The sequence below is a fragment of the Streptomyces sp. NPDC046977 genome (genome assembly GCF_040644455.1).
Lineage (GTDB): Bacteria > Actinomycetota > Actinomycetes > Streptomycetales > Streptomycetaceae > Actinacidiphila.
This window is the reverse complement of sequence record NZ_JBEYWO010000003.1, coordinates 57,672-283,756: the sequence shown is the minus strand read 5'-3', so window position 1 is coordinate 283,756 and position 226,085 is coordinate 57,672. Positions and strand designations below refer to the sequence as shown.

Here is a 226,085-nt window from a genome sequence, read left to right as displayed (position 1 = left end):
GCCGTTCCTGGCGGCGCCGATGGACTCGGTGGTCTCCCCGGAGACCGCGATCCGCATCGGCAACCTCGGCGGCCTCGGCGTCCTCAACCTCGAGGGCCTGTGGACCCGCTACGAGGACCCGGAGCCGCTGCTCGCCGAGATCGCCGAGCTGGACGACGCCTCCGTGACCCGGCGCATGCAGGAGCTCTACGCGGCGCCGATCAAGGAGGAGCTGATCGGGCAGCGCATCAAGGAGGTGCGCGACGCCGGCGTGGTCACCGCCGCCGCGCTCTCCCCGCAGCGCACCGCGCAGTTCTCCAAGGCCGTCGTCGACGCCGGTGTCGACATCTTCGTGATCCGCGGCACGACGGTCTCCGCCGAGCACGTCTCCGGCTCGCACGAGCCGCTCAACCTCAAGCAGTTCATCTACGAGCTCGACGTCCCGGTGATCGTCGGCGGCTGCGCCACCTACACCGCCGCGCTCCACCTGATGCGCACCGGCGCCGCGGGCGTCCTGGTCGGGTTCGGCGGCGGCGCCGCCCACACCACGCGCAGCGTGCTCGGCATCCAGGTGCCGATGGCCACCGCCGTGGCGGACGTCGCGGCGGCCCGCCGTGACTACATGGACGAGTCCGGCGGCCGCTACGTGCACGTCATCGCCGACGGCGGCTTCGGCTCCAGCGGCGACCTGCCGAAGGCGATCGCCTGCGGCGCCGACTCGGTGATGATGGGCTCCCCGCTCGCGCGCGCCACGGACGCCCCCGGCCGCGGCTTCCACTGGGGCATGGAGGCCACCCACGAGGAGCTGCCGCGCGGCAAGCGGATGAACCTCGGCACCGCCGGCACGACCGAGCAGATCCTGCTCGGCCCCTCGCACGCGCCGGACGGCTCGATGAACTTCTTCGGCGCGCTGCGCCGGGCGATGGCCACCACGGGCTACTCGGAGCTCAAGGAGTTCCAGCGGGTCGAGGTCACGGTCTCGCCGACGCACCACCGCTGACGCCCGTTCACCCCCCAGGGGCCCGCACCGCCGCCGGCGGGGCGGGCCCCTGGCGCGTGCCGGGACGTGTCGGCGGGTTGCGGTTGCACTAAAAACCCGTCAATTGTGATCAGGACGGGAGATCTTTTGGTGAATCGCGTGAGTTCGGGTGGTTAAGTGCCATGAGTGAACTGAGGATTTTCGATTACAATCCCATATCCGCGGTTCTCCTGTGCTAATTGCCGCCTACTGTGATCGATGCGATCGGAGACTTGGGCGGGGGTGTGAGGGCGCAGTGCCGGGCCTCGTGCCGCGGCGTCTGCGTTGACCACCAGCTGGGGGGAGCCTGCCGTGTCGACCTTATCCATCGTCATACCCGCCCTCAACGAAGCCGAGAACCTGCCGCACGTCTTCGCGACGATCCCGCTCGAGGAGCTCACCTCGGAGGGCTGGGGCGTCGAGGTCGTCGTCGCGGACAACGGTTCCACGGACGGCACGGGGGAGCTCGCGCGGACGTACGGGGCGCGGGTGGTCCACCAGCCGCTGCGGGGCTACGGCAACGCCTACAAGGCGGGGATCGCGGCGGCGAGCGGCGACGTGATCGCCACGGGCGACGCCGACTGCACCTACCCCTTCGACGACCTCCCCAGGCTGCTGCACATCGTCGACGAGCACCAGGTCGAGTTCCTCAACACCAACCGGCTCGGCCGTGAGAACCGTGCGGCGATGAAGCCCTCCCACGCGGTCGCCAACCGCGCCCTGAGTCTGGTCAGCCGGGTGCTCTTCAAGAACGACATCCAGGACTCCCAGAGCGGCATGTGGGTGTTCCGCCGCTACATCTGGGAGACCCTGAAGGTCACTTCCCACGGCATGGGCTTCTCCCAGGAGATCAAGAACGCCGCTGTGCGGGAGGGTTTCCGCTGCATGGAGGTGCCGATCGAGTACCGGCCCCGCGGCGGTGAGGTGAAGCTCAACGCGCTGTCCGACGGGGTGTCCAACCTGGCACAGCTGTTCCGCCACCGGCTCCGGGACAACGCGCTGCGCACCGAGACCCGGGCCCAGTGGTACGAGCGCTCCACGCGACCCGAACCGGCTCCCTTGATGCCCGCGCAGCGGCAGCCGGTCACCCCGGACTGTGCGCCGCAGTACACGGATTGGGGGCCGATGGAGGCCGGGCGGTCCCCTGTCTGAGGGGGCGTGGGGGGATCGAACACCCTGTCAGGGATTGGCCTACGCTGGGCGGCATGGTGAAGGAAACCAGTAGACGGCAGCGCTTTCTCGTCGCGCTCGTGGCGTTCGTGGTGTCAGGGGTCGCGACCATCGTCGCCGCTTCCCTGCCGTCGGCATCCTCACCGTCCGCCCCGCACGCCGCCGGCGGCCGGACCCCGACGCCGTCCGCGTCGCACACGAGCAGTGTGCGCGACGTGCGCATGGGCGTCTCGTACGGCGACACCCTGACCTGGAAGTCGGACGCCGACCTGGCGCGGGGCCTGAACGACGCGGTCGCGATCGGCGCCAAGTGGGTCCGGATGGACCTGTCGTGGAACAACATCCAGCCGGACTCGCCCTACGGGTACGAGTGGCAGCGTTTCGACCGGGTCGCCAAGGCCGCGAGGGCCCGTGGGCTGAACGTGCTCCCGGTGATCGCCTACACCCCGAAGTGGGCGCGGGTGTCCGGGTGCACCTCCAGCCAGAACTGCGCGCCCGCCGATCCCGACATCTTCGCCGCGTTCGCCAAGATGGTGGCCGAGCGGTACGCCCCCATGGGCATCCACACGTGGGAGGTGTGGAACGAGGAGAACATCGGCTTCTGGAAGCCGGCGGCCGATCCGAAGGCCTACACCGAACTGCTGCGGGTGACGAGCCAGGCCCTGCGGGCCGCCGACCCGAAGGCGTACGTGGTGATGGGCGGTCTCGCGGTGTCCGGGACCACGGACCGCAACATGTCGCCGACCGACTTCCTGGACGCCGTCTCCAAGCTGGGCGGCAACAAGTACGTCGACGCCGTCGGCTACCACCCCTTCAACTACCCGACGCTGCCCAGCGCCACGCCCGGCACCGGAACGCCCTTCGAGCGCATCAGCAGCGCCCGGGACAACCTGGTGGCCGTCCTGGGCAAGTACGGAACCCCCGGCACCCCGATCTGGCTGACCGAGACGGGGGCGCCGACCAGTGGCCCCGGTGCCGTCTCGGACGGCAGGACCGTCCCCGCGAACACCACGCACGTGACCGAGGCCCGCCAGGCGGAGATCGCCGCCGACACGATCCCGACGGTGGTCGCGAACTCGCACGTGGCCGCGATGTTCTGGTACACGGACCAGGACCTGGCGCCCGCGGAGCAGAAGAAGGAGCGGGCGCTGTACTACGGGATGCGCCGCTTCGACGGGACGAAGAAACCGTCCTTCGACGCGCTCAGGCAGGCGATCACCGGCTACGAGCACGAGAAGGGGTGAGGCCCCGCCGCGGGAGATCCCCCGCGGCGGGCCTCACAGCGCCCGGAACAGCGTGATGTAGCGCTCCATCAGGCCGTCCCAGGCGAAGCGCCGTTCGGCCTCCTGCCGGCCCCGTGCGCCCAGCCGGTCGGCGAGCGCGCCGTCGGTCAGTACGGTGCGGCAGGCGGCGGCCAGTGCGGCGTGGTCCCCCGGCGGGACCAGGAGCCCGGTCCCGCCGTCCGTCACGACGTGCGGGATGCCGCCCACGGCGGAACCGACCACCGGGGTGCCGCAGGCCATCGCCTCGACGAGCACCATGCCGAAGGACTCGGCCTCGGTGCGCGACGGCAGCACCGCGAGGGCGGCCGTCCGCACCGCTTCGACCAGGGCGTCCCCGGTGAGCTCCCCGGCCGCCTCGACGCGGTCGGCGACGCCGAGTTCCGCCGCGAGCCGCAGATGGTCCCCTACGGCGTCACCGCCGCCCACCAGGCGCAGCCGTACGCCGGGCACGTCGGCCGCCAGCTCGGCGAAGGCCGTCACCAGGACGTCGACGCCCTTCCAGGCCGACGAACGGTCCATGCGCCCGACGTAGACGACGGTGCGGGGACGCTGCGAGGCCGGGCGGCCGGGGGTGAACCGCCCGATGTCGACGCCGGGGCTGATCCCGACCGCGTGCGGGTGCCCGGCGGCCAGCGAGACCGGGGAGACCGCCACGAGCGTCCGGGCCCGCCGGAACACCCGTGGCAGCACGCGCCGTTCGTACATGCCGATGAGCCGGTCCGCCGCGCCGCTGCCGGGCTCGCCCTTGTGCATCGAGCCCGCGTGGTAGGTCAGGACGGCGGGCCGCTTCCCTGAGAGGGCGACCGCCAGGTCGGGCAGGCCGGGGACGGGCGCGTGGGCGTTGACCACCTCGGCGCCGGTCCGCCGCAGCCAGCGGCGCAGTTGCAGCGGCCACAGGGGGCTGAGCGGTGTGTTGGACAGCCGCAGCCAGGCGCCGAGCCGGACGACCTGCACCCCCTCCTCGGTGTCCACCGTGGTGCGCAGTCCCGACAGCCGGGTCGTGATGACGACCGGCCGCAGCCCGGGGGCCTCGGCGACGGCGCGGGCGATCCGGGCCGTGTAGTTCTCCACGCCGCCCACCTTGGGCGGGTAGTAGGGGGCGACGACGGCCACGGTGCGCTCGCCGCCGGGTGCGGGCTTCATCGGCGGCCCGACAGGACGGCCCGGTAGTGCTCCTCGTGGGCGTCGATGATCGCGTCGGCGCCGTAGCGCTCCGCGGACTTCACCGCGCCCTTGCCGAGCCGCTCCAGGGTGGCCCGGTCGCCGAGCAGGTCCGTCAGCGCGGCCGCGAACTGGTCGACGTCACCCGGGTCGGCCAGCCGGCCGTTGTCCTCGGAGACCAGCTCGGGCAGTCCGCCGGTCCGGGAGGCCACCACCGGGCGTCCGGTCTGGAACGCCTCCAGGACGACGCGTCCGAAGATCTCGGGCCAGAGGGAGGGCACCACGACGACCGCGGCCGACTTCAGGCACCGGGCGACCTCGGTCGTGTCGAGCCGGCCGCGGAAGACCACCCGGCCCTCGGCCACGAGGTCGGCGGCCATCGCCTCCAGGCGGGCGCGGTCGGCGCCGTCGCCGACGACGGTCAGCCGTGCTCCCGGGTGCTTCACGGAGGCCTTCCGGAAGGCCTCGATGAGCACGTCCACGCCCTTGACCCGCTCCAGACGGCCGGTGAAGAGCACGCTGTCGGCGTCGGTGATCGGTGACGGGCCGAAGCCGCTCTCCGCGCTGTTGGGCACGACGAAGACCGGGACCTTGCCCGCGTCTTCTCGGACGGTGTCGGCCATGTACTGGCTGAGGGCCAGCATCCGGTCGATGCCCCGGAGCCACAGCAGATATGCGGGACGCTGCATGAACCGCAGGTAGAGGTAGCGCAGGGTGTCGGTCGTACTGAGCCTGCCGCCGTTGGTCGCGGTGGCCAGGTTCCAGCGCAGCAGTTTCAGCGTCCAGTCCTCGGGGCCCCGCGCGGTGAGGAGCCGCGGGTGGCCGCGCGTGGCCGCCAGAACGGCGGGGCTGAACTCGCCGATGGTGTGCAGGTGCACCACGTCCGGCCGGAACTCCGCGAGGATCCGCTTCATCTGCCGGTAGGCGCGGTGGTGCCAGAAGTAGCCGAGCAGTCGGGTCGCGGCGCCGCCGTCGATCGCGGGGACGACGTGGTCGGCGAACAGTGCGCGGCCCTCCGCCAGCCGGTCGGTGGCGACGACCTCGACGGTGTGGCCCCGCTCGCGCAGTCCCTCGGTGATCAGCCGGACGCTCTTCTCGGCCCCTCCTGCCTCGAAGCCGATGTTCACCACCTGAAGGATCTTCATCTGTTCGTCTCCATGGCTCGGGACGGGCTCGGGTCCGGCCCTGGTTCCGGCTCCTGTGCCGCGGCGGGACTCCGGCGCCGGTGTGTGAGCAAGGCCCCCAGAGCGACGAGTCCGGACGCGAGGTTGCCCGCTCCCCAGGCCCAGCCGATCCAGACCAGGCCGCGCGGCGCCCACAGGAAGGCGAGCGAGATCGACACGGTCGCGTGGACGGAGTTGTTGATGATCAACTGGCCGATCTGGCGCGTCAGTTTGAGAGCGAAGTTCGACCAGCTGGACAGGGCGACCGCCAGCGCACCGAGCGCGAAGGCGATGAGCAGCGGTCGTGCCTCGGCGGCGTAGCTGCCGCCGAAGAGTCTCAGGATCAGCCCGCCGGCTGCTGCCACGACCGCTGCGGCGGGAACCATGAGCCCGGCGGTGACCAGGGCGGTCTTCCGCAGGAGGGGGCCGATCCGGGACGGGTCGTTGGAGCCCTCCGCGAACAGGGCCTCTCCGATGGAGAAGGACACCGAATTGAGCAGACTGGCGATCTGGAAGGCGACGTAGTAGTAGCCGGCGGCCGCCGCGCCCAGCTGGTGCAGCACGATGAGCGGGATCGCCAGCTGCGGCACCAGGTTGAGCAGGCTGGTGACATAGTTCGCGACGGAGAAGCGCAGTTGCTCGCGCAGCCGCGTGCCCCGGGTGCGGAAGTCGAATCGGAAGCCGAGCCGGCGGTGCATCAGGAACAGCGAGACCAGTGCGGTCACCGCGAACCCGCCGCCGGTGGAGCCGAGAATGCCGACCGAGCCGTAGCCGACCAGGGCCACCGGCAGGGCCAGTTTGACCAGTCCCTGGAGCAGGCCGTAGACCAGCGCGTTCTGATGGGCGAGGCGGGCGCTGACGAAGACCGAGAAGGTCAGCTGGCTCACCGCGGCGCAGATGCAGAACACCACGAAGGCCGTGGCCGCCGGCAGGTGGTCGCGGACGAAGACCAGTTTCGGCGCGTACAGCGGCAGGCAGAGCAGGTAGGCCGCGGCGATCATGAAGGAGACCGCCCCGACGAGGGAGATCGACTGGGTGAGCTGCCCGTTGCGGGCGGGGGCCGGCGCCGGGAAGCGGATCAGGGTGCTGTTGAGCCCGAACAGGCTCAGGTAGGAGATCAGCGAGGTCGCCGAGATGAGCGAGGTGGCCAGTCCGACCTGCTCCGGACTGTAGAAACGCGCCACCACCACCCAGAAGACGAAGCCCAGTCCGGCCGTGGTCGCCGTGGAGGCCATCAGGAAGAAGGAACTGCGGTACACATGGTCCCGCTCCCGCTCCTGGGCCCGGGCGTGCCCGCCCTTGTCCTCAGACACCGGCGTCCGGTCCCGCAGCGTCCCGGTAGTACTGGGCCAGCGTGTTCACGTGCTCCTCCCAGGAGAAGGCCGTCTCCGCGAGCTCGCGGGAGTACCGGCCCATGGCCGCGCGCCGCGGCTCGTCCCCGGCGAGGGCGGACAGCGCGGTGCGGATGGTGGCCGCGTTCCGTTCCAGCAGGGTGACGCGGGAGCGGTCGAGGCGGTAGGGCGCGTAGCCCGGGTCGTCGGTGGTGACGACGGGCAGGCCGGAGGCCATGGCCTCCTGGACCGTGAGGGGGAAGCCCTCGGCGGTCGACGGGAGGGCGAAGACGTCGCAGGCCCGGTACGCCTCGGCCAGTTCCCGCGGCGGCAGGCCCCCCAGGTGGTGCACGCCGGGCCGGCCGGCCAGTGCGGCGGCGTCGCCGTCCCCTGCGAACACCAGGTCGTAGCCGGCCGCCGGGTCGTAGCCCGACAGCAGCAGGTCGTAGCCCTTCTTCGGCACCAAGCGCCCGGCGAAGAGCACCAGCGGCCGGTCCCGGGGCAGGCCGAGTCGCTTGCGGGCCAGCGACCGTTCCTCCCCGGAGACGGCGGGCCGGAAGAGGCCGGTGTCCACGCCGTTCGCGAGATGACGTGCGCGGTCGGCGCGGGCTCCGTAGCGGCGGACGAAGTCCGCGACGGAGGCGTTGAGGGTGATGACGGTACGCGCCCGCCGCAGCAGTCCGCGCCCGGCGACGGCGTACACCACCCGCTGCACCCCGCGCACCAGGGCCGACGGGTGCTGCACCAGGGCGACGTGCTGGGTGACGAGGTGCGGGGTGCGGGTGAGCAGCGCGGCGAGACCGGCCGCCCACGAGGTCGGGTACAGGCAGTCGTGCACATGGATCACATCGGCGCGGCGGCCCCAGCGCAGCGCGGCGGAGAGCAGCCGGGGCGACGGCACGGGGAAGGGCACACCGGCCCGCTCCGCGCCGTTCCACGCCGCGACGCGCACCACGCGTACGCCGTCCTGCCGGGTGGTCGTGCCGCGCTCGCCGGTGGTGAGGACGGTGACGTCGAAGCCCTGGGCGGCGAGGTGCACGGCCTCCATACGGACGACGTTCTCGATGCCGCCGACGTGCGGCGGGTAGTAGTGGCCGACCAGGAGGACCTTCATCGGTAGATCCTCGCCCCCTCGCTGCTGTAGATCTCGTTCTTCGCGTTGTCGAGGAGACCGGTGGGATAGCGGAAGGTGATGAGGTCGCCGCGGTAGGAGAACGTCACCCGTCCCGTGCGCACGGTCGAGGTGCCGAGCAGGAGGTAGGAATCGGTGCGTACTTTGGTCGGGAAGATGTCGCCCACGACAGGGCCGGTGAGCGTGGTCTGCTGCCGGCTGAAGGTGAAGCGGTCGGTCTGCACCAGGGACGGCCTGCCCTCGGCGGCGAAGCGCTGGGCCAGCCAGTAGGCGGCGATCCGCTCCTCGGTGCTCGGATCGTAGATGTCGTAGTACTGCCCGGCGTTGCTGAGCTGGAGCTGTGCCGGGTAGCCGCCCAGAAGTTTGGGAACCACGCCGGTGAGGTCCAGGAACAGCGCCGTCATCAGCGCGTACACGATCACCACCCGGCGCCGTCCGGCCCAGCGCAGCAGGGACAGCAGGCCCGCCGCGATGAAGGGCGCGAAGAAGAACAGTCCCTGCTGGAAGGCGCGGAGCGCGCCGTAGTCGACCGAGAGCTGGGGGACGACCGTCAGCATCCCGAGCAGCGCGACGGCGCCGACGGTCAGGGTGGTCTGATCGCGCAGTGGGCGGAAGGCTCCCCGCCGCGCGATGACGAGCACGACGAACCCGATGATCAACAGGACTTGCAGAAGGCCCGCGGTGAACCTGCGCAGCAGCGAGTTGACCGTGACCGTGTCCAGGCCGGCCGCCCTGAGCGACCGGCCCGCCGCGGTGAGGGCCATGTTCGGCTCGGGGGTGACGGGCGTCGGGTAGGCGTCCACCGTCCGGAGCGGCAGATACGTTCCCCTTTCCCGGTCGGCGGCCGTCTCCCGCACGGTCTCGGCGCGGTACGCGCTCAGCCGCTCCTGGGGCGTCAGCGACGGCCCGCCGCCGAAGAGGCTGTACGAGACGTCCGAGGAGCCGCCGCCCGCATGCCCCGGGTCGCGGATCTCCTGCACGACTCCGCTCAGCGTGGTGCGCAGTTGCCCGCTGGTGTGCGTCACCGGGCCCGCCCACACCAGTGCCATGGCCGCGGCCGCCACCACGATCCACCAGGTCAGGAAGGAGGAGGCGGCCGCCGCCGGTCGGTGCTTGTCCCGCCGCCGGCCCCAGGCCCTGCAGCGCTCCACCGCGCGCCAGATCAGGTCGGTGCCGACCGCGACACCGGTGATGGCGATCAGCACGTAGATCGTCGCGTAGTGCGAGAGCGTGATGCCGGCCAGCAGCACCACGAACACGATCCGCCGTACGCGCAGCGGCCGCCCGGCGTCGGTCAGCACCACCATGCCGCAGCCGAGCAGGACGAAGGCGACCTCCTGGCGGCCCAGGAAGGTCATGTCGGAGAGGAAGGTGGGGAAGAGCATGAAGAAGACGGCCGAGACCATCGCCACCAGGTGCGGCGCGACATTGCGCACCGCGCGGTGGACCAGCACCGGAGTGAGGGCGAACAGCAGCGGCAGCACGATCTTGAAGACCCAGATGTCGGGGATCGCGGTGAGCCGGAACACGCTCACGGGCAGCAGGGTGACGCTCAGACAGGCGTTGTAGGCGTCGGGATAGGTGGAGATGTCCCAGAGCGATCCGCCGAGCGTCAGCCGGAAGAACTCGTACTCGCGCTGGATGTCGTGGCCCGTGATGGACCAGCCGCGCAGCGAGTTCAGCAGGAGCAGCGCGGCCGCGCCGAGGAACAGACCGGTGTCCAGGACGGCGACCGGGTAGCGCGACCGGCCGCTCATCAGCAGCACCAGCAGAACCGCGATGGTGATCAGCGCGGCCGTGCTCACCCCGCCGCCGTAGCCGTTGTTCAGCCGGATCGGCCCGGCCACCGACAGCACGAGCGCGACCCCGCAGAGCGCCGCCACGGGGATCGCACCCGGCGGCAACCCGTCGCGGAGCCACGATCCGCGCTCCTCCGCCCGCTTCTCCTCCGGCACGAACGCGCCGACCACGATGAGGGTGAGCGCTGTGGCACCAGCCAGTGACACCCGGGTCAGTGGACGTTCGACCCCGGCCAGGGGCAGCACCGTGTTCACGCCGAGGGCGATCACGAGATCCGTGATGACCGCCATGCCGACGGCGAGCAGGAGAGCACCGTCCCTGGTGGACACCACGCGGGAGGCGGTGCCGCGCCACAGCGCGACCGGTGCTCCGAACAGCAGCCACAGGCCGGCCGCCGTCAGCAGGACGCCCGGCACGCCGGGCAGCATCTCCACGACACAGGCCAGCGCGATGCCGAGCAGCACCGCGAGGCGACCACGCAGGAGGTCGCGGGCGCGCAGACCCGTCGTCGGCCGCTGTCCCTGCGCGGATCCATCGCCGCCGCCGCCGCCGACGACGACGTCGTCCCCGGCCTCGTCCTCGGCCCCGGCCGCATCCGCGTCCGCGTCTGCTTCCGTCCCCGCTCCGACAGCCCATGACGGAGTCCGGCGGCCCGGGCGGCGGGTGGTCCCCGCGTCGTGGGACGTCATACGGCGTCCTCCGGGTAGACCTGCGCGTAGACCTGCTCGACCTGGGCCGCCACGGTTTCCCAGGAGTAGTCGGGCGCCGTCGCGGCGCTCTGCCGGGCGAGGCGCAGCCGCAGACCCGGGTCTGCGGCGACCGAGTCGACGGCCGCGGCCAGGGCCGCCGGGTCGGGAGCGGCCAGCAGGCCCACCCCGTCGAGCAGTTCGGCGGTGCCGGGAACGTCGGTGGCGATCACCGGCAGGGCGGCGGCCATCGCCTCCAGGACGACCAGCGGCATGCCCTCGCGGTCCGAGGGAAGCACAAAGGCGTCGGCGTCCGCGTAGGCCCGCACCAGGTCCTCGCCGAGCAGCCCGCCGGAGAACTCGACATTGCTCAGCCCCAGCTCGGCGGCGTACGCCTCCAGCTTCTCCCGCAGTTCGCCGTCGCCGACGATCCGCAGCTGCACCGGCTCCCGGAGCAGGGCGGCCGCCTCCAGCAGCCGGGCGACGTTCTTCTGCGCGCTGAGGCGGCCGACGTACAGCAGCCGCAGGGGGCGCCGCACCGTCTGGCGCACCGGCATGAAGTAGTTCGCCCCCACGCCGTTGGGCACCACGAACACCCGGTCCGCCCGTACGCCGTAGGTGTCGCGCACGAAGGCGCCCTGCTCCTCGGTCAGCACGATCACCCCGGCCGCGGCGCGCATCGACCGCCCGAACACGTGCTTCTTGTACGCGGGCAGCAGCCGCCCGAAGCGTCCGGAGGGGTCCACGTCGAAGTGGAAGTGGAGGATGAAGCGCTGTCCCCGCAGGCGGGCGGTGAGGGCGACGAGTTCGGGCATGAAGGCGTGTGCGCAGTGCAGGTGCAGCACGGCGTCGCGCGGCGCGCGCACGGCGAGCGAGATCGGCAGGCCCGGCGAGAGCGCGGTGTGCGCGATCTCGATCGCGCGGTGCCGCCGGATGGTCACCCGTCCCGCGCCGTAACGGCGCGGTCGGCCGTCGGCACCGAGCGCGGTGGTGATGACCCGCACGTCGTGACGCTGCCCCAGCTGGTGGGCAAGGTGCTCCACCACACGTTCGAGCCCCCCCAGATGCGGCGGGTAGTACGGGGTGATCTGCACAATCGTGCGTCGCATCAGGCTTCAGTCCCGTACGTCGGGGTGGGTTGGACTCGGATCGCTCTTCGAGGCCTTCGGCGCCAGGAAGCTGTAGTGCAAGGACTGCGGGTGGCCGACGAGGGCGACCCGCAACAGCGCGGTGCCGGACGTCTTCGTGAACCGGGTGACGACGGGCACCGGCCGGCCGTCCTTGGGCTCGACCCCCACCGTTTTGGTGGCCACGGCCTTGCCGTCGGCCGACTCCAGGGTCATCCTCAGCCGCAACGGCGCGTTTCCCGTCCCGTGGGCGTTCACGGCGATCGGAACGATGAGGACGCCTCCGTCGAAGCGCGGCATGTCCGTGAAGTAGAGCTCGGTGAAAGGCGCCGACTGCCGGGTGAAGGACTGCAGCAGCACCGTGCGCACGGACGGCACCGACCAGAGTCCCGCGACGAGCGCGCCGGCGGTCACGACGGCGACGGCCGCACCCGCGAGCCGCCGTACCGGTGGGAGCGGGGGACGGCGTGTGCCGTCCGGGCCCCGGTCCTCACCCGCCGGGCGGGGTGCGGGGTGCTCCGGATCCGGATCGGGATCGGGTTCCGGAGCGTGGCCGGCGGAGGAACCGGGTTCGGTGGGACGGGAGTTCATGGGGTTTCACGCCTTGCGGCCTCGCGGATCACGGCGGACGCCGTGACGTCGGGTGGGCGGGGAGCCCCGCCGCGCGCAGGGACGACTGCGGACAGACCTCTCATGTGTCATGCCCCCCGGGGTGCTCGCACGGGGCGGCGGCCCTCGTGAGTTTCTCCGCAGTGCGTCCGTACGCAAGGGGCCTGCCACGTGCGGCCTGCGGCCGCAGTGGGAACTCCCGCGACCGGAGCGCGTTCACCGGTCGGACGACGACGTGCGGAACCAACGTGACTGTAGTCCTATATTTTTTAGCACTGTTGATGGTGTGACCGATTTGTAATGACGAACGGCCGAGAGTGATCGTCAGCCGACCAGCCACGAAGCGATCGGCTTGGCGTCCCCGCCCGCCCCGCCGTCCTTGAGGTCGGCCACCTGGGCCGGTGTCAGCGCCTGGTCCCAGATCAGGATGTGACCGAGGACGCCCGCCCAGTAGTCCCCCCAGGCGCCGTGCGTCCGCGCCCGGCCGAGCTGCAGCGGGCCCCTGCCGGCCCAGATGCCGGGGACCTTCCTCGATCCGGCCGGCTTCCCGTTCACATAGAGCGCGACCGTCTTCGTCCTGGCGTCGTAGGTGCCCGTGAGCAGTGCCCACTCGTTGACCGTGTTGACGTTCGCGGCGGCCTCGACCTGGAACGTCGTACTGTCCGCCCCGCCGTCGGCGGTTTGCACCCTGAAGACCCACTTGCGGGCGGCGCCCGAGGCGTCCCGGCCCAGGACGAGCGAGGAGGAGATGCCGTCGCCCTGGCTGATCGCGGAACGGGAGACGTTCGGCGCCTCGTTGTAGACCCAGGCCGAGATGCTGAAGCTCTTTGTGACGTCGATCAGCTGCGCGGACGACTGCGCGAACGAGTTGCTGTTGCTCCGGAGCCTGATCACATAGCCGTTGGCGACTTTGTTCACGCCCGCGTCCGGCCCCAGGATGAGATTGTTCTGTCCGGACTTGTCGGCGAGGGCGTGGTCGTCCCCGGGGACCGTGGGTGAATCGGCCCCGGCGGAGGGGGACACGGGGGCCGAGACCGTAGGACTCGGGGAGGGGGACGGGGCGGCCGCGTCGGACGTCCCGTTCGCGTAGTGGAGAACCACGGCGCCCGCGCCGACCCCGAGCACGCAGGCCACCAGGACGATCGCGGCCGTTCTGAGTCGGTGGCGACGGCGCTGCCCGGCCTCGTGGGCGTCGGCCAGTGCCTGCCAGTCAGGCTGCTGATAGCCGGTGGGCTGCCCGAATCCGGGCTGCTGCCCGTACGGTATGTGCTGCTGGGGGTACCCGTAACCGCTCGGCGCCGCGGGTGGCTGCGGAGCAGACGGGCTGTTCCAGGCGTTCTGGCCAGGGGCGTTCGCCCCGTCCGGGTGTTCCGTTCCGTCAGTCACACCACGGATGCTAGAGCAGCGCCGCGGGATCCCCTACGGCTCCTCCCGTACGAACCCGTTTCGTCTGCGTTGCGCCGCGCTCACAGGCGCGCGGCCGCGCCGACCGGGGTGGCGCCGCGGGTGTCCAGCATGAGCTGGGCCTTGGCGGAGAGGCCCTGCATGTCGTAGGTGCGGTGGTGCTGGAGGAGCACGGTCAGGTCGGCGTGCGCCGCGGCCTCCCACAGCGAGTCGGCGCGGGGCACCGGGCGGTCCAGCACACGCCACTCGGGGGCGTAGGGGTCGTGGTAGCTGAGCTGCGCGCCGAGTTCGATGAGCCGGGCGCCGATCTCCCGTGCCGGGGCGCCCTCCTGGTCCGGCAGGTCGGGCTTGTACGTCACGCCGAGGAGCAGGACGCGGGCGCCGCGCAGCGACTTGCCGTGCTCGTTGAGGAGCGCGGCGGCACGCTGCACCACATAGCGCGGCATGCGCGCGTTGACCTCCTGCGCGTACTCCACCAGCCGCAGCGGGTGACCGCGCATACGGCCCTGGTACGGCGGGTGGTTGGGGTCCAGCGGCATCGTGTGGCCGCCCACCCCGGGGCCCGGCCGGAAGGCCTGGAAGCCGAAGGGGCGGGTCTCGGCGCAGCGGATCACGTCCCAGACGTCGACGCCGATGTCGTGGCAGAAGACGGCCATCTCATTGGCCAGCGCGATGTTGACGTGCCGGTAGTTGGTCTCCATCAACTGCACGGTTTCCGCCTCGCGCAGGCCTCTGGCCCGCACGATCCGCTCGGCGAAGCGGGCGTAGAACGCGGCGGCGGCCTCCGTGCACGCGGGGGTGAGGCCGCCGATCACCCTGGGGCCGGCGAAGCCGCGGACGGGGGAGTAGGCGAGATGGAAGCCGTGGCCCGCGCGCAGGCCCGAGCCCTTCTCCAGCAGCGGCCGCAGGAACTCCTCCGTCGTGCCCGGGTAGACCGGCGACTGCAGCACCACGGTGGTGTGCGGGCGCAACTGCGCGGCCAGCGTGCGGCCGGCCTCCTCCAGCGCGGCCAGGTCGAGCTCCCGGTCCTCGCCGACGGTGACCGGCGCGCAGATCACCGCGGTCCTGACGCGGCCCAGCGCGGCAGGGTCGGCGGTCGCGCGGAAGCCGGCGGCCAGCATCCTGCGGACGTCGGCGGCGGCGAGATCTCCGGACGGTCCGCGCAGGCCCGCGTTCACCGCGTCCACGGCCCCCTCGTCCGGGTCGTACCCGATCACCCCGATCCCGGCGGCGCAGGCCGCCTGCGCGAAGGGCAGGCCGGCATGGCCGAGTCCGATGACTGCGAGGTCTGCGGGCATGGGGGCCTCTTCCTGCGTGCGGTACCCAAACAGCTCGAAATCAGGCTAACCAGACAGGTAGCTGATATGACCGCACGCCACGCGGCGTCGCGCTGCGCTTCGCTGTGCCTGGGTTTTTCCCCGCCCTCCCGCCCGAGTGCCCGGCGCGGTAAGTGCGGGCCCTGCGCTGCGTGCGTTGTGGGGGTCGGCGCCGCTCCGGAGTCCGTCCTCGGGGCTCGCGGTTTCCCCCCCCGCAATTTGTGTGCTGCGGTCGCCGCTCGTCCCCTGCGGGCGGACCCCGGCGCACCCCCTCCCGGGGCTGTTGGGGCGACTTACGGCCGGTGGGGTGTCTGTTGGCGGTGACGGCGAAGCATGTCGTTGGCGCTGCGCCAACGCGTGCCCGAGCACGGTGCCGTCTCTGACCACCCACCGGGGATCAGGCGCGGGACGAGACGGAGGGGGCGGGGTCGGAGGGGTGGCGTTCTGGACACTGGAGCATATTTGGGTGCACAACCCGGAGTGATCAAGTCGGGTCCCTGAGGCACCTAAATGTGCTGTCCAGAATGGCAGCCCCGGAGGCCCCGAACCCGGCCCCCCAACAACTGGCGTCGGGGCGCCCAGACCTTGCCGGGCACACGGGCGGGAGGGCGGGGAAAGGGCCGGGCCCCACAGGTAGCAGGGGCGGGCGGGGCGGGTAACGATCGTGGTGACGGGGAATGCGCTGTGGCGCGACCGCGCATCATCACGGGAGGCTCGGATGCTGACGGCGACATTGGGACCGGCGGAGCGCGCCTCCGCGCTCGCCCGAATGGCGGAGCAGGAACTGGACGTGCTCGTGGTCGGCGGCGGTGTCGTCGGCTCGGGGACGGCGCTGGACGCCGTGACCCGCGGACTGTCGACCGGGCTGGTGGAGGCGCGGGACTGGGCGGCGGGGACGTCGAGCCGGTCGAGCAAGCTGATCCACGGCGGCCTGCGCTATCTGGAGATGCTGGACTTCGCCCTGGTCCGGGAGGCCCTGAAGGAGCGCGGGCTGCTCATCCAGCGGCTGGCCCCGCACCTGGTCAAGCCGGTGCCGTTCCTGTATCCGCTGCAGCACCGCGGCTGGGAGCGCTTCTACGCGGGGGCGGGCGTGACGCTGTACGACACGATGGCGCTGTCGTCGGGCCACAGCCGCGGCCTGCCGCACCACCGGCACCTGTCGCGCAAGGGCGCGCTGCGCGTGGCTCCGTGCCTGCGCAAGGACGCGCTGGTGGGGGCGCTGCAGTACTACGACGCGCAGATGGACGACGCCCGCTACACGATGACGCTGGTCAGGACGGCCGCCGCGTACGGCGCGCTCGCCGCGAACCGGGCCCGGGTGATCGGTTTCCTGCGCGAGGGCGAGCGCGTGGTCGGCGCCCGGGTCGAGGACGTCGAGGGCGGCGGTGTGTACGAGGTGCGGGCCCGGCAGATCGTGAACGCCACTGGGGTGTGGACGGACGACACGCAGGCGCTGATAGGCGAGCGCGGACAGTTCCACGTCCGCGCGTCCAAGGGGATCCACCTGGTCGTGCCGAAGGACCGCATCCACTCCTCGACCGGGCTGATCCTGCGCACCGAGAAGAGCGTGCTGTTCGTGATCCCGTGGGGCCGGCACTGGATCGTCGGCACGACCGACACCGACTGGTCCCTGGACAAGGCGCACCCGGCCGCGTCCAGTGCCGACATCGACTATCTGCTGGAGCACGTGAACTCCGTCCTCGCGGTGCCGCTCACCCGTGACGACGTCGAGGGCGTGTACGCGGGGCTGCGGCCGCTGCTGGCCGGGGAGTCGGAGGCGACCAGCAAGCTGTCGCGCGAGCACACGGTGGCGCATCCCGTGCCGGGGCTCGTGGTCGTGGCGGGCGGCAAGTACACGACGTACCGGGTGATGGCCAAGGACGCGGTGGACGCCGCCGTGCACGGGCTGGACCGCCGGGTGGCGGAGTGCTGCACGGAGGACGTCCCGCTGGCCGGCGCCGAGGGCTACCACGCGCTGTGGAACGCCAGGGCGCGCATGGCGGAGAGCACCGGCGTGCACGTGGCGCGCATCGAGCATCTGCTCAACCGCTACGGCTCCCTCACCGAGGAGGTGCTGGCGCTGATCAAGGACGACCCGTCCCTCGGCAGCCCCCTTGCCAATGCCGAGGATTATTTGCGGGCCGAGATCGTCTACGCCGCCCGGTACGAGGGCGCCCGCCACTTGGACGACGTGCTCACCCGCCGTACCCGCATCTCCATCGAGACCTTCGACCGGGGCACCCTCAGCGCCCGCGAGGCGGCCGAGCTCGTGGCGCCCGTGCTGGGCTGGGACAAGGAGCAGGTGGAGAAGGAGGTCGAGCACTACCAGAAGCGGGTGGAGGCGGAGCGGGAGTCGCAGCGGCAGCCGGACGACCAGACGGCCGACGCGGCCCGTCTGGGCGCCCCGGACATCGTGCCGCTGTAGCGCGCGGGAGCGCAGGTGGGCGGGCGTTCCGTGTGGCCTGGACCACGGCGCCCGCAGGTGCCGTGACGGGGCCGGATATCGTTCCTTCTGGCAGATCGCAGGAAGGGGCGCGCGATGTCCGACCTCGGACGCCTGGTGGCAGGGCGGTACCGACTCGTCGAGCGGATAGGCCGCGGCGGCATGGGCACTGTGTGGCGGGCCGAGGACGAACTGCTCGGACGCCCGGTGGCCGTGAAGAAGCTGCATCCGCCGCAGCCCCATCTGCAGGACGACGAACTGGAGACGCTCTTCGAGCGCACCCGGCGCGAGGCGCGCAGCGCCGCCCGGATCAGCCACCCCAATGTCGTGGTGGTCCACGACGTGGTGGAGGACGAGGGCCTGCCGTCGATCGTGATGGAGTACGTGCCGGCCACGACGCTGGGCGACCGGCTGAAGGAGCGCGGGCCGGTCGCGCCCGAGGAGGCCGCCCGCATCGGCCGCGGCATGATCGCCGCCCTGCGTGCCGCGCACGCCGCGGGCGTGCTGCACCGGGACGTGAAGCCGGGCAATGTGCTGCTGTCCGACACCGGCCGGGTGGTGCTGACGGACTTCGGCATTGCCCAGGCGTCGGGGACCTCGACGCTGACGCGCACCGGCGAGCTGATCGGGTCGATCGACTTCCTGGCGCCGGAGCGGCTGACGGGTGGTACGCCCGGTCCCGAGGCGGACCTGTGGGCGCTGGGGGCGACGTTGTTCCAGGCGGTGGAGGGGCGCTCGCCGTTCCGCCGGGACACCGCCATCGAGACCGCGTACGCCATCGCCACCGACGAGGTGCCCGTCGCGGGCCGTGCGGGCCCGCTGGGTCCGGTCATCGCCGGGCTGATGGTCAGGGAGCCGGAGCGACGGCTGCCGGCGCAGGAGGCCGAGCGGATGCTGCGCGGCCTCGCCGCCGAGACCGCGACGGCGAGTGTGCGGCGGGACGAGCTGTCCCACCAGCAGCCGCTGACCGGGCCGACCGCGGTCGTCCGCCCCCCGGCCGGACCGGTGACGGCCCCCGTCACCGCGATGTCGCCGGCCCCGGCGCCCGCCCCGGTTCCGCCGCCCGTCCGCCGGCGGCGCGCCCCGCTGTGGATCACCGCCGTCGTCCTGGTCGCGGCCCTCGCCGGGGGCGGGGCGTACGCCGCCCAGCACTTCGGCGGCGTGGACGACACCGGCGCGGGACCGACGGGACCGACGGGACCGTCCGCGACGGCGTCGAGCAGCACACCGTCCGCCCCCGCCTCGCCGCCCGCCTCGCCGCCGCCCTCGTACAGCCCGCCCCCCGTCCCGGCCGGCTACCACCTGGTCGACGAACCGGACCGGGGCTTCTCCGTGCCCATTCCCGACGGGTGGACACGCCAGGTCAGCGACGACGGCCAGCAGATCATCTACGTCGACCCCACCGGGCTGGTCGGCCTGCGCATCGGCACGCTGGACTTCGCCGGGCCGAGCCCGCTCCAGCACTTCAAGGACGAAGAGGCGCAGACGATCCCCAAGCTGGACGGCTACGAGCAGCTGCGGATGCAGAGCACCCAGTGGCGCGGACGGCCCGCCGCCGTATGGGAGTTCACCTTCGAGGGCAAAGCACGCACGTTCCGCGCCGTCGACCTGGGGTTCGGCGATCCCGGACAGCGGGAGTTCGCCGTCTACCTCTCCGCTCCGGCCGCCCAATGGGCCTCTGACCGGCGGGTGTTCGAGAACGTCGTGGCCGGACTCGTGCTGCACGACTAGCACAGGGCCGGGCCGGGGTGGGACCACGGGGCATTGTCAGGGATGATGGAGCTCTCCATCCCGCGGTCGCCGTAACCAGGCGATGAGGGAGCTTCATCTTCAGCGACTGCAGAGGGAATTCATGGGTCAGGCGCACGACACCGACACCGACCACCGCCTCCTCGCCGGCCGCTACCGGCTGGGTGCCGTGCTCGGCAAGGGCGGCATGGGCACGGTGTGGCGGGCCGTCGACGAGACCCTGGGCCGTACCGTCGCCGTCAAGGAGCTGCGCTTCCCGGGCAATGTCGACGAGGACGAGAAGCGCCGCCTGGTCACCCGCACGCTGCGGGAGGCCAAGGCGACCGCCCGGATCCGCAACACCGGTGCGATCACCGTCTTCGACGTCGTCGAGGAGGACGAGCGCCCCTGGATCGTGATGGAGCTGGTCGAGGGCCGCTCGCTGTCCGACGCGATCCGCGAGGACGGCCCGCTGACGCCCAAGCGCGCCGCCGAGGTGGGCCTGACCGTCCTGGACGTGCTGCGCGCCGCGCACAAGGAGGGCATCCTCCACCGCGACGTGAAGCCGTCCAACGTGCTGCTCGCCAAGGACGGCCGGGTGGTGCTCAGCGACTTCGGCATCGCCCAGATCGACGGCGACCCCTCGGTCACCTCCACCGGCATGCTCGTCGGCGCCCCCTCCTACATCTCGCCCGAGCGGGCCCGCGGCCAGAAGCCCGGACCGCCCGCCGACCTGTGGTCGCTGGGCGCGCTGCTGTACGCGTGCGTGGAGGGCCGGCCGCCGTACGACAGGGGATCGGCCATCGCCACCCTCACCGCGGTGATGACCGAGCAGCTCAAGACCCCCGCCAACGCGGGCCCGCTGGCCGGCGCGATCCAGGGGCTGCTCGCCAAGGATCCCGGGGAGCGCCTCGACGACGCGGCCGTGCGGCCGATGCTGACCGAGGTGGCCAGCGCCCCGGCCGTGCCCGTCGGCCCGGCGCCCGACGCCACCCGGGCGATGGCACTGCCCACCGATCCGCAGCCGACCCCCACCGACGCGCCGCCCGCGACCCGCGAGGCCGCCGCCGACCAGGCCGCGCTGCGTGCCAAGAAGACCAAGCCCGCCCCGGCGCCGGCGCCCGCACAGGCCACCGCGGCCGCACCGGCGCCGTTCGCCCTGCCGCCCTTCCTGCGGGACGAGCGGCACCGCAGGACCCTGCTGATCGTGGCGGGCGTGGTCGTGCTGGCCGTGCTCGGCACGATCATCGGCGTCCTCGCGAGCGGCGGCGACGACGGCACGGGCTCGGGGGCGTCCCCGGCCCCTTCGACCTCGTCGAGCACCAAGTCCGGTGACAACGGCGGCGTCCAGGACGACAAGGGCGGCAAGGACGACGACACGTCCGGTGACGGCCAGGGCAAGAACGAGGACGACGGCAAGAGCGACAACTCCGGCAAGGGCTCCGGCTCCACACCCTCGTCCGGTGACACCTCCGGCTCCGGCAAGGGGTCCGGCGGCGGCTCGGGCGACTCCAGCGGTTCGGTGCCTTCCGGCTGGCAGACCTACGTCTCCGAGGCGGGGAACTTCTCGATCGCGCTGCCCGCCGGCTGGGCGGCGAACAGCAAGGGCAACGGGTACGGCAGCGGCCTGATATTCAACGCGAGCCACAGTCCGCGCGTCCAGATTGACTGGACGAAGACGCCCGGCAAGGACGCGGCGAAGGCGTGGAGGGACCAGGAGCCGAGCACCCGCAGTGCGTACCCCGGCTACCAGCGGATCTCCATCGCCCCGGTGTCCTGGCGCGGTTACCGCACCGTCGCGGACTGGACGTTCACCTTCACCTCGCACGGCACCAAGATGCGGGCGGTCAACCGCGGTTTCGTCGTTGACGACACGCACGGCTACGCCATCCTCTTCACCGCCCCGGACGCCGAGTGGAACAGCCCGGAGACCAAGGCGACGCTGGCGTCTCTCTACAACACCTTCAAACCGGCCAAGTGACGCCGCCCGAGCACGTATCGTGAATCATTGCGGACTGTCCGCATCCAGATCGGACCGGATCTGACGCTTTGGGGAGGCGTGGTGGACGACTACGCGGGACGGGTACTGGCCGACCGCTACCGCCTGCCGCGGCCACCCGCCGACGAGTTCGAGCTGGTGGAGACCCGGGCCTTCGACACCTACAGCGGCCAGGAGGTGCTGATACGCCAGGTCCTGCTGCCGGAGGTCGTCGGCGCCGAGCCGGAGCCGTACCGCGGTGACGGCGGGGACACCGCGCGCCGGGCGCTGGAGGCCGCCCGTGCGGCGGCATCCATACCCGACCACCCGCGGCTGGTGCAGGTCTTCGACATCTTCGTCGAGGACGGCAGCGTCTGGATAGTGAGCGAGCTGGTGTCGGCCCGGCCGCTGGCCGCGCTCCTGGCCGACAAGAGGCTGAGCCCGTACCGGGCCGCCGAGGTCGGCAACGACGTCCTGACCGCGCTGCGCGTGCTGCACGCCCACGGCTGGACCCACCGCAATGTCACCGCGGGCACCGTGCTGGTCTGCGACGACGGCCGTGCGATGCTGTCCGGCCTCGCGGTCGGCGCCGCCCAGGAGGCGCTGTGCGGCTACAACACGCTGCCGGTGCCCGCGCTCACGGGCGGCGGCGAGGAGGACGCGGGCGGCGGCAGCTGGGAGGGCCCGCACTCGGTGCTGGAGCTGGAGCGTGCCCGGCAGGCCCGGCTCACCGTGGTCGGCCCGGTCACCGAACGCTGGGCGCCGGAGCAGGCCACCGAGGTCCACGAGAACTGGCAGCTGGCCCCGCCGGTCGGCCCGGCCGCCGACCTGTGGGCGCTGGGTTCGCTGCTGTTCCGCAGTGTGCAGGGCCACCCGCCGTTCCCCGAGGAGTCGACGACCGAGCTGGTGGCGCTCGTGGTCGCCGAGCCCCCCGCGTTCGCGGAGGAGTGCGGCCCGCTGCGGCCCGTCGTGGAGTCCCTGCTGCGGCAGGACCCCGAGGAACGGCCGGACGTGGAGGAACTGCGCGGCTGGCTGCGCTCCCTCGTGCGCTCCGCCCCCGAGCCGGACCTCGGGCTGCGCACCGTTCCGGTGCCCGCCGACGACGCGCACAAGCTGCCCGTCGTACGGCGCCGGGGCGAGCTCGTCCGGCGCCGCAAGGCCGCCGCCGATCCGGTGCCGGCGCCCCTCGCCCACGGCCGGCACAAGCGGTCCAAGGCGCGCACCAAGCCCCAACGGGGGCCGCGCACACTGGGGTTGGTGCTCGTCGCCCTGGTCATGGCGCTGCTGGCGGCCGCCGTGGTCTACGCCGTGGTCTTCCTGCCCCGCGGCGGCAGCACCGACGAGGGCGGCGCGGACGCCGCACGCACCCTGCCCGCGCAGGTGCCCGGAGGCGACGGCAAGCCGCAGGGCTCGCACGCCCCGTCCTCGCAGGCACCGCCCTCGCGGACGCCGGTGAGCCGCGCCCCGGCGAGCAGCGCCCCGCCCAGCCGGCCCGCGTCCCCCGACAACACGGTGACCACCGGTCTCGGCGGCGATTTCCAGCTGCGCACCGACCCCGCGGGCTTCCGCCTGGCCGTGCCCAACGGCTGGCAGCGCAGCGGCACGAACGGCGACGGCCAGGTCCGCTACTCCGGCGGGGACTACCGGTTGCTCGTCGTCCCCGGCCGCGACTCCGTCGCCGACAAGGGCAGCGACCCCATGGCGTACCAGAACAACGAGCCGGAACTGGCCGGCTTCCGCGCCTCCGGCTGGTCCTCCGCCTCCGGGCTGCGCCGCCTCGACATGGGCGGAGTCCCGGCCGCGGAGGGGGAGTTCAGCTGGAGCGACGCCTCGGGGCAGCAGTTGTTCGCGCGCAACCTGGTGATGATCCGGGACGGCAAGTACCACGTCGTGCTGGTCGTCGGCCCGGACAACCGCCGCTCGGACGTGAAGCGGTACTTCGAGAAGGCGGCGGAGACGTACAGCACCTGATGCGTCCCGCTCCGGTCCCGCCGCGCGGAACCGGAGCGGGACGGTCCGGCGTCGAACAGGCCGTGGGGGCAGGGGAATGATCGGAAGCGCGAGCGGCAGCGGCAGCGTGCTGGCCGGACGGTACCGGCTGGGCGACCTGATCGGCAGCGGTGGCATGGGCCGGGTGTGGGAGGCCCAGGACGTCGTGCTGCGGCGCACCGTCGCGGTCAAGGAGCTGACCCTCGGCGCCCATCTCGCCGAGGAGGACCGGGCGCTGCTGCAGACCCGCATGCAGCAGGAGGCCCGTGCGGCGGCCCGGATCAGCCATCCGGGGGTGGTCACCGTCCATGACGTCGTCGAGCAGGACGGGCGCCCGTGGATCGTCATGGAGCTGGTCGACGGCCGCTCCCTGGAGGAGGCGATCCGGGCGGACGGCCCGCTCGTCCCGCGCGAGGCCGCCCGGGTCGGCGCCGCCGTCCTGGGCGCGCTGCGCGCCGCGCACGCCGCGGGCGTCCTGCACCGCGACGTGAAACCGGCCAATGTGCTGCTCGCCCGCGACGGCCGCGTGTTGCTGTCGGACTTCGGCATCGCCGTCGTCGAGGGCGACGCGGCCATCACGCGCACCGGCGAACTCGTCGGCTCCGTCGACTACCTGGCCCCCGAACGGGCCCGTGGCGACCGCCCGGGGCCCGAGTCCGACCTGTGGTCGCTGGGTGCCACGCTCTACGCCGCGGTCGAGGGCCGCTCGCCCTTCCGCCGCACCTCGGCGATCGGCACGCTCCAGGCGGTGGTGTACGAGGAACCGCCCGCAGTGACGAGCGCCGGGCCGCTGGGGCCGGTGATCGCGGGCCTGCTGCGGAAGGAGCCGGCCGCGCGGACGCCCGCGGACCGGCTCGCCACCGCCCTGGCACTCGTCGCCGCGGGCGGGCCGCGCCAGGAACGCCCCCGGGGGCGGCGCGTCCGCGTCCGCGTCGCGCTCGCCGTGTCGGTCGCGGTCGCCCTGGTCGCGGGCGCCGCGGTCCTTGTGGATGTGCTGCGCGACCACGACCGCGCCGGCAACGGCGGTTCGGCGGCCGGTTCCACGGCCGGGGTGCCCGCCGGATACGAGCGGGTCCACGACCCGGCCGGGTTCAGTGTGGCCGTACCGCGGGGCTGGAAGCGGCAGTTGGACGGCGACCAGATCGACTACACGCCCGACAACGGCGCGCACCGGCTGCGCATCGGGATCGAGCGGCACCCGGCGGACCCCAACCCGTACATGCACCTGCTGGGGCTCGAACAGGACGTGCGCGCGCTGCCCCACTACAGCCGTGTGCGGCTGCACCAGAACACCTTCCGCGAGGGCGACGGCGCGCTGTGGGAGTTCACCTGGACCGCGGGGAACGAGAACCCCGGGCCGCGCCGCGCCGTCGACCAGGCGTACCGCGCCCCGGACGGTACCGAGTACGCGATCTACATGGGTGCCCCGGCGGCCGACTGGCCCGCCTCCCTCGCCCGTTTCCAGGTCGCGCTGCAGACCTGGCGGCCCGGCCCGGGGGCCTGAACCACGCGTCCCGGCACCCCTGCCGGGACCCCTGAGGCGTTCTTGCCAGCTTTTGCTGGCGGCATTGTGAAAATTAGCTACTGACGGGTATGCACGCGGTGCCGTCCCGCCGTACTCTCCCGCCATGACGGACTTCCCCCCAAGTGGTCCCGCCGGTCCGGCCGGCGACGGCAATCCGGTCGCCCCCTCCGGCAGCAGGACGGCCGCTGACGTGGTCACCCCCGACCTGGTCGCACGGCTCACGCGGGGCGTGGGCGGCAGCGGCCGAACCGCGAACCACACGCCGATGACCGGCGAGACGCTGGCGGAGCTTCCCGAGTCGACGCCGCAGGACGTGGCGGCGGCGTACGAGCGGGCCCGGGAGGCCCAGCGGGCGTGGGCGGCCACCCCGGTCCGCCGCCGCGCGGCGGTCCTGCTGCGGTTCCACGACCTCGTCCTGCGCCGGCAGGCCGAGGTGCTGGACCTCATCCAGCTGGAGACGGGCAAGACCCGGCTGCACGCGCACGAGGAGGTGCAGGCCGTCGCCGTCGCCGCCCGCCACTACGGGCTGAAGGCCCCCTCGTACCTGCGGCCCAAGCGGCACACGGGCGCGATCCCGGTGCTGACCAAGGTCACCGAACTGCGCCACCCGCGGGGCGTGGTCGGGCAGATCGCCCCCTGGAACTATCCGCTGGAGCTCTCGATCGGCGACGCGCTGCCCGCCTTCGTCGCGGGCAACGCCGTGGTCATGAAGCCCGACACGGAGACCGCGCTGACCGCCCTGTGGGCGCGCGAGCAGCTGATCGAGGCCGGGCTGCCGGCCGACGTGTGGCAGATCGTCATCGGCGAGGGCCCGGTCGTCGGCCCTGCCGTGGTCGAGCACGCCGACTACGTCTCGTTCACCGGCTCGACCCGCACCGGCCGCGACGTGGCGACGCGCGCCGCCGCGCGCCTGGTCGGCGTCTCCCTCGAACTGGGCGGCAAGAACGCCCTGCTGGTCCTGGAGGACGCCGACCTGGACAAGGCGGCCGAGGGCGCGGTCCGCGCCTGCTTCTCCTCCGCGGGGCAGCTGTGCATCTCCATCGAGCGCCTCTTCGTGCACGCGTCGGTCGCCGACGCCTTCCTGGAGCGCTTCACCGCCCGCACCAGGGCCCTGAGGCTCGGTACGGCCCTCGCCTACGGCGCCGGGATGGGCTCGCTGGCCGGCGAACGCCAGCTGGAGACCGTCACCCGGCACGTGGAGGAGGCCGTCGCCAAGGGCGCGACCGTCCTCACCGGAGGCCGGCCGCGGCCCGACGTCGGCCCGTTCTTCTTCGAGCCGACGGTCCTGGACGGGGTGGAGGCGCCGATGGCGGTCTGCACCGAGGAGACCTTCGGGCCGGTCGTCTCCGTCTACCGCTTCACCGACGAGGACGAGGCCGTCGCACGCGCCAACGCCACGCCCTACGGCCTCAACTCCAGCGTGTGGACCAAGGATGCCCGCCGCGGCGCCCGGGTCGCGGCCCGTCTGCGCAGCGGCACCGTCAACGTCAACGAGGGCTACTCGGCCGCCTACGGCAGCGTGCGCTCCCCGATGGGCGGCATGAAGGACTCCGGCCTCGGCCGCCGGCACGGCTCCGAGGGCATCCTGAAGTACACCGAGGCACAGACCGTGGCCACGCAGCGGCTGCTGCCGATGGCCCCGTCGATGGGCATGGACGACGAGAAGTACGCGGCGTTCATGAGCCGCAGCCTCCGCGCGATGAAGGCGCTGAGGCTCCGCTGATGGGGGAGGGGCCGATGACGCGGAGCGGGGACGACGGCCGGGACGACGGCCGGGACTACGACGTGATCGTGATCGGGTCCGGCTTCGGCGGGGCCGTCTCCGCGCTGCGCCTGACCGAGAAGGGCTACGCGGTCGGCGTCATGGAGGCGGGCCGCCGCTGGACCCGCGAGAGCCTGCCGAAGAACTCCTGGCACCTCAAGGACTACCTGTGGGCACCGTCCCTCGGGCTGTACGGGATCCAGCGGATCCACCTGCTCGACAACGTCATGATCCTGGCGGGCGCCGGGGTCGGCGGCGGCTCGCTCAACTACGCCAACACCCTGTACGTGCCGCCGAAGGCGTTCTTCGAGGACCGCCAGTGGGGCCACATCACCGACTGGCGCGAAGAGCTCGCGCCCTACTACGACCAGGCGCAGCGGATGCTGGGCGTGCGCCTCAACCCGACGATGACCCCCTCCGACGTCCACCTCAAGGCCGCCGCCGAGCGGATGGGCGTCGGCGACTCCTTCCACATGGCCCCGGTCGGCGTGTTCTTCGGCGACGGCAAGGACGCAGTCGGGGAGGGGGCCGGGAAGGGCGCCGACGGCGCCAGGACCGCGCCCGGCGGCGAGGTGCCGGACCCCTACTTCGGCGGCGAGGGCCCGTCCCGGCGGGCCTGCACCGAGTGCGGGGAGTGCATGACCGGCTGCCGGCACGGCGCCAAGAACACCCTCAACGAGAACTACCTGCACCTCGCCGAGAAGGCGGGCGCGGTGATCCACCCCATGACCACGGTCACCGCGCTGGCGGAGAACCCCGGGGGCGGCTACGACGTCTCCGTCGTCCCCACCGACCGCCGCAAGGCCGCCCCCCGCGTGCTGCGCGCGCGGTACGTGGTCGTCGCGGCCGGCACGTACGGCACGCAGACGCTGCTGCACCGCATGCGCGACGCGGGCCGGCTGCCCGGTGTCTCGGCCCGGCTCGGCGAGCTGACCCGCACCAACTCCGAGGCCCTGGTGGGCGCGCAGACCGACAGCCGCCGCTACCGGAAGCGGACCGGCCAGAAACGGGTCGACTTCACCCGGGGCGTGGCCATCACGTCCTCGATCCACCCGAACGACAGCACCCACATCGAGCCGGTCCGCTACGGCAAGGGCTCCAACTCGATGGGCGGCCTGTCCATCCTCCAGGTCCCGCACGGCACGAAACTGCCGCGCGGCCTGGCCTACCTCGCGCACTGCGCCCGCCACCCGGTGCTGCTGATGCGCTCGCTGTCCAACCGCCACTGGTCCGAGCGCACCATCATCGGCCTGGTCATGCAGTCCCTGGACAACTCGCTGACCACGTACCGCAAGCCCAAGGGACTGGGGAAGGGCCTGCTCACCGCCCGCCAGGGCCACGGCGCGCCCAACCCGGACTTCATCCCCGAGGGCGCCGAGGCGGCCCGGCTGCTGGCCGAGGAGATCAACGGCTTCGCGGGCAGCAACGTCGGCGAGTTGATGGGCACCCCGCTCACCGCGCACTTCCTGGGCGGCTGCGCGATCGGCGAGGACGCGGAGCACGGCGTCATCGACCCGTACCACCGGCTGTTCGGGCACCCGGGCATCCACGTGGTGGACGGCGCCGCGGTGTCGGCGAACCTCGGCGTCAACCCGTCGCTGACCATCACCGCGCAGGCGGAACGGGCGATGTCGCTGTGGCCCAACAAGGGTGATGCCGACCCGCGTCCGGCCCAGGGCGAGGTGTACCGCCGGGTCGCGCCGGTCGAGCCGAAGCAGCCGGTCGTCCCGCGGGAGGCGTTCGGCGCGCTGCGCCTGCCGCTGCTCCCGGTCCCGCCGGTCCCACCGGCACCGCGCACGTCCTGACGGCCCCGTCGTGCGGGGCGGGCGGACGGCGACTCACTCGATCGTGGGCCGGATGTCTGCCCAAGTGCCGCGAAATGAGTAGTGTGTTCCTCGCAGAGCGGCCGGCCCCCGGCGTCCCCGGAGCCGACCGCCACTTTTGAGTCGTGACCGGGCTGCTGTCCCCTGCCGTCCGGTCACATTCCACCGGAACGAGGTCCCACGGCGAGCCCGCGGTGCTTCCACTAGACGCGGGCGCGCCTCATCGTCCCGGTGCCACCCCGCCCAGCTGCGTCTGAGCGGTGTCCACGCGCGGTGTCCTGCTTGTCGACGTCTTGTTGTTCCTGCTGTCCCTGCTACCCCTGGCCCAAGGTGACCGCGCCTGGCTGGCACGGACACCGGATTCAACGAAGGCACCCGGAGGCGGTCACGTGCCGTACGGGTGATGCCCCCCGAACGGGTCACTCGGCCCGTCCCGGGGGCTGCTCACCCGCCCGCGTCAGACGCGGCCGCGGCACAGCTCCAGCAGGGTCATCGCCAGCGCGGTGCCGGGCCTGCCCAGCTCACCGCGGAAGCGGGCGAGGACCTCCATCTCACGGGCCAGGTGCACCCGGCGGCCGCCGGACTCGATCCTGGCCCGCTGGATCCCGGCCGAGACGGTCATCCGTTCCCGGATCAGTTCGACGATCCGTGTGTCGAGGTCGTCGATGCGCTGCCGCGCGCCGGCGATCACGGTCTCGGCGTCCGGAGTGCGGTCCTGCCCGGTGGGTGCTGCCGTGCCGCTCATGGGTCTCTCCTCGGTTGGTCGGGGCCCCTGGCCCGCCCGGGGAGGCATACGCCAGACGCCCCGGGCCGTGTGGCCCGGGGCGCCTGGTGACGTCTGGAATGCGTTTCCGCGATCAGACAGCACGACCATGGCAGCCGGACCAGCCGGTGCCATAGGTAAACGCGAAGTGCGTGCTGCTGAACATGGCGGACAGTGTGACTCCTCGGGGCGGGGAAGTAAAGCCGCGGGCCCCGGTAGAATCGGCAGGGACCCCACGTTCGACCCGCCGGAAGGCCCACCGTGGCATCAGCGACCCCAGCCGCCCCCGACACCGTTCTCGTCGTCGACTTCGGGGCGCAGTACGCCCAGCTCATCGCCCGCCGTGTGCGTGAGGCCCGGGTCTACAGCGAGATCGTGCCGAGCACCATGCCCGTCCAGGAGATGCTGGCCAAGCGGCCCGCCGCGATCATCCTGTCCGGCGGACCGTCCTCGGTCTACGCCGAGCACGCCCCGCGGCTGGACCGGGCCCTGTTCGAGGCCGGCGTCCCGGTCTTCGGCATGTGCTACGGCTTCCAGCTGATGGCGATCGCCCTCGGCGGCACCGTGGACAACACCGGTGCCCGGGAGTACGGGCGCACGCCTCTGCACGTCGGCAAGACCGGCTCGACGCTCTTCGAGGGCACCCCGGCCGAGCACTCGGTGTGGATGTCGCACGGCGACACCTGCACCGCCGCCCCCGAGGGCTTCGCGGTCACCGCGGCCACCGACCTGGTGCCCGTGGCCGCCTTCGAGAACGACGAGAAGAAGCTCTACGGCGTCCAGTACCACCCCGAGGTGCTGCACTCCGAGCACGGCCAGCTGGTGCTGGAGCACTTCCTCTACCGCGGCGCGGGCATCGCGCCGAACTGGACCACGCACAACGTGGTCGAGGAGCAGGTCGCCGCGATCCGCGCCCAGGTCGGCGACAAGCGCGCGATCTGCGGCCTGTCCGGCGGTGTGGACTCCGCGGTCGCCGCGGCCCTGGTCAACAAGGCCATCGGCGAGAAGCTGACCTGCGTCTACGTGGACCACGGCCTGATGCGCAAGGGCGAGTCCGAGCAGGTCGAGAAGGACTTCGTGGCGGCCACCGGCGTGCAGCTGAAGGTCGTCGACGCCGAGGAGCGCTTCCTCACCGCGCTCGCCGGGGTCTCCGACCCCGAGGAGAAGCGCAAGATCATCGGCCGGGAGTTCATCCGGGTCTTCGAGCAGGCCGCGAGCGAGATCGTCGCCGAGGCCGGCACGCACGGCGAGTCGGTGGAGTTCCTGGTCCAGGGCACGCTCTACCCGGACGTGGTGGAGTCCGGCGGCGGCACCGGCACCGCCAACATCAAGTCCCACCACAATGTGGGCGGCCTCCCCGAGGACCTGCAGTTCCAGCTCGTCGAGCCGCTGCGCAAGCTCTTCAAGGACGAGGTCCGCATGGTCGGCCAGGAGCTCGGCCTGCCCGAGGAGATCGTCCAGCGCCAGCCCTTCCCGGGCCCGGGCCTGGGCATCCGCATCGTCGGCGAGGTCACCAAGGAGCGCCTGGACCTGCTGCGCGACGCCGACGCCATCGCCCGCGAGGAGCTCACGGCGGCGGGCCTGGACCGGGACATCTGGCAGTGCCCGGTGGTGCTGCTCGCCGACGTCCGCTCCGTCGGCGTCCAGGGCGACGGCCGCACCTACGGTCACCCGATCGTGCTGCGCCCGGTCTCCAGCGAGGACGCCATGACCGCGGACTGGTCGCGGCTGCCCTACGAGGTGCTGGCCCGCATCTCCACCCGCATCACCAACGAGGTGGCGGACGTCAACCGCGTCGTGCTGGACGTCACCAGCAAGCCCCCGGGCACCATCGAGTGGGAGTGAGCCCCTGAGTGGGGCCGGCTTGGGGCGGTACGGGGGAAACCTCGTATCGCCCCTGTTCATCTCCGGTACCTCGGGGTAACTTCCGCGCCATGACCGACACCGCGCCCCAGCCCGTGCCCCCCGGCGAACTGCACTTCGCCCTGCCGCCGAGCTTCGAGGACCCGTCCGCGGAGCGGCGGCACCGCAAGGAGCGCCTGGCGGCGGCGCTGCGGGCGTTCGGCCGGATGGGGTTCGAGGAGGGTGTGTCGGGCCACATCACGGTCCGGGACCCGGAGTTGACCGACCACTACTGGGTCAATCCCTTCGGGGTGCCCTTCGCGCACGTCGGTGTCGGCGAGCTGATCCTGGTCAACCAGCAGGGCGCGGTGGTCGAGGGCCGCCACCACGTCAACCAGGCCGCGTTCACCCTCCACGCCCATGTGCACCTGGCCCGCCCCGACGCGGTGGCCGTCGTGCACAGCCACTCCACGTACGGCCGGGCGCTGGCGGCGCTCGGCCAGCGGCTGGAGCCGATCAGCCAGGAGGCGTGCGCCTTCTACGAGGACCACGCGCTGTACGACTCCTACACCGGGGTCGTCGTCGACGACGCGGAGGCGCGGCGCGTCGCCGTGGTCCTCGGCGGGCACAAGGCGGTGATCCTGCGCAATCACGGACTGCTGACGGTCGGCGAGACGGTGGACGCCGCGGCATGGTGGTTCATGACCATGGAGAAGGCCTGCGAGGTCCAGCTCAGCGCCAAGGCGGCGGGCACCCCCGTGCAGATCGGCCACGACGACGCGGTGGCCACCCGTGAGCAGCTGGGTCATGATCTGGTCGCGTGGATCAACTATCAGCCGACATATGAGCGCATAGTTCGCCAGGATTCCGAGCTTTTTGATTGAACCGTGGACGGTTGGCATACGTATCCGGCTATGGCGCTCCCGGAGAACCGATCCGGGAGGGGTATCGGACCGGGTGCGGACGCGAGAGGGCGGACGTCATGAATGTGACGGGTATATCGGGCATGAACGGAACACGGGACTCGGGGACGGACCCCTCACAGGGGCCCTGGCGGGACACCGCCCGGCGCTATGCGCTGCTGCCCCTGCGCATCTTCCTCGGCGTGACCTTCGTCTACGCCGGATTCGACAAACTGCTGTCGGACACCTTCTTCACCGACTCCGCACCGGGCTCCCTGGTCGGCACGCTCAACGGGGTGCGCGGCAGCGCCGCCGTCCCGGCGATGATCGACCTGGCGCTCAAGAGCCCGCACGGCTTCGGGTACGCCATCGCCTTCGGCGAGATCGCGGTGGGCGTCGGCACCCTGATCGGGCTGCTCAGCCGGATCGCCGCGCTGGGCGGCGCGCTCATCTCGCTGAGCCTGTGGCTCACCGTCAGCTGGGCCACCCAGCCGTACTACTACGGCAACGACCTGATCTACCTGATGGCCTGGCTGCCGCTGGTGCTCGCCGGGGCGCCGCAGTTGTCGGTGGACGCGGCCATCGCCCGCCGCAGGGGACGCGGGCGCCGGTACCTCGGCTGACCCGGGCGGACCGCGTGCACGGGGGCCGGTGAGGGGCACACGACCCCTCACCGGCCCCCGCGTCCCGCTACCGGCGGGCGTCGTGGTGGTGCGCCGGGGCGTCCACGGGCTCCGGGGGCGGCCCGCCGCGCCGCGCGCGGGCGGAGCGCGCGACGAACGCGCCGAGCGCCGCCAGCCCGAGGCTGGCGGAGGTCATGGGCACGGCCACCTGCGGCGGCAGCGAGAGCCTGCCGACGGCGTCCAGCAGGAACACCGCGGCCAGCGCCAGCAGCACCAGCGCGGTGAAGAGGGCCGAGAAACGGAAACCGTGCCGCTTCACCGGGTCACCTGCACCTGTCCGACGCCCATGTCGACCTCCAGTTCCAGCGTTCCGGCGGACTTCTTCCCGTCCACCGGCTGCAGTCTGACCGTCCTGTCCACCCCGGGCTGCACGTCCACGTCCTCCTGCGCGTCACCCGGCAATTGGACGTCGCCGAGACCCACGCTCACATGCAGGGCCAAGGTGACGTCCGCCGGGACCTTGACGACGAGCTGCCCCGCGCCCACATGGGCGCGGGTCGCGACCGTGTGCCCCCCGGGCTTCAGGCGCGACAGGTCCAACGTCGCCTTGCCCGCGCCCAGTTCGTAGGACTTCTGCACGGAGGCGACCGCGGCCGGCTGCCAGGTGCGGCGCTCCCACTCGTGACCGACGGACTTCGGCAGCACCGAGGCGCCGACCAGCAGGGCCGCCGCCAGCACCACCAGGAAGACCGTGCCGCCGCCGAGCCGCCCCCACCACGCGCTCACCGCGAAGCCCAAGCCGAAGACCGCGAGCGCCGCGGCGAACCCGATCTGCAGGGCGGTGCCGAGCGGCTGGGAGTTCCAGGTGCCCGCGACGCAGGCCGTGGCCGCCGCCACCGCCAGGAAGAACACCGGCACCCCCAGCCAGGCGCCCTCGCGGCGCACCGCCTGCCGGCGCCGCCGCCACTCGTGGCGGTCGCGCTCGTCGTCGGCCGGCCCGTCGTCCGGCCCCCACAGGTAGCCCCCACCGCCCGCGGCGGACGCCGCGTCCTCGACGGGAGCCTCCTTCCACCACGCCGACGTGGCCGGGGCGGGCGGCGGCTGGGTGGGCGGCGGAGCGGTGCCCGGCACCGGGGACGGGGCCGTCCGCTCCCGGTGCTGCGACCAGTACACGGCGCCGGCGAACGCCGCCACCAGCCCCAGCGAGAACGCGAGGTTGCCCCCGCTGCCGAGCAGCGACAGGAACAGCCCGCACCCCACCAGCGCCATCAGCACGGCGGTCAGCGCGGGGCCCTCCACCCGGCCGGACAGCAGCCGGTGCGCCTCGCTCTCGGCGGGCCCGTCGTTCTCCCCGGCCCCCTCGGCCGGGATCAGCAGCCAGCCCAGGCCGTACGCCACCAGCCCGAGACCGCCGGTGAGCGCGAGCACACCGAGCACGATCCGGAAGACCACCGGGTCGATGTCGAAGTACCGCCCCGCCCCCTCGCAGACGCCCGCGATCACCTTCCGCCGGCGGCTGCGGGTGAGCCTGCGCCGCTGCGGGGCCGCCTCGGGCGCGCCTTGCGTGTACTGCTCCGTCATGGCTCCATGGTGGCGTCCCGCCGGCCCCGCCGGTATCCGGAACGACCCTGACCGGGCATGGGGGCCAACCCTGATACCCACCGTCCGCGAAACGTGTGACGATCGGGGCATGTCACCCGCCGGCCCGCAGACACCCCCGTCCACCGGGGCGTCGTACTTCGCCCCGCCGGACCCGGCCGAGCCGCCGGTCCGCAAGCTCTACCGCAGCTCCGAGGGCCGCATGATCGGCGGCGTGGCCCGCGGTCTGGCCGGGCACCTCGGGCTGCCGGTGGCGTGGGTGCGGGTCGTCTTCGTCGTGCTGGCCACCATCCAGGGCCTCGGCATCCTGCTGTACGCGGTCTTCTGGTTCGTCGTGCCGCTCGGGGTCGGCGGGGTCGTGGAGGCCAAGGAGCCGCGGGACGCCCGCTCCTGGCTCGCCGGGCGCCGGCCCGACCGCGGCCAGATCGTCGCGCTGCTCGCGCTCGCCGCGGGCCTGGGCATCCTGCTGGACAATCTCGACCTCGGCGCCGCCAATGCCTACGTCTGGCCGCTGCTGCTGATCGGCCTCGGCGTCGCGCTGGTGTGGCGGCAGGCGGACAACGCGCGCCGCGCCCGCTGGGCCGAACTCAGCCGCGGCAAGCGACTGCTGCCCGTCGCGCGCGGCGCGGCCGGGGTGATCCTGGTGGGCGTCGGCGTGACCGGCTTCCTCGTCGTGCAGGGCTCGGTCAGCCACCTCGGCACCATCCTGCAGGCCGCGCTCGCCGTGCTCGTCGGCGTCGCGCTCATCGCCGGCCCCTACCTGGTGCGCATGACGCAGGACCTGTCCGCCGAGCGCCTCGCGCGCATCCGGGCCCAGGAGCGCGCCGAGGTCGCCGCGCACGTCCACGACTCCGTCCTGCACACCCTGACCCTGATCCAGCGGCACGCCGACGACCCGCGCGAGGTGGCCCGGCTGGCCCGCGCGCAGGAACGCGAACTGCGCGCCTGGCTCTACCGCCCCGAGGGCAACGGCCGCGAGGACGAGCCGGCCACCGTGGCCGAGGCGGTGCGCCGCGCGGCGGCGGAGGTCGAGGACGCGCACGGCGTCCAGGTCGAGGTGGTGTGCGTCGGCGACTGCCCGCTGGACGAGCGGCTGGTCGCGCAGATGCAGGCGGCCCGCGAGGCCATGGTCAACGCCGCCAAGTACGGTGGCGACGAGCCGGTGCAGGTGTACGCGGAGGTCGAGGGGGACAGGGTCTTCGTGTCCGTGCGCGACCGCGGCCCCGGTTTCGACCTGGACGACGTACCGTCGGACAGGATGGGCGTACGGGAGTCCATCATCGGCCGGATGCGGCGCAACGGCGGCGAGGCGCGGCTGCGCCCCGCGCCGGGCGGGGGGACGGAAGTGGAGCTGGAGATGGAGCGTCAGCAGGACTCGGGAGCAGGGAGGCCGTCATGAGCACCGACCGGCGTGTGAGGGTCGTCCTCGTCGACGACCACCGGATGTTCCGCACCGGGGTCCAGGCGGAGATCGGCGAGACCGAGCGGACCGGCGTGGACGTGGTCGGCGAGGCCGCCGACGTCGACCAGGCCGTCGCGGTCATCACCGCGACCCGGCCCGACGTCGTGCTGCTCGACGTCCACCTGCCGGGCGGCGGCGGGGTCGAGGTGCTCAAGCGCTGCGCGGGACTGAGCGCGGCCGCCGAACACCCGGTGCGGTTCCTGGCGTTGTCGGTCTCCGACGCCGCCGAGGACGTCATCGGGGTGATCCGCGGCGGCGCCCGCGGCTATGTCACCAAGACCATCACCGGCCCCGACCTGGTCAACTCGGTCTTCCGGGTCGCCGACGGCGACGCGGTCTTCTCCCCGCGGCTGGCCGGCTTCGTCCTGGACGCCTTCGCCTCCACCGACGCCCCGCCGGTCGACGAGGACCTGGACCGGCTCACCCAGCGCGAGCGCGAGGTCCTGCGGCTGATCGCCCGCGGCTACGCCTACAAGGAAGTGGCCAAGCAGCTCTACATCTCCGTCAAGACGGTCGAGTCGCACGTCTCGGCGGTGCTGCGCAAGCTCCAGCTCTCCAACCGCCACGAACTCACCCGCTGGGCCACCGCCCGTCGGCTGGTCTGAGGACCGGCCGGGCAGGGCGGCCTCACACGGGGCGGGCGGCCCCCGCGAAGGGCATCTGGTCGACGGGCGCGATCTTCACCACGTCGCCGGTGCGCGGGGCGTGGATCATCATGCCGTTGCCGATGTAGAGGCCGACGTGGCTGATCCCCGAGTAGAAGAACACCAGGTCCCCCGGCTCCAGTTCGGCGCGGGAGACGCGGCTGCCCGCGTTGATCTGGGTGTAGGTCGTGCGCGGCAGCTCCACCCCGGCGGCCCGCCAGGCGGCCTGCGTGAAGCCCGAGCAGTCGTACGAGGACGGGCCGGTGGCGCCCCAGACGTAGGGCAGGCCGAGGGAGTCGTACGCGAAGGACACGGCCCGCGCGGCCCGGGCGTTGGGGGCCGCCGCGGGCGCCAGGGCCGCGCGTGAGCCCGCGGAGACCGCGCGGCCGGCCCGGTCGCCGGAGCGGGCCGTGCCGTGGCCCCCGTCCGCCAGGACGGCGGCGCGCCGGCCCGCGGTCAGCCCGTCCAGCAGGCGCTGCGCGGAGGCCAGGCGCTCCTGCACGGTCCGCTTGTGGCGGGCGAGCTCGGCGCGGGACCGGCGCAGTTCGGTGAGTTCGGTGCCGGCCTCGGTGCGCAGCTGCTCGATCTCGCGCTTCTGGGCGCCGAGGGCGTGCAGCGCGGCGTTCTGACGGCTGCTCATGCGGTCCAGCACCCCGGCCCGTTCGAGGTACTGGTCCGGCGAGGAGGCGAGCGCGAGCTGCATCGCCGGGTCGACACCGCCGGAGCGGTACTGGGCGGTGGCGATCGACCCGAGGCCGTCGCGGGTGCGGTTGAGCCGCTCGGTCCTGCGGGCGAGTTCGTCCTGGAGGTCGTCGATCCGGTGCTGGACCGTGTCGGCCTTCTCCTTCGCCCCGTTGTACCGCTCGGTGGCCTGCTCGGCCTCCTCGTAGAGCCGGTCCACCCGGGCCTTGGCCTCGGAGGTGGTCAGCCGGGGGTCGGCGTGCCCGGTCTCACCGAACATCGTCACCGAAGCCGCTCCCGCGATGGCGAGGGTGGCGGCCGTGCGCGCGGTGGAGCCGGTGAGGGTGCGCTCCTTGGGCTTTCTGTGCGACGCCACGCGCCGTCACTCCTTCCGGGCTGCCGGGCCTGCTGCCCGCGGCCCGGCGGCGGACGGACGGGGAGCCGCGCCGCCGCCGGACCTTCGGCGGGGGTGGCCGATGCCGACGACGAGTCCCGCCGGCAGTGGGGATCGGCCACCTGGGGCAGGACGCTAAACCTGTGCGTCGCCGGGCGGCGGGGGAGTGTGCGGGACTGGTCCGATTCGGCCGCTACCTGTCGGCCGATGACCGCTGTTCGACGGGTGACCTGGTCGCTTGCGGTCCAGCCGTGACCGATGTGCCGGAAGGGACCCACCTCGGTGCCGGGTGCTGATACGGGCCTGGCTAGGGTCCTGAGCCATGGAAGCAACCATCGGCCTCGTCGTCGGCCTGCACATCATCGGCATCGCCGCCCTGCTCGGCGGCTTCCTCACCCAGATGAAGGCCATGGGCCGCGGCGAGGCGCGCTTCGTGCCGGGCATGCTGCACGGGGCACTCACCATGCTGGTGACCGGCGCCCTGCTGGTCGGCCTGAACCAGGCCGACGACCAGCCGGTGAACAACGTCAAGATCGGCCTGAAGCCGGCCGTACTGGTGGTCGTCCTCGGCCTGGTCTACGTCAGGCGCGACGACGAGAAGGTGTCGGCGGCGGCCTTCGGCACCGTGGGTGCGCTGACCACCGCCAACATCTTCATCGCGGTGCTCTGGACCTGAGCCCCTTTGCGGGGAGGCGGGGGGACTCAGGCCATCCGGGCGTAGCCGTAGATCGGCATCTCGGTGATGGGGGCGACCTTCACCACAGTGCCCGTGTGAGGCGCGTGGATCATTTCGCCGCCGCCGATGTAGAGGCCGACGTGGGTCACGTCCGAGTAGAAGAAGACCAGGTCGCCGGGTTGGAGCTGGTCCGCGGTGACGCGGGTGCCGAAGTCGACCTGGTCGTAGGTGGTGCGGGGGATGGAGACGCCCGCGGCGGCCCAGGCACCCTGGGTCAGGCCCGAGCAGTCGAAGGAGTTGGGGCCTGTGGCGCCGTACACGTACGGCTTGCCGAGCTGGGCGTGGGCGAAGGCGATCGCCTTCTCGGCCTTGGCGGCGTAGCTGCCCGAGGCCGTCGAGGACGAGGTGCCGCCCCCGGCGGACGAGGTGCCCGAGGCCGTCCCGGCCGCCTCCTGTGCCGCCTTCTCCTTCGCGGCGATGGCCTTGGCCGCGGCCGCGGCCTCCTCCTCCTTCTTCTTCTCCAGGGCGGCCAGCCGCGCCTTCTCCTGGGCGGTCAGGGTGTTGAGCAGCTGCTGCGCGGCGGCGAGCTTCTGCTTGACCGTCCTCTTCTCCGCGGCCAGCCGCGTCTGCGCCTCGGTGAGCTTCGCCAGACTCTGGACGGCCTCCGTGCGCTTCTGCGTGGTCGCCGCCTGCTGCGTGCGGAAGTCCTCCATCGCGTGTTCCTGGCGGTCGGACAGGCGGTTCATCAAGTGCGCCTGGTCCAGGAACTGCTGCGGGTCGGAGGTGAGCAGGAAGGTTGTCGTGCTGTCCAGGCCGCCGCCGCGGTACTGCGCCGAGGCGTACTCGCCGATCGTGCGGCGGGCGTCGTTGAGCGTCTGCGTCCTGCGGGCGACCTGGTCGAGCAGTTCGTCCGCGTGCGTGCGCTGCTTCTCGGTCTGCTCCTTGGCGCCGTTGTAGCGCTCGGTGGCCGCCTCGGCCTGGTGGTAGAGGGCGTCGACCTTGGCCTTGACCTCGGTGATGGACGGCTTGTCGGGGGAGGCGGGCGCCGCGCTGGCGCTTTCTCCGAAGAGGGTGACGGTCGCCAGTGCGGCGGTCGTCAGCCCCACGGCCGTGCGCGGGCCGGGGACGGTGAGCATGCGGGGGCGCGGCTTGCGGTGCGTCGCCAAGGCGGACGGCTCCTTCCGTGGACCGCCTACCGGGTTAGCTGTCGGGTTCGGGCTTCGGAAGGCCGCCCTACGGTCGTCCGGGCACGTGTGCGGTGTGCCCGTACGGACCGATTCACCCCAAAGTGGTGGGTCCCCGGCTCCGGCGGTTGCCGGACTCAGCGGAGGCGGCCGTGACGGCTCGGTCGCCGCCGTTCGGTGCGGACCGCCTGAGGGGGCACGGTAGTCAACTGGGGTGGCTCCTGGGAAGGCTGGTGTTCGAATTGTCCGCAATCATTTCGTGACCTTTACGCAGCCGGGCCGTTGTCCGGCTCCCCGGACGGGCCGGGAGGGGGTCCGGCGGCACCGCGGCGTGTGTCCCGCGGGCGACCGGCACCCGGAAGCGGCGCACCGCTGTCGGTCCCACCGCCTAGACTCGGGAGGCGATGAGCAGCCTCTTTGACGACAGCTTCCTGGCCGGCTTCGAACCGAGGGAGGAGCACCCGCCGCCGCCCCCCGAGGAGGAGGCCGAGGCGGTTCCGCACGACCTCTTCGAGGGACGGTTCGACGCGCCCGCCGACCGCGACGCGTACTACCGGGACGGCGCGCCGCGCCCCGCCGTCGACCCCGCCGCCCTGCTGGAAGGGCTCAACGAGCAGCAGCGCGCCGCCGTCGAGCACACCGGCTCCCCCCTGCTCATCGTCGCGGGCGCCGGCTCCGGCAAGACCCGGGTGCTCACCCACCGCATCGCCCACCTGCTGGGCGCCCGCCAGGTGCACCCCGGCCAGATCCTGGCGATCACCTTCACCAACAAGGCCGCCGGCGAGATGAAGGAGCGCGTCGAGCAACTCGTCGGCCCGCGCGCCAACGTGATGTGGGTCTCCACCTTCCACAGTGCCTGCGTCCGCATCCTGCGCCGGGAGTCCAAGAAGCTCGGCTTCACCTCCAGCTTCTCCATCTACGACGCGGCCGACTCCAAGCGCCTGATGGCCCTGGTCTGCCGCGACCTCGACCTGGACCCCAAGCAGTTCCCGCCGAAGTCCTTCAGCGCCAAGGTCTCCAACCTCAAGAACGAGCTCATCGACGAGGAGACCTTCGCCGGCCAGGCCGAGAACCCCTTCGAGAAGAAGCTCGCCGAGGCCTACGCGATCTACCAGTCGCGGCTGCGCGAGGCCAACGCCCTCGACTTCGACGACATCATCATGACCACGGTCAACCTGCTCCAGGCCTTCCCCGACGTCGCCGAGCACTACCGGCGCCGCTTCCGGCACGTCCTGGTCGACGAGTACCAGGACACCAACCACGCCCAGTACACGCTGGTGCGCGAACTGGTGGGAACGGCGAGCGGAGACGCGCAGGAGGGCGGCGAAGGGCCGGCGGAGCTGTGCGTGGTCGGTGACGCCGACCAGAGCATCTACGCCTTCCGCGGCGCCACCATCCGCAACATCCTCCAGTTCGAGGAGGACTACCCGCAGGCGCGCACGATCCTGCTGGAGCAGAACTACCGCTCCACCCAGAACATCCTGTCCGCCGCCAACGCCGTCATCGAGCGCAACGCCTCCCGCCGCCCGAAGAACCTGTGGACGGAGGCCGGCCAGGGCCCGGTCATCACCGGCTACGTCGCCGACCAGGAGCACGACGAGGCGCAGTTCATCGCCGACGAGATCGACCGGCTCACCGACGCCGGCGACGCCCGTCCCGGCGAGGTCGCGGTCTTCTACCGCACCAACGCGCAGTCCCGTGTCTTCGAAGAGGTCTTCATCCGCGTCGGCCTGCCGTACAAGGTCGTCGGCGGAGTCCGCTTCTACGAGCGCAAGGAGGTCCGGGACGTCCTGGCCTACCTGCGGGTGCTCGCCAACCCCGAGGACACCGTCCCGCTGCGCCGCATCCTCAACGTGCCCAAGCGCGGCATCGGCGAGCGCGCCGAGGCCATGATCGACGCCCTCGCCTCGCGCGAGCGGATCTCCTTCCCCGCGGCGCTGCGCCGCGTCGACGAGGCCTTCGGCATGGCCGCCCGCTCGGTCAACGCCGTCAAGCGCTTCAACGAGCTGCTGGAGGAACTGCGCACGATCGTGGAGTCCGGCGCCGGACCCGCCACCGTCCTGGAGGCGGTGCTGGAGCGCACGGGCTACCTGGCCGAGCTCCAGGCCTCCACCGACCCGCAGGACGAGACCCGCGTCGAGAACCTCCAGGAACTCGCGGCGGTGGCCCTGGAGTTCGAGCAGGAGCGCACCGAGGAGGAGCCCGGCACGCTCGCCGAGTTCCTGGAACGCGTCGCGCTGGTCGCCGACTCCGACCAGATCCCCGACGACGAGGAGGGCGGCGGTGTCATAACGCTGATGACCCTCCACACCGCCAAGGGCCTGGAGTTCCCGGTGGTCTTCCTGACCGGCATGGAGGACGGGGTCTTCCCGCACATGCGCGCGCTCGGCCAGACCAAGGAACTGGAGGAGGAGCGCCGCCTCGCCTACGTCGGCATCACCCGGGCGCGGCAGCGGCTGTACGTCACGCGGGCGAGCATGCGCAGCGCATGGGGCCAGCCGTCGTACAACCCGCCCTCCCGCTTCCTGGAGGAGATCCCCGAGCCGCTCATCGAGTGGCGGCGCACGGGATCCTCCCCGGCGCCGTCCGCCTCGGTGTCGGCGGCGGCCTCGGTGCTGTCGCGCTCCTCGTCCAGGAGCGGCCCCTCCGGCTTCGCCACCCGGCGCACCCAGGACCGGCCGGTCGTCGCTCTGGCGGTCGGGGACCGGGTCAACCACGACACGTTCGGGCTGGGCACGGTCGTCTCGGTCGACGGCAGCGGTGACAAGGCCAAGGCCACCATCGACTTCGGCGACGAGCGGCCGAAGGTGCTGCTGCTGCGCTACGCGCCGGTGGAGAAGCTCTGACGGGACGCGCGCCGCGTGCGGCCGGTGAGGGAGCCGCACGGGCCGCCGCGTCGCTGGTGGCTCAGCGCGGGTCGAGACCGTGCCTGAGCAGCCACGGCAGCGGGTCGATCGCCGAACCGCCCGCGGGACGTACTTCGAAGTGCAGGTGCGGGCCGGTGGAGTTGCCCGAATTGCCGGAGTAGGCGATGACCTCGCCGGCCTTGACGCTGCCCCAGCGGATCTTGGTGCTGCTCAGATGGCAGTACCAGGTCTCCGTGCCGTCCGGCGCCGTCACTATGGCCATGTTGCCGTAAGCGCTGTTCCACTGCGTGCGGACAGTGCCGTCGGTCGCGGCCATCACGGGGGTGCCGTAACTGACCGGGAAGTCGATGCCCGTGTGGACCGACATCCAGTTGACGCCCGCCTGACCGAAGTAGGCGCTCAGACCGTGCTCGCTCACCGGGAGCAGGAACTTCGGGCGCAGCGCCTCCTTGCGGGCCGCCTCCTCCGCCTTCTTCTTCCGCTCCGCCGCCTGGCGCTCCTTGATGTCCAGGCGCTCCTGGGTGCGGCTGGCACGGGAGGCGAAGTCGTCGACGTCCCGGTTCACCCCGGCAAGCTGCTGGTCGAGCTTGGTCGTGGGGGTCTTGGCGGCGTCGACCACGCCGTCCGCCTGCGTCGTGGTGGTGTCGCCCTCCTCGGTGTTGACGGTTACGGCGGCGGCGCAGGCCGCGACGCCCATGACGGCGACCGAGGGGACGGCGACGGTCAGCAGCGCCGAACGCCGGGCGGGGCGGCGGCGCCGGCTGCCGGCGCGCGGGCGGGGCAGGACGGCCGCGCCGTCCGGGTCCGCGTCGTCGGCGCCGTCCTCCGGCTCGTCGCCGAGCGGGTCCTCGCCGTGGAGGTCGTGGGCCGCTGCTTCGTGCTCGTACGCGTAGCCGCCCTCGGCGTCGGCCCAGTCCTCGGCGGCGGCGCCGTGCGCGGCGTCGTACTCCTCCGGCTCGCGGGCGTGCGGCACATGGGCATGGGGCTCGACGGGCTCGTGCGGGAGGGCCGGCTCCGGCTCGTGGTACTCGTACACCGGGGCGTGCTCGTACGCCGTGGCCGTGTAGTCGTACGTCCCGGCCGCGGGCTGCGTGTACCAGGTGCCCGTGGCCGCCGCGGCGGGGTCGCCGTACCCGGTGGTGGCGTCCTGGGGCTGCTGCCAGTAGGCGGCCGCGGTGGTGTCCCACGAACCGGTGGCGTGCGTGCCGGTGTCGTACGCGGGGTAGCCCTGGCACGAGCCGAACAGCGGGTCGTCATCCGCGTGGACAGCGCCTGCGGACTGGTACGAGGCGCCGGAATAGCCCTCGTGCCCGTAGGCGTTGTACTCGGGGGCGTACCCCGACGGGTGACGAGCGTTCACCGCTTCTCTTTCGCCTCGGCAGCAGGAGAATTAGCGGCGACTGTATCCCCCTGCGGCCGACGGCGACAATCTTCGGCAGGATTACGGCATCGTCCATGCCTTGTGTTCGATGGCCTTTCGATGCTTATGGGGGCAGGACCGTCACGCGGCGTCGACGGCGCCGGACGCCAGTTCCTCCCCGAGCAGCGCCTGCCGGATCCCTGCCGCGATGGCCGCGTGCACCGGCATGGTCAGATGACCGACGCCCGCGACGTGCACATTGCGGGCGATGAGATCGGGATGGTCCAGGCGGGCCGCCTCGACCGGGCTCATCATCTCGTCCCAGTCGCTCCAGAACGCCACGAAACGGGTACGGCAGCCCGCCGCCGGTTCGGCCAGTTCCTCTATCAGGTCGGAGTTGGGCCGCATCTGCCGGACGATGGGGTGCGGGTTGAGCAGCGGCGCGGCACGGGTGCCGGAGTGCGGCGTGCCGAGGGTGATCACGGTGCGGACCCGGCTGTCGCCGCCCAGGCGCTGCGCGTAGTAGCGCGCGATGAGTCCGCCGAGGCTGTGGCCCACGATGTCCACCTGGCTGTGGCCGGTCTGCTCGCAGATCTGCTCCACGTGACGGCCGAGCAGCGCGGCGGCGGTGCGGATGTCGCAGGTCAAGGGGGAGTAGTTCACCGCCTGCACATGCGGCCAGCCGTGCCGGCGCAGCGACCGGCGGAGCATGGCGAACACCGAACGGTTGTCCACGAAGCCGTGCAGCAGCAGCACCGGCGGGTGGCTGCGGCCGGCCGTGGGGATGCGCGTCGGTTCCTCCGGCTCGCCGGCCGGGAGCTCCGGCCCGCGTTCCTGGAAGATGCCGGTCGGGTACAGGAAAACGTGACCGGTCAGGATGGCGATCTCGATCGCCGCGGCTCGTACGTAGGCCGCCTGACGCACCAGGCGGTCTCCGACACCGAAAGACAGGACGCCCATGGCCTACCTCCCGTGCGGCACACGGAGACGGCTCTGTCCCCCGTGCGCCGAGAACGCGAAAGCCCGCGTCGCCTCACTGACCGAGGCGACCACGGGCCGAACGCGTTTCTAACGTGAACGTGTCCCAATGGGTAATTTCCCCCTCGAGGGCCTTCGCGAAACTGTCCGGTCGGGGGATGCTGGCGATAACGTTCGTTCACAGAAGTGCCCGCTGAGCGCAGCAATCGTGTTGGAGGCAGTGATGGGAGTGTCCGGTCCGATCCGGGTCGTGGTGGCCAAGCCGGGACTCGACGGCCACGACCGCGGGGCCAAGGTCATCGCCCGCGCGCTGCGCGACGCCGGTATGGAGGTCATCTACACCGGCCTGCACCAGACGCCCGAACAGATCGTCGACACCGCGATCCAGGAGGACGCCGACGCGATCGGGCTGTCGATCCTGTCCGGCGCCCACATGACGCTGTTCGCCAAGGTGCTGGAGCTGCTCAAGGAGCGCGACGCGAGCGACATCAAGGTCTTCGGCGGCGGCATCATCCCCGAGGACGACATGGCGCCGCTGCGCGAACTGGGCGTCGCCGCGATCTTCACCCCCGGTGCGACGACCTCCGAGGTCGTGGACTGGGTCAACGCCAACATCCGGCAGCCCGCCGAAGCCTGATCGCGGCCCGGGCCGCGGGAGCCGCCGGCTCCCGCGGCCGCTCCTCAGGCCAGCTCCTCGCTCATCGTCGCGCGCAGCCGCAGAGTGCCCACCAGGCGCTGGAAGGCCTCGGCCCAGTAGGCGCCCGCGCCCGGTGAGGTGTCGGCCGACTCGGCGGGCACCGCGGTGAGCGGGGTCGCGCGATCGGCCTCGGCCGGGTCCAGGCAGCGCTCCGCGAGGCCCATGACCCCGCTGAAGCTCCACGGGTAGCTGCCCGCGTCCCGGGCGATGTCCAGCGCGTCCACGACCGCCCGCCCCAGGGGCTCGGCCCAGGGAACGGCGCACACCGCGAGCATCTGGAACGCCTCCGACAGGCCGTGCGCGGCGATGAACCGCGCCACCCATGCGGCCCGCTCGCCGGCCGGGAGCACCGCCAGCAGCTTCGCCGGGTCGCCCACCGGGGCGACCGCCGTCGCCGTGGTCGGTATCGGCCCGAGCAGCGCCCGGGCCCAGTCCTCGTCGCGCTGGCGGACCGCCGCCCGGCACCAGGCCGCCTGCAGGTCGCCCTGCCAGTCGTCGGCGACCGGCAGCGCGATGATCTCCTGCGGTGTGCGGCCGCCGAACCGCTGCGGCCAGGTCGCGAGCGGCGCCGCGTCCACCACTTGGCCGAACCACCACGACCGCTCGCCCCGCCCGGCCGGGGGTATCGCCACCACCCCGTCGCGCTCCATTGCCGCGTCGCACTCGTACGGCGCCTCCACCACGATCCGGCTGTCCCCGGCGTCCCAGGACACGCAGGTCCGGGCCCTGGCCGCCATCCGACCGGCCAGTGCGGAGCCGGGCAGGGCGGAGAGCAGCTCGGAGGCGGTCGCCCGCACATTGCGGCTGCGGTCGGAGAGCGCCTGTTCCAGGAAGGGCTCGTCGGCCGGCGACAGGCCCTCGCGCAGCGAGTCCAGGAACATCAGGCGGTCCTCGGCCCGCTCACCGCCCCACCCGGCACGCAGCAGTTCCAGCGCGCCCCGGGGGTCGCGGGACCGCAGGCGCGTCAGCAGCGCGACCCGTTCGGCGAACAGGCCCTCCTCCCACAGTTGCCGCACCGCCGGGTCGTCCGCCCCGTTCCCGGCGTCCGGTGCGGCGCCGGAGGCGCCCGCCCGCAGCGCGAAACGCCAGTCCGCGTTCAGCTCCGCCAGCCACAGTCCGCGCGGGCCCGCGAGAGCGAGCGCGTCCGGTCTCAGGTCGGTGCGGGCGCGTGCGGCGTCGAGCAGCGCGGGCAGCATCTCCGGCGGGGCGGCGTAACCGCGTGCGGTGGCCTCGCCGAGCCACTGCGGCAGCAGCTCGGCGAGGTTGGGAGCGGCGCCCCGGCGACCGCCGCTCCCGCCCGACCGATCGGCCAGCAGCAGCGCGAGCCGGCGTCGCGCGGCGGCCGGCAGGGCGGGGCGCGGATCGTCCGGGGCCGCGGCCGGCCGCTTCCCCGCGGCGGCCGGCCGCAGCCCCGCACGACGCCGCAGGACGGCGACCGCGGCGGCGTCGAGCAGTTCGGTGGGCGTCCCGCCCTTGCGTTCGGTGCCCATCAGGGCGGTCCCGACCAGATCGGCCCAGGTCGCCGTCTCCATGCGTCCCCCTTCGGTGTCGTTCGCGTCCGTCCTCGGTGCTGTCGTCGGCCGCGGCCTACGCCACGAGGGCGACCGCTTCCGTCCCGGCCCCGCCCCAGACCGTGTACGGCCGGAAGCCGCGGTGTCCCAGCTCGCCGAAGACCGTCACGGGCCGGCCCCCCGAGACCGCCGCCAGGCGCCACAGCCCCCCGGCGCCGGTGCCGCCCCCCGCGGTCACCGGCACCGCGTCCGCCCCCGCCGCGTCGGCGAGCTGCCAGCCCGTGTCGCCCGGCACCGGCACGACCTGGTCGAGGACCGAGGGCCAGGCGTCCAGCCACGGGTCGTCCGCCAGGGCCTGCCCGTACGCCGCCAGTGCGGCGCCGACCGGCAGCCCGGGCGGCACGGGCGCCGGACCGGGCGCGGCGTGCCGGGTGCCGAGCACGGCCCGCAGCGGCCGCGCGCCCGGGTGGTACGCCAGCTCGGCGTCGACTCCGAGCCCGACCGGGAGGGCGAGCTCGGGCGCCCGGCCGCCCGCGCCGAAGGACAGCAGCAGCGCGGGCCGCCCGGTGTCCCGGCCGTGCAGCCATATGCGCCGGGTGGTCAGCCGGTCGTCGGCGGAGTCCTGCTGGGCCAGCACCAGCCAGTGGTCCCGCACTGTGGTCCCGGCGAGCAGTTCCGCCGAGTCCACCGTGAATCCCACCCGGCCGCGCACTGTCGCGGCCAAGGGCCCGGGAAGCCGGTCGTGCCCCAGCAGGCCCTGGGTCAGCAGATGCAGCAGGGCGGTCTCCTCCAGCAGCCGTGACGGCCAGTCGCCCCCCGCGACGGCCACCGCACCCAGTTCGCGCACCCGCGAGGCGAGCCCGGGCGCCTGGGCGTCGACCATGCGGGCCGCAGTCTCCTCCCACCGCTGGTAGCCCTCGCGGTCGGCGCCGGCCAGCCCTCCGAGCAGCAGGTCCGTCAGCCGCCGCTCCAGCTCGGCCGCCCCGGTGGCGACCCGGCGCGCCCGCTGTACGGCCCGCTTGCGCGCCGCCTCGGGGTCCCCGCCGCCGGCGGGGGCGGCCTTGCGTTCCTCACGCGCGCGCCGCGCGTCGAGCCATTCGGTGACCCAGTCGGGCCGGCCGCCCCCGTGTGCGGCCGGCCCGACCTCGCCCCCGGACCACAGCAGCAGCAGTCCGATGGCGTGCTTGCAGGGGAACTTGCGGCTGGGGCAGCTGCACTTCGCCGCGGGCCCGGCGGTGTCCACCACCGTCTGGTACGGCTTGCTGCCGCTGCCCGCGCACAGCCCCCACACCGCCGTGTCCGACGTCCCCGTGCCCGACCAGCGCGCGGCCGCCGCCAGACCCGTCCCGGCCTTCCGCGACGACGCGTCGGGCGCGAGGGCCAGGACCTGGTCGGCGGTCCACCGCTCGGGTCGCTGCTTGTCCATCCCGTCCATGCCCAAGACGGTAGGTGCGGGCACTGACAATCGCTTCTGACCTGGTGTCATGTGCGTGCGGACGCCGATTGTCAGTGGGCTCGTGCAGGGTGGGAACCGCGGACGGCGCAGGGGGCCTGACGGATCGTCCGCTCCACTCCGACGTGCCCAGAACCGTGCCCAGAACAGGGGGAGAAGCATGTCCGCGGACACCGCACTCCGGCCGCATGCCGAAGACGCGTTCGCCCATGAGCTCAAGGCTCTCGCGGCGGCCGACGACCGGCCGCGCCCGGCCCGCTGGAACCTGTCGCCGTGGGCGGTCGCGCTGTACCTGCTGGGCGGCGAGCTTCCCGACGGCACCGTCATCACACCCAAGTACGTGGGCCCGCGCCGCATCGTCGAGGTCGCGGTCAGCACCCTCGCCACGGACCGGGCCCTGCTGCTGCTCGGGGTGCCGGGCACGGCCAAGACCTGGGTCTCGGAGCATCTGGCGGCCGCCGTCAGCGGCGACTCCACCCTCCTCGTGCAGGGCACCGCCGGCACACCCGAGGAGGCCATCCGCTACGGGTGGAACTACGCGCAGTTGCTCACCCACGGCCCGACCCGGGAGGCGCTCGTGCCCGGCCCGGTCATGCGGGCGATGGCCGAGGGCCGCATCGCCCGCGTCGAGGAGCTGACCCGCATCCCCGCGGACGTGCAGGACAGCCTCATCACGATCCTGTCCGAGAAGACGCTGCCGATACCGGAGCTGGGCGCCGAGACCCAGGCGGTGCGCGGCTTCAACCTCATCGCCACCGCCAACGACCGCGACCGCGGGGTCAACGACCTGTCCAGCGCGCTGCGCAGGCGTTTCAACACCGTCGTTCTGCCGCTGCCGGCGACCGTGGAGGAGGAGGTCGACATCGTCAGCCGCCGGGTCGGGCAGCTGGGCCGGTCGCTGGAGCTGCCGTCCCTGCCCGCGGGCGCGGACGAGATCCGGCGGGTCGTCACCGTCTTCCGCGAGCTGCGCGGCGGGGTCACCGCCGACGGCCGGACGAAGGTCAAGTCCCCCTCGGGCACGCTCTCCACGGCCGAGGCCATCTCGGTGGTCACCAACGGGCTCGCGCTCGCGGCGCACTTCGGCGACGGCGTGCTGCGCGCCGGGGACGTGGCGGCGGGGATCCTCGGCGCGGTGGTCCGCGACCCGGCGGCCGACCGCGTGGTGTGGCGGGAGTACCTGGAGACGGTGGTCCGGGAGCGGGAGGGCTGGAAGGACTTCTACCGCGCCTGCCGCGAGGTGACGCCGTGACGGACGGGCCCGCGCTGCTCGGGGTGCGGCACCACGGGCCGGGGTCGGCCCGCGGGGTCCGCGCGGCGCTCGACCGGTACGCGCCGCAGATCGTGCTGATCGAGGGGCCGCCGGAGGCGGACGCTGTGGTGGGGCTGGCCGCGGAGCCGGGCATGCGGCCGCCGGTCGCCCTGCTGGCGCATGTCGTCGACGAGCCGTCGCGGGCCGGGTTCTGGCCGTTCGCCGACTTCTCCCCGGAGTGGGAAGCGATCCGCTGGGCGGCCGCGCAGGGGGTGCCGGTCCGCTTCATCGACCTGCCGGCAGCGCATTCGCTGCTGATGCGGGAGCCCGTTGAAGGGGGAGAAGAAGGGGACGGCGGGTCCGGGGGTGCCCGCGTGCGGATCGATCCGCTGGCCGTGCTCGCGCGGACCGCCGGTTACGACGACCCCGAGCGGTGGTGGGAGGACGCCGTGGAGCACCGGGGGAGCCACGACGGGGAAGCGGGCTGTGCCGGCGACGCGGATGATCCGCTCGCGGCGTTCGCAGCGGTCGCCGAGGCCATGGGGGCGCTGCGCGCGGAGTACGGGGACGGGGGGCATTCGCACGACGCCGTACGGGAGGCGCACATGCGGCTGCGGATCCGCGACGCCCGCCGCGAGCACGAGCGCGTGGCGGTGGTCTGCGGTGCCTGGCACGTGCCCGCGCTCGCGGCCACGGCCGGTGTGACCGCCGACCGGGCCCTGCTCAAGGGCCTGCCGAAGGCCAAGGTCGAGATCACCTGGGTGCCCTGGACCCACCGGCGGCTGTCCCGGGCCGGCGGGTACGGGGCCGGGATCGACTCGCCCGGCTGGTACCGCCATCTCTTCACCGCACCGGACCGGCCCGTCGCGCGATGGATGACCAAGGTCGCCGGACTGCTGCGGGAGGAGGACCTGCCGGTCTCCTCCGCGCATGTCATCGAGGCGGTGCGGCTCGCCGGCGCGCTCGCCGCGATGCGCGGCCGCCCGCTGGCGGGCCTCGGGGAGACCACCGACGCGATCCGGGCGGTGATGTGCGACGGGTCCGACGTGCCGATGGAACTCATCCGGGACCGCCTGGTGGTCGGGGACGAGCTGGGCCAGGTCCCCGAGGGCGCGCCGGCGGTGCCGCTCGCCCGCGACCTGGCGCGCGAGCAGCGCAGGCTGCGACTGAAGCCGGAGGCCCTGGAGAAGGAGGTGGAGCTCGACCTTCGCAAGGAGACCGACGCCGGCCGCAGCCGCCTGCTGCACCGGTTGCGGCTGCTCGGCATCGGATGGGGCGAGCCCGCCCGGTCCCGCGCCGGCACCGGCACCTTCCGTGAGACCTGGCGGCTGCGCTGGGAGCCCGAGCTGGCGGTGCGGGTCGCCGAGGCGGGGGTGTGGGGGACCACCGTGGCGTCGGCCGCCACCGCCAGGGCGGAGGACGAGGCGGTGCGGGCGACCGCGCTCTCCGAGGTCACCGGCCTCGCCGAGCGCTGCCTGCTGGCGGAGCTGCCGGACGCGCTGCCGGTCGTGATGCGGGTGCTCGCCGACCGCGCCGCGCTCGACGCCGATGTCGGCCATCTCGCGCAGGCGCTGCCCGCGCTGGTGCGGTCCGTCCGCTACGGCGACGTCCGGGGCACGGACGCGGCCGCGCTGCGCGAGGTCGCCGAAGGGCTGGCGGAGCGGATATGCGTCGGCCTCCCGCCCGCGTGCGCCGGGCTGGACGCCGAGGGGGCGGCCGAGATGCGGGGCCATGTCCAGGGTGTGCAGCAGGCGGTGGTCCTGCTGGCCGACGAGGGGCTGCGCACGCGCTGGGCGGGGGTCCTGCGGACCCTGGCGGTGCGCGACCGGGGGATGCCGGGGCTGCTGCGGGGCACCGCCGCCCGCCTGCTGCTGGACGACGGCCGGCTGGCGGCCGGGGAGGTGGCCCGCCTGATGGGTCTGGCGCTGTCGGCCGGGACACCGCCGCAGGAGGCGGCCGCCTGGACGGAGGGCTTCCTCGCCGGGGGCGGCATGCTGCTCGTCCACGACGCGCGGCTGCTCGCCCTGGTCGACGCGTGGCTGTCGGGGGTTCCGGCCGCCGCCTTCGACGACGTACTGCCGCTGCTGCGGCGCACGTTCGGCGAGTTCGACGCGGGGGTGCGGCGCACGGTGGGGGAGCTGGTGCGGCGCGGCCCCGCGGGCGGCTCGCCCGAGGCGGCGGCGGAGGGCGCGCCGGGCTTCGCCGCCGGGCTGGACGAGGCCCGGGCGGACGCGGTGCTGGCGACCGTCCGGCTGCTGCTGGGACACGACCGGACGACAGGGGGAGCGGCGACATGAACGGGGCTGTGAGCGGCGGTGCGAACGGCGACCTGGGCGCGGGCACCGGCATCGACGGCGAGGAGCGGCTGCGCCGCTGGCGGCTGGTGCTGGGCGGGGGCCCCGCCGACGGCACCGGCCGGGCGCTCACCGGCCGCGACGCCGCGATGGACCGGACGCTGGAGGCGCTGTACGGGTCCGGCCCGCGCGCCGAGGGCGGGACACCGGCGCGGGGCGGGCCGCGCTCGGCCGGGCTGGGCGGTTCCGCCCCGCAGGTCGCGCGGTGGCTGGGCGACATCCGCGGCTACTTCCCGAGCAGTGTCGTCCAGGTGATGCAGCGCGACGCCATCGACCGGCTCGGCCTGTCCGCGCTGCTGCTGGAACCGGAGATGCTGGAGGCGGTCGAGGCCGACGTGCACCTGGTCGGCACGCTGCTGTCACTCAGCAAGGCGATGCCCGAGACGACCAAGGAGACCGCCCGGGCCGTGGTCCGCAAGGTCGTGGAGGACCTGGAGAAGCGCCTGGCCTCCCGCACCCGCGCCACCCTCACCGGGGCGCTGGACCGCTCGGCGCGGGTCAACCGCCCGCGCCACCGCGACATCGACTGGGACCGCACCATCCGCGCCAATCTCCGGCACTACCTGCCCGAGCACGGCACGGTGGTGCCGGAGCGGCTGATCGGCCACGCCCGCGCCGCCCAGGCGGTGAAGAAGGACGTCGTCCTCTGCATCGACCAGTCCGGGTCGATGGCCGCCTCGGTCGTCCACGCCTCCGTCTTCGGCGCGGTCCTCGCCTCGATGCGCAGCATCGACACCAAGCTGGTCGTCTTCGACACCGCCGTGGTCGACCTCACCGAGCAGCTGGACGATCCCGTCGACGTCCTCTTCGGCGTCCAGCTGGGCGGGGGCACCGACATCAACCGGGCCCTGGCCTACTGCCAGTCGCTCATCACCCGTCCGGCGGACACGGTCGTGGTGCTCATCAGCGACCTCTACGAGGGCGGCATACGGGACGAGATGCTCAAGCGGGTCGCGGCGATGAAGGCCTCCGGCGTCCGGTTCGTCGCTCTGCTCGCGCTGTCCGACGAGGGCGCGCCCTCCTACGACCGGGAGCACGCCGCGGCGCTGGCGTCGCTCGGCGCCCCCGCGTTCGCCTGCACGCCCGACCTGTTCCCGGAGGTCATGGCGGCGGCGATCGAGAGGCGGCCGCTGCCCGTCCCGGAGGAGTAAAGGGGGTAAGGCCTTACCCTCGCCGCCCGGATCACCCGGAAGGATCAACCGCGCCGTCGTCACGGGCGCCGTCTGTGACTGTTCTCACCGCTCGTCCATGAGCTGGGATTTAGTCGCGCCGCCCGCGCGGCGCTAACCTGCGAGACGGACATGCCGCGTGCTCGGCCGACGTGTGCGCCCCCCGTACGACCGTACGCATGGATCGTTACGAAGACGTCAGCGACGACCGCCCCCGGCACGCTCACGCCAACAACGAACCCGCGATTACCAAGGACGGACGCGCGTGGACCTGTTCGAGTACCAGGCGAGGGACCTCTTCGCCAAGCACGGTGTACCGGTGCTGGCCGGTGAAGTCATCGACACGCCTGAGGCGGCGCGCGAGGTCGCGGAGCGGCTCGGTGGCAAGGCTGTCGTCAAGGCACAGGTGAAGACCGGTGGCCGTGGCAAGGCCGGCGGCGTGAAGGTGGCGTCGGACCCCGAGGACGCGGTGGCCAAGGCCGGCCAGATCCTCGGCATGGACATCAAGGGCCACACGGTCCACAAGGTGATGCTGGCGGAGCTGGCGCCGGAGATCGCCTCCGAGTACTACGTCTCCTTCCTGCTGGACCGTGCCAACCGCACCTTCCTGGCGATGGCCTCGGTCGAGGGCGGCATGGAGATCGAGGAGGTCGCGGCGACCAAGCCCGAGGCCCTCGCGAAGATCGCCGTGGACGCCAACGAGGGCGTCACCCCGGAGAAGGCCCGCGAGATCGTCGAGGCGGCCGCCTTCCCGGCCGACGTCGCCGACCAGGTGGTCGAGATCCTGCAGACCCTGTGGAAGACCTTCATCGCCGAGGACGCGCTCCTCGTCGAGGTCAACCCGCTCGCCAAGGTCGCCGACGGCCGCGTCATCGCGCTCGACGGCAAGGTCTCCCTGGACGAGAACGCCGACTTCCGCCAGCCGGAGCACGAGGCGCTGGTGGACCACGCCTCCGCCAACCCGCTGGAGGCCGCGGCCAAGGCCAAGGGCCTGAACTACGTCAAGCTCGAGGGCGAGGTCGGCATCATCGGCAACGGCGCGGGTCTCGTCATGAGCACCCTGGACGTCGTCGCCTACGCCGGTGAGGGCCACGGCAACGTCAAGCCCGCCAACTTCCTCGACATCGGCGGTGGCGCCTCCGCCGAGGTCATGGCCAACGGTCTTGAGATCATCCTCGGCGACCCGGACGTCAAGTCCGTCTTCGTCAACGTCTTCGGTGGCATCACCGCCTGCGACGCGGTGGCCAACGGCATCGTCCAGGCCCTGGAGCTGCTCAAGTCCAAGGGCGAGGAGGTCACCAAGCCGCTCGTCGTCCGTCTGGACGGCAACAACGCGGAGCTGGGCCGGCAGATCCTCACGGACGCCGCCCACCCGCTGGTCGAGCAGGTCGACACCATGGACGGCGCCGCCGAGCGCGCCGCCGAGCTGGCTGCGAAGTAAGGGACAGGTCACCACATCATGGCTATCTTCCTGACCAAGGAAAGCAAGGTCATCGTCCAGGGGATGACCGGTTCCGAGGGCACCAAGCACACCCGGCGCATGCTCGCCTCGGGCACCAACATCGTCGGTGGCGTGAACCCGCGCAAGGCCGGCACGAGCGTCGACTTCGACGGCACCGAGGTGCCGGTCTTCGGCTCTGTCGCCGAGGCCATGGAGAAGACCGGTGCCGACGTCACCGTCATCTTCGTCCCGCCGAAGTTCGCCAAGGACGCGGTCGTCGAGGCCATCGACGCCGAGATCCCGCTGGCGGTCGTGATCACCGAGGGCATCGCCGTCCACGACACCGCCTCCTTCTGGGCGTACGCGGGCAGCAAGGGCAACAAGACCCGGATCATCGGCCCGAACTGCCCCGGTCTGATCACCCCCGGTCAGTCCAACGCGGGCATCATCCCGGCCGACATCAGCACCGCCGGCCGCATCGGCCTGGTGTCGAAGTCCGGCACGCTGACGTACCAGATGATGTACGAGCTCAGCGACATCGGCTTCTCCTCGGCCGTGGGCATCGGCGGTGACCCGATCATCGGCACCACCCACATCGACGCGCTGAAGGCGTTCCAGGACGACCCCGACACCGACCTGATCGTCATGATCGGCGAGATCGGCGGCGACGCCGAGGAGCGTGCCGCGGCCTTCATCGCCGAGCACGTCACCAAGCCGGTCGTCGGCTACGTCGCGGGCTTCACTGCGCCCGAGGGCAAGACCATGGGCCACGCCGGTGCCATCGTCTCCGGCTCCTCCGGCACCGCCCAGGCGAAGAAGGAGGCCCTCGAGGCCGCCGGCGTCAAGGTGGGCAAGACCCCGTCGGAGACGGCCCGCCTCGCGCGCGCCATCCTCCAGGGCTGAGTTCGCCCAGGCGTACGCCGTGAGTCAGCGGGCCCGCTCCCTTCGGGGGGCGGGCCCGCTGCCGTGTGCCGGTGCGCCCGGGGGCGGCGTCAGGGGGAGAAGCGGATGTCGATCAGCGGTGTCGACACCGAGAAGTGGTCGCTGAGCGGGCCGAAGACCAGACCGCCCGCGGTCAGCAGCACCAGGAGGACGGTGGCCGCGACCGAGCCGAAGGTCTGGTGCCGCAGCCGTTCCTCGCTCATCTCGCGCACCTGCTCCGCGGGGAACTCCGGCACGCGCGGCTCGTTCAGGAGGCCGGCGAGCCCCGCGACGGCCTCCTCGCCGAGCGCGTCGCGGGCCCGGATGATGCGCGCGGCCGTGGTCGGGGTGCTGGCCATGCTCTCGGCGGCGGTGTGCCGCAGGCCGAGCCCGAGGCCCTCGTGGAGCAGCACGGCGTGCCGGGCGCCGCGCGGCAGCCGCTGGAGGTCCCCGCGGGCGCGGCGCCGGGTGCGGTGCCAGGGCACGAACTGCTGCCAGGGGGCGAGCGCGTGCTCGAACGCCTGGGAGCGGAGCCAGCCGACGGGATCGGGGTCGGCCGCGACCTCGGGCCAGCGCTGCCAGGCCCGGTGGAAGGCGCGGTGGACGGAGTGCCGGCCCAGTTCCTCGTTGCCGGTGAGGACCTCGACCTGCCGGATCAGGGCGGGGGCCGCGTGCGCGTAGAGGCTGTCGAAGGCGGCTTCCGCGGCCTCGGCGAGGCGCAGTTCGGCTTCCTCGGCGGCCGCCTCGGCCTCCTTGGCCGCGGCCTTGGTCTCCTTCGCCGCCGCTTTCGCCGCTGCCTTGACCTGCTTCGCGGCCGCCCCGGACGTCCCGGCGGCGCCGGCCGCCGCGTCACCGGGCTGCTCCGGAGGCGCGGCCCGGTCCTGCTCCTCGGGCCGCGCGGCGGCTGGGGGAGCCTCCGCGCGGGGCGCACGGGGCGGCCCCGCGGCGCCGGCGGCCGCTTCGGGAGGGCCGGCGGCGGGCGGAGCCGACGGGGCGGTCCGCGGGGTCGCCGCGGGCTGCGGGTGGGGCCGCCGCTTCTTGGCGGTCCGTGCCGTCTTCGTCAGGTGGGTGCGGGTCATGCGATCGACCACTCGGATCGTGTGAAGATACGCATACCGCCATGTTCTGCGACACGACGGACATTCGCATGCTGCGACGGTAAAAGGGGTCTTCTTGGCAGCATGGGGTGCCGTGACCGCCGCCCGCGCTGTGAGACTCGTCTTCCGCCGTGTCCGGGCCGCGCACGAGGCCCTGCTGACTGCGGAGTCCGTGCCCGCCTTCACCGGCGGCGTGCTGGCCGCCGGACTGGGGCTCGGCGGCTTCGCCGTGCTGGTGCTGTTCCTCTGGATCACCTCCCCGTTCCCCGACAGCGGGCTGTACGGGGCCCTGCACATCGCCGCCGACTGCTGGCTGCTGGCGCACGGCGCGGACCTGGTGCGGGTGGAGACGGTCTCCGGCGTCCCCGCGCCCGTCGGGGTCACGCCGCTGCTCCTGGCGGTCTTCCCCGTCTGGCTGCTGTACCGCGCCGGTGCCGACGCCGCCGCCCCCGCGTCGACCGACCGGGCGGCGGCGTCCGCCGTGGCGTGGCTGATCGGCGGATATGTCGCGGTGGCCGCGGGCGCGGCCATCTTCACCTCGTACGGGCCGGTGCGGAGCGACGCCCTCAGCGCCGGGCTCCACGTCCCCCTGGTCGCCGCCCTGGCGGCGGCGGCCGGCGCGTGGGCCGAACGGGGGAGGCCGCACATCCCCCTTCCGGCGGCGTTCCACCGGGTGACGGACCGGGTGCCGGCGGGGGAGATCGGGCCGGTGACGCGCTCGGCGGCGGCCGGGGTGGCGGTGCTGCTGGCCGGTGGCGCTGCCCTCACGGCGGTCGCGCTGGTCCTGCATCCCGGGGCCACCGGGGCGTCGTTCAGCCGGCTCAGCGAGGCGCTGTCCGGGCGGCTGGCCGTGCTCGCCCTGTCGGTCGCGCTGATCCCGAACGCGGCGGTGTGGGGCGCGGCCTACGCCCTCGGGCCGGGGTTCGCCCTGGGCACGGAGGCGGTCGTCCGGCCCGCCGGCGCGGTCGGCGATCCCGTGCTGCCCGACTTCCCGCTCCTTGCGGCGCTGCCGCACGCCGGGCCGGGCACGGTGCTGACCTGGCTCGCACTGCTGGTGCCGGCCGTGGCGGGGGTGGCCGCGGGCTGGTTCGCTGTCGATCGCGAAGCCTCCGCGGGCCTGGGCCGCACGGCGGCCCGCGCGGCGCTCGGCGGCACGGCCTGCGGCGTGGCCCTCGGCCTGCTCACGGAGCTCGCCGCGGGCCCCCTCGGCTCCGGCGCGCTCGCCGACTTCGGCCCGTCACGCTGGCTCGCCGCGGCCGCGGCCGCCGGCTGGACCGTCGTCATCGGCGTCCCCACCGCCCTCGTGGTGCGCTGGCTCCGCCGCTTCCGCGTGTCCCGTGCGGCCTACGAGGACACCTACGACGAGTGGGCCGACGACGCGGACGCCGCCGAGGGCGCCGAGGACTGGTTCGAGGACGCGGACGCCGAGGGCGCCGAGGACTGGGACGCGGAGGCAGACCTCGACGAGGACGACGACGCCGCCGACGACGACAAGGCCGGGCCCGATGTGGAACCCCGCGCGGGCGACGGCCGCAAGCAGTCCACGGCCACGGACCCCGTCTGACCGCCGCGAACGCCGGGTCGGCATGTCGCGGGTGCAGGAGTCGCGGGCCGCTGACGGTGACGAGAGCGGGTCCGATGCGGAATCCCGTGCCGGCGGCGGCCGGAAGGAGTCCGCGGCCACGGATCCCGTCTGACCCGGCTCGCGCGTACGCCGGGTCCGTGGCGTCGTGGACGGCGCGGGCCCGGCGGGCGGGATGGACTTCAGGCCTTGCGTAGCCAGACGGGCGGGGCCGGCAGGTCGCGGGTGCAGGGGGCGCGGGCCGCTGACGGTGACGAGAGCGGGTCCGATGCGGAATCCCGTGCCGGCGGCGGCCGGAAGGAGTCCGCGGCCACGGATCCCGTCTGACCCGGCTCGCGCGAACGCCGGGTCCGCGGCGTCGTGGACGGCGCGGGCCCGGCGGGCGGGGTGGACGTCAGGCCTTGCGCAGCCAGACCGGCGGGGCCGGCACGTCGCGGGCGCAGGAGTCGCGGGCCGACTGGGTGAGGGCGTCGCCGACGCAGGAGTAGTAGTCGCGGTAGGCGAACTCGCTGCTGAGCAGGCCGCCGACGAGGCCGACCGCGAGGGCGCCCATGACGATGCCGCCGATGGCCGCGGGGCGCTGGGGCTTGGCGTTGGGGTCGGCCGGCGGGGGCGGCGGCTGCGCGGGGCCGTCGGCCAGCAGGGCGGCGGCCTCGGCGCGGGCCTTGGCGCGTTCCTCGGGCTTCATGCGGAGCGCGTTGACGCCCCAGTAGAGGGCGAGTCCGCCGAGCAGCAGGGCGAGATACGTCCAGCCCAGCAGCAGGGCGAAGAACAGCCCCCACATGCCGGACAGCAGGGCGTAGCGGGCACGCCGCTGCGCCGGGTCGGTCGGGTCGAACCGCGGCCCGTTCGGGCGCCCGCCGCCGTAGCCGCCGTCCCCGCCGGGGCGGTCGCCGAGACCGCCGCCGCGCCCCGGCTGCCGGTCGCTCCACTGGCTGCCCCAGGGGGGTGGCGGGGGTGGCGTGGGCCGCTGGTCGGAGTCCTGCTCGTCCGAGGGCTGCTGCGGCCTGCGCGGCTGCCACGGCTGGTCGGGAGCGTTCTCCGGCGGCGGAGCGAACGGATTGTCCTGCTCATGGCCGCGGCCACTGCTCATGGTTGCCTGGGTCATCCCCTTGCCGTCGACTCCTCGAGTTGTCGGACGCGTCGCTACGCCGTTCTCTCCCCAGACGCTACCGTCCGGGCGCTCCCCCGTCCCGTGGGGGGCCGTCGGGTGTGCCGGTATCGTTGCTGACGGTCGACGGGCTCGTAGGGTTCCCCGTAATCGGGAGGATCTTCGAGTCGTACGATCCTCCAAAGCGCCGGACCCGAGAGTTGACCCGCAGTGGCCGCAGTCTTCCCGCCCCTTTCCCGCCCCGCCCGCCTCGTCGTGCTCGTCTCCGGTTCGGGCACGAACCTCCAGGCGCTGCTGGACGCGGGGGCCCACGTCGTCGCCGTGGGCGCGGACCGCTCCGGCATCGCGGGACTGGAGCGCGCGGAGCGCGCCGGGGTGCCGACGTTCGTGTGCCGGGTGAAGGACCACGGCGACCGGGAGGCCTGGGACGCCGCGCTGGCCGCGCAGGTCGCGGCGTACGAGCCCGACCTGGTCGTCTCGGCGGGCTTCATGAAGATCGTGGGCAAGGAGTTCCTGGCCCGGTTCGGCGGCCGCGTCGTCAACACCCATCCGGCGCTGCTGCCGAGTTTCCCGGGCGCGCACGGGGTGCGCGACGCCCTCGCGTACGGCGCGAAGGTCACCGGCTGCACCGTCCACTTCGTCGACGACGGCGTCGACACCGGCCCGATCATCGCCCAGGGCGTGGTCGAGGTGCGGGAGGACGACACGGAGGAAGCTCTCCACGAGCGCATCAAGGAAGTCGAGCGAAGGCTGCTCGTCGACGTCGTGGGGCGGTTGTCCCGCGACGGGTATCGCATTGAGGGACGAAAGGTTCTGTTGCCGTGAGTACCAAGCGGGAGATCCGGCGCGCGCTGGTCAGCGTCTACGACAAGACCGGTCTGGAGGAGCTGGCCCGCGGCCTGCACGAGGCGGGCGTCCAGCTCGTCTCCACCGGCTCGACGGCCGGGCGGATCGCCGCCGCCGGGGTGCCGGTGACGAAGGTGGAGGAGCTGACCGGCTTCCCCGAGTGCCTGGACGGCCGGGTGAAGACCCTGCACCCGAAGGTGCACGCGGGCATCCTCGCCGACCTGCGGCTGGAGGACCACCGCCGGCAGCTGGAGGAGCTGGGCGTCGAGCCCTTCGACCTGGTCGTGGTCAATCTCTACCCCTTCCGCGAGACCGTCGCGTCCGGCGCCTCGGACGACGAGTGCGTGGAGCAGATCGACATCGGCGGCCCGTCGATGGTGCGTGCCGCCGCCAAGAACCACCCGTCCGTGGCGGTCGTGACCAGCCCCGAGCGGTACGCGGACGTGCTGGCCGCCGTCCGTGGGGGCGGGTTCGACCTGCCCACCCGCAAGCGCCTTGCCGCCGAGGCCTTCCAGCACACCGCCGCCTACGATGTCGCGGTCGCGGGCTGGTTCGCGGAGTCCTACGCGCCGGCCGACGAGAGCCCCTTCCCGGACTTCTTCGGCGCCACCTACGAGCGCAAGAACGTGCTGCGCTACGGCGAGAACCCGCACCAGGCCGCGGCCCTCTACACCGACGGCGGCCCCGGACTCGCCAACGCCGAGCAGCTGCACGGCAAGGAGATGTCGTACAACAACTACGTGGACACCGAGGCCGCGCGCCGGGCGGCGTACGACCACGGCGAGCCCTGTGTCGCGATCATCAAGCACGCCAACCCGTGCGGCATCGCGGTCGGCGACGACGTCGCCGAGGCGCACCGCAAGGCGCACGCCTGCGACCCCCTGTCGGCGTTCGGCGGCGTCATCGCCGTCAACCGGCCGGTGACCGTGGCCATGGCCGAGCAGGTCGCCGAGATCTTCACCGAGGTCATCGTGGCGCCGGACTTCGAGGAGGGCGCGGTCGAGGTCCTCGCCCGCAAGAAGAACATCCGGGTGCTGCGCTGCCCCGAGGCGCCCGTCGCGGTGACGGAGTTCCGTCCGGTCGAGGGCGGCCTGCTGCTGCAGGAGAAGGACCGCCTCCAGGCCACCGGTGACGACCCGGCCACCTGGACGCTGGCGACCGGCGAGCCGCTGGCGGAGGAGGAGCTGGCCGACCTCGCCTTCGCGTGGCGGGCCTGCCGCGCGGTGAAGTCCAACGCCATCCTGCTGGCCAAGGACGGCGCGACGGTCGGGGTCGGCATGGGCCAGGTCAACCGTGTCGACTCCGCCCGGCTCGCCGTCCAGCGGGCCGGTGAGGAGCGCGCGGCCGGCTCCTACGCGGCGTCCGACGCCTTCTTCCCGTTCCCGGACGGCCTGGAGGTGCTGACCGGCGCGGGCGTCAAGGCCGTGGTGCAGCCGGGCGGTTCGGTGCGCGACGAGGCCGTCGTCGAGGCGGCGCGCCAGGCGGGCGTGACCATGTACCTCACCGGGACGCGGCACTTCTTCCACTGAGGCGGAACGCTCCCCCTGACGTACGAAGGCCCCCGCAGCTGCGGGGGCCTTCGGCGCTCGGGGGACTCAGGGGCTCAGTACTGCGGCCGCCTGAACCATGCCGCCGTGTCCGCCTTCGCGGCGGAGACGATCAGCACGATGCTCGGCACCAGCGGGACGACGGCCAGGAACGCGCCCGTGACCAGACTCGCCAGGCAGCCGAGCGCGCTCAGCGCGCCCAGGACGACGGACCCCGTGCGCACGCCGCTGCCGCCCCTCTTGTACTTCGCCGCCACGCCGATCGCCAGCAGGGCCAGCGCCAGGGCGAGCACCCCGCCGACCCACAGCAGGCCGCCGTACTTCGCGGCCAGCCCGGTGTCGTCCTCGATGTTCGCCAGCACGACCCCGACCAGCAGGACCAGCAGGCCGCAGAGGATCCACAGGCCGGCCAGCACATAGAGCATCGCCCGTGCCGTCCTCGCCGACGGCGGCATCGTCTGCGGAGCGCCCGGCAGCCCGGGGTGGCCGTACGGCGGCTGCGGCGGGCCCCACTGCTGGTACGGCTGCTGGGGGAAGCCGTAGGTGGGCCGGCCGCCCCACGGCTGCTGCTGCGGCGGCGTGGGCGGTCCGCTGTAGGGATTGCCGGGGCCGGGCGGATGGCTCACTGCTGATTCCTTCGCGCGGACGGGGCCTTGCTGGTGCTGGTGCTGGTGCTGGTGCTGGTGCTGCCGAAGGTCACCGAGGCGCCTGGGTCTTGACGACCACCGAGTTGAGGATCTTGTCGGCGAACGTCTGCTTCTTGTCGTCCCACAGCGGCCACAGGTAGCCGATGTAGCAGGCGGCGCCGTCGAGTCCGTGGCACAGGCGGCGCACGAAGGCCATGCCGAAGCCCAGCGGACGGCCGTCGGCCTCGCGCAGCACGCTGATACCGAGGGCCTTCTTGCCGGGCGTCTGGCCCGTCTTGCCCTCGCGGTAGCACAGGAAGAGGCTGCCGACGAAGGACAGCAGCACGCCGAGCCCGATCAGGGCGAGGGCGCCGCCCGGCATCTGCGGGGAGTCGCACGTGGCGGTGGCGCTGGCGTCGCAGGCGTTGACCGCGTCCACGACCACGGAGATGAACTGCCCGTAGCCGATGCCGACCAGGATCATCGGAACCAGTCCCACGATCAGGAAGTCGATCAGTGTGGCACCGACCCGCGCGCCCCAGCTCGCGAACGGCGGCATGCCCGGCACCGGCCCCGCCGGCCGGCCGTAGGCGTCGTAGCCGTACGGTCCCTGCGCCTGGTGCGGGACGCTGCCGTACGGGGACGGCGGCTGCTGGGGGTAGCCGTAACCGGGCTGGGCCGGGGGCTGCTGCTGCGGGTACCCGTAGGGCGGCTGAGGCTGCGGCTGCTGCGGCGGAACGGGCGGCTGGCCGTAAGGGTTTCCGGGACCGGGCGGGTAGCTCACGGTGACTTCTTTCGCGCTGATACGAGTGGGGACGGCCCACATCGTCCTGGGCGGTGTCATCCGCTGTCCAGCGTCCGGTGGGAGACCTGAGAAGATGGACGTATGACCGCCCAGATTCTCGATGGCAAGGCCACTGCTGCCGCGATCAAGTCAGAACTCTCCGTACGCGTCCAGGCGCTCAAGGCCCGCGGGGTCACGCCGGGGCTCGGCACCCTGCTGGTCGGTGACGACCCGGGCAGCCGCTGGTACGTCGCGGGCAAGCACCGCGACTGCGCCGAGGTCGGCATCGCGTCCATCCAGCGCGAACTGCCGGGGACGGCAACGCAGGAGGACATCGAGGCGGTCGTGCGCGAGCTCAACGAGGACCCGCAGTGCACGGGTTACATCGTGCAGCTCCCGCTGCCCAAGGGCATCGACACCAACCGCGTCCTCGGTCTGATGGACCCCGCCAAGGACGCGGACGGGCTGCACCCCACCAATCTGGGCCGTCTGGTCCTCAATGAGCGCGGCCCGCTGCCGTGCACGCCGAACGGCATCGTCGAACTGCTGCGCCGGCACGGCGTGGAGATCAACGGCGCGCACGTGGCCGTGGTCGGGCGCGGGGTCACCGTGGGCCGCTCCATCGGCCTACTGCTGACCCGCAAGTCCGAGAACGCGACGGTCACCCTCTGCCACACCGGTACCCGGGACCTGGCCGCTCAGTTGCGCCAGGCCGATGTCGTCGTCGCCGCCGCGGGTGTGCCGCACCTGGTCAAGCCGGAGGACGTGCGGCCGGGCGCCGCGGTGCTCGACGTCGGTGTGAGCCGGGACGAGAACGGCAAGATCGTCGGCGACGTCCACCCGGGCGTGGCCGAGGTCGCCGGCTGGATCTCGCCGAACCCGGGCGGTGTCGGCCCGATGACCCGCGCGATGCTGCTGGCGAACGTGGTCGAGGCCGCGGAGGGCCGCTTCTCATGACCGACGGCCCACGCCAGGGCAACACCGCCGGCACCGACACCGGCGCCGGCACCGACAGCGCCGGCGACGAGAGCACCCCGGTGGTCACTCCCGCCGCGAAGACCGCCGAACCGGCCCCGCAGCAGGACCAGGCCGGTCCCAGCCGCCGCTTCCAGGCCGTCACGGAGGGCACGGCCCGGCCCGAGGGCGGCGGCCGGGCCGCGGCGGGCGACGCGCCCGCGCCGGCCCGTCAGTGGCCGATTCTCGGGGTCGCCGGCGCGGTGGCCCTCGGGCTCGTGCTGATCGCCGCCGACACGGTGCGGCCCGGCATGGTGCTGATCGGCGCGGCGCTGCTCGCGGGCGCTCTGATGCGCTGGGCGCTGCCCTCGGTGGGCATGCTGGCGGTGCGCAGCCGCTTCACGGACGTGATCACCTACGGGGTGCTGGGTGCCGTGATCGTGCTGCTGGCGCTGATGGCGCAGCCGCATCCGGTGCTGGAGATCCCGTTCCTGGAGGACGTCGTCCGCTTCTCCGTGCGCTGAGCGCACGGGGCGTACCGGCCCGCGACAGCACTTGGCGTCCCGTCCTCCCCCCGTCGGAGGACGGGACACCGTCGCGTAGGGCGCCCCCCTCTGGCTCCCCGGCCACGACGCTACGGGCAGCCCGCCCGCGGGGGCGTCCCGTTCTGGGTGGAGGTTTTCGGCCGGTGTACAACTTTCGCGGTACGGCGACGGGCTGACGCGGGTGCCCGGCGGCCGGTCTACGCTTCGCGCGTGCGGAACAAGGTGCTGGCGGACGTGGCGCTGGCGGTGGCTTTCACGGCGGCCAGCATGCTGCTGGGACACGAGCAGCCACCGCCGGACTGGCAGCGGCTGGACGCCGCGGGTTACGCGCTCACCGCGCTGGTCAACCTGCCCGTCGCCGCCCGGCGCCGCTTCCCGGTGGGTGTCGCCGTCTTCGTGTGCGCGGCGTGGGTGGTCTTCGTGGCGGCGGGCTACTGGCCGGTTGTCAACAGCCTCGCCCCGCTGATGGCGCTGTACGGCGTGGCCACCGTGCGCCCGGTGCGCGTCGCGCTGGGCTGCGCGGCGCTGACCGGCGGGGTGTGGGTGTACGCGGGGCTGACGGCCGCGCAGAGTTCGATGGCCACGGTGGTCGCGCAGGCGGTGGTGTTCCCGCTGGTCATGTGCTGGTTCGGGCACTCCGCGCGGGTCTCGGCGCAGCGCGCGGACCGGCTGGGTGAGGTCACCGAGCGGCTGCGCTCCGAGCGGCAGGACGCCGCCAAGCTGGCGGTCGCGGAGGAACAGGCCCGTATCGCCCGGGAGTTGCACGACGTCGTCGCCCACCACATGTCGGTGATATCGGTGCAGGCGGGCATGGCCTCGTACGTCTTCGCCAGCGAGCCGGAGAGCGCGCGCAAGGCCCTGGACACCATCTCCGACACCACGCGCGAGGCGCTTCAAGAGATGCGCCGCATGCTCAAGGTGCTGCGCGCGGGACCGGGGGAGCCCGAGGGCGGTTCGCCCTCCTACGACCCGATGCCCTCGGTGACCCGCATGGGGGAGATGATCGAGCGGGTGCGTGCCGCCGGGCTCGCGGTGGAACTGCGCATCGAGGGCACGCCGCGCGCGGTCGCGCCCGGCGTGGGGCTGTGCGCCTACCGGGTGGTGCAGGAGGCGCTGACCAACGTCCTCAAACACGCCCCGCACGCGCGGGCGCGTGTGCTGGTGGCGTACGAGCCGCACCAGTTGCGGGTCGCCGTCACCGACGACGGCGCGGGTGCCGGGCCGCGCGAGGCGCCCGGTCGTTCCGATCCGGCCACAATCCCCCGGGGAGCCGGTCACGGCTTGATCGGCATGCGCGAGCGCGCCAGGCTCTACGGTGGGACGGTGGACATCGGCCCGCTCGACGATGGCTTCGAGGTGCGTCTCACGCTTCCCACATCGGCGCGCGGGGCCGCGCGGCGAGGGGACTCATTGGACGTATGACCACGGTGCTCGTCGTCGACGACCAGTTCCTGATCCGGGCCGGACTGGTCGGGCTGCTGCGCGCGGCCCCCGGTATCGAGGTGGTCGGGGAGGCCGGAGACGGCGAGGAGGCCGTGGAGCGGGCCGCCGAGACCGCGCCCGAGGTGATCCTGATGGACATCCGCATGCCCGGCATCAGCGGGGTCACCGCGACCGAGCGCATCCTGGCCGCGGCCGGCGAGCGGGCGCCGCGGGTCCTCATCCTCACCACCTTCGACCTCGACGAGTACGTGTACACCGCGCTGCGCGCCGGGGCCTCCGGCTTCCTGCTCAAGGACGCGGGCCCGGAACGGCTGATCGCCGCCGTCCACGCGGTCGCCGGGGGCGACACCCTCTTCGCGCCGAGTGTCACCCGGCGGCTGATCGAGGCGTACGCGCCGGTCCGTCCCGCCCAGGACCCCGGCCGGCCGCCCCCCGCCGAACTCGGGGCGCTGACCGCGCGCGAGGTGGAGGTGCTGCGGCTGATCGCCAAGGGGCTGTCCAACGCGGAGATCGCCGAGGGGCTGTTCATCAGCGAGGCGACCGTGAAGACCCATCTGAACCGCACCATGGCCAAGTTGGGGCTGGGCAGCCGGGCGCAGGCGGTCGTACTGGCATACGAGACGGGACTCGTGACCCCGCGAAGAGGATGACGATTCTCCGGATTTCGAGCGTCGAGCGTATGTGCGTCGCTACCGTGGGTTGACCGACGGAACCGGGGGGTGCGTGGTGGCGCGATGGGAACCATTGCCCGAGACACTTGACGCCGCCGCGCGCCGGCTGGCCGTGCACCTGCGCCGGATGAAGGACCGCAGCGGGCTGAGCGTGCCGGCGCTGGCCGCGCGTACGGCCCAGAGCACCGAGGCATGGGAGCAGTTCCTCAACGGTGTCCGGGTGCCGCCGCGCGACGCGGTCGAGGTGCTCGGCCAGTTGAGCGGCGCGGACTACCAACGGCTGGTCGCGCTGTGGGAGTTGGCCGACCGCGGGGTGACCGACACGATGACCGGCTTCCGGTACTCCGATCCGCTCGATCCGCTGGCCCCGGTCGAGGGCATGCCCCGGCACGCGGCCCGGCGCCGGCGCAGGGCGCTGCTGGTGGGGTTCGGCATGCTGGCCGGGGCGTTCGGGCTGCTGCTCGTCGCCGGGATCGCCACCGACGGGAGCATGCGGGCGCAGGCACCGCTGTCGGCGCATCCCCGGGGGGCCGCCGCGGGCGGCGGGGCGCCGTCCGCCGGCGCTCACGGGTCCCCGGCCGCCCGGCCGGGCAGGGCCACCTCGGCGCCGACGGGATCGCCGGCCCGGCCCGGCGCCCCGCGCACCGGTGCCGGCGCGGTCACCCCGGACGGCGGGACGCCCGCGGCACCGGTCGACGACGTGAGCGAGCACACCGAGGGCGGCCACGACCCCGCGGCGGGCGGCGCCGGAGGCGCGGGGGACACCGGCGGCTCCGGCGGTACGGGGTCCTCCGGCGGTACGGACTCCTCGGGCGGTACGGGTTCCTCCGGCGGGCACGGCACGACGGCACCGGGCAGCGGCGCCACGACGCAACCGCCCGCCACCACGGCCCCGCCCGCCCCGACCCCCACGCCCACCTCCGCGGCACCGAGCCCGACCCGGGGCCACGGGCTGTGCCTGGGGCTGATCGTCCTCGGCATCTGCATCGGGTGACGGCCCCCGTACGAAGTACGGCAGCGCTACAGCACAACAGCAGGACGAGCAGGGAGACCGCACCATGACCCGTTGGCGACCGCTGGCGGACGATCTCGACCCGCGCGTCAGGGAGTTCACCGAGCAGTTGCGACGGCAGGTCGACCGCGGCGGCCTGAGCGCGGCCGCGCTCGCCGACGCCACCGGGTACAGCAGAAGTTCCTGGGAGCGGTATCTGTCCGCCCGGCTTCTGCCGCCCCGGTACGCCGTCGTCGCGCTCGCCCAGGCGACGGGCGCCGACCCGCGGCACCTCGTCACCCTGTGGGAGGTCGCCGAACGGGCCTGGAGCCGCGCCGAGAACCGGCACGACGTCACGATGGAGGCCGGACGGGTCGCCGAAGCACGCGCCGCGCTCGGCGAGTTCGGGCCCGCGACGGGCACCGCCCCGGCCCCGCGCCGGTCCCGGCGCTCCCTGGTGCTGTTCGCCGTGGGCGCGGTGGCCGTGGTGCTGGCGGTCGTCGGCGCGACCGTGTTCACCGGTGGCGGCGGCACCGACCGCGCGGAGCAGCCACGGGCACCGCACCCCTCCCGCACGGCCCACGCCGCCGCGCTCCCCTCCGGGGTCAAGTGCACCGGCGCCGGCTGCACCGGTGAGGACCCCGAGGGCATGGGGTGCGGCGGGGCGCACGCGCGGACGACGGCCTCGGCCTGGATCGGCGGCGCCCTGGTCGAGACGCGGTACAGCGACGTCTGCGCGGCCGCCTGGGCGCGGATGTCCGCCGCCGCGCTCGGCGACACCCTCACCGTCGGCCCCGCGGGGGCCGGCGGTCAGGCCCAGCGCACCCGTATCGGCGGGACCGCCGCCGCGTACACCCCGATGCTCGCCGCCACTGCTCCCACCGCCGTCCTCTCCTGCGCCACGCTCGCCTCGGGTCTCCACGGGTGCGCGACGCCGCAGGGCGCCTCCCCGTCCCCGGGGCCGGGAGGGCGGTGACCGGGGCCACACCCGGTGTGGCAGCCGCCGGGACGGCGCGGGTATAGCCTGGCGTGGGTCTCTTGACGCCGAGAGATCCCCGTTCCGGGAGCAAGGGACGCTGCCGGGGCGGCATGGGATCCAGCAGCAGAAGGCCAGGAGAAGGCAATGACTCGCACTCCCGTCAACGTCACCGTAACCGGAGCGGCCGGACAGATCGGCTACGCGCTGCTGTTCCGTATCGCGTCGGGCCACCTGCTCGGCCCCGATGTCCCGGTGAAGCTGCGCCTGCTGGAGATCACCCCGGCGCTCAAGGCCGCCGAGGGCACCGCGATGGAGCTGGACGACTGCGCGTTCCCGCTGCTCCAGGGCATCGACATCAGCGACGACCCGAACGTCGCCTTCGCCGGCGCCAACGTCGCCCTGCTGGTCGGCGCCCGCCCGCGCACCGCCGGCATGGAGCGCGGCGACCTGCTGGAGGCCAATGGCGGCATCTTCGGCCCGCAGGGCAAGGCCATCAACGCCCACGCCGCGGACGACATCCGCGTCCTGGTCGTCGGCAACCCGGCCAACACCAACGCGCTCATCGCGCAGTCCTCCGCCCCGGACGTCCCGGCCGACCGCTTCACCGCGATGACCCGCCTGGACCACAACCGCGCGATGTCGCAGCTGTCGAAGAAGACCGGCGTGCCGGTGAGTGAGATCCGCCGCCTCACCATCTGGGGCAACCACTCCGCCACGCAGTACCCCGACGTCTTCCACGCCGAGGTCGCCGGCAAGAACGCCGCCGAGACCGTGGGCGACGAGAAGTGGCTGGCGGAGGAGTTCATCCCGACCGTCGCCAAGCGCGGTGCGGCCATCATCGAGGCGCGGGGCGCGTCCTCCGCCGCGTCGGCCGCCAACGCCGCGATCGACCACGTCTTCACCTGGACCAACGGCACCGCCGAGGGCGACTGGACCTCCGCGGGCGTCGTCTCCGACGGCTCCTACGGTGTGCCGGAGGGCCTGATCTCCTCCTTCCCGGTCACCGCGAAGGACGGCAGGTTCGAGATCGTCCAGGGCCTGGACATCAACGAGTTCTCCCGCGCCCGCATCGACGCCTCCGTCAAGGAGCTCGAGGAGGAGCGCGACGCGGTCCGCGGCCTCGGCCTGATCTGACGCGCGTCCGGCGGCCCGCCGCCGGCCCCTCACCGGGGGCCGGCCGGCGGGCCGCCGGCGTTCTCAGCCCCGGCGCCGGGTCCGCGCGTCGAGCAGTGCGCACAGCGCGTCCAGCGCGCCGGCGAAGGCGTGCTCGGGCGGAGTGCCGTAGCCGACGACGAGTTCCTCGGTGTCCTGGCCGCCGAACTCGTCCAGGCTCTGCAGTCCCAGGCCCTGGGCGGCCGCCTCGGCGACGACCTGCGCGGCCGGTGTGCCGGGCGGCAGCCGGAGCACCACGTGCAGTCCGGCGGCGATGCCGGAGACCCGGACGGCGGGGACGCGCTCGGCCAGCGTCGCGACGAGCCGGTCGCGGCGCCGCCGGTAGTGCAGCCGCATCCGCCGTACATGGCGGTCGTACGCGCCGGAGACGATCAGTTCGGCGAGCGTCAACTGGTCGAGGACGGGGGAGTGGTGGTCGGCCAGCCGCTTCTCGTCCAGGACCGGTTCGACGAGGGCGGGCGGCAGCGCCAGCCAGGCCAGCCGCAGACCGGGCGCGAGGCTCTTGCTGGCGGTTCCGGCGTAGACGACGTGCTCGGGGGCGAGGCCCTGGAGGGCGCCGACCGGCTGGCGGTCGTAGCGGAACTCCCCGTCGTAGTCGTCCTCGACGACCACCGCGCCGGTGGCGCGGGCCCAGGCCACCACCGCCGTGCGCCGCTCCGGGGAGAGCGGGCAGCCCGTCGGGAACTGGTGCGCCGGGGTGAGCAGCGCGGCGTCCACGTCGTTGCCGAGGACGCCGACCTGGGCGCCGTTGTCGTCCACCGGCAGCGGGACGGTGGTCAGCCGTGCCCTGCGCAGGATCTCCACGGTGTGCGCGTAGCCGGGCGTCTCGACGGCGACGCGGCGCGCCCCGCCGGCCCGCAGGGCGCGGCCGAGCAGTCCGACGGCCTGCACGAACCCCGAGCACACCGTGAGGAGTTCGGGCCGGGTGCGGACCCCGCGCACCCGCCCGAGATAGGCCGCGAGCGCCTCGCGCAGCTCGGGCCGGCCGCGCGGGTCGGTGTAGCCGAAGGCCTGGTGGGGCGCGGCCGCCAGCGCCCGGCGGGCCGCCGCGCTCCACACGGCGCGCGGGAACGACGAGAGGTCGGGGGAGCCGGGGCGCAGGTCGTAGGCGAACCGTTCCGGGTCGGGCAGGTAGCCGGACGTGCCGGTGAGCCGGTCGCCGGGGGCGCCCTGGCCCGTGCCGCGCGGGACGGCGGCCTGGCCGCGGCGTGCGGACGGGCGCCGCCCGTCCGCGACGTGGGTGCCGGAGCCCTGGCGGGCGGTCAGCCAGCCCTCGGCGACGAGCTGCCCGTACGCCTCGGCGACGGTGTTGCGGGCCAGGCCGAGGTCCTTGGCCAGCGCGCGGGAGGACGGCAGCCGGGTGCCCGGGGCGAGCCGGCCGACACGGACGGCCTCACGCAGCGCCCGCTCCAGCCCGGCCCGCGCGCCGGCGCCCCCGACGAGGTCGAGATGGAGATCGACTCCGGAAGTGGCCCAATCGTTCACCGTTCAAGTGGACCACGGGGCAGGGACACCGCGTCGATAGGTTGGATGGCATGACGACGATCACCGCTCCCGCGGGCAGCACCTCCGGCCACGGCCCGGACGAGCCCGTTCCCGCCCCCGCCCCCCGCATCGCGCTGGCCAAGGCCGCCCCCGACTTCTACAAGGCGATGATCGCCCTCGACACCGCGGCCGCCGACGGCCTGGACCCGGTGGTCGTCGAACTGGTCAAAGCACGAGCCTCCCAGGTCAACGGCTGCGCCTACTGCGTCGACCAGCACATCGCGGACGCCCGCAAGCTGGGCCTGAGCGAGCAGAAGCTGCACGGTCTCACCGTGTGGCGGGAGACCCCCTTCTTCACCGCGCGCGAGCGGGCCGCCCTGGCCCTCGCCGAGGCGGTGACCCGCCTCGGCGAGCACGGTGTCCCGGACGACGTCTACGACGAGGCCGCCCGGGTCTTCGACGAGGACGAGCTGCCCCGTCTGATCGCCATGTGCATCACCATCAACGCCTGGAACCGCATCGGCATCACCACGCGGATGTCCCCGGCGCCGCGTCCCGGGGGGATCTGACCCTCAGGGCCGGCTCTCAGGCGGACAGCACCTCCCGCAGCTGGTCCAGGCCCCAGTCCAGGTCCTCCTTGGAGATCACCAGCGGCGGGGCCAGCCGGATCGTGGCGCCGTGGGTGTCCTTGACCAGGACACCCCGGCCCAGCAGCCGCTCGGAGACCTCGCGGCCGCTGCCGTGGCCGGGTGCGATGTCGACCCCCGCCCACAGGCCGCGGCCGCGCACCGCCGTGACCGTGCCGCTGCCGGTCAGCAGGGACAGCTCGTGGTGCAGATGGTCGCCGAGTTCGGTGGCCCGCTGCTGGTACTCACCCGTGCGGAGCATCGCGAGGACCTCCAGGGCCACGGCGCACGCCAGCGGGTTGCCGCCGAAGGTCGAGCCGTGCTCTCCCGGGCGGTACACCCCGAGCACCTCCGCGGAGGACACGACCGCCGACACCGGGACGACGCCGCCGCCCAGGGCCTTGCCCAGCACGTACATGTCCGGGACGACGCCTTCGTGCTCGGAGGCGAACGTCCGGCCCGTACGGCCCAGGCCCGACTGGATCTCGTCGGCGATGAACAGCACCCCGTGCTCGGAGGTCAGCCGCCGTACCCCGGCCCAGTAGCCCGCCGGCGGCACCAGCACCCCCGCCTCGCCCTGGATGGGCTCCATCAGCACGGCCACCGTGTTCGCGTCGATCGCCGCCTCCAGCGCCGCGAGGTCGCCGTACGGCACGACCTCGAAGCCCGGGGTGTAGGGGCCGAAGTCGGCGCGGGCCTCGGGGTCGGTGGAGAAGCTGATGACGGTGGTCGTGCGGCCGTGGAAGTTGTCCGCGGCCACGATGATCTTCGCCTGGCCGTCCGGCACGCCCTTGACCCGGTAGCCCCACTTGCGGGCGGTCTTGACGGCGGTCTCCACGGCCTCCGCGCCGGTGTTCATCGGCAGCACCATCTCCATGCCGCACAGCTCCGCGAGTTCCGTGCAGAACCGGGCGAACCGGTCGTGGTGGAACGCCCGCGAGGTGAGCGTGACCCGGTCCAGCTGCGCCTTGGCCGCGTCGATCAGGCGGGCGTTGCGGTGGCCGAAGTTGAGCGCCGAGTAGCCGGCGAGCATGTCGAGGTACCGGCGGCCCTCGACGTCCGTCACCCAGGCGCCGTCCGCGGAGGCGACGACGACGGGGAGCGGGTGGTAGTTGTGCGCGCTGTGCGCTTCTGCGGCGGCGATGTGCTCGGCGGCGGTCGACACGTGAGTGCTCCGTTCGTGGTACGTCGGGAGATGGGGCGCTGGAGCCCGGTGGGGCTCTTTCCATTGTTCCTATCGTCGCTCGCCCGGGATGTGAAGAAACATTGCGGCGACGTCCCGACCTCGCGTTGCTAGGCTGGCCGTGGGCCGTGACTGGCGCGCTGGGATGGGACGGACCATCGGGGAGCGGTCCGTGAACTGTGTGCCGTGCGCCTGGGCCATCCGGTATGCCGTGCCGCGCAGGAGGTCCGCATGTCCAGTGGTCCCACCGAGTCCACCGCCTTCCGCAGTGCCCTTGACGTGATCAGGGGGGTCGAGCCGCGCGTCGCCGACGCGATCGGCCAGGAGATCGAGGACCAGAGGGCCTCGCTCAAGCTCATCGCCAGCGAGAACTACGCCTCCCCGGCGGTGCTGCTGGCCATGGGCAACTGGTTCAGCGACAAGTACGCCGAGGGCACCGTCGGGCGCCGCTTCTACGCCGGGTGCCGCAACGTCGACACCGTCGAGGCCGTCGCCGCCGAGCACGCGCGGGCGGTCTTCGGCGCCGAGCACGCCTATGTGCAGCCGCACTCCGGCATCGACGCCAACCTGGTCGCCTTCTGGGCCGTGCTGGCCGCGCGGGTGGAGGCGCCGGCGCTGGAGCGCGCCGGTGTGCGCCAGGTCAACGAGCTGTCCGAGGCGGACTGGGCGCGGCTGCGCCACGAGCTCGGCGACCAGCGCATGCTCGGCATGTCCCTGGACGCGGGCGGCCACCTCACCCACGGCTTCCGGCCCAACATCTCCGGGAAGATGTTCGACCAGCGCAGCTACGGCACCGACCCGGCGACGGGCCTGCTCGACTACGAGTCGCTGCGCGAGACGGCGCGCGAGTTCCGCCCGCTGATCATCGTCGCGGGCTACTCGGCCTACCCCCGGCTGGTGAACTTCCGCATCATGCGGGAGATCGCCGACGAGGTCGGCGCCACCTTGCTGGTCGACATGGCGCACTTCGCGGGTCTGGTCGCCGGCAAGGTCCTCACCGGGGACTTCGACCCCGTGCCGCACGCGCAGATCGTCACCACCACCACGCACAAGTCGCTGCGCGGCCCGCGCGGCGGCATGGTGCTGTGCGACTCCTCGCTGGCCGAACAGGTCGACCGCGGCTGCCCGATGGTGCTCGGCGGCCCGCTGCCGCACGTCATGGCGGCCAAGGCGGTGGCCCTGGCCGAGGCCCGCCACACCGACTTCCACGGTTATGCGCAGCGCATCGTCGACAACTCCAGGGCGCTGGCCGAGGGGTTGCTGCGGCGCGGCACGACCCTGGTCACCGGCGGCACGGACAACCATCTCGTGCTCATCGACGTCGAGTCCTCCTACGGCCTCACGGGGCGGCAGGCCGAGGCGGCCCTGCTGGAGTCCGGCATCGTGACCAACCGGAACTCCATCCCGCAGGACCCGAACGGGGCCTGGTACACCTCCGGCATCCGCATCGGCACCCCGGCCCTCACCACCCGCGGCCTCGGCACGGGCGAGATGGACGAGATCGCGGGCCTCATCGACCGCGTGCTGACCACGACCGAGGCCGGCGTCACCTCGGCCGGCAAGCCGTCCAAGGCGCAGCACGTGCTGGACGCGAAGGTCGCCGACGAGATCGCGCAGCGCGCCGCCGACCTGCTGGCCGGCTTCCCGCTCTACCCGGGCATCGACCTCGGCTAGAGCGGGCCGGGGCCTCACACGTCGAGCAGTTCCCGCGGGGGCCCCGGCTCGCGGGGCGTGCGGCGGGATATGAGGCGTGGGGCGAGCAGGGTGCCGGCGCAGCCGAGGGCGAGGCCGGCGCCCAGCCCGGGCAGGGACCACCACCAGTCGCCGCCGCCGCTGTCCACGGCGGCGGCTGCCGGGGGTGCGGAGGCGGCGGCCGTGGCGGGGTCGTCCCCCAGGCCGAGCGGGTAGTCGGGCGCGCTGACGCCGAGGCCCTTGTCCGGGCTCATGAGTCCCATCCGGTCCAGCAGTGCGCTGAGGGCCTTCGGCTGGGCGGCCCGGTGCCAGGCCCCCTGCTCCGGCAGACCCGCGTCCCCCACCTGGCGGCTGTGGACCCACGGGCCTCCGGCGGCGTCCGGGTAGACGAAGTCCACGCGCCACACGGAGACGTCGTGGATCAGCCAGGTGACGGTGACATGGCGCTGCCCGGCGGCCTCCACGTCCGACGTGGAGGGCGGATCGGCGGCCTCGGCCACCGGTCCGACGGACGCGTACAGCGTCGCGTAGTCCGGGGACGACGTGTAGATCGCCGCGGCCTTGCCGCTGCCCGGCGCGACCAGCATCACGCTGGTCGGCCCTCCGGCCGCGGCCGGCCACGCGCCGGTGAGCACGGCGGCGAGTGCCGTGGCCGTGACGCCCGCCCAGGTGACGAACCTTCTGATCCGCATGGGGTGGTCCCCCTCTCGCTCGGTCCTGCCCCTGATACACCGCCCGGACCGGCCGGGTTCCCGTCCCGTTCCCGGGCCTTCACCGCCTTGATGTCGACGCTCTTCACCGTCGGCGCGTCCGGTGTCCTCGCCGCCGTATTGCCGACAACTTCGGTCCTGCGGGCGCGTGGGAGGCCGGCACCCCAAGGGGGCGCCGGCCCTTCGGCGTTGCCAGGCCCGGCGGAAGGGGCACCGGCGGGTCAGTCGGGCGGGACGGGGGAGCCCCGGAGCCGGGCCGATTCCGCGATCGCCAGCGCACGTGCCTGGTCGGGCACGCCCTCCAGACGCAGCGTCACCTCGCCGCGCTGCCAGAGCAGGGTGGGCCCGGCCGCCCGGGGCGGCTCGCGACGCGTCCGTCCGTCGGGATCGACGAGCTGGACGTAGTGCGGTTCGGCGAACCACACGGCGAATGCGCCGTCGACCTCCACCCATTCGGCCGCGGAGCCGGTGGTCTTGAGGAAGACCACGTCGATCGAGGCCCGGAACTGGTCGAGCCGGATCGTGCGGCCCTCGCGCCGCCAGCTCATCGAGAGCACCCGCCCGCCGTCGGTGACCGCGACCCCGTCCGGCTCGCCGAGCGCCGCCGGGACGAACGCCCCGTCCAGCGGCGCGTGTCCGCGCACCGGCGGCGGGCTTCCCGCGCCCGGTGTCGCCGAGGGGTCGTGGCGCACGGCGACGCCGCCGAAGCCGAACCAGTCCGCGACGGCGGCCCGCACCGGCGGGGTGAGCACCAGCACCACCAGCAGCCCGCACACCACCGCCACCAGGGCCCGCCACCGCGCGGCGATCCTGAACCGGGCGCGCCGCACCCGTCCCTCACCGGGCACCGCCTCGGCGAGCAGCCGGGCCAGCACCTGCTCGGCCACGGAGTCCGGCGACGGCGCCGGGATGTCCAGCCGCCGCCCCGCCTCGCGCAGTTCCTCCGGGAGCCGGTCGGTCATCGCAGCCCCCCGTCCCCCGCGGCCAGCAGTGGTTCGCCGAGCCCGGTCCGCAGTTTCGCCAGGGCGCGGTGCAGCCGGGACTTGACGGTGCCGCGCGGCCAGCCCAGCACCGCCGCCGTCTCCTCCTCGTCCAGGTCGAGCAGATAGCGGCAGGTGACCACCAGCCGGTGCGGCTCGCTCAGCCCGCCGACCGCGGCCAGCAGCGCGGCGTGCCGTTCCCGGGTGACCGCCAGGGTCTCCGGGTCCTGGTCCGGCCCGGGCACGGCCTCCAGCACGGCGTTGCGCTCGACGGCCGAGCGCAGCCGGCGGGCGGCGCGTGCCGCGTTGCGCGCCTCGTTGGCGACGATGCGCAGCAGCCACGGCCGGAAGGCGGCGCCCTCCCGGAAGCCGCCGAGGGCGCGGTAGGCCTTGACGAACGAGTTCTGCACCACGTCCTCCGCGTCGGCACCGGCCCCGAGCAGCACCGCCGTGCGATGGGCGACGTCCGCGTGGACGCGCACCAGCTCCGCGTACGCCTCGCGGTCCCCGGCGCGTACGCGTGCGATCACCGCCGCCTCCCCCTCCGTGGCGGCCCCCTTTCGCTCCCCGGCCGCCCCCGCGCGACCCCGTCACCCCTTCTACACCGCTCCCTCCCGCCCGGTTCCCGTTGCGGGCGGACAATCCCCGGGGACCTGAGAGAATGAGAGGCATGGCTCTCGAACGTCCCCGTGTGCTCTCCGGCATCCAGCCCACCGCAGGCTCGTTCCACCTGGGCAACTACCTGGGCGCGGTCCGCCAGTGGGTCGCGCTCCAGGAAACGCACGACGCCTTCTACATGGTCGTCGACCTGCACGCGATCACCGTGCCGCAGGACCCGGCGGAGCTGCGCGCCAACACCCGGCTGGCCGCCGCCCAGCTGCTCGCCGCCGGGCTCGACCCGGAGCGCTGCACGCTCTTCGTCCAGAGCCACGTCCCCGAACACGCGCAGCTCGGCTGGGTGTTCAACTGCCTCACCGGCTTCGGCGAGGCGTCGCGCATGACGCAGTTCAAGGACAAGTCCGCCAAGCAGGGCGCCGACCGCTCGACCGTGGGCCTGTTCACGTACCCGATCCTCCAGGTCGCCGACATCCTGCTGTACCAGGCGAACGCCGTCCCCGTCGGCGAGGACCAGCGCCAGCACATCGAGCTCACCCGGGACCTCGCCGAGCGCTTCAACGGCCGCTTCGGCGACACCTTCACCATCCCGGCCCCGTACATCGTCAAGGAGACGGCGAAGATCTACGACCTGCAGGACCCGCAGGCGAAGATGAGCAAGTCGGCGGCGTCCCCGAAAGGCCTCATCAACCTCCTGGACGAACCGAAGTCCTCGGCGAAGAAGATCAGGAGCGCGGTCACCGACACCGACACCGTGATCCGGTTCGACGAGCAGGGGAAGCCGGGCATCAGCAACCTGCTGACCATCTACTCCACACTCACCGGGACCGCGATCCCCGAACTGGAGCAGCGCTTCGAGGGCAAGGGCTACGGCGCGCTGAAGACCGAGCTGGCGGACGTCTTCGTGGAGTGGGTCACCCCGTTCCGCGAGCGCACGCAGGAGTACCTCGGCGACCCGGAGAGCCTGGACTCCGTGCTGGCCAAGGGTGCCGAGAAGGCCCGCGCCGTGGCCGCCGAGACCCTGGCGAACGCGTACGAAAGGGTCGGTTTCCTGCCCGCCAAGCACTGAACGGGGCATCCCGGCGTCCCGCGGCGCGGGCCTTTGGTCCCGCGTGAATGTGACGGACGACGCTCGCGCCCCGGGGTGCGAGCGCGTCACACTTGCTGCGGAGGCGCTGTGCCGCACACCGTGCGTACGATGCCTCCGGCCCGCCCGGGACCCGGACGGGAGCGGGCGGGAAACCGACGGGGCGACGACCGGGGTACGACCGGGAAAGGGGTGAACTCGTGGGAAACCGCATGATCGGCGTGTCCATCGCGGTCCCGGAGCCTTACGGCAGCCTGCTGCAGCAGTGCCGCGCCGACTTCGGCGACCCGCTGGCCTACTGCATCCCCACCCACGTCACACTGCTCCCGCCGACCGAGGTGGACACCTCCGTCCTCCCCGCCTTCCGCACGTACCTGGACGAGGTCGCGGCCGCCTGCCACCCCTTCCCGATGCGCCTGGAGGGCACGGCCAGCTTCCGGCCGCTGACCCCGGTGGTCTTCGTCGAGCTCGCGCAGGGCGGCCTGGACTGCGCCGAGCTCCAGGAGCGGGTGCGTTCCGGCCCGGTCCGCCGCGAGCTGCAGTTCCCGTACCACCCGCACGTCACCATCGGCCACGGCATCCCGGACGAGGCGCTGGACCGCGCCCAACTGGAACTCGCCGACTTCACCGCCGCGTGGACGGCGAGCTGCTTCTCCCTGTACGAGCAGGACGACGAGGGCGTCTGGCGCCCCCTGCGCGACTACGCCTTCGGTGCCGCCACCGCCCACCCCCTGCTCCCGCAGCAGCCGGGCGCCTGCGAACCCCTCGGCACGGCTCCCGCGCGGGGTACGCAGCCCGCCTGAGGACCCCGTCCCGCCCCGTCCCGCCCCGCTGTGCGATGCCGCCGGCGGGCCACTTCTTCGCCCGTGGCCCCGGACGTGCCCGTCGCGCCGTGCCTAACCTGCCGCCATGGATCCCTCCCTCGCCGCGGACCGCGACCGCTTCCCCGACCTCCTGCGCTCCGTCACGGAGTTCGCCGCCCGTGAACTGGCCGCCGTCGACGACCGCCCGGTCGCCGGCCGCGGCCCGGCCCCCGCGCCGGAGCCGCTGCCGGACGCCGGGGCCGGGGCCGACGGCGCGCTGGAGCGCTTCGCACAGCGCTGGGCACCGGGGTTCTCGGGCAGCGCGGGGCCGCGCTACCTGGGCTTCGTCACCGGCGGCGCCACTCCCGCCGCCGTGGCGGGCGACTGGCTGACCGCCGCGTACGACCAGAACGGCTCGTCGGACATCGGCTCCTCGGCGGGCGCCCTGGAGCGCGAGACCCTGACCTGGCTGCGGGAGCTGTTCGGCCTGGGCGCCGCGCACAGCGGGGCGTTCGTCACCGGCGCGACGGTCTCCAACACCGTGGGCCTGGCCGTCGCCCGTGAATGGCTCGGCGAGCGGCGGGGCGTGTCGGTGTCCCGGGACGGTGTCGCGGCGCTGGGCCCCGTGACGGTGCTGTCCGGCGCCCCGCACTCCAGCATCGACAAGGCCCTGTCGGTCCTCGGGATGGGCCGCGCCTGCCTGACCCGGGTGCCGCTGCTGCCCGGCGGCCGGGAGGCGGTGGACGTCGCCCGGCTGGAGCAGGCGCTGGACGCCCTCGACGGCGCGCCCGCGATCGTCGTCGCGAACGCCGGGACTGTCGACACCGTCGACTTCGACGACCTGCGCGCCGTCGCGGCCCTGAAGGACCGTCACGACTTCTGGCTGCACGTCGACGCGGCCTTCGGCGGCTTCGCCGCGCTGTCGCCCCGCCACGCCCACCTCACGGCCGGCCTGGACGCCGCCGACTCCGTCTGCGTCGACCTCCACAAGTGGCTCAACGTCCCCTATGACGCCGCCGTGCAGTTCACCCGCCGTCAGGATCTGCAGGTGCGGGTCTTTCACAACGCCTCGCCCTACCTCGGCCTGCCGGCCCTGCCCGACCCCGACTTCCTGCACCTGACGCCCGAGAACTCCCGCCGCGTGCGTGCCCTGGCGACCTGGTTCTCGCTCACCGCCTACGGCCGGGACGGCCACCGCGACATCGTCGAGCGCAATGCCGCGCTCGCCCACCGCCTCGGGGACCGCATCGCCGGCACCGCGTACCTGCGGCTGCTGGCACCCGTCCGGCTCAACGTGGTCTGCTTCACCTTCGCGGGCGACACCCCGGCGGACGAACTGCGGGAGCGGGTCGCCGCCGCGGCCCGCGCCGTGGCCGCCTCCGGCGAGGCCTTCCTCACCCCGACGGTCCATGCCGGGGTGCCGGCTCTGCGCGCCGCGTTCAGCAACTGGCGGACGTCCGAGGCCGACACGGACCGCGTCTTCGAGGCGGTCGTCGCCGCCACGGCGCCCGCCACTTAGAGTGCGGGGGGTGACGGAGGGTAGGCGCGCGGTATGGAATGGCTGACGAAAATCCCGGTGATCGGCCCGTGGATCGCGCGGCTCATGCGCACCCACGCCTGGCGCACCTACGAACATCTGGAGAGCGTCCACTGGACGCGGCTGGCCGCAGCCATCACCTTCGTCAGTTTTGTCGCGCTCTTCCCGCTGCTCACCGTCGGCGCCGCCGTCGGCGCGGCCCTGCTGTCCCCGTCGCAGCTCAAGCAGCTCCAGGACAAGCTCGCCGAGCAGGTGCCGGGGATCGCCGACAAGCTCAACATCAACGGGCTGGTGGACAACGCCGGCACGGTCGGGGCCATCGCCGCGATCCTGCTGGTCCTCACCGGCGTCAGCTGGATCGCCGCGCTGCGGGACTGCCTGCGCGCCGTCTGGCACAAGGACGACGAGAACGGCAACCCCTTCCTGACCCGGCTCAAGGACCTCGGCGTCCTGATCGGCCTGGGCGCCGTGGCCCTGCTGTCCGTGGTCTGCTCCACCCTCGCGGGCACGGCCATCAACCGCCTCGGCGACGCCATCGGCCTGGACGAGAACGGCATCGGCCGGGTGCTGCTGTCCGTCGTGGGCTTCTGCGTCGCCGTCCTCATCGACGTCGGCATCTTCGCCTACCTGCTGACCCTCCTGCCGGGTGTCACCCCGAACCGGCGCGACGTCGTCGTGGCCAGCCTGATAGGAGCCATCGGCTTTGAGGTGCTGAAGCTGCTGATCAGCGGCTATCTGCAGAGCGTCGCCACCAAGAGCATGTACGGGGCCTTCGGTGTGCCCATCGCGCTCCTGTTGTGGATGAACTTCACGGCAAAGCTGCTGCTGTTCTGCGCGGCCTGGACGGCCACACCGCACAGCGCCGAGCTGCGGGCCGCGGCGGGGACCAAGGAGCCGAGTTGACCGAGATCGCCCTGCACGAAGCCGTCGCCTGCCTCGTGCCCTACACGCTGACGGGGATCGACCGGGACGCGCTCACCGGCGTCTTCGCGTTCGCGGCCCAGGAGTCCCTGGCGCCCGGCGCCGTCCTCCAGGCCCACTGCCCCTTCCGGATCACGCACGGGGGCGACCTCGTGCTCGGCTCCGAGGACATGCGGTGGCCGCGGGCCCGCGGCGCCGATCCCGCGGCCGCCCTCGCCGACTTCACCACGCTCTACGACGAGCGGGCGCGTGAGCTGTGCGGCCGGCTGGGCGACAGCCCGCTCGACGTGGTGCGCTCCACGCTCGGGGACAGCGGGCGCCTCACGGTGGAGATGGCGGACGCCTGGGTCCTGGAGATCCTGCCGGTCACCTCCGAACGCGCCGAGTCCTGGCGCGTCTTCTTCCGCGGCGGCGACCACGTGAGCTACCGCGGCACGCCCTGACGCGCCGGGCGGGAGCGGTCAGTTGCCGGGCAGGCCCGGCCAGGCGCCGCGGCGGGTCAGCGCCAGGGCGAGGGCGGCGATGTTCCAGGAGTCGTGCTCACCGCAGTGGTGACGGCCTTCGAGGGGGAGACCCGCGATCTGCAGGGCCTCCAGCATGCCGGGGCGCTTGGCCAGGCCGTGGGCTTGAGTGAAAAGCGTCTTGACGTTGATGTGCCGGCTGCCGAAGGGGTACGTGGTCCCGGTGGCCCGGCACTGCCGGTTGAACTGGTGCCGGTCGTAGTCGCCCCAGCTCGCCCACGCACGCGGCCCGGCGCGGTGCTCGGCCGCCAGGAGCTTGCAGGCGTCGGAGAAGTCGAGGCCCTCGTCCACCTCGGCCTGCGTGAGCCCGGTCAACTCGGTGCAGAAGTCGCTCACCTGCGACCGCGTGGGCCGTACGAGAATGCGGTGCCGGGCGACGCGCTCGCCGCGGTGGAGGTCCACGACGGTCAGCCCGATCTCGATGATCTCGCTCACCGCTCCCGGCGGCGGCTCGCCGTCCCAGCATGTCGCTTCGACATCCACGACGTTCAGCAGTCCCTCATCACTCTCCATGACGGGAAACAGTACGTCTGTTTCCGGCCACTGGTCACTACTCTTTGCGCAGGTATTTACCACTCTCAGTTCGAACCAGACCGTTTTGCCGATCCCGTACGGACGCGGCCGGACATCCCACGCGTCCGCCAGCGCCTCCACGAGCGCCAGACCGCGCCCCGACTCGTCCTGCGGTGACGCGGCACGGGCACGCGGGTACACGGTGCTCGCGTCGCACACCTCCACCCGCAGCCGGCCCCCGGCGAGCACCGCCCGCACCGCCACATGGCGGTCCGGCGGCACCCGCGCATGGCGCACGGCATTGGTCACCAGCTCGCTCAGCAGCAGCACGGCGGTCTCCGCGGTCTCCGCGGGCAGACCCCACGCCGCGGCCTGCTCGCGCAACCGCGCCCGCGCCAGGCGCACACTGGCCGCCCGCCGCGGAAAGCGCCACTCGGTGGGGGGAGTTGTCTCGTCCATGGCTCCAAAGGTGCAGGTCGCTGCGTAGCCTCGGAAGTGACCGAGCGTGTACGGAGGGTGGTTGTACCCCATGGCGAGTGAGACGTCCCCGCCCCCGATGGCGTGGCGCTACTGCGGCAACCAGGTCAAGCTCTGGCGCGAACAGGCGGGCGTCTCCCGCGAACAGCTCGCCGACGAGGCGGGCTACGGCTGCGAGACCGTGCGGTCCATGGAGCTCGGCCGCCGTCGCCCCACGATCCGGCTGCTCCAGGTCGCCGACCAGATGTGCGGCGCCGGCGGCAAACTCACGGCGGCGGAAGCCTTCTTGAAGCCGGAGCGGTTTCCCTCGTATTCGCAGGACTTCATGCGGTACGAGGCCGAGGCCATCGCCGTCTGCTCGTACCAGGCCGCGTATGTGCCGGGGTTGCTCCAGACCGAGGAGTACATGCGCGCCCTGCTGGCGTCACGCTGGCCTCCGCTCGGCGAGGAGACGATCGAGGAGCGTGTGGCCGCCCGCTTGGACCGGCAGTCCCTGATGGACGTGCAGACGCGGTCATTCAGCTTTGTCGTCGAGGAGGGCGCCCTGCGACGGGCGTGGGGCAGCATCGAAGGGCGGCTGCGCCAGTTGAGTCAGCTCGTGGCTGCCGGGAACCGGCGCAATGTGACGGTGCAGGTCATGTCCACCGAGGGGGGATTCCATCCCGGACTCCTCGGCCCGTTCGTGCTGTTGGAGACGGCGGAGCACGAGCATCTCGCCTACGAGGAAGGGCAGGCGTCCGGAGTGCTGTACGCCGACCCCGAAAAGGTCAGTCTGTTCACCCGGCGCCATGACATGATCGCGCGGCGGGCCCTGAGCCCTGAGCAATCGGCCCGTTTCATCGGGGAGCTGGCTAAGGAGCTTGAGCGGTGAGCGGCGAGCTGAACTGGTTCACGTCGAGTTACAGCAACGACGACGGCGGCGACTGCGTCGAGGTCGCGTTCGGGCCGGGGGCCGTCCTCGTGCGGGATTCCAAGGACAGGGCCGGGGCCCGGCTGGTGTTCGGGCCCGACGCGTGGCGCGCGTTCGTGGCCTTCGCGCTCGCGCACGACGCGGACGGCGGCGGTTCGTGACCGCCGCCGACGCGTCGGTTCAGCGGAGGAAGTGCGCGACCGTGAACCAGGTGACGGCCAGGACGACCGCGGTGACCAGGATGAATCCCGCCAGGTACGTTCCCACGACGACCGCCCCCGGTGCGGCGGCGGCCCAGCCGAAGCGTGCGGCGGGGATCCTGGTGCGGAAGGCGGCGCGGACGCAGTAGACGGCGACCGCGAGCCCCATGACGAGCCCGATGACGGACAGTGTGCCCATTGACCTGTTCCCTCCCTGTCTCCCCGTCCCTGTCACCAGGGTCATGTCCGGGCCGGGGGTCCGTACCACCTGCGCGGTGGGGGGCGGTCGGAGCGGGGTGGGCGCACGCGCCGCACGAGCGCCGTCGAGCGCCCCCGCGAAACGGGTCAGGACTGGTCGGCGCCGGCCTCAACGGTGGTGGTCCGCTTGGGCAGCGGCCACCGCTTGCGGACGAAGAACGCGACCGCGCCGACGGCCAGGGCCGATCCGCCGGTGACGGCGATGGCGGTCCACACGCCGCCGCCGGAGGACGGGGCGGCGGACGCGGACGTGGGTGCGGCCGGGTTGCCGGCCTGGGCGGTGCCGGTGCCGGTGGAGGCGGACGGCGGGGCCGCGGGGGAGGCGGTCGCGACCGACTTCGGGGGTACGAGGACGCCGACCGGGGTGACCTTGCCGTCCGCCTGGAAGCCCCAGTCGAGGAGCTTCGCGGCCTCCTTGTAGACCATGTTGTGGCCGTCGGCGGGGTGCATGACGGTGACGAGCAGCGTGCGTCCGTCGCGCTGGGCGACGCCGGTGTAGGTGTTGCCCGCGTTGCTGGTGTAGCCGTTCTTGACGCCGGCGATGCCCTGGTAGGACGGCAGGTCGTAGTCGCCGGTGAGCAGGCGGTCCGTGTTCTGGATCTCGAAGGTCTCGCGCTTCTTCGTCGCCTTCTTGCCGCCCTTGGCCTTGATCGTCCGCCACTCGCCGGGGAACGAGGACCGCACGGTCGAGCAGTAGGCGCGGAAGTCCTCGTTCTGCAGGCCGGAGCGCGCGAAGAGGGTGAGGTCGTAGGCGGAGGAGACCTGGCCCGGCATGTCGTACCCGTCGGGGGATATGACCTCGGTGTCGCCGGCCTGGAGGTCCTTGGCCTTGGCCTGCATCTCCAGCACGGTCGCGTCGACACCGCCGTTCATGGCGGACAGCACGTGGACCGCGTCGTTGCCGGAGCGGAGGAAGACGCCCAGCCACAGGTCCTTGACGGTGTAGGTCAGGTTCTCCTTGAGACCGACCAGGCTGCTGCCCGCGCCGACGCCGTCGAAGTCGGAGACCGCGACCTTGTGCGTCTGCGTCTTGTCGAACTTCGGCAGCAGGGTGTCCGCGAAGAGCATCTTGAGCGTGCTCGCGGGCGGCAGCTTCCAGTGCGCGTTGTGGGCGGCGAGCACCTGGCCGGACTCCGCGTCCGCGACGATCCAGGAGCGCGCGGTGAGCTTGTCGGGCAGCGCCGGGGCGCCGCCGAGCGGGCTGACCTGTGTGCCCGGCGCTCCCAGCTGGTCGCCGCCCACGGTCGACATTCCCGCGGGCGGGGTCGGGGTGGGGGTCGACGACGGGCCCTTCGCGTACGCGAGAGGGGCGGTCGTCAGGGCCGCGGCGCAGGACAGTGCGAAGGCGGAGACGGCCAGGGCAGGGCGGCGCACGGAACGGCGGGAGGAGTTGGGCACGGGGAGAAGCTACAGGGCGAGGGTGACGCTCCGGCAGCGGCGGGGGTGGATCCTGGCCGTGACCGTTCCCACGCCCGTGGAGCGCAACCATCCGCCCCGCCCGGCCGTCTTGTGCTGTGTCGCGGTGTGCCGCCCGGCGTGAGCGGCGGGGACGGCAAGCTATGCCCAAAAGGGGCATAGCGGGGCGAACTTCGATGTTCCGGATGCGTGTGACCGGTGCCTCCCGGGCCCGCGTGCCGGGGCCCGGGAGGAGGCCCGCATACTGGTCGTATGAAGCTCAGCCGCCCCGTGTCCTGGTTCCTGACCGCTTTCGGGGTGTGGAGCTGGATCGTCTGGACCACGTTCGTCAAGAACCTGTGGAAGGACGCGAGCGGGCTCGCCTTCGAGGGCGGCGACCACGGTGCGCCGACCACGTACTTCTGGGTCCATCTCACCCTCGCGATCACCTCGCTGGTGCTCGGCACCGCGATCGGCGTGCTCGGGGTCCGGGGACTGCGGGCGCTGCGCGCCGCGCGCTGACCCGGTCGCCGCCCGGCACCGGGCGGCGGCGCTAGGCCGGGCGCCGTGCGGAGGAGCCCGCCCCGGCCTTCGCCTCGGAGAACGGCACGGTCAGGCGGGTGACCGGACCGGACACGGCCATCGTGGCGGCCTGGCCCGCGGTCACCACGAGCAGGGCGGCCAGGGCGGCCGACTCCGCGAGCACCGTCCAGTGGGCCTGGAGCATCGACAGGTGCGCCAGGAGCAGCAGCACCATCCCGCGCCCCACGATGGCGATCGCCGAGATCAGCGCCTCCTCCCGCCGGTGGCCGGGCCCGGTCGCCAGGGCGCGCAGCAGCCACAGGGCTCCGGCCAGGCACAGGCCGGTGGTGACGGCGTACGCGAGCCCGGGGCGGGCGGCCGCGATCAGCACCGCCGTGCCGGCCACCCAGCAGCAGGCGCTGAAAAGGCAGGTCGCGCGGCGTCCGTGGCGCACCAGGAAGGTCCGCTTCCCGAACAGCGCGTCACCGCGCACATCGCGGAAGTCCTTGAGCAGGATCCGGCCGATGAACCCGATGTACAGGCCCGCCAGCAGCATCAGGTCGCCCGGCCGCACCGAGGGGCGCGCGGCCAGCACGCCGACCAGGTAGGGAACGGCGACGTAGCAGGCGGGCAGCACGAGCGCCGCGACCGCACCCCGGTCGGCCAGGCGCACCGGGCGCAGCGAGTACCCGGCGCTGACCGCGAGACCGGCCGCGATGACCGCGCCGGCCCAGGGATCGAGGGCGAGGCTCGCCCCCAGAGCCACGGCACCCGACGTGACCGCCACGACGACCATGTCCCGGCTCGCGGCGCTGCCCGTCACCAGCGGACGTCCGGCCGCGCCGGGGAGGTTGACCCGGTCGACGGCCACGTCGGCCAGGTCGTTGCAGGCCACCGAGAACAGCAGGAAACCGAGGATCGCGACCAGTGATCCGGCCAGCAGAGCGGGGTCCTGGCCGTGGCCGGTCCGGCCCAGGCCGACGGCGGTGTAGAGCGCCAGGAGCAGGGCCACGGGGGGCCTGCTCAGCAGGACCAGCAGACGCAGACGGGCCGTCATTTGTTGCTCCCCCAGTTGGACAGTGCGACGGAGGCGAGGACGAACAGGCCGAGTACCGCGAGCCCCGCGACGGTCAGGACGACCGCGAGCACGACGCCCGCGGTTACCCAGGGGGACCTTCGGGGCCGGCGGCGGGGCGGGTCGTGCGACGTGTCGGACGACGGCGTATCAGGCATGGGTCGGCCCCTCGTTGAGTTCTGCTCCCGACGCCACGATTATCGGGAGCGCGCGAACCCGGGCCATGAGTACGGATACTCAGGTTCCCGCATCGGGGCGACATGTGCGGCGGGTGCCACGATCGTGGGCGCCGCCCAGACCGGCGTTCGAGTTTGGCCGGAAAGCGCCCACCGGGAGCGGCAATTCCGTCGGTCGGTGCTTCGGCGGCCCCGAATCCGGAAATGCATGCCGCAACGGCAAGGGGGAGGTTCGCTCATGGGGAGGGTGACCTGATGAGGCGGAGCACGTTCCGGCTGCCCAGACATCCCACGTCGGTGGGCCTGGCCCGGCACCGGGTGCGCGACCACTTGGAGGGCTGGGAGCGGGAGAACGAGACGGTGGAGTCCGTGGTGCTCGTCGTCTCCGAGCTGGCCACCAACGCCGTGCGCCACAGCCCGCTGCTGGAGCGGGAGTTCGAGGTGGCGGTGACGATCGAGGCGGACGGCTCGTGCACGGTGGAGGTGTCCGACGGCGCCGCGCACGCGCGGCCGGTGCCCCGCGAGGCCGCGGACGGCGACGAGTCGGGACGGGGCCTGCGCCTGGTCGAGGCGCTGTCGCGGAACTGGGGCGTACGCGAACGCGGCCGGGACGGCAAGACGGTGTGGGCCGTCCTGGCCTCCGCGTAGCACCCGGCCCAACCGGCGGGCCGCACCGCGGCTAGCGCTCGAAGAGGAACTCCTTGAGCAGTTCGCGGACCTCGCGCACGATCGGCCGCAACAGGCGGTAACGGGACAGCTTGAGGATGCGCGCACCGAGCGGTGCGGTGCGGGCCACCAGGCGGCGGGTGCGCTCGCAGTCGGGGGAGTGGTCGAAGACCCAGTAGACGACGATGCCCATCTGGTACATCCACATCAGCTCGGGCAGCACCTCGGCGAGTTCCGCGTCGAGCTTGATGTCCGAGCCGGAGAGCACCCGTTCGTGGATGGAGATCGCCGCGTCGCGGGCCGGGTGCGACTCGGGCGAGAACGGGCTGAGCGGACTGGCCGGGTCGGCGGCGTTCTTGAAGAACTGCGCAGCGAACTGGTGGTAGGGGCGGGCGACATCGAGCCAGGCGTCCATGACCGTGAGCAGCCGCCCGGCCAAATCCGTGTCGCCGCCCCCGGCCAGCACGTCCTTGACCGCGGCCTCGTGGTCGGCGGCGAGCCGGTCGTAGAAGCCCTGGACGAGGTGTTCCTTGCCGGCGAAGTAGTAGTAGGCGTTGCCCACCGAGACCCCGGCCTCGTTGGCGATGGCGCGCATCGTCGTCTTGTCGTAGCCGCGTTCCTCGAAGAGCCGCAGGGCGGTTTCGAGGATCAGGGCCCGGGTCTGCTCGCTCTTGGCGGTGCGCGGGGTCCCGGTGGTCCTGCCGGGGGGTGCTTCGTCCACGGTCGAGAGCCTAACCGGGCGGTGCGCAGCCGCCCGCACAGGCGCCGGGTGCGGCAGGGGCGGGGGAGTCCGGGCCGGCGGCGGTGCCGGTGTACGTCCAGCCGCCGTGGGTGTCGTACGTCCAGCCGTCGGCGGTCCCGTAGACCCGGCCGCCCCAGCCGGGCCCGGCCGCGGCCGCCCCGCGGTTCCACTGGGACTCGCGGTAGCGGGCGGCCATGAGCACCGCGGCCCGGGCGAGGGGCGCCCCGGAGCGGGTGCTGAGCCGGTGGGCGGTGGGCCGGTACTCCGACAGCGCCCACAGGCAGACGAGCCAGGCGGCGTCACCGCGGTAGACCTGGCCGGAGTCGCCGATGACGGTGATCTCGCGCAGCGTCGAGGCGTGGTCCAGCCGCGGGAAGCGGCGCCGTGCCTCGTCGGAGGCGGCCGGGACGGTCTCCAGCGGCACCAGTTGGCGCTGCCGGGAGAGCCAGCCGCGGACGAAGGAGCACAGCCCGCAGTCGGGGTCGTACAGCACGGTCAGCCGGCGGACCGGCACCGGGGCCGCCGTGGCGGCCCCGGTCGCCGGGGTGCGGTCCATCACCGTCACACCCCGGGGACGGCCGGGGGCGTCCAGCCCTGCGGCGCGACCGGCGGGACCTGCTCGCGGTCCATCACCCCGCGGCGGCGGATCCTGTTGAGGACCCAGACGTTGCCCAGGTGCAGCACGCCCAGCACCAGCAGGACGACGCCGAGCTTGACCGAGAGCGCCTCGAAGAGGCCGCGGGCGTCGTCGACCGCGTCGGCGTTCTTCAGGTAGAGGGCGACGAAGCCCAGGTTGACGAGGTAGAAGCCGACCACCAGGAGGTGGTTGACGGCGTCGGCGAGCTTCTCGTTGCCGTGGAGGACGTCTTCGAGGAAGACCTTGCCCGCCCTGCTGAGCGTCCGGGCCACCCACACCGTCAGCGCGACGCTGACGAGCAGGTAGATGACATACGCGACGACCGTGAGGTCCATGGGTCCCACCCTTGTTTGAACGTGTTCAAAACCCGTTGCGGGACTGACTGTAGACCTGTTTTTGAACACGTTCAAGTCGCTTGTGGGCCGGGCTTCCCGGCGGTTCCGGGGGTCGCGGGGGAAGCGGAGGGAGCAGGTCCGGAAACGCCGACCTCGCGTACGCCCGGCACCGCCGCCGTCGCCGCGCAGGCGACCGCCACCAGCGCCGCGCACACCCACAGCGGCACCGCGCTCCCCCACGCGGCCGCGGCCGGCGGCGCGAGCGCGTAACCGGCCGGCATCGCGGCGAGCGACAGCAGCCAGTCGTACGAGGTGACCCGGGCCAGCGCCTGCGGCGGCACCTGCTGCTGGACGACGGTCTCCCAGACCGGGGTGAGGAAGCCGAGCGCCGCCAGCGCGATCCCGTAGGCCGCGATCAGCAGCGGCGCCGGGGCGGCCATGGCCAGCAGGGCCAGCGGCAGTGCGTACGTCGCCAGCCCCAGGTTGGCGACCATCACGGGCCGGCGGGGCCGCAGCCGGGCGGCCGGCAACGAGCCGAGCACCAGACCGATCGCGCCCGCCTCCAGCACCCAGAACCAGACGCCCTCGCCGCCGAGCCTGCTGATCACGACGGCCGGGCCGAGGGTGGTGAGCACGGCGGCGGCACCGTTCCACGTGGCGTGCGCCACCAGGCTCGTCCAGTACCAGTCGCGGGACCGCACCTCGCCCCAGCCCTCCTTGAGGTCCGTGAGCACCGAGGCCCGCGGCAGCGGGACGCGCTCGACCCGGACCGCGGTCAGCAGGGCCGCGCTCACCGCGAAGGAGGCCGCGTCCAGCATGAAGGCCAGTCCCGGCCCCGCGGCCCAGATCAGTGCTGCGGCCAGTCCGGGCCCGCACAGCCGGGTGGCGCTGTTGGCCACGCCCATCAGCGCGTTGGCCTTCCGGCGGGCCTCGCCCTCGCCGGACCCGGGCACAATGCCGGCCACCAGCGGCGCCTGCGTCGGCATGGCGAAGGCCGAGGCGGCGCCGCCGACCGCCTCCGCGACGGCGATGTGCGCCAGGACCGGGCCGTCGCCGAAGGCGCCGAGCAGTTCCGCCCCGACCAGGAACTGGGCCGCGCAGCGCACGAGATCGGTGGTGAGCGCCACCCGGCGGGCGTCGAACCGGTCGGCGACCACGCCGCCCAGGGGCAGGAGCAGCAGTCGGGGCACCATCGCGCAGCCCAGGACGAGCGCGAGGGCGGAGACGTCGCCGGTCACCCGGGTCACGGCGATGACCAGCGCGGCGGGCACGACCCCGTCCCCGAGGAGGGACAGGACGCGTCCGGTGAACAACAGGCGGAAGGCGCGGAGCCGGAGCGGGTGCGTGGGTGTCATGGGGCCGCAATGTATTTCGGCGCCGAAAGATTCGCCACCGAAATTTATGGTGCCGTAGGATTTCGGCCATGACAGCCGAGCCACCACCCATGACCGGGACGGAACGGGACTGGACCGACGGCCACGTCGAGCGCTGGCTGCCCGTCCTGCCGGACCTCGACCCCGACATCGAGGGCGCCGTCACCCGCATGAAGCTGGTCACCCGGCACCTGCGCAGGGTCCGCGAGCAGTCGCTCGCCGACTTCGACCTCCAGGGGCACGAGTTCCACACCCTGCACGCCCTCGCCGGCCGCGGCGGCCGCGCCGCACCCTCCGAACTCGCCGCCGACCTCGACCTCGCCCCCGCCTCCGTCACCGGGCGGGTCGACGGCCTCGAACGGCGCGGCTACGTCCGCCGCACCCACTCCACCACCGACCGCCGCCGCATCGACGTCGAGCTCACCGACGAGGGCCACGCCGCCTGGCTCGGCGCGATGGACGTCCTGGGACACGCGGAGTACCGGCTGCTCGGGGTCCTCGACGCGGGGGAGCGCAGGCTGCTGTCCGACCTGCTGCGCCGCGTCATGGCCGTGGCCGAGGCGGACGGGGACGCGGGGGACGGCGGGACGGGCGGCGGCGAGGCGGGCCGTACCGGGGCGAAGTGAGCGGGAGCGGCCGCCCCGTACATGTCGTACACGCCATCGCCATATCCTGACCCGGGAGTCTGTGCGGAATATGTCGCCGCCGACCCCTGACACTCGGCCGAACCGCCGAGTAGCTTTGCCTTCCACGCCACCTTCGCCGGCATATCGCTCGGGGGCAGCATGTACAACGAGGACCGCTACCGGACCCTGACCCGTCCGGTCATCGCGGCTTTCCCCGTCACCACCCGCAGGTACCTCGCCACGCCCTCGGGCGCGCTGCGCCGGCCCGGCAGGGTCTGGCTCCTGGGCACCGCGACCCTCGGTGTGTACTGGCTGATCTGGTACTACCGCGCCAATCGCGAACTGCGCGACTTCGACCCCGGCATCAAGGTCCGTCCGGCCCTCGCCGTCCTCGCGGTCTCCCTCGGCGCCCTGCTGCTGGTGCCCGCGGCGGTCTCCCTCTACAACACCGGCTGCCGCATCGCCCGCGCCCAGCGGCGCGCCGGTCTCGCCGGCTCGGTCTCCGGCTTCAAGGGCGTCCTGCTCGCGCCGGCGCTCGCGCTGACGCCGTTCTACTACCAGGAACAGCTCAACCGGGTGTGGGTCGCCCGCAACTAGCGCGCGGGCCCGCGCCGCGCCGGGCGCCCCTCAGGAGGAGCGCCGTCGCCGTCCGCCGGCCCGTTCCGTGCCGCGTGCGGCAGTGCGTGCGCCGGTCCGCGGGTCGGCCTGGGTGTCGCCGCCGCCGCCCGCGCGCCGCCGGCCGCCGCCCGCCGCGATCCTCGGCCGCGGCCGTCGGCGGATCGCCAGGACGAAGGCCGCGACCAGCGCCACCAGCCCAGCTCCCGCCCCCGGCCCGAGCCACCCGGAGCCCTTCGCCGCCGTGCTCGCGCTCACCTCGCCGTCGCCGCCGTGCGGCCGGGGGGACGACTTCAGCTCGCTGAGCGGCGGTACCAGCGCCCCGACGGGCGTCACGCGGCCCGTCGCGCCGAAGCCCCAGTCCAGCAGCGCGGCGGCCTCCTTGTAGACCTCGTCGTACCCCGACTCCGGGTGCATCACGGTCACGAGCAGCGTCCTGCCGTCGCGCTTCGCCGCACCGGTGAAGGTGTTGCCCGCGTTCGTCGTGTAGCCGTTCTTCACGCCGATCACGCCGGTGTAGCGCCCCAGCAGCCGGTTGGTGTTCTGGATCTCGAACGTGCTCCCGCGCTCCCCGGGGAAGTGCGCCACCTGCGTGCGGCAGTAGTCCCGGAAGTCCGGATCGCGCAGCCCGGCCCGCGCGAACAGCGTCAGGTCGTACGCCGACGACAACTGCCCCGGCGTGTCGTAGCCGTCCGGGCTCACCACGTGCGTGTCGTTCGCCTGCAACTCCAGCGCGCGCGCCCGCATCTCCCGCACGGTCTTGTCCACGCCGCCGTTCATCGAGCACAGCACGTGCACCGCGTCGTTCCCCGACCGCAGGAACACCCCGAGCCACAACTGCTCGACGGTGTACGTGATCCCCGCCTCGATCCCGACCAGGCTGCTGCCCTCTCCTATGTCCGCGAGATCCTCCGCCGTCACCTTGTGCCGCATGGCCCGGTCGAACTTCGGCAGCACCGTGTCCGCGAACAGCATCTTCAGCGTGCTCGCCGGCGGCATCCTGCGATGTGCGTTGTACGCGGCCAGGACCTCGCCGGAACCGGCGTCCGCCACGACCCACGACAACGAGTTCGTCTCCGGCAGATCCGGCGCCCCGCCGTCCACCTGGACCCCGGAGAGGGCCAGGCGGGCGCCGCCGACCGCGGATCTGGCGGCAGCCGAGGCGGGACGTGACGCCGCAAGGACGGAGGGGAGGGCGGCCGCTGCCAAGCCGAGCGCGCCGCGACGTGAGATGGGGGGGAAGTCGCGCACCCGCAGACCGTACAAGCGATGCCGCCCCGACGGGGAACAGGGGGCGGGTCCCGGCTGAAAGTGGCACTCGTTCGGACGGTGGCGGACCGGGGGACCGATGTCAGTCCCCCTCTCTACGCTCGCGGACATGGGGACTGGAACGGTCGTGGGGGAAACGGAACGGGCCGTTCCCGCGTACGGGCTGAGCGGCCCGGGGCGGGGCGTGTGGCGGCTGGGCGGAGCGAGCGCCGAGCTCGTGGTGCGCGGCGGGAAGGTCGCGGTGGCCTGGCGGGATGCCGCGGGCAGGGCCGCGCGGGGGATCCCGTCGTGCGTACGGCGGGAGCAGGCGGGGGAGCTGGGACGGCTGCGGGCGGCCGTACGCGACATCGAGCAGGCGCTGGCGGCCCAGGCCGCGCAGCTGGAGCGCGCGTTCCTGCGGCGCCGCCCCTGGGACCACGACGACTGGCGGGAGCGGTACCTCGACCATCCGCTCGTGGGAACCCTCGCCCGGCGCCTGCTGTGGACCGTGGACGGGATCGCGTGCGCCCACACGGACGGCGCCCTGCGCACGCTGACGGGGGCACCGGTCGGCGGGGGCGGCGCGGTGGAACTGTGGCATCCCCTCGGGCGGGACGACGCGGAGGTCGCCGCCTGGCGGGACCGGCTGGAGCGGCACGGCATCACGCAGCCCTTCCCGCAGGTCTACCGGGAGGTCCGCGGCGACCGCCCCCTCACCGGGCACCCGGTGCGCGAGGACCCCCTCCACGTCCGGGCCGCCGCCCTCGGCTGGCGGCCCGCTCACGGCGGCGCCCGCACCGCGCTCACGCGCGACCTGCCGCAGTGGGGCGTGCGCGCCGAACTGCCGACCGGCGTCGTCCGGTACGCGGGCGGCCGGGCCGTCACCCTCGGCGAGCCGCGGTTCCACCCGCTCGGGTCCGCGACCGTGCCGCCGCTGGTCGCCGGCGAAGTCCTGCGCGACATCGGCCTGTTCGTGGAAGCGGCCGGCATCGGCAACGCCGCCGCCCCGCCCGGCGGCCCCGACCGGGCCCTGTGGGCATTCTGCGCCTTCGGGGAGCTCGGCCCCGACGCCACGGCCCGCCGCGACGTACTGGCCCGCCTGCTGCCGCGTCTCGCCCTGGGCGGGCGCTGCCGCACGGAGGACCGCTTCCTGCACGTCCGCGGCGTCCGCCACACCTACCGGATCCACCTCGGTTCCGCCCAGGTACTGCTGCCCGGCGACCGCCACCTGCCCGTCGCCCCGGCCACCGCTCAGGGCACGCAACCGAGTTGGCTGCCCCACGAGGGCGACCGCATGCTGTCGGCCGTCCTCGGCAAGGCCGCGCTGCTCGCCCGCGACGACCGGATCACCGACCCCACGATCGTGAGGCAGCTGTGAGCACCGCGCGGACGTACCACCCCTCGCCCTGGGAGGACCAGGGCCGGATCGACTTCATCTCCCGCCTCGCCGCGGAGGGAGAGCCGGATGTGCTCGCGCGCCATCTGCTCCACCGGAGCGACGGCGAGGGCTACCGTACGGCGGCCGTCCTGCGGGCCATGCCCGAGGAGCGGCGCCGGGCCCTGGCCGGGGTCGTTGTGGAGCACATCGGTGCGCACGGCCACGGCGGAGACGCACGCAGGCCGGGCATGGTGCTGCTCGCCGTGATCTCGCGGGGCTTCCCGCGAACGGCGTGGTGCGAGGAGTGGAACACCCTCCTGGAGGGCTGGGCGCGGCGTTGGTACTTCTCCGGCACCAGCGATGAACTGCCCGCCCTCGCCGAGGCACTGCTCGACGCGGGGCGGCCGCTGTCCGGCGAGGTGGTCGGGCTGCTCCGCAGATCCGCGTACGACGGCTGCCTGGACTGGGCCGCCGTCCTCCTGGACCGGCTGCCCGAACCGCTCCTCAACCCGGGCGAACTCTGGTCCGACCGCGTGCTGGCCGAACTGCCGCACCTCGGCGGGCCCTGGCGGCGGTTGATCCCGTGGCTGCGCGACGCCAAGGCGGCGCCCAGCGCGCGCTGGGACCGGGCCGCCGCGGCGATCCTGGACGGCCTCGACCCCGAGACCGTACGCAGGACCGTCACCCCCTGGCTCGCCCTGGCGACCCAGGGCGGCAGCGCCGGGAACAGCGGCCACGACTCCTGGAACGTCACCGGCGTCCGCGGGCTGGCCTGGCTGCTGTCGTCCGCGGCGCTGCCCCCGCACCCGGAGACGGTCCGCACCCTGGGCGCCCTGGTCGAACGGTCACCGGTCAAGAACGTCGTCGCCGGCGCCGGCGTGCGCGCCCTGGCCCGGCTCGCGGACGGCGCCGGGCAGGCCGAACTGCGCAGGCTCGCCGGGTGTGTCGATCACGTAGTGACCAGAAGGCAGATTCGTGCGGCGCGCGCCACGTGAGTACGCCCATACTGTCGCTGGCGTGAGTCCTGAGCAGAGGGGGGTCGGTGCGGCGACTGTTCTCCGTGAGCTTTGTGCCCTGCGGGCTCTTCAGCGCGACTGTGTGGGTTCTCGTGCGGGCCGGAAGCTTCTTGGGACCGAGTCATTGGCACGATGCCGTTCCCCGCGATGCCGCCGCCCTGACCGAAGTGGCCGCCGGGATGATCGCTACCGCGATCGTGCTGGGCCTACTTCTCCACCCGTACCAGGTTCGGGCGGTGCGTGTCCTGGAGGGCTATTGGGACCGCTGGCCGGTGACTGCCGGCCTCGCGAGGATTCTTGTGGAGATCCAGCGTCGGAGGTGGGAGTCACGCAGGCGGGTGAGTGTTCGCCGGGTACCGAACCCAAATTCCGACGGATCAGAGCCTCTTGCGACCCAAGTCCTCGCTGAGAAGAGATATCTCCGTTCGGAGCGATCCAGGCTCAGTGCCATGCGACGCCTCAACGGGGTGCGGTCTGACGTATTGCTTCCCTCAGCACTTGGAAATGCCCTCCGTGGGGGAGAGCTGACGGCAGGTGAGCGTTACGGGCTCACCACACTCACGTCTTGGCCGCGGATCTACATGTCGGTTTCCGACAGGTTGATGAAATCGCTCGAAAGTACCCGCGATGCCCTGGACACGGCTGTCAACCTCTGTCACAGCATGCTGGCGATCGCCTTGTGCTGCTGCGGCGCGTTCTACGATGAGCGCACACTATGGTGGCTACCGGTGTTGGCGCTGGTCCTCGCGGCCGTCGCCTACAAGGGCGCGGTCATCGCGGCTCAGGCTTACTCGGGGCTCATGCACGTCGTTTACGACCTGCACCGGTTCGATCTGCTGGCCGCAATGCACCATCGCCTGCCGTCCAAGACCGAGGAGCGCCAGGTCCTCGCCGAACTGTCGGATTTCTTCATGGCCGGTTGGGGCCCAGAACCGCATCGGCTCGCGGAGCGGGTGGTGAATTGGCCCTACGACCACGATCGTTCACGTGCGAAGAACACTGATCGCACCGCAGGCCCCGAGGACATGTAGGGTCACGACCCCCGCCGGAGACCCGGTCTCGATTTCATGCCGCGGTCCCGAATCCGTAATGCGCGTCAGTACACTACCCGGCGCGTGGACTTTCACGGGCCATGTCCGGGGCACAGTGAGGCGTACCTGCCCGAAGACGACCGTTGCGTGCACCGTGACGATGCCGTCGATCCGCGACGCTGTCAGATCCACACGCAGGTCCCCTGCCAGGGCCCTCGCCGTGAGCAGAGGGTGGGCTGTTCGTTCGCCGATCTCGTCGGGGGCCACAACGTGCCCGGTGGTGAACGCGCAGACCCAGGCGTCCTGCTGTTCCCTGGAGTGTACGGATAGTGTGAGTATCGCGCCGGCCACGATGAGTGCGGCGGGCAGTACCGCGTTCAGGACGGTGTGCGCGGCGACGCCACGGGCCACCCCCAAGCCTGTCAGCGCCACGGCTGTGAGCAGACCCGGGCCTATAAGGGAACCGGTGCGGCTGACCGAACGGAACAGGTTCAGCGCGGCGATCAGCAAAAGGGCCCACGGCCACCACGTGGTCGCCCATTCGACGACGACCCGGGTTCGGTGGACCGCGTCTCCCGCGATGAAGCTCCCCACGGCGACCACTGCCAGCCCGCCCCACACACGAGAGCGGGCGTCGCGCCCATTGCCCTCGCCGTGCACCGCGACCGCCCCCTGATTCGTCGTGCCGCGGAGGCGGCGCGCGGCGCCATGTTAGCGGGGTCGTGGACGGGGGCCCTTCAGCGGGTGGGCGGCGGCGGTTCGTGTGGGTGGAACAGATCGATCAATCGCTTCATCATTGCCCATTGGTCCGTCTGGAGTGGGACGTGCGTTATCGCCACCTTGGGGAGCTTGATGAGCGGGCACGTGCCACCATGACCCAGGTACTGCTCCGGATGGTCTTCCCACCACTTGATCACGTCGCCGGTGTTCCCGTTCAGTGCTTTCAGCCAGCTGTTGAAGACCCCGGTCCCGTAGTCCCACCGGAAGGCGATTTGGCATTGCTCGCATTTGGCGATGTCCGGGAGGAGTCCGGGTAGTTCGGTTGCGTGCAGCAATGGTTCACCCCTTTGTGATGGATGTATCCGAGGCTTGTGGAGCGAGTGGCGGCGCGATGGGCTCCCTCTTGAGCCAGAGCAAATAGCCGCACTCGGCAGCGGTAGCGGCCAGCGTCAGCGCCGCGGCCGCCCAGCGGAGTTCTGCCTGCGGACTGGTGGGCGAGGGGACCAGAGTTGCGGCGACGGCGAGACCCAATGCGATGGTTCCGGCGTTGAACCATCTGACCGCTCCAGCTATCTTCAGTCGCCAGCGCTTGATATCCCAATCAAGCTGTTGGAGCAGTTTGTCTTTCATCTCTGCGAACTGATCGTCGCCGTACCAGTCGACGAGCGTCTGCCGCGTGTAGAAGTGCTTACGGGCGTTGAACGCCAATTGGATGCTTCCGATGAGCAGAACGGTGGCCGAGACCAGGAGGATCAGGGCGGTTCCGGGCCAGCCGAACTGCCCTTTGTCCGTGCTGATGACACCGATCAATGAAAGTGCCGCGGCGGCAAGAAGCGGGGCGGCGACAAAGTGCGCTGCCGCGGATGCCTGGTCGTAACCAGGCTGCGGAGGCCCCGGCCACTTCGCACCGTTCCAAGCGCCGGGCGGCTGCCAGGGCTCGATCTCTGCCGGCTCCGGTTCCGCAGCGCTGCTGTCCCCCTCTGTCATGGGTCCCCCCAGATGCCCAAGTTCCGAGGGTCCGAGCATGATGGATGCGGGCGTCCGAGGGTATACGGCACTTGAACTACGCAAAAAGGGCCCGCCTCGCGTACGCACGCGGGGCGGGCCCTTTTGAGGCCCAGGATGAACTGGGGGTCAGAAGCGGCGCGTGATGAGCGCGCGCTTCACCTCCTGGATGGCCTTGGTGACCTCGATGCCGCGCGGGCAGGCGTCCGTGCAGTTGAACGTCGTGCGGCAGCGCCAGACGCCGTCCTTGTCGTTCAGGACCTCGAGACGCTGCTCGCCCGCCTCGTCACGCGAGTCGAAGATGAAGCGGTGGGCGTTGACGATGGCCGCCGGACCGAAGTACTGACCGTCGTTCCAGAACACCGGGCAGGACGACGTGCACGCCGCGCACAGGATGCACTTGGTGGTGTCGTCGAAGCGCGCGCGGTCCTCGGGGGACTGCAGGCGCTCGCGGGTCGGCTCGTTGCCCTTGGTGATCAGGAAGGGCATCACGTCCCGGTAGGCCTGGAAGAACGGGTCCATGTCCACGATCAGGTCCTTCAGGACCGTCAGGCCCTTGATGGGCTCGACCGTGATGGGCTTGTCCGGGTTGATGTCCTTGATCAGGGTCTTGCAGGCCAGGCGGTTGCGGCCGTTGATCCGCATGGCGTCGGAGCCGCAGATGCCGTGGGCGCAGGAGCGGCGGAACGTCAGCGTGCCGTCCAGCTCCCACTTGATCTTGTGGAGGCCGTCGAGGACCCGCTCCTTGGGGTCGATCTCGAGCTGGAAGTCCTGCCACGTCGGCTCCGCGGAGACCTCCGGGTTGAACCGGCGGATCCGGAAGGTGACGGTGATGTAGGGCGAGGCCTGGGCCTCGGCCTCGACCTTGTCGAGGGTCGCGGTGCTCATCAGTACTTACGCTCCATGGGCTGGTAGCGGGTCTGCACGACCGGCTTGTAGTCGAGACGGATCGCATCGGTGCCGTTGGCACCCACTTCGCGGTACGCCATCGTGTGCCGCATGAAGTTGACGTCGTCGCGGTTCGGGTAGTCCTCGCGGTAGTGGCCGCCGCGGGACTCCTTGCGGGCCAGGGCGGAGACCGCCATGACCTCGGCGAGGTCGAGCAGGTTGCCGAGCTCGATCGCCTCCAGCAGGTCGGTGTTGAAGCGCCGGCCCTTGTCCTGGATCGAGACGTTCTTGTACCGCGCCCGCAGCTCGCCGATCTTCTCGACCGCGGTCTTGATGGTCTGCTCGGTGCGGAAGACCATGACGTTGGCGTCCATGGTCTCCTGCAGCTCCTTGCGGAGCGTGGCGACCCGCTCGTTGCCGGTGGAGGCGCGCAGCGTCTCGACCTGGGCCTCGACCAGCTCGGCCGGGTTCTCGGGGAGCTCGACGTAGTCGGCGGTCGCCGAGTAGTCCGCGGCGGCGATGCCGGCGCGGCGCCCGAAGACGTTGATGTCGAGCAGCGAGTTGGTGCCGAGGCGGTTGGCGCCGTGCACGGAGACGCAGGCGACCTCGCCGGCGGCGTACAGGCCCGGGACGACCGTGGTGTTGTCCGCGAGGACCTCGCCCTGGACGTTGGTCGGGATGCCGCCCATGGCGTAGTGCGCGGTCGGCTGGATCGGGATCGGGTCCGTGTAGGGCTCGATGCCGAGGTAGGTGCGCGCGAACTCCGTGATGTCCGGGAGCTTGGCGTCCAGCTGCTCCGGCGGCAGGTGGGTCAGGTCGAGGTAGACGTGGTCGCCCTCGGGACCGCAGCCGCGGCCCTCGCGGATCTCGGTGTAGATCGCGCGGGAGACGACGTCGCGGGAGGCGAGGTCCTTCATGACCGGCGCGTACTTCTCCATGAAGCGCTCGCCGTCCTTGTTGCGGAGGATGCCGCCCTCACCGCGGGCGCCCTCCGTCAGCAGGATGCCCATGCGCCAGATGCCTGTCGGGTGGAACTGGAAGAACTCCATGTCCTCCAGCGGCAGACCGCGGCGGTAGACGGCGGCCTGGCCGTCACCGGTGAGGGTGTGCGCGTTGGAGGTGACCTTGAAGAACTTGCCGGTGCCGCCGGAGGCGTACACGACGGACTTTGCCTGGAAGACGTGGATCTCGCCGGTGGCCAGCTCGTAGGCGACCACACCGGCGGACTTCTGGACGCCGTTCTCCTCGACGAGGAGCTGGTCGAGGACGTAGAACTCGTTGAAGAACTCCACGCCCTCCTTGACGCAGTTCTGGTACAGCGTCTGGAGGATCATGTGACCGGTGCGGTCGGCCGCGTAGCACGCGCGGCGGACCGGGGCCTCGCCGTGGTTGCGGGAGTGGCCGCCGAAGCGGCGCTGGTCGATCCGGCCCTCGGGGGTGCGGTTGAAGGGCAGGCCCATCTTCTCGAGGTCGAGGACCGCGTCGATGGCCTCCTTCGCCAGGATCTCGGCGGCGTCCTGGTCGACCAGGTAGTCACCGCCCTTGATCGTGTCGAAGGTGTGCCACTCCCAGTTGTCCTCCTCGACGTTCGCGAGGGCCGCGGCCATGCCGCCCTGGGCCGCGCCGGTGTGGGAGCGGGTGGGGTAGAGCTTCGTCAGCACGGCGGTGCGGCTGCGCTTCGTCGCCTCGATGGCGGCGCGCATCCCGGCGCCACCCGCGCCGACGATGACGGTGTCGTACTTGTGGATCTGCATGAGGGGTCGCTTCCCTGTCCAGCCCGGCTAGCGGATGTTCGGGTCGAAGGTGAAGATCACCAGCGTGCCGAGGATGATGGTGAACGCCGTCGCCGTGTACAGCAGCATCTTGAGCCAGAACCGGGTGTTGTCCCGCTCGGCGTAGTCGTTGATGACGGTGCGCAGGCCGTTGCCGCCGTGCAGCATCGCCAGCCACAGCATGATCAGGTCCCAGGTCTGCCAGAACGGGGACGCCCAGCGGCCCGCCACGAAGGCGAAGCCGACCTTGGTGACACCGCCGTCGAGGACGAGCTGGATCAGCAGGTGGCCGAGGACCAGGACCACGAGCACGATGCCGGACAGGCGCATGAACAGCCAGCCGTACAGCTCGAAGTTGGTCCGGGTGGCGCGCGGCGTGCGCTGGGATCGGGCGCGCGGCGCCTCGATGTACGGAGCCGGGTTCTCGGGGCTGTACGCGGCGCTGGAGGAGCTGAGCTCCACGTGGTCTGTTGCGGACATGAATGGACTCAGCTCCCGAACAGCACTCGAGCGGCGTGACCGAGGACGGGGTAGATGGCCCCGATCATCAGGACGACCCAGATTCCGACAACCGACCACAGCATCTGCTTCTGGTACTTCGGGCCCTTGGACCAGAAGTCGACGGCGATGACGCGCAGGCCGTTCAGAGCGTGGAAGAGGACAGCGGCGACCAGCCCGTACTCGAGAAGGCTGACGATGGGCTGCTTGTAGGTGTCGACGACCTTGTCGTAGTCCTCGGGGGAGACGCGCACCAGCGCGGTGTCGAGGACATGGACGAACAGGAAGAAGAAGATGAGGACACCGGTGACACGATGTGCCACCCATGACCACATGCCTTCCCGGCCGCGGTACAACGTTCCAGCCGGCACGGAAAAAACCCTCCGGGAGCGGTGAGGGGCCTGCCGGCTTCGTTTGGTCGGTCGGGCCCGGCCGGGTACGGTCCTCCGGCCCTGGCCATCGTAGCGACGGCCTGTCGGCTACGTCCTGCCGGGTCCGTCAGGTGTGATCGATCCCGCACGGGTGGGTGTATCCACCGGGAACCCCTTGTCCCACCGGATCGTCCCCGCGCGCGAGGCGGGCCAGCCGCGCGCGGGTCACCCGGCGCAGTTCCTCGGCGGCGACCACCCGTTCCTCGTCGGGGTCGTGGCCCAGTCGGCGGCGGAGCGAGGCGAGCAGCAGACCGAGGGTCTCGTCGGGGTCGACCCCGTCCAGGCTGACGACGAAGACATGGCCGAACCGGGCCTCGTACGCGGCCTGGGCGGCCCGCAGCGCGGTGTGCGCGGCGAGGCTGCCGCGCGTGGGGGCGATGTCCGGCGGGGCGCCCGCGGCCTCGCCCGCGAGGGCCTCGGCCAGGTCCGCGGGGGACAGGTCGTAGGCGGCCTCGTCGGCGGCGGCGAGCAGCGCGTCCACGTCCGGGTAGGGGCGGTGGGCGGCGACCCGGCGGGCCCAGCGCAGGCTGCCGCAGCAGTCGAGCAGGGCTGCCTCGGCGACCGCGGGCGGGGCGTCGTTGAAGCCGTCCAGTCCACCGCGCGGGCGGCCGGGCTGCGAGGCCGGGCGGGACGTCCGGGCCGTCCGGTCGGCGCCGCCGCGGGACTGCGGCGGGAGCAGCGGCGGTGTCGCCGGCGGGACGGACGGAGTGTCGCTGGTCAGCGGTGCTCTCCTGGAACTGCGGGGGGACTGCGGGGTGGGGGGACTACGCGGTACTGCGGATACTGCGAGTGATGCGGGCGGTGCGGGGACCGGGGGAACCGACGGTGACGCGTGGGGCGTCCGTGGGAATGGACGGCGCGTGAGCGCCACCGTATCGGCGTATGTTCGGCACTGTACGACGGATGCGCGAATTTCACCCGTACGGGAACGAAAGTGCCCGTCCGTCGAGGGTCCGCGCGGTGGGTGCGCCATCCGGACATCACGTCAGATCATGTGGCACATGCGGACGAAGCGTGCGGTGGTCCGGGCCGGCACGGCCGCGCTTGCCGTCGCGTCGCCCGCCGGTCCTGTGCTCGCCGCGGCCCCCGGCCTGTCGCCGTGGAGGGCTGGCGGACCGCGTACGGGCGGTGAGTCCGGCCCCGGTGGGATCGGCTTGCCCCTTTCACCCGAACGGAGTAGCAGTCACGTCCTTCAGTGGGGGTGACGGTGCGTGCCGGCACCGCCGGCGGGGGTTCCGCGCCACGCACAGGATTCCCGGGCTCCGTTCGGCCGGACGGGTGCCGGCCGAGGCCCCCTCGGCGACGGGTCGCCGTGCAACGGCGTCCGGCCGAGGCCCCGGCGTCATGCGGGCGGCGGCGAGTACGGGGCGCCTACCGCGCGCGGCCGGGAACGCCCCTTTGCCGGCGCTGTCACCGAGGGCACGACGACCGCGCTGCGGTGCTTGCGACGAGGGCCGGGGTGGTGCCTGAAGCCGCGCGCGGCCCGCGGGCGCGTGCCGTTGCGGATCCGGGGCGGAAAGGGCGGGACCCGGGCGGCCCGGAGGGGGCTGGCGGGAATTCGCGGCTCCGGCGGCACGGGTGAGGGGGGCCGGGCGGTCGCCGCCCAGGTGAAGCGGCCGAAGTCCGCCTCCCCCCACAGGAGCGTCTCCGGCCGCTTCTGTCTTGTTCAGCGTCCTGCGGGCCGAAAGTGTCACACCGCCTGCCGGGGACGCCGTCGGTCCACGGCGGACCGAAGGCGGCGAGGCTGTTTTCGTCAGCTTTTGTGACCCATGAGTAGCCGCCCCCCAGGGCCTGTCGGAACGCGCCGCATGGGGCAGTATGGTGCGCGATTCCAAGGGGGAGGCTCGAACGTGGATTTGGCGACCGCGGTACGCGCGGCGCAAGAAGGGGACGAGGACGGCTTCCGGTTCGTGTACCGAGCGGTGCAACCGCAACTGCTGCAGTACGTACGCTCGCTGGTCGGCGTGGGGGACGCCGAGGACGTGGCATCGGAGACGTGGCTGCAGATCGCCCGGGACCTGTCGTCGTTCCACGGCGACGGGGACGCGCTGCGCGGCTGGGCGGCGCGCATCGCCCGCAACCGCGCGCTGGACCACCTGCGGGCGGTGGGCCGCCGTCCGCTGGCCGCCGCCGGGGTCGAGGAACTGCTCGACCGGCCCGGCGGTTCCGACACCGCCGAGGAGGCGGTGGCCGCGGTGGGCACCGGGGCCGCGCTGGCCGCGATCGCGGCCCTTCCCCGGGACCAGGCGGAGGCGGTCCTGCTGCGCGTCGTGATGGGGCTGGACTCCCGCGCCGCCGCCGAGGTGGTGGGCAAACGGCCGGGGGCGATGCGCATGGCCACCAGCCGCGGCCTGCGGCGCCTCGCTGAACTGCTGGAATCCGACGACGGGTCGTCAAGTGTGACGTTTTCGGCGTCTCGAGCGCTTGAGGACATGAGATGAGCGATAACAAAGGACAGGACTGGCTCGACGACACCACGGCCGAAAGGCTGTTGCGCGGGGCGGCGAGGAACGACACCTCCGGCCCCGCATGGACGGACCCGCGGGCCGCGACGCTGGCCCGGACGCTGGCCGCGGCCGCCGTACCCGCGGTGCTCGACCCCGCGCGCGAGGAGGCGGCGCTGGCCGCCTTCCGGGACGCGCGGGACGCCGGGCCCGAGCTGTCGCCCGTACGCGGCGGCCGCGCGAACGAGCGGGACGGCGGCCGCGACGCGGCGGGCCGGCGTTCCGGTGGGTCCAAGGGCCGTGGCGCCAGGGCCTTCAGCGGCACCCTGCTGGCCACCGCGGCCGTCGCCGGGGTGGCTCTCGCCGCCGCGGCGGGCGCGCTGCCGGTGCTGCTGAGCGGCGGGGACGAGGCGCCCGCCCCTGTGCACACCCAGGGCGCGGCGCCGCAGGCGACGGGCGGCACCCGTCCGGCCACCCCGGCCGTTCCCCCCAGCCCGCCCGCGCCCTCGCGGTCCGGACGCGGCGTCCCGGTGGGCACCGTGCCGGGCGGCGCGCCCGCCGGCCCTGCCGCGCCCGGGGCTCCGCGGCTCCCCGCGCCTCCGGCCGGGGCGACAGCGGGTCCCAAGGCGCTGTGCCGTGCCTACGCGGCCGCCGGCTGGCGCCGGGGGAAGACGGACGAGCAGATCTGGAAGCAGCTCCGCAAGGCCGCGGGCGGCGGCCAGCCCATGGTGCGGCGCTACTGCGCCGCGGTGCTCGGACCGCACGGCCGCCGCGTCGGCGGGGCGGGGGACGACAGCCCGAGGAACGACAGCCCGAAGGGCGGCGGCCTGAAGGGCGGCGGCCTGAAGGACGACGGCCCCGGCCGGCTGCACCATGGGGGAAAGGGGAACGGGAAGAACCGTTCCGGCGGCCATCACCGCTTCGGTGAGCGGCACGCGTCCCGCGCCGGCGGGCAGTGACACCCGCCGCCCGCCCTCGCGGTACGGCGGAGCACCCGAGGCATCCGCGGGGCGAGTGACACTTTCGGCCCTGCGGGCGCTGTAACGAGTAGACCGACTGGTCATCGGTCGAGGGGCAGCCCGGTCTCCCCGTACCGGGCCCCCAACGAGAGACGTGGGCGGGGCGCTTTCCCCCCGCCCTGCCCGCGTCCCCGCTCTTCGGCCGGCGGCGGCATAGATTGGCCGTCGTGACCACGACCTCCGTGCCCGCCTTCCGCGTCGAGCGCGAGTCGCCGCTGCCGCCCGCCGAGGCCTGGCGCCGGGTCACCGACTGGGAACGGCACGCCGCCCACGTCCCCCTGACCACGGTCGAGGTCCGCGAGGGCGGCAGGGGCTTCACCGCGCGGACCGGCGTCGGCCCGCTGTCCTTCGCGGACCCGATGGAGATCGTGCGCTGGGAGCCGCCGGACGCCGGTGGCGGGCCGGGCCGGTGCCGGCTGGAGAAGCGCGGCGCGGTCGTGCTGGGCTGGGCCGAGATCGAGGTGTGGCCGCGGGACCCCGGGCCGGGGTCGCGGATCGTGTGGCGCGAGGAACTGCGGGTGCACGGGCTCCCCAAGGCGTTCGGCCGGCCCACGGCGTGGGCCGGCCGACGGGTGTTCGGGCGCGCGCTGGACGCGCTGCTCGCCGGGGACCGGCCGTAGCGGCCGGCCGTGGGCGGTCACCAGTGGACGACGACCTTGTCGCCGATGCGGACCTGGTCGAAGAGCGCCGCGATCTTGCCGGCGTCCCGCACGTTCACGCAGCCGTGGGACGCGCCCGCGTAGCCGCGCGCCGCGAAGTCGGCGGAGTAGTGCACCGCCTGGCCGCCGCTGAAGAACATCGCGTACGGCATGGCCGTGTGGTAGATCGTCGACACGTGGTGGCGGCTCTTGGCGAAGACGCTGAAGGTGCCCTCGCGGGTGGGCGTGTACTGGGAGCCGAAGCGGACGTCCATCGCCGAGACGACCTTGCCGTCGATCACCCAGGCCAGGGTGCGGCTGGTCTTGCTGATGCACAGGACACGGCCGTTCAGGCAGCGCGGGTCCAGCTTGGCGACCGGGTTGGTGGTCGGCGGGTACATCGCGGCGCGGGTGGGCTGCCGGGTGAGGGAACGGAGCTTGGTCCAGGTGGGCTTGGTGACGGAGCCGGAGGCGGCGAGGCCGTGCTTGCCCTGGAAGGAGCGGACCGCGCTCGCGGTGACGCTGCCGTAGTAGCCGGTGGGTGCCCGGTCGAAGAATCCGAGCTGCCGCAGGCGGGCCTGGAGTTCGCGTACGCGGGCGCTGTTGCTGCCGGGGCCCATGACCACGGCCGGGCGCACGGTGTGCGGGGCCTTCGGCGTACCGGACGGACTGGGCTTCGCGGTGGACGGCGTCGACGCCGGGGTCGGGGTCGGCGTCGGGGCCGGGGAGGTGCTGGTGCTCGTGCTCGTGGACGGCGCCGGGCGCGGGCTGTCCCCGCCGGCCGACGACGCGGACGGGCTCCGGGCGGCCTCCGGCTGGGTGGCGTGGGCGGTGCAGCCGGCCAGCAGCGCCCCGGTGAGAAGTGCCGCGGCCACCGCGGCCGCGCGTGACCGCGCGATCGGTATGAGTGCCATGTCTGTCATCCCCCTGTGAGAACCGGTACTCCCTTGGACTGATTTCCCTGGCATGTAGTTGCGCCAACATCGCGGTAAATCCGCGCACACTGGGACCAGGGGGCGATTCCCTGGAGGATGACGCATGGCACGCGAGTCCGAATCCGGTCTGCCGATCGATCCGGTCTACGGTCCCGCCGCACTGGACGGCTGGGATCCGGCGGAGAAGCTCGGCGAGCCGGGCGGTTACCCCTTCACCCGCGGCGTCCACCCGGCGATGTACACCACCCGCCCCTGGACGATGCGCCAGTACGCCGGCTTCGGCACCGCCGCGGAGTCCAACGCCCGCTACCGGCAGCTCATCGCCCACGGCACGACCGGCCTGTCCGTCGCCTTCGACCTGCCCACGCAGATGGGCCACGACAGCGATGCCCCGCTCGCGCACGGCGAGGTCGGCAAGGTCGGGGTGGCGATCGACTCGGTGGAGGACATGGAGGTGCTGTTCGGCGGCATCCCGCTCGGCGAGGTCTCCACGTCCATGACCATCAACGCGCCCGCCGCGCTGCTGCTGCTGATGTACCAGCTGGTCGGGGAGGAGCAGGGGGTGCGCGCGGACCGGCTCACCGGCACGGTCCAGAACGACGTGCTCAAGGAGTACATCGCCCGCGGGACCTACATCTTCCCGCCGGGTCCCTCCCTGCGGCTGGTGGCGGACCTCTTCCGCTACTGCCGCGCCGAGATCCCGCGCTGGAACACGATCTCCATCTCCGGCTACCACATGGCCGAGGCCGGGGCCTCGCCCGTGCAGGAGGTCGCCTTCACCCTGGCCGACGGCATCGCCTACGTCCGTACCGCCGTCGCCGCCGGCATGGACGTGGACGACTTCGCGCCCCGGCTGTCGTTCTTCTTCGTCGCGCGGACGACGCTGCTGGAGGAGGTCGCCAAGTTCCGCGCCGCACGCCGGATCTGGGCCCGCGTCATGCGTGAGGAGTTCGGGGCGCGGAACCCCAGGTCCTGGATGCTGCGCTTCCACACCCAGACGGCGGGCGTGCAACTGACCGCGCAGCAGCCGGAGGTGAACCTGGTGCGGGTCGCCGTGCAGGGACTGGCGGCGGTGCTGGGCGGCACGCAGTCGCTGCACACCAACGCCTTCGACGAGGCCATCGCGCTGCCCACGGAGAAGTCGGCCCGGCTCGCGCTGCGCACCCAGCAGGTGCTGGCGTACGAGACCGACGTGACGGCGACGGTGGACCCGTTCGCCGGCTCGTACGTGGTGGAGACGATGACCGACGAGGTCGAGGCGGCGGCGCTGGACCTGATGCGCAGGGTGGAGGACATGGGCGGCGCGGTCAGCGCCATCGAGCGCGGTTTCCAGAAGTCGGAGATCGAGCGGAACGCCTACCGGATCGCGCGGGAGACGGACTCCGGCGAGCGGGTCGTCGTCGGGGTGAACCGCTTCCGGCTCGACGAGGAGGAGCCGTACCGGCCGTTGCGCGTCGACCCGGTGATCGAGGCCGCCCAGGCGGAGCGGCTCGCCGCCCTGCGGGCCCGGCGCGACCGGCGGGCCGTCGCGGCGGCACTGGGCGCGCTGCGCGCGGCCGCGGAGGGCGGGCCGGGCGGGGCAAGTGTGCTGTACCCGATGAAGGACGCGTTGCGCGCCCGGGCCACGGTCGGCGAGGTCTGCGACGCGCTGCGCGAGGTCTGGGGCACCTACGTCCCCGTCGACGCCTTCTGAGGCGGGGTCAGCCGCAGAAACGGGCCAGGTACGCGCCGACCTGCCGGGGGTCGTCCGTCGTCAGTCCCACGTAACCGTCCGGGCGGACGACGAACAGGCCGTCGCCGTACGCCCGGTGGGCGGCGCCGCCGGACTCCTCGCGGTGCGCCCTGGTGAACCCCGGCAGCGCGGCGGGCGGTTCCGCGCCGATCGCCGGCACGGTGAAGTGCGGGCCGCGGAAGACGTCGAACAGCCGGCTGCCGTCGGCGAGCGGCGCGTCCGGCGCGCGGTCGCCGGCCCGCGGCGCCTCGTCGGCCGGGCCGTCGCGGGTCTCGGCGGTGAGCGGGCCCCCGCGGTAGCCGACGCCCAGTTGGTGCACCTCGGTGCCGCGCCGGTGCGGTGCAGGTGGGTGCTCATGCCCAGGTCGCCGGCGGCGACCGGGAGCCGCTCGTGCTCGTAGCTGTCCAGCGGGGACGGCTCCGCACTGTGCCGCAGCACCTGGCCCAGTTTCCCGCCGAGGTTGCAGGCGTCCTGGACACCGGTGTTGAGGCCCTGGCCGCCGGCCGGGGAGTGGATGTGGGCGGCGTCTCCCGCGAGCAGGACCCGGCCGTCCCGGACGCGGTCGGCGAGCGCGGCGCGCGGCCGGAAGTCCGAGCTCCACAGGACCTCGCGTCGTCGCCGCTGCACCTTCACGGTGGGCTTCGTGATCGAGGAGCAGTCGGTGCAGCCGGTGACCGGCGGGCGCGACGAACGCTACGACCCCGAGGAGCGCCGGGCCCGGCTCGGCGCCGAGTACCCGCTGCTGGGAGCGGTGAGCGGGGAGATGTTCCGCAACTACGAGGCCTGTTTCGGGACCGGCCCGCGGATCGTCGTGGCCGGCATCGCGGAGACCCTGGCACCGGACGGGGCGCGCTGACGCGCCCCGTCCGCGCAGGTCAGCGGCGTGCCGCGTGCCGCAGCCGCCGCGCCGCCCGGCGCACGGCCGGGTTGTTCGGCAGGAAGGCCAGCGAGGCCGGCACCCCGCCCGGGAGAGCGAGCCTGGTGAGCCGGCGCCGCGTGAAGTAGCGCAGGCTGCCGGAGTTGACGCGGTCGGACAGATACGCGACGGTCTCGTCGCGCAGGGACGCGTAGACCTGCGGCTGCATGCAGAAGCCGACGGCGCGCAGCAGGGGCGCGACCTGTTCCGCCACGCGTTCGGCGCTCGGCGGGGTCCAGCCGGCCACCGCGGCGCTGTCGGCCAGGTCGGGCAGCAGGCGGTCGGCGATGATCACGGGGACGCGGTTGCTGTCGGCGTAGTCCGACAGGCACTCCAGCACCGTCCCGGTGCCGATCCGGGCGACCGGCAGTCCGTAGAAGGTGGACGCGGTGAACAGTGCCGTGGAGAAGCAGCCTGCGACCAGTGCGGGGCGGACGCTCTGGAAGAGAACCTCGGCCGGCTGCGCCGGATCGGCCACGTACAGTTCCGCGCCCAGCTCCGCGGCCTCCCGCTCCAGCTGCCCCGTCCGGTGCGCGGGAGCCGTCGGGTGCGGCTTGAAGACGATCGTGCGGTGCCCGGCGGCGACGGCCGCGCGCAGCATGCGCAGGTGGAGCTCCTCCTCCTGCCGGTCGCTGAGGATCTCCAGCCCCGCCAGGTGCTGGCCGAGCAGGAGCGCGCCGCCCCTGGGCGGCGTGCCGCCGTCCGCGGTGAGCTCGGCGGCCGTGGCGACCTCCGCGAGGACCTTGGTGAACGCCTCGGCGGGGACGACCTCGTCCGGTACGCCGTACTCCGACAGCGTCAGCGGGCGCAGTCCGGGCACGAGCCCCAGGTGCAGCAGCCGGCTGACACGCGTGGTGACCAGCGGCTCCAGCTTGCCGGGGGCGGGGCCGTACGCCGCGAGCCCGTCCGCGTACACCGTGACCGGCGCGGCGGTGAAGACGTTCACCAGCGCGAACGCGGGGTCGACGTGCAGCGACTCGACGACCAGCTCCAGCTCGTCGTCGCCGAGGTCCCACAGCTGCCGCAGATGCCGCTCCCACATGGGCACGTCGTCCGGACGCGGCGACCAGCCCCGCGGGTGCAGCGGGGCGATCGCCTTGTTCCACGACAGCACGCGGTCGAAGCGGCCGCGCAGCGCCTCGAAGCCCGCCATCGTGTCCGCTGCGGGCGAGGTCTCGGGCACCGGGGCGTTGTTGCTGATCAGCAGCAGGCGACGGTCGGCCGGGTCGAACAACCCCGCGTCCAGCGCGGCGGCCAGCGCTGCCACTCCGGTGAGGCCTGCCGCCAGGAAGACCTGGGTACGGCCCATTACGCGGCCACCGCCCCGCCGCCGATACGCCGGCGCAGGACCCTGCGCAGGCGCAGGCTGCGTTCCACGTCCATCGAGTCCAGGGCCTCGGCGAGGAGGTCCTGCGGCATCTGCCTCAGGGCGGCGGCGCTCATGGCCTTGAGTTTACGGGCCACCTGCGGCTCGTAGCGGCCCATGGCCCCGAGGTGGTGCGAGATCACCGCGCAGTAGGTGCGCACGGCCTTGGGCATGAAGCGGTCCGCCTCCGGGTCCGTCGCCGTCTCGGCGAGCACCTGGTCGAAGGAGCGGATGAAGTCCAGCTGCCGGACGTCGCCGATCTGCGTGAGCGAGGTGGCCACCCCGCGCCGGTAGAAGACACCGAGCAGGCCGACGACGGCGAAGCTCTTGGCCTCGCGGTGCAGCCGCCAGATCCACGGCCGGTCCTCGGCGGTGCGCAGCCCGTCCGGGAAGTGCAGCAGTCCGGCGTCGACCAGCCGGCGGTGGTAGATCCCGGCCCAGGCGTACGGGTAGTCCACCGAGGTCGTGCGGTCGGGCGGCAGGATCGCCCCGCGGGGGTCCAGCGAGACCCCGCGGCGGCCGTGCGGGACGCGGGCGACCGTGCGCTTGCGGCCGTGGCAGACGACGTGGTCCGTGCGGACGAAGTCGGTGCCGAGGGTCTCGATGGCGTCCAGCAGCTGCGGCAGGTAGCCCTCGGCCAGCCAGTCGTCGCCGTCGAGGAAGGTCACGTACTCGCCCTTGGCGGCGTCGATGCCCGTGTTGCGGGCGGTGGCGAGGCCGCCGTTCCGTTCGTGCGAGATCAGTCTCGCCCCGGGGAGGTCCGGCAGGGCGCGCTCGAGGATCTTCGGCGTCTCATCGGTGGCGCAGTCGTTCACCAGGATGAATTCGAAATCCGGCCGGGCGTTCGCACGGAGACTTCTCAACATGTCAGGAGCAAACGCCTGCACGTTGTAGAACGGGACGATGACGGAAAGCTTACTCACGGGGCGCACCCTATGACTCTCGGTGCCCCTCGTGCTGACACGACGCAGGCTCTTTGGTGAACGTGGGGTGTCGGGTTTGTGAATGCGTCAGCCTGGCGTGCTGGTTCTTCATCCGGCGGCGTGTTGTTAACCGTCCGTTGGCGTGGCGTTGGGCGCCCGCTAGGAATGTCTTCCTAACTTTGCGGCGTGCCAGCAAGTACCACCGCCGACCCGATCAAGGTCACCGTCCTCGCCGACTCGGACACCCGATGGAAATGGGGTGCGCTGACGGCTCGCCGTATCGCCCCCCACGCGCGGCTCGACGCCCGCCTCCTGCGTGGGCGCGCGACGCCCACCGAGCGCCAGCTCGCCGAGGTCGGCATCCCCGCGGACTCCATGCGCGAGGTCACGGCGGCGGACTTCCTGGCCACGACCACCCGCGAGAACGCCGACGTGGTCGTCCTGTCCTGTGTCGGCGGCACCGTCCAGGCCATGCTGCACGGCCTGGCCCGCGCGTGGGAAGGCACCCCCCGCCGGCCCGTGGTCGTCACCGGCTACGTCGGCGTCGTCTACGAGAAGCTCGCCGACGGCCTGCTGCTGCGCTCCGGCGCGGACGCGGTCCTGGCGAACAGCGCGCACGACGCCGACCGCTTCCGCGCCGTGTACGAGGGCGTCGGGGCCGACGCGGGCTCCATCGTGGAGACCGCGCTGCCGTTCCTGGAGGGCACCCCGTACGAGGCCTCCGCGGACCGGCCGTTCACCGTCGTCTTCGCCGTCCAGCCGTCCGTTCCGGACAGCCGCAAGGACCGCATGTACCTGCTGCGCCGCGCGGTGGACCACGCCCGCTTCCACCCGGACCGCGAGGTGCTGGTCAAGCTGCGCAGCAAGCCCGGTGAGCACACCACGCACATCGAGGAGCAGCCGTACCAGAAGCTGGTCGCCCGGCTGGACCCGCCCAAGAACCTCAAGCTCGTCTACGGGCACATGGGCGAGGTGCTGGACCGCACCGACCTGCTGGTCACGGTCAGCTCCACCGCCGCGCTGGAGTCCATGCACCGCGGCATCCCGACCGCGATCCTCACCGATCTCGGCATCCGCGAGGCACTGGGCAACCACCACTTCCTGGGATCCGGCGCCTACGCCTCCTGGGACCACATCGACGCGGGCCAGGTGCCCCGTGTGCGCCCCGCGTGGGCCCGCGCCCAGGGCATCGCCTCGGAGGGCGACCCCTTCAGCACCGTCCGTGAGCGCGTCACCGCGCTCACCGGCGCGGCAGAGCTGCCCCCGCTCGCGCCGTACTACACGACCGCCACCGCACCCGGTTACCTCCCCGGGGTCCTCGCCCGGCACAGCCTGGACCCGAAGGGCGAGCCGCTGCCCGGCGCCGCCGTGGAGCCCGCCGAGCCGAGCGCGCTGCGCCGCGCCGTCCGCGATTTCGCGCGCAACTCCGCGCGCACCGCGTACCGCCAGGGCGTTCAGCGTGTCGCGCCCGTGATCCGCCGATGGGGCCAGCTGTGAGTCCCCACAATTCGCAAGGAGCCCCCATGCCAACGGTGTTGGCCGTCATTCCCGCCCGCGGCGGGTCGAAGGGCGTACCCGGTAAGAACCTCGCCCCCGTCGGCGGCGTGCCGCTGGTCGCCCGCGCCGTGCGCGCCTGCCGCGAGGCCGAACTGATCACCGACGTGGTCGTCTCCACCGACGACCCCGAGATCGCCGACGCGGCCCGCGCCGCCGGCGCCGAGGTCGTGCTGCGTCCGGCCGCCATCGCCGGTGACACCGCGACCAGCGAGGCGGCGGTGCTGCACGCCATGGACGCGTACCAGGCGATGTCCGGGGTCAGCGCGGACGTCGTGCTGCTCGTGCAGTGCACCAGCCCGTTCATCTCCGTCGAGGACGTCAACGGCGTGGCCGCCGCGATCGTCGAGGACGGCGCCGACACCGCTGTGACCGTGGCCCCGTTCCACGGCTTCATCTGGCGCGACGCCGCCGACGAGATGGGCGCCGCGGCCGCCGCGACGGACCGCGCCGGCGCCGCCACCGTCACCGGCGAGGGCCGTACGGCCCTGGCCGCCACCTCGACCGGCGGGTACGGTGTCAACCACGACAAGGCGCACCGGCCGCGTCGTCAGGACCGTCCGCAGGACCTGCTGGAGACCGGCGCCGCCTACGCGATGCGCGTCGAGGGCTTCCGGGAGGCCAAGCACCGGTTCTTCGGCCACACCGCGCTGGTGCGCACCGACCCCGCACGGGTGCTGGAGATCGACGAGCCGGACGACCTGTCCCGTGCCCGCGCCCTGGCCCCGCTGCTCGACCCCGCGACCGGCTCCGCCGTCAGGACCGAAGAGTCCGCGGCACCGGCCGCACTGCCGACTCGCGCCGACATCGACGCGGTCGTACTGGACTTCGACGGCACCCAGACCGACGACACGGTGCTGGTCGACTCCGAGGGACGCGAGACCGTCACGGTGCACCGTGGTGACGGGCTCGGGATCGCCGCCCTGCGCGACAACGGACTCCCGGTCCTGATCCTGTCCACGGAGACCAACCCGGTCGTCGCCGCACGGGCCCGTAAGCTCAAGGTCCCCGTGCTCCACGGCATCGACCGCAAGGACCTCGCACTGAAGCAGTGGTGCGAGGAGCAAGGTATCGCCCCCGAGCGGGTCCTTTACGTCGGCAACGACGTGAATGACCTCGGCTGCTTCGCGCTCGTCGGCTGGCCGACCGCCGTCGCCAACGCGCACGACGTCGTCAAGGACGCGGCCCGTTCCATCACCGCAACGCCCGGAGGGCGCGGTGCGATCCGCGAGGTCGCCTCGTGGATCCTCGGCCCCTCTCTTTCCCGAAGGGAACTCTCCCAGTGACCACCACCCCCGCCCGCCTTCGTCCGATCGGCGACCGCCTGGTCGGCCCCGGCCAGCCCGTCTACGTCACCGGCGAGATCGGCATCAACCACAACGGCTCCCTCGAGGACGCCTTCGCCCTGATCGACGCGGCCGTCGAGGCCGGCGCCGACGGTGTGAAGTTCCAGAAGCGCACCCCGGAGATCTGCACCCCCCGCGACCAGTGGGAGATCGAGCGGGACACCCCCTGGGGCCGGATGACCTACATCGAGTACCGCCACAAGGTGGAGTTCGGTGAGGAGCAGTACCGCGCCATCGACGAGTACTGCGTCAGCAAGGGCATCGACTGGTTCGCCTCCCCGTGGGACGTCCCCTCGGTCGAGTTCCTGGAGAAGTTCGAGAACGTCCGCGTCCACAAGGTCGCCTCGGCCTCGCTGACCGACGACGAGCTGCTGCGCGCCCTGCGCGCCACCGGCAAGACCGTCATCCTCTCCACGGGCATGTCCACGCCGAAGCAGATCCGCCACGCGGTGGAGGTCCTCGGCAGCGACAACATCATCCTGTGCCACGCCACGTCGACGTACCCGGCGAAGCACGAGGAGCTCAACCTGCGGATGATCAACACGCTGCAGCGTGAGTTCCCGAACGTGCCCGTCGGTTACTCCGGCCACGAGATCGGCCTGCAGACCACCCTCGCGGCGGTCGCCCTCGGCGCCGTCTTCGTCGAGCGCCACATCACCCTGGACCGCGCGAACTGGGGCTCCGACCAGGCCGCCTCCGTCGAGCCGCAGGGTCTGGACCGCCTGGTCCGCGACATCCGCATCATCGAGTCCGCGCTCGGCGACGGTGTCAAGAAGGTCTACGAGGGCGAGCTCGGCCCGATGAAGAAGCTGCGCCGCGTGCCCGGCGTCATCGCCGAGCAGGAGGCGGCTGCTGCCGCCGCCGCTGCCGACGCCGAGTCGGTGTCGGCCTGATCCATGGGCGACAGCGGCACTCTGGCACTCGTAGAGAGCCCCGTTCAGCTGCTCAACGTGCTGGAGTGGGCGCATGTTCACCCGCCCGCGGTGCCCACACCGCGACCCGGGGCGGCTTCGGCCGCCCCGGGCCCGGCGGCACCCGGCCGGCAGCTCACCGTGGTGGCCCTCGCCCCGCGCGACCCCATGACACGGGGACAGCTGCGCCGCATGGCGGAGCTCGCGATGGACGAGGGCATCGTGGTCCGATGGTGCGAGGCGCGCTCCGGCCGGGGCTCCCTGCTGCGCACCGCGGCCGAACTCACCCCGGCCCTGCGCTCCGCGGGCCGGGTCGTCCTCGGTGACCCCTTCTCCCGGCTGGTGCAGGTCCTCCTGCCGCTCACCCGGGCGCGGGAGATCATCGTCGTGGACGACGGCACCGCGACCATGGAGTTCACCGAGCTGCTGACCAAGGGCGCCCGGCTGGTCCGCTGGCACCGCAGCGGCCGGCGGCCCTCCCCGGCGGACGCCGCGTTCGGCGTCTTCGCCTCGGCCGCCCGCCGGCGCCTCACCCCGGGCCGCGGTCGGCAGGTCGAGCTGTTCAGCTCGATGCCCGCCACTCCGCCGTCCGGGATGGCGCTGCGCGCCAACCGGTTCGCCTGGACGCGGGCCCGCTTCGGTCCGCCGACGATCAGCAGCGGTACCGACATCGTCGGCACCTCCCTGGTGGAGACCGGCGTCGTCGACCTGGAGAGGTATCTGACCGCGGTCGGCATCCTGGCCACGAGCCACGGGGCCACCCGCTACTTCGCGCACCGCCGTGAGAGCGTCGACAAGCTGCACCGGCTCTCCGTCGAGACCGGTCTGGAGATCGTGCGTCCCGACCTGCCCCTGGAACTGGTCGCCCGGCGCGGTCCGATCGGCCACACGATCCTGAGCTTCCCCTCCACGGTCGTGCACACCCTCCCGCTCGCGCTGGAGGGCACCGGCGTCAAGATCCAGGTCTGCGACGTCGACCCGGAGTGGCTGACCGACTCGGCCTCGCCCCGGGCGCAGAGCTTCCTGTCCGGTATCACCGGCACCGCCCGCGACCTGCACGGCCTCGCGTCGGTGGTCTCCGGGCAGGCCACGGCCATCGCGCCCTGATCCCGCACCGCGGACGTCGTCGTCCATGAGGCGCCTCAGCGCGTCATGGACGACACGTCCATCGGTGTCGGCAACGCGCCGCCGCTGATCTGCGCGGCCAGCAGACCGGCCGACGCGCGTGTGAAGTTGCCGGTGATGACCGCGGTCCCGCCGGGGATCGCGCTGGTCACCGCGGGAGCGGACAGCACCGCCCCGTCCAGCACCATGGCGAACTGGTTGTTCGGGCTCACCTGTGCGGCCAGCCGCCCGGTGACCGCCGTGAACGTCTTCGCTCCGGCCGAGGTCAGCCGCAACCGGATCTGCCATCCTGTGCTGTTCTCCTGGTCGAAGACCGCCTCGGCCTCACTGATCTCGGTGCCGTTGAGTGCGACGGGGTCGAGCAGGTACTTCGCCCGGACCCCGCCCACCACCTCCGTCGCGCAGGCCACCGCCCGCTCGCCGTCGCCCCGTTGATGGTCCTTGCGCTCGGCGGCCGACGAGCAGTCGAGCGCCTGGAACTCCGCGACCCCGGCCCCCGGCGAGGGGGAGGGCGCCCCGTCGCCGGACGGTGCGACGGCGACCACCGGCCGGAGCACCAGGACCGCCGGCTCGCCGAGCGAGGCCATCTGCCCGGGGACGGCGCCGCGCGCGGACACGGTGACCTTGCCGTCGGCCGCGCGCACCACGACGTCCCGCAGACCGGACCCTTCGGCGCGGCGGCGCATCAGGTCCGCGGTCTGCCCCAACCGCCTTTCGCTCAGCGGCTCACGCGGGGTGAACACCGCCGTCGTACGAGGACCGTCGCCGCCCTTGTCGGCGGCGGGGTGCCCGGCCGGCGAACAGGCGACGGCCGCGCTCACGCAGCCGAGCAGCAGGGCGAGCGCCGTCGTCCGGCGCCAGCGCTCAGCCACTGGTGATCGCCCGCACACTCGCGTGCACCGCGGTGACGAGGCCCGTCAGCGCGGTGGCGTCACCGATGAGGGCGCGGAGCCGGGCGAGGCGCCGCTCGACGCGCTCGCCGTCCGCCTGCCCCGCGGCCACTTCGCCCGCCAGTTCCCCGGCCAGGGCCGCCGCCTCCGTACGGGCGGCCCCGCTGATCCCCGGGTCCTCCAAGGCGTCAAGCCGGCGCCGCAGTTCGCCGAGGGCCGCGAGCGCGCTGTCGGCGGCGGGGGACGCCGGTCCCGTGCGGTGCGCGACGGCGCCGGCCCCGGCGGCCAGCGCCGAGTCACCGACCCTGGCGCTGCCGCCGATGACGATGCCGTGGTTGGTCCGCGGCTCGCCCGTGCCGGTCATCGCGCGCCACCCCCCTCGCCGGGGCCGCCGGTCCGCTGCGGTGCGGGGGCGGTGGAGAGCGCCGCCGCACCGGCCCCGGCGGCGATGCTGCCGCTCATCGATCCTCCGGTCATCATGATCCCCTGGTTGAGGATGACGTTGCGGTGCCGCGTCAGATCGCCGAGGTCCAGGCCGTGCTCGGCGAGGAACTCGGCCGCGGTGCCGAGGACTTGCAGCTCGATCTGCTTGCCGATGCGGTTGACGTCCACACGCTGGAAGAAGTCCCGGAAAGCGTGCGAGGACGCGAGTTCGCGAAGACTGAGCCGGGCTCCGAAGTCGTACCGCCGGTCGTCGGCCATGGCCGCGCGCTGCGCCTGGAGGGCGCGCTGCCGCCGTGCGGGTGCGCGCAGTTCCGAGAAGGCGGCCGCCGGCGCCGCCTGAAGCACCGCGCGGCTGTGCAGGAGCGCGTCGGCGAGTCCGGTGACGGCGCTCCCCGGGTCCTGGGGGTCCTGGAGGTCCCCGGGGCGCGCGAGCGAGTCGGCCACCCGGTACTCCTCCTTGACCGGCGTGAGCACCAGGGTGTTCGCCTGGAGGTACAGCGTCGCCGCGCTCACGGCGACCTGGACGAAGACCGACAGCACCAGGTCGGTGCCCCAGCTGCGCACCTGGGCGCACAGACAGTGCCGCACCGGCCCGTCGACGCTGCCGCGGGCGGTGGCGATGCGCTCCGAGGAGAGCTGGTCGGCGGGCCTGCCCTCGGGGGGCCAGTGCCCGGCGGCGCCCGGCCAGAACACGGCCTCGCCGAACAGGGCGTTCTGCCGCAGCTCGGTGCCGTGGACGAAGACCTTCTCGGTGACCTCCAGGCCGGGAACGCGGTCGGCGGCGAAGGCCGGCCCCGCACCGGCACCCGCGCGCAGCGCGTCCAGGTCGTCCGCCATCCGCCGGACCAGGCCGGCGGTGTCGAAGGGCACCGGGGGCGGCTCGGCGCCGGTGCCCGGCTCGTGCCCCTCGGGCGTCAGCCGCATGGCGAACGACCAGGACGTGACCTCGTCGCCGGCGCCGACGAAGGGGCGGTAGCCGCTGTAGACGACGAGGTTGGCATCACCGCCGACCGAGGACTGCGGCAGCCCGGCCGTGTGCCCGCCCGGCGGCGGGCCGCCGGCGGCGGAGCGGAACGCCTCCCGGGTCAGCTGCTCGCCGATCGCACTCCACGCCCGGCCGCGCTGCTCCCAGGTGAACGCCCAGGGGCAGCCGACCAGCAGCACGAGGGTGAGCAGGAACGTGGCCACCGGCACGTCGTTCAGCCACAGCGGCACCAGCGGGGTCAGCCAGGCGCCGGCGAGCAGCACGAGCACCTGGACGGCCAGGGCTCGCAGCACGGCCGGGGCGGCTGGGTCGCGGGGCCGCTCCCGCCCGCGCACCCCGCGGGGCGCGCCGGAGCCCTGCGCGCTGCCGCCCGGCAGGAAGGCGGTGGCGAACCAGTACACGGCGGTGGCGACCGGGGCCAGCAGCAGGGAGACCAGGAAGGCGCCGCCGACGGCCAGGTCGCGCCTGCGCAGGTCCCGCAGGGTCTGCTCGGCGTGGGTGCCCACCCGGCCGAGGTCGACGCCGTAGGAGGGGGCGCAGGCCCGGTAGCGCTCGTGCCGGAGTTCGTGCACCACCCGGCGGGCGAAGCCCTCGTCGAGGCGGGCACCCGCGCACATGTAGCGGGTCGACGCGCTCCAGTCCTCCTCGCCGGTGCCGGTGCTGCTGCTGCCGCCCGGCGCGGCCGCCGGACGCGGGGGCGGCGGGCGCCTCGTTGCGGTCCCCGCGACGTGGGCGGCGGGCTCTTCGCGGCCGTCCCCGGTGACGTGCCCGGCACCGTCCTGGACGCCGACCCCGGCCGTGTCCCCCGGGCTCCCGGCACCCTGGTATCGCGATGTCACCCGCCCCACCCCTTTCCCCCTGTTCCCACCAGTGTGGGCGCCCGCACAAGTCCCGAAAAGGCAGGGGATGTGGGAAAACCGGGCGCGCCGGGGCGCTTCGAGGCGCGAGGGGCGCGCGGGGGCGCGTGTTCTCGCTGCCGGGGGCGTTCCGCTCCACGCAAGCCGTACGTAACCGATCAGTCACCCGAACCAGGTTGCCTTGCTCCATGGCAACGGCACCGAGGCCCGCGCGGCGCATCGCGGTCCTCGCGGACAGTGCGCTGGAGCGCGACTCACGGGCGCACCGCGTGGCGGCGGCCGCCGCCGGGGCGGGCTACGAGGTCACGATCATCGGCCGCGCCGCCGAGGACCAGGGTTGCCGGGACTGCCGTGACTGCCGGGCCTGCCAGGACGACGGCGCCGGGATCGCGCCCGAAGGGGTGCGCCTGATCCGCGTCTCCGTCGCCGAGACCCTGCACCGCAGGCGCCTGCAGCGCCCCCGTCCGGGCCTGCTGCGCGCCCTGGCCTACCGCAGCGCGGAGTCCTACGCGTACCGCAACGCCTTCGTGGCCGCCCACACGGCGCTGCTGGCCTCCCGCCAGGCCGAGCTGGACGTGACCTACAGCCCTTTAGCGGTGAAGGCCGCCGCCCGGCTCGGCCACGGCGGCGCGCGTCTGCAGCACGCGGTGCGCCGGGCCTGGAACGCCCTGCGCTCGGCGCAGTACCGCGCCGCCGTCCGCCGCAGGGCCGCGCCCGACGGGCTGCTGGACCGGCTGTCCACCGCCACCACGCGCCTGCTGCTCGGCAAGCGCAGCTGGCGCAGGCTCGACCCGCTGCTGCTCGACCTGGAGATCGCCTACGGACCCGTCCTGGACGAGCTGCGCCCGCACCTGGTGCACGCCCTCGGGCACCGCACCCTGGGCACGGCCGTCCGCGCCGCGCTGCGGGCGGAGGGCACCGGGCACCGTGTCGAGGTCGTCTGGGACACCACGGCCAAGACCGAGCCCAGCCACCGGGCCGCCGTCGCCCGTGACGCCCACGAGCGCACCTATGTGCCGCTCGTCGACGGCGTCGTCACCGTCGCCGAGACCTACGCCGACCGGCTGCGGGAGCGCCACGGCCTCGCCGCCCGGCCGGCCGTGGCGCGCAACGCCCCGCCGTACGAGGCCGCGCCCGCCCCCTCCTCCCACGCCACGCCGTCGCGTTCCGGGGTCCGCGACCACTGCCATCTGGCCCCCGAGGTCCCCCTCCTGGTGCACAGCGGCGCGGTCGGCCCGGCCCGGGGGCTGCTGACGGTCATCGAGGCGCTGCCCAAGCTGTACGACCTGCACGCGGCCCTGGTCGTGCCCGACCCCGGCGACGCCTATGTACGCGTCCTCACCGACCGCGCGGCGGAGCTCGGCGTCGAGGGCCGCCTGCACGTGCTGCCCTATGTGCCGCCCGCCGACATCCCGCGCTTCCTGTCCTCCGCGGACATCGGCGTCCTGCCCGTGCACCGCCTGCCCGCGCACCAGGTGGCCCTGCCGGCCCGCTACTTCGAGTACGCCCACGCCCGTCTGCCCGTGGTCGTCAGCGATGTGCGGGTGCTGGCCCGGCCGACGCTGGAGATCGGCAACGGCGAGGTGTTCCGCTCCCTGGACACCGCCGACTTCGTCCGCGCCGTCGGCGCCGTGCTGACCAATCCGCGGCGCTACCGGAAGGCGTACGACCGGGGCGACACGCTGCGCGAATGGTCCTGGCAGACGCAGTCCGCCCCGCTCCTGGACCTCTACTCCCGGCTGCTCGGACCGCGCTGACCCCGCCCGCCGCGCCGTGGTGACGCCCCTCACGGGGCGTTGCCGCGCGACGGCGCGATCGTTGAGCCACTATGGAGAGGCGAGGGGTAAACCGTGTTGATACCCCTGTACGGAGCCGGGTACGCGCCGAACGGGGGAGTTTTTCTTCCTCGCGCGGAATGAATTTACGGCGATCCAGCGATCGGGAGTGCAGATGCGGTCTAGCCTGTCGGAGGTGAACGACTCACCCTCCGAACCCTCCGGAACCCCTGTGTCAGTGGCCCCAACCGTTCCTGCCGCGCCGGACGACGCCCTTCTGGGTGTGCTTCCCGAGCGCCTGCGGACGGAGCTCGTGGCGTTCCGGCGGGATGTGCACATGCATCCCGAACTGGGCCGCCAGGAATTCCGTACGACGGCCGCGGTGAAGGCCCGCCTCGAGCAGGCCGGTCTCAAGCCCCGCGTGATGCCGGGCGGGACGGGCCTGATCTGCGACATCGGGGACACGGACCCGGAGCGGCCCCGGCTGGCCCTGCGCGCCGATCTGGACGCGCTGCCGATCCCGGACACCAAGCGGGTCGACTACCGCTCGACGGTCCCCGGCCGGGCGCACGCCTGCGGCCACGACGTGCACACCACGGTGGTGCTGGGCGCCGGCCTGGTGCTGGCGGAGCTGCTGCGCGAGGGCAAGCTGCGGCGGCCGGTGCGGCTGGTGTTCCAGCCGGCCGAGGAGGTCATGCCGGGCGGCGCGCTGGACGCCATCAAGGCGAACGCGCTGGACGGCGTGGGCCGCATCCTGGCCGTGCACTGCGACCCCAAGGTCGACGTGGGCCGGATCGGGCTGCGGCAGGGGCCGATCACCTCGGCGGTGGACCGCCTGGAGCTCTCCCTGGACGGTGCGGGCGGTCACACGGCCCGCCCCCATCTGACCACCGACCTGGTGACGGCCACCGCCAAGATGGCCACCGAGCTGCCGGCCGTGCTGGCCCGCCGGGTGGACCCGCGGTCCGGGATGAGCATCGTGTGGGGCCGTATCGAGGCAGGCCACGCCTGCAACGTCATCCCGCAGCACGCCGAACTGGAGGGCACGGTCCGCTGCCTGGACCTGACCGCCTGGCACGAGGCCCCGGACCTGGTGCACGAGGTGATCGACCAGATCGCCGGCATGTATCGCGCCAAGTGGGAGCTGACGTACCACCGCGGGGTGCCGCCGGTGGTCAACGAGCACGACTCGACGGAGCTGCTGCGCGACGCCATGACGGCCCGCTACGGCGCGCACACGGTGGAGGACACCGAGCAGAGCCTCGGCGGGGAGGATTTCTCCTGGTACCTGGAGCAGGTGCCGGGCGCCCTCGCGCGGCTCGGGGTGCGTCCGGTGGGGGACAATTCCAAGCGTGATCTGCATCAAGGTGATTTCGACGTCGACGAGGGCGCGATCAAGGTCGGGGTGGAGCTGTTCACCTCCGCTGCGCTGCTGGCATGACGGTGGGTGACCCGGCCGACACGGCCGGGTCACCTGGCCGAAATGCGTCGATCCGATAACGGGCCGCCAACCCCCCTTTACCTGACATCTACGCGCGTTAAGCTCCGGGTTAAGCCAGCGCCGGACGGGGCGCTTCTAGTGAAGGGGTACCCTCTTGCGCCGGGTAACCAAGTTCGCCGCCGCGGGTATAGCCTCCGCGGCCCTCGCGCTGACCGCGACCGCATGCGGCAGCAGCTCCAAGGACAGCGACAGCGACAGCGCCAAGAGTGGTGCGCTCAAGGTCGGCGTCGCCTACGACGTGGGCGGCCGTGGCGACCACTCGTTCAACGACTCTGCCGCCGCGGGCCTGGACAAGGCCAAGTCGGACTTCGGCATCGAGATCAAGGAGCTCACCGCGAAGACCTCGGACACCGAGGCCGACCGCGAGCAGCGCCTCGAGGACCTGGCGGACGCGGGCTACAACCCGGTCATCGGTGTCGGCTTCTCCTACGCCGACTCGATGAAGAAGGCGGCTGCGAAGTACCCCAAGACCCACTTCGCCATCGTCGACTCCGTCGTGGACGCCAAGAACGTCGACAGCATCGTCTTCACCGAGGAGCAGAGCTCCTACCTCGCCGGTGTCGCCGCGGCCCTGAAGACCAAGGACAACAAGGTCGGCTTCATCGGTGGCGTGGACATCCCCCTGATCAACAAGTTCGAGGCCGGCTTCCGCCAGGGCGTCACGGCGACCAACCCGAAGGTCACGGTCACCACCCAGTACCTGACCCCCGGCTCCGACCTGTCCGGCTTCTCCGACCCGGCCAAGGGCAAGGCGGCCGCGCAGGGCATGCTCGACAAGGGCGTCGACGTCGTCTACGCCGCGGCCGGCTCCTCCGGCAACGGCGCGATCGAGGCCGTCGCCGGCAAGACCGGCGCCTGGGCGATCGGTGTCGACTCCGACCAGTACGCGCAGACGGGCCTGGTCAAGTACCAGAAGTCGATCCTGACCTCCGCGCTGAAGAACGTGGATGTCGCGGTCTACGACGCGGTCAAGTCGGTCAAGGACGGCGCCCCGCTGAGCGGCACCCAGTCCTACGACCTCGCCAAGGATGGTGTGGGCCTGGCCACCAGCGGCGGCTTCATCGACGACATCAAGTCGCAGCTGGACGCGGCCAAGCAGAAGATCGTGAGCGGCGACATCAAGGTCGACACGACCGTCAAGAAGTGACGCCCGGTCTCCTCTGAGTCACGGTCGCGAGGCTCGGTGGGGGATAGCCCAGGCTCTCCCTCACCGGGCCTCGCGCCTGCGTTCCGCCCGATTTCGGTCCCTGTGGTTTCTGATCTGACTCGCACCACTATGGATCTGGCAACGCTACGCGCATAGAGCTTTTTCCTCGCGGTACGTTCGCCACACCCGCCCCGCCCCGCTCTTTTCCGCGAGGAGAGTGCGTCATCAACGCGTCCAGCACCCCCAGTCCCCCTAGCCCCCACGCCGTCGAACTGCGCGGCATCACCAAGCGATTCCCGGGTGTCGTGGCCAACCACGACATCGACATCACCGTCCGCCGAGGTACCGTGCACGCCCTCGTGGGTGAGAACGGCGCCGGCAAGTCGACCCTGATGAAGATCCTCTACGGCATGCAGAAGCCGGACGAGGGCACCATCACCGTCGACGGCGAGAGCGTCACCTTCCACGACCCGGGCGACGCCATCGCCCGCGGCATCGGCATGGTGCACCAGCACTTCATGCTCGCCGACAACCTGACCGTCCTCGAGAACGTCGTGCTCGGCAGCGAGAAGCTCCACGGCATCGGCGCCCGCGCCCGTGCCCGGATCAAGGAGATCTCGGACGCCTACGGTCTCGGAGTGCGGCCGGACGTCCTGGTGGAGGACCTCGGTGTCGCCGACCGTCAGCGTGTCGAGATCCTCAAGGTCCTCTTCCGAGGCGCCCGTACGCTCATCCTCGACGAGCCGACGGCGGTCCTGGTCCCGCAGGAGGTCGACGCGCTCTTCGACAACCTGCGCGGTCTGAAGGCCGAGGGCCTCACCGTCATCTTCATCTCGCACAAGCTCGGCGAGGTGCTCTCCGTCGCGGACGAGATCACGGTCATCCGGCGCGGCACCACGGTCGGTTCGGCCGACCCGAAGAGCACCACCCCCAAGCAGCTCGCGGAGCTCATGGTGGGCAGCGAACTGCCGTCGCCGGAGACCCGCGAGTCGACGGTCACCGACGTCCCGATGCTGACCGTGGACGGTCTGCACCTGTCGGAGACCGACCTGGAGGGCATCGAGCGTGTCGTCCTGGACCGGATCTCGCTGACCATTCACAAGGGCGAGGTCCTGGGCATCGCCGGCGTCGAGGGCAACGGCCAGGCGGAACTGGTCGAGGCGATCATGGGCATCCTCCCGCCCGACGCGGGCCGGATCACGCTCGGCACCACCGACATCACCGGCTTCCCGACGCGCAAGCGCCGCGAGGACGGCATCGGCTACATCCCCGAGGACCGCCACCGGCACGCACTGCTGCTGGAGGCCCCGCTGTGGGAGAACCGCATCCTCGGCCATGTCACCGAGCGCCCCAACAGCAAGGGCGGCCTGCTGGACCCGGCCGCGGCGCGCCGCGACACCGAGCGGATCGTGCGCGAGTACGACGTCCGCACCCCCGGTATCGAGGTCACCGCCGCGTCGCTGTCCGGCGGCAACCAGCAGAAGCTGATCGTCGGCCGGGAGATGAGCCACCAGCCGCGGCTGCTCATCGCCGCGCACCCCACCCGGGGTGTGGACGTCGGGGCCCAGGCCCAGATCTGGGACCAGATCCGCGAGGCCCGCCGCGAGGGTCTGGCCGTGCTGCTGATCTCCGCGGACCTGGACGAGCTGATCGGGCTGTCCGACACCCTGCGCGTCATGTACCGCGGCCGCCTGGTCGCCGACGCCGACCCCGCCACCATCACCCCGGAGGAGCTGGGCTCCGCGATGACCGGTGCCGCAGCCGGTCACCTCGAGCACGAGAACGGCGACGCCGCCCACGGGGGAGAGGACCGATGAAGAAGATCGACAAGGAGCGGGTGCTCCTCGCCGTCGCCGCCCCCGTGCTGGCGATCGTCGCCTCGTTCGTGATCACCGCGCTCGTGCTGCTGGCCACCGGCAAGGAGCCGTTCGGCGCCTTCAGCACGATGATCGACTACGGCTTCAAGAGCGACAGCCAGGTCGAGATCATCAACAAGGCGACCACCTACTACATCGCGGGTATCGCGGTCGCCGTCGGCTTCCGTATGAACCTGTTCAACATCGGCGTCGAGGGCCAGTACCGGCTCGGCGCCTTCTTCGCCGCCGCGGTCGGCGGGGCGGTGACCCTGCCGAGCTTCCTGCAGATCCCGCTGATCATCGTGGTGGCCATGGCGGTCGGCGGCCTGTGGGCCGGCATCGCGGGCCTCCTGAAGACGACCCGCGGGGTCAGCGAGGTCATCGCGACCATCATGCTGAACGCGATCGCGCTGTCGATCGTCGGCTACTTCCTCAAGGCCGGCCGGCTCGGCCACCTCGACCAGGCGGGCACCTCGGTGTCGACCACGCCGCTGCCCTCCTCCGGCCACCTGTTCAACTTCGACATGGGTGAGGACATCGGCCAGATCTACGGCTTCGTCGTCCTTGCCGTGATCATCGGTGTCGGCTACTGGTTCGTGCTGGGCCGCACCCGCTTCGGCTTCGACCTGCGCAGCGTCGGGATGTCCGAGAGCGCGGCCACCGCGAGCGGTGTCAGCGTCAAGCGCATGGTGGTCATCAGCATGCTGATCTCGGGCGGCCTGGCGGGCCTGACCGGTCTGCCGCTGCTGCTGAACGACGTGCACGCCTACGGTGCCGACCTCTTCCCCGCCGGTATCGGCTTCACCGGCATCTCGGTGGCGCTGCTGGGCCGCAACAACCCGGTCGGTGTCGCACTGGCCGCGCTGCTGTGGGGCTTCCTGGAGCGCGGCTCCGGCCGCCTGGAGTTCGAGGGCTACGACAAGGAGATCGTCGGCGTCATGCAGGGCGTCATCGTCCTGTGCGTCGTCATCGCCTACGAGCTCGTCCGCCGCTACGGCCTCAAGCGGCAGCAGCAGAAGGTCGGCGAGCAGCTCGCCGCCCAGGCCCGCACCAAGAAGGAGGTGACGGCGTGACCGCAACGACGACCCACACCCCGCCGCCCGCGGCTCCCAAGGCGGCCGGCACCAAGGGCCGCAAGGTCCGCCTCTCCTTCCCGATGGTCCTGCTGATCATCGCCGGCGCGCTCGCGCTGGTGTCGGTCGTACGGGTCGTCACGGGCCAGGACCAGCTCACCGCGCAGGGCCAGATCACCGCGGCCCTGGGGCTCGCCGTGCCGATCGGCCTGGCCGGTCTGGCGGGCCTGTGGTCCGAGCGCTCCGGCGTGGTCAACATCGGCCTCGAGGGCATGATGATCCTCGGCACCTTCTTCGGTGCCTGGGCCGGCTGGCAGACCAACCCCTGGATCGGCGTCCTCGCCGGGGTCGTCGGCGGCGCGGTCGGCGGCCTGGTCCACGCGGTCGCCACCGTCACCTTCGGCGTCGACCACATCATCTCCGGTGTGGCGATCAACATCCTGGCGCTGGGTGCGACGCAGTACCTGGCCAAGCTGTGGTTCACCAACGGCGAGGCGGCGGCCAAGGGCGGCAATCCCAAGCAGTCCCCGCCGGTCGACTCCCTGCCGTCGTTCGACATCCCCGGGCTGTCCGACTGGCTGGCCGGCATCGAGAAGCACGGCTGGTTCTTCGTCTCCGACCTCGCGGGTGTCGTCGGCGGCCTGGTCACCGATGTCTCGGCGCTGACGATCATCGCCGCCGTGCTCTTCGTCGGCAGCTTCTACCTGCTGTGGCGCACGGCCTTCGGCCTGCGGCTGCGGTCCGCCGGTGAGAACCCGGTGGCCGCCGAGTCGCTCGGCGTCAACGTGTACCTGTACAAGTACGTGGCCGTGATCGTCTCCGGTGCCCTGGCCGGCCTCGGCGGCGCCTTCCTGGCGATGGTGCCCACGCACATCTACCTGGAGGGCCAGACCGGCGGCCGCGGCTACATCGGTCTCGCCGCGATGATCTTCGGCAACTGGCGGGTGGGCGGACTCGCCGCCGGCGCCGGGCTGTTCGGCTACTCCGACGCCCTCCAGCTGCGCAACGGCGGTCCCACCGTCCACGCGCTGCTGCTGCTCCTGGTGATCCTGGTGGTGCTGCTCGGCGCCTGGAAGCTGTGGAAGCGGCACGTGTGGCAGGGCGTGGCCAGCCTGGCCGTCGGCGCGCTGGTGCTGGTCTGGTACCTGGTCACCGACGAGGTCCCGGCCGAGTTCGTCGGCGCGACCCCGTACGTCGTCACCCTGCTGGTGCTCTCCCTGTCGGCGCAACGCCTGCGCATGCCCAAGGCTGACGGTATGCGCTACCGAAAGGGTCAAGGAAAGTGACCGGCACCGCGGGCCCGGTCGACCCCGCGGGGGTCGACTGGGAGCACCTGCGGGCACAGGCCCGGGACGCCATGTCCCGGGCCTATGTGCCCTACTCCCACTTCCCGGTGGGAGCGGCCGCCCTGGTCGACGACGGCCGTGTCATCGCCGCGTGCAACGTGGAGAACGCCAGCTACGGCCTCGGCCTGTGCGCCGAGTGCGGGCTGGTCTCGCTGCTGCACGCGACGGGCGGCGGCCGGCTCACCGCGTTCACCTGCGTCGACCGCAACGGCGACCAGCTGATGCCGTGCGGCCGCTGCCGCCAGCTGCTGTGGGAGCACGGCGGCCCCGATCTGCTGGTCGAGATGTCGGACGGCATCCGCACCATGCGGGACGTCCTGCCCGACGCGTTCGGCCCGGACGACCTGACCAACCGTTAAGAAGGTACGTGAATCATGGACGCCATTTCCGTCATCCGCACCAAGCGCGACGGCGGCCGCCTCGACGACGAGCAGATCGACTGGGTCATCGACGCCTACACCAAGGGTGAGGTCGCCGACGAGCAGATGTCCGCGCTCGCCATGGCGATCCTGCTCAACGGCATGGACCGGGCCGAGATCGCCCGCTGGACCGCGGCGATGATCAACAGCGGCGAGCGCATGGACTTCTCCTCGCTGCCGCGCCCCACCGCGGACAAGCACTCCACCGGCGGCGTCGGCGACAAGATCACGCTGCCGCTGGCGCCCCTCGTGGCCGCGTGCGGCGCCGCCGTGCCCCAGCTGTCCGGCCGGGGCCTGGGCCACACCGGCGGCACCCTGGACAAGCTGGAGTCCATCCCCGGCTGGCGGGCGCTGCTGTCCAACGAGGAGATGCTGCGGGTCCTGGGCGACTCCGGCGCGGTCATCTGCGCGGCCGGCGACGGCCTCGCCCCGGCCGACAAGAAGCTGTACGCGCTGCGCGACGTGACCGGCACCGTCGAGGCGATCCCGCTGATCGCCTCCTCGATCATGTCGAAGAAGATCGCCGAGGGCACGGGTTCGCTCGTCCTGGACGTCAAGGTCGGCTCCGGCGCCTTCATGAAGAACCTGGAGGACGCCCGCGAGCTGGCCTCCACCATGGTGGGCCTGGGCACCGACCACGGTGTGCGCACCGTCGCCCTGCTCACCGACATGGCGACCCCGCTGGGCCTGACCGCGGGCAACGCCCTGGAGGTCCGCGAGTCCGTCGAGGTCCTGGCGGGCGGCGGCCCGGCCGACGTGGTCGAACTGACCCTCGCCCTGGCCCGCGAGATGCTCGACGCGGCGGGCCTGACGGACGCCGACCCGGTCAAGGCCCTGGCCGACGGCTCCGCCATGGACGTGTGGCGCCGCATGATCGCCGCCCAGGGCGGCGACCCGGACGCGGCGCTGCCCGTCGCGCGCGAGCGGCACGTGGTCACCGCCGAGCGCTCCGGTGTGCTCACCGGCCTGGACGCCTACGCCGTCGGCGTCGCCGCCTGGCGCCTGGGCGCCGGCCGCGCGCGCAAGGAGGACCCGGTGCAGGCCGGGGCGGGTGTGGAGATCCACGCCAAGCCCGGTGCCGTGGTCTCGCAGGGCCAGCCGCTGCTGACCCTGCACACCGACACACCGGAGAAGTTCGACTACGCCCTGGCGGCCCTCACGGGCGGCGTCGAGATCTCCCCCGAGGGCACGGCGTTCACGCCCCGCCCGATCGTGCTGGACCGTATCGCCTGACCGGGGCGCACCCCCGCGCGGCGCAGGGAGCGGGGCCGGTGGACGTCCACCGGCCCCGCTCTCTTCCCCTCCGCTCCCCTCCTCGTGGGGTGCGCGGCTCAGCCGGCGGTGCGCAGCGCCCGGCCGCGGTGCTCGGCCACGGCACGCCGCGTGGCATGGAGGGTGATCGCGGCGACGCCCAGGACCGCGGCGAGGCAGAGGACGACCGTGCCGTCCCAGCCCGCGGAGTGGAAGGCGGAGGCGCCCAGGGTCCCGCCGAGGCTGTTGCCGATGTAGTAGGCCGTCAGATAGAGGGCGGAGGCCTGGGCGCGGCCCGTGGTGGCCGTGCGGCTGACGGCGCCCGAGGCGATCGCGTGGCCGGTGAAGAAGCCGGCGGTGATCAGCACGAGGCCGGTGAGCACGGCGGCGAGGGACCCGGCGAGGCTCAGCAGCAGGCCGGTGGTCACCAGGCCCGCGGCGACGTACAGGGCGCCGCGGCGGCCGATGCGGCCGTGCAGCACGCCCGAGGCCGCGGAGGCGGCTGTACCGACCAGGTACACCAGGAAGATGAGGCCGATGGCGGTCTGGGAGAGCCCGAACGGCGCCTCCCCGAGCCGGTAGCCCAGGACGGTGTAGACGGCGCCGAAGACCGCCATGAAGAGCAGCCCGATGACGTACAGGCGGCGCAGCAGCGGCGTGCGCAGATGGTGCCCGACGGTACGCAGCAGGGCCGCCGGATTGACCGGCCCGGGGCGGAAGTTGCGGGCGGGCGGGATCAGCAGGCGGAAGGCGGCGGCGCACAGCAGCGCCATGGCGCCGGCGGCGAACAGCGCGGTGCGCCACCCGAAGGCCTGGGCCACGGCGCCGGTCAGGACCCGGGAGCTCATCCCGCCGATGCTGTTGCCGGCCACGTACAGGCCGATCGCGGAGGCCACCGCCTTGGGGTGGATCTCCTCGGCGAGGTACGCCATCGCCGTCGCGGGCAGTCCGGCCAGCGCCACGCCCTGCGCGGCGCGCAGCACAACGAGCGTGGTGAGGTCGGGGGCGAAGGGGATGACCAGGGCCAGTGCGGAGGCGCTGAACACCGAGGCCGTCATCACCGCCGTGCGGCCGTACTTCTCGCTGAGCGCGCTCACCGGCAGCAGGGCGAGCGCGAGTGCCGCGGTGGTGGCGGAGACGGTGAGACTGGCCTGCGCCGGGGTGAGGGAGAGGCCGGCGGAGAGCGCGGGGAGCAGGGCCTGCGTCGAGTAGAGCAGGGCGAACGTCGCGAGACCGGCGGCGAACAGCGCCGCGTTGGCGCGGCGGTAGCCGGGTCCGCCCGGGCGGAGAGCGGTGGCGGAGGCGGCGTCCGGCCGTGTCATGGCGGACGCCCCTGTATCGGCAGGAGGCATGTCACCCACGCTAGGTGCGGCCCGTTTCATGCGTCCAATGCACGGACTGGTCATAATCGTTCCCATGACGCATGAAGCGAGGTCAACGGCTCCGGGTACACCGCCGAGTGACGCGAGCGACATGCGCGCGGAGCTGGACAGTGCCTCCTGGGCGGCCGTACTCGCGCCCCGGCTCGCGCAGTTCGCGGCGGTCGCGCGGCACGAGCACGTGACACGGGCGGCGCGCGAGCTGGGCGTGCCCCAGTCGACCCTGAGCCGGGCCATGGTCCGGCTGGAGACCGATCTGGGCGTCACGCTCTTCGCCCGCCAGGGGCGCACCGTCTCGCTCACCCCCGCCGGGCGGGGCTTCCTCGCCTCCGTGGAGCGCGCGCTGGCGGAGGTGGAGCGATCGGCGGAGTCGGTACGCGCCGGCGCCGACCCGGCCACCGGGCGTGTGGCCTTCGGCTTCCTGCACACCCTCGGCTCGGAGACCGTACCGGCCCTGCTGCGCGAGTTCCGCGCCGACCACCCGCGAGTGCGCTTCCAGCTCGTGCAGAACTACAGCGAGGCGATGCTGGCCGGGCTGCGCGCCGGTCAGCTGGACCTGTGCCTGACCTCACCGGTGCCGGACGCGCCCGATCTGGTCACCCGGCGCCTGGACGAGCAGCGGCTGCGGCTGGTCGTCCCCGACGGCCACCGGCTCGCGGGGCGGCGCAGGATCCGGCTCGCGGAGGCCGCCGGTGAACTCTTCGTCACGCTCGAACCGGGCTACGGGCTGCGCCGGATCGCCGACGCGCTGAGCGCCGAGGCGGGATTCACCCCGCGGGTGGCCTTCGAGGGCGAGGAGACCGAGACGCTGCGCGGACTGGTCGCTGCGGGCCTGGGGGTGGCACTGCTGCCGCCGCCGCTGGTGCCCCGTCCCGGCGTGGTGGAACTGACGGTGACGGCACCGCGCGCGGTGCGCGAGATCGGGGTGGCCTGGCTCGGCGGTCACCCGGACACGGCGCCGGTGGCGGCCTTCAAGAAGTTCCTGATCGGGCGGCGCGGCAGGCTCATCCCGGGGTGAGCAGCGTGTCCGTCGGGCGGCGCGGGTCGACCACCCGGCCGTCGGGCAGGATCTCGCCGGTGTCCTCGAAGAGCAGGACGCCGTTGCACAGCAGACTCCAGCCCTGCTCGCTGTGGGACGCCGTGGCCAGCGCCGCCTCGCGGTCGGGAGCGTCGGCGGACGGGCATTGCGGCTGGTGCAGACACATGACGGACCTCGCTTTTCCACCGGCTGCCGTGATGCTCCCCCGCCCCCCTGACACCGTCCGTACGTCCGTACGGCGCGCAGGCGAACGCCGGGACAGCTCTTGGTGCCGGGGGTGGCCGGTCAGTGGTGCGGGGCGCGGCCGAAGCCCGCCGCGAGCGGCATGCGCAGGCCGAGCGGGGGAGGGGCGGCGAGTGCGTCGGCGACGGGGCGTGCGAAGGAGCGCCCCAGCAGCGTCCCGAGGACGATGTCGTACGGCGCGCAGGCGAACGCCGGGACAGCTCTTGGTGCCGGGGGTGGTCGGTCAGTGGTGCGGGGCGCGGCCGAAGCCCGCCGCGAGCGGCATGCGCAGGCCGAGCGGGGGAGGCGCGGCGAGCGCGTCGGCGACGGGGCGCGCGAAGGAGCGCCCCAGCAGCGTCCCGAGGACGAAGTCGGCGGCCAGGGCGGAGACTTCGGAGCGGTGCTCGGTCAGCAGGTGCCCGTCGGAGTGGACCTCGAAGCGGCACACGTCCCGGTTGACCTTCTTGGCGCGTTCGGCGAGCCGGTAGGACAGGTCGGGGTGGGTGGAGTGGTCGTTCGTGCCGTGCACGATCATCACGTGACGGCCGATCAACTGCTTGACGGGGTCGGGCTCCAGCGCGTCGGGCAGCCAGGGCGCTATGGCGACCACGGAGTCGACGGCCGTGTGCCCGGCCGCGCGCAGTGCCGCGCGGCCGCCCATGTCCATGCCGACCAGGGCCACCGGCACGTCGCCGTAGCGCTGCACGACCTCGTCCACGGCCCACTCGGCGTCCTGCGCGGGGTGGGCGTGACCGCCGTTCCAGCCGCGGAAGCGGTAGTGCACGACGTGCACGGCCAGCCCCTCGCCGCGGCCCGCCGCCCGTACCAGCCGCCGGGCCAGGGGCACCATGGCGGCGGCCGCCACCGGCGAGCGCCGGCGCGTGCTCAGCGCGCTGCCCCCGGGCAGCACGAGTACGGCGGCCCGGACGGTGTCGTCCGATTCCCGCCGTGCCGCCGGGGTCAGCCCCGGAGTGACTCTCTTTCCCAACCGCGCACCACGCACCGGTAAAGCTTGCGAAGCCATGGCGTAACCATGGCAGACGGGAAGGTGTGCACGACCTGGCCGGGAGGTCAATATTCGGCATCATCCACACGTTCTACGCGCGTACGGCTGCACTTGGTCCGCCATCCTCCGGAGAGAGCGGCCGCCCGGCGCGGCATTGCGTTACGTACCGGTGGAAGCCGGGCGCGGCCGGCGTCGTTCGCGCGAAACCCGGTGGCCGCGCCTTGGGTTGTCGTAGCCTCTCGCTACTGTGTGCTTCCTGTGAAGAGGGAGTGGTGGCCCTGTGTTCCTCGGTCGCCCCCCGGCAGGCGTGCCGCCCGGTCCCTTCGGGAGCGTGAGCTGGGGTTCGACACCCCGGCCGGGCGCCATGCGGACAGCGCTGTCCGCAGCGGTATGGGGAGGGACAACCGAATGAGCAACAGCCCGCAGCAGCCGCAGGGGTGGGGACCGGGGCCGCAGCAGCAGGGATGGGGTCAGCCGCCCGCGCATCCGTACGACACGTCCGGGGCGTCGCGCGTGCCGGACTCCCGGCCGCTGCACCGGCGCAAGCGCGTCTGGTTCGCGGGGGCCGGGGTGTTCCTGTTCGCCATGGTGATCACCGCCGCGGCCACGGGGAGCGAGGCCGGCCAGGCCGACGCGAAGGCGAAGGCCGCCCCGACGGTCACGGCGAGGGTCACCGTCACCGCGACGGCCACGGCCACGGTCACCGCGTCCCCCGAGCCCGCTCCGACGGTGACCAGGACCGTCACGGCGAAGCCGCTGCCCAGGGTGACGGTGACCAAGACCGTCAAGGCCGCCTCCGGTTCCGGCGGCGGTGGCAGCGACAGCGGGGGTGGTGGCGGCAGCGCCTACTACGCGAACTGCACCGCGGCCCGCGCCGCCGGGGCCGCCCCGCTCTACGTGGGCGACCCCGGCTACCGCGGCGCGCTCGACCGCGACAGCGACGGAGTCGCCTGCGAGTAGCCGCCCGCGGGGGCCGGGACGGTCCGCGTCCCGGCCCCCGGTCGGCGCCTCACCCCTGGAACAGCCACTCGCTGCGCAGCGACGAGTAGCCCGGCTTGATCACCTCGTCGATCAGCGCCAGCCGCTCGTCGAACGGGATGAAGGCCGACTTGAGCGCGTTGATCGAGAACCACTCGAAGTCCCGCAGCGTGTACCCGAACGCGGCCGCCAGGTGCTCGAACTCCCGGCTCATGCTCGTGCCGCTCATCAGCCGGTTGTCGGTGTTCACCGTCACCCGGAACCGCAGCCGGCGCAGCAGCCCGATCGGATGCTCCTCGTACGAAGCCGCCGCGCCCGTCTGGAGGTTCGAGGTCGGGCACATCTCCAGCGGGATGCGCTTGTCCCGCACGTACGACGCCAGCCGGCCCAGCCGCACCGAGCCGTCGGCGGCGACCTCGATGTCGTCGATGATGCGGACGCCGTGGCCGAGCCGGTCCGCGCCGCACCACTGGAGCGCCTGCCAGATCGACGGCAGGCCGAACCCCTCGCCCGCGTGGATGGTGAAGTGGAAGTTCTCCCGCTGCAGGTACTCGAAGGCGTCCAGGTGGCGGGTGGGCGGGAAGCCCGCCTCGGCACCCGCGATGTCGAAGCCGACCACGCCCGCGTCGCGGTACCGGATCGCCAGTTCCGCGATCTCCTGCGAACGCGCCGCATGGCGCATCGCCGTCAGCAGCGCCCCGACCCGGATCCGGCGGCCGTCCTCGCGGGCCCGCCGCTCGCCCTCCCGGAAGCCCTCGTTGACGGCCTCGACGACCTCCTCCAGGCCCAGGCCGCGCTCCACGTGCAGCTCCGGAGCGAACCGCACCTCCGCGTACACCACACCGTCGGCCGCGAGGTCCTCGGCGCACTCCGCGGCGACCCGCACCAGGGCCTCACGCGTCTGCATCACGCCGACCGTGTGCGAGAACGTCTCCAAGTACCGCTCCAGCGACCCCGAATCGGCCGCCTCGCGGAACCACACCCCGAGCTTGCCGGGGTCCTCCTCCGGCAGCCCCTCGTAGCCCGAGGCGCGGGCCAGGTCGACGACCGTCCCCGGCCGCAGGCCCCCGTCCAGATGGTCGTGGAGCAGCACCTTCGGCGCGCGCCGGATCTGTTCAGAACTCGGGATCACGCTCTGGCTCGTCATTTCCGCACTCTAACTCCTACGCGCATAGAACGGACTCCGATCCGGCCCCGGTGCCCCGTGGTTCCGGATGCGGACCGTCAACACGGCGAAGGCGGCGTTCATCCCTTTCGCTGAACGACCGGCGATGATCGATGACGTCCACGGGCCGGGGTGTGCGCAAGCCGAGGGCCACGCGGCCGTTCCGTCCGGCGTCCGCCGCACCGCCCTCGGCCAGCGGTTCCGCGTCCGGCGGCGGCGACCGGCCGGGCGGGCGCGGGGCCCGTCGGCGTACCGGCGGCGCGGCGCGCGACGGCGCGCCTCCGCTTGCGCCCGGGTGCCCCGCCTCGCTACGTTCCGGATTCCCGCGGTTACGGCCCGTGTGTCGACGCGGCGGGCGCTCCATCTCCCCCATCACGAGGATCGCAACCATGAAGACCGGAACCGTCAAGACTCTCGGTGCCGCCGCGCTGGGCGTGGCCTTCGTCGGTGCCGCCGCGGGCGCCGCATCCGCCGCCCCGTCGACGACCGACATGGGCCTGCCCCAGGTGCCGAACCTGCCGGCCACCTCTCTGCCGGTCAACCAGGTGGCCCAGGCGGTCCCGCTCGACTCGCTCGCCGGCAACCTGCCCAAGGCGGGCAACGTCGTCCCGGGTGCGCAGAACACCCCCGTCGCGCTGAACACGCTGCTCGGCGGCCTGCCCCTCGGCAAGCTCCCGATCGGGGGGCAGCTCGGCCAGCTCCCCCTTCAGGGCCTGCCCATCGGCGGCTGACCCCGCCCATGCGTGAGGGCCGCACCCCCGACCGGGGGTGCGGCCCTCACGCATTGCGGTGCCGGCGGCTACAGCGCGGCCGAGGGGCGCCCCTCGGCGGGCAGCACGATCCACAGCGCCAGGTAGAGCAGGAACTGCGGGCCGGGCAGGAGGCAGGACAGCAGGAAGATCACGCGCATCGTGGTGTGCGAGGTGCCGAACCGGTCGGCGAGCCCGGCGCAGACCCCGGCGATCATCCGGCCGTGACGCGGGCGGACCAGAGCGGACATGGCGGGTGCTCCTTCGGGAGTTCCAGGCCGGTCCCTCCGGCCGATGACACCACCGTAGATGCGCATACCGCCGCGAATCGTCGCTCTACGGGGCGACTCCGACCCTGGGAATCCTCGGGGTCCGGCCCTGAGAACCGGCCGTGCCGCGGGCCGTGACCCGCTCGCCGCGCCGCCGCAGCCAGGCGCGCGCGGCCGGTACGACCGCGAGGTGGGCCAGGGCGACGCCCACCGTGTTGAGCAGCAGCGCGTCGACGTCGAAGATCTGACCCGGCACGCCGGTCTGCATGAACTCCAGGGCCAGCGAGATCATCAGCCCGGCGAAGACCGTCCGCGCGAACGAACCCGGCCCGGAGACCCGTACCCGCCCCCCGGCCATGGGCAGCAGCACCCCGAGCGGCGCGAGCAGCACCAGCCCCGCGCCCAGTTCGCGGAACGCCTCCAGGGGCGGCAAGGCGAGGTCGGTGCGGATCGTCGCCAGGGGGCGCAGGTTGGGCGCGTCGACCCAGGCGACGTACTGCGGACGCAGGAGCAGCCATCCCACCAGAGTCAGGTGAACCGCGGCGAGTGTCAGGCCCACCGCGCGCACTTTCGGGGAAGAGCCGTCGCGCCGCACGAATGGAAGGACGTCCGTCACTTCACGGCGGTTCCAGCGGTTTCGGCCGCGCCGGGGTCCGTGCGCAGGTCGCTGGTGCAGGTGAAACGACGCACCCGGGTGTCGTCGGAACCCCCCAGCACCACCGAGCCGCGGGAGGACAGCGACGGATCGGCCGCGTAGGTGCACACCACCTGCGCCAGCGCGAACGGCGGCAGCTCCGACAGCGGCGCGCTCAGCCGCAGCGCGTCCCGGGGATCGCCGGGACGCGGCCCCTCCACGGCCAGGTCGCCCTGTACGGCGGTGCCGAAGCCGGCGGTCGCCTCGGTCATCCCCAGGCGTTGCTGGAGCTCGCGCAGCAGCACCACGGCGGTGCCGAGCCGGGTCAGCCCGGCGAGGGCGACCGTGCGGTGCACGTCGGCGACCTGCGAGCTGCACACCAGGTACACGGCGACGAACGGCGCCGGCGTCGCGGCGGGGGCCGAAGCCGAAGCCGAGGCGGAGACCGTGGCGCCGGGGGAGGCCGTCGTCGCCCGGGGGCTGTCCGGGACCGCGCACGACACCCGCGAGGGTGCCGGTCCCGCGTCCACCGGCACGGACGTGGTGCGGATGCCGCAGCCGGCCGCCAGTGCCGCGCACACCACGGCGAGGAGCGGGGCGCGCCACCTCCGGGACGGGGAGGATGTCACGTGCTCACGTTCCCTTCCTCGGGCTCCGGGGCGAGGTCGTCCGCACCGCCCATCGGCAGCCGCAGTGTGAAGACCGCGCCCCCGCCGGGGGCGTTGGCCGCGGTGATGCCGCCGCCGTGGATGTGCGCGTTCTCCAGCGCGATCGACAGGCCCAGGCCGCTGCCCTCGGAACGGGCGCGGGAGGCGTCGGCCTTGAAGAAGCGGTCGAAGACGTGCGGCAGGACGTCCTCGGGGATGCCGGGGCCGTTGTCGGCGACCTCCACGACCAGTTCGTCGCCGTCCTGCCGCACCTTGACCCGGACCGGGGAGCCGCCGTGCTTGAGGGCGTTGCCGATCAGGTTGGCCAGGATGACGTCCAGGCGGCGCGGGTCGAGCCGGGCGATGATGCCGCGCGGGGCGTCGAGGTCGACCGCGTCCAGCCAGGCCCGGGTGTCCATGCAGGCGGTGACCATGTCGGAGACGTCCACCGCGTCCTCGACGAGCCGGGCGGTGCCCGCGTCGAAGCGGGTGACCTCCATGAGGTTCTCCACCAGCTCGCCCAGCCGCTTGGTCTCGCTCACCACCAGCCGCACCGCGGGGGCGATCATCGGGTCGAGGGAGTCGGCCTCGTCCTCCAGCACCTCGGTGACGGCGGTGATCGCGGTCAGCGGGGTGCGCAGTTCGTGCGACATGTCGGCGACGAAGCGGCGGCTGGCCGCCTCGCGCTGGCTGAGCTCGTCCACGCGCCGTTCCAGGCGCTCGGCGGTGCGGTTGAACGTCCGCGACAGCTCGGCGAGTTCATCGGTGCCGGTGACCCGCAGCCGGGTGTCGAGCTTGCCCTCGCCGAGCCGGCGCGCGGCCTCGCCGAGCCGTGCCACGGGCCGCAGCACGGTGGAGGCGGCGGCCTGTGCCAGCAGCGCGGCCCCGATCAGGGCGAGCGCGGTCGCGATGCCGAGCGACCAGGCCAGCGAGTTGAGGTCCTTGCGCTCGGCCTCCAGCGACTTGAACATGTAGCCGGTCGGCCCGCCCCCGATCATTTTGGCGCCGCCCACCAGGTAGGGCTGGCCGCCGCGGCTGATGCGCTGCCAGTACAGGTGGTACTCGGTGGGGTCGCCCTGCTTGGGGTTGCGCTTCGCGACGGCCTTGCGCAGCGAGGGCGGCACCGCGTCCAGGGAGAGGCCGTCGCTGCTCGACTTCTGTGCGCAGTCGTCGCCGTCCGGCTTGGTGGCGATGAGAATCACCTGGTAGTTCTGGGTGCTCGCGCCGATGTTCCGTGCCGCGTCGGCCAGCTTGTCGCAGGACGGATGGCGTGGCAGCGACCCCGCGTTGCGCGTCATGGAGGCGCGGAAGTCGTTCAGCGCGGCGTTCTGGGCGCGGGTCAGCACGGCGTCGCGGTTGAGCCAGTACGCGATGCCGGAGGCGGACACGGCGGCGGCCAGTGCCACGGCGGCGAAGACCGCCACCAGGCGCAGCCGCAGGCTCGTGAGCCGCAGCAGTCGTGATCGCCAGCCGTTCAGCCGCTGCTCCGCGGCGTCGTCCTCGGCGGCGTACTCGTGATGCCCTGGATTCACGCCGGGGCGTCCAGGCGGTATCCGACGCCTCTGACGGTACGGATCAGGGTGGGCGACGACGGCACGTCCTCGATCTTCGCGCGCAGCCGCTGCACGCAGGCGTCGACCAGGCGCGAGTCACCGAGGTAGTCGTGCTCCCAGACCAGGCGCAGCAACTGCTGCCGGGACAGCGCCTGCCCGGGCCTGCGGCTGAGCTCCAGCAGCAGGCGCAGTTCGGTGGGGGTCAGTTGCAGGTCCTCGCCGTTCTTCGTGACGGTCATCGCGGACCGGTCGATCACGATGCTGCCGAAGGCCGCCGAGTCGGAACTGTCGCGCTCGCCGCGGCGCAGCACCGCGCGGATGCGGGCGTCGAGCACCCGCGGCTGGATCGGTTTGAGGACGTAGTCGTCCGCACCGGACTCCAGGCCCACGACGACGTCGATGTCGTCGCTGCGGGCGGTCAGCAGGATGATCGGCAGCTGGTCGGTCCGCCGGATACGCCGGCACACCTCGAAACCGTCGATCCCGGGCAGCATGACGTCCAGCACGATCAGGTCCGGCCGCTGTTCGCGCAGCAGCTTCAGCCCGTCCTCGCCCGTCGCCGCGGCCACCACTCGGTGGCCTTGGCGCGACAGGGCGAGTTCGAGGCTCGCTCGGATGGCGTCGTCGTCCTCGATCAGCAACAGGAAAGGCACGCCCGCATTCTCCACCAAGGATGGCCGCGGAAGGTACCTGTGGCGTCTGTGACGGGCCTGTGACACTCGGCGGACAGCGTCATGAAACTGGCCCGGCAGTCTATTGGTCACGGCGAGGGCGTCCCTGGGGGAGCTCCTGCCGGACCGAGACAGACACCAGGCAGGCTCCACCCACGGGGGCGCGAAATGAACGCACTGCACAGCACGACGACGGCAGTACTTCAGCCGCTCCCGCTCGTCTCCCACCAGCAGGTCCGTGGGGAAGAGCTTCGCCCGGCCGCCGCGGTGCACACCGCGGGGCGGGGCGTGGAGAAGTCCGGTGCCACGGGCGGGCGGGGGTGCGCTCGTGGCACCGGGCGTGGGGTGATCCGCAACCGGCCGCCGTACTTCACGGCGATCGAGGGCGGTCACGGGGGACACGGGGGTGTCGCGTACGGAGAGGCCACGGGGGCCTCGGGGGATCTCGCCGGCCCGGCCACGGGCGGCGAGGGGGAGCGGCGGCTCTCGGCGGAGGCGGACTTCACCGCCTACGTCCAGGAGCGCCGGGCCTCTCTGTACGCGACCGCGTACCACCTGACCGGTGACCGTTTCGAGGCGGAGGACCTGCTGCAGAGCGCGCTGTTCTCCACCTACCGGGCCTGGGACCGGATCAGCGACAAGGCTGCGGTCGGGGGCTACCTGCGCCGCACCATGACCAATCTGCACATCAGCGCCTGGCGGCGCCGCAAGCTCAACGAGTACCCGACCGAGGAACTGCCCGAGACGGTGGGCGACTCCGACGAGATGCGCGGCACCGAGCTGCGCGCGGTGCTCTGGCAGGCGCTCGCCAAGCTGCCGGAGACCCAGCGCACGATGCTGGTGCTCCGCTACTACGAGGGCCGGACCGACCCGGAGATCGCCGACATCCTCGGCATCAGCGTCGGCACGGTGAAGAGCAGCATCTGGCGCTCCCTGCGCCGGCTGCGCGAGGACCAGACGCTCAGCGCGGGCGTCGACGAGGAAGGGGCGTTCGGCGAGCTGGTGGCCTGACGCCGCGGAGCCCCGGGGGGAGCGGGGGAGCGGGGGCTCCACCGCGGGGGGACGGGGGAGAGGGAGCGGTCGCGTACGGCGGGGGGTCCGTGCGCACCGCTCCCTCGTGCATGTGTACGGGCGCGCGCGCCGATCCGTTCAGACCTGAACGGGAACCGGCGTGAATCGCGCACCGGCGATCCGGTCCAGCGCCTCGTCCCGGTCGCACACATGGGCCCCGAGGGACGAGTGCCGTGCCACGATGCGCCGTTCGGCCCGCATCAGGTTCCAGCCGCGGCGCAGCAGGAAGGGCACCGACTTGCGGCCCTCGCGCAGGTCCCGCACGAAGCGGCGGCGGGCGGTGGTGACCGCTCCCCGGCTCAGGCACAGGGCGTCGGCAAGCAGGCCGAGGCCGGCGCAGCGCGCGACGATGTCGGCGGCGAAGATGCCCTCGGCGATGAACACCGGTGCCCCGCCCAGCTCCACGGCCGTGCGGCCGATCACCGAGCTGGAGGAGATGTCGTAGTCGGGGACCTCGGTCCGCCCGGTCGCGCACAGTTCGGCGACGGCGGTGACGGCGGCGTCCGCGTTCCAGGAGACGGGCGAGTCCCAGTCGGTGCCGGCGCCGCTCGCGAGCCGCGGGAGGGTCGGGTCGTCGCCCTCCTTGTAGAAGTCGTCCAGGCGGAGGATCGGCAGCCCGGTGCGGGCGGCGAGGGAGGACTTGCCGGACCCGGAGGGACCGGTCAGCAGGATCACGCGGGCGGCGGGGTGGGAGCTCACGGAACACCAGTGTGAGGCATTCGGCCTTTGGAGTGACCCGCGGGGACATGTTTTGGACGCGTGATGTTCAACCGCATACCGTCGGTGGCGACATCGTCGCGCACGGAGACGGCCGACGGCCCGCGAGCGAGTGAGCACCGGCACAGGGTGCCCCGGAGGCGAACGAGCCTCTTTCGGCGTCTCCGGCCCGGCACCGGTTCAGCGACCAGGCAGGTGGACTCTCGATGCCGCAGCTCCCCCGTACCCTTCTCCGCGCCGCAGCCCTCGCCGTGTCGTCCGTCGCCGCCCTCACGGTGGCCGGGGCGGCGCAGGCGGGCGCGGCGCAGCCCGACGGGCAGGGAAGCTCCGACAAGGCCGGCAAGGAGACCGCGTCGGCCCTCGTCGGCACCATCAACTACCTGCCGGTCAACCCGCTGGCGCGCACCAGCGTCAACCCGCTGGACAACGCGGTGGGTTCGCAGGTCAGCGACTTCAAGCCGGTCTCCACCGCCATGCTCACCAAGCCGGTCGCCGACAGCCGCTCGGTCGCCGAACTGCCGCTCGTCGGCGGCCTGGTGCGCAAGCTCCAGGGGCACTGACCGCGCCGGCGCCACTGACCCCGCTGACCGGGTTTCCGCTTCGCCCCGCTCCGACCAGCGACTTTCGGTCAGGCGGGGCGTGTCGTCCCGCGTGAATGAGGGACAACTTCGGCGTGAAGCCCTTTCTGTATTCGGACCGATGGGGCGTCCGGCGCCGCACCGACCACTACATTCCGCGAACCGAGATCAGCCAGGGCGGCGGCTCGGGTCCGACGGGGAGATGGGGTGGGGTACAGGTGATGGCGGCACGCAGGGACCGCGGACCTGCGCCGGGGGCACGGTGGAGCGTCGAGCGGTCCCCGGACGGGGGCCATCACTGGCGCATGAAGGCCTACAACGGCCGGGTGGTGGCGGTGGCGGCCGAGAGCAGGCCGGATCCCGACGCCTGTCTCGCGGACTTCACGCTCCTCAAGAGCGGGATCGGCGGCCTCGCCTGTGTGATGCTGCACGCCCCCGGGGACGGCAACGGCTGGTGCTGGTCCGCCCGCGACGCGCAGGGCCGCACGCTGGCCGTCTCCCCCCGCGCCTACGAGCGCTACTCGACCTGCCAGACGGCGTACGAGCGCTTCGTCTCCTTACTCGCCGGCACGACGACGGGCGAGGCCGGCGCCGCGGGGGGCGCCGGGTGAGCGCGGCCGTGGTGCCACGGGCTCCCCGGCGGCGGGAGGGGCCGCCGGGGAGCCCGGTTCAGTAGGCGGAGCCGGAGCCCGCGCCCGCACCCGCCGGGTGCCACACGGTCTTCGTCTCCAGGAACGCGGTCATGCGCTCCGTGCCGGGTTCGGCCGCCCAGTCCACGGGCTGTGGACGCAGCACCCGCTTGAGGTTGTCGGCGGCGGCCACCTCCAGCTCCCGGGCCAGTTCCGCGTCGTGAGCAGCGCCCGCGAGGTCGATGGCGTTGACGTCCTGGTGCGAGGCGAGCGTCGGCGCGATCTCGGACGTCCGGCCGGACAGCAGGTTGACCACACCGCCGGGCACGTCCGAGGTGGCCAGCACCTCACCCAGCGACAGCGCGGGCAGCGGGGCCTTCTCGCTCGTGACGACGACCGCCGTGTTGCCGGTGGCGATCACCGGGGCGATCACCGACACCAGGCCGAGGAAGGACGACTCCTGCGGCGCGAGGACCGCCACGACACCGGTGGGCTCGGGGCTGGAGAGGTTGAAGTACGGCCCCGCCACGGGGTTGGCGCCGCCGACGACCTGGGCGATCTTGTCCGTCCATCCCGCGTACCAGACCCAGCGGTCGATCGCGGCGTCCACGACGGCGGCCGCCTTGGACTTCGACAGCCCCTCGGCCTCGGCGACCTCGCGCACGAACTGGTCCCGGCGGCCCTCCAGCATCTCCGCGACGCGGTAGAGGACCTGGCCCCGGTTGTACGCGGTCGCGCCGGACCAGCCGGCGACGGCCTTGCGGGCGGCGGAGACCGCGTCACGGGCGTCCTTGCGCGAGGACTGCGGGGCGTTGGCGAGCCACTCGCCCTTGGAGTCGGTCACCTCGTACACCCGCCCGCTCTCGCTGCGGGGGAACTTGCCCCCGACGAACAGCTTGTAGGTCTTGAAGACGGACAGCCGCACCGACTCTGCCTTCTCTGCCTTCTCCGCCTTGTCCGCCTTCTCTGCCTTCTCAGACATCGAGGTACCCCTCCAGACCGTGGCGGCCGCCCTCGCGGCCGAAGCCCGACTCCTTGTAGCCGCCGAAGGGCGAGGTCGGGTCGAACTTGTTGAACGTGTTGGCCCACACCACACCCGCGCGGAGCTGGTTCGCCACCGACAGGATGCGCGAGCCCTTCTCCGTCCAGATGCCGGCCGACAGACCGTACGGGGTGTTGTTGGCCTTCTCCACGGCCTCGGCCGGGGTGCGGAAGGTCAGCACCGACAGCACCGGGCCGAAGATCTCCTCGCGGGCGATGCGGTGCGCCTGGGTGACACCGGTGAACAGCGTCGGGGCGAACCAGTAGCCGGAGGAGGGCAGTTCGCACGCGGGCGACCAGCGCTCGGCGCCCTCGGCCTCGCCGGCGTCGGCGAGCGCGGTGATCCGCGCCAGTTGCTCGGCCGAGTTGATGGCGCCGACGTCGGTGTTCTTGTCCAGCGGGTCGCCGACGCGCAGCGTCGACAGCCGGCGCTTGAGCGCGTCCAGCATCTCGTCGGCCACCGACTCCTGGAGCAGCAGCCGGGAGCCGGCGCAGCAGACCTGGCCCTGGTTGAAGAAGATGCCGTTGACGATGCCCTCGACGGCCTGGTCGACCGGGGCGTCGTCGAAGACGATGTTGGCGCCCTTGCCGCCCAGCTCCAGCGTGACCTTCTTCTTCGTGCCGGCCACGGCGCGGGCGATCTGCTTGCCGACCCCGGTGGAGCCGGTGAACGCGACCTTGTCCACGTCCTCGTGCGCGACGAGCGCGGCACCGGCGTCACCGTAGCCGGGGAGGATGTTGACGACGCCCTTGGGCAGTCCCGCCTGGCGGCAGATGTCGGCGAAGAACAGCGCCGACAGCGGTGTGGTCTCGGCGGGCTTGAGGACCACGGTGTTGCCTGCCGCCAGCGCCGGGGCGATCTTCCACGCCAGCATCAGCAGCGGGAAGTTCCACGGGATGACCTGGCCGGCCACGCCCAGCGGGCGCGGGTTCGGGCCGTAGCCGGCGTGCGAGAGCTTGTCCGCCCAGCCGGCGTAGTAGAAGAAGTGCGCGGCGACCAGGGGGAGGTCGGCGTCGCGCGTCTCCTTGATCGGCTTGCCGTTGTCCAGCGTCTCCAGCACGGCCAGCTCGCGCGAGCGCTCCTGGACGATCCGGGCGATGCGGAACAGGTACTTGGCGCGCTCGGAGCCGGGCAGCGCCGACCATCCGGCGAAGGCGCGGCGGGCGGCCCCCACGGCGCGGTCCACGTCCGCCTCACCGGCCCGGGCGACCTCGGAGAGCACCTCCTCGGTGGACGGGCTGACGGTCTTGAAGACCCTGCCGTCGGCGGCCTCGGTGAACTCGCCGTCGATGAACAGGCCGTAGGAGGGCGCGATGTCGACGACGGAACGGGATTCCGGCGCGGGCGCGTACGCGAAGGCGGAGCCCGGACCGGGCTGCGGGGCCGCGCTCGTCAGCGGGTTCTGCGTGTTCTGCGGGGTCTGCGTGTTCTTGGTCATGGGAGGTCTCAGTCCACCGTCACGTAGTCGGGACCGGAGTAGCGGCCGGTGCTCAGCTTCTGGCGCTGCATGAGCAGGTCGTTCAGCAGGCTGGAGGCGCCGAAGCGGAACCACTCGTTGCTCAGCCACTCGTCGCCCACGGTCTCGTTCACCAGCACCAGGAACTTGATGGCGTCCTTGGAGCTGCGGATGCCGCCGGCGGGCTTCACGCCGATCTGGACGCCGGTGGCGGCGCGGAAGTCGCGCACGGCCTCCAGCATCAGCAGGGTGTTGGCGGGGGTCGCGTTGACCGCGACCTTGCCGGTCGAGGTCTTGATGAAGTCGGCGCCGGCGAGCATGCCGAGCCAGGAGGCACGGCGGATGTTGTCGTACGTCGCCAGCTCACCGGTCTCGAAGATCACCTTGAGCCGGGCGGCGCCGCCCCCGGGGCGGCGGCAGGCCTCCTTGACTGCCTTGATCTCCTCGAAGACCTTCAGGTAGCGGCCGGAGAGGAAGGCGCCCCGGTCGATGACCATGTCGACCTCGTCCGCCCCGGCGGCCACCGCGTCGGCGGTGTCGGCGAGCTTGACGGGCAGCGCGGCGCGGCCGGCCGGGAAGGCGGTGGCGACGGAGGCGACCCGGACGCCGGAGGCGCCGAGGGACTCCTTGGCGATCGCGGCCATGTCGGGGTACACGCAGATCGCGGCGACCTGGGGGGCCGTGCGGTCGGTCGGGTCGGGCGTGACGCCCTTGGCGCACAGCGCCCGGACCTTGCCCGGGGTGTCCGCGCCCTCGAGCGTGGTCAGGTCGATCATGGAGATCGCCAGGTCGATGGCGTACGCCTTCGCCGTGGTCTTGATCGAGCGGGTGCCGAGGCTGGCGGCGCGGGCCTCGAGGCCGACCGCGTCGACGCCGGGCAGCCCGTGCAGGAAGCGGCGCAGCGCGGCGTCGGAGGACGTGACGTCGGACATCGACGCCAGCCTCGCCGCGGCATCCGGGCCGTGAGCGGGAACTGTGGTGGGCATGGTCACCACATGAGCATATCTACGCGCGTAGCGCATGTCACCACCCGAGTGGGGGATTCGTGAGGACCGGCGGGCCGGGCCGAGCAACCGATTTCACGCAACCGGTGGTCTGGGAGGTGAAGGGGGTCATTGATGAATCCGGACGACGAGGCGCAGTTCCAAGGCTACGTCCGTGCCAGATGGGCCCATCTGGTGCGGACCGCCTATCTCCTCACAGGTGACAGGCATCACGCCGAGGACCTGGCCCAGACGGCGCTCGCCAAGGCCTACCGGTCCTGGCGCAGGCTCCAGCGCAGGGACAACCCCGACGCTTATGTGCGCCGGATCCTGATCACCTGCAACAACGACCGGTTCCGCAAGAAACGGGTGCCGGAGCGGCTGGTCGACGCACCACCGGACGGCCCGGGGGCCGATCCTACGGCGCGGATCGCCCAGCGCGAGGTGCTGCTGGACGCGCTCGGCGAACTCCCCGCCCGGCAGCGGGCGGTGGTGGTCCTGCGCTACTGGGACGACCTGTCGGAGAGCGAGGTCGCCGCGGTACTGGGCTGCACGGTGGGGACGGTCAAGAGCCAGGCCGCCAGGGGCCTGGCCAAACTCCGCGGCCACCTGGGGGCGGAAGCGGTGATGGCGGGCGCCGGCCCGGAAGAGGGGCCGGCGCGACACGGCGAGGCAGGCACAGGCAGGAGGAGGGGCCGATGAGCGGCATGGAGCAGGACGGACCGACCGGACGGGACCGGCAGGACCGGCAGGACCGTCCGGGCGGCGCGGACAGCGGGAGCGGGGCGGCGGAAGAGTCGGAGGACACCCCGTTCGAGGCGAGGCTGCGCGATCTGCTGGAGCGGGAGACGGACGGACTCCGTCCCGGGGAGGCGCCCTACGCCTCGATCGTGCGGCAGGGCAGGACCGACCGCCGCCGTCGTCTGGCCGCGGCCGGAGCGGGCCTGGCGGCTCTGGTGGCGGTGCCGGGGGCGGCGGTGGCCGTGCACTTCCAGCCGGACGGGCGCGGGGCGAGCGCGCGGCCGGCCGCCGGCACGGTACGTCCGCAGTCCGCCGTGCCGGTCACGCCGGTGCAGCTTGCCGCCGGGATCACGATGCGGCAGGCCCACGACGCGGCCGACAGCTGCCTGCGCATCGACCGGGGGCACCAGCCCCAGGGCAATGCCCAGCGGGACGACTCCGGCGCGGCCGGGCAGTACCGGGCGATCCTCGCCATGAGGGCCACTGGTGACAACACCGCGCCGGGGGACGCCATCACCGTCGTCCTGACCGAGAGGAAGCGCTCCAAGGCCCACCTCTGGATCTGCGTCGTGACGGGGGACGGCACGGTCGCCGGCCTCAACACCGCGGGCGGTGGTGTCCCGGCCCGGGGTCCGGTCGCACCCGAGATCAAGGCCTCGAGCCTCTACCAGCAAGCGGTGCGCCCCGGCCACGGATGGAGCTTCCCCTACCGCTGGGGCAGCATCGGCACGGTCGAACCCCAGGTCGCCCGGGTCACCGTCTCCTACGGAGGCGTCACCGAGGAGGCCACGCTCGACCACGGCTACTACGCGGCCTCCGGCATACTCACCGAGCCCGTGACCTCGGCGCCGCGCGTCAGGGGCTACGACGCGGCGGGCACGCTGGTCTACGACTCGCGGCAGGACACCGCGTACGAGCAGAAGGTGAGTGGCTGACGCCGATGCACTAACGCAACCTCCGTCCCGCGAGGCAGCGGCGGCCCGTCGGGCACAATCTGATCTCATGACGAGCTCGCAGACCCCCGCCCCCGACCCGCAGCCCGATCCGGGGCAGCCGAAGTACGCCGACCGGTCCTACCGCTCGTCGGCCGGTATCGCCGGTGGTGTGGTCATGCTCGCCATCGCGCTGTGGCTCGGCATCGACGCGATCGTCCGGGGCGACGGCCGCACTCCCTGGGTCGCCCTGGCGCTGCTGGTGCTGGTCGTGCCGTTGATCATCGCCTTCAGCCTGCGCCCGGTGGTGTTCGCGGGGGAGGACCGGCTGCGGGTGCGCAATCCCTTCCGGACCATCGTCGCGCCCTGGGCGGCGGTGGAAGGGCTGCGTGCCGGGTACTCCACCGAGCTGTTCGCCGGGGCGAAGAAGTACCAGCTGTGGGCGGTCCCGGTGTCGATGCGCGCCCGCAAGCGCGCGGCGCGGGCCCAGTCCCGGGCGGCGTCCGGAAAGGCGCCGGGCGCGACGGCCAACGGACGCTTCGGCGCGCCGGACCCCGCCGCCCCCACCCGGGCCTGGTCCGACCAGGTCGTCGCCGACCTGCGGGAGCTCGCGGAGAAGAACGGGGGCCGGGGCACCGCCCAGGGCGAGGTCACGGTGCGCTGGGCGTACGAGGTGATCGCCCCCGCGGTGGCCGGGGCGATCGCCCTGGTGGTGCTGCTCGCCCTGGGGTGAACCGGCGTGGCGCTCGGGGCCGGGTGGCGCCCGAGGCGTCCAGCCGCCCGAGTACCGCGGGCGGTCCCGCTCGGGGCCGGGCTCCCGAGAGGCACCTGCCGGCTTCGCCCGGGTCGCGAGGAGCCGTGCGGCCGGACTGCCGCCGGTGAGGGGCGTTCCGCGGAGCCCCCGCACGGCAGGTCCTCCGGTCGTCCCGACGTCCGGTTGTTCTGCCGTCCGCCGGACACGGCAGACGGCGGACGGCAGACGGTCCGTGCGGTCATGGATTACGGCGAGCGGGCACCAGCCGGGCCCGGTGATATTTCAGATGTAGTGCCGCGCCTGGCCGTCGCGCATCCGGGCACGGCGTGCAGAGCGAATGACCCAACCCCGTGGACGCCCTCTCCGTCAATAGGCCGCCCCCGCATGATCCACCCGGGAAAAGAGATCCCGGAAAACAAGAACGGCACGTCAGGACCGAATTCCGTGCGGCGGGCGCGCGCATTGCTTCCGCGCGGAAGTTATTTCCGGTCCGGCGGATTCATCTTGAATTTGCCCCGCGGGACCCCCTTGCTCGCCGCATTCTCCGGTGGGGGAAAGAGTGCGGCGCCGGACCCCGTGGGGGCCCGGCGCCGGCGGTTGCTCAGGGCTCAGCGGACGTCGACGTAGTCGGCATCGGAGACCGCGGCCGCGGTGTCGGCCGTGCCGGCCCAGGACCAGCGGTAGGAACCGTCGAGGAGCGCCGGGACCGTGGTGGAGACGGTGCCGTCGGCGGCGGTCCTGACGGTCTTGACGGTGATCCAGGAGTCGCAGTCGGCCAGGCGGAACTGCAGCGCGACGGGGCGGCCGGCCGCGGCCGGGGCGTAGGCGCCCGCCGCCCAGTCGGCGTGCTGCACGCTGCCCTTGACGGTGAGGTTCTTGCCGAACTTCACCGGCTCGGGGGTGGCGTCGGCGGTCACACGGGTGTCGCGCTGCACGGTGAAGGTGGCGGCGGCGTCCAGGAAGACGGCGTCGCTGTCGGGAGCGATCGCGTAGGCGGAGAGGCTCCAACCGCCGGCCAGCGAGCCGTCGGCCGGAACGGTGCCGGGCGTGAGCGTGAAGGTCAGGGTGCAGGTGCTGGTGGTGTCGGTGGTCGCTTCGCAGGCCGCCGCCGAGGGCACGGTGACATCCTGGTTCTCGAACGTGCCGTGGTACAGGAACGCGTTGATCTGCTCCAGGCCGGACGGGTCCGTCGCGGTGACCTTGACGGTGAAGTCTCTCTCGGTCGTGCCGACGACGACGGGCCGGCCGTCGTTGACGACCACGCTGGTGATCTCGGTGTCGCCGTACTTCTGGTCCGCCTGGGCGGCCGGCAGGGCGAGAGCGGACAGGGCCAGGACGCCGGACGTGGCGGCGACGACTGAGCTAATACGCATGCGAATTCCCCAAGGTGAGTGCCACAGCCTGCCAATCTCCCCCTGGCAGACTCGAATTGACGTGTGCAGCGTACTCATCCTGCGGAGAGTTCGGAACGTTTTCTCCGAAAGAGAGAAGCGGGTCGTCGATTTCCGTCCGGGGAAACAATGCGGAATATCGTTCGCGTCGATTTCCCGGGAAACCGAAGGAGAAACACAATCCGAATTTCAGTCGACCCGGCGGCCACGGACGCGCCGTCGCGGACCTGCCCCACCGTCCGGCGGAGGGCGCCGCCCCGCGACCGGCCGGCGGCGCGGGCCCCGTGCCTGTGGGGTTCCTGTGAGTCCGCCGGATGAACGAGGGGCAACATCGCCGCGAAGCGTGGCTCGTGCAGGCAACCGGCACGACCACAGTGCACTCTTGTCTGATTACCCTGCGTGTGCTGCATGAGCGCTCAACCATGAACAGCACATGCAACGTTTCCTGACATCAGACAACAGGGGCGGGGATGGCGGCACTTAAGGGGGGCGCGGCCGTACCGGGCACGCGCTGCCAGATAGACATCGAGGCGGACGGCTCCTACTCGTGGCGGCTCACCGCGTCGAACGGCCGGGTGATCGCCGTGGCCGCGATCGTGTACAGAGACTACGGCGAGTGCCGTGCCGCGTTCGAGTACCTGTGTGCGGAGGCCGAGGGCTTACCCGGCGAACTGCATCATTCCGCCGAGGGCAACGGCTGGGTCTGGCGGGTGCGCGACCACAGCGGCCGATCCGTCGCCGTGGCCTCGCGCGCCTATGAGCGGCACTCGACGTGCCGGACGGCATACGACCGATTCCGTGCGGTCCTGACCGAACTCGGGTCGGGGCGGACGGCGTTGTGGGACGACGCCGACTGAGGTGAAATCCACACACGGCTGTTGCCGGAAGTTGCCCCTAGGGGGCGTCTCGTTCACATTCGTGTGCGCGGGTGTCCACCGCGTCCCAGAAGTGTCGTAGCACGTGACGACGCGAATATCCGAACAGCCAGTGGCTCCGGCGCCTCGACCGCCGAGACGCCTGTACCCGGACCCAGGCATGTCCGACCGCGTGTTCCGGGCTATTCTGCGCGGCGGCGGCGCCCTGGTCCTGGCGATCATGCTGCTCGTCGGCGGCTTCCTGACCTACCGGGCCTGGCAGGCGTTGTCGGTCGCGAAGTGGTCCTTCATCACCACGCAGGCGTGGGAGCCGGAGGCGCACAACTTCGGCATCGCGGCGGTGCTCGTCGGTACGGTGCTCATCGCCGGCGTCGCCATCGTGTTCGCGGTGCCGCTCGCTCTCGGTACCGCGCTCTACATCTCCGAGTTCGCCCCGCCGCGGATCCGTCAGACCCTCATCAGCGTCGTCGACCTGATGGCCGCGGTGCCGTCGGTGGTCTACGGCCTGTGGGGCCTCTTCTACTACCAGGGGCACGTGGTCACCGTCTCGCGCTGGATCTCCACCTACTTCGGCTGGATACCGGCCTTCAAGGTGGACGGCTCGGATCCGAACGACCCGCTCGCCACCGCGACGGTGTACACCTCCTCCACCTTCATCGCGGGCATGGTCGTGGCCCTGATGGTGGCGCCGATCACCTGCTCGGTGATGCGGGAGGTCTTCTCGCAGGCGCCGGTCGGCGAGCGGGAGGGGGCGTACGCGCTCGGCGCGAACCGCTGGGGCATGATCCGCAGCGTCGTCCTGCCTTTCGGCAAGGGCGGCATGATCGGCGGCACCATGCTGGGCCTGGGCCGGGCACTGGGCGAGACCATCGCCGTCTACATGATCATCTCGCCGGTTTTCGCGATCCAGCCGCACATCCTGCAGAACGGCGCCAACTCGGTCTCCTCCCTGATCGCCCTGCGGTACGGCGAGGCCACCCCGTTCGGCATGTCGGCGCTGATGGCCGCCGGCCTCGCGCTCTTCCTGATGACCCTTGTCGTCAATTTCGCCGCGTCGTCGATCGTCGCCCGCAGCCGTTCCGGCGCGGCGAGCGACTCCTAGGAGACCGAGTCCGATGACCGTCACCGCTTCACAGAGCCAGAAGACCGGGCAGGGCCTGCGTCCCGCGCCGAACCCCGGTGGTCCGCAGAAAGGATCCGGCGCGGGCACCAACCTGCCCGGACGCCGGACCGGCGACGGTACGGCGCGCGGTGAGGCGCGCCGCAACCTGTCCACCCTGCGGGCCACCGACCTGTACGCGATGGTGGGCGCCGGCGCCGCGTCCGTCGCCGTCACCTGGCTGCTCTACGACCGACTGCTGCCGTTCAACGGCGCGCTGGGCTTCGTCGTCATCGCCTACGCGCTCTTCATCGGCATCTACGCGCTGACGGTCTCCTTCGACGAGGACGGTCCCGCGGTCCGGGACCGGGTGGCCGCCGCGGTCGTCCAGAGTCTCGGCCTGGTGATGCTGACCGCGCTGGCGTTCGTGGTCGTCTTCACCCTGTTCGAGGGCCGCAAGGCGCTGCCGCACCTGAACTTCTACACCCAGTCGATGGCCGATGCCGGTCCGCTCGAACCGCTCGACGTCGGTGGCATCCTGCACGCGATCGTCGGCACGCTGTGGCAGATCGGCATCGCGCTGGTGATCTGCATCCCGGCCGGGCTGGTGTGCGCGGTCTTCCTCAACGAGATCCCCGGCGCCTTCAGCCGGTTCGTCCGCACCATCGTCGAGGCGATGACCGCGCTGCCGTCCATCGTCGCCGGCCTGTTCATCTACGCCATGTTCATCCTGGGGCTCGGCTTCGACCAGTCCGGTCTCGCCGCCGCGCTCGCCATCTCCGTGATGATGCTGCCGATCATCATCCGTGCCTCGGACGTGGTCATCCGGCTGACTCCCGGCACGCTGCGCGAGGCGTCCTACGCGCTCGGCACCTCACGGTGGCGCACCGTCTGGCACGTGGTGCTGCCCACCTCGCGGTCCGGGCTGACCACGGCCGTCATCCTGGGTACCGCGCGCGGCGTGGGCGAGACCTCACCGGTGCTGCTGACCGCCGGTTTCACCGCGGAGCTCAACACCAATCCACTTCACGACCCGATGGTGTCGCTGCCGCTCGCCGCCTTCGAACTCGTCAAGTCCCCCGAGCCCACTTACATCGCCCGCGGCTTCGGCACCGCGGCGGTGCTTCTGGTGCTGGTGCTCGTCCTGTTCGTCATGGCCCGCATCTTCGGCGGCCGCGGTCCGGGCAAGCTGACGCATCGTCAGGAGCATCGCGCGGTCAGGGCCTCGCAGCGTGACGCCCGGCGTTTCGCGCCGTCCGCAACAGCAGACCAGTCGCCAGTCCGTCCCGCACCGACGAGGAGCACCCCGTGATACCCGCACCCGTCCGTCGTACGCGCCCCCTGCGCGTGTACCAGGCACTGGCGCTGTTCGTCGCCGTGGTCTGCGCGCTGCTGGCGGTCCGGCCGCCGGGCGCCGCCGCGGCCTCCTACACGAAGATCAGCGGATCCGGCTCGACCTGGAGCGCCAACGCCATCGAGCAATGGCGACGCAACGTCCGCCAGCAGGGCATGACCGTGAACTACGCGTCGGTCGGCTCCACGGTCGGCCGCAGCCAGTTCGCGTCCGGGACGTCCGACTTCGGCGTGTCCGAGATTCCGTACGGCCTCACCGACCTGGGTCAGCAGGACCCCCCGCCCACGCGCAAGTACGCCTACATGCCGATCGTGGCCGGCGGTACCTCGTTCATGTACAACCTGAAGATCGGCGGCCGGCAGGTCACCAACCTCCGGCTGTCCGGGGACGTGCTCAGCAAGATCTTCACCGGCAAGCTCACCATGTGGAACTCGCCGGAGATCAAGGCCGACAATCCCAGGCTGACCCTTCCGGCCCGGCGCATCGTCCCGGTCGTCCGCTCCGACGGCTCCGGAACCACCGCGCAGTTCACCCTCTGGATGTCCAAGGAGCACTCCGGTCTCTGGAACGACTACTGCCGCCGGGCCGGCAAGACCCCGCCCTGCGGACTGACGTCGTACTTCCCGAACATCCCCGGCTCCGGCTTCGTCTCCCAGTCGGGCTCCCTCGGCGTCGCGGGCTACACCCGGCAGCCCCAGGCCGAAGGCGCCATCACCTACGTCGAGTACTCGTACGCCAGGAACGCGGGCTTCCCGGTGGTCAAGGTGCTCAACAGGGCCGGCTACTACGTCGAGCCGACCGCGTCCAGCGTGGCCGTCGCCCTGACGAAGGCCGAGATCAACAACGACCCGCGCTCCGCGAACTACCTGACGCAGCAGCTGGACAACGTCTACCGGTACGGCGACGACCGGACCTACCCGCTGTCCAGCTACAGCTACATGATCATCCCGACCAAGGAGGAGATGGGCTTCACCCAGGCCAAGGGCAGGACGCTGAGCGCCTTCAACAACTACTTCCTGTGCGAGGGCCAGCAGCTGGCGGACCGGCTCGGCTACTCGCCGCTGCCGCGCAACCTGGTGGAGGCGGCCATGGCGCAGACCCGGAAGATCCCCGGGGCGGTGGGGAACACCATCGACATCAACACGTGCAACAACCCGACGTTCTCCGGCGGCAGGAACACCCTGATCCTCAACGCCCCGCACCCGAAGGCGTGCGACAAGAAGGGCCCTGACCAGTGCGCCGACGGCACCGCCGGCGCCCAGCAGCCCACCGTGCCGAGCGGCGGCTCCGGCGGCACGTCCAGCTCGGGGGGCAGCGGCTCCACGGGGGCGACGGGATCGACCGGCGGCAGCGGTTCCACGGGTTCCACGGGCGGGAGCGGTTCCACGGGATCGACCGGCGGCAGCGGCTCCACGGGTTCCTCGGGCGGCAGCGGCTCCACGGGAGCGACGGGATCGACGGGCGGCAGCGGCGGCACCACCGGTGACCCCGGTACCGCGGCGGGTGGGACGAGCGGTGGGACCGTGCTCGACCCCGACACCGGCCAGCTCGTCAGCACCGAACAGACCGGCGACACCTCCGTCGTCGCCAGTCCGGTCTCCCTCGGCACGGACGACGCCCTCGGACTGCGCACCGCACTGATGGCACTGTCGGCCGTGCTGCTGCTCGGTGTCGTCGTCGGACCACCACTCGTCGCCCGCGTGATGGCCAACCGGGCCCGCCGGAACGGCGGCGCGGCATGAGGACCGCACTGAACCGGCCCCGGCCGCGCATCCTCCTGGCCGTGGGCTCGCTGCTGGCCGCCCTCGTGGTGGCCCTGGTCCCGCTGCCGCCCACCGGCACCGCCGCCGCCGCGGACGGCGGCGCGGAGTCCTCCGCGGTGACGAAGACGGGGACCAAGGGCGCGTACGACGACTTCTCCCAACTGAAGGTGACCGTCCACCAGACCAAGGACCTGCGCTCCCAGAGCGTGCGGGTCAGCTGGGAGGGCGGGACGCCGACGGAGTCGGAAACCCAGTTCAACACCAACTTCCTGCAGATCATGCAGTGCTGGGGCGACGACCCGGCCGGGCCCACACGGGAGCAGTGCGAATTCGGCGCCACGGGAGTTCCGCTCGCGGGCATCATGACCAGTAGCCGGCGGGTCGCCAGCACCGGGTCCGGCGTCGGCGATCCCGGGGAGACGCAGTACCCCGGCACCAACAACTTCGTGCCCTTCCGTCCCGTCCACGGGGCGCCCACCACGTCCTCCTCGGACTACACGTACTTCGGGCCGTTGGACACCAACGAGCAGATAGCCGGCCGGATCTTCGCCAACGGCACGGGTGAAGTGGGATTCGAAGTACAGGACGGGAGCCAGGCCGACCATCTCGGCTGCGGTGTGAACACGGCGCCGCCCGGCGCTGCCGTCACTCCGCGCTCCTGCTGGCTGGTCGTCGTGCCGCGCGGCACTCACGACGCGGACGGCAGTGACAGGGGCGCGGGCAACAAGCTCGACACCTCGCCGCTGTCCGCGACGAACTGGGCCCAGCGGATCGTCTTCCGCCTGGACTTCCAGCCGATCGGCTCGTTCTGCCAGGTGGGCGAGGCGGAGCGCACCGTATCGGGTTCCGAACTGGCCGACGACGCGGTCGCGTCGTGGGGGCCGACGTTGTGCTCGTCCACGGGGAGCACGTTCGTCTTCAACCGGGAGGACGAGGAGAGCGCCAGGGGCGAGGTACTGAGCACGACGCCCCAGACGCCCGGGCTGGGGGTCACCGTCGACCCGGTGGTCCAGCCGGCAGGCGGACCGTCCGTCGTGCACGCTCCGGTGGCGCTGTCCGGTCTGGGGTTCGCCTTCTTCATAGAAGGCCCTTCCGGCGTGGTGCGCGACATGAATCTGACACCGCGGCTCGTGGCCAAGATGCTGACCCATTCCTATGTGAGAGACGTGCCGTGGGCCATCCCTGTTCCGGAGCACGTGAAGGGCAATCCTGATTACTGGACCCAGGACCCGGAATTCAAGGAACTGAATCCGGAATTCCCCGGTCAGATCACGCCCATGAGCCTCATTGTTCCGCAGGGGAGTTCTGACACCGCGCGCATGATCTGGAACTGGCTCCAGGCGGACAAGGACGCCCGGGACTTCCTTGCCGGGAAGAAAGATCCCTGGGGAATGAGGTTGAACTCCTATTTCAAGGACCTGGGCCTGGACACGGCCCTGAACAACTTCCCCAAGGTGGACGAGACGCGCGCCCCGGCCCTGGCCGGACTCCCGCCGAACCCGCCCGACTACGGAATCATCGACCTTGCCCCGTACGTGGCCGATCTGCACGACGGCGCCTTGCGTACCCGCCGGGGCCACAACGGCCGAACCATCCAGCAGGATGTGGGCTCCACCACCAACGCCAGGGGTCTCAAGGCCGACGAGATCTACCCCGGCCACCATGCCGTGATGGCGATCGTCGATGCCGCGTCGGCGGAGCGTTACGGACTGCCGACAGCGGCCCTGCGCAATGCGGACGGCAACTTCGTCAGGCCCTCGGCCGACACGCTGCAGGCGGGCGTCGACGCCATGCAACCGTGGCCGGACAACTCCGCCGTGCTCAAGCCCGATCCGGCACGGGCCAAGGGCCAGGCGTACCCGTTGACCGCGGTGACCTACGCAGCCGCTTCGGTGAACCAGGACGCGCAGGCCCGCAAGGCGTACGCGGATTTCATCAGGTTCGCCGCGGGGCCGGGTCAGACGCCGGGCCGGTCGGCAGGCGAACTTCCGCCCGGCTACGCGCCGTTGTCGACGAAGCTCCGTCAGCAGGCCGAGGATGCCGCCGACGCCCTGGAACGAGGAGCGCCCGCGGACGACCCCTCGACCGGCGGGCCGGCACCGGGCGGTCCCGGGGGCAGTGACTCCGGCGGTGATTCCGGCGGTCCCGCATCCGGGGCCGGAACCGGTGGGACCTCCTCCGGTACGGGCGCGGGCGGAGCGACCTCGGGCGGAACGGGGGGCGACACCGGTGGCACCGGCGGCGACCCCGGTGCGGGCCCGTCGAATTCATCTGCCGCCCCGCCCGGATCCGCGCCTCCTTCCGTCGTGCCGCAGCAGAATGTCGCGAAATCCGGGATTACCCCCGGCGAAGCCCTCGGAGTGATCCGCTGGGTCCTTCTCGCCGTTCTTGTTCTCGGTGGGGCAGCAGCGCTGACAGGCCCGGTGTTTCTTCGTTTTGCGCAGCGGCGAACCCCCTAGGAGACACCTAGGAGGCTTGTCCGTAACCTTTTCCTCCATGGGAATTGGTGGCCACCGCATTAAAAACTTGGAAGCGTATGCGGTGGCCGGCCGACGGGTCGGCAGCACGGAAATCCGGATTCAGCTTGAACGTCCAGTCTTCGAAATCCCGAAACAAGGAGTTCTGAAGTGAACGTCAAGTCTCGCGCCAAGGTCGGCGCCGCGATCCTCGGCGCCGCGGCGCTCGGCGTCGGCATCCTGGCCGCCCCCGCGTCCGCGGACGCCCCGATCCGTCAGCTGGCGGGTGTCGGTTCGGACACCACGCAGTACGTCATGAACGGTCTGGCCAACGGCAGCGTCGTCGTGAACGCCGGCGGCGCGAACTACGTCACGTCGTGGGACGCCGTCGCCCAGACGGGCGCCGCCGACCCGTTCACCACCAAGAACCCGGCGACGACCCCCGGATGCACGTTCACCCGCGCGGAGGCGAACGGCTCCTCGAACGGCATCAAGCTGCTGAACGCCGACATCGCGAACGGGGGGAGCGTCTGCCTCGACTTCGCCCGCTCCTCGCGTCAGCCGAACGACACCAGCAACGCGGACCTCACCTGGATCCCGTTCGCCAAGGACGCCGTGACCTGGGCCACGGACCTCGGCAGCACTATCGGTTCCGAGACGCCCGGTAACTCCAACAACCCGAGCCTGACCACGGCCCAGTTGAAGGAGATCTACACGACCTGCAAGTACACGTGGACAGACAACGCGACCCCGCCCGTGGTGCACACGCACACTGACGTGCGGCCGCTGCTGCCGCAGGCTGGTTCCGGTACCCGGACGTACTTCCTGACGTCCATCGGCGTCACCGAGGCCCAGGTCACGGCGGCCAAGGCTTCGACGGACTGCGCCGGGAAGTACAACGACAACATTCAGGAGCACGACGGTACGGCGATCACGAACCTCAACCAGATCATGCCGTACTCCGTCGCCCAGTGGATCGCCCAGGGCAAGAGCCTCCCGGGCGTCCCGAACCGTCGCGACCAGTCGCGTCTGCGCAACGTCGGGGGTGTGGCACCCACCACCGGCTCCGGCAGCGCGCTCGCGCTCAACCCGAGCTTCGTCTTCACCCGTGACGTCTACAACGTCGTCCAGACCTCCCGGCTCAACGAGGCCGCGATCGACGAGGCGTTCGTGGTGAAGTCGGCCGTCCCGGGCGACACGGCGGATGTCTGCCAGGACACCACCACCATCACCACCTACGGCTTCGCCACCATCCCCAACTGCGGTGCGACCACCCTCACGGGCAAGAGCTGACCCGTGATCGCCATCTGATCCTCGCGTGACGGCCGGGCACCCTCCAGGTGCCCGGCCCCACGTGCTGTCGCCCTATCCGTCCATCAACCGTCCCCCGGGGGGCAATCGCCATGACAGTGCTCCATCCCTTCCGAAGAGTGGCATCGATCGCGGCCGCCTGCGCGCTGCTCGCCCTGGGCCTCGTGACCCTGGTCGCATCCCAGTCCCAGCCCGCCCGGGCGGCGTCCATCGGGACTTTCACCATGGCGCCCAGCGGCAAGTTGAGCGATCCGGAGCCGCTCGGCAGCACCATCGGTATCCCTGCCGCGTGCCCCGACTTCGTCATCGACGACGGAAACGGTGGCGTGATCACCTTCCCCTTCAACTGGGGCCTTTTTCTCAATGTGGTCAAGGACGGCACAGAGGTCCGCGCGATAGACGGCATCTACAACGACGCGGACCGGCCCTACGACTCGGCGAAGACGATTTCGCTGGCCGCGGCGGACAACCCCGATCTGGCGGTCCACGACCTGTCGCAGATCTTCAGCGGTGACGGCACCTATGAGCTGCGTCTGCAATGCATGGACGATTTCTCGGGCACCCACCCGGACTCACCGTACTGGACCCAGAAAATCACCGTCACCGGCGACAACTGGGTGGTCGGAGAGGGTGCCACGGCCGTCAGTGTCGCGATACCGGAGTACAGCCCCAGCCAGCCCGAGCCGGGCCAGGAGGTGACGCTCACGGCAAAGGTCACGCCGGCGGAGGCAGTCGGCACGGTGACTTTCCTGGACGGTGGGACACCGCTGAACCAGACGCCGGTCCAGGTCGCCTCCGGGAAGGCCGAGTTCAAGACGTCGACGCTGTCCGACGGAGGCCACTCGATCATCGCCCGGTTCACCCCGGACAACCCCGCCGAGTTCGGGGCGTCCGAGTCCGAGGCCCGGACCGTGACGGTGCAGTTGCCGCGGGCCGAGATGCTCGACGACGCCGGTCAGCGGATCGCCCCGGGCTCGGAGCTCCAGCGCGGCCAGACGGTCAAGCTGATCCTCCGGGGATGCACAGCCGGCGGCTCGTACGGACTGACCATGAATCTGGGTGCCGGTCCCACGGATGCCACGTTCCCCAACAAGACGGCGGACGCCGGCGGCGTGGTGACCTGGGAGTCGCTCACGGTTCCCGAGGACGCGGTCGCCAGCGCCAACTACAGCTGGGTGTGGACCCCTTCCTGCGACGCGACTGCGCTGACGATGGCATTCAAGGTCCCCGAGCCGCCGTCCGGGTCCCCGAGCCCCACCGACTCCACGACGCCCACCGACGATCCGACCGACGACCCCACCGACTCCCCGTCGCCCACGGACTCCGCGACGGACACGTCCGGCACGACGTCCGGAACCGACGGCGGCGACACCGCGGGTGACTCCGGCGGCAGCGGGGACACCGGAGGCACCGGTGGCAGCGGCGGCTCCGGCACCGCCGGCTCCGGCGGGAACTCGCCTCAGGGCGGCCTCGCCTCCACCGGCAGCCAGATCGCGCTGTTCTCCGGCGTGGGCGCCGTCGTCCTGGCCGCGGCCGGCTTCGCCTTCGTGCGGCTCGGCGGCCGCAGGAAGCTGCTGACCTTCGGCCCGCCCCGCTCGTAACGGCCCGCGGAGCACGGGCGGCGGGCCCCCACCCCGCCGCCCGCGCTTCCGTTTCTCCACCCACACCACTCCACAGGGAGCGCACCCCGTGACCACGCTGTCCCCGCCCCCGCCCGCTGTGGCGCCCGCGCGCCCGCCGGATGCCGGGCCACCCCTCACCCGCCCCGGTCTCGCGTTCGCCGGGGCGGCGCTGTGCGTCCTCGCCGCGCTGCTGCTCGGCTTCGCCGCCAACCTCACCCTCGTGGGCAATCTCCAGCACGCCCGCGACCAGCGGACGGCGTACGACGAGCTGCGCCGGCAACTCGCCCTCGGCACCGCCCCGGTGGGACAGCGGACCTTCGACGGCAAGCCGCTCGAACCCGGCGCCCCCGTCGCGTTGTTGCGCATCCCGGAACTCGGCCTGGACGAGGTCGTCGAGGAGGGCACCACCTCCGGCGTGCTGATGGCGGGTCCCGGGCACCGCCGTGACACCCCGCTGCCGGGGCAGGCGGGCACCAGCGTGATCATGGGCCGCCAGTGGGGGTACGGCGGCCCGTTCAACGATCTGCACCGGCTGGCCCCCGGTACCGCGATCGAGCTGACCACCGGGCAGGGCACAGCCCGCTACGAGGTGACCGGCCTCCGCCGCGCGGGCGACCCGCTGCCGTCCGTCCTCGAACAGGGCCGGGGCCGGCTCACCCTCATCACCGCCGAGGGACCCGCCTACACCCCCTCCGGCGTCCTGCGCGTCGACGCCGACCTGGTGAGCGATGTCCAGCCCAACCCGCCGCGTCCGCAGGCCGCCGGCTGGATCGAGGGCTCCGAGCAGGCCCTGGGCCGCGAGAACTCGGTCTGGCTCCCGGTCTTCCTGTGGTCGCTGGCGCTGCTCGGCGCGGCGCTGCTCACCACCTGGGCCCATCGCGCGTGGGGACGCTGGCAGACCTGGATCGCCGGTGTACCCGTCCTGGTCGCGCTCGGCCTCGCCGTCTCGGGCGCCGCCGCCCGTCTGCTGCCCAACCTGCTCTGACCGACCCCTGAACCACTGGGAGCCACGTCATGTCCGATCCCACCGACACGCTCGTCGGCGAAACCCTGCGCATCCCCCCGGTCGCCGCCCCGGCCGCCGCGGCGAGCGGCAGCCCGGCCACCTTGGAGGCCGACGCGATCTCCGCGTGGTTCGGCGACCACAAGGTCCTGGACGAGGTGTCGCTCACCATGCCCGCCCACCAGGTCACCGCGCTCATCGGCCCGTCCGGTTGCGGCAAGTCCACGTTCCTGCGGATTCTCAACCGCATGCACGAGCTGGTCGGCTCCGCGTCGCTGGCCGGCCGGGTGCTGCTCGACGGCGACGACATCTACGACCGCGGGCGCCGCATCACCCAGGCCCGCCGCCAGATCGGCATGGTCTTCCAGAAGCCGAACCCCTTCCCGGCGATGTCGATCTACGACAACGTGGTCGCCGGCCTGAAGATGGGCGGCATCAAGGCCGCCCGCCAGGACAAGGACGCCCTGGTCGAGGAGTGCCTGACCAAGGCCGGTCTGTGGAAGGAGGTCCGGGACCGCCTCCGGCAGCCCGGCGGCGCCCTCTCCGGCGGCCAGCAGCAGCGCCTGTGCATCGCCCGCTCGCTGGCGGTCCGGCCCCGGGTGCTGCTGATGGACGAGCCGTGCTCCGCCCTGGACCCGACCTCCACCCGGCGCATCGAGGAGACGATCCACGAGCTGTCCCACGAGGTCACCATCGTCATCGTCACCCACAACATGCAGCAGGCCGCGCGCGTCTCCGACCAGTGCGCGTTCTTCCTCGCCGAGCAGGGCACCCCGGGTGTCATCGTCGAACACGGCGCCACGGACGCGATGTTCAACAACCCGCAGGACCAGCGCACGACGGATTACGTCAACGGCCGCTTCGGGTAGTCATTCGGTGTCCGGACGGAGGTGCGCGATGAGAGGCATCCGGGCGGCCGCGACCGTTGCGGGCCTGGTGGCGTGCGCGGCCCTCGCGGGCTGCGGCGCCCCGGCCCCGGCCGGTGAACCGCTCGCGGGGCCGGAGCCGGTCCCCGTCGCGAGCCCCACCCGGGCGCAGCGGCCGCCGTCGGCGTCCGCGACCCCGGTCGCACCGGCCGCCACCGGCACGGCGTCGCGCGCCACGGCCCCCCGGCGCACCCCGGCGGCACCGCCGCGGACCCGCTCGCCGGTCCCGCCGTCCGCGGGCGCGACCACCGCGTCGCCGCGGCCCGAACTCCCGGACCTCCCGGATCTGTCGCGCACGGCGCCCTCCTCCTCGTCCGCGCCGCCGACCCCGCGGTCCACGCCCACCGGCCCGGCGTCCTCGCCGTCGTCACGGGCCGCCTCCCCGGTGCCCTCCTCGTCAGCACCGGATGCGGTCACCGCCCTCCACATCGGCGACTGGTCGGCGCAGGTCGTCCGCGGCGACCAGGAGACCGTGGACGCCTGCCGTGACGCCGTCCAGTGGGACGGTCCCGCACTCGGCAGCGAGGACGGCTACGCCCTGCGCACCGCCGTCGTCGTGGGCCACGACTACTGCGGCTTCCAGCGGTTCGCCACCCTCCCGATCGGCACGGTCGTCACCGCCACGACCCCCCGCGGCACCTTCACGTACCGCGTCTACGCCCACCACACCGAGCCCGGCCGCGGCGCTCCCTCCCACGGCCTCTACTGGGGCGACCTGACCCTCCAGTCCTGCGTCGGCCCGAACACGGGCTTCAGCTACCTCAGGCGCGAATGAGCCGGCGCCGTCCGTACGCCCGGTCCCGGGGCGGCGCGAGATACGACGTCCACTTCCGAACTCCTTGTCGCCGGATTTCGAGGACAGGACGGTCAGGTGGAATCCGGACTTTCGCAAGGCCCGCCATTTCACGGGAAAGCGATGCGCGTGGGCGCGGTGATCAGATGGTGGTCCCCGTGAGCCGCTCGGAGACGTCCCACAGCCGCAGGCGTTCGGCGTCGGTCGCGCCGCTCAGCGGGGAGTACATCCGCTGCTCGGCGGGCCGGCCGCCCAGGTTGCCGGGGCCGCTGGGTCCGTAGAGCGCGCCGGGCTTCGCGGCCGGATCGGTCGCCGCCATCAGTGCGGGCAGCTTCGCCGTGGCGACGGTGCCGACGAGGATGCCGCTCGCCGAGAGCGCCCGGATGAGGCGGACCGCGGATGTGTCCTTGGGACGGCCCAGTTCCGGGCGGGCGGCGAGCAGGCTCGTGGGGGCGACACCGGGGTGGGAGAGGTTGCTGGTGATGCCCCAGCCGTTCGCCTCGCTGCGGCGTTGCAGTTCGAGGCCGAAGAGCCCGAAGGCGATCTTGGACTGGACGTAGGCGCGCTGCTTGTCGTACCCGCGCTCCCAGTTGAGGTCGTCCCAGTTGATGGAGCCGCTGCGCGCGGCGATGCTGACCTGCGAGGTGACGCGGGCGCGGCCGGCCCGCAGCAGCGGGAGGAGGTGACCCACGAGCGCGAAGTGGCCCAGGTGGTTGGTGCCGAACTGCAGCTCGTGACCCTCGGCCGTGGTCTGCCGGGCCGGGGGGACCATCACGCCGGCGTTGTTGACGAGGATGTGGAGGGGCCGGCCCTCGCGTCGGAGGGTGTCGCCGAGGGCCGCGACGGAATCGAGCGAGGCCAGGTCGAGGACGCGCAGGGAGACCTTCGCCCCGGGAACGCTCTCCCGGATCTCCCGGATCGCTTTCTCGCCCTTGGCGGGATTGCGGACCGGCATGAGGACTTCCGCTCCCGCGGCGGCGAGCCGCGCGGCCATTTCCCGGCCCATTCCGTCACTGGCGCCGGTGACGAGGGCGCGCTTTCCGGAAAGGTCCGGAATGGTGATGTCGATTTCGCGACGAGCCACGATGCACTCCTTGGGTCGTTGTTTCCGGAACAACACTCGGGGACACCGCGACCCCGTTCCAGGGACTGCCCATCCATGGATACGGAGAAAGGGAATACATCCTTCCGTCTCTGCGGGAGAGGGGGATCGCCGGTCCGTGGCTCCGGCCGGACGCGGCCGGTAGAAAGGACGGCACAGGACCGGGGAGAGGGAGACCATGATCGATCGCGTCGGGCTGGCCGCGTTCCTCCGCAAGCGCCGGGAGTCGCTGCAACCCGAGGACGTCGGCCTTCCGCGCGGCTCCCGGCGCCGCACGAGCGGTCTGCGGCGGGAGGAGGTCGCGGCGCTCTGCCACATGTCGACCGACTACTACTCCCGTCTCGAACGCGAGCGCGGGCCGCAGCCGTCGAGCCAGATGCTCGCCTCGATGGCCCTGGGGCTGCATCTCTCGCTCGCCGAACGCGATCATCTGTTCCGCCTCGCGGGACAGCGGCCGCCGGACCCCAGCGGGATCAGCGAGCACATCAGCCCGGGCCTGCTGCGCATCCTCGACCGTCTCACCGACACCCCCGCGGAGATCGCCACGGAGCTCGGCGAGACCTTGCGGCAGACCCCGATGAGCGTCGCGCTGTCCGGGGACATGACCCGCTACACCGGGCCGGCCCGCAGCTCGGGGTACCGGTGGTTCACCGACCCCGCGGCACGTCAGCGCTACGCGCCGGAGGAACACGCCTTCCTCGCGCGCATGTACGCGTCCGGGCTGCGCGAGGTCGTCACCCTCCGCGGCCCCGGCTCGCGCGCGGCGCAGCTGGCCGACCTGCTCCTGGAGAGCAGCGAGGAGTTCCGCCGGGTGTGGGACAAACACGAGATCGGCGTACGCGCCCACGAGGTGAAGCGCTTCGTCCACCCCGAGGTCGGCCCCCTCGACCTCACGTGCCAGCGCCTGGTCGATCCCGAACAGGCCCACTCACTGCTCGTCTACACGGCCATCCCCGGCACCGAGAGCCACGAGAAGTTGCGTCTGCTCTCCGTCATAGGATCCCAGCCGCTCCGCTGACGCGCCGGGACGGCGTGCGTCGCCCGTTCGGGGGATGGCGGCATCGTCACTTTCGAAGTACTTTCAAAAACATGCCTACCGAGACCGGCGCCGTGAATTTCTCCGAGCTGGTGAACAAGAACAAGCAGACGCTCGCCCGGCTGAAGGAATCGCCCCGGTTGCTGTTGCACCGCAGGGACGGAGAGGACCTGGTCCTCACCACCGCGGCCCGGGCGGAGCAGGACCAGACCGTGGTGTCCGCCGCCACACGCATGCTCGCCGCGATCGCGCGGCGGGAGCCCGGCAGCATGGAACTCCTGCTCGACCTGCTTCCTGACGTGTTTCCCTGGGTGCGCTTCCTGCCCGAGCCCGATGTCCACGCCTTCGCCGTCGAACTGGTCGACACCATGCGTGCCGCGGATGCCCTGGGGAACAGCGCATCCGTCGCCCAGGTGCTCGTCGCCTGGCAGCACACGGCCGAGGCCCACTCCGATCCCGAACTGCTGGCCGCGCTCACCAGGGACCACGACGAGGACTACGGCGCGGTACCCGATCCGCGGGACACGGTGTGACGGCCGGCCGGGGCGACCGAACGGCGCCTCCGGCGCCGGAGGGCCAGTGGGAGGTCCGCTTCGCGGACGCGGCCTCGGCCAAGGGATGGGAGAACCTTGCCGGGCAGGCCCCTGGAAACACGTACCGTGCGTGGCTGACGATGCGCACGAACCCCCGCCCGGTCGTGGAGACATCCCGGCACCATCGGCTCAAGGGCAGCCTGGCGCACGGCACCCACCGAGGGCGGACCTGCGAGCAATGGCAGATCGAAGTCACCGGCGGCGGTCGCGTCTGGTACCTGGTGGACACGGCGCACGACACGTGCTGGATCACCTTCGCGGGTGCCGGACACCCACGGGCCACCGAGGGCCGCTGACGGGGCGCGGCCGTGGCGCTCCGTCAGCGGCCGGGGTGGGTGGGTCAGATGCCCGCGGCCGTCGCGAGGTCGGTCTTGAGCGCGGCCAGGACCTCGGCGGCGCGCGTGCGGGTGGCCGCGAGGGTCTCGGCGCCGCCGGGGACCGGGAGGACGACCTCCAGGTAGCACTTGAGCTTGGGTTCGGTGCCGCTCGGGCGGACGATGACCCGGGCCGACTCGACGGGGCCGGCGCCCGCCAGGTGGTAGCGCAGGCCGTCGGTCGGGGGCAGGTCCTCGGTGCCCCGGGTGAGGTCCTCGGCGGTCGCGACAGCCAGCCCCGCCAGCGAGGTCGGCGGGCGCTCCCGCAGCCGCGTCATGGCCTCGCCGATGAGGCCGAGGTCGGCGACCCGCACCGAGAGCTGGTCGGTGGCGTGCAGGCCGTACTCCAGGGCGATGTCGTCCAGGAGGTCGGAGAGAGTGCGGCCCTTGGCCTTGAGCTCGGCGGCGAGTTCGGCGACGGCCAGGGCCGCGCTGATGCCGTCCTTGTCGCGGACGCCCCCGGGGTCCACGCAGTAGCCGAGGGCCTCCTCGTAGCCGTAACGCAGGCCCTCCACACGGGAGATCCACTTGAAGCCGGTCAGGGTGTCGGCGTAGTCCAGGCCCGCCCGGGCGGCGATGCGGGACAGCAGCGAGGAGGAGACGATGCTCGCCGCGAAGGTGCCGGTGGCGCGCTGGTGCACCAGATGCGTGGCGAGCAGGGCGCCCACCTCGTCGCCGCGCAGCATCCGCCAGCCGACCTCCGTGCCGCGGTCCGGGACGGCGACGGCGCAGCGGTCCGCGTCGGGGTCGTTGGCGATGACGATGTCGGTGTCGACGCCCGGTGCGAGCGCACGCGCGGCGGCGAAGGCCAGGTCCATCGCCCCCGGTTCCTCGGGGTTGGGGAAGGCGACGGTCGGGAAGTCCGCGTCGGGTTCGGCCTGTTCCGCGACCACGTGCGGGGCGGTGAATCCGGCCCGCGCGAAGGCGGCGGTCAGCGTGGAGCGGCCGACGCCGTGCAGGGGCGTGTAGACCACGGACAGGTCCCGCGGGGAGTGCCGGTCCACCACCGAGGCGACACGCTCCAGATAGGCCTCGACGACCTCGTCGCCGTAGACCTGCCAGCCGTCGCCGGCCAGCGGCACGTCCGCGAGCGGGCCGATCGCCGCGATCTCGGCGGCGATGCCGGAGTCGGCGGGCGGCACGATCTGCGAGCCGTCGCCGAGGTAGACCTTGTAGCCGTTGTCCTGGGGCGGGTTGTGGCTCGCGGTCACCATGACACCCGCGGCCGCGCCGAGATGGCGTACGGCGAAGGCGAGCACGGGCGTGGGCAGCGGCCGGGACAGCAGGGCGGCGCGCAGTCCGGCGCCGACCATGACGGCGGCGGTGTCGCGCGCGAAGTCGTACGACTTGTGGCGGGCGTCGTAGCCGACGACGACCAGTCCGTCGCCCTGGCCGTGCGCCGTGAGGTACGCGGCCAGGCCCGCGGCCGCCCGGATGACGACCGAGCGGTTCATCCGCATCGGGCCCGCGCCGATCTCGCCGCGCAGACCGGCGGTGCCGAACTGCAGGGTGCCCGCGAACCGGTCCGCGAGGTCGTCCGCCGCGGCGCGGTCGCCGGCCTCGGCGGAGGCGAGCAGCACCTCCAGCTCGTCCCGGGTGTCCGGGTCGGGGTCCTCGGCCAGCCAGGTACGGGCCTGCTGGATCAGCTGCTCTGCGCTGTTGCTTGCGCTTGCCACGTCATGCTCCTGCGATGTCTCGGTCGTCGGTGCCGCCTCCGCCGCCGCGGCGGCCGGTCCCGGGACCGGGCGGGTGCCGGGGGCCGGGTGGGGGCGGCGCGTGCCGGGGGACCAGTGCGTCACCGGGGTTACCTCCCCGCGCCCGCCGGTTCCCTAACCAGGTGGACCGGGCGCCGAAGGCGCGCACGGACGGGCGGGGCGGCCGCGCCCGGGGTCCGTCCGGTGGTGTCCGGGGTCCCGCCGGACGGTCAGATGCGCTCCAGCACCTGGGCGAGGAGGGCGCCCATGCGGGCGGCGGAGTCGCGGCCGGCCTCCAGGACCTCCTCGTGGTTGAGGGGTTCGCCGGTCATGCCCGCGGCCAGGTTGGTGACCAGGGAGATGCCGAGCACCTCGGCACCCGCCTCGCGGGCCGCGATGGCCTCCAGCGTGGTGGACATGCCGACCAGGTCGCCGCCGATGGTGCGGACCATGTTGATCTCGGCGGGCGTCTCGTAGTGCGGGCCGGGGAGCTGGACGTAGACGCCCTCCTCCAGGGAGGGGTCGACCTCCTTGCACAGCGCGCGCAGCCGCGGCGAGTACAGGTCGGTGAGGTCCACGAAGTTGGCGCCCACGATCGGCGAGGTGGCCGTCATGTTGATGTGGTCGCTGATCAGCACGGCCTGGCCGGGCCGGTAGTCGGGGCGCAGCCCGCCGCAGCCGTTGGTGAGCACGACGGTCTTGCAGCCCGCGGCGACGGCGGTGCGCACACCGTGCACGACGGTGGCCACGCCGTGGCCCTCGTAGAAGTGGTTGCGGCCCAGGAACACCAGCGCGCGCCGGTCGCCCATCCGCACCGAGCGCACCTTGCCGGAGTGCCCGGCGACCGCCGGCGGCGGGAAGCCCGGCAGCTCGGTGATCGCGAACTCGTACTCGGCCTCGCCGAGCCGGTCGGCGGCCGGCACCCAGCCGGAGCCCATCACCAGGGCGACGTCGTGGGTCTCGTCGCCGGTGAGCTCGCGCAGGCGAGCGGCGGCCTCCGTGGCGGCGGCGTACGGGTCGCCCTGCGGAGTGCGGGCTGCGTTGGGATGTGCGGAAGAGTTCACGCCGATGAGGGTAGCCGGTTATCTCCTACGCGCGTAGACGTCTCAGGTCACGGTCTGCGAAACTTCGGAGGATCCGACGATTGACGGTCCCATTGTGCCGTCCGGGGCGTCCGGTGGTGAGCGCTTTCCCCGCGCATCACCCAGTGTTCATCCACGTCCGCTGCCCGGCCCCCGCGCGCCCGGCGCTCAGCAGGGGCGCTTGCGCAGTTCCATGACGTAGTCGTGCGGGGCGCCCGCGGACTCGGCCGCGTCGGCCATCTCGCCCAGGTAGCGGGCGGAGGGGAGGCCGCCCTCGTAGTCGTTGAGGACGTAGATCCACGCCGTCACGTCGCCGTCCAGGGTGTGCGCCCGGACCTGGTGGCGGCGGTAGATGCCGAGCGGGACGCCCTCCCAGCGGTCCAGTGACTCGTCGTCGACCGGGGCGATGTCGTACAGCCCGACGAAGACCTGGTGCAGCGGGTCCTCCACCAGAGTGGCGATCGCCCCCTCCCAGCCCATCTGCTCGCCGCCGAAGGTCAGGCGCCAGCCGTCGAGCCAGCCGGTTCCGCGCAGCGGCGAGTGCGGGGCGCGGCGGGTCATCAGCCGCGCGTCGAGGTTGCCGGCGTACGCGGCGTAGAGCGACATGGTGACGAGAGTACGACAGAGGGACCCCGCCCACCCGCCCACGACGGCCGGGCCGCGGGGCCCCGTAGGTGATCACTTGGCGCGTGCGGGACAATGGGGTACGTGACTCGGATCGTGATCATTGGTGGCGGACCCGGCGGATACGAAGCGGCCCTCGTGGCCAGCCAGCTGGGCGCGGAGGTGACCGTCGTCGACTGCGACGGTCTGGGCGGGGCGTCGGTGCTCACCGACTGCGTGCCGTCGAAGACCCTGATCGCGACGGCCGAGGTGATGACCACCTTCGACTCCTCGTACGAGGAACTGGGCATCATCGTGGCCGACGACACCCCGCACGTCGAGCAGGCGGCCCGCGTGGTCGGCGTCGACCTCGGCAAGGTCAACCGGCGGGTGAAGCGCCTCGCGCTCGCCCAGTCGCACGACATCGCCGCCTCCGTCACCCGCGCCGGCGCCCGGGTCATGCGCGGCCGCGGCCGGCTGGACGGCATGCAGGCCATCGACGGCTCCCGCAAGGTCGTCGTGACGGCCGCCGACGGCACGACCGAGACCCTCACCGCCGACGCCGTGCTGATCGCCACCGGCGGCCGGCCCCGCGAGCTCCCCGACGCGCTGCCGGACGGCGAGCGCATCCTCAACTGGACGCAGGTGTACGACCTGGACGAGCTCCCCGAGGAGCTCATCGTGGTCGGCTCCGGCGTGACCGGCGCCGAGTTCGCCGGCGCGTACCAGGCGCTCGGCTCCAAGGTGACGCTCGTCTCCTCCCGCGACCGCGTCCTGCCCGGCGAGGACCCGGACGCCGCCGCCGTCCTGGAGGACGTCTTCCGCCGCCGCGGCATGAACGTCATGGCCCGCTCCCGCGCCGAGTCCGCCAAGCGGGTGGGCGACCGCGTCGAGGTCACCCTGTCCGACGGCCGGGTCATCACCGGCAGCCACTGCCTCATGGCGGTCGGCGCCATACCCAACAGCTCCGACATGGGCCTGGAGGGCGCCGGGGTCAAGCTCAAGGAGTCCGGCCACATCTGGACCGACAAGGTCTCGCGCACCTCCGCCCCGGGCGTGTACGCGGCCGGTGACGTCACGGGCATCTTCGCGCTCGCGTCGGTCGCCGCCATGCAGGGCCGGATCGCGATGTACCACTTCCTCGGCGAGACGGTCGGCCCGCTCAACCTCAAGGCGGTCTCCTCGAACGTCTTCACCGACCCCGAGATCGCGACGGTCGGCTACACGCAGTCCGACGTCGACGCCGGCATCATCGACGCCCGCGTCCTGAAGCTGCCGCTGCTGCGCAACCCGCGGGCGAAGATGCAGGGCATCCGGGACGGCTTCGTGAAGCTCTTCTGCCGTCCGGGCACCGGGATCGTGGTCGGCGGCGTGGTCGTGTCGCTGCGCGCGAGTGAGCTGATCCACCCCATCTCGATCGCGGTCGACAACAATCTGACCGTCGAGCAGATGGCGAACACCTTCACGGTCTATCCGTCGCTGTCGGGCTCGATCGCGGAGGCCGCACGCCAGTTGGCCACCCGGAAGGCCGCCGGGGAGCTGTAACCGTGGGGCGCGGGGCCGCAGCTTTCCGTATAGCACGCGACGTCCGACTTCACGAACAACTTCTGTTAATCGGTGCAAACTGCTGATAGCAGACGGTCATTGGCGTTACTGTCAGTTTCGTGTTCGCAGCAGAACGTCGCCAACTGATCCTCGAAATGGTGCGCGCCAACGGAGCCGTTTCCCTCCGTGAGCTCGCCCGCGTCGTCCAGACCTCGGAAGTGACCGTACGGCGTGACGTGCGGGCGCTGGAGGCAGAAGGACTGCTCGACCGCCGGCACGGCGGTGCGGTGCTGCCGGGGGGCTTCACCAGGGAGTCCGGCTTCCCGCAGAAATCCCATCTATCGACCGCGGAGAAGACGGCGATCGCCGATCTCGCGGCCGGTCTCGTCGAGGAGGGCGAGGCCATCGTCGTCGGTGCCGGTACCACCACCCAGGAGCTGGCACGCCGGCTCGCCCGGGTGCCGGGGCTGACCGTCGTGACCAACTCCCTGCTCGTGGCGCAGGCGTTGGCGCATGCCAACCGGGTCGAGGTCGTCATGACCGGCGGCACGCTCCGCGGGTCCAACTACGCGCTGGTCGGCAGCGGTGCCGAGCAGTCCCTGCAAGGGCTGCGGGTGTCCCGGGCGTTCCTGTCCGGGGCCGGCCTCACCGCCGAACGCGGCCTGTCCACCTCGAACATGCTCTCCGCGAGCGTCGACCGGGCACTGGTCCAGGCGGCCGCGGAGGTCGTGGTGCTGGCCGACCACACCAAGCTGGGCACCGACACCATGTTCCAGACCGTGCCCACGGACCTGATCACCCATCTGGTCACCGACGCGCCGCCCGCGGGCGACGACCGCGCGGCGACCGAACTCCAGGCGCTGGCCGACCGCGGTGTACAGGTCGCGGTGGCGTCGACCGACGGTGTGGACGGCGGGATGCCCCACGGGCGGCAGCGGCGGGAGATGCCGCCCGTGCCGGGCCCCCGCCGCCACCAGCACCCGCAGGCGGGCTACTCCGCCGGCAGCGCGGCCCCGCCCGGGGAGCCGCGCGCCCGGGCCGCCGGGCAGTCGGCCGGAGGCGTCGCGGGCAGCATGTCCCCGCTGCGCACCGCGCAACTGGCCGGGGAGCAGCAGGCCGCCCGGATCGCGGACCTGGCACCGCGCCGCCGCTGACCACCGCGGGCCCCGGCCGAGGATCGGCCGGGGCCCGCGTGCGGTGCCGTGCGTGCGGCGCTGTGCCGCCGCAGGCGTGGATCAGTCCTTGATCTCGCAGATCAGCGCGCCGGAGGAGACGGAGGAGCCGACCTCGGCGGTCAGGCCCTTGATGGTGCCGGAGCGGTGCGCGTTGAGCGGCTGCTCCATCTTCATCGCCTCCAGGACGACGACCAGGTCGCCCTCCTTGACCTCCTGGCCCTCCTCCACGGCCACCTTCACGATGGTGCCCTGCATCGGCGAGGCCAGGCTGTCGCCGGAGGCGGCGGAACCCGCCTTCTTCGCGGTGCGCCGCTTGGGGCGCGCACCGCCGGCGGCCGCCGTACGGGCCAGGGTCATGCCCAGCGAGGCCGGGAGGGAGACCTCCAGGCGCTTGCCGCCGACCTCGACCACCACGGTCTCGCGGCCCGACTCGTCGGACTCCTCACCGTCGCCGACGGCGGTGAAGGGCGGGATCTCGTTGGCGAACTCGGTCTCGATCCACCGGGTGTGGACCGTGAACGGGCCCTTCTCGCCGTGCACCTCGGGCGCGAACGCCGGGTCGGCGACCACCGCGCGGTGGAACGGGATGGCGGTGGCCATGCCCTCGACCTGGAACTCGGCCAGGGCGCGCGCGGCGCGCTGCAGCGCCTGCTGCCGGGTGGCACCGGTGACGATCAGCTTGGCCAGCAGCGAGTCCCAGGCGGGGCCGATGACACTGCCGGCCTCCACGCCCGCGTCCAGGCGCACACCCGGGCCGGACGGCGTGTCGAACCGGGTGACGGTGCCGGGGGCCGGCAGGAAGTTGCGGCCCGGGTCCTCGCCGTTGATGCGGAACTCGAAGGAGTGACCGCGCATCGGCGGGTCGTCGTAGCCGAGCTCCTCGCCGTCGGCGATCCGGAACATCTCGCGGACCAGGTCGATGCCGGTGACCTCCTCGGTGACCGGGTGCTCGACCTGGAGGCGGGTGTTGACCTCCAGGAAGGAGATCGTGCCGTCGGTGCCGACCAGGAACTCGCAGGTGCCCGCGCCGACGTAGCCGGCCTCCTTGAGGATGGCCTTGGAGGCGCGGTAGAGCTGCTCGTTCTGCTCCGGGGTCAGGAAGGGCGCGGGGGCCTCCTCCACGAGCTTCTGGTGGCGGCGCTGGAGCGAGCAGTCACGGGTGGAGACGACGACCACGTTGCCGTGCTGGTCGGCCAGGCACTGGGTCTCCACGTGCCGCGGCTTGTCCAGGTAGCGCTCGACGAAGCACTCGCCGCGCCCGAAGGCGGCGACCGCCTCGCGGACCGCGGAGTCGTAGAGCTCCGGGACCTCCTCCAGCGTGCGGGCGACCTTCAGGCCGCGTCCGCCGCCGCCGAAGGCGGCCTTGATGGCGATCGGCAGGCCGTTCTCGCGCGCGAACGCCACGACCTCCTCCGACCCGGAGACCGGGTCGGGCGTGCCGGCCACCAGCGGCGCGCCGGCGCGCTGCGCGATGTGCCGGGCGGCGACCTTGTCACCCAGGTCGCGGATGGCCTGCGGCGGCGGGCCGATCCAGGTCAGGCCGGCGTCGAGCACGGCCTGCGCGAAGTCGGCGTTCTCCGACAGGAAGCCGTACCCCGGGTGGACGGCGTCCGCCCCGGCTTCGGCTGCGGCCGCCAGCACCTTGGAGATGTCCAGGTAACTGGTGGCCGGAGTGTCACCGCCCAGCGCGTACGCCTCATCGGCCACGCGCACATGCAGCGCGTCCCGGTCCGGCTCCGCGTAGACGGCCACACTGGCGATCCCGGCATCCCGGCAGGCACGGGCGACGCGGACTGCGATTTCACCGCGGTTGGCGATGAGGACCTTGCGCACGATGGCTCCCTCCTTGAAACAAGCAGAGTTTAGGTACTGGCGACACTTCGTGCCGAGGCGCCCCTGGGGGTGAGCTTGCCCACACGGAGGGTGACACGGGTCCCCGCGGGGGGCTGGTATGCCGTGGCTTTCCACGGTAAATCCCTCTTCATCCCGGTGCTTGAGGCCCTGGGGTGTGGGCCGGGTCACCTGCCTCCACCGTGGCCGACGGGGTCTTGGTTTTGTGGGAACTCCACGAAGGCCCGGGGAAAACTTTGCCGGAGCGGCGCCCCATACGGGTGGCGGTGACGAAACCCTTGCCGCCACTCCTACCCGTTAGTAGCGTGCGCCTTACGTGATACCGGCGGTAATCCGGTCGGGGACAGGGGGCGCGCAGTGCGCAGGAGTGTCGCCGCGACAGCGGCCGTGGTGCTCGTCCTGGAGGCGTTCGGCTTCGCCGTCGTCAACTGGGTGATGGGCATCGCCGTGGAGCACCAGCAGATGTCGCTCGGCGGCCTGGAGCCCCGTGCCATGGCGGTCGGGGCGTGGGCGGCAGGCGTGCTGATGGCGCTCTTCCTCATCGGCTGCGCGGTCGTCCTCGCCCGAGCCGCGCTCCGGGACCGCGCCCCCCGGCGCCTCGGCCGCGTCCTGCTGATCGTCTGCGCCGTCACGCACGGCGTGCTCGCCGCCGGACTGGCCGCGCCGGTGGGCTGGGCCGCGTTCGTGGGGCTGGTGGTGGTCATGGGACTGGTGGTGCTCAGCCTGGTGCTGTACGCCGATGGTGACGCCCCGGTGGTGCCGGCCGCGGGGAAGCCGGACGGGGGCACGCCCCCGCCGCCTCCCGTGGCGCCGGCCGCGGTCTGACGGGCGCCGGCGGCAGCCGACCTCGGGGCTCGCCCGGTCCTGTACGCCGATGGCGTGGTCCCGGTCGCCGGGGAAGCCTGACAGGGCGCCCCTCCCGCGGCCTTCCGTGGCGCGGGCCGCGGTCGGAGGGCCGCTGGCGGCAGCCGACCTTTGGGCTCAGTGCGCGGAGCGGGCTGCCCGAGGGCTGGGGGTGCTCGGCACGGTGCTGTACGCCGATGATGACGCCCCGGTGGTCCCGGCCGCGGGGAAGCCGGACGGGGTGCCCCGCCGCCGCATTCTTTGGCGCCGGCGCCGGTCTGACGGTCGCCGATGGCGATGCCCCGCGGTCCTGGCCGCGGTCTGAGGGCCGTCGGCGGCAGCTGATCTCGGTGCTCGGACCCAGAAGTCGGTGATGCGCCGATCCGGCTGCCCGAGGGTTGGTGGTGCTCAGCCTGCTGCTGTGGGCCGATGGCGTCGCCTTGGTGGTCCCCGGGCGCCGGGAAGCCGGACGGGGGCGCATCCCCGCCGCCTCCCGTGGCACCGGCCGCGGTCTGACGGCCGTCGATGGCGACGCCCCCGCGGTCCGGTCGCGGTTGACGGCCGTTGAGGCCGGGTCTCAGACCCAGAAGTCGGTGATGCGCAGACCGAGCTCCGCGAAGAGCTTGCGCAGCAGCGGCAGCGACAGCCCGATGACATTGCCGGAGTCACCCTCGATACCGTCGACGAACGGGGCCGAGCGCCCGTCGAGGGTGAACGCCCCCGCCACCGTCAGCGGCTCGCCGGAGGCGACGTAGGCGGCGATCTCGTCGTCGTCCGGGGTGCCGAAGCGGACCGTGGTCGAGGCGGTCGCCGACACCCGGCGGCCGCCCTGGGACAGGTCGATGACGCAGTGTCCGGTGCGCAGCACACCGGAGCGGCCGCGCATGGCCTTCCAGCGCGCGGTGGCGTCCTCCGCGTCGGAGGGCTTGCCGAGGGCCTGGCCGTCCAGGTCCAGCACGGAGTCGCAGCCGATGACGATCTCCTCGCCGGAGAGTCCCGCGGCGACCGCCGCGGCCTTGGCCTCGGCCAGCACCAGGGCCAGTTCGGCGGGGCTGCCGGCGGTGAACGCCTCCTCGTCGACGCCGCTGACGACGACCCGCGGGTCGAGCCCGGCGTCCTTGAGCAGCCCGAGCCGGGCCGGGGAGGCGGAGGCGAGGACGAGCGGGCGGGTGCGGGCGCTGCGGCTGTCGGTCATGCCGTCATCGTAGTCAGGCGCGCCAGGCCACCAGGGCCGTGATGACGGGGACGGCTACGGCGATCACGAGCATCGCCCGGCGCATCATCGCCTGGGCCTGCCGCATCTCCTCGGGGGGTTCGTCGGACGGTTCGGACCACAGCATCCGTCCAGGGTGCGCCGCGTGCGGCCGCCCGCGCCTGAGTACGGATACTCAGGAACGGGCGGGCACACACGGGCACGGTGCCCGGCTCAGTGCGGCCAGTAGGTGGCGCGCCAGGCGGCGGGAGCCGGGCGGAGCGCCCTGGACGGCACGTTGCGCGCGGGGTCGGCCCACTCGTCGGCGGATCGCGGGCCGTCGGCGGCGCCGGGGGCGGCCGCGGCCCGCGCCTGGACCAGGGCGACGACGGCCGCCAGTTCCTCCGGGGTCGGGTTGCCCCGCTCGACCTTGATCATCATCGTGGGCACACTCCTTACAGCGGGATGTTGCCGTGCTTCTTCGGCGGCAGGCTCTCGCGCTTGTTGCGCAGCGTCCGCAGCCCCTTCACCAGGTGCATGCGGGTCTCCGAGGGCATGATCACCGCGTCGACGTAGCCGCGTTCGGCGGCGACGTACGGGTTCAGCAGCGTGTCCTCGTACTCCCGCATCAGCTCCGCGCGCAGCGACTCGGCCTCCTCCGGCGTACCGGCCTCGGCGAGCGTGCGGCGGTGCAGGATGTTGACCGCGCCCTGGGCGCCCATGACGGCGATCTGGGCGGTCGGCCAGGCCAGGTTGAGGTCGGCGCCCAGGTGCTTGGAGCCCATGACGTCGTAGGCGCCGCCGAACGCCTTGCGGGTGATCACGGTGATCAGCGGCACGGTGGCCTCGGCGTACGCGTAGATCAGCTTGGCGCCGCGCCGGATGATGCCGTTCCACTCCTGGTCGGTGCCCGGCAGGAAGCCGGGGACGTCGACGAAGGTGATGACCGGGACGTTGAAGCTGTCGCAGGTGCGGACGAAGCGCGCCGCCTTCTCACCGGCGTTGATGTCCAGGCAGCCGGCGAACTGCATCGGCTGGTTGGCGACGACGCCGACCGGGCTGCCCTCGATGCGGCCGAAGCCGGTCACGATGTTCGGGGCGAACATCGCCTGGGTCTCCAGGAACTCGCCGTCGTCCAGGACGTGCTCGATGACCTGGTGCATGTCGTACGGCTGGTTCGCCGAGTCCGGGATCAGCGCGTCGAGCTCCAGGTCCTCGGCGCCCACCTCCAGCTCCGCCTCCTGCGGGTAGGAGGGCGCCTCCTGGAGGTTGTTGGACGGCAGGTACGACAGCAGCGCCTTGACGTACTCGATGGCGTCCTTCTCGTCGCCCGCCATGTGGTGCGCGTTGCCCGAGACCGAGTTGTGCGAGCGGGCGCCGCCGAGCTCCTCGAAGCCGACGTCCTCGCCGGTGACGGTCTTGATGACGTCGGGACCCGTGATGAACATGTGCGAGGTCTGGTCGACCATCACCACGAAGTCGGTGATGGCGGGGGAGTACACCGCGCCGCCCGCGCACGGGCCCATGATCAGCGAGATCTGGGGGATCACACCGGAGGCGTGGGTGTTGCGGCGGAAGATCTCGCCGTACAGGCCGAGCGAGGTCACGCCCTCCTGGATGCGGGCGCCGCCGGAGTCGTTGATGCCGATGACCGGGCAGCCGGTCTTCAGCGCCCAGTCCATGACCTTCACGATCTTCTCGCCGAAGACCTCGCCGAGTGCCCCGCCGAACACCGTGAAGTCCTGCGAGAACACCGCGACCGGGCGCCCGTCGACGGTGCCGTAGCCGGTGACGACGCCGTCCCCGTACGGGCGGTTCTTCTCCAGGCCGAAGTTGGTGGAGCGGTGCCGCGCGAGTTCGTCGAGCTCCACGAACGAGTTGTCGTCCAGCAGCAGTTCGATGCGCTCACGGGCCGTCAGCTTGCCCTTGGCGTGCTGCTTCTCCACCGCGCGCGCCGAGCCTGCGTGGGTCGCCTCCTCGGTGCGGCGGCGCAGGTCCGCGAGTTTCCCCGCGGTCGTGTGGATGTCGTACTCCGGCTCAGCCATGGGAGGCGGCTCTCCTGTTCCCGTCGGGTCGGTCTGAGGGTGTGACGTGACTGGCGAGTAATTCTGTTTCCGTAGCGTAACCGCGTGGATGCTGCCCGGTCAGTGCGGCGTTGGCCACACCCCTGCTCCTAGGCTGGGGCACATGACATCGAACCGCTGGTCCGACCTCGACCGCCCGCCGCTGAACGTGACGGCCCTGCGCAAGGCGATCGTCACCCCGGACAGCCGGTGGACCTCCCTCGATCTCGTCGAGGCCACCGGCTCCACCAACAGCGACCTGGGCGCCCGCGCCCGCGAGGGCGCCCCCGAGGGCGCGGTGCTGGTCGCCGAGGAGCAGACGGCGGGCCGCGGCCGGCTGGACCGCCAGTGGCAGGCGCCGGCCCGCTCCGGGCTGTTCTTCTCCGTCCTGCTGCGGCCGTCCGCCGCCCCCGCCCACCGCTGGGGCTGGCTGCCGCTGCTCGCCGGGGTCGCCACGGCCACCGCCGTCGCGCGCACGGCGGGCGTCGACACGGGCCTGAAGTGGCCCAACGACGTGCTGGTGACGGTCGGGGGCGAGGAGCGCAAGACCGGCGGCATCCTCGCCGAGCGGGTGGGCGACGACGCCGTCGTCCTGGGCATCGGGCTCAATGTCACCCTGCGCGAGGACGAGCTGCCGGTGCCCACCGCCGGGTCGCTGGCGCTCGCCGGGGCCAAGGTCGCCGACCGCGATCCGCTGCTGCGCGCCGTGCTGCGCTCGCTGGCCGACTGGTACGGCGAGTGGCTGGCCGCGGAGGGCGATCCGGCCGCCTCGCGGCTCCAGCAGGCCTACGCGGCCGGCTGCACGACCCTGGGCCGCACGGTGCGCGCGATGCTCCCCGGCGGGGCCGAGGTGACCGGCCGCGCGGTCGCCGTGGACGAGGACGGACGCCTGGTCGTCGCCACCGGCACGGGCGAGCAGGCGGTGGCCGCGGGCGACGTCGTCCATGTGCGGCCGGCGGGAGAGTGAGCCAGGCCACACCTGTCGTATGGTTGGTGCGGCAGCCGCCATACAACAGGTGTGCGGAGGGGCCGGAGCGCAGGGACCCTGGAGGGGGCGGGCGGTGAGCGTGGACGACGCGAGCGACCTCCCGTCGCACGACGGACCGGACCGGGAGCCGGGCAGCGGGGCCGAGGGCACCGCACCCGAGGACGAGCCGGACGCCGAGCCGCAGGACGATCCCGGGGCCGGGACCTCCGGTCCGGAAGAGGACCCCATCGCGCTCCGCCTGGAGCAGCTGATCATGGGCGCCGAGCGGCTCTACACGCCGTTCCAGGCGGCCCGCAGCGCCGGTGTCTCCATGGACCTCGCGGCGCGCTTCTGGCGCGCCATGGGCTTCGCCGACATCGGCCAGGCACGGGCCCTGACCGAGGCCGACGTGCTCGCGCTGCGCCGCCTGGCGGGCCTGGTGGAGGCCGGCCTGATCAGCGAGAACACCGCCATCCAAGTGGCCCGCTCCACGGGCCAGACCACCGCGCGGCTCGCCGAGTGGCAGACCGACTCCTTCCTGGAGGAGCTGACCGAGCCGCCGGAGCCCGGCCTGACCCGGGCCGAGGTCGCCTACCCGCTGGTCGAACTGCTGCTGCCGGAGCTGGAGGAGTTCCTGACGTACGTCTGGCGGCGCCAGCTGGCCGCCGCCACCAGCCGGGTCGTGCGCTCCGACGACGAGGAGGCCGTGGACCGCCGGCTCGCCGTCGGCTTCGCCGACCTCGTCGGCTTCACCCGGCTGACCCGGCGGCTGGAGGAGGAGGAACTCGGCGAACTGGTCGAGGCCTTCGAGACCACGGCCGCCGACCAGGTCGCCGCCCACGGCGGGCGGCTGGTCAAGACCCTCGGCGACGAAGTGCTGTTCATCGCCGACGACCCGGGCACCGCGGCGGAGATCGGCATGCGGCTGATCGAGACGATGAACGGCGACGAGACGATGCCCGCGCTCCGCGTCGGCATCGCCTTCGGCACGGTCACCACGCGGATGGGCGACGTCTTCGGCACCACGGTCAACCTGGCGAGCCGGCTGACCTCGATAGCGCCCCGCGACGCGGTGCTCGTGGACGGGGAGCTCGCGCAGGCGCTGGTCGCCGGCGGCGAGGCGCCCGAGTCGGAGGCGGAGATCGAGCCCGGGTCGGACGAGAAGTACCGCTTCGCGCTGCAGCCGATGTGGCGCCGACCGGTGCGCGGTCTGGGCGTCGTGGAGCCCTGGCTGCTGAGTCGGCGCGGCGGCTGAGCGGGCCGGGGGCGCTTTCGCCCGCGGGTCCGGCGCCCTACCCTGCTCGGGTTGGTTCACGATCGTTAACGGCCGACCCGAAGGGGTGCGTGGGCAATGTCCGAGCAGCGGTTTGGTGAGTGGGTGGCGGTCCGCCGGCACGGTGACGCGGGGCGGGTCGCCGAGCTGGTGCTCGACCGGCCGAAGGCGATGAACGCCGTCTCCACGGACATGGCGCGCGGGATCACCGAGGCCTGCGCGGCCCTGGCGGCCGACCGGTCGGTGAGCGTGGCCGTGCTGAGCTCCACCCACGAGCGGGCCTTCTGCGTCGGCGCCGACCTCAAGGAGCGCAACTCCTTCTCCGACGCCGACCTGATGAAGCAGCGCCCGCACACCCGGGCCGCCTACACCGCCGTACTGGAACTGCCGATGCCCTCGGTGGCCGCCGTGCACGGCTTCGCGCTGGGCGGCGGCTACGAACTGGCGCTGGCCTGCGACGTGATCGTGGCGGACCCGACGGCCGTCGTCGGGCTGCCCGAGGTCTCGGTCGGCGTGATCCCCGGAGGCGGCGGCACCCAGCTGCTCCCGCGCCGGGTGGGCGCCGCCCGTGCGGCGCAACTGATCTTCACGGGGCGGCGGGTGCCCGCGGCGGAGGCGCTCGGGCTCGGCCTGATCGACGTCCTCGCCGAGGAGGGCCAGGACGGTGCGGAGGCGCTGGCGCTGGCCGCCCGGATGGCCAGGAACTCCCCGGTGGGGCTGTGGGCCGCCAAGCGGGCGCTGCGCCTCGGCCAGGGCACGGACCTGCGCACCGGCCTGGACGTGGAGGACGCGGCCTGGCGCACGGTCGCCTTCTCCGGGGACCGCGCGGAGGGCGTGGCGGCGTTCAACGAGAAGCGCGACCCGGTGTGGCCGGGGGAGTGATTGGCGCGGGAAACGGCCGTGCCGGGCGGGCCTGGAGCGCGCACGATCCGGTAAACGTCGCAAACTGGTAAAAAGTGTGCGGCGACAGGAGACGGGCGCATGAACGGCACCGGCGGCGGGGACGTGCGACTGCGCGCCGTCGCCGAGCTGGCGCGGGCGGTGGCCGCGGCGAAGTCGCCGATGGAAGCGGTCGTCGCCGCCGCCACCGCCGCCCGGGTCGCCCTCGGCGGCACCATGGCGGCGGTCTCCCGCTGGGAACGCGACCGCGGACGGCTGCGGGTCCTGGTCAACGACGGCGACCTCGCGCCCGACGAGGAGGCGCAGCCCGACGAGGAGGTCTACTCGGTCGCCGACTTCCCCGAGATCGTGGAGTTCCTGCACGGCCGGTGGACCGAGGGCGGCGAGCCGCACGCCTGGGTCGAGACCGCGGAGGGCCCCGCCGGCGACCGTACCGGCGCCTACTGCCACCAGCGGGTCGCCATGCTCCGCCGGCGCGGCCGCTCCTCCTGCGTGATCGCGCCGATCCTGCTGCACGGGCTCGCCTGGGGCGAGCTGTACGTCGCCCGGGCGGCCGGGCGGCCGGTCTTCGACCGGGACGACACCGAGTTCGCCACCGTCCTGGCCGCGCTCACCGCCGCCGGGATCGCGCAGACCGAGCGGCTGGCGGAGGTACGGCGGCTGGCCTTCACCGACCCGCTGACCGGACTGGCCAACCGGCGCGCGGTGGACCAGCGCCTGGAGGAGGCCCTGGAGCGGCACCGCGCCGACGGGACCCCGGTCAGCCTCGTGGTCTGCGACCTCAACGGCCTCAAACGGGTCAACGACCAGCTCGGGCACGCGGTCGGCGACCGCCTGCTGGTCGGCTTCGGCTCGGTGCTCTCGCTGTGCGGCGCGGCACTGGAGGAGAGCCTGGTGGCCCGGCTGGGAGGCGACGAGTTCTGCCTGCTGTCGGTCGGGCACGGGGCCGAGGACGTGGTCCGGGTCGCCGAGGAGCTGTGCGTGCGGACCAAGTGGCTGGGACTGGGCGACGGGGTCGCGGTCGGGGTGGCCTCGACGGACGCGGAGATCGGGCAGGTCACCTCGGCCCGGCGGCTGTTCCGGCTGGCGGACGCCGCCCAGTACCGGGCGAAGGCCCTGCACTCCATCGAGCCGGTCGTCGCGGGCCGCGGGGCGCCGGAGGACCCGGTCGTCCGCCTCGCCGACCAGCCCGCGGGCCACGACGTGGAACGCCGCCGCTTCCGCGGCCGCGACTAGGCGGGCCACGGCCCGCGGGGTCCCGACTGCGGCGGGGGATTTCCGCGCTGCGGTCGCGCTGGCCGCCGGCGGTTACGGCTTGCGCCGGAATCCGGGCTCGCGCGTGCGGACCGGTGCCCGTGCCGTCCCGGCTGCGGCCGGGGTTGTTCCGCGGTCGCCGTCGTGCGGGGTGCGCAGCCGTGGCCGGCGGTGGGGCCGACGGCTTCGGCTTGTGCGGACGGGTCGGTGCCTGTCCCGGTTGTGGTGGGGGTTGCCGCCTGGCGGTGTGCCCGGGGCCTGCGCGGACGCGAGGACTCGGCCGGTTGGTCGTCGCGGTACGCGGTGCGTGTGGTCTGTGGTGGGCGGCCCGAAGCCGGGCTCGTGCGGGTGCCGGGGTTCGGCCGGTTGATCGCCGTCGTGCGGGGGTGCCCGCGGGGTCGCCCAGGCGGGTCGCGGTCCCGGTTGCGGTGGTGTTGTTCCCCTGCGGTGGTGCGTTGGCCGCGGGCCTACGGGGTGTGCAGCCGCAGTGGGTGGTGGGTGCCGCCGGTTTCGGCTTGCGCCGGGAGTCCGGCTTGCGCGTGCGGGTCGGTACCTGTCCCCGGCTGCTGTGGTGGTTGGCGCTGCGGTGTGCAGGCCGGTCGCCGTCCCGGTTGCGGTCGGGGGTTGTCGCGTTGCGGTGTGTTGGTCGCCGGAGTGCGGGGTGCTGGTGGCGGCGGCTTCGGCTTGTGTTGGGGGCTGGGCTGGCGCAGCTGGGTCGGTGTCCGTGCCATCCCGGGTGGGGGGCTTGCGCTGTGGTGCGCCGGGATGGGGCGGTTGGTCGCCGCCGTGCCCGGGCGGGTCGGTGGCCGCGCAGTCCCGGTGCTGTGGTTGTTCGCGCTGCGGTGTGCCGCAGGGTGGGTGTGAGGGCTCGGTCGGTTGTCGCCGCCGTGCGGGGTGCCCGTGGGCTTGCGCGGGCGGGTTGGTGACCGCGCCGTTCCGGCTGTTGTTCCCGCTCGGGGGCGCAAGCCGGGCTTGCGCGCTCGTGGGGGCCCGCGGCCCCCCCGCGTAGGGTCGGAAACCGGACACGTGACAGGTTGGGATTCAGTCCGTAGGGTGCGTGAATATGGGTATGCATAACGTGGTGATCGGGGCCCACGGGGCCACGGTGGAGGATGTGCTGGCTGTCGCCCGCGGTGGCGCGCACGTGGAGCTGTCGGCGGAGGCACTGGCCGGGATCGCCGCGGCGCGCGACGTCGTCGACGCGCTGGCGGCGAAGCCGGAGCCGGTCTACGGCGTGTCCACCGGCTTCGGCGCGCTGGCCGTGCGGCACATCAGCCCCGAACTGCGCGCCCAGCTCCAGCGCAGCCTCGTGCGCTCGCACGCGGCCGGCATGGGCCCGCGCGTGGAGCGCGAGGTCGTCCGCGCGCTGATGTTCCTGCGCCTGAAGACGCTCGCGTCCGGCCGGACCGGTGTGCGCCCCGTCGTCGCCGAGACGATGGCCGCCCTGCTCAACGCGGGCATCACCCCCGTCGTCCACGAGTACGGCTCGCTGGGCTGCTCCGGCGACCTGGCCCCGCTCGCGCACTGCGCGCTGGTGCTCATGGGCGAGGGCGAGGCGGAGGGCCCCGACGGCGTCGTGCGCCCCGTTCCCGAGCTGCTGGCCGCGCACGGCATCGCGCCCGTCGAACTGCGCGAGAAGGAGGGCCTGGCCCTCATCAACGGCACCGACGGCATGCTCGGCATGCTCGTGATGGCCCTCGACGACCTGCGTCTGCTGTTCACCTCCGCCGACGTCACCGCCGCGCTGTCCCTGGAGGCGCTGCTCGGTACCGACAAGGTGCTCGCCCCCGAACTGCACGCCATCCGCCCGCACCCGGGCCAGGCCGCCAGCGCCTCCAACATGCGCCGTGTGCTGGCCGGTTCCGGGCTCACCGGGCACCACCAGGACGACGCCCCGCGTGTGCAGGACGCGTACTCGATCCGCTGCGCCCCGCAGGTGGCCGGCGCGGGCCGCGACACCGTGGCGCACGCGCTGACCGTCGCCGAGCGCGAGCTCGCCTCGGCCGTGGACAACCCCGTGGTGGTGTTCGGGGACGAGGGCTCCGAAGGGCGGCTGGAGTCCAACGGCAACTTCCACGGCGCTCCCGTGGCCTACGTGCTGGACTTCCTGGCCATCGCCGCCGCGGACCTCGGCTCGATAGCGGAACGCCGCACCGACCGGCTGCTGGACAAGAGCCGTTCGCACGGCCTGCCCGCCTTCCTGGCCGACGACCCGGGCGTGGACTCGGGCCTGATGATCGCTCAGTACACGCAGGCCGCGCTCGTCAGCGAGAACAAGCGGCTCGCGGTCCCCGCCTCGGTGGACTCCATCCCCTCCTCCGCGATGCAGGAGGACCACGTCTCGATGGGCTGGTCGGCCGGGCGGAAGCTGCGGCAGGCGGTGGACAACCTGACCCGCATCGTGGCGATCGAGCTGTTCGCCGCGTCCCGGGCGATCGAGATGCGGGTGCAGGGCAGCGAGGTGCTGGTGCCGGCGCCCGCGTCACAGGCGGTGCTCAAGGCGGCACGTGAGGCGGATGTGACCGGCCCGGGCCCGGACCGCTTCCTGGCCCCGGACCTGGCGGCCGCGTACGAATTCGTCCGCAGCGGCGCCCTGGTGGCGGCGGCCGAGTCGGCGACCGGGCCGCTCGCCTGAGATCTGCCGGTCAGTAGGCGCGGGCGCGGCGGCTCGCATTGAGGACGAGCGCCGCGCCCATGCCGAGGAACGCGGTGCCGCCGATCAGGTACGGCGTGGTGTCGACACTGCCGGTGTCCGCGAGCTGCTGTTCCCCCGCACCGCCGGACGCGGTGGTGGAGGTCGCCGTGGACACCTGGGCAGCCGTCGTCGTCGTGTGCTCCGGGTCGGCGGACGCGTTCGGTACGAAGTAGAGCGCGCCGAGCACGGCCGCCGAGGCGACGGCGACGTAAGCGGGAGAGCGGTACGAGGTCAATGGATCCCCCAGCGGATGCGGTGACTTGACCGTGGAGCCCGATGTTAGTGAGACAAGGGGTGCGGAGGGAAGTTCGAACCTGGAACGCACCCTTCCGTAACCTCCGCGCCGCTCCGGCGGGTATCCTCCCGGCCGGATCCGGGTGCCTCCCCCCGCGGCGGGCCGCGCGAGCATACGCTCCGTCACATGAGCACTACTGACATCCCCATCGGGGAGACCGGGCCGCGTTACGTGCGGCTCCAGGTCGAGCTGGTCCTGGAGATCACGGGGCCCGACGAGCTGACGGATGCCGCGCTCGACCAGCTCGGCGGCGACGAGTACATGCCGGACGACGAGCGGCAGCACGCGGAGTCCTCGGTCCGCCAGGACGAGTCGGAGGCGCTGGCGTACCTGGTCGATCCGTTCGACCTGGTCACGGGCGTGCCAGGGGTCGATATGGTCCAGGCGTCCTGGTCCTGCGCTCACACCGAGTACGACCCCGACTCCGATGAGTGGGACCTCTACGACGACGAATCCGCCGACGACGCCGACGACGACGAAGCCGAGGAGGCCGGCGGTGACCGAGTTCCGGAAGGGAAGGAACCGGGCGGCCGCTGAACGCGTCATCCCCTGTGCGTGACTCACAGGCCCCGGGCCCATCATTGGGTCCGGGGTTCCGTATGAGCTGCTGCGGGCAACGCGATCGTGTTGTTCCCCACACTCTGCGGCGTGGAGGAACGGACCTAAGACCCTGGCAGTTCCCGAGAGTACGACCGACGCTCGAATGAGGTCCGCGGCTTGCGTAGCCGCGGGCTGGGGGATCGCGTACCGAAGACATTGGAGATTCGTGTGAAGCGCGCCGAGACCGGCACAGCCAACGACCCGCGCCCCACCCGCAAGCGGGGGGCTGAGCTGGCAGCCATTGCTCTGCTGGCCGTCGGCGCGATCACGCTGACCGCCTGCGGGGGGGACAAGGCGGACGCCGGCACCGACAACACCGTCAAGTCCCAGGCGTCGGTGGACGACGCGGCGGCCAAGGACGCCTCCGACGCCCGAATAGCCATCACCCCCAAGGCCGGCGCGGACAACGTCAGCATCAACTCCGGCTCCAAGGTCGCCGTCACCGAGGGCAAGCTGAGCGCCGTGACGATGACCTCCGTCGCGGACGGCAAGGAGGTCGAGGGGACGATCTCGGCCGACGGCACGAGCTGGGCGCCGAACGCGCCGCTGGAGCGCGCCACCAAGTACTCGATCGTCGCGAAGGCGGAGGACACGAAGGGCCGCAAGGCCACGGAGAACTCGACCTTCACGACCGTCTCCGCCGCGCACAGCTTCATCGGCTACTACACCCCCGAGGACGGCCAGACCGTCGGCGTGGGCATGCCGGTGTCGATCAACTTCAACAAGGCCATCACCGACAAGAAGGCCGTCCAGACCGGGGTCACGGTCACCTCCAGCACCGGCCAGCAGGTCGTCGGCCACTGGTTCAACTCCACCCGCCTGGACTTCCGCCCCCAGAACTACTGGACCGCCGGCTCCACGGTCACGGTCAAGCTGAACCTGGACGGCGTCCAGGGCGCCAGCGGTGTCTACGGCGTCCAGCAGAAGACCGTCTCCTTCAAGATCGGCCGCAGCCAGGTCTCCACGGTCGACGCCTCGACCCACCAGATGAAGGTCGTCCGCGACGGCCAGGTCGTCAAGAACATCCCGATCTCGGCGGGCTCGGACGAGCACACCACCTACAACGGCCAGATGGTGATGTCCGAGAAGTTCACCGAGACCCGGATGAACGGGGCGACCGTCGGCTTCACCGACGACGACGGCAAGGGCGAGTACGACATCAAGGACGTGCCGCACGCCATCCGCCTGACCACGTCCGGCACCTTCATCCACGGCAACTACTGGGGCTCGGACGGGGTCTTCGGCCACGTCAACACCAGCCACGGCTGCGTGGGCCTGAACGACACCAAGGGCGCCAAGGACACCAGCACCGACGCGTACTGGTTCTTCACCCACTCGATCGTCGGCGACGTGGTGATCGTGAAGAACTCCAAGGACAAGACGGTCGACCCGGCCAACGGGCTCAACGGCTGGAACATGAGCTGGGCCGACTGGAAGGCCGGCAGCGCGGTCTGATTTTTTCTTGGCTCGGTTCGCCTCCGGGGCGCCTGTTGCGCCTGTCGACAGTCGACCATGCTCGGCCCCTCGTTCCTCGGGGCCTGTGCGTGCTCTCCTTTTCGACAGGCGCGCGCCCCTTCGGCTCACTCGCCAGGGCGCCACAGGGGCCCGGAACCTTCTGGTTCCGGGCCCCTGTGCATGCCGGGTCGGTCAGTCCTTGGAGCCGTCCACGATGACCGGGGTGCCGTTGCTGTTCGTGCCGCAGGGGACCGCGTAGACGGGGTGGGACTTGGCGGCCTCCTTGTAGGCGTCCAGGCACTGGTTGTAGAGCACCTTGTCGCTGAGCGAGCCCGCGATGATCCGGTTGGCGCGGGCGATGCCCTCCGCCTCGATCCGCTTGCGCTCGGCCTCGGCCTTGGCCGTGCGGGCCGCCTCGACCGCGCGCTCGGTGTCCTGCTCCTGCTGGATCTTCTTGTCGATCTGCGTCTGCAGCTGGTCGGACGGCCGCACATTGCGCAGGTTGACGGCGGTGATGTCGATGCCGCGCGGCGCGAGGCGCTCCTTGATCAGGGCGTCGATCTCCCCGCCGATCTCCTCGCGGGCGGAGGCGTAGCCCTCCTCACTGGTGTGCTGGGCGAAGACGTTGCGGATGATCTCGCGGCTGTCCGGCACGACCAGGCGTTCCTGGATGGCCTCCTCGTTGCCCGCCAGCCGGTAGAGGTCGACGGCCTTGGCGGGCACCACGGCCCACTTCACGGTGACGTCCGCGTACAGCACGCCGCCCTGCGAGGAACGGACCTCGACGACGTCCTTGTCGTAGAGGTTGAGGTCCGCGGGGCGGGTGGAGAAGGAGGTGATGTCGGTGAACGGCGACTTGAAGTGGACGCCGGAGGTCAGCGGCGAGCCCACCTTGCCGAAGGTCACGGGCACGCCGACCTCGTAGGCGCTGACGACGTGGACGCAGGCGAAGACGCCGGCCAGGACGCCGCCGAGCGCGGTGAGGGCGGCGCCCAGTTTCCAGCCCCCGGTGCGGCCGCGGCCGACGAAGAACAGCACGACGGCCGCGATCAGCAACAGGATGCACAGCACAAGCACGGGAATCCCCCCGGGACGGACACGATCCGCGCCGCCTCCCCGTGCGGCGCGGATGCGCATCGTAACGGGCCCTGGTGTCTAAGGGGTTCGCAATTGCTGAGGGTCGTCGAGGAGATCGCGCACGACGCTGTACGCCGCGCCCAGCAGGACGCCCTCGCGGCCGAGCCGGGACACCAGGACCGCGTCCGCGGGCCATTGGCGGTCCGTCACGCGCCGGTCCAGCTCCCGCACCAGCGCCCCGCGCAGCCACGGGGCGAGCGCGGCCAGGGTGCCGCCCAGCACGACGGCCTGCGGGTCCAGCAGGTTCACCGCGCCGCTCAGGGCGATGCCGAACGCCTGCCCGGCGGCGGCCAGTGCCTTGAGCGCCGGGGCGTCGTTCCCGGCGGCCGCGGTGTGCAGGGCCTTGAGGGCGTCCAGCCGGTCGGGGCCGATCCCGGCGGCCCGTAGCACCGCCTCCTCGCCGGCGTACTGCTCCAGGCAGCCCCGGGAGCCGCAGGAGCAGTGGGGGCCGTTGGGGAACACCGGTACGTGGCCCAGCTCACCGGCGAAGCCGCGGGCGCCGCGGAAGAGCCGGCCGTCGATCACGAGCGCGGCGCCGATGCCGATCTCCGCCGAGACGTGCACGAAGTCCGTGACGCCCTCGTGGCCGCCGAGCCACAGCTCGGCCAGGGCGCCGAGGTTGGCCTCGTTGTCGATCAGGGTCGGGGTGGGGGTGAGGCCGTCGAAGTACTGGGCGGCCGGCACGTCCTCCCAGTCGAGGTTGGGGGCGCGTGTGACCTCCCGCCGGTCGCGCCCGACCAGGCCGGGGACGGCGACCGTGAGTCCGGCGGGGAACAGCCCGCTGTCGTGGACCTCGGCTGTCACCTCCCGGACGAGCGTGGCCAGTTCGCGCAGCACTTCGAGGGCCGGACGGCCGCGGTTGGCGGCCTCGACGCGGGCCCGGACGCGGACCGTGCCGCGCAGGTCGATCGCGCAGACCGCCAGGTGGTCGACGCCGACCTCGGCGCCCAGGCCCACCGGGCCGCTGTCGCTGAGGGCGAGCGCGGTGCCGGGCCGGCCGACCGTGCCGGGGCGCTGTGTGCCGAGCTCCACGAGCAGCCCGGTCGCCAGCAGCTCGTCCACCAGCGTCGAGACCGTCGCGCGGGTCAGGCCGACCTCCGCGGCCACCGCGGCGCGCGACATCTCGCCGTGCTCGGCCACGGCATGGGCCACCAGGGCCAGATTCCGCCTCCGCACGCCCGCCTGCGATCCCGGGCCGTCCGCCACGTGCCGATCTCCTCTCGTCCGATGCCTGCTGTCTGATAAGTGGTGTTCTGTCCTACCCTCGCACGCCCTGCGGTCGGGTCAACCGCCCGTCGGCCGGGCCCGGAGGTGCATCCGCTCGCCCTGGGCCCCGAAGAGGCTCAGGAACTCCACGGGCTGCGGTCCCGCGTTGGCGAAGCCGTGCGGGGTGCGGGTGTCGAACTCGGCGGCCTCGCCCGCGGTGAGCACGAGATCGTGGTCGCCGAGGGTCAGCCGCAGCCGTCCGGACAGCACGTAGACCCACTCGTACCCCTCGTGCTGCCCCTGCTCGGGCCGGACCGCCGGGTCCTGGGGCGCCTGGATGATCATCTTGTACGCGTGCAGCCCGCCCAGGTAGCGGGTGAGCGGCACGAAGGTCTTCCCGTGCCGGGTGACGGGGCGCGGATGGACGCGCGGGTCCCCGGTCGGCGGCGCTCCCACCAGCTCGTCCAGCGGCACGCCGTACGCCTTCGCCAGCGGCAGCAGCAGTTCCAGCGTCGGTTTGCGCTGCCCGGACTCCAGCCGCGACAGGGTGCTCGACGAGATGCCGGTCCGCTCGCCGATCTGCGCCAGGGTGGCGCCCCGTTCGCGCCGCAGCGCCCGTAGCCGCGGTCCGACGCCGGACAGCACGCCGGGTATGTCGTCGTCCGTCATGCCTCCATTTGCCGTTCCGGCAAGCACGGTTGTCAAGGCCGTACCGGATGGCGGGCGGTCTCCCGCTCCGGTGCGGCCCGCGCGGACGGCGTTCCGCGCGGGCCGGACCGGGCGGCCGCGGCGCCGCGGCCGAGCGCTCACGCCACGCCGAAGGCCCGCGACAGCTCCGCCCCGATGCGGCCGAGGGTCTCCTCGTCGCGCGGGACCGGGTCGTACGACGGGCCCTCGGCGGTGTTCCAGCGGCGGGCGATCTCCTGCGGGGTCTCGCCCGTCAGCAGGGCCGCCGCCTGGGCCGCCGCGCCGAGCGCGACGAGCTCGTCCGCCACCGGGACGCGCACCGCGCGGCCGGACAGCCGCCGCACCGTCTCCCGCCAGGCGGTGCCCCGGGCGCCGCCGCCGATCAGCAGCAGGGGCGCGTCGGAGAGGGTGCCGTCGACCGCGAGCACCTGGTCGAGCGCGCTGAGCAGCGCGTACGCGGCGCCGTCGTAGGCGGCCTGGAGGATCTGCCCCGGCGTGGTGTCGTGCCGCAGCCCGGTCAGCAGGCCGGAGGCGTACGGCAGGTTGGGCGTGCGCTCGCCGTCGAGGAACGGCAGCAGCACGGGGGAACCGCCCGGGGCGACGGCCTCCCGGTCCAGGGAGAGCAGGGCCGCGACCTTGTCGACCGCGAGCGTGCAGTTCAGGGTGCAGGCCAGCGGCAGCCAGCCGCCGTGGCCGCCGGCGAAGCCGGCGACGATGCCCGTCGGGTCGGCGGGACGGGCCGCCGAGGGGGTGTAGACGGTGCCGGAGGTGCCCAGGCTGAGCGCCGGCTGCCCCGGGGCGAGGCCGAGGCCGAGGGCGGCGGCCGCGTTGTCGCCGGTGCCCGCGGCGACCAGGGCGCCCTCGCGCAGCGGCAGGCCCGGCAGGACGGCGCCGGCCCGCTCGCCGGGGCCGAGGACGCGGGGCAGCAGGGCCGGGTCCAGGCCGATCGAGGCGAGCATCGCCTCGTCGTACGCCTCGGTGTCGGTGGCCCACCAGCCGGTGCCGGAGGCGTCGCCCCGGTCGGTGACGGCGGCGCCGCTCAGCCGCTCGGTGAGGAAGTCGTGGGGCAGCCGCACGGCCGCCGCGGCCTTGGCGGCCTCCGGCTCGTGCTCGGCCAGCCACGCCCACTTGGTGACGGTGAAGCTCGTGCCGGGCACGCTGCCGAAGCGCTCCGCCCACCAGGCGGCGCCGTGCTTCTCGACCAGGGCGGCGGCCTGGGGCGCGGAGCGCACGTCGTTCCAGAGCAGCGCGGGCCGCACCGGCTTCCCGTCCGCGTCCAGCACGACCAGGCCGTGCTGCTGCCCGCCGACGGAGATCGCGCCGGCCTCCGCGGCGTACGGGCCCAGCTGGGCCAGTGCCTCGCCGAGTGCCGTCCACCACACCTCGGGGTCGGTCTCGCGTCCCTCGCCCTCGCTCACCACATGCCGTGCCTGGCCCCTGGCCAGCACTTTTCCGGTCTCCACCTCGACTGCCAGCACCTTGGTGGACTGCGTGGAGCTGTCCACACCCAGTGCGATCGTTCCGTGCCCCATGTCGCGGCTCATGCTGCGGCTCCCTTCACAAAGCGGCGTTCGCATATTAATTTGTTCAACGGTCTTACGAATAGGAGCCGCCGCGATGAGTTTCACCCCCACCCCCGACGACAAGTTCACCTTCGGTCTCTGGACCGTCGGCTGGCAGGGTCGCGACCCCTTCGGCGAGGCGACCCGCCCCGCGCTCGACCCCGTCGAGAGCGTCAGCCGGCTCGCCGAGCTCGGTGCGTACGGCGTCACCTTCCACGACGACGACCTGATCCCCTTCGGCTCGGACGACAGCGCGCGTGAGGGCCACATCAAGCGCTTCCGCCAGGCCCTGGACGCCACCGGCCTGAAGGTGCCGATGGCCACCACCAACCTCTTCACGCACCCGGTCTTCAAGGACGGCGGCTTCACCGCGAACGACCGCGAGGTGCGGCGCTTCGCACTCCGCAAGACCATCCGCAACATCGACCTCGCCGCCGAGCTCGGCGCCAAGGTCTATGTCGCCTGGGGCGGCCGCGAGGGCGCCGAGTCCGGTGCCGCCAAGGACGTGCGGGTCGCCCTCGACCGCTTCAAGGAGGCGTTCGACCTCCTCGGCGAGTACGTCATCGAGCAGGGCTACGACATCCGCTTCGCCATCGAGCCCAAGCCGAACGAGCCGCGCGGCGACATCCTGCTGCCGACCATCGGCCACGCGCTGGCGTTCATCAACGAGCTGGCCCACCCCGAGCTCGTCGGCCTCAACCCCGAGGTCGGCCACGAGCAGATGGCCGGGCTGAACTTCCCGCACGGCATCGCCCAGGCGCTGTGGCACGGCAAGCTCTTCCACATCGACCTCAACGGCCAGACCGGCATCAAGTACGACCAGGACCTGCGCTTCGGCGCCGGCGACCTGCGCTCCGCGTTCTGGCTGGTCGACCTGCTGGAGTCGGCCGGTTACGAGGGCCCGCGCCACTTCGACTTCAAGCCCCCGCGGACCGAGGACATGGACGGTGTGTGGGCGTCCGCCGCCGGCGGCATGCGCAACTACCTCATCCTCAAGGAGCGCGCCGCCGCGTTCCGCGCCGACCCGGCCGTGCAGGAGGCGCTGAAGGCCTCCCGCCTGGACCAGCTGGCGCAGCCGACCCTCGGCGAGGGCGAGAGCCTGGCCGACCTGCTCGCCGACCGCGGCGCCTACGAGGAGTTCGACGCCGACGCCGTCGCCACCCGCGGGTCCGCCTTCGAGCAGCTGGACCAGCTCGCCATGGACCACCTGCTCGGCACCCGCTGATCAGGCCCACGTGCGGCCCCCGGGCCGCAAACGGGTTGCCGTCGGGTCCCGCCCGGCGGCAACCTGCCCGCATGACCGAACTGCGCACGCTCACCCCGCAGGACTGGCGGCTGTGGCGCGGCCTGCGACTGGCCGCCCTCGCCGACGCCCCGCACGCCTTCGGCTCCCGGCTCGCCGACTGGCAGGGCACCGGGGACCGCGAGGAGCGCTGGCGCGACCGGCTCGCCCTGTCCGGCACCCACCTGGCCGCCGTGCGCGACGGAGTGCCCTGCGGCATGGCGAGCGGCGTCCGGGGCGAGCACCCCGGCACCACCGAACTGATCTCCATGTGGGTGGCCCGCGACGCACGCGGCCACGGCGTCGGCGACCTGCTGATCCGGGCCGTCGAGACCTGGGCCGCGGGAACCGGCGCCGCGCTGCTCACCCTCGCCGTCGCGGACGGCAACGAGCCCGCCGCCGCGCTCTACCGCCGCAACGGTTTCGCGTTCACCGCCGACCCCCTCGGGCGGATGCCCGACGGCCGCCCGGAGCGCCTCATGGCGAAGCGGCTCCCGGCGGCACCGGTGTGACGGGAATCACCAGGCGAACGCCTCCGGGGCCGGCCCCGGCCCCGGGAAGATCTCGTCCAGCCCGGCCAGCAGCTCCGCGTCCAGCTCCAGTTCCGCCGCGCGCAGCGCCGAGGCGAACTGCTCCATGGTGCGCGGCCCGACGATCGGCCCCGTGACCCCCGGCCGGGTCAGCAGCCACGCCAGGGCCACTTCGCCCGGCTCCAGCCCGTGCTTGTCCAGCAGGTCCTCGTAGGCCTGGACCCGGGCCCGCACGGCCGGATCGGCCAGCCCCGCGGCCGACCGGCCCGCCTTGGTGCGCGAGCCGCTGTTCTCGCGCTCCTTGCGCAGGGCGCCGCCCAGCAGTCCCTGGTGCAGCGGCGACCACGGGATCACCCCGAGGCCGTACGCCTGGGCGGCCGGGATCACGTCCGCCTCGGCGCGGCGCTCCGCCAGGTTGTACAGGCACTGCTCGCTGACCAGGCCCACCATGCCGCGGTTCGCGGCGGTCTCGTTGGCCTGAGCGATCTTGTAGCCGGGGAAGTTCGAGGAGGCGGCGTAGAGGATCTTGCCCTGGCGGACGAGCACGTCGACCGCCTGCCAGATCTCCTCGAACGGCGTCGCGCGGTCGATGTGGTGGAACTGGTAGATGTCGATGTGATCGGTGCCGAGCCGGCGCAGGCTCGCCTCCGCCGCGCGCCGGATGTTCAGCACCGAGAGCCGGTCGTGGTTGGGCCAGGACTGCTCGTGCCAGGCCTTCCCGTCGTCCGACATGTTGCCGTACACCTTCGTCGCGAGCACGACCTTGTCGCGCCGTCCGGCGCTGCCCGCGAACCACCTGCCGATGACCTTCTCCGTCAGGCCCTTCTCCTCGGCCGTGCCGTAGATGTCCGCCGTGTCGAAGAAGTTGACGCCCGCGTCCAGCGCGGCGTCCATGATCCGGTGGCTGTCCTGCTCGTCCGTCTGCCCGCCGAAGTTCATCGTGCCCAGCACGATACGGCCGACCTTCAGGCCGGTGCGGCCCAGCTGCTTGTACTCCATGGGCGACCAGCCAACGCCTTGGAGTGGACTCACGGCAAGGGGCGCCGGGGTCGGCGCCACCTCAAGTCCCGTGCGGTCAGGGCGTGTCGGGGTGCGGGTGGCACCTTGGGGCGGCCCGCCGGGCACGTGCAGGGTGCACGTCCGCGGACGGCCCGTCACCGCCGGGTCGGCCCCGTCGCGGCGGGCGGCGGCGACCATGGCGGCGCGGGCTCCCCTGCCGCAGGAGCGGGCCTCGCCGGAGCCGCGCTCGTGGACACGCATGGCGACGTGCCCGGGCCCCGGTCGGCCACGAAGGCGACGGCGTACGGATGGGGCTCGGACTCGGCGGGGGCCGGAACGGCTGGTGGCCTCCCTTCCCCGGGTGGTGGACGCCCGGGTGACGCTCACCGTGACCGGGGCCGTTTCCCGGGCGGGGCGGCCCGCACATCACCCTCGGCGGCGGGCGGGCCCGGCCGCCGCGCGCGGGGTCAGGCGGCCTGACCGCCCGCCGTGCCCTTGGCGAAGTCCGCGCGCAGCCGGGCCAGTTCGTCGTCCGGGACGGCCCGTGCCCAGGCGTCGGGCCGGCCCGTGACGGTGTGGTCGCGGGTGGTGGCGGCGCTGTAGGCGGCCGTGCAGATCAGGGTGACCGAGCCGGAGGGCGCCATCGTGCGCTGGTAGGAGCAGCGCTTGATGCTCCTGCCGTCGAGCGTGATGTCGATGGTGATCTCCGCGTGGACCGCGTCGTCGGTGCTCGCCTCCGCGGCCGCCGACCCGTACGCGGAGTTCTGGAGCGTGAAGCGGGCCGTGCACCTCGTGCTGCCGCACGGGGAGAAGCGCGCCTTGCCGACCGTGGTGAAGGTGACCGTGGGGTCGACCGCGGTCGTCAGCTCCGCCAGGTCCCGTTCGAAGGCGGTGGCGAACGCCGCGCGGTCGACACCGGTGAGCGCGGCGACGGAGACGTCCGTGCCGTCGGCGAGCGGGAGCGGCCCGGTCGCGGCGGGGGAGGAGCCGGAGGCCAGGTGGAGCAGGGTGTGGGGCGCGGAGTCGCTGATGGAGAAGGTGCCGCCCGGAGTGGACAGCACGGTGGCGGCCCGGCCGGCCACCTGGGCCTTGGAGGCGGTGGCGGAGGACGCGCTGCCGGCCGCGTCCCGGAGCAGGCCGGCGACGTTGGCGGGCGCCAGCGGGGCCGTCACGTCGTCGATCTCCGGGAGGTCGGAGGACGCGTCGAGCCAGTGGCCGGAGATCCGGTCCAGCAGGGCGCCCGAGTAGCCGCGGCCCTTCCAGTACGCCTGGTCCGCCTTGGCCATCCGGTGGTCGCCCGCGGTGAGCAACCGGACCGTCCGGCCCTGGTCGCCGAGGGAGCCGCGGCCCCATCCGCCCGGGGTGGTCTGCAGGTCGAAGCCGGTGGCCGTGCCCGGATCCCGGGCGAACTCACCCCGGTAGGACAGCACATGGGCCTTCTCCAGGGTGTCCGCGGCCTCGCGCAGCATCCGTGCGGCGTCGACGGCGGTGCCCCTGCCGGCCGCGGGCGAGCCGGAGCCCGGCCCTTCGGGACCGTCGTTCCAGGGGCGCGCGATCAGCAGCCCGGCCACCAGCACGGCGGTGGCGACACCGACGAGGGCGAGCAGCAGCGCGGAGCGCCGCGGCCGGGCGGGGGGCGGCGCCGGCGCGTGGGCGGGCATCGCCGGGTACGGAGGCGGGGGAGGGGCGCCGGGACCGCTGCCGGGGTCAGGTCCGTGCCCCGGCTCGTGTCCCGGTCCGGAGCCCTCGCCGGACCTCCGGCGACGGCCGTGACCGTCCCCGTCCCACGGCGTTCCGTCCGTCAACTCGGGCTCTCCCCATCGTGCGTGGGCACGCGGCTGTTCCCGCGCACCGCCGTCGAAGCGCTTCCCGCCCAGGCGCCGACCTTCTCATCCGATCCACATGCGCGCCCCCGCCTTCCGTACATTTCCGCCCGGGGCCTGTCGCGACGGCCCCGCGAAGGCGGGCCGGCCGGGACGAGGCAGGCACAGGACAAGGTACTGCAGCCCGCGCACGCCCCCGGCACCGAGACGACGGTCGCGGGCGGCCCCGGGCCGCCGGTTTCTCATCGCCCTCTCATCCCGGCCTCACACTCTCATCAGGGCCGATTCCTAGCGTCGCGGCAGCGGGACCGAGGCCGCCTCCGTCCTCCCTCCCGCTCCCCGGCTTCCGAACTCGGCGAGGAATCGCATGTTCTTCACGTATCTCCGGCGCGAACTCCGTCGCCGCAGAAAAGCGGCGCTTGTCATCGCGATGGGCCTCGCACTCGGTATCGCGCTGGTCATCACCGTCAACTCGGTGTCGGCGGGCATGACGCAGGCCCAGGGCAAGGTGCTGCAGTCGCTCTACGGCCTGGGGACGGACATGACCGTCACCAAGGCCGCCGACCCGTCCTCGGCGGGCGCGGAGCGCCCGCGGTTCCAGTTCAACGCGCGCGGTGACGACAAGGAGCAGAGCAGCGACCGCGTCATGGTCCAGGGCTTCACCACCCTGAAGTCCTCCGTCGTGACCGACGTCGCGGGGCAGGCCGGGGTCAAGCAGGCCGTCGGCGGCCTCAGCCTGGTCGTCATCAAGATCAACGGCCAGTTCCAGCGCGGGGAGTTCCAGCAGTCCCCGAACAGCGGCCGGCAGGGCGGCGGCTTCGGCGGCAACCGGCCGCAGGGCACGGTGCGCGGCGGCGGCGCCAACTTCGGCATCGACAACTTCACGCTCTACGGCACCGACGTGGCGCACATGGAGCTCGGCCCGCTGACCTCCTCGAAGATCACCTCGGGGAAGACCTTCACCGCCGCGCAGGCCGATGCCAAGGTCGCCGTCCTGGACAGCGCGTACGCGAAGCAGAAGAAGTTGTCGGTCGGCAAGACGGTCACCGTCTCGGGCACGACGTTCTCCGTGATCGGCATCGCGACCGCCGACAGCGGCTCGTCCACCGCGAACGTCTACATCCCGCTCCAGCAGGCGCAGACGCTGTCGGACTCCAAGGACAAGGTCACGACCGTCTACGTCCAGGCCGCCGACTCCCAGAAGATCGGCGCCGTGAAGCAGGCGATCCAGAAGAACGTCGCCGGCACGACCGTCACGACCTCCTCGGACCTGGCGTCCACGGTGTCGGGTTCGCTGTCCACGGCGTCCAACCTGGCCACCAACGTGGGCAAGTGGCTGTCCATCGCCGTGCTGATCGCCGCGTTCCTGGTTGCGGGGCTGCTCACCTCCTCCGCGGTCAGCCGCCGGGTCCGGGAGTTCGGCACGCTCAAGGCACTCGGCTGGAAGAGCGGCCGCGTCACCCGCCAGGTCATGGGCGAGGCCCTGGTCAACGGCCTCATCGGCGGCGTGCTCGGCATCGCCCTCGGCCTCGGCTGCGCCTACCTCATCACCGCCATCAGCCCGACCCTGGACGCGTCCGTCGCCCGCGGCGGCGGGGGCGGCTTCGGGGGCCGGGGCGGCGGCGCCTTCGGCGGCGGGCAGGGCGGACAGGGCCGGCAGGCGGCGTCCGACGTGCTCAAGATCGCCCTTGAGGCGCCGGTCAGCGTCAACACCATCGTCCTCGCCGTGGTGCTGGCGATCGCCGGCGGTCTGATCGCGGGCACCTTCGGCGGCTGGCGCGCCTCCCGGCTGCGGCCCGCGGACGCCCTGCGCCGCGTCGAGTAGCCGCTGCCCCTCCCCGAGACGGGCGCCGCGCCCCGGACCTTCCCCCCCCCCTGGCGGGGCGCGGCGTCCACCCCCTTCTCCTCCCAGGCTTCAGGAGTCATCTCATGTACAAGCTGAGCGGCGTGACCAAGCGCTACTCGCGCGGCAAGGACGTCGTGGACGCGCTGCGCAGCGTGGACCTGGTCATCGAGGACGGCGAACAGCTCGTCGTCCAGGGACCGACCGGCGGCGGCAAGTCCACCCTGCTGCAGATGCTGGGCGGCCTCGACAAGCCGACCTCCGGCTCGGTCGAGCTCGACGGCGTCGACCTCGCCCGGCTGAGCGAGAGCCGGCTGACCAAGGTCCGCTCCGAGAGCATCGGCATCATCTTCCAGAGCTTCAACCTGATCCCCACGCTCACCGCGCAGGAGAACGTCGAGACCGCCTTGGTGCCGCTCGCCGTCAAGGCCGCCGAGCGGCGCGCCCGCGCCGCCGAGGCGCTCGACTCGGTGGGCCTCGGCGACCGCCTCCACCACCTGCCGAGCGAGCTGTCCGGCGGTCAGCAGCAGCGCGTGGCCATCGCCCGGGCGCTGGTGAAGAAGCCGAAGGTGCTGCTCGCCGACGAGCCGACCGGCGCCCTGGACGAGGGCACCCGCGACGAGATCCTGGCGCTCCTCGAGGGGCTGTGGAAGGAGTACGGCCTGACCTTCGTCCTGGTCACCCACGACTCCCACATCGCCCGCCGGGCGACCCGGGTCGCCACGATCAAGCGGGGGCAGGTCACCGTCTCCGACCGCACGCCCGCCGTCTGACGCGGGCCGCCCCGCCGCGCCGCGCACGACGAATCCCTGGAGCCCGCCCGGGCGGGCTCCAGGGATTCGTCGTGCGCCGTGCGGCGGCGGGGTGCTTCCCGGGTCAGTCGCGCTGGGCGCCGGCCGGGAGCGTACGCAGCTTCAGCGTGCCGGCAGCGGACTTGCTGCTCGTGCCGAAGACGTAGTTGAGCATCTTGGTGGCGTCGGTGTAGCGGTTGTCACCGCTGGAGCTGTGGAGCAGCACGCCGACGATGGTGCGGCCGTTGCGGGTGGCGGCGAAGATCAGGCAGGGGCCGGCCGAGGTGCCGGTGCCGGTCTTGACGCCGACGGTGCCGTTGTACGAACCGAGGAGCTTGTTGGTGTTGTACCAGGTGTACGTGCGGCCGTTGGTGGCCTTCTGCACCGTCTTGGTGGACTTCACGACATCGCGGAAGGTGCTGTACGACATGGCCTTGCGGGTCAGGACAGCCGCGTTGCGCGGGGTGGTCCAGTTGCTGCCGGCCGAGGATATGCCGTCGAACGAGTCGTACTTGGTGTTGTTCATCTTCAGTGCTTTGGCCGTGCTGTTCATCTTCGTGATGAACGACTTGGTGCGGGCCGAGACGGTGCTGCCGGTGCCGTAGGTGTCGGCGAGCGCCATGGCGGCGTCGCAGCCCGAGGGCAGCATCATCGCGTACAGCAGCTGCTTGACGGTGACCTTGTCGCCCGTCTTCAGGTCGGCGGTGCTGGCGCCGTTGCGGACGACGTAGTCCCGGTACGCCTGCTTGATGGTGATCTTTTTGTTCAGGTCCAGGTGCGGGGTGCCGAGGACGACGGTGGCCGTCATCACCTTGGTGGTGCTGGCCATCTGCCGCCGGGTGTCCGCGGCCTTGCCCCACAGCGACTTGTTGGCGGTGCTGTCGAGCAGGAAGGCGCCCGAGGCAGTCACCGAGGGGGCCTTGGCCGTGGCCGCCTGGGCGGGAGCCGCGACCGGGGCCGCAACAACGAGGGCACCGGAGGCCAGGAGCGCGGCTCCGAGCCGGTGCGTCCTCGTGATGCCGAGTCTCAAGGGAACTCCATGGGTCGATGGGAAGGAACCGGGCAGCACATCCTGGCATTCGATCGGCGAACATCCTTACGAGGGGCCGGGATTGTGACCGGATGCGTACAAAATGCAAAGCTGATCGAAGCGCTTCGACACCTGTCTGGACAGGGCGTCGGGCACTGGATACCGTCTGTTGTCGAAGCGCTTCACCACCGCGGTGATCCACCCCGCTCGCCGCCCGTCCACCCGAGGGAGCCGCCGGATGGTCACGCTCGCCGAGGTCGCCCGGCACGCCGGGGTCTCCGCCAGCACCGTGTCGTACGTCCTGAGCGGCAAGCGCTCCATCTCCGAGGCCACGCGGCGCAGGGTCGAGCACAGCATCCAGGAACTCGGCTACCACCCCCACGCCGGTGCCCGCGCACTGGCCAGCAGCCGGTCCAACATCATCGCCCTGATGGTGCCGTTGCGTACAGACATGTACGTGCCCGTCATGATGGAGATCGCCATCGCCGTCGCCACCACCGCGCGGCAGCACGGCCGCGACGTGCTGCTGCTCACCGGCGAGGAGGGGCCGGCCGCGGTGCGCCGGGTCGCCGCGAGCGGGCTGGCCGACGCGATGATCCTCATGGACGTCGAACTCCACGACGAACGCATCCCGTTGCTGCGCGAGGGCGGCCGGCCCGCCGTCCTCATCGGCCTGCCCGCCGACCCCGCGGGACTGACCTGCGTCGACCTCGACTTCGAGGCCACCGGAGCGCTCTGCGTCGACCACCTCGCCGGCCTGGGCCACCGCGACGTCGCCGTCGTCGGCGAGGCCGCCGCGGTCTACCGGCGGCACACCGGCTTCGCCGAACGCACCCTCCAGGGCCTGCGCTCCCGCGCCGCCGCACACGGTATGCGGCTCATCCACCGCCCCTGCGAGGGGAGTTGGGAGTCGACGGCGGGCACGCTCGCCCGCATCTTCGAGGAACGGCCCGACACCACCGCCCTCGTCGTCCAGAACGAGGCCGCCATCGGCCCCCTCCTGTCCCGCCTGCGCCAGCAGGGCCGCGCCGTCCCCGAGGACGTCTCCGTCGTCGCGATCGGCCCCGACCAGGTCGCCACCCAGTCCGCACCCCGGCTGACCTCGGTGTCCATCCCGGCGGAGGAGATGGGCCGCCGCGCCGTCGAACTCGTCATGGCCCGACTCGCGGGCCCCCCGGCCGCGGCCCCCTCGTCCGGGGTCCACCTCATCGAGCCCCGCCTGACGGTCCGCGACAGCAGTGGGCCGGTGCCGGCCCGGTAGGGGCCGGGTGACTCGAAGCCCCTGTCCGGCGGGCGTACGTGCGGAAGTCTGTCGGCATGGACAAAACCGGCACGATTGAGGGGGCCACGCGGTGTGCCCGGCACGTTGATTCCATGCCGTCACAGGGCATACGAAGGTAGGCCGTCATGGCGCATACCGCAGCATGCTCGCTGTATGTCCGCCACGACGCGCATCACCGTCACCCTGCCCACCGAGCAGGTGGCCGAGCTGAGGAAGCTCACCGACAACGTCTCCGGCTACGTGGCCGAGGCGGTGTCCCGCCGGATACGGCATCAGCTCCTCGGTGACGACCTGCGGCGACACCAGGAGGAGAGCGGCGCTTTCACGGACGAGGAACTGGCCGAGGCGCGTGCCCGGATCCTCGGCGACGCCGCACCGGCGGGACACACGGACGCCGCGTGAGCGACCGCTTCGAGACCGTCGTTCTGGACTCACAGGGGCTGTCGGCCTGGATCGCGCAGGACCGGAAGGTACTCGCGATGCTGCAGGTGTTCCACGGGATGGGGGCCGATCTCGTGGTCGGCGCCAACACGATCGTGGAGGTCAGCCACGCGCGCGTGGACCTGCCGCGGTTGAACTGGGCCTTGTCACGGGTCAAGGTCGAGCCGGTGACCGAGTCCTCGGCCGGAGCGGCGGCAGGTCTGCTCAAGGCGGCGGGACTGCACGGGCACACGTACGCGATTGACGCCACCGTGGCCGAGATGGCCCTGTGCCGGCCGGGGCCCGTGGCGATACTGACCTCCGACGTCGACGACATGGCCAGGCTGTGCGGTGACCGGGTGCGGCTGGTCGCCGTGTTGGGCACCGTTGCGCCGGCCCCGCATCGGCACCGGTCATTGCGGCGGTCTGTCGCACACCCAGTACTGCGCGAGGACGCCGATCACGGCGTCGGCCCGAGCCGCAAGTGCCTCGTCGGCGTCGCCGAGGAGGCGGAGCGAGACGACCGAGCCGCCGGCAGACTGGGCCAGGCACAGGTCCACGCACCGCCGGCCGACGAGCGGGTATCGGAATCAGTCGGCGGTGGGGCGGTCGTCGTCGGTGGTGGACAGGCCGTACTCGACCGCCTGCCAGTCGCTGTCGTCGAAGGCGTAGCCGGCGAGGCCGGAGACGATCTCGCAGAGCGGCCGCAGGTTCTCCGTGTACACCCAGCCGCCTGCGATGACGTGGTCCTGCGGCACTGTCACAAGGCGGCTCCGGCCGGGCACGTCACGCCCGTGCCGCCGATGCCGCAGTAGCCCGCGGGGTTCTGGGCGAGGTACTGCTGGTGACGGGCCTCGGCGGGGTAGAAGGCGCCCGCGGGGGCGATCTCGGTGGTGACGGGGCCGTGGCCGGCGGCGGCCAGGGCGGATCCGTAGAGCGCGCGCGAGGCGAGGGCGGTGGCCTGCTGCGCGGGGGAGTGGGTGCGCAGGGCGGAGCGGTACTGGGTGCCGTGGTCGTGGCCCTGGCGGTAGCCCTGGGTGGGGTCGTGGGCCTCCCAGAAGACGCGCAGCAGCCGGTCGTACGGCAGGGCGGCGGGGTCGAAGACCACCCGCACCGTCTCCGCGTGGCCCGTGAGGCCGCTGCACACCTCCTCGTAGGAGGGGTGCGCGGTGTGGCCGCCCTGGTAGCCGACGAGGGTCGTCCACACACCGTCCAGCCGCCAGAAGGTGCGTTCGGCGCCCCAGAAGCAGCCGAGGGCGAGGTCGGCGACCTCCAGGCCCGCGGGGTAGGGGCCCGCGAGCGGGGTGCCGAGCAGCAGGTGCCGCGCGGGCACCACGTGCAGTGGCGCGGCCCGGCCGGGCAGGGCCTCCTCGGCGGAGGGCAGGCGCAGGCCGTGGTGGGGGAACGAGGCGGTCGTCAACGGGCCGGTCCCGGCGCTGAGTTGCGCTGGAGACCGGCGATGGCCTGGGCGCGGTAGAGGGCGTACGCGGCGGCGGGGTCGTCGGCGTACGACCAGGGGGCCGCGCCCGCGAAGCCGTCGACGTGGTGGAACTGCTCGACGGCCTCGGGGTAGCGCTCGGCCCGCACCAGGAAGGAGATCAGCAGGTGCCGCACCAGGGGCACCACCGGGTCGTTGGCGGAGGCGTGCTCGGTGGCGTACAGGGCGCCGCCGACGGCCCGGGAGATGACCTCGCTCTGGTAGAAGCTGCTGGTCAGGACGAGTTCCGGCAGGTGCGCGAAGACCTGGAAGAGCGGCAGCGCGGGCAGCAGGCTGCCCTCGGGTCCCGACGCGGCGGCGCGTTCGGCGAAGTCCCTGGCGGCGTCCTCGGGCAGCCGGGACAGGGCGGCGAGGTGCGCGCCCATGTGGTGCGGGGCGCGGGCGGTGATCTTCTCCCAGGCGGTCGTGAAGTCGCCGTCCGCGGCGAGGTCGACGATGTACGGGACCGGGTCGCCCGGAGCCAGCAGCGCGGCCTCCGAGGCGACCGTGCGGGCCTCCTCCAGGATCATCGGCACGTCGGGCGAGCCCGCCGGGGCGCGCCGTGCCCGCTGCACCAGGAACGCGGCCTGGACGGCCGCGCCGCCCGGGTCCTGCGGCTCCTCCACCCGCCAGGTGCGCAGCCAGGCCGCGCCCTTGCCGGGCGCGCGCGCCAGTTCCACCGCCGCGGCACCGGCCAGCGTCTGGACCCGCTGCCAGCGGGCCTCGCCCTCCACCGGGGTGCCCTTGAGCAGGGCGGCCACCGCACGCCAGTCCTGGGTGCGCTGGGTCGCGGTGAGGGCCTGGGTCAGTTCGGGGTCGGGTCCCGGCAGCCGGATGTCGATCATGTCCTGCGACACGAACCCGTACAGGCCGGGGTCGGCCGCGGCCCTGGCCCACTCGGCGCGGCCGCGCTGCAGGCGGGGCCACATCACGACGGCGGCGATCAGGAGCACTCCGTACAGCACCCAGAGGAATTCCATGATGAGCAAGCGTACGCGCGCCCGGCTGGCACGCCCCCGTCCCGTCGGCGGCACTACGCTCGGCGCTATGAGCGAGCAGCAGCATCAGAACTTCGAGACCCTCGCGATCCACGCGGGTCAGGCGGCCGACGCCGCGACCGGGGCCGTCGTGACGCCGATCTACCAGGTCTCCACGTACAAGCAGGACGGCGTCGGCGGTCTGCGCGGCGGTTACGAGTACAGCCGGTCGGCCAACCCGACCCGCACCGCGCTGGAGGAGAACCTCGCGGCGCTGGAGGGCGGCCGGCGGGGTCTGGCCTTCGCGTCGGGGCTGGCGGCCGAGGACTGCCTGCTGCGCACGGTCCTGAAGCCCGGCGACCACGTCGTCATCCCGAACGACGCCTACGGCGGCACCTTCCGGCTCTTCGCGAAGGTCGTGGAGCGCTGGGGCGTGCAGTGGTCGGTCGCCGACACCTCTGACCCGGCGGCGGTGCGGGCCGAGATCCGCCCCAACACCCGGGTCATCTGGGTCGAGACGCCCAGCAACCCGCTGCTCGGCATCACCGACATCGCCGTGCTGGCGGACATCGCGCGCGGCGCGGACGCCCGGCTCGTGGTCGACAACACCTTCGCCAGCCCCTACCTCCAGCAGCCGCTGGCGCTCGGCGCGGACGTGGTCGTGCACTCCACGACCAAGTACATGGGCGGCCACTCCGACGTGGTCGGCGGCGCGCTGATCGCGGCCGAGGCGGGTCTCGGCGAGGAACTGGCGTACCACCAGAACGCGATGGGCGCGGTCGCCGGCCCCTTCGACGCCTGGCTGGTCATGCGCGGCATCAAGACCCTCGCGGTGCGCATGGACCGGCACAGCGACAACGCGGAGAAGGTCGCGGACCTGCTGTCCACCCACCCGAAGGTCACCCAGGTCTTCTACCCGGGCCTGGCCGAGCACGCGGGGCACGACGTCGCCGCCAAGCAGATGAAGCGCTTCGGCGGGATGGTCTCCTTCCGGGTCGCCGGGGGCGAGGAGGCGGCGGTCGAGGTCTGCAACCGGGCCCGGCTGTTCACCCTGGGCGAGTCGCTGGGCGGCGTCGAGTCGCTGATCGAGCACCCGGGGCGGATGACGCACGCCTCGGCGGCCGGTTCCGCGCTGGAGGTGCCGGCCGACCTGGTGCGCCTGTCGGTGGGCATCGAGTCCGTCGACGACCTGCTGGAGGACCTGCGGCACGCCCTCGGCTGACGGGCACGGCGGGCACGGCGGGCGTCGGGGTTGCGCGGCGCCCGCTACCAGTACACCAGGGGTGTCGTCTGGAGCGGCTTCGGCTCCGGCCACCACAGGGCGGCCGCCACCAGGGCGGCGGTCAGGGCGGCCAGCAGCAGCACCCACAGGACGAGACGCAGGACGCGGCGGCGCGCGATCAGGCGCCTGCCGCGTTCGGCGGCCGAGAGGGCGAGGCCCGCGGGCACGACGGGGTGCGGTCCGTCGAGCAGCCGGCGGACCTGGTCCTCCTTGCGGCTCCGGGTCACGAGGCGGCCTCCCGGACCCTGGGGGCGGCTTCGGCGGCCGGGCGCGGGCCCTGCAGGGCGGTCGTGGCCCGCAGGCACACCGCGCGCACCCGGTCGACCGGCATGCCGAGCTGGGCGGCGGTCTGTTCCTCGGCGATCCCCTCGTACAGCCGCAGGACGACCACCAGCCGCTCGTTCACGGTCAGTGGTACGAGCAGTCCGCCGCGCGGCCGCCGCCACCGGGGGCGGAGCGCGAAGCGGCGGACGATCTCGCCCCGGGTGTGGACGTACGGGTCCTCGCCGCGCAGCCGGAACCAGTCCGCGTACGTCCGCGACAGGGCGGCGCACAGCAGTTCGGCGCCCTCCTCGCGGTCGCCGGTGAGCAGGGTGGCGGCATGCAGCAGACGCCCTGCCGCGCCCGCCGCGAACGCCGCGAACTCGGCGTCGCGCAGGCGTTCCGCTGCCGCCCGGCGCTCTCCCACAGCGCCATGGGACGGCAGACGGCGACCTCAGGTCAAGAGCTCTGCTCGTCCCCGGATGTCATCGCCGTGTGATAGTCCGCCAACGCGGAATTGAAGCGGCCGAGGAGGTCGGTGAAGATCTCCCGCTCCTGCTCGGTCCAGTCCTCGGTGACGACCGACATGAGCTCACGGCGCGAGGTGCGCACCTCTTCGAGGCGCGTGCGCCCCCGGGGGGAGAGCGCGAGGACCACCGCGCGCCCGTCCTCGGGGTGCGAGGTGCGCTTGACCAGACCGCTGTCGACGAGCGGCGCGACCTGCCGGGTGACCGTCGAGGAGTCGATGCCCATGCCCTCGGCGAGCGCCTTGACGCCCATCGGCCCCTCGTTGTCCAGCCGGTTGAGCAGCAGGTATGCGGCCCGGTCCATGGAGTTGCGGGCCTTGCCGACGCCACCCAGACGGGTCTGCTCCGCGCGCCGGGCGAAGAGTGCCACCTGGTGCTGGAGCCGCTCCAGGAGGTCGGTCGTTGTCTCCGAGGGAATGGGCATGGCCGGAAGCTCGCGTTCTGTCGGTCCTGCGAAGGTTGGGAGAAGAGTACGCGGAGAGCGACACCCCGGGACCCTGCCGGGGAAAACTGTTCGGTCCCGGCTCCCCGTGCGCCCGGCTGCAAGACTGGGGTTCATGGAAAGCCCTGCAAGCCCAGTACGTCCCGTGCGCCGTCCGGCGGGCCCGCCCCCCTCGCACCCGGTCACGATCGACGACGTCCGCGGGGCGCACAAGATGCTCTCGGGGGTCGCGCGGACGACTCCGATGGAGGGCAGCCGCTACCTCTCCGGGCTGGTGTCCTCGCCCGTGCACCTCAAGTGCGAGAACCTGCAGCGCACCGGTTCCTTCAAGGTGCGCGGCGCCTATGTGCGGATCGCCGGCCTGCGGCCGGAGGAGCGGGCCGCCGGGGTCGTCGCGGCGAGCGCGGGCAACCACGCGCAGGGCGTGGCGCTGGCCGCCTCGCTGCTGGGGGTGCGCTCGACCGTCTTCATGCCCGTCGGGGCGCCGCTGCCGAAGATCGCGGCGACCCGGGAGTACGGGGCCGAGGTGCGGATGCGCGGGCAGGTGGTGGACGAGACGCTGCACGCCGCCCGCCTGTACGCGGAGGAGACCGGTGCCGTCTTCATCCATCCCTTCGACCACCCCGACATCATCGCGGGCCAGGGCACCGTGGGGCTGGAGATCCTGGAGCAGTGTCCCGAGGTGCGCACGATCGTGGTCGGCGTCGGCGGCGGCGGGCTCGCCGCGGGCGTGGCGCTGGCGGTGAAGTCGGTGCGCTCCGACGTCCGGGTCATCGGGGTGCAGGCGGAGGGCGCGGCGGCCTACCCGCCGTCGCTGCGGGCCGGCCGGCCCGTGGTGCTGGACACGGTGGCCACCATGGCGGACGGCATCAAGGTGGGCAGCCCCGGGGACGTGCCGTTCGGCATCATCCGGGATCTGCTGGACGACGTGCACACGGTCAGCGAGGACGAGTTGTCCCGGGCGCTGCTGCTGTGCCTGGAGCGGGCCAAGCAGGTCGTCGAGCCGGCGGGGGCGAGCCCGGTGGCGGCGCTGCTGGCCCGGCCGGAGGCGTTCGAGGGGCCGGTGGTGGCCGTGCTGTCGGGCGGCAATGTGGACCCGCTGCTGATGGAGCGCATTCTTCGGCATGGTATGTCCGCGGCGGGCCGTTATCTGTCGTTCCGGCTGCGGCTGACGGACCGGCCGGGCGCCCTGGCGGCGCTGCTGGGCATCCTGTCGGCGAGCGACGCCAATGTGCTGGACATCGCGCACGTGCGTACCGACGCCCGGCTCGGGCTGACCGAGGCCGAGGTCGAGCTGCGGGTGGAGACGCGGGGGCCGGAGCACCGCGAAGCGGTGGTCCACGCGCTGCGGGACTCGGGTTACGCGCTGCTCTGACCCCGGCGTTCACGGCTGCGGGGTCCGATTGTCAGTGGCGTGCGGCAGGCTGGACGAGGGTGTTGCGGACGCGGTGGGACACGGGAGAGGGAGCCGCGAAAAAACCGGTTGACGCGATATATCGCGTCTGGGATGCTCGCGATGTATCGGCGTGCGCCGCCGCTCCGGCCGCGCGCCCGTGCATCCCCCACATCTCACATCTCACGCCCTGAAGGGGAGACAACGCATGCCAGGCGCCATCCACGCCGAAGGTCTGGTGAAGACCTTCGGCGACGTACGGGCACTGGACGGAGTGGACCTCGACGTCCCCGAAGGCACCGTACTGGGTCTGCTCGGCCCGAACGGAGCCGGGAAGACCACAGCCGTCCGCGTCCTGACCACCTTGCTGCAGCCGGACAGCGGCAAGGCCGTCGTCGCCGGTGTCGACGTGCTCAAGCACCCCAACGAGGTGCGCCGGCAGATCGGTCTGTCCGGTCAGTTCGCCGCCGTCGACGAGTACCTGACCGGCCGCGAGAACCTGCAGATGGTGGGGCGGCTCTACCAGATGTCCGCGCGCGACGCGAAGGCGCGCGCCACCGAATTGCTGGAGCGCTTCAACCTCGCCGAGGCCGCCGACCGCACGGCCAAGACGTACTCCGGCGGCATGCGCCGCCGTTTGGACCTGGCGGCTGCGCTGGTCGTCCGGCCGCCGGTGATGTTCATGGACGAGCCGACGACCGGGCTCGACCCGCGCAACCGGCTCGCCCTGTGGGAGGTCATCCAGGACCTCGTGGCCGGCGGCACCACCCTGCTGCTCACCACGCAGTACCTGGAGGAGGCCGACCACCTCGCCCACGACATCTGCGTGATCGACCACGGCAAGGTCATCGCGCGCGGCACCTCCGACGAGCTCAAGGCGCGCACCGGCGGCGAGCGCGTCGAGGTCGTGGTGCACGACCGCGAGCACCTGCCCACGGCCACCGAGGTGCTCCAGGGCTTCGGCAAGGGCGACACCACGCTCGACAACCACACCCGCCGGATCACCGTGCCGGTCACCGGCGGCGCGAAGCTGCTCGCGGAGGTCATCCGCGAACTCGACACCCGCGGCATCGAGATCGACGACATCGGTCTGCGCCGTCCCACGCTCGACGATGTCTTCATGTCGCTCACCGGCCACGCCGCCGAGGAGAAGGAAGAGGAGTCCCAGTGACCACGGCGACCGACGCGGTAGCCACCGCCAAGCCGCGCCCGACCACCAACCCGTTCGTGCAGTCCGTCCGGGACTCGCTGGTGGTCGCCCAGCGCAACCTGATCCGCATGATGCGGATCCCCGAGGTCGTCATCTTCGGCCTCGTCCAGCCGATCATGTTCGTGGTGCTGTTCAGCTACGTCTTCGGCGGCTCCATGAACGTCGGCGGCTCCACGAGCCCGACCGTCTACCGCGAGTTCCTGATGGCGGGCATCTTCGCCCAGACCGTCACCTTCGCGACCGCCGGCGCGGGCGCGGGCATCGCCGACGACATGCACAAGGGCCTCATCGACCGCTTCCGGTCGCTGCCCATGGCCCGCGGCGCGGTGCTCACCGGCCGCACCCTGGCGGACCTGGTGCAGACGGCGCTGACCGTCGTCGTGCTGGCGATCGTCGCGGTGCTCGTCGGCTGGCGCATCCACGAGGGCCTGGCCAAGGCGGTCGCGGCGTTCGCGCTGCTGCTCCTGCTCGGCTACGCGTTCTCCTGGATCGGCGCCCTGATCGGCCTGTCGGTGCGCACCCCGGAGGCGGCCACCTCCGGCGGCCTGATCTGGCTGTTCCCGCTGACGTTCATCTCGAACGCCTTCGTGGACTCCAACCTGATGACCCCGTGGCTGCGCCACATCGCCGAGTGGAACCCCTTCAGCGCCACCGTGCTGGCCTGCCGGGAGCTGTTCGGCAACCTGCCGCCCAACTACCGGGAGGCGGACGCCTGGCCCATGCAGCACCCGGTGCTGGCCTCGGTGATCTGGTCGGTCGTGATCATCGTGGTCTTCCGGACCCTGGCCGTGCGCAAGTACCGCTCCGCCACCGCGTGAGCGTGCGGACACCGAAAGGAGCCCCCGGCCGTCGTGGCCGGGGGCTCCGTCGTGTCCGTGGGCGGGGATGCCGGGGTGCCGGCGCCCGCGTCGGTCAGCCGCTGTACGGCTTCGCCTCGATGATCTTCACCGAGGCCTTCTTGCCGTTGGGGAGCTCGTAGCTCGCGTCCTCGCCGACCTTCTTGCCGTTCACACCCGAGCCGAGCGGCGACTGCGGCGAGTAGGTCTCCAGGTCCGACGACACGTACTCGCGCGAGCCGAGCAGGAAGGTCAGCGTGTCGTCCGGGTCGCCGTCGAAGGCGATGGTGACGACCATGCCGGGCGCGACCACACCGTTGTCCGCCGGGGCCTCGCCCACCTTGGCGTGCTGCAGCAGCTGTGTCAGCTGGCGGATCCGGAGCTCCAGCTTGCCCTGGTCCTCACGCGCCGCGTGGTAGCCGGCGTTCTCCTTGAGATCGCCTTCCTGGCGGGCTTCCTCGATCTTGGCGACGATCTCGGCGCGCGCCGGACCAGACAGATGCTCCAGCTCGGCCTTGAGCTGGTCGTACGCCTCCTGGGTCAGCCAGGTGACGTTCTCACTGGTCTGGGTCACAGGTGCTCCTCGTCGGTACTCGCTTGCTTACAAATGAACGCCCTACCCAGAAAGATGCGTCTTCGCGGGAGGGCGAAACCACGAGCCTAACAATTCCCCCCGACAATCGGCGAGAGGAAAGGCATCAAAAGGGCATCGGCCCAGGTCAGGCGGGTGTCGGCGGAGCCGGCCCGATCAGTGTGTCGGCTGGCAGCCGATCAGCTCCGCGGAAGTCCCGCGACTGGTGGTGCGAATGGTGGCCACGGTGTCGATGCGATCGCTGTGCTGATTCAGCCGGACGTCGCGGCGGCCCACCTCGGAGTGGTCCTCGGCGACCGAGCGCAGCGTGCAGACCGCTTCGGTGTCCGTGTTCTTGCGCACTTCCAGATGGACCTGGACCTCGTGGTCGGAGACCACCTGGAACGTGATCACCTGGCCGCTCACCTCGGTGCCGGCGATCTTGTCCCAGCCGATCCACACCAACAGGACCAGCGTCAACGCGCCCAGTACCGCCCCGATGACCTTGAGCCTGCGGTCGGTGCGGGCATCCGCGTCCGCACTCCGGCCGTACCGGCCCTCGGGCAGTTGCCGCGTCGCCGCGCTCATCGATCAGTCCTCCCGGGGGCCGGGAATCCGGCCCTGGAATTAAACAGCCCCTTGCTTCGGTCACTATAGAAGTCGCTACTCCGACCCTTGACTGAGGATCCAACCTTGACCGATCAGCTGCGACTGATGGCCGTGCACGCCCACCCCGACGACGAGTCGAGCAAGGGCGCGGCCACCATGGCCAAGTACGTCTCCGAGGGCGTCGACGTCCTGGTCGCCACCTGCACGGGAGGCGAGCGCGGTTCCGTACTCAATCCCAAGCTCCAGGGCGACTCGTACATCGAGGAGCACATCCACGAGGTCCGTGCCAAGGAGATGGACGAGGCCCGCGAGATCCTGGGCGTCAAGCAGTCCTGGCTCGGCTACGTCGACTCCGGCCTCCCCGAGGGCGACCCGCTGCCGCCGCTGCCCGAGGGCTGCTTCGCCCTGCAGGACGTGGACGAGGCCGCCGGGACGCTGGTGAAGCTCATCCGCGAGTTCCGTCCGCACGTGATCACCACGTACGACGAGAACGGCGGGTACCCCCACCCCGACCACATCATGACCCACAAGATCTCGATGATCGCCTTCGAGGCCGCCGGCGACCCGGAGCGCTACCCCGAGGCCGGCGAGCCCTGGACGCCGCTGAAGCTCTACTACAACCAGGGCTTCAACCGGCAGCGCACGGTCGCTCTGCACGAGGCGCTGCTCTCCCGCGGCCTGGAGTCCCCGTACGGGGAGTGGCTGGAGCGGTGGAAGACCTTCGACCGGCCCGAGCGCTCCATCACCACCCACGTGCCGTGCGCCGAGTTCTTCGAGATCCGGGACAAGGCGCTGCTCGCGCACGCCACCCAGATCGACCCCGACGGCGCCTGGTTCCAGGTGCCGATGGAGATCCAGAAGGAGGTCTGGCCGAACGAGGACTACGAGCTCGCGACGTCCCGCGTGGACACCACCCTCCCCGAGGACGACCTCTTCGCGGGCATCCGGGAGAATTGAGCGCGTGAACGCGACATTCGGCACGGCCGCAGCCCAGCTCGTTCCTCTCGCCGTCAAGGACCTCGACGAGAACAAGGTGACGCCCGGACTCCTGGGCTTCGTCATCTTCGCCCTCATCGGCCTCGCCCTGTGGTGGCTGATGAAGAACATGAACAAGCAGATGCACAAGATCAGTTTTGTCGAGGAGCCCGACCCCGCCGCCGAGGCGGAGCCGGTCCCCGGCAAGGGCGCCGGCCGCGCCGGCTGATCCTGCCGCACCGCGCCGCGGGACCCCGGGCGGAGACCACCCGGGGTCGCGGCATGCCCTGAGCGGCCCCGCGGCGCTCAGCCCGGGGTCCGCAGCGGCAGGATCAGCCGGCCCGGTCCGCCGGTGGCGGCGTCATCGCCATGCGCGCCCCGCGCGACGGCACCATGCCCAGCCGCCAGGCCTCCCACGGGGTGCCGGGTTCGACGCCGCGCTCCAGCAGCAGCGCGTAAGCCTCCGCGTACTCCTCCAGGTCCAGGTCGCGTCCCGCGTAGGTGTCCCGCAGCAGCGTGGACAGCCCCTCGCGTGCCTCGGCGGCGCCGTCCTCGGTCAGCAGCGGCAGCAGCGTGCACTGCAGGAAGCGCGACCAGTCCGCGCCCCGGCGGTCGGGAAGCGCGGTGAACAGGCGCTCGGCGTCCCGCAGCAGCTCCAGCGCCTCCGGGACGCGGCCGTTGCCCGCGTCTATCACGGCCAGTTCGACGCAGGACCAGGCCTCGCCGTGCGGTACGCCGATCCGCCGGAAGTCGGCGCGGGCGTCCTGGAGCAACTGGCGGGCGAAGCCGCTGTTGCGGAGATTGCCGGTCAGGGCGGCCCGCTGGTCGCGGGTGACCCGCGCCGAGTGGTGCCGGGCGCAGGCCAGACCGTAGACGTCCCGCATGCGGCTGAACATCGTGCGGGAACGCTCCAGGGCCCGCAGCGCCGGATCGAGTTCCCCGGCCTCCTCCAGCGCCTGGCCGAGGTAGTACAGCGACCACGCCTCACCCCGGGCGTCCTCGTTGGCCCGATGGCGCACCAGGGCGTCGCCCAGGATGCGCTGGGCGGCCGGGGCGTCGCCGCGCAGCAGCCGGGCGCGGGCGAGCTGGGTGGCCGTCCACGCGGTGCCGCGCGGATCGCGGGTGGCCGCGTAGGCCTCCCCGGCGGCCCGGAGTTCGGCCTCGCCGCGGTCCGCGTCGCCGACCGCCAGCTGCCACTGCCCGAGTTGCAGATGGGCCCACGCCTGGCCGTGCACGCTCTCGCTCTCGCGGTGCAGGGCCAGCGACTCGGCCAGCAGCTCGCCGGCCTCCGCCAGCCGGCCCGCGTCGCGCAGCACCGCCGCCAGCGCGTGCTGCGTCCACGCCCGGTCGGCGCGCAGTTCCTCCGCCGCCTGGAGCTCCAGGGCCTCGCGGAGCCTGGCCTCGGCCTCGTGGAGACTGCCCTGCTGCTGGAGCGTGATGCCGAGACTGCACAGCGCGCGGGCGGCGCCCGCCGGGTGCTGCGCCTCGAAGTACAGGTCGACCACGGACGACAGCGTGGAACGGGCCTTGTCGAGCTCGCCGAGCTGCCGGGCGGCGATCCCCGTGCGCCACTGCACGGAGCGCACCAGCACGTTCTGGTCGGCCTCGCGCTGGTGCCGCTGCGCCAGTTCGCTGATCTCGCCCAGCCGGTACAGGTCGCCGCGCAGCAGGCAGTAGTCGCACAGCGCGCCCAGCAGGTGCTGCACGACCCGCTGGTCGACGCCGTCGGCCTGCCGCAGCGCGGCGGTGATGAAACTGGACTCCTCGTCCAGCCAGCGCAGCGCGAGGTCCAGCGACGCGAAGCCCTGCGGCCCGAACCGGTCCGCGCGGGTGGAGGTACGGCCGTCCACCAGGCGGATCACGGAGTCCGCGAGCTCGGCGTAGCTGCGGATCAGCCGCTCCTGGGCGGCGGCCCGCTCGTCCGGCTCCTCCTCGTCGAGCAGGCGGGCGTGCGCGAAGCGGCGCACCAGATCGTGCAGCCGGTAGCGGCTGCCGCGGACGTGCTCGATCAGCCCGGCCGCGGCCAGTTCGCCCAGCCGGCGTGCCGCCTCCTGCTCGTCGGCCGCCAGCAGCGCCGCGGCCGCCGCCGCCCCGAGACTGGTGCGCCCGGCCAGCGCCAGGCGCCGCAGCAGCCTGCGGGCGGGTTCCGGCTGGTCCTGGTAGCGCAGGGACAGCGCCCGGTCGACGGGGTCGAGCGGCCCGTAGGCGGCGAGTTCCGCCGCGAGGGCCGCGGCGCCGCGCAGGGGCAGCGAACTGCCGGCGACGCGCAGCGCCAGCGGGAGGCCGCCGCACAGCCGCCGGATCTCCTCCGCGCCGGCGCCGGCCGCCCCGGCGTCCCCGCCGAGCTCGGTCAGCAACTCCCGCGAGGCGCCCGCCGCCAGGGGCTCCACCGGCAGGTCGTGGACGCGCGCGGCCGGCACGTCCAGGGCCAGCGGCCCGGCCGCGGTCACCAGGACGAGGCTGTCGGACCGCTCGGGGACCAGGGCCCTGACCTGGGCGGCGTCGGCCGCGTCGTCCAGGACGACGACGACCGGCACCCCTGTCAGCCGCTTCTGGTACTCGTCGGCCAGGCGCCGCAGATGCTGCTCCTGGGAGGTGCGCTCGCGGAAGAGCAACTGCTCGCGGGGCGCGCCCAGCCGGTTCAGCAGGTGCAGCAGCGCGTCACGGGTGGGCAGCGGCCGCTCGCCGGGGGCCGCGCCCCGCAGATCGACCACGCAGGCGCCGCGGAACTGGTCCTTGAGCTGCCGGGCGGCACGCAGGGCCAGCGTGGTGCGCCCGGAGCCCGCCGGACCGTGCAGCACGACCACCACCGGCCCGCTGTCGGGGGCGACCCGGGCCTGGTGCACCCATTGGGCGATCTGCCGCAGATGGTCCCGGCGGCCGGCGAACGGCCCTTCGGTGGCCGGAAGTTGCGCGAAGGACTGCTCCAGGATGCTGCGGCCGCGCGCGGCGGCGCTGCGGTCGGTGCGCCGCTGCGCGGGCAGGGCCGGACCCGGCGCGGGCGCCGGGGCGGGCGCGGTGAGCTGCCGCTCCAGGAACGGGCGGACGCCGTGCCGGTCCACCGCTTCCAGCCAGGCGCGGCGCAGCTCACCGGTGCGCCCGCCGCCCGCACCGGAGCCGCCCGCCGAGCAGGCCGCCGTCGTGGCCGCCCCCGCCGCGGCGACGACCGCGGCGGCGCCCAGGGCCGTACCGGCGCCGGTGCCCCAGCCGAGGTCGGCCACGCACGTGGCGACCGCGGCCACGGCGGTCACCAGGGCGGGGGTGCCGAACGCTGCGCGCCGCCCGGCGCGTTCGGCCTCCCGGGCCGCCGCGTAGGCGGTGTACTCGCCCGCGGCCTCGTCCGCGATGGCGTCGAGTGCCGCGCGCCCCCTGCGCAGCAGTTCGTCGCCGTCCTCCGGGTGTCTGCGCCGTCGCTCTCCGGCGACGGTGCGCTCCAGCAGCCGTAACACCTCCGCCCGGTCGGACGGGTGCAGTTCCGCAGTCCGCTTCGTCAACGCGGTCCCCCTCGGTCGCCGAGCCAGGCACCAAGTGTCCTGCCGAACCCGCCGTATCGCGACACCATCGGTACGGCCGGGGCTGCGGAAGCGCGGCGGGCGCGTCGCGACCCGCCACTGCCGGCCGCGCGTTGCGCGCCCCGGGCGGCAGGACCCGGCACCGGGATCCCGAAGCGGCGATGCCCGCGCCTGTCGGCAAGGGCCCGGTCGGGGACCTGGGGATGCCGATCCCTGTCAGGCGCCGCTCGTCCGGTCGGCCGGTGCGGCCCTGTCGCGCGGCCTGGCCGAGGCGGCAACCGGCCCGTTCCGCGATTTCATCCCTGCTTGTGCCGCTTCGTACCCCCGCTGCCCTGGCGCAAAGGTGACTTGGCACCTGCTGGACAGCGGCGGGGTGCTGACCCCCGCCGTCCGCGGCGACATGCTGACTCGCCATGAGACACATGAACAGCAGGTGGCGGCCGAGGGTCCGGAGCCCGCGGCCGCGCTACATGGCGGCCGCCGCCCTCACGGCGCTGCTGGCGGGTCTGACGGCGACGCCCGGCGCGGCCCAGGACACCGGCCGGGGCACCGCGCCGAGCACGGGACGGGCCGGCGCACCTGACCGGGCGGCCGGGCCGGCGGCCGGGGTCACCCGGCACCAGGTCACCTTGATCACCGGTGACCGGGTCACGCTGGAGACGGACCCCGCGGGCCGGCAGAGCGTCAGCGCCGAACCCGCCGCGGGGCGCGAGCACATCACGTTCGTCAAGCGGCAGCAGGGCCGCGACTGGACGGTCATACCCGCCGACGCCCTCCCGCTGCTGGCCACCGGCCGCCTCGACACGGCGCTGTTCGACGTCTCGGCCCTGGTCAGGGGGAAGTACGCGGAGCGCCCGGCCCTGCCGCTGATCGTCCAGTACACGGGAGACGCGGGCACCGCCGAACGCCGGCTCGCCGCGGCCGGGGCCGAGCGTGTCGACGCCGTCGCCGGGACCTCCTTCGCGACGCTGGCCGAACGGCCCGAGGACGCCGCGCGGTTCTGGCGGGGCATCGCCCCCGGCCGTGCGGACGCCAGGTCCCTGGGCGCGGGCGTCAGCCGGGTGTGGCTCGACGGCCGCTCCAAGGTCCAGGCCGAGGACTCGGTGCCGCGCATCGGCGCCCCCCACGCCTGGGAGAAGGGCTGGACGGGCGACGGCGTCAAGGTCGCGGTGCTCGACACCGGTTACGACCCGAACCACCCGGACCTGGCGGGCCTGGTCACCGAGTCGGCGAACTTCACCGGCGAGCCGAACACCGACGACCTGATGGGCCACGGCACCCACGTGACCTCGACCATCGCCGGTTCCGGCGCGCTCTCCGCGGGCCGCTGGAAGGGCGTGGCCCCCGGCGTGCGCATCCTGGCCGGCAAGGTGTGCACCGCGGACGGCAGCTGCGACAACTCCGCCATCATCGAGGGACTGGCCTGGGCCGCCCGGCACGGCGCCAAGGTGATCAACCTCAGCCTGGGCGACACGGACACCGCGGAGACCGACGCCGTCGAGGCGATGGTCGACACCGTCAGCCGCGACTACGGCGTCCTGGTGGTGGCCGCGGCCGGCAACAACGGCTCCGGCAGCAAGGTCTCCTCGCCCGCCTCCGCGGACCGCGCGCTGGCCGTCGGCGCCGCCGAGACCGACGACGACCGCGCCGTCTTCAGCTCGGTCGGCCCGCGGACCGGCGACTCCGGCCTCAAGCCGGACGTCATCGCCCCCGGCGTCGGCGTCGTGGCCGCCCGGGCCGGCGGAACCACCGCCGAGGACGGCTACATCACGATGGACGGCACGTCCATGGCCACGCCGCACGTCGCGGGAGCCGCCGCCGTCCTCTTCCAGCAGCACCCGGACTGGACCGCGGAGCAGGTCAAGCGGCAGCTGATGCAGTCGGCGACCGGCGCCAAGGAGCACGGCGCCTACTACCAGGGCGCCGGGCGCGTGGACGTCGCGCGAGCCGTCGACCAGGAGGTCGGCGCGGATGTCGCCGGGCTGGACTTCGGGCTGGTCCGCTGGACCGACGCCCAACGGCCGCCGGTGAGCCGGAAGATCACCTACCGCAACCCGGGCGCCGCGCCCGTCACCCTCCGGCTCCGGCAGAACGCGAGCACCGGCAGGCTCGACCAGCCCGCGCCCGCCGGCCTCTTCCGGCTCAGCACCGACACGGTCACCGTGCCCGCGCACGGGACCGCGGAGGCCACCCTCACCGTGAGCCCGCAGGCCACCACGCTCTACGCCGCATACAGCGGCGTGGTGAGCGCCGTCACCGCGGACGGCGGGGTCTCGGTGCGCGTCCCGTTCGGCATGGACCTGGAGCAGCCGTCCCACGACCTGCGCATCACCCTGAAGAACCGCGCGGGCGCGGCCCCCGACAACGCCTACCTGCTCGTCGAATCGGCCGACGGCAAGGCCTACGAGCAGGAACTGCTCGGCAAGGGCAGCACCACGTTCCGGCTGCCGAACGACACCTACTCCGTGACCGGCTTCTTCTTCAACGCCGACTTCACCGAGTGCGTCGTGGTCGGCGACCCCGAGGTGGTGGCCACCGCCGACCGCGCGGTCACCATCGACGCCCGGAAGGCGAAGCCCGTCACGATCTCGGCCCCCAGCCGTTCGGCGCGCATCATCTCCACCGAAGCCGGCACCATCGGCCTGCACGACGAACTGCTCTCCGTCACCGTGAACAACGCGATCGGCGACGACCACATCGAGGGCCTGTACGCGACGCCGACGGCGCGCGCCAAGCACTCGGCGTTCACCTACCTGGTCAGCTCCATCTGGGGCGAGCCCGCGGCCGACGGCGGCAACCCCTCGTCCGCCTACTACCTGACCCGGCCGGTGCACGGCCAGATCCCCGCGGACCCCGGCTACCGCCCCCACCGGTCGGAACTGGCCCGGGTGAGCACCACGTTCGCCGCCACCGCCCCCGGGACCACCGCGGCCCGCTTCATCTACATGTACGTCGACAACGTCCGGTTCACCTCGCACCGGATGGACGGACTGCCGGTCCCCGAGCGGCGGGTCGACTGGTTCTCCGCGGCCGACGGGCTGCGCTGGTCGGCCGCCTTCGACCAGTGGAACTTCTTCGACCCGGACAGCCCGCGCGGGCAGAGCTACCTCAGCACCATCCACGGCTACAAGGCCGGCTCCCGGGTCGAGGAGCGCTGGAACCAGGGAGTGCAGGCCGCCGGCTTCTCCCCCGAGGGGGTGAACACCTACCGCGAGGGCGACGACATGGTGTTCGCGATCCAGGACGCCGCCAACGGGAACCTCGACCTGGTGGCCGCGACGTCGACCGTCAACGAGCCGACGTGGGAGCTGCGGAGGAACGGTGAGACGGTCCCGTACCTCTACGGCTACGCGGCGGTGCCGACCGACCCCACCCCCGCCGACTACCGGCTGACCCTCGACCAGGACCGCGACCTGGCCCCGCTCAGCGCCGTCTCCACGCATCTGCGGGCCGAGTGGGGCTTCCGGTCGCAGACCCCGTCGGCACGGCAGGCGCTGCCGCTGTACGCGGTGCGCATGGCGCCGGAGCTGGACGAGTGGAACCGGGCCGAGGCGGGCAGGCGGCTCGACATCCCGGTCCTGGTGCAGCGCGCGGTGGGCGCCGCGGAGTCGCCCGTCCGCACCTTCACCGCCGACGTCTCCTACGACGAGGGCAGGACCTGGCAGCCGGCCGCGGTCAAGGGCTCGGGCACGCACCGCACCGTGACCGTGGACAGCCCGCGCCGCGCCGCGGGCGGATCGGTCAGCCTGCGCACGTACGTCAAGGACGCCGCGGGCAACTCCTTCCGGCAGACGGTGATCAGGGCGTACCTGCTCAAGTAGTGGGCGCGGGCCCGCCGGAGACGTTCCGGCGGGCCCGTCCGCCGTCCGCCCCGCCTCTCAGAGCCAGTCGCGGCGTGCCGCGTGCCAGCCCAGTTGCATGCGGGTGGCGACGCCCGCGAGGCCCATCAGCCCCTGGACGCGGCGCTGGACGGTGCGCTTGCTCACGCGGAGCTGCCCGGCGATCGCCTCGTCGGTCAGGCCGGCGACCATCAGGGACAGCAGGTGCCGGTCCTCGGGGGCCAGCGGCGCCGGTTCCTCGGGGCCCGCACCGCCGATCCGCCCCTCCTCCGTCACCCGCAGCGGGGCGCCGACCTCCCAGTAGCGCTCGAACAGGTCGATCAGCGCCTCCAGCAGACTGCTCTCCCGTACCAGCGCCGCCTGGAGCTCCTTGGGGTTGCCGGGCCCGGCCGAGGAGGCCAGCGGCAGGACGGCCACCGACCGGTCGGCGATCGCCATCCGCAGCGGCAGCCGGGGCACGGCACGGGCGGTCTCACCGGCGCGCACCCCGGTGACGACGTTGTCGACCGAGCCGGGGTCGTCGAAGTACGCCTGCTCGTACAGGACCCGGTAGAGCACGCCCCGCGCGTGCGCCGCGAACTGCTCCTGGTTGCTCTCCGGGGACATGGCCACGTAACGGGCCTTGCAGAACCACGTCATCTCGTGGCGGCTGCCGTCCTGGAGCTGCCGGAGCCGCTGGCGCAGGGCGGCCGCGCCGCTGATGATCTCGACCGCCCCCGCCCCCGACCCGGGCCCGCGCGGCGCGCTGGTACGTCTGCACCATCTCGACGACGGCCGCCCGCGTGCGGTCCAGGGCCTCGGAGTGGCGCTGCAGCCGCGGCACGAGGGCGACCTCCGGCGGGATGGCCGCGAACCAGCCGGGGCTGTCCTCCACCGGGTACGCCAGCCCCTTGGCCTCCAGCGTGAGCATCAGCCGCCGGACCGTCGCGGCGTCGAGGCCGCAGCGGCCGGAGAGCTCCTCGGCCGACGCCGACTCGGCGACGAGCAGCAGGCGGTACACATCGCCCTCGGCGCCCGTGAGCCCCACCGTCTCCAGCATCTCGCCCCTCCCTTCACCGCGGGTGTCGTCCGGCGGTCGATTCCATCAGCACATCCGCCCGGGGACAACGTCCGTTGCCGCGGGCAACCGCCCGGCGGTGCCGGGGGCCGGAGCGGGGAGGTGTTCGCGTCGGCCCGGGGGGCGCGGCAGCTCGGGTCCGTCAGACGTCGACGATACCCACGCGGCTCCCGCACAACTGCGACCAGTCGTCACGGTCCGAGGTGAGGACCAGAACGGGGGCCGGGGAGCGCAGGGCCAGCGCGGCGACGAGAGCGTCGATCGCGTACGTGTGCCCGTGGAGGCCGCCCGTGCCCAGCAGCAGGCGTACGGCGGTCATCGAGTCGGCTCGGCTGACCGGCTCGACCTGGAGACGGGAGAGGATCCAGTCGAGCCGTGCGAGATCCGTTGTGCTGTGGACGGCCTCGACCACGGTGAGAACGGAGACGAGGACCGGCACACCCGCCCGGCGGGATGCCTCGATGCGGGTGACCGTCCGCCGGTCATTGCCGAGCAGAAGGGACAGCGCCTGGGAGTCGAGGACCAGCGATCGCGCTGCGGGCTCCTTCACGCGGCGTTCGGTCCGGTTTCGCCGGACTGCTGTTCTTCGCCGAAGAGTTCACGGTGCGCCGCCTCGATCTCCTGATCGGTGAGGGCGCCGTGCTCGGCCTCGTGGTCGGCGACGATCTCGGCCAGCCCGTCCATGGCGAGCTGGTGCCGGACCGCCTCGGTGATGTAGGCGGACACGCCACGTCGGCCGGCACGCTCGCGCAATGCTCCGACCAGTTCCGACGGCAAGGACACGGAGATGTTCTCGGTCGATCCGGTTCGGTTCGTCTTCACGGGACCAAGTGTACGACAAGAACTATTACAGTTCCGGGGCGACGGCCCCACCCGGATACACCCCCGCATACCGTGGGGTTCCGCCACGTGAAGCGGGGCGCGGCGAGGATGCAGTGGGTCCGCGCCGTCGTGATGGGCAAGGATGGGGGCATGCCGAACCGTCTCGCCGACGCGACCTCGCCGTATCTGCTCCAGCACGCCGACAACCCCGTGCACTGGTGGCCCTGGGGCGACGAGGCGTTCGCGCAGGCGCGGGAGCGCGGGGTGCCGGTGCTGCTCAGCGTGGGGTACAGCAGCTGCCACTGGTGCCACGTCATGGCGGGGGAGTCCTTCGAGGACGAGGAGACCGCCGCGTACCTCAACGAGCACTTCGTGTCGGTGAAGGTCGACCGCGAGGAGCGGCCCGACGTCGACGCCGTCTACATGGAGGCCGTGCAGGCCGCCACCGGGCAGGGCGGCTGGCCGATGACGGTGTTCCTGACCCCGCAGGGCGAGCCGTTCTACTTCGGCACCTACTTCCCGCCGGCCCCGCGCCACGGCATGCCCTCGTTCCGGCAGGTGCTCGAGGGCGTCGAGGCGGCCTGGCGGGAGCGCCGCGACGAGGTCGGCGAGGTCGCGGCGAGCATCGTGAAGGACCTGGGCGCGCGGTCCGCGGCCTTCGCCGGGACGACCGCGCCGGGGGAGCGGGAACTCGCGGCGGCGCTGCTCGGGCTGACCCGGGACTACGACGCCGCGCACGGCGGGTTCGGCGGCGCGCCCAAGTTCCCGCCGTCGATGGCCCTGGAGTTCCTGCTGCGGCACCACGCGCGCACCGGTTCCGAGGGCGCGCTGCAGATGGCCGCGGACACCTGTGAGGCGATGGCCCGCGGCGGAATCTACGACCAGCTCGGCGGCGGTTTCGCGCGCTACTCCGTGGACCGGGAGTGGGTGACGCCGCACTTCGAGAAGATGCTCTATGACAACGCCCTGCTGTGCCGGGTCTACGCCCACCTGTGGCGCTCCACCGGCTCCGGCCTGGCGCGCCGGGTCGCCCTGGAGACCGCCGACTTCCTCGTCCGCGAACTGCGCACCCACGAGGGCGGGTTCGCCTCCGCGCTCGACGCCGACAGCGACAAGCCGGGCGGCGGCCACGGCGAGGGGGCGTTCTACGTCTGGACGCCGGCGGAACTGGCGGACGTGCTCGGCCCGGCGGACGCGGCGCTCGCCGCCGCGCACTTCGGGGTGACGGAGGAGGGCACCTTCGAGGAGGGCGCGTCCGTGCTGCGGCTGCCCGCCGACGCCGGGCCGGCGGACGCGGAGCGCATTGCCTCGGTGCGCGAACGGCTCCTCACCGCGCGCGAGGCCCGTCCGCGCCCCGGCCGGGACGACAAGGTCGTCGCCGCGTGGAACGGGCTGGCGATCGCGGCGCTGGCCGAGACCGGCGCGTACTTCGGGCGGCCGGACCTGGTCGCGGCGGCCGTGGCGGCCGCGGACCTGCTGGTGCGGGTGCACATGGACGAGCACGGCCGGCTGGCCCGCACCTCGCGGGACGGCGTGGTGGGTGTCAACGCCGGTGTGCTGGAGGACTACGCGGACGTCGCGGAGGGCTTCCTGGCGCTCACCGCGGTGACCGGCGAGGGCGTGTGGCTGGACTTCGCCGGGCTGCTGCTCGACTCCGTGCTGCGGCACTTCACCGGCGAGGCCGGGGCGCTCTACGACACCGCGGACGACGCGGAGGCGCTGATCCGCCGGCCCCAGGACCCGACCGACAACGCGGCCCCCTCGGGCTGGACGGCCGCGGCCGGGGCCCTGCTGTCGTACGCCGCGTACACCGGGTTCGACCGGCACCGCGAGGCCGCCGAGCGGGCACTCGGGGTCGTGGGCGCCCTGGCCGGCCGGGTGCCGCGGTTCATCGGCTGGGGTCTGGCGGTCGCGGAGGCGGCCCTCGACGGTCCCCGCGAGGTCGCCGTGGTGGGCGCGGCGGGCGATGCCGGAACGGCGGCGCTGCACCGCGTGGCGCTGCTGGGCACCGCCCCTGGCGCGGTGGTCGCCGTCGGCGCGCCCGGGGGCGAGGAGTACGCCCTGCTGGCCGACCGCCCGCTGCTGGGCGACCGCCCGGCCGCCTATGTCTGCCGGCACTTCGTGTGCGCGGCGCCGACCGCCGACCCCGGGGCGCTGGCGGAGCAGCTCGGCGCGCGCTGAACGGTGCCGCGTCACGACGCCATGTGTCCCTTTCGTCGCGCGATTTGACGGGTTATCAACCGATGTGTGGTGCGGCTGCGGGGCATCCGGCGGAAAGTGTCCGGTTCCGGACATGGTGTGCGGGAGTGGGTGATCATGACGTGTGGGGCGGTGCCGGTAACCGCGCGGCAACTGCGCAGTGCTCACTGTCGGTGACGCGCTGTGGGGTGCCGCCCCCGCGTTCCCGGGGGTCCGCCGGGAATTGAGTGCGGGTTTTCGCCCGCCGAACTGGTGCCCTACGTACCGAACAGGGTGCCATGTCCCGGTTCCGGCGGAGTGTCTGCTTCCCGTTGGTATTCGGCGCCCCGCGGCCGGGCGCGGGCCCTCTCCTTCGCGGCGGTGCCGGCCGCCCCGCGCCGCGGACGGCGGGCCGCCACCGCGCCGGAGGCCGACCGCAGGTCGGGCGGCCCTCCGTCC

The 226,085-nt window shown here is 72.8% G+C and carries 205 protein-coding genes, 5 pseudogenes and 2 riboswitches (1 of these 212 only partly in view); of the genes and pseudogenes, 113 read left to right on the top strand and 97 right to left on the bottom strand.

Annotated elements, in window-relative coordinates:
- From ABZ883_RS06325 to ABZ883_RS06315, 3 genes are all read left to right on the top strand, one after another.
- Window positions 1–979, top strand: partial view of a GuaB3 family IMP dehydrogenase-related protein gene (locus tag ABZ883_RS06325; RefSeq protein WP_360902374.1) — the 3' portion only. It extends 143 nt beyond the left edge of the window; the window shows 979 of its 1,122 coding nt (coding positions 144–1,122); its start codon lies off the left edge, out of view; it ends in the stop codon at window positions 977–979.
- Window positions 980–1,309: 330 nt separating this feature from the next.
- Window positions 1,310–2,149 (top strand): glycosyltransferase family 2 protein, encoded by an 840-nt coding sequence (locus ABZ883_RS06320; protein WP_360902371.1) that lies wholly within the window; start codon window positions 1,310–1,312, stop codon window positions 2,147–2,149.
- 53 nt (window positions 2,150–2,202) lie between these two features.
- Entirely contained in the window at window positions 2,203–3,411 is a 1,209-nt protein-coding gene (locus ABZ883_RS06315) for a cellulase family glycosylhydrolase (RefSeq protein ID WP_360902368.1), read from the top strand.
- 33 nt (window positions 3,412–3,444) lie between these two features.
- On the opposite strand, the gene ABZ883_RS06310 is transcribed toward ABZ883_RS06315, so the two are convergent.
- The 9 genes from ABZ883_RS06310 to ABZ883_RS06270 form a co-directional block, all read right to left on the bottom strand.
- Window positions 3,445–4,593: a glycosyltransferase family 4 protein gene (locus ABZ883_RS06310; RefSeq protein ID WP_360902365.1), complete on the bottom strand. Its 1,149-nt coding sequence runs from the start codon at window positions 4,591–4,593 to the stop codon at window positions 3,445–3,447.
- A complete protein-coding gene (locus tag ABZ883_RS06305; RefSeq protein WP_360902362.1) occupies window positions 4,590–5,756 on the bottom strand; it encodes a glycosyltransferase family 4 protein in 1,167 nt (388 codons plus the stop codon). The genes ABZ883_RS06310 and ABZ883_RS06305 overlap by 4 nt, the downstream gene beginning before the upstream one ends.
- Window positions 5,753–7,087, bottom strand: coding sequence for a lipopolysaccharide biosynthesis protein (locus ABZ883_RS06300; RefSeq protein WP_360902359.1), 1,335 nt, complete (start codon window positions 7,085–7,087; stop codon window positions 5,753–5,755). Before ABZ883_RS06300 ends, ABZ883_RS06305 begins: the two co-directional genes overlap by 4 nt.
- The gene (locus ABZ883_RS06295) at window positions 7,080–8,219 is read right to left on the bottom strand and encodes a glycosyltransferase family 4 protein (RefSeq protein WP_360902356.1); all 1,140 of its coding nucleotides are present in this window, start codon (window positions 8,217–8,219) and stop codon (window positions 7,080–7,082) included. The genes ABZ883_RS06300 and ABZ883_RS06295 overlap by 8 nt, the downstream gene beginning before the upstream one ends.
- Window positions 8,216–10,726 carry a DUF2206 domain-containing protein gene (locus ABZ883_RS06290; RefSeq protein ID WP_360902353.1) on the bottom strand — a complete coding sequence of 837 codons (2,511 nt, stop codon included), beginning with the start codon at window positions 10,724–10,726 and terminating at the stop codon, window positions 8,216–8,218. The genes ABZ883_RS06295 and ABZ883_RS06290 overlap by 4 nt, the downstream gene beginning before the upstream one ends.
- Window positions 10,723–11,832 (bottom strand): glycosyltransferase family 4 protein, encoded by a 1,110-nt coding sequence (locus ABZ883_RS06285; protein WP_360902350.1) that lies wholly within the window; start codon window positions 11,830–11,832, stop codon window positions 10,723–10,725. The genes ABZ883_RS06290 and ABZ883_RS06285 overlap by 4 nt, the downstream gene beginning before the upstream one ends.
- Before the next feature lie 6 nt (window positions 11,833–11,838).
- On the bottom strand, window positions 11,839–12,441 hold the full coding sequence (locus ABZ883_RS06280; RefSeq protein ID WP_360902347.1) for a hypothetical protein: 603 nt from the start codon (window positions 12,439–12,441) through the stop codon (window positions 11,839–11,841).
- A gap of 342 nt (window positions 12,442–12,783) precedes the next feature.
- The gene (locus ABZ883_RS06275; RefSeq protein WP_360902344.1) at window positions 12,784–13,845 is read right to left on the bottom strand and encodes a LamG domain-containing protein; all 1,062 of its coding nucleotides are present in this window, start codon (window positions 13,843–13,845) and stop codon (window positions 12,784–12,786) included.
- 80 nt (window positions 13,846–13,925) lie between these two features.
- The gene (locus tag ABZ883_RS06270; protein ID WP_360902341.1) at window positions 13,926–15,161 is read right to left on the bottom strand and encodes a nucleotide sugar dehydrogenase; all 1,236 of its coding nucleotides are present in this window, start codon (window positions 15,159–15,161) and stop codon (window positions 13,926–13,928) included.
- 736 nt (window positions 15,162–15,897) lie between these two features.
- On the opposite strand from ABZ883_RS06270, the gene ABZ883_RS06265 reads away from it, so the two are divergent.
- From ABZ883_RS06265 to ABZ883_RS06235, 7 genes are all read left to right on the top strand, one after another.
- Window positions 15,898–17,604: a glycerol-3-phosphate dehydrogenase/oxidase gene (locus ABZ883_RS06265; RefSeq protein ID WP_360902338.1), complete on the top strand. Its 1,707-nt coding sequence runs from the start codon at window positions 15,898–15,900 to the stop codon at window positions 17,602–17,604.
- Between the two features lie 114 nt (window positions 17,605–17,718).
- Window positions 17,719–19,353, top strand: coding sequence for a serine/threonine-protein kinase (locus tag ABZ883_RS06260; protein WP_360902335.1), 1,635 nt, complete (start codon window positions 17,719–17,721; stop codon window positions 19,351–19,353).
- 121 nt (window positions 19,354–19,474) lie between these two features.
- Window positions 19,475–21,331 carry a serine/threonine-protein kinase gene (locus ABZ883_RS06255; protein ID WP_360902332.1) on the top strand — a complete coding sequence of 619 codons (1,857 nt, stop codon included), beginning with the start codon at window positions 19,475–19,477 and terminating at the stop codon, window positions 21,329–21,331.
- A gap of 81 nt (window positions 21,332–21,412) precedes the next feature.
- Window positions 21,413–23,299 (top strand): protein kinase, encoded by a 1,887-nt coding sequence (locus ABZ883_RS06250; protein WP_360902949.1) that lies wholly within the window; start codon window positions 21,413–21,415, stop codon window positions 23,297–23,299.
- A gap of 76 nt (window positions 23,300–23,375) precedes the next feature.
- A complete protein-coding gene (locus ABZ883_RS06245) occupies window positions 23,376–24,821 on the top strand; it encodes a serine/threonine-protein kinase (RefSeq protein WP_360902329.1) in 1,446 nt (481 codons plus the stop codon).
- Between the two features lie 124 nt (window positions 24,822–24,945).
- Window positions 24,946–26,565 carry a succinic semialdehyde dehydrogenase gene (locus ABZ883_RS06240; protein WP_360902327.1) on the top strand — a complete coding sequence of 540 codons (1,620 nt, stop codon included), beginning with the start codon at window positions 24,946–24,948 and terminating at the stop codon, window positions 26,563–26,565.
- A 14-nt stretch (window positions 26,566–26,579) separates the two neighbouring features.
- Window positions 26,580–28,409, top strand: coding sequence for a GMC family oxidoreductase (locus ABZ883_RS06235; protein ID WP_360902324.1), 1,830 nt, complete (start codon window positions 26,580–26,582; stop codon window positions 28,407–28,409).
- A 475-nt stretch (window positions 28,410–28,884) separates the two neighbouring features.
- Here ABZ883_RS06235 and ABZ883_RS06230 read toward each other — a convergent pair whose 3' ends face one another.
- Complete coding sequence (locus ABZ883_RS06230; protein ID WP_360902321.1) at window positions 28,885–29,172, bottom strand: chorismate mutase; 288 nt, start codon at window positions 29,170–29,172, stop codon at window positions 28,885–28,887.
- Between the two features lie 279 nt (window positions 29,173–29,451).
- Here ABZ883_RS06230 and guaA point away from each other — a divergent pair, with 279 nt between their 5' ends.
- The 3 genes from guaA to ABZ883_RS06215 all read left to right on the top strand — a co-directional run bounded on the left by guaA (window position 29,452) and on the right by ABZ883_RS06215 (window position 32,557).
- Window positions 29,452–31,035 (top strand): glutamine-hydrolyzing GMP synthase, encoded by a 1,584-nt coding sequence (gene guaA, locus ABZ883_RS06225; protein WP_360902318.1) that lies wholly within the window; start codon window positions 29,452–29,454, stop codon window positions 31,033–31,035.
- An 89-nt stretch (window positions 31,036–31,124) separates the two neighbouring features.
- Window positions 31,125–31,916, top strand: coding sequence for a class II aldolase/adducin family protein (locus tag ABZ883_RS06220; RefSeq protein ID WP_360902315.1), 792 nt, complete (start codon window positions 31,125–31,127; stop codon window positions 31,914–31,916).
- A gap of 122 nt (window positions 31,917–32,038) precedes the next feature.
- Complete coding sequence (locus tag ABZ883_RS06215) at window positions 32,039–32,557, top strand: DoxX family protein (RefSeq protein ID WP_360902312.1); 519 nt, start codon at window positions 32,039–32,041, stop codon at window positions 32,555–32,557.
- Between the two features lie 67 nt (window positions 32,558–32,624).
- Here the strand turns inward: ABZ883_RS06215 and ABZ883_RS06210 are convergent, their stop codons facing one another.
- Window positions 32,625–32,876, bottom strand: coding sequence for a hypothetical protein (locus ABZ883_RS06210; RefSeq protein WP_360902309.1), 252 nt, complete (start codon window positions 32,874–32,876; stop codon window positions 32,625–32,627).
- The gene (locus tag ABZ883_RS06205) at window positions 32,873–34,138 is read right to left on the bottom strand and encodes a PspC domain-containing protein (RefSeq protein WP_360902306.1); all 1,266 of its coding nucleotides are present in this window, start codon (window positions 34,136–34,138) and stop codon (window positions 32,873–32,875) included. Before ABZ883_RS06205 ends, ABZ883_RS06210 begins: the two co-directional genes overlap by 4 nt.
- Window positions 34,139–34,247: 109 nt before the next feature.
- Here ABZ883_RS06205 and ABZ883_RS06200 point away from each other — a divergent pair, with 109 nt between their 5' ends.
- Together ABZ883_RS06200 and ABZ883_RS06195 are read left to right on the top strand one after the other, a co-directional pair.
- On the top strand, window positions 34,248–35,555 hold the full coding sequence (locus ABZ883_RS06200) for a PspC domain-containing protein (RefSeq protein WP_360902303.1): 1,308 nt from the start codon (window positions 34,248–34,250) through the stop codon (window positions 35,553–35,555).
- Complete coding sequence (locus tag ABZ883_RS06195; protein ID WP_360902300.1) at window positions 35,552–36,223, top strand: response regulator transcription factor; 672 nt, start codon at window positions 35,552–35,554, stop codon at window positions 36,221–36,223. The genes ABZ883_RS06200 and ABZ883_RS06195 overlap by 4 nt, the downstream gene beginning before the upstream one ends.
- Before the next feature lie 22 nt (window positions 36,224–36,245).
- Here the strand turns inward: ABZ883_RS06195 and ABZ883_RS06190 are convergent, their stop codons facing one another.
- Entirely contained in the window at window positions 36,246–37,319 is a 1,074-nt protein-coding gene (locus ABZ883_RS06190) for an NlpC/P60 family protein (protein WP_360902297.1), read from the bottom strand.
- A gap of 340 nt (window positions 37,320–37,659) precedes the next feature.
- Here ABZ883_RS06190 and ABZ883_RS06185 point away from each other — a divergent pair, with 340 nt between their 5' ends.
- Window positions 37,660–38,013, top strand: a complete 354-nt coding sequence (locus tag ABZ883_RS06185; protein ID WP_360902294.1) for a hypothetical protein — start codon at window positions 37,660–37,662, stop codon at window positions 38,011–38,013.
- A 26-nt stretch (window positions 38,014–38,039) separates the two neighbouring features.
- On the opposite strand, the gene ABZ883_RS06180 is transcribed toward ABZ883_RS06185, so the two are convergent.
- Window positions 38,040–39,179 carry an NlpC/P60 family protein gene (locus tag ABZ883_RS06180; protein ID WP_360902291.1) on the bottom strand — a complete coding sequence of 380 codons (1,140 nt, stop codon included), beginning with the start codon at window positions 39,177–39,179 and terminating at the stop codon, window positions 38,040–38,042.
- Between the two features lie 7 nt (window positions 39,180–39,186).
- Window positions 39,187–39,350, bottom strand: a riboswitch (cyclic di-AMP (ydaO/yuaA leader).
- A 251-nt stretch (window positions 39,351–39,601) separates the two neighbouring features.
- Here ABZ883_RS06180 and pcrA point away from each other — a divergent pair.
- Window positions 39,602–42,043: a DNA helicase PcrA gene (gene pcrA / locus ABZ883_RS06175; RefSeq protein WP_360902288.1), complete on the top strand. Its 2,442-nt coding sequence runs from the start codon at window positions 39,602–39,604 to the stop codon at window positions 42,041–42,043.
- 61 nt (window positions 42,044–42,104) lie between these two features.
- Here pcrA and ABZ883_RS06170 read toward each other — a convergent pair whose 3' ends face one another.
- Window positions 42,105–43,424, bottom strand: coding sequence for a M23 family metallopeptidase (locus ABZ883_RS06170; protein ID WP_360902285.1), 1,320 nt, complete (start codon window positions 43,422–43,424; stop codon window positions 42,105–42,107).
- A 141-nt stretch (window positions 43,425–43,565) separates the two neighbouring features.
- Window positions 43,566–44,384, bottom strand: coding sequence for an alpha/beta fold hydrolase (locus ABZ883_RS06165; protein WP_360902282.1), 819 nt, complete (start codon window positions 44,382–44,384; stop codon window positions 43,566–43,568).
- 241 nt (window positions 44,385–44,625) lie between these two features.
- Between ABZ883_RS06165 and ABZ883_RS06160 the strand changes: the two genes are divergently transcribed.
- A complete protein-coding gene (locus ABZ883_RS06160; protein ID WP_360902279.1) occupies window positions 44,626–45,039 on the top strand; it encodes a cobalamin B12-binding domain-containing protein in 414 nt (137 codons plus the stop codon).
- Window positions 45,040–45,083: 44 nt separating this feature from the next.
- Here the strand turns inward: ABZ883_RS06160 and ABZ883_RS06155 are convergent, their stop codons facing one another.
- Complete coding sequence (locus ABZ883_RS06155; protein ID WP_360902276.1) at window positions 45,084–46,631, bottom strand: DUF5691 domain-containing protein; 1,548 nt, start codon at window positions 46,629–46,631, stop codon at window positions 45,084–45,086.
- A gap of 55 nt (window positions 46,632–46,686) precedes the next feature.
- Window positions 46,687–48,036: an SWIM zinc finger family protein gene (locus tag ABZ883_RS06150; RefSeq protein WP_360902946.1), complete on the bottom strand. Its 1,350-nt coding sequence runs from the start codon at window positions 48,034–48,036 to the stop codon at window positions 46,687–46,689.
- Between the two features lie 187 nt (window positions 48,037–48,223).
- Between ABZ883_RS06150 and ABZ883_RS06145 the strand changes: the two genes are divergently transcribed.
- The 5 genes from ABZ883_RS06145 (at window position 48,224) to sucD (ending at window position 55,179) form a co-directional block, all read left to right on the top strand.
- Window positions 48,224–49,312, top strand: coding sequence for an AAA family ATPase (locus tag ABZ883_RS06145; RefSeq protein ID WP_360902273.1), 1,089 nt, complete (start codon window positions 48,224–48,226; stop codon window positions 49,310–49,312).
- Complete coding sequence (locus tag ABZ883_RS06140) at window positions 49,309–51,609, top strand: DUF5682 family protein (protein WP_360902270.1); 2,301 nt, start codon at window positions 49,309–49,311, stop codon at window positions 51,607–51,609. The genes ABZ883_RS06145 and ABZ883_RS06140 overlap by 4 nt, the downstream gene beginning before the upstream one ends.
- Complete coding sequence (locus ABZ883_RS06135; protein ID WP_360902267.1) at window positions 51,606–52,817, top strand: VWA domain-containing protein; 1,212 nt, start codon at window positions 51,606–51,608, stop codon at window positions 52,815–52,817. The genes ABZ883_RS06140 and ABZ883_RS06135 overlap by 4 nt, the downstream gene beginning before the upstream one ends.
- A gap of 283 nt (window positions 52,818–53,100) precedes the next feature.
- Window positions 53,101–54,276, top strand: a complete 1,176-nt coding sequence (sucC, locus tag ABZ883_RS06130; protein WP_360902264.1) for an ADP-forming succinate--CoA ligase subunit beta — start codon at window positions 53,101–53,103, stop codon at window positions 54,274–54,276.
- Between the two features lie 18 nt (window positions 54,277–54,294).
- Complete coding sequence (sucD, locus tag ABZ883_RS06125) at window positions 54,295–55,179, top strand: succinate--CoA ligase subunit alpha (RefSeq protein WP_360902261.1); 885 nt, start codon at window positions 54,295–54,297, stop codon at window positions 55,177–55,179.
- 89 nt (window positions 55,180–55,268) lie between these two features.
- Here the strand turns inward: sucD and ABZ883_RS06120 are convergent, their stop codons facing one another.
- Complete coding sequence (locus tag ABZ883_RS06120; RefSeq protein WP_360902258.1) at window positions 55,269–56,276, bottom strand: hypothetical protein; 1,008 nt, start codon at window positions 56,274–56,276, stop codon at window positions 55,269–55,271.
- 94 nt (window positions 56,277–56,370) lie between these two features.
- Between ABZ883_RS06120 and ABZ883_RS06115 the strand changes: the two genes are divergently transcribed.
- Window positions 56,371–57,858, top strand: a complete 1,488-nt coding sequence (locus ABZ883_RS06115; protein WP_360902255.1) for a DUF6350 family protein — start codon at window positions 56,371–56,373, stop codon at window positions 57,856–57,858.
- 412 nt (window positions 57,859–58,270) lie between these two features.
- On the opposite strand, the gene ABZ883_RS06110 is transcribed toward ABZ883_RS06115, so the two are convergent.
- Window positions 58,271–58,984: a hypothetical protein gene (locus ABZ883_RS06110; RefSeq protein WP_360902252.1), complete on the bottom strand. Its 714-nt coding sequence runs from the start codon at window positions 58,982–58,984 to the stop codon at window positions 58,271–58,273.
- A 213-nt stretch (window positions 58,985–59,197) separates the two neighbouring features.
- On the opposite strand from ABZ883_RS06110, the gene purN reads away from it, so the two are divergent.
- Both purN and purH read left to right on the top strand, forming a co-directional pair.
- Complete coding sequence (gene purN, locus ABZ883_RS06105; RefSeq protein WP_360902249.1) at window positions 59,198–59,812, top strand: phosphoribosylglycinamide formyltransferase; 615 nt, start codon at window positions 59,198–59,200, stop codon at window positions 59,810–59,812.
- Window positions 59,809–61,362, top strand: coding sequence for a bifunctional phosphoribosylaminoimidazolecarboxamide formyltransferase/IMP cyclohydrolase (gene purH / locus ABZ883_RS06100; RefSeq protein WP_360902246.1), 1,554 nt, complete (start codon window positions 59,809–59,811; stop codon window positions 61,360–61,362). Before purN ends, purH begins: the two co-directional genes overlap by 4 nt.
- Before the next feature lie 74 nt (window positions 61,363–61,436).
- Here purH and ABZ883_RS06095 read toward each other — a convergent pair whose 3' ends face one another.
- Window positions 61,437–62,006, bottom strand: a complete 570-nt coding sequence (locus tag ABZ883_RS06095; protein ID WP_360902243.1) for a hypothetical protein — start codon at window positions 62,004–62,006, stop codon at window positions 61,437–61,439.
- 70 nt (window positions 62,007–62,076) lie between these two features.
- The gene (locus ABZ883_RS06090; RefSeq protein ID WP_360902240.1) at window positions 62,077–62,790 is read right to left on the bottom strand and encodes an RDD family protein; all 714 of its coding nucleotides are present in this window, start codon (window positions 62,788–62,790) and stop codon (window positions 62,077–62,079) included.
- A gap of 102 nt (window positions 62,791–62,892) precedes the next feature.
- Between ABZ883_RS06090 and ABZ883_RS06085 the strand changes: the two genes are divergently transcribed.
- From ABZ883_RS06085 to ABZ883_RS06055, 7 genes are all read left to right on the top strand, one after another.
- Window positions 62,893–63,747 carry a bifunctional methylenetetrahydrofolate dehydrogenase/methenyltetrahydrofolate cyclohydrolase gene (locus ABZ883_RS06085; protein ID WP_360902237.1) on the top strand — a complete coding sequence of 285 codons (855 nt, stop codon included), beginning with the start codon at window positions 62,893–62,895 and terminating at the stop codon, window positions 63,745–63,747.
- On the top strand, window positions 63,744–64,268 hold the full coding sequence (locus ABZ883_RS06080) for a DUF3017 domain-containing protein (protein ID WP_360902234.1): 525 nt from the start codon (window positions 63,744–63,746) through the stop codon (window positions 64,266–64,268). Before ABZ883_RS06085 ends, ABZ883_RS06080 begins: the two co-directional genes overlap by 4 nt.
- Before the next feature lie 231 nt (window positions 64,269–64,499).
- A complete protein-coding gene (locus ABZ883_RS06075) occupies window positions 64,500–65,711 on the top strand; it encodes a sensor histidine kinase (protein ID WP_360902231.1) in 1,212 nt (403 codons plus the stop codon).
- Window positions 65,708–66,382, top strand: a complete 675-nt coding sequence (locus ABZ883_RS06070; protein WP_360902228.1) for a response regulator transcription factor — start codon at window positions 65,708–65,710, stop codon at window positions 66,380–66,382. The genes ABZ883_RS06075 and ABZ883_RS06070 overlap by 4 nt, the downstream gene beginning before the upstream one ends.
- A gap of 94 nt (window positions 66,383–66,476) precedes the next feature.
- Entirely contained in the window at window positions 66,477–67,397 is a 921-nt protein-coding gene (locus ABZ883_RS06065) for a helix-turn-helix transcriptional regulator (protein ID WP_360902225.1), read from the top strand.
- A gap of 64 nt (window positions 67,398–67,461) precedes the next feature.
- Window positions 67,462–68,370 (top strand): DUF2690 domain-containing protein, encoded by a 909-nt coding sequence (locus tag ABZ883_RS06060; protein WP_360902222.1) that lies wholly within the window; start codon window positions 67,462–67,464, stop codon window positions 68,368–68,370.
- Window positions 68,371–68,517: 147 nt separating this feature from the next.
- Window positions 68,518–69,507, top strand: a complete 990-nt coding sequence (locus ABZ883_RS06055; RefSeq protein ID WP_360902219.1) for a malate dehydrogenase — start codon at window positions 68,518–68,520, stop codon at window positions 69,505–69,507.
- 63 nt (window positions 69,508–69,570) lie between these two features.
- On the opposite strand, the gene ABZ883_RS06050 is transcribed toward ABZ883_RS06055, so the two are convergent.
- A complete protein-coding gene (locus ABZ883_RS06050) occupies window positions 69,571–71,031 on the bottom strand; it encodes a PLP-dependent aminotransferase family protein (RefSeq protein WP_360902216.1) in 1,461 nt (486 codons plus the stop codon).
- Window positions 71,032–71,081: 50 nt separating this feature from the next.
- Between ABZ883_RS06050 and ABZ883_RS06045 the strand changes: the two genes are divergently transcribed.
- On the top strand, window positions 71,082–71,600 hold the full coding sequence (locus ABZ883_RS06045; RefSeq protein WP_360902213.1) for a carboxymuconolactone decarboxylase family protein: 519 nt from the start codon (window positions 71,082–71,084) through the stop codon (window positions 71,598–71,600).
- A 16-nt stretch (window positions 71,601–71,616) separates the two neighbouring features.
- Here the strand turns inward: ABZ883_RS06045 and rocD are convergent, their stop codons facing one another.
- Entirely contained in the window at window positions 71,617–72,822 is a 1,206-nt protein-coding gene (rocD, locus tag ABZ883_RS06040) for an ornithine--oxo-acid transaminase (RefSeq protein WP_360902210.1), read from the bottom strand.
- Window positions 72,823–72,958: 136 nt separating this feature from the next.
- Window positions 72,959–73,045: riboswitch (ZMP/ZTP riboswitch) on the top strand.
- Window positions 73,046–73,071: 26 nt separating this feature from the next.
- On the opposite strand from rocD, the gene ABZ883_RS06035 reads away from it, so the two are divergent.
- The gene (locus tag ABZ883_RS06035; protein WP_360902207.1) at window positions 73,072–74,514 is read left to right on the top strand and encodes a glycine hydroxymethyltransferase; all 1,443 of its coding nucleotides are present in this window, start codon (window positions 73,072–73,074) and stop codon (window positions 74,512–74,514) included.
- Window positions 74,515–74,528: 14 nt separating this feature from the next.
- On the opposite strand, the gene ABZ883_RS06030 is transcribed toward ABZ883_RS06035, so the two are convergent.
- From ABZ883_RS06030 to ABZ883_RS06020, 3 genes are all read right to left on the bottom strand, one after another.
- Complete coding sequence (locus ABZ883_RS06030; protein WP_360902204.1) at window positions 74,529–75,224, bottom strand: hypothetical protein; 696 nt, start codon at window positions 75,222–75,224, stop codon at window positions 74,529–74,531.
- 239 nt (window positions 75,225–75,463) lie between these two features.
- Window positions 75,464–76,204, bottom strand: coding sequence for a hypothetical protein (locus tag ABZ883_RS06025; RefSeq protein WP_360902201.1), 741 nt, complete (start codon window positions 76,202–76,204; stop codon window positions 75,464–75,466).
- Window positions 76,201–76,752, bottom strand: coding sequence for a sigma-70 family RNA polymerase sigma factor (locus ABZ883_RS06020; protein ID WP_360902198.1), 552 nt, complete (start codon window positions 76,750–76,752; stop codon window positions 76,201–76,203). Before ABZ883_RS06020 ends, ABZ883_RS06025 begins: the two co-directional genes overlap by 4 nt.
- Window positions 76,753–76,892: 140 nt before the next feature.
- Between ABZ883_RS06020 and trpS the strand changes: the two genes are divergently transcribed.
- The 5 genes from trpS to ABZ883_RS05995 all read left to right on the top strand — a co-directional run bounded on the left by trpS (window position 76,893) and on the right by ABZ883_RS05995 (window position 81,628).
- The gene (gene trpS / locus ABZ883_RS06015) at window positions 76,893–77,906 is read left to right on the top strand and encodes a tryptophan--tRNA ligase (protein WP_360902195.1); all 1,014 of its coding nucleotides are present in this window, start codon (window positions 76,893–76,895) and stop codon (window positions 77,904–77,906) included.
- 218 nt (window positions 77,907–78,124) lie between these two features.
- Window positions 78,125–78,727 (top strand): 2'-5' RNA ligase family protein, encoded by a 603-nt coding sequence (locus tag ABZ883_RS06010; protein WP_360902192.1) that lies wholly within the window; start codon window positions 78,125–78,127, stop codon window positions 78,725–78,727.
- A 106-nt stretch (window positions 78,728–78,833) separates the two neighbouring features.
- Complete coding sequence (locus tag ABZ883_RS06005) at window positions 78,834–80,246, top strand: pyridoxal-dependent decarboxylase (protein WP_360902189.1); 1,413 nt, start codon at window positions 78,834–78,836, stop codon at window positions 80,244–80,246.
- Between the two features lie 33 nt (window positions 80,247–80,279).
- Complete coding sequence (locus tag ABZ883_RS06000) at window positions 80,280–81,167, top strand: YihY/virulence factor BrkB family protein (protein WP_360902186.1); 888 nt, start codon at window positions 80,280–80,282, stop codon at window positions 81,165–81,167.
- A complete protein-coding gene (locus tag ABZ883_RS05995) occupies window positions 81,164–81,628 on the top strand; it encodes a hypothetical protein (protein WP_360902183.1) in 465 nt (154 codons plus the stop codon). Before ABZ883_RS06000 ends, ABZ883_RS05995 begins: the two co-directional genes overlap by 4 nt.
- Window positions 81,629–81,646: 18 nt before the next feature.
- On the opposite strand, the gene ABZ883_RS05990 is transcribed toward ABZ883_RS05995, so the two are convergent.
- Window positions 81,647–82,219, bottom strand: coding sequence for a 3'-5' exonuclease (locus ABZ883_RS05990; protein ID WP_360902943.1), 573 nt, complete (start codon window positions 82,217–82,219; stop codon window positions 81,647–81,649).
- Window positions 82,220–82,291: 72 nt separating this feature from the next.
- A pseudogene (locus ABZ883_RS05985) lies at window positions 82,292–82,678 on the bottom strand (ATP-binding protein); the annotation flags it as partial.
- A 70-nt stretch (window positions 82,679–82,748) separates the two neighbouring features.
- Here ABZ883_RS05985 and ABZ883_RS05980 point away from each other — a divergent pair.
- Together ABZ883_RS05980 and ABZ883_RS05975 are read left to right on the top strand one after the other, a co-directional pair.
- Window positions 82,749–83,567 (top strand): helix-turn-helix transcriptional regulator, encoded by an 819-nt coding sequence (locus tag ABZ883_RS05980; RefSeq protein WP_360902180.1) that lies wholly within the window; start codon window positions 82,749–82,751, stop codon window positions 83,565–83,567.
- Window positions 83,564–83,767, top strand: coding sequence for a DUF397 domain-containing protein (locus ABZ883_RS05975; protein ID WP_360902177.1), 204 nt, complete (start codon window positions 83,564–83,566; stop codon window positions 83,765–83,767). Before ABZ883_RS05980 ends, ABZ883_RS05975 begins: the two co-directional genes overlap by 4 nt.
- A 19-nt stretch (window positions 83,768–83,786) precedes the next feature.
- On the opposite strand, the gene ABZ883_RS05970 is transcribed toward ABZ883_RS05975, so the two are convergent.
- On the bottom strand, window positions 83,787–84,005 hold the full coding sequence (locus ABZ883_RS05970) for a hypothetical protein (RefSeq protein WP_360902174.1): 219 nt from the start codon (window positions 84,003–84,005) through the stop codon (window positions 83,787–83,789).
- A 146-nt stretch (window positions 84,006–84,151) separates the two neighbouring features.
- On the bottom strand, window positions 84,152–85,462 hold the full coding sequence (locus tag ABZ883_RS05965; protein WP_360902172.1) for a D-alanyl-D-alanine carboxypeptidase: 1,311 nt from the start codon (window positions 85,460–85,462) through the stop codon (window positions 84,152–84,154).
- 270 nt (window positions 85,463–85,732) lie between these two features.
- Between ABZ883_RS05965 and ABZ883_RS05960 the strand changes: the two genes are divergently transcribed.
- Window positions 85,733–85,981 (top strand): hypothetical protein, encoded by a 249-nt coding sequence (locus ABZ883_RS05960; protein ID WP_360902169.1) that lies wholly within the window; start codon window positions 85,733–85,735, stop codon window positions 85,979–85,981.
- 31 nt (window positions 85,982–86,012) lie between these two features.
- Here ABZ883_RS05960 and ABZ883_RS05955 read toward each other — a convergent pair whose 3' ends face one another.
- Together ABZ883_RS05955 and ABZ883_RS05950 are read right to left on the bottom strand one after the other, a co-directional pair.
- A complete protein-coding gene (locus ABZ883_RS05955; RefSeq protein WP_360902166.1) occupies window positions 86,013–87,038 on the bottom strand; it encodes a UbiA family prenyltransferase in 1,026 nt (341 codons plus the stop codon).
- The gene (locus ABZ883_RS05950; protein WP_360902164.1) at window positions 87,035–87,214 is read right to left on the bottom strand and encodes a hypothetical protein; all 180 of its coding nucleotides are present in this window, start codon (window positions 87,212–87,214) and stop codon (window positions 87,035–87,037) included. Before ABZ883_RS05950 ends, ABZ883_RS05955 begins: the two co-directional genes overlap by 4 nt.
- Window positions 87,215–87,484: 270 nt before the next feature.
- On the opposite strand from ABZ883_RS05950, the gene ABZ883_RS05945 reads away from it, so the two are divergent.
- Window positions 87,485–87,880, top strand: a complete 396-nt coding sequence (locus ABZ883_RS05945) for an ATP-binding protein (RefSeq protein WP_360902940.1) — start codon at window positions 87,485–87,487, stop codon at window positions 87,878–87,880.
- Between the two features lie 31 nt (window positions 87,881–87,911).
- Here the strand turns inward: ABZ883_RS05945 and ABZ883_RS05940 are convergent, their stop codons facing one another.
- From ABZ883_RS05940 to ABZ883_RS05925, 4 genes are all read right to left on the bottom strand, one after another.
- The gene (locus ABZ883_RS05940; RefSeq protein ID WP_360902161.1) at window positions 87,912–88,619 is read right to left on the bottom strand and encodes a TetR family transcriptional regulator; all 708 of its coding nucleotides are present in this window, start codon (window positions 88,617–88,619) and stop codon (window positions 87,912–87,914) included.
- A 10-nt stretch (window positions 88,620–88,629) separates the two neighbouring features.
- The gene (locus ABZ883_RS05935) at window positions 88,630–89,196 is read right to left on the bottom strand and encodes a DCC1-like thiol-disulfide oxidoreductase family protein (protein ID WP_360902158.1); all 567 of its coding nucleotides are present in this window, start codon (window positions 89,194–89,196) and stop codon (window positions 88,630–88,632) included.
- Window positions 89,197–89,201: 5 nt separating this feature from the next.
- Window positions 89,202–89,612: a hypothetical protein gene (locus ABZ883_RS05930; protein WP_360902155.1), complete on the bottom strand. Its 411-nt coding sequence runs from the start codon at window positions 89,610–89,612 to the stop codon at window positions 89,202–89,204.
- A 71-nt stretch (window positions 89,613–89,683) separates the two neighbouring features.
- Entirely contained in the window at window positions 89,684–90,967 is a 1,284-nt protein-coding gene (locus ABZ883_RS05925) for an MFS transporter (protein ID WP_360902152.1), read from the bottom strand.
- Window positions 90,968–91,035: 68 nt separating this feature from the next.
- Between ABZ883_RS05925 and ABZ883_RS05920 the strand changes: the two genes are divergently transcribed.
- Both ABZ883_RS05920 and ABZ883_RS05915 read left to right on the top strand, forming a co-directional pair.
- Window positions 91,036–91,611, top strand: coding sequence for a MarR family transcriptional regulator (locus ABZ883_RS05920; RefSeq protein ID WP_360902149.1), 576 nt, complete (start codon window positions 91,036–91,038; stop codon window positions 91,609–91,611).
- Between the two features lie 159 nt (window positions 91,612–91,770).
- On the top strand, window positions 91,771–92,208 hold the full coding sequence (locus ABZ883_RS05915; RefSeq protein WP_360902146.1) for a DUF4234 domain-containing protein: 438 nt from the start codon (window positions 91,771–91,773) through the stop codon (window positions 92,206–92,208).
- 30 nt (window positions 92,209–92,238) lie between these two features.
- Here ABZ883_RS05915 and ABZ883_RS05910 read toward each other — a convergent pair whose 3' ends face one another.
- Entirely contained in the window at window positions 92,239–93,477 is a 1,239-nt protein-coding gene (locus ABZ883_RS05910) for a serine hydrolase (RefSeq protein WP_360902143.1), read from the bottom strand.
- A gap of 127 nt (window positions 93,478–93,604) precedes the next feature.
- Here ABZ883_RS05910 and ABZ883_RS05905 point away from each other — a divergent pair, with 127 nt between their 5' ends.
- The 3 genes from ABZ883_RS05905 to ABZ883_RS05895 all read left to right on the top strand — a co-directional run bounded on the left by ABZ883_RS05905 (window position 93,605) and on the right by ABZ883_RS05895 (window position 96,899).
- Window positions 93,605–94,852 (top strand): DUF4132 domain-containing protein, encoded by a 1,248-nt coding sequence (locus tag ABZ883_RS05905; RefSeq protein WP_360902140.1) that lies wholly within the window; start codon window positions 93,605–93,607, stop codon window positions 94,850–94,852.
- A complete protein-coding gene (locus tag ABZ883_RS05900; protein ID WP_360902137.1) occupies window positions 94,849–95,847 on the top strand; it encodes a hypothetical protein in 999 nt (332 codons plus the stop codon). The genes ABZ883_RS05905 and ABZ883_RS05900 overlap by 4 nt, the downstream gene beginning before the upstream one ends.
- A gap of 470 nt (window positions 95,848–96,317) precedes the next feature.
- The gene (locus ABZ883_RS05895) at window positions 96,318–96,899 is read left to right on the top strand and encodes a hypothetical protein (protein ID WP_360902134.1); all 582 of its coding nucleotides are present in this window, start codon (window positions 96,318–96,320) and stop codon (window positions 96,897–96,899) included.
- Here the strand turns inward: ABZ883_RS05895 and ABZ883_RS05890 are convergent.
- The 8 genes from ABZ883_RS05890 to ABZ883_RS05855 all read right to left on the bottom strand — a co-directional run bounded on the left by ABZ883_RS05890 (window position 96,852) and on the right by ABZ883_RS05855 (window position 102,805).
- On the bottom strand, window positions 96,852–97,559 hold the full coding sequence (locus tag ABZ883_RS05890) for a hypothetical protein (protein ID WP_360902131.1): 708 nt from the start codon (window positions 97,557–97,559) through the stop codon (window positions 96,852–96,854). The genes ABZ883_RS05895 and ABZ883_RS05890 overlap by 48 nt on opposite strands.
- Before the next feature lie 77 nt (window positions 97,560–97,636).
- On the bottom strand, window positions 97,637–97,954 hold the full coding sequence (locus tag ABZ883_RS05885; RefSeq protein WP_360902128.1) for a hypothetical protein: 318 nt from the start codon (window positions 97,952–97,954) through the stop codon (window positions 97,637–97,639).
- 4 nt (window positions 97,955–97,958) lie between these two features.
- On the bottom strand, window positions 97,959–98,606 hold the full coding sequence (locus ABZ883_RS05880) for a hypothetical protein (protein ID WP_360902125.1): 648 nt from the start codon (window positions 98,604–98,606) through the stop codon (window positions 97,959–97,961).
- A gap of 147 nt (window positions 98,607–98,753) precedes the next feature.
- Complete coding sequence (locus tag ABZ883_RS05875; protein WP_360902123.1) at window positions 98,754–99,512, bottom strand: succinate dehydrogenase iron-sulfur subunit; 759 nt, start codon at window positions 99,510–99,512, stop codon at window positions 98,754–98,756.
- Window positions 99,512–101,266 (bottom strand): succinate dehydrogenase flavoprotein subunit, encoded by a 1,755-nt coding sequence (gene sdhA, locus ABZ883_RS05870; RefSeq protein ID WP_360902120.1) that lies wholly within the window; start codon window positions 101,264–101,266, stop codon window positions 99,512–99,514. The genes ABZ883_RS05875 and sdhA overlap by 1 nt, the downstream gene beginning before the upstream one ends.
- A gap of 27 nt (window positions 101,267–101,293) precedes the next feature.
- Complete coding sequence (locus ABZ883_RS05865) at window positions 101,294–101,764, bottom strand: succinate dehydrogenase hydrophobic membrane anchor subunit (protein WP_360902117.1); 471 nt, start codon at window positions 101,762–101,764, stop codon at window positions 101,294–101,296.
- An 8-nt stretch (window positions 101,765–101,772) separates the two neighbouring features.
- Window positions 101,773–102,153, bottom strand: coding sequence for a succinate dehydrogenase, cytochrome b556 subunit (gene sdhC / locus ABZ883_RS05860; protein ID WP_319658631.1), 381 nt, complete (start codon window positions 102,151–102,153; stop codon window positions 101,773–101,775).
- Between the two features lie 127 nt (window positions 102,154–102,280).
- Entirely contained in the window at window positions 102,281–102,805 is a 525-nt protein-coding gene (locus tag ABZ883_RS05855) for a 2-oxo-4-hydroxy-4-carboxy-5-ureidoimidazoline decarboxylase (RefSeq protein WP_360902937.1), read from the bottom strand.
- A 1,216-nt stretch (window positions 102,806–104,021) separates the two neighbouring features.
- Between ABZ883_RS05855 and ABZ883_RS05850 the strand changes: the two genes are divergently transcribed.
- The 3 genes from ABZ883_RS05850 (at window position 104,022) to ABZ883_RS05840 (ending at window position 106,296) form a co-directional block, all read left to right on the top strand.
- Complete coding sequence (locus tag ABZ883_RS05850; protein WP_360902113.1) at window positions 104,022–104,654, top strand: RNA polymerase sigma factor; 633 nt, start codon at window positions 104,022–104,024, stop codon at window positions 104,652–104,654.
- A complete protein-coding gene (locus ABZ883_RS05845; protein WP_360902110.1) occupies window positions 104,651–105,616 on the top strand; it encodes a hypothetical protein in 966 nt (321 codons plus the stop codon). The genes ABZ883_RS05850 and ABZ883_RS05845 overlap by 4 nt, the downstream gene beginning before the upstream one ends.
- 242 nt (window positions 105,617–105,858) lie before the next feature.
- Window positions 105,859–106,296 (top strand): SRPBCC family protein, encoded by a 438-nt coding sequence (locus ABZ883_RS05840; protein ID WP_360902934.1) that lies wholly within the window; start codon window positions 105,859–105,861, stop codon window positions 106,294–106,296.
- 17 nt (window positions 106,297–106,313) lie between these two features.
- Here ABZ883_RS05840 and ABZ883_RS05835 read toward each other — a convergent pair whose 3' ends face one another.
- On the bottom strand, window positions 106,314–107,228 hold the full coding sequence (locus ABZ883_RS05835) for a L,D-transpeptidase family protein (protein ID WP_360902107.1): 915 nt from the start codon (window positions 107,226–107,228) through the stop codon (window positions 106,314–106,316).
- Between the two features lie 124 nt (window positions 107,229–107,352).
- On the opposite strand from ABZ883_RS05835, the gene ABZ883_RS05830 reads away from it, so the two are divergent.
- On the top strand, window positions 107,353–108,942 hold the full coding sequence (locus tag ABZ883_RS05830) for a methylmalonyl-CoA mutase family protein (protein ID WP_360902104.1): 1,590 nt from the start codon (window positions 107,353–107,355) through the stop codon (window positions 108,940–108,942).
- 7 nt (window positions 108,943–108,949) lie between these two features.
- Here the strand turns inward: ABZ883_RS05830 and ABZ883_RS05825 are convergent.
- Window positions 108,950–109,590, bottom strand: a pseudogene (locus tag ABZ883_RS05825) (FAD-dependent monooxygenase); the annotation flags it as partial.
- Between ABZ883_RS05825 and ABZ883_RS05820 the strand changes: the two are divergent.
- Complete coding sequence (locus tag ABZ883_RS05820; RefSeq protein ID WP_360902101.1) at window positions 109,496–109,837, top strand: TetR/AcrR family transcriptional regulator C-terminal domain-containing protein; 342 nt, start codon at window positions 109,496–109,498, stop codon at window positions 109,835–109,837. The pseudogene ABZ883_RS05825 and the gene ABZ883_RS05820 overlap by 95 nt on opposite strands.
- Window positions 109,838–109,856: 19 nt before the next feature.
- Here ABZ883_RS05820 and ABZ883_RS05815 read toward each other — a convergent pair whose 3' ends face one another.
- Both ABZ883_RS05815 and ABZ883_RS05810 read right to left on the bottom strand, forming a co-directional pair.
- The gene (locus ABZ883_RS05815) at window positions 109,857–111,206 is read right to left on the bottom strand and encodes a polysialyltransferase family glycosyltransferase (RefSeq protein ID WP_360902098.1); all 1,350 of its coding nucleotides are present in this window, start codon (window positions 111,204–111,206) and stop codon (window positions 109,857–109,859) included.
- A complete protein-coding gene (locus ABZ883_RS05810; protein ID WP_360902095.1) occupies window positions 111,206–112,186 on the bottom strand; it encodes a glycosyltransferase family 2 protein in 981 nt (326 codons plus the stop codon). The genes ABZ883_RS05815 and ABZ883_RS05810 overlap by 1 nt, the downstream gene beginning before the upstream one ends.
- A 186-nt stretch (window positions 112,187–112,372) precedes the next feature.
- Between ABZ883_RS05810 and ABZ883_RS05805 the strand changes: the two genes are divergently transcribed.
- From ABZ883_RS05805 to ABZ883_RS05790, 4 genes are read left to right on the top strand one after another with little or no spacing between them, the layout of a single operon-like run.
- Window positions 112,373–113,683, top strand: a complete 1,311-nt coding sequence (locus ABZ883_RS05805; RefSeq protein ID WP_360902092.1) for a DUF6716 putative glycosyltransferase — start codon at window positions 112,373–112,375, stop codon at window positions 113,681–113,683.
- A gap of 26 nt (window positions 113,684–113,709) precedes the next feature.
- Window positions 113,710–115,026, top strand: a complete 1,317-nt coding sequence (locus ABZ883_RS05800) for an acylneuraminate cytidylyltransferase (RefSeq protein WP_360902089.1) — start codon at window positions 113,710–113,712, stop codon at window positions 115,024–115,026.
- The gene (locus ABZ883_RS05795) at window positions 115,023–115,979 is read left to right on the top strand and encodes an N-acetylneuraminate synthase family protein (RefSeq protein WP_360902086.1); all 957 of its coding nucleotides are present in this window, start codon (window positions 115,023–115,025) and stop codon (window positions 115,977–115,979) included. Before ABZ883_RS05800 ends, ABZ883_RS05795 begins: the two co-directional genes overlap by 4 nt.
- A 3-nt stretch (window positions 115,980–115,982) precedes the next feature.
- A complete protein-coding gene (locus ABZ883_RS05790; RefSeq protein ID WP_360902083.1) occupies window positions 115,983–117,104 on the top strand; it encodes a hypothetical protein in 1,122 nt (373 codons plus the stop codon).
- Between the two features lie 35 nt (window positions 117,105–117,139).
- Here the strand turns inward: ABZ883_RS05790 and ABZ883_RS05785 are convergent, their stop codons facing one another.
- The 3 genes from ABZ883_RS05785 to ABZ883_RS05775 are packed head-to-tail and all read right to left on the bottom strand — an operon-like array spanning window position 117,140 to window position 120,280.
- A complete protein-coding gene (locus tag ABZ883_RS05785) occupies window positions 117,140–117,994 on the bottom strand; it encodes a hypothetical protein (protein ID WP_360902080.1) in 855 nt (284 codons plus the stop codon).
- The gene (locus ABZ883_RS05780) at window positions 117,987–118,376 is read right to left on the bottom strand and encodes a hypothetical protein (protein WP_360902077.1); all 390 of its coding nucleotides are present in this window, start codon (window positions 118,374–118,376) and stop codon (window positions 117,987–117,989) included. Before ABZ883_RS05780 ends, ABZ883_RS05785 begins: the two co-directional genes overlap by 8 nt.
- Window positions 118,373–120,280, bottom strand: coding sequence for a hypothetical protein (locus tag ABZ883_RS05775; protein ID WP_360902074.1), 1,908 nt, complete (start codon window positions 120,278–120,280; stop codon window positions 118,373–118,375). The genes ABZ883_RS05780 and ABZ883_RS05775 overlap by 4 nt, the downstream gene beginning before the upstream one ends.
- A gap of 206 nt (window positions 120,281–120,486) precedes the next feature.
- On the opposite strand from ABZ883_RS05775, the gene ABZ883_RS05770 reads away from it, so the two are divergent.
- The 8 genes from ABZ883_RS05770 (at window position 120,487) to ABZ883_RS05735 (ending at window position 130,648) form a co-directional block, all read left to right on the top strand.
- On the top strand, window positions 120,487–122,055 hold the full coding sequence (locus ABZ883_RS05770) for a glycosyltransferase (RefSeq protein ID WP_360902071.1): 1,569 nt from the start codon (window positions 120,487–120,489) through the stop codon (window positions 122,053–122,055).
- A gap of 256 nt (window positions 122,056–122,311) precedes the next feature.
- On the top strand, window positions 122,312–123,514 hold the full coding sequence (locus tag ABZ883_RS05765) for an amidohydrolase (RefSeq protein ID WP_360902068.1): 1,203 nt from the start codon (window positions 122,312–122,314) through the stop codon (window positions 123,512–123,514).
- Between the two features lie 154 nt (window positions 123,515–123,668).
- The gene (locus tag ABZ883_RS05760) at window positions 123,669–124,721 is read left to right on the top strand and encodes a BMP family ABC transporter substrate-binding protein (protein ID WP_360902065.1); all 1,053 of its coding nucleotides are present in this window, start codon (window positions 123,669–123,671) and stop codon (window positions 124,719–124,721) included.
- 224 nt (window positions 124,722–124,945) lie between these two features.
- Complete coding sequence (locus tag ABZ883_RS05755) at window positions 124,946–126,538, top strand: ABC transporter ATP-binding protein (protein WP_360902931.1); 1,593 nt, start codon at window positions 124,946–124,948, stop codon at window positions 126,536–126,538.
- The gene (locus tag ABZ883_RS05750) at window positions 126,535–127,650 is read left to right on the top strand and encodes an ABC transporter permease (RefSeq protein ID WP_360902062.1); all 1,116 of its coding nucleotides are present in this window, start codon (window positions 126,535–126,537) and stop codon (window positions 127,648–127,650) included. The genes ABZ883_RS05755 and ABZ883_RS05750 overlap by 4 nt, the downstream gene beginning before the upstream one ends.
- On the top strand, window positions 127,647–128,936 hold the full coding sequence (locus ABZ883_RS05745; protein ID WP_360902059.1) for an ABC transporter permease: 1,290 nt from the start codon (window positions 127,647–127,649) through the stop codon (window positions 128,934–128,936). Before ABZ883_RS05750 ends, ABZ883_RS05745 begins: the two co-directional genes overlap by 4 nt.
- The gene (locus ABZ883_RS05740; RefSeq protein ID WP_360902056.1) at window positions 128,933–129,355 is read left to right on the top strand and encodes a cytidine deaminase; all 423 of its coding nucleotides are present in this window, start codon (window positions 128,933–128,935) and stop codon (window positions 129,353–129,355) included. Before ABZ883_RS05745 ends, ABZ883_RS05740 begins: the two co-directional genes overlap by 4 nt.
- 15 nt (window positions 129,356–129,370) lie before the next feature.
- Entirely contained in the window at window positions 129,371–130,648 is a 1,278-nt protein-coding gene (locus ABZ883_RS05735) for a thymidine phosphorylase (protein WP_360902053.1), read from the top strand.
- A gap of 98 nt (window positions 130,649–130,746) precedes the next feature.
- Here ABZ883_RS05735 and ABZ883_RS05730 read toward each other — a convergent pair whose 3' ends face one another.
- Complete coding sequence (locus tag ABZ883_RS05730; protein WP_360902050.1) at window positions 130,747–132,018, bottom strand: MFS transporter; 1,272 nt, start codon at window positions 132,016–132,018, stop codon at window positions 130,747–130,749.
- 121 nt (window positions 132,019–132,139) lie between these two features.
- Between ABZ883_RS05730 and ABZ883_RS05725 the strand changes: the two genes are divergently transcribed.
- Window positions 132,140–133,063 (top strand): LysR family transcriptional regulator, encoded by a 924-nt coding sequence (locus ABZ883_RS05725; protein WP_360902047.1) that lies wholly within the window; start codon window positions 132,140–132,142, stop codon window positions 133,061–133,063.
- Here ABZ883_RS05725 and ABZ883_RS05720 read toward each other — a convergent pair.
- The 3 genes and pseudogenes from ABZ883_RS05720 to ABZ883_RS05710 all read right to left on the bottom strand — a co-directional run bounded on the left by ABZ883_RS05720 (window position 133,050) and on the right by ABZ883_RS05710 (window position 134,330).
- A complete protein-coding gene (locus tag ABZ883_RS05720; RefSeq protein WP_360902044.1) occupies window positions 133,050–133,250 on the bottom strand; it encodes a DUF5999 family protein in 201 nt (66 codons plus the stop codon). The two genes, ABZ883_RS05725 and ABZ883_RS05720, sit on opposite strands and share 14 nt — an antisense overlap.
- Window positions 133,251–133,369: 119 nt before the next feature.
- A pseudogene (locus tag ABZ883_RS05715) lies at window positions 133,370–133,498 on the bottom strand (alpha/beta hydrolase); the annotation flags it as partial.
- Window positions 133,499–133,550: 52 nt separating this feature from the next.
- A complete protein-coding gene (locus tag ABZ883_RS05710; protein ID WP_360902041.1) occupies window positions 133,551–134,330 on the bottom strand; it encodes a dienelactone hydrolase family protein in 780 nt (259 codons plus the stop codon).
- 390 nt (window positions 134,331–134,720) lie between these two features.
- Here ABZ883_RS05710 and ABZ883_RS05705 point away from each other — a divergent pair, with 390 nt between their 5' ends.
- The gene (locus ABZ883_RS05705; RefSeq protein ID WP_360902038.1) at window positions 134,721–135,272 is read left to right on the top strand and encodes an excalibur calcium-binding domain-containing protein; all 552 of its coding nucleotides are present in this window, start codon (window positions 134,721–134,723) and stop codon (window positions 135,270–135,272) included.
- 49 nt (window positions 135,273–135,321) lie between these two features.
- Here ABZ883_RS05705 and ABZ883_RS05700 read toward each other — a convergent pair whose 3' ends face one another.
- Window positions 135,322–136,437: an adenosine deaminase gene (locus tag ABZ883_RS05700; RefSeq protein WP_360902035.1), complete on the bottom strand. Its 1,116-nt coding sequence runs from the start codon at window positions 136,435–136,437 to the stop codon at window positions 135,322–135,324.
- A gap of 407 nt (window positions 136,438–136,844) precedes the next feature.
- Here ABZ883_RS05700 and ABZ883_RS05695 point away from each other — a divergent pair, with 407 nt between their 5' ends.
- Entirely contained in the window at window positions 136,845–137,186 is a 342-nt protein-coding gene (locus ABZ883_RS05695) for a hypothetical protein (protein ID WP_360902032.1), read from the top strand.
- 68 nt (window positions 137,187–137,254) lie between these two features.
- Here ABZ883_RS05695 and ABZ883_RS05690 read toward each other — a convergent pair whose 3' ends face one another.
- The 5 genes from ABZ883_RS05690 to ABZ883_RS05670 all read right to left on the bottom strand — a co-directional run bounded on the left by ABZ883_RS05690 (window position 137,255) and on the right by ABZ883_RS05670 (window position 140,960).
- The gene (locus ABZ883_RS05690) at window positions 137,255–137,455 is read right to left on the bottom strand and encodes a PspC domain-containing protein (RefSeq protein ID WP_360902029.1); all 201 of its coding nucleotides are present in this window, start codon (window positions 137,453–137,455) and stop codon (window positions 137,255–137,257) included.
- Between the two features lie 85 nt (window positions 137,456–137,540).
- The gene (locus tag ABZ883_RS05685; protein WP_360902026.1) at window positions 137,541–138,032 is read right to left on the bottom strand and encodes a VanZ family protein; all 492 of its coding nucleotides are present in this window, start codon (window positions 138,030–138,032) and stop codon (window positions 137,541–137,543) included.
- Window positions 138,033–138,085: 53 nt separating this feature from the next.
- Window positions 138,086–138,736 carry a hypothetical protein gene (locus tag ABZ883_RS05680; RefSeq protein WP_360902023.1) on the bottom strand — a complete coding sequence of 217 codons (651 nt, stop codon included), beginning with the start codon at window positions 138,734–138,736 and terminating at the stop codon, window positions 138,086–138,088.
- Window positions 138,733–140,232, bottom strand: a complete 1,500-nt coding sequence (locus ABZ883_RS05675) for a HAMP domain-containing sensor histidine kinase (RefSeq protein ID WP_360902928.1) — start codon at window positions 140,230–140,232, stop codon at window positions 138,733–138,735. The genes ABZ883_RS05680 and ABZ883_RS05675 overlap by 4 nt, the downstream gene beginning before the upstream one ends.
- A 50-nt stretch (window positions 140,233–140,282) precedes the next feature.
- Entirely contained in the window at window positions 140,283–140,960 is a 678-nt protein-coding gene (locus ABZ883_RS05670; RefSeq protein WP_319658662.1) for a response regulator transcription factor, read from the bottom strand.
- Between the two features lie 186 nt (window positions 140,961–141,146).
- Here ABZ883_RS05670 and ABZ883_RS05665 point away from each other — a divergent pair, with 186 nt between their 5' ends.
- Window positions 141,147–141,989: a SigE family RNA polymerase sigma factor gene (locus ABZ883_RS05665; protein WP_360902020.1), complete on the top strand. Its 843-nt coding sequence runs from the start codon at window positions 141,147–141,149 to the stop codon at window positions 141,987–141,989.
- Between the two features lie 138 nt (window positions 141,990–142,127).
- Here ABZ883_RS05665 and ABZ883_RS05660 read toward each other — a convergent pair whose 3' ends face one another.
- Entirely contained in the window at window positions 142,128–142,748 is a 621-nt protein-coding gene (locus tag ABZ883_RS05660; RefSeq protein WP_360902017.1) for an ATP-binding protein, read from the bottom strand.
- 224 nt (window positions 142,749–142,972) lie between these two features.
- Here ABZ883_RS05660 and ABZ883_RS05655 point away from each other — a divergent pair, with 224 nt between their 5' ends.
- Together ABZ883_RS05655 and ABZ883_RS05650 are read left to right on the top strand one after the other, a co-directional pair.
- On the top strand, window positions 142,973–143,326 hold the full coding sequence (locus ABZ883_RS05655) for a hypothetical protein (RefSeq protein ID WP_360902014.1): 354 nt from the start codon (window positions 142,973–142,975) through the stop codon (window positions 143,324–143,326).
- 323 nt (window positions 143,327–143,649) lie between these two features.
- The gene (locus tag ABZ883_RS05650) at window positions 143,650–143,955 is read left to right on the top strand and encodes a hypothetical protein (RefSeq protein WP_360902011.1); all 306 of its coding nucleotides are present in this window, start codon (window positions 143,650–143,652) and stop codon (window positions 143,953–143,955) included.
- Between the two features lie 58 nt (window positions 143,956–144,013).
- Here the strand turns inward: ABZ883_RS05650 and ABZ883_RS05645 are convergent, their stop codons facing one another.
- Genes ABZ883_RS05645 through deoC form a run of 3 tightly spaced genes read right to left on the bottom strand, consistent with a single transcriptional unit; the run spans window position 144,014 to window position 147,457 of the window.
- Complete coding sequence (locus tag ABZ883_RS05645) at window positions 144,014–144,955, bottom strand: aldehyde dehydrogenase family protein (RefSeq protein WP_360902008.1); 942 nt, start codon at window positions 144,953–144,955, stop codon at window positions 144,014–144,016.
- A complete protein-coding gene (locus tag ABZ883_RS05640) occupies window positions 144,948–146,453 on the bottom strand; it encodes an aldehyde dehydrogenase family protein (protein ID WP_360902005.1) in 1,506 nt (501 codons plus the stop codon). The genes ABZ883_RS05645 and ABZ883_RS05640 overlap by 8 nt, the downstream gene beginning before the upstream one ends.
- 8 nt (window positions 146,454–146,461) lie before the next feature.
- Window positions 146,462–147,457: a deoxyribose-phosphate aldolase gene (gene deoC, locus ABZ883_RS05635; protein WP_360902002.1), complete on the bottom strand. Its 996-nt coding sequence runs from the start codon at window positions 147,455–147,457 to the stop codon at window positions 146,462–146,464.
- A 132-nt stretch (window positions 147,458–147,589) separates the two neighbouring features.
- Here deoC and ABZ883_RS05630 point away from each other — a divergent pair, with 132 nt between their 5' ends.
- The 3 genes from ABZ883_RS05630 to ABZ883_RS05620 all read left to right on the top strand — a co-directional run bounded on the left by ABZ883_RS05630 (window position 147,590) and on the right by ABZ883_RS05620 (window position 149,860).
- Complete coding sequence (locus ABZ883_RS05630) at window positions 147,590–148,156, top strand: SigE family RNA polymerase sigma factor (protein WP_360901999.1); 567 nt, start codon at window positions 147,590–147,592, stop codon at window positions 148,154–148,156.
- The gene (locus ABZ883_RS05625) at window positions 148,153–149,130 is read left to right on the top strand and encodes a hypothetical protein (protein ID WP_360901996.1); all 978 of its coding nucleotides are present in this window, start codon (window positions 148,153–148,155) and stop codon (window positions 149,128–149,130) included. Before ABZ883_RS05630 ends, ABZ883_RS05625 begins: the two co-directional genes overlap by 4 nt.
- Window positions 149,131–149,197: 67 nt before the next feature.
- Complete coding sequence (locus tag ABZ883_RS05620; protein ID WP_360901993.1) at window positions 149,198–149,860, top strand: PH domain-containing protein; 663 nt, start codon at window positions 149,198–149,200, stop codon at window positions 149,858–149,860.
- A 629-nt stretch (window positions 149,861–150,489) separates the two neighbouring features.
- On the opposite strand, the gene ABZ883_RS05615 is transcribed toward ABZ883_RS05620, so the two are convergent.
- Window positions 150,490–151,254: a calcium-binding protein gene (locus tag ABZ883_RS05615; protein ID WP_360901990.1), complete on the bottom strand. Its 765-nt coding sequence runs from the start codon at window positions 151,252–151,254 to the stop codon at window positions 150,490–150,492.
- Between the two features lie 488 nt (window positions 151,255–151,742).
- On the opposite strand from ABZ883_RS05615, the gene ABZ883_RS05610 reads away from it, so the two are divergent.
- The 10 genes from ABZ883_RS05610 (at window position 151,743) to ABZ883_RS05565 (ending at window position 164,456) form a co-directional block, all read left to right on the top strand.
- On the top strand, window positions 151,743–152,129 hold the full coding sequence (locus ABZ883_RS05610) for a hypothetical protein (RefSeq protein ID WP_360901987.1): 387 nt from the start codon (window positions 151,743–151,745) through the stop codon (window positions 152,127–152,129).
- Between the two features lie 190 nt (window positions 152,130–152,319).
- Window positions 152,320–153,249: a phosphate ABC transporter permease subunit PstC gene (gene pstC, locus ABZ883_RS05605; RefSeq protein WP_360901984.1), complete on the top strand. Its 930-nt coding sequence runs from the start codon at window positions 152,320–152,322 to the stop codon at window positions 153,247–153,249.
- A gap of 13 nt (window positions 153,250–153,262) precedes the next feature.
- Complete coding sequence (gene pstA, locus ABZ883_RS05600; RefSeq protein ID WP_360901981.1) at window positions 153,263–154,558, top strand: phosphate ABC transporter permease PstA; 1,296 nt, start codon at window positions 153,263–153,265, stop codon at window positions 154,556–154,558.
- A complete protein-coding gene (gene pstS, locus ABZ883_RS05595; protein ID WP_360901979.1) occupies window positions 154,555–156,342 on the top strand; it encodes a phosphate ABC transporter substrate-binding protein PstS in 1,788 nt (595 codons plus the stop codon). Before pstA ends, pstS begins: the two co-directional genes overlap by 4 nt.
- Window positions 156,339–158,822 carry a hypothetical protein gene (locus ABZ883_RS05590; protein ID WP_360901976.1) on the top strand — a complete coding sequence of 828 codons (2,484 nt, stop codon included), beginning with the start codon at window positions 156,339–156,341 and terminating at the stop codon, window positions 158,820–158,822. Before pstS ends, ABZ883_RS05590 begins: the two co-directional genes overlap by 4 nt.
- 168 nt (window positions 158,823–158,990) lie before the next feature.
- Complete coding sequence (locus tag ABZ883_RS05585) at window positions 158,991–160,112, top strand: hypothetical protein (RefSeq protein WP_360901973.1); 1,122 nt, start codon at window positions 158,991–158,993, stop codon at window positions 160,110–160,112.
- Window positions 160,113–160,249: 137 nt separating this feature from the next.
- Window positions 160,250–161,731, top strand: coding sequence for an Ig-like domain-containing protein (locus tag ABZ883_RS05580; protein ID WP_360901970.1), 1,482 nt, complete (start codon window positions 160,250–160,252; stop codon window positions 161,729–161,731).
- 88 nt (window positions 161,732–161,819) lie between these two features.
- Window positions 161,820–162,737, top strand: coding sequence for a class E sortase (locus ABZ883_RS05575; protein WP_360901967.1), 918 nt, complete (start codon window positions 161,820–161,822; stop codon window positions 162,735–162,737).
- 29 nt (window positions 162,738–162,766) lie between these two features.
- Window positions 162,767–163,624 carry a phosphate ABC transporter ATP-binding protein PstB gene (pstB, locus tag ABZ883_RS05570; protein ID WP_360901964.1) on the top strand — a complete coding sequence of 286 codons (858 nt, stop codon included), beginning with the start codon at window positions 162,767–162,769 and terminating at the stop codon, window positions 163,622–163,624.
- Between the two features lie 28 nt (window positions 163,625–163,652).
- A complete protein-coding gene (locus ABZ883_RS05565) occupies window positions 163,653–164,456 on the top strand; it encodes a hypothetical protein (protein ID WP_360901961.1) in 804 nt (267 codons plus the stop codon).
- Between the two features lie 160 nt (window positions 164,457–164,616).
- Here ABZ883_RS05565 and ABZ883_RS05560 read toward each other — a convergent pair whose 3' ends face one another.
- Window positions 164,617–165,558, bottom strand: coding sequence for an SDR family oxidoreductase (locus ABZ883_RS05560; RefSeq protein WP_360901958.1), 942 nt, complete (start codon window positions 165,556–165,558; stop codon window positions 164,617–164,619).
- 196 nt (window positions 165,559–165,754) lie between these two features.
- Between ABZ883_RS05560 and ABZ883_RS05555 the strand changes: the two genes are divergently transcribed.
- The 3 genes from ABZ883_RS05555 (at window position 165,755) to ABZ883_RS05545 (ending at window position 167,501) form a co-directional block, all read left to right on the top strand.
- Window positions 165,755–166,594: a helix-turn-helix transcriptional regulator gene (locus ABZ883_RS05555; protein ID WP_360901955.1), complete on the top strand. Its 840-nt coding sequence runs from the start codon at window positions 165,755–165,757 to the stop codon at window positions 166,592–166,594.
- A gap of 71 nt (window positions 166,595–166,665) precedes the next feature.
- Entirely contained in the window at window positions 166,666–167,145 is a 480-nt protein-coding gene (locus ABZ883_RS05550; RefSeq protein WP_360901952.1) for a hypothetical protein, read from the top strand.
- 140 nt (window positions 167,146–167,285) lie between these two features.
- Window positions 167,286–167,501: a hypothetical protein gene (locus tag ABZ883_RS05545; protein ID WP_360901949.1), complete on the top strand. Its 216-nt coding sequence runs from the start codon at window positions 167,286–167,288 to the stop codon at window positions 167,499–167,501.
- Between the two features lie 44 nt (window positions 167,502–167,545).
- Here ABZ883_RS05545 and ABZ883_RS05540 read toward each other — a convergent pair whose 3' ends face one another.
- The 3 genes from ABZ883_RS05540 to ABZ883_RS05530 all read right to left on the bottom strand — a co-directional run bounded on the left by ABZ883_RS05540 (window position 167,546) and on the right by ABZ883_RS05530 (window position 170,961).
- Complete coding sequence (locus ABZ883_RS05540; protein ID WP_360901946.1) at window positions 167,546–169,255, bottom strand: phospho-sugar mutase; 1,710 nt, start codon at window positions 169,253–169,255, stop codon at window positions 167,546–167,548.
- Window positions 169,256–169,503: 248 nt separating this feature from the next.
- Complete coding sequence (locus ABZ883_RS05535; protein ID WP_360901943.1) at window positions 169,504–170,337, bottom strand: purine-nucleoside phosphorylase; 834 nt, start codon at window positions 170,335–170,337, stop codon at window positions 169,504–169,506.
- A gap of 186 nt (window positions 170,338–170,523) precedes the next feature.
- Window positions 170,524–170,961 (bottom strand): gamma-glutamylcyclotransferase, encoded by a 438-nt coding sequence (locus ABZ883_RS05530; RefSeq protein ID WP_360901941.1) that lies wholly within the window; start codon window positions 170,959–170,961, stop codon window positions 170,524–170,526.
- Between the two features lie 93 nt (window positions 170,962–171,054).
- Here ABZ883_RS05530 and ABZ883_RS05525 point away from each other — a divergent pair, with 93 nt between their 5' ends.
- Together ABZ883_RS05525 and ABZ883_RS05520 are read left to right on the top strand one after the other, a co-directional pair.
- On the top strand, window positions 171,055–172,503 hold the full coding sequence (locus tag ABZ883_RS05525; RefSeq protein WP_360901938.1) for an NAD(P)H-quinone dehydrogenase: 1,449 nt from the start codon (window positions 171,055–171,057) through the stop codon (window positions 172,501–172,503).
- Between the two features lie 119 nt (window positions 172,504–172,622).
- Entirely contained in the window at window positions 172,623–173,657 is a 1,035-nt protein-coding gene (locus ABZ883_RS05520; RefSeq protein WP_360901935.1) for a DeoR/GlpR family DNA-binding transcription regulator, read from the top strand.
- 81 nt (window positions 173,658–173,738) lie between these two features.
- Here the strand turns inward: ABZ883_RS05520 and ABZ883_RS05515 are convergent, their stop codons facing one another.
- Window positions 173,739–175,511 carry a biotin carboxylase N-terminal domain-containing protein gene (locus ABZ883_RS05515; RefSeq protein ID WP_360901932.1) on the bottom strand — a complete coding sequence of 591 codons (1,773 nt, stop codon included), beginning with the start codon at window positions 175,509–175,511 and terminating at the stop codon, window positions 173,739–173,741.
- Window positions 175,512–175,886: 375 nt separating this feature from the next.
- On the opposite strand from ABZ883_RS05515, the gene ABZ883_RS05510 reads away from it, so the two are divergent.
- Window positions 175,887–176,354 (top strand): hypothetical protein, encoded by a 468-nt coding sequence (locus tag ABZ883_RS05510; RefSeq protein WP_360901929.1) that lies wholly within the window; start codon window positions 175,887–175,889, stop codon window positions 176,352–176,354.
- Window positions 176,355–176,949: 595 nt separating this feature from the next.
- On the opposite strand, the gene ABZ883_RS05505 is transcribed toward ABZ883_RS05510, so the two are convergent.
- From ABZ883_RS05505 to ABZ883_RS05490, 4 genes are all read right to left on the bottom strand, one after another.
- Window positions 176,950–177,567: a nucleoside triphosphate pyrophosphatase gene (locus ABZ883_RS05505; protein ID WP_360901926.1), complete on the bottom strand. Its 618-nt coding sequence runs from the start codon at window positions 177,565–177,567 to the stop codon at window positions 176,950–176,952.
- Window positions 177,568–177,580: 13 nt separating this feature from the next.
- Entirely contained in the window at window positions 177,581–177,712 is a 132-nt protein-coding gene (locus tag ABZ883_RS05500) for a hypothetical protein (protein ID WP_360901923.1), read from the bottom strand.
- A gap of 86 nt (window positions 177,713–177,798) precedes the next feature.
- Window positions 177,799–178,002, bottom strand: a complete 204-nt coding sequence (locus ABZ883_RS05495; RefSeq protein ID WP_360902925.1) for an acyl-CoA carboxylase subunit epsilon — start codon at window positions 178,000–178,002, stop codon at window positions 177,799–177,801.
- A gap of 17 nt (window positions 178,003–178,019) precedes the next feature.
- On the bottom strand, window positions 178,020–179,609 hold the full coding sequence (locus ABZ883_RS05490; RefSeq protein WP_360901920.1) for an acyl-CoA carboxylase subunit beta: 1,590 nt from the start codon (window positions 179,607–179,609) through the stop codon (window positions 178,020–178,022).
- 142 nt (window positions 179,610–179,751) lie between these two features.
- On the opposite strand from ABZ883_RS05490, the gene ABZ883_RS05485 reads away from it, so the two are divergent.
- From ABZ883_RS05485 to hutH, 5 genes are all read left to right on the top strand, one after another.
- Window positions 179,752–180,594 (top strand): biotin--[acetyl-CoA-carboxylase] ligase, encoded by an 843-nt coding sequence (locus ABZ883_RS05485; RefSeq protein WP_360901917.1) that lies wholly within the window; start codon window positions 179,752–179,754, stop codon window positions 180,592–180,594.
- A 94-nt stretch (window positions 180,595–180,688) separates the two neighbouring features.
- Window positions 180,689–181,849 carry an adenylate/guanylate cyclase domain-containing protein gene (locus tag ABZ883_RS05480; protein WP_360901914.1) on the top strand — a complete coding sequence of 387 codons (1,161 nt, stop codon included), beginning with the start codon at window positions 180,689–180,691 and terminating at the stop codon, window positions 181,847–181,849.
- A 96-nt stretch (window positions 181,850–181,945) separates the two neighbouring features.
- Window positions 181,946–182,749 (top strand): enoyl-CoA hydratase-related protein, encoded by an 804-nt coding sequence (locus ABZ883_RS05475; protein WP_360901911.1) that lies wholly within the window; start codon window positions 181,946–181,948, stop codon window positions 182,747–182,749.
- A 99-nt stretch (window positions 182,750–182,848) separates the two neighbouring features.
- The gene (locus tag ABZ883_RS05470; protein WP_360901908.1) at window positions 182,849–184,003 is read left to right on the top strand and encodes a GGDEF domain-containing protein; all 1,155 of its coding nucleotides are present in this window, start codon (window positions 182,849–182,851) and stop codon (window positions 184,001–184,003) included.
- Between the two features lie 1,087 nt (window positions 184,004–185,090).
- A complete protein-coding gene (gene hutH, locus ABZ883_RS05465) occupies window positions 185,091–186,656 on the top strand; it encodes a histidine ammonia-lyase (protein WP_360902922.1) in 1,566 nt (521 codons plus the stop codon).
- A gap of 10 nt (window positions 186,657–186,666) precedes the next feature.
- Here the strand turns inward: hutH and ABZ883_RS05460 are convergent, their stop codons facing one another.
- On the bottom strand, window positions 186,667–186,951 hold the full coding sequence (locus ABZ883_RS05460) for a hypothetical protein (protein ID WP_360901905.1): 285 nt from the start codon (window positions 186,949–186,951) through the stop codon (window positions 186,667–186,669).
- Window positions 186,952–187,137: 186 nt separating this feature from the next.
- Here ABZ883_RS05460 and ABZ883_RS05455 point away from each other — a divergent pair, with 186 nt between their 5' ends.
- Entirely contained in the window at window positions 187,138–187,548 is a 411-nt protein-coding gene (locus ABZ883_RS05455) for a hypothetical protein (protein ID WP_360901902.1), read from the top strand.
- Window positions 187,549–187,779: 231 nt separating this feature from the next.
- On the top strand, window positions 187,780–189,066 hold the full coding sequence (locus ABZ883_RS05450) for an Ig-like domain-containing protein (protein ID WP_360901900.1): 1,287 nt from the start codon (window positions 187,780–187,782) through the stop codon (window positions 189,064–189,066).
- A 192-nt stretch (window positions 189,067–189,258) separates the two neighbouring features.
- Here the strand turns inward: ABZ883_RS05450 and ABZ883_RS05445 are convergent, their stop codons facing one another.
- The 4 genes from ABZ883_RS05445 to xylB all read right to left on the bottom strand — a co-directional run bounded on the left by ABZ883_RS05445 (window position 189,259) and on the right by xylB (window position 193,640).
- On the bottom strand, window positions 189,259–190,143 hold the full coding sequence (locus ABZ883_RS05445; protein WP_360901897.1) for a prohibitin family protein: 885 nt from the start codon (window positions 190,141–190,143) through the stop codon (window positions 189,259–189,261).
- A 78-nt stretch (window positions 190,144–190,221) separates the two neighbouring features.
- A complete protein-coding gene (locus tag ABZ883_RS05440; protein WP_360901894.1) occupies window positions 190,222–191,409 on the bottom strand; it encodes an ROK family transcriptional regulator in 1,188 nt (395 codons plus the stop codon).
- 78 nt (window positions 191,410–191,487) lie between these two features.
- Entirely contained in the window at window positions 191,488–192,078 is a 591-nt protein-coding gene (locus ABZ883_RS05435; protein WP_360901891.1) for an XRE family transcriptional regulator, read from the bottom strand.
- 137 nt (window positions 192,079–192,215) lie between these two features.
- Window positions 192,216–193,640, bottom strand: coding sequence for a xylulokinase (gene xylB / locus ABZ883_RS05430; protein ID WP_360901888.1), 1,425 nt, complete (start codon window positions 193,638–193,640; stop codon window positions 192,216–192,218).
- Window positions 193,641–193,713: 73 nt separating this feature from the next.
- Between xylB and xylA the strand changes: the two genes are divergently transcribed.
- Together xylA and ABZ883_RS05420 are read left to right on the top strand one after the other, a co-directional pair.
- Window positions 193,714–194,883, top strand: coding sequence for a xylose isomerase (gene xylA / locus ABZ883_RS05425; protein ID WP_360901885.1), 1,170 nt, complete (start codon window positions 193,714–193,716; stop codon window positions 194,881–194,883).
- Between the two features lie 71 nt (window positions 194,884–194,954).
- Complete coding sequence (locus ABZ883_RS05420) at window positions 194,955–195,452, top strand: GNAT family N-acetyltransferase (protein ID WP_360901882.1); 498 nt, start codon at window positions 194,955–194,957, stop codon at window positions 195,450–195,452.
- Between the two features lie 6 nt (window positions 195,453–195,458).
- Here ABZ883_RS05420 and ABZ883_RS05415 read toward each other — a convergent pair whose 3' ends face one another.
- Window positions 195,459–196,469: an aldo/keto reductase gene (locus tag ABZ883_RS05415; RefSeq protein WP_360901879.1), complete on the bottom strand. Its 1,011-nt coding sequence runs from the start codon at window positions 196,467–196,469 to the stop codon at window positions 195,459–195,461.
- A 467-nt stretch (window positions 196,470–196,936) separates the two neighbouring features.
- Window positions 196,937–198,130 (bottom strand): hypothetical protein, encoded by a 1,194-nt coding sequence (locus ABZ883_RS05410; protein WP_360901876.1) that lies wholly within the window; start codon window positions 198,128–198,130, stop codon window positions 196,937–196,939.
- Between the two features lie 529 nt (window positions 198,131–198,659).
- On the opposite strand from ABZ883_RS05410, the gene ABZ883_RS05405 reads away from it, so the two are divergent.
- Window positions 198,660–200,117 carry an ABC transporter permease gene (locus ABZ883_RS05405; RefSeq protein WP_360901873.1) on the top strand — a complete coding sequence of 486 codons (1,458 nt, stop codon included), beginning with the start codon at window positions 198,660–198,662 and terminating at the stop codon, window positions 200,115–200,117.
- A gap of 104 nt (window positions 200,118–200,221) precedes the next feature.
- Window positions 200,222–200,908 (top strand): ABC transporter ATP-binding protein, encoded by a 687-nt coding sequence (locus tag ABZ883_RS05400; RefSeq protein WP_360901870.1) that lies wholly within the window; start codon window positions 200,222–200,224, stop codon window positions 200,906–200,908.
- A 103-nt stretch (window positions 200,909–201,011) separates the two neighbouring features.
- Here ABZ883_RS05400 and ABZ883_RS05395 read toward each other — a convergent pair whose 3' ends face one another.
- Entirely contained in the window at window positions 201,012–201,956 is a 945-nt protein-coding gene (locus ABZ883_RS05395) for a serine hydrolase (RefSeq protein WP_360901867.1), read from the bottom strand.
- 238 nt (window positions 201,957–202,194) lie between these two features.
- On the opposite strand from ABZ883_RS05395, the gene ABZ883_RS05390 reads away from it, so the two are divergent.
- From ABZ883_RS05390 to ABZ883_RS05380, 3 genes and pseudogenes are all read left to right on the top strand, one after another.
- Window positions 202,195–203,217, top strand: a complete 1,023-nt coding sequence (locus tag ABZ883_RS05390) for a LacI family DNA-binding transcriptional regulator (RefSeq protein ID WP_360901864.1) — start codon at window positions 202,195–202,197, stop codon at window positions 203,215–203,217.
- A 174-nt stretch (window positions 203,218–203,391) separates the two neighbouring features.
- A complete protein-coding gene (locus tag ABZ883_RS05385) occupies window positions 203,392–203,640 on the top strand; it encodes a hypothetical protein (protein WP_360901861.1) in 249 nt (82 codons plus the stop codon).
- Window positions 203,637–204,035 (top strand): annotated as a pseudogene (locus tag ABZ883_RS05380) (DNA-binding protein); the annotation flags it as partial. The gene ABZ883_RS05385 and the pseudogene ABZ883_RS05380, both read left to right, overlap by 4 nt.
- A 383-nt stretch (window positions 204,036–204,418) precedes the next feature.
- On the opposite strand, the gene msrA reads toward ABZ883_RS05380, so the two are convergent.
- Both msrA and ABZ883_RS05370 read right to left on the bottom strand, forming a co-directional pair.
- Entirely contained in the window at window positions 204,419–205,078 is a 660-nt protein-coding gene (msrA, locus tag ABZ883_RS05375; RefSeq protein ID WP_360901858.1) for a peptide-methionine (S)-S-oxide reductase MsrA, read from the bottom strand.
- Entirely contained in the window at window positions 205,075–206,115 is a 1,041-nt protein-coding gene (locus ABZ883_RS05370; RefSeq protein WP_360901855.1) for a hypothetical protein, read from the bottom strand. Before ABZ883_RS05370 ends, msrA begins: the two co-directional genes overlap by 4 nt.
- A gap of 67 nt (window positions 206,116–206,182) precedes the next feature.
- On the opposite strand from ABZ883_RS05370, the gene ABZ883_RS05365 reads away from it, so the two are divergent.
- Window positions 206,183–207,334: a cystathionine gamma-synthase gene (locus ABZ883_RS05365; RefSeq protein WP_360901852.1), complete on the top strand. Its 1,152-nt coding sequence runs from the start codon at window positions 206,183–206,185 to the stop codon at window positions 207,332–207,334.
- Between the two features lie 44 nt (window positions 207,335–207,378).
- Here ABZ883_RS05365 and ABZ883_RS05360 read toward each other — a convergent pair whose 3' ends face one another.
- From ABZ883_RS05360 to ABZ883_RS05350, 3 genes are read right to left on the bottom strand one after another with little or no spacing between them, the layout of a single operon-like run.
- A complete protein-coding gene (locus ABZ883_RS05360; RefSeq protein ID WP_360901849.1) occupies window positions 207,379–207,621 on the bottom strand; it encodes a hypothetical protein in 243 nt (80 codons plus the stop codon).
- Entirely contained in the window at window positions 207,618–208,082 is a 465-nt protein-coding gene (locus ABZ883_RS05355) for an RNA polymerase (RefSeq protein WP_360901846.1), read from the bottom strand. The genes ABZ883_RS05360 and ABZ883_RS05355 overlap by 4 nt, the downstream gene beginning before the upstream one ends.
- 32 nt (window positions 208,083–208,114) lie before the next feature.
- Complete coding sequence (locus ABZ883_RS05350; protein ID WP_360901843.1) at window positions 208,115–208,606, bottom strand: MarR family transcriptional regulator; 492 nt, start codon at window positions 208,604–208,606, stop codon at window positions 208,115–208,117.
- A 232-nt stretch (window positions 208,607–208,838) separates the two neighbouring features.
- On the opposite strand from ABZ883_RS05350, the gene ilvA reads away from it, so the two are divergent.
- The 3 genes from ilvA (at window position 208,839) to ABZ883_RS05335 (ending at window position 212,045) form a co-directional block, all read left to right on the top strand.
- Window positions 208,839–209,999 (top strand): threonine ammonia-lyase, encoded by a 1,161-nt coding sequence (gene ilvA, locus ABZ883_RS05345; RefSeq protein WP_360902919.1) that lies wholly within the window; start codon window positions 208,839–208,841, stop codon window positions 209,997–209,999.
- Between the two features lie 226 nt (window positions 210,000–210,225).
- Window positions 210,226–211,188: an ATP-binding cassette domain-containing protein gene (locus tag ABZ883_RS05340; protein WP_360901840.1), complete on the top strand. Its 963-nt coding sequence runs from the start codon at window positions 210,226–210,228 to the stop codon at window positions 211,186–211,188.
- A 56-nt stretch (window positions 211,189–211,244) separates the two neighbouring features.
- On the top strand, window positions 211,245–212,045 hold the full coding sequence (locus tag ABZ883_RS05335) for an ABC transporter permease (RefSeq protein WP_360902916.1): 801 nt from the start codon (window positions 211,245–211,247) through the stop codon (window positions 212,043–212,045).
- A gap of 94 nt (window positions 212,046–212,139) precedes the next feature.
- On the opposite strand, the gene greA is transcribed toward ABZ883_RS05335, so the two are convergent.
- Both greA and ABZ883_RS05325 read right to left on the bottom strand, forming a co-directional pair.
- Entirely contained in the window at window positions 212,140–212,637 is a 498-nt protein-coding gene (gene greA, locus ABZ883_RS05330) for a transcription elongation factor GreA (protein ID WP_360901837.1), read from the bottom strand.
- 174 nt (window positions 212,638–212,811) lie between these two features.
- Entirely contained in the window at window positions 212,812–213,222 is a 411-nt protein-coding gene (locus tag ABZ883_RS05325) for a DUF4307 domain-containing protein (RefSeq protein WP_360901834.1), read from the bottom strand.
- A gap of 105 nt (window positions 213,223–213,327) precedes the next feature.
- Between ABZ883_RS05325 and mca the strand changes: the two genes are divergently transcribed.
- Window positions 213,328–214,200, top strand: a complete 873-nt coding sequence (mca, locus tag ABZ883_RS05320) for a mycothiol conjugate amidase Mca (RefSeq protein WP_360901831.1) — start codon at window positions 213,328–213,330, stop codon at window positions 214,198–214,200.
- A gap of 4 nt (window positions 214,201–214,204) precedes the next feature.
- Window positions 214,205–214,447, top strand: a complete 243-nt coding sequence (locus ABZ883_RS05315; protein ID WP_360901828.1) for a hypothetical protein — start codon at window positions 214,205–214,207, stop codon at window positions 214,445–214,447.
- Window positions 214,448–214,550: 103 nt separating this feature from the next.
- Here the strand turns inward: ABZ883_RS05315 and ABZ883_RS05310 are convergent, their stop codons facing one another.
- Window positions 214,551–217,691: a tetratricopeptide repeat protein gene (locus tag ABZ883_RS05310; RefSeq protein WP_360902913.1), complete on the bottom strand. Its 3,141-nt coding sequence runs from the start codon at window positions 217,689–217,691 to the stop codon at window positions 214,551–214,553.
- A 452-nt stretch (window positions 217,692–218,143) separates the two neighbouring features.
- Between ABZ883_RS05310 and ABZ883_RS05305 the strand changes: the two genes are divergently transcribed.
- Complete coding sequence (locus tag ABZ883_RS05305) at window positions 218,144–221,551, top strand: S8 family serine peptidase (protein ID WP_360901825.1); 3,408 nt, start codon at window positions 218,144–218,146, stop codon at window positions 221,549–221,551.
- A gap of 57 nt (window positions 221,552–221,608) precedes the next feature.
- Here ABZ883_RS05305 and ABZ883_RS05300 read toward each other — a convergent pair whose 3' ends face one another.
- The 4 genes and pseudogenes from ABZ883_RS05300 to ABZ883_RS05285 form a co-directional block, all read right to left on the bottom strand.
- Complete coding sequence (locus ABZ883_RS05300) at window positions 221,609–222,208, bottom strand: hypothetical protein (RefSeq protein WP_360902991.1); 600 nt, start codon at window positions 222,206–222,208, stop codon at window positions 221,609–221,611.
- A 253-nt stretch (window positions 222,209–222,461) separates the two neighbouring features.
- Window positions 222,462–222,608: pseudogene (locus ABZ883_RS05295) on the bottom strand (TrmB family transcriptional regulator); the annotation flags it as partial.
- Window positions 222,609–222,768: 160 nt separating this feature from the next.
- Window positions 222,769–223,176, bottom strand: coding sequence for a PIN domain-containing protein (locus ABZ883_RS05290; protein WP_360901822.1), 408 nt, complete (start codon window positions 223,174–223,176; stop codon window positions 222,769–222,771).
- On the bottom strand, window positions 223,173–223,448 hold the full coding sequence (locus ABZ883_RS05285; protein ID WP_360901819.1) for a hypothetical protein: 276 nt from the start codon (window positions 223,446–223,448) through the stop codon (window positions 223,173–223,175). Before ABZ883_RS05285 ends, ABZ883_RS05290 begins: the two co-directional genes overlap by 4 nt.
- A gap of 150 nt (window positions 223,449–223,598) precedes the next feature.
- Between ABZ883_RS05285 and ABZ883_RS05280 the strand changes: the two genes are divergently transcribed.
- A complete protein-coding gene (locus ABZ883_RS05280; RefSeq protein ID WP_360901816.1) occupies window positions 223,599–225,629 on the top strand; it encodes a thioredoxin domain-containing protein in 2,031 nt (676 codons plus the stop codon).
- The last annotated feature ends 456 nt before the right edge of the window (window positions 225,630–226,085 follow it).

What these genes read in the sequence shown, in the direction of transcription:
- ABZ883_RS06315 (WP_360902368.1), top strand. Translation starts at nt 2,203, where the DNA reads ATGGTGAAGGAAACCAGTAGACGGCAGCGCTTTCTCGTCGCGCTCGTG.
- ABZ883_RS06310 (WP_360902365.1), bottom strand. Translation starts at nt 4,593, where the DNA reads ATGAAGCCCGCACCCGGCGGCGAGCGCACCGTGGCCGTCGTCGCCCCC.
- ABZ883_RS06305 (WP_360902362.1), bottom strand. Translation starts at nt 5,756, where the DNA reads ATGAAGATCCTTCAGGTGGTGAACATCGGCTTCGAGGCAGGAGGGGCC.
- ABZ883_RS06295 (WP_360902356.1), bottom strand. Translation starts at nt 8,219, where the DNA reads ATGAAGGTCCTCCTGGTCGGCCACTACTACCCGCCGCACGTCGGCGGC.
- ABZ883_RS06290 (WP_360902353.1), bottom strand. Translation starts at nt 10,726, where the DNA reads ATGACGTCCCACGACGCGGGGACCACCCGCCGCCCGGGCCGCCGGACT.
- ABZ883_RS06285 (WP_360902350.1), bottom strand. Translation starts at nt 11,832, where the DNA reads ATGCGACGCACGATTGTGCAGATCACCCCGTACTACCCGCCGCATCTG.
- ABZ883_RS06280 (WP_360902347.1), bottom strand. Translation starts at nt 12,441, where the DNA reads ATGAACTCCCGTCCCACCGAACCCGGTTCCTCCGCCGGCCACGCTCCG.
- ABZ883_RS06270 (WP_360902341.1), bottom strand. Translation starts at nt 15,161, where the DNA reads ATGCCCGCAGACCTCGCAGTCATCGGACTCGGCCATGCCGGCCTGCCC.
- ABZ883_RS06265 (WP_360902338.1), top strand. Translation starts at nt 15,898, where the DNA reads ATGCTGACGGCGACATTGGGACCGGCGGAGCGCGCCTCCGCGCTCGCC.
- ABZ883_RS06260 (WP_360902335.1), top strand. Translation starts at nt 17,719, where the DNA reads ATGTCCGACCTCGGACGCCTGGTGGCAGGGCGGTACCGACTCGTCGAG.
- ABZ883_RS06255 (WP_360902332.1), top strand. Translation starts at nt 19,475, where the DNA reads ATGGGTCAGGCGCACGACACCGACACCGACCACCGCCTCCTCGCCGGC.
- ABZ883_RS06245 (WP_360902329.1), top strand. Translation starts at nt 23,376, where the DNA reads ATGATCGGAAGCGCGAGCGGCAGCGGCAGCGTGCTGGCCGGACGGTAC.
- ABZ883_RS06240 (WP_360902327.1), top strand. Translation starts at nt 24,946, where the DNA reads ATGACGGACTTCCCCCCAAGTGGTCCCGCCGGTCCGGCCGGCGACGGC.
- ABZ883_RS06235 (WP_360902324.1), top strand. Translation starts at nt 26,580, where the DNA reads ATGACGCGGAGCGGGGACGACGGCCGGGACGACGGCCGGGACTACGAC.
- ABZ883_RS06230 (WP_360902321.1), bottom strand. Translation starts at nt 29,172, where the DNA reads ATGAGCGGCACGGCAGCACCCACCGGGCAGGACCGCACTCCGGACGCC.
- ABZ883_RS06220 (WP_360902315.1), top strand. Translation starts at nt 31,125, where the DNA reads ATGACCGACACCGCGCCCCAGCCCGTGCCCCCCGGCGAACTGCACTTC.
- ABZ883_RS06215 (WP_360902312.1), top strand. Translation starts at nt 32,039, where the DNA reads ATGAACGGAACACGGGACTCGGGGACGGACCCCTCACAGGGGCCCTGG.
- ABZ883_RS06205 (WP_360902306.1), bottom strand. Translation starts at nt 34,138, where the DNA reads ATGACGGAGCAGTACACGCAAGGCGCGCCCGAGGCGGCCCCGCAGCGG.
- ABZ883_RS06200 (WP_360902303.1), top strand. Translation starts at nt 34,248, where the DNA reads ATGTCACCCGCCGGCCCGCAGACACCCCCGTCCACCGGGGCGTCGTAC.
- ABZ883_RS06195 (WP_360902300.1), top strand. Translation starts at nt 35,552, where the DNA reads ATGAGCACCGACCGGCGTGTGAGGGTCGTCCTCGTCGACGACCACCGG.
- ABZ883_RS06185 (WP_360902294.1), top strand. Translation starts at nt 37,660, where the DNA reads ATGGAAGCAACCATCGGCCTCGTCGTCGGCCTGCACATCATCGGCATC.
- pcrA (WP_360902288.1), top strand. Translation starts at nt 39,602, where the DNA reads ATGAGCAGCCTCTTTGACGACAGCTTCCTGGCCGGCTTCGAACCGAGG.
- ABZ883_RS06165 (WP_360902282.1), bottom strand. Translation starts at nt 44,384, where the DNA reads ATGGGCGTCCTGTCTTTCGGTGTCGGAGACCGCCTGGTGCGTCAGGCG.
- ABZ883_RS06160 (WP_360902279.1), top strand. Translation starts at nt 44,626, where the DNA reads ATGGGAGTGTCCGGTCCGATCCGGGTCGTGGTGGCCAAGCCGGGACTC.
- ABZ883_RS06155 (WP_360902276.1), bottom strand. Translation starts at nt 46,631, where the DNA reads ATGGAGACGGCGACCTGGGCCGATCTGGTCGGGACCGCCCTGATGGGC.
- ABZ883_RS06150 (WP_360902946.1), bottom strand. Translation starts at nt 48,036, where the DNA reads ATGGACAAGCAGCGACCCGAGCGGTGGACCGCCGACCAGGTCCTGGCC.
- ABZ883_RS06145 (WP_360902273.1), top strand. Translation starts at nt 48,224, where the DNA reads ATGTCCGCGGACACCGCACTCCGGCCGCATGCCGAAGACGCGTTCGCC.
- ABZ883_RS06135 (WP_360902267.1), top strand. Translation starts at nt 51,606, where the DNA reads ATGAACGGGGCTGTGAGCGGCGGTGCGAACGGCGACCTGGGCGCGGGC.
- sucD (WP_360902261.1), top strand. Translation starts at nt 54,295, where the DNA reads ATGGCTATCTTCCTGACCAAGGAAAGCAAGGTCATCGTCCAGGGGATG.
- ABZ883_RS06120 (WP_360902258.1), bottom strand. Translation starts at nt 56,276, where the DNA reads ATGACCCGCACCCACCTGACGAAGACGGCACGGACCGCCAAGAAGCGG.
- ABZ883_RS06110 (WP_360902252.1), bottom strand. Translation starts at nt 58,984, where the DNA reads ATGACCCAGGCAACCATGAGCAGTGGCCGCGGCCATGAGCAGGACAAT.
- ABZ883_RS06085 (WP_360902237.1), top strand. Translation starts at nt 62,893, where the DNA reads ATGACCGCCCAGATTCTCGATGGCAAGGCCACTGCTGCCGCGATCAAG.
- ABZ883_RS06080 (WP_360902234.1), top strand. Translation starts at nt 63,744, where the DNA reads ATGACCGACGGCCCACGCCAGGGCAACACCGCCGGCACCGACACCGGC.
- ABZ883_RS06070 (WP_360902228.1), top strand. Translation starts at nt 65,708, where the DNA reads ATGACCACGGTGCTCGTCGTCGACGACCAGTTCCTGATCCGGGCCGGA.
- ABZ883_RS06060 (WP_360902222.1), top strand. Translation starts at nt 67,462, where the DNA reads ATGACCCGTTGGCGACCGCTGGCGGACGATCTCGACCCGCGCGTCAGG.
- ABZ883_RS06055 (WP_360902219.1), top strand. Translation starts at nt 68,518, where the DNA reads ATGACTCGCACTCCCGTCAACGTCACCGTAACCGGAGCGGCCGGACAG.
- ABZ883_RS06045 (WP_360902213.1), top strand. Translation starts at nt 71,082, where the DNA reads ATGACGACGATCACCGCTCCCGCGGGCAGCACCTCCGGCCACGGCCCG.
- ABZ883_RS06035 (WP_360902207.1), top strand. Translation starts at nt 73,072, where the DNA reads ATGTCCAGTGGTCCCACCGAGTCCACCGCCTTCCGCAGTGCCCTTGAC.
- ABZ883_RS06030 (WP_360902204.1), bottom strand. Translation starts at nt 75,224, where the DNA reads ATGCGGATCAGAAGGTTCGTCACCTGGGCGGGCGTCACGGCCACGGCA.
- ABZ883_RS06025 (WP_360902201.1), bottom strand. Translation starts at nt 76,204, where the DNA reads ATGACCGACCGGCTCCCGGAGGAACTGCGCGAGGCGGGGCGGCGGCTG.
- trpS (WP_360902195.1), top strand. Translation starts at nt 76,893, where the DNA reads ATGGCTCTCGAACGTCCCCGTGTGCTCTCCGGCATCCAGCCCACCGCA.
- ABZ883_RS06005 (WP_360902189.1), top strand. Translation starts at nt 78,834, where the DNA reads ATGGATCCCTCCCTCGCCGCGGACCGCGACCGCTTCCCCGACCTCCTG.
- ABZ883_RS06000 (WP_360902186.1), top strand. Translation starts at nt 80,280, where the DNA reads ATGGAATGGCTGACGAAAATCCCGGTGATCGGCCCGTGGATCGCGCGG.
- ABZ883_RS05990 (WP_360902943.1), bottom strand. Translation starts at nt 82,219, where the DNA reads ATGGAGAGTGATGAGGGACTGCTGAACGTCGTGGATGTCGAAGCGACA.
- ABZ883_RS05980 (WP_360902180.1), top strand. Translation starts at nt 82,749, where the DNA reads ATGGCGAGTGAGACGTCCCCGCCCCCGATGGCGTGGCGCTACTGCGGC.
- ABZ883_RS05970 (WP_360902174.1), bottom strand. Translation starts at nt 84,005, where the DNA reads ATGGGCACACTGTCCGTCATCGGGCTCGTCATGGGGCTCGCGGTCGCC.
- ABZ883_RS05960 (WP_360902169.1), top strand. Translation starts at nt 85,733, where the DNA reads ATGAAGCTCAGCCGCCCCGTGTCCTGGTTCCTGACCGCTTTCGGGGTG.
- ABZ883_RS05955 (WP_360902166.1), bottom strand. Translation starts at nt 87,038, where the DNA reads ATGACGGCCCGTCTGCGTCTGCTGGTCCTGCTGAGCAGGCCCCCCGTG.
- ABZ883_RS05950 (WP_360902164.1), bottom strand. Translation starts at nt 87,214, where the DNA reads ATGCCTGATACGCCGTCGTCCGACACGTCGCACGACCCGCCCCGCCGC.
- ABZ883_RS05935 (WP_360902158.1), bottom strand. Translation starts at nt 89,196, where the DNA reads ATGGACCGCACCCCGGCGACCGGGGCCGCCACGGCGGCCCCGGTGCCG.
- ABZ883_RS05930 (WP_360902155.1), bottom strand. Translation starts at nt 89,612, where the DNA reads ATGGACCTCACGGTCGTCGCGTATGTCATCTACCTGCTCGTCAGCGTC.
- ABZ883_RS05925 (WP_360902152.1), bottom strand. Translation starts at nt 90,967, where the DNA reads ATGACACCCACGCACCCGCTCCGGCTCCGCGCCTTCCGCCTGTTGTTC.
- ABZ883_RS05920 (WP_360902149.1), top strand. Translation starts at nt 91,036, where the DNA reads ATGACAGCCGAGCCACCACCCATGACCGGGACGGAACGGGACTGGACC.
- ABZ883_RS05915 (WP_360902146.1), top strand. Translation starts at nt 91,771, where the DNA reads ATGTACAACGAGGACCGCTACCGGACCCTGACCCGTCCGGTCATCGCG.
- ABZ883_RS05905 (WP_360902140.1), top strand. Translation starts at nt 93,605, where the DNA reads ATGGGGACTGGAACGGTCGTGGGGGAAACGGAACGGGCCGTTCCCGCG.
- ABZ883_RS05895 (WP_360902134.1), top strand. Translation starts at nt 96,318, where the DNA reads ATGCGACGCCTCAACGGGGTGCGGTCTGACGTATTGCTTCCCTCAGCA.
- ABZ883_RS05880 (WP_360902125.1), bottom strand. Translation starts at nt 98,606, where the DNA reads ATGACAGAGGGGGACAGCAGCGCTGCGGAACCGGAGCCGGCAGAGATC.
- ABZ883_RS05875 (WP_360902123.1), bottom strand. Translation starts at nt 99,512, where the DNA reads ATGAGCACCGCGACCCTCGACAAGGTCGAGGCCGAGGCCCAGGCCTCG.
- sdhA (WP_360902120.1), bottom strand. Translation starts at nt 101,266, where the DNA reads ATGCAGATCCACAAGTACGACACCGTCATCGTCGGCGCGGGTGGCGCC.
- ABZ883_RS05865 (WP_360902117.1), bottom strand. Translation starts at nt 101,764, where the DNA reads ATGTCCGCAACAGACCACGTGGAGCTCAGCTCCTCCAGCGCCGCGTAC.
- ABZ883_RS05850 (WP_360902113.1), top strand. Translation starts at nt 104,022, where the DNA reads ATGGGGCAGTATGGTGCGCGATTCCAAGGGGGAGGCTCGAACGTGGAT.
- ABZ883_RS05845 (WP_360902110.1), top strand. Translation starts at nt 104,651, where the DNA reads ATGAGCGATAACAAAGGACAGGACTGGCTCGACGACACCACGGCCGAA.
- ABZ883_RS05835 (WP_360902107.1), bottom strand. Translation starts at nt 107,228, where the DNA reads ATGGCACTCATACCGATCGCGCGGTCACGCGCGGCCGCGGTGGCCGCG.
- ABZ883_RS05830 (WP_360902104.1), top strand. Translation starts at nt 107,353, where the DNA reads ATGGCACGCGAGTCCGAATCCGGTCTGCCGATCGATCCGGTCTACGGT.
- ABZ883_RS05820 (WP_360902101.1), top strand. Translation starts at nt 109,496, where the DNA reads ATGTGGGCGGCGTCTCCCGCGAGCAGGACCCGGCCGTCCCGGACGCGG.
- ABZ883_RS05815 (WP_360902098.1), bottom strand. Translation starts at nt 111,206, where the DNA reads ATGGGCCGTACCCAGGTCTTCCTGGCGGCAGGCCTCACCGGAGTGGCA.
- ABZ883_RS05800 (WP_360902089.1), top strand. Translation starts at nt 113,710, where the DNA reads ATGCCAACGGTGTTGGCCGTCATTCCCGCCCGCGGCGGGTCGAAGGGC.
- ABZ883_RS05790 (WP_360902083.1), top strand. Translation starts at nt 115,983, where the DNA reads ATGGGCGACAGCGGCACTCTGGCACTCGTAGAGAGCCCCGTTCAGCTG.
- ABZ883_RS05780 (WP_360902077.1), bottom strand. Translation starts at nt 118,376, where the DNA reads ATGACCGGCACGGGCGAGCCGCGGACCAACCACGGCATCGTCATCGGC.
- ABZ883_RS05770 (WP_360902071.1), top strand. Translation starts at nt 120,487, where the DNA reads ATGGCAACGGCACCGAGGCCCGCGCGGCGCATCGCGGTCCTCGCGGAC.
- ABZ883_RS05750 (WP_360902062.1), top strand. Translation starts at nt 126,535, where the DNA reads ATGAAGAAGATCGACAAGGAGCGGGTGCTCCTCGCCGTCGCCGCCCCC.
- ABZ883_RS05735 (WP_360902053.1), top strand. Translation starts at nt 129,371, where the DNA reads ATGGACGCCATTTCCGTCATCCGCACCAAGCGCGACGGCGGCCGCCTC.
- ABZ883_RS05730 (WP_360902050.1), bottom strand. Translation starts at nt 132,018, where the DNA reads ATGCCTCCTGCCGATACAGGGGCGTCCGCCATGACACGGCCGGACGCC.
- ABZ883_RS05725 (WP_360902047.1), top strand. Translation starts at nt 132,140, where the DNA reads ATGCGCGCGGAGCTGGACAGTGCCTCCTGGGCGGCCGTACTCGCGCCC.
- ABZ883_RS05720 (WP_360902044.1), bottom strand. Translation starts at nt 133,250, where the DNA reads ATGTGTCTGCACCAGCCGCAATGCCCGTCCGCCGACGCTCCCGACCGC.
- ABZ883_RS05710 (WP_360902041.1), bottom strand. Translation starts at nt 134,330, where the DNA reads ATGGCTTCGCAAGCTTTACCGGTGCGTGGTGCGCGGTTGGGAAAGAGA.
- ABZ883_RS05705 (WP_360902038.1), top strand. Translation starts at nt 134,721, where the DNA reads ATGAGCAACAGCCCGCAGCAGCCGCAGGGGTGGGGACCGGGGCCGCAG.
- ABZ883_RS05700 (WP_360902035.1), bottom strand. Translation starts at nt 136,437, where the DNA reads ATGACGAGCCAGAGCGTGATCCCGAGTTCTGAACAGATCCGGCGCGCG.
- ABZ883_RS05695 (WP_360902032.1), top strand. Translation starts at nt 136,845, where the DNA reads ATGAAGACCGGAACCGTCAAGACTCTCGGTGCCGCCGCGCTGGGCGTG.
- ABZ883_RS05690 (WP_360902029.1), bottom strand. Translation starts at nt 137,455, where the DNA reads ATGTCCGCTCTGGTCCGCCCGCGTCACGGCCGGATGATCGCCGGGGTC.
- ABZ883_RS05665 (WP_360902020.1), top strand. Translation starts at nt 141,147, where the DNA reads ATGAACGCACTGCACAGCACGACGACGGCAGTACTTCAGCCGCTCCCG.
- ABZ883_RS05655 (WP_360902014.1), top strand. Translation starts at nt 142,973, where the DNA reads ATGCCGCAGCTCCCCCGTACCCTTCTCCGCGCCGCAGCCCTCGCCGTG.
- ABZ883_RS05650 (WP_360902011.1), top strand. Translation starts at nt 143,650, where the DNA reads ATGAAGGCCTACAACGGCCGGGTGGTGGCGGTGGCGGCCGAGAGCAGG.
- ABZ883_RS05645 (WP_360902008.1), bottom strand. Translation starts at nt 144,955, where the DNA reads ATGTCTGAGAAGGCAGAGAAGGCGGACAAGGCGGAGAAGGCAGAGAAG.
- ABZ883_RS05640 (WP_360902005.1), bottom strand. Translation starts at nt 146,453, where the DNA reads ATGACCAAGAACACGCAGACCCCGCAGAACACGCAGAACCCGCTGACG.
- deoC (WP_360902002.1), bottom strand. Translation starts at nt 147,457, where the DNA reads ATGCCCACCACAGTTCCCGCTCACGGCCCGGATGCCGCGGCGAGGCTG.
- ABZ883_RS05630 (WP_360901999.1), top strand. Translation starts at nt 147,590, where the DNA reads ATGAATCCGGACGACGAGGCGCAGTTCCAAGGCTACGTCCGTGCCAGA.
- ABZ883_RS05625 (WP_360901996.1), top strand. Translation starts at nt 148,153, where the DNA reads ATGAGCGGCATGGAGCAGGACGGACCGACCGGACGGGACCGGCAGGAC.
- ABZ883_RS05620 (WP_360901993.1), top strand. Translation starts at nt 149,198, where the DNA reads ATGACGAGCTCGCAGACCCCCGCCCCCGACCCGCAGCCCGATCCGGGG.
- ABZ883_RS05615 (WP_360901990.1), bottom strand. Translation starts at nt 151,254, where the DNA reads ATGCGTATTAGCTCAGTCGTCGCCGCCACGTCCGGCGTCCTGGCCCTG.
- ABZ883_RS05610 (WP_360901987.1), top strand. Translation starts at nt 151,743, where the DNA reads ATGGCGGCACTTAAGGGGGGCGCGGCCGTACCGGGCACGCGCTGCCAG.
- pstA (WP_360901981.1), top strand. Translation starts at nt 153,263, where the DNA reads ATGACCGTCACCGCTTCACAGAGCCAGAAGACCGGGCAGGGCCTGCGT.
- ABZ883_RS05590 (WP_360901976.1), top strand. Translation starts at nt 156,339, where the DNA reads ATGAGGACCGCACTGAACCGGCCCCGGCCGCGCATCCTCCTGGCCGTG.
- pstB (WP_360901964.1), top strand. Translation starts at nt 162,767, where the DNA reads ATGTCCGATCCCACCGACACGCTCGTCGGCGAAACCCTGCGCATCCCC.
- ABZ883_RS05565 (WP_360901961.1), top strand. Translation starts at nt 163,653, where the DNA reads ATGAGAGGCATCCGGGCGGCCGCGACCGTTGCGGGCCTGGTGGCGTGC.
- ABZ883_RS05555 (WP_360901955.1), top strand. Translation starts at nt 165,755, where the DNA reads ATGATCGATCGCGTCGGGCTGGCCGCGTTCCTCCGCAAGCGCCGGGAG.
- ABZ883_RS05550 (WP_360901952.1), top strand. Translation starts at nt 166,666, where the DNA reads ATGCCTACCGAGACCGGCGCCGTGAATTTCTCCGAGCTGGTGAACAAG.
- ABZ883_RS05545 (WP_360901949.1), top strand. Translation starts at nt 167,286, where the DNA reads ATGCGCACGAACCCCCGCCCGGTCGTGGAGACATCCCGGCACCATCGG.
- ABZ883_RS05530 (WP_360901941.1), bottom strand. Translation starts at nt 170,961, where the DNA reads ATGTCGCTCTACGCCGCGTACGCCGGCAACCTCGACGCGCGGCTGATG.
- ABZ883_RS05525 (WP_360901938.1), top strand. Translation starts at nt 171,055, where the DNA reads ATGGGGTACGTGACTCGGATCGTGATCATTGGTGGCGGACCCGGCGGA.
- ABZ883_RS05505 (WP_360901926.1), bottom strand. Translation starts at nt 177,567, where the DNA reads ATGACCGACAGCCGCAGCGCCCGCACCCGCCCGCTCGTCCTCGCCTCC.
- ABZ883_RS05500 (WP_360901923.1), bottom strand. Translation starts at nt 177,712, where the DNA reads ATGCTGTGGTCCGAACCGTCCGACGAACCCCCCGAGGAGATGCGGCAG.
- ABZ883_RS05495 (WP_360902925.1), bottom strand. Translation starts at nt 178,002, where the DNA reads ATGATCAAGGTCGAGCGGGGCAACCCGACCCCGGAGGAACTGGCGGCC.
- ABZ883_RS05490 (WP_360901920.1), bottom strand. Translation starts at nt 179,609, where the DNA reads ATGGCTGAGCCGGAGTACGACATCCACACGACCGCGGGGAAACTCGCG.
- ABZ883_RS05485 (WP_360901917.1), top strand. Translation starts at nt 179,752, where the DNA reads ATGACATCGAACCGCTGGTCCGACCTCGACCGCCCGCCGCTGAACGTG.
- ABZ883_RS05475 (WP_360901911.1), top strand. Translation starts at nt 181,946, where the DNA reads ATGTCCGAGCAGCGGTTTGGTGAGTGGGTGGCGGTCCGCCGGCACGGT.
- ABZ883_RS05470 (WP_360901908.1), top strand. Translation starts at nt 182,849, where the DNA reads ATGAACGGCACCGGCGGCGGGGACGTGCGACTGCGCGCCGTCGCCGAG.
- hutH (WP_360902922.1), top strand. Translation starts at nt 185,091, where the DNA reads ATGCATAACGTGGTGATCGGGGCCCACGGGGCCACGGTGGAGGATGTG.
- ABZ883_RS05455 (WP_360901902.1), top strand. Translation starts at nt 187,138, where the DNA reads ATGAGCACTACTGACATCCCCATCGGGGAGACCGGGCCGCGTTACGTG.
- ABZ883_RS05435 (WP_360901891.1), bottom strand. Translation starts at nt 192,078, where the DNA reads ATGACGGACGACGACATACCCGGCGTGCTGTCCGGCGTCGGACCGCGG.
- xylB (WP_360901888.1), bottom strand. Translation starts at nt 193,640, where the DNA reads ATGAGCCGCGACATGGGGCACGGAACGATCGCACTGGGTGTGGACAGC.
- xylA (WP_360901885.1), top strand. Translation starts at nt 193,714, where the DNA reads ATGAGTTTCACCCCCACCCCCGACGACAAGTTCACCTTCGGTCTCTGG.
- ABZ883_RS05420 (WP_360901882.1), top strand. Translation starts at nt 194,955, where the DNA reads ATGACCGAACTGCGCACGCTCACCCCGCAGGACTGGCGGCTGTGGCGC.
- ABZ883_RS05415 (WP_360901879.1), bottom strand. Translation starts at nt 196,469, where the DNA reads ATGGAGTACAAGCAGCTGGGCCGCACCGGCCTGAAGGTCGGCCGTATC.
- ABZ883_RS05410 (WP_360901876.1), bottom strand. Translation starts at nt 198,130, where the DNA reads ATGCCCGCCCACGCGCCGGCGCCGCCCCCCGCCCGGCCGCGGCGCTCC.
- ABZ883_RS05405 (WP_360901873.1), top strand. Translation starts at nt 198,660, where the DNA reads ATGTTCTTCACGTATCTCCGGCGCGAACTCCGTCGCCGCAGAAAAGCG.
- ABZ883_RS05400 (WP_360901870.1), top strand. Translation starts at nt 200,222, where the DNA reads ATGTACAAGCTGAGCGGCGTGACCAAGCGCTACTCGCGCGGCAAGGAC.
- ABZ883_RS05390 (WP_360901864.1), top strand. Translation starts at nt 202,195, where the DNA reads ATGGTCACGCTCGCCGAGGTCGCCCGGCACGCCGGGGTCTCCGCCAGC.
- ABZ883_RS05385 (WP_360901861.1), top strand. Translation starts at nt 203,392, where the DNA reads ATGTCCGCCACGACGCGCATCACCGTCACCCTGCCCACCGAGCAGGTG.
- ABZ883_RS05370 (WP_360901855.1), bottom strand. Translation starts at nt 206,115, where the DNA reads ATGGAATTCCTCTGGGTGCTGTACGGAGTGCTCCTGATCGCCGCCGTC.
- ABZ883_RS05365 (WP_360901852.1), top strand. Translation starts at nt 206,183, where the DNA reads ATGAGCGAGCAGCAGCATCAGAACTTCGAGACCCTCGCGATCCACGCG.
- ABZ883_RS05350 (WP_360901843.1), bottom strand. Translation starts at nt 208,606, where the DNA reads ATGCCCATTCCCTCGGAGACAACGACCGACCTCCTGGAGCGGCTCCAG.
- ilvA (WP_360902919.1), top strand. Translation starts at nt 208,839, where the DNA reads ATGCTCTCGGGGGTCGCGCGGACGACTCCGATGGAGGGCAGCCGCTAC.
- ABZ883_RS05340 (WP_360901840.1), top strand. Translation starts at nt 210,226, where the DNA reads ATGCCAGGCGCCATCCACGCCGAAGGTCTGGTGAAGACCTTCGGCGAC.
- ABZ883_RS05325 (WP_360901834.1), bottom strand. Translation starts at nt 213,222, where the DNA reads ATGAGCGCGGCGACGCGGCAACTGCCCGAGGGCCGGTACGGCCGGAGT.
- ABZ883_RS05305 (WP_360901825.1), top strand. Translation starts at nt 218,144, where the DNA reads ATGAGACACATGAACAGCAGGTGGCGGCCGAGGGTCCGGAGCCCGCGG.
- ABZ883_RS05300 (WP_360902991.1), bottom strand. Translation starts at nt 222,208, where the DNA reads ATGACGTGGTTCTGCAAGGCCCGTTACGTGGCCATGTCCCCGGAGAGC.
- ABZ883_RS05280 (WP_360901816.1), top strand. Translation starts at nt 223,599, where the DNA reads ATGCCGAACCGTCTCGCCGACGCGACCTCGCCGTATCTGCTCCAGCAC.